Origin of the sequence: Spiroplasma sp. DGKH1, assembly GCF_040940205.1 — a bacterium.
GTDB lineage: Bacteria > Bacillota_I > Bacilli_A > Mycoplasmatales > Mycoplasmataceae > Spiroplasma.
Map to the genome: position 1 here is coordinate 1 of NZ_JASTWG010000002.1, position 230,686 is coordinate 230,686.

Annotated in this window: 204 protein-coding genes, 1 tRNA gene, 2 other RNA genes, 3 riboswitches and 1 other annotated feature (1 of these 211 cut by a window edge); of the genes, 54 read left to right on the plus strand and 153 right to left on the minus strand. The window is 30.3% G+C overall.

Features of this window, described 5'->3' with window-relative positions:
- Window positions 1-11 precede the first annotated feature (11 nt).
- The 7 genes from QPK10_RS01545 to QPK10_RS01575 all read right to left on the minus strand — a co-directional run bounded on the left by QPK10_RS01545 (window position 12) and on the right by QPK10_RS01575 (window position 8,600).
- On the minus strand, window positions 12-272 hold the full coding sequence (locus tag QPK10_RS01545; RefSeq protein WP_368486281.1) for a DUF2188 domain-containing protein: 261 nt from the start codon (window positions 270-272) through the stop codon (window positions 12-14).
- 50 nt (window positions 273-322) lie between these two features.
- Window positions 323-1,093 carry an SDR family NAD(P)-dependent oxidoreductase gene (locus QPK10_RS01550; protein WP_368486282.1) on the minus strand — a complete coding sequence of 257 codons (771 nt, stop codon included), beginning with the start codon at window positions 1,091-1,093 and terminating at the stop codon, window positions 323-325.
- A 26-nt stretch (window positions 1,094-1,119) separates the two neighbouring features.
- Window positions 1,120-3,726 carry a hypothetical protein gene (locus QPK10_RS01555; protein ID WP_368486283.1) on the minus strand — a complete coding sequence of 869 codons (2,607 nt, stop codon included), beginning with the start codon at window positions 3,724-3,726 and terminating at the stop codon, window positions 1,120-1,122.
- A 97-nt stretch (window positions 3,727-3,823) separates the two neighbouring features.
- Window positions 3,824-4,309 carry an anaerobic ribonucleoside-triphosphate reductase activating protein gene (nrdG, locus tag QPK10_RS01560; RefSeq protein WP_368486490.1) on the minus strand — a complete coding sequence of 162 codons (486 nt, stop codon included), beginning with the start codon at window positions 4,307-4,309 and terminating at the stop codon, window positions 3,824-3,826.
- Between the two features lie 7 nt (window positions 4,310-4,316).
- Window positions 4,317-6,539, minus strand: a complete 2,223-nt coding sequence (locus QPK10_RS01565) for an anaerobic ribonucleoside triphosphate reductase (protein ID WP_368486284.1) — start codon at window positions 6,537-6,539, stop codon at window positions 4,317-4,319.
- Between the two features lie 173 nt (window positions 6,540-6,712).
- Window positions 6,713-6,884: riboswitch (cobalamin riboswitch) on the minus strand.
- An 84-nt stretch (window positions 6,885-6,968) separates the two neighbouring features.
- Window positions 6,969-7,940, minus strand: a complete 972-nt coding sequence (ilvA, locus tag QPK10_RS01570) for a threonine ammonia-lyase (protein ID WP_368486285.1) — start codon at window positions 7,938-7,940, stop codon at window positions 6,969-6,971.
- Window positions 7,941-8,060: 120 nt separating this feature from the next.
- On the minus strand, window positions 8,061-8,600 hold the full coding sequence (locus tag QPK10_RS01575) for a lipoprotein (RefSeq protein WP_368486286.1): 540 nt from the start codon (window positions 8,598-8,600) through the stop codon (window positions 8,061-8,063).
- 270 nt (window positions 8,601-8,870) lie between these two features.
- Between QPK10_RS01575 and rpsT the strand changes: the two genes are divergently transcribed.
- Window positions 8,871-9,122 carry a 30S ribosomal protein S20 gene (rpsT, locus tag QPK10_RS01580; protein WP_368486287.1) on the plus strand — a complete coding sequence of 84 codons (252 nt, stop codon included), beginning with the start codon at window positions 8,871-8,873 and terminating at the stop codon, window positions 9,120-9,122.
- Window positions 9,123-9,217: 95 nt separating this feature from the next.
- On the opposite strand, the gene QPK10_RS01585 is transcribed toward rpsT, so the two are convergent.
- From QPK10_RS01585 to QPK10_RS01620, 8 genes are all read right to left on the minus strand, one after another.
- Window positions 9,218-10,705 carry a hypothetical protein gene (locus tag QPK10_RS01585; protein WP_368486288.1) on the minus strand — a complete coding sequence of 496 codons (1,488 nt, stop codon included), beginning with the start codon at window positions 10,703-10,705 and terminating at the stop codon, window positions 9,218-9,220.
- A 38-nt stretch (window positions 10,706-10,743) separates the two neighbouring features.
- On the minus strand, window positions 10,744-11,712 hold the full coding sequence (gene holA, locus QPK10_RS01590) for a DNA polymerase III subunit delta (RefSeq protein ID WP_368486289.1): 969 nt from the start codon (window positions 11,710-11,712) through the stop codon (window positions 10,744-10,746).
- Between the two features lie 23 nt (window positions 11,713-11,735).
- Complete coding sequence (locus tag QPK10_RS01595; protein WP_368486290.1) at window positions 11,736-13,802, minus strand: ComEC/Rec2 family competence protein; 2,067 nt, start codon at window positions 13,800-13,802, stop codon at window positions 11,736-11,738.
- Window positions 13,802-14,380, minus strand: a complete 579-nt coding sequence (locus tag QPK10_RS01600; protein ID WP_368486291.1) for a hypothetical protein — start codon at window positions 14,378-14,380, stop codon at window positions 13,802-13,804. The genes QPK10_RS01595 and QPK10_RS01600 overlap by 1 nt, the downstream gene beginning before the upstream one ends.
- Before the next feature lie 74 nt (window positions 14,381-14,454).
- On the minus strand, window positions 14,455-17,064 hold the full coding sequence (locus QPK10_RS01605) for an ABC transporter permease subunit (protein WP_368486292.1): 2,610 nt from the start codon (window positions 17,062-17,064) through the stop codon (window positions 14,455-14,457).
- A complete protein-coding gene (potB, locus tag QPK10_RS01610) occupies window positions 17,048-18,031 on the minus strand; it encodes a spermidine/putrescine ABC transporter permease (RefSeq protein WP_368486293.1) in 984 nt (327 codons plus the stop codon). Before potB ends, QPK10_RS01605 begins: the two co-directional genes overlap by 17 nt.
- An 8-nt stretch (window positions 18,032-18,039) precedes the next feature.
- Window positions 18,040-19,092, minus strand: a complete 1,053-nt coding sequence (potA, locus tag QPK10_RS01615) for a spermidine/putrescine ABC transporter ATP-binding protein (protein ID WP_368486294.1) — start codon at window positions 19,090-19,092, stop codon at window positions 18,040-18,042.
- A 30-nt stretch (window positions 19,093-19,122) separates the two neighbouring features.
- The gene (locus QPK10_RS01620; protein WP_368486295.1) at window positions 19,123-19,656 is read right to left on the minus strand and encodes a helix-turn-helix domain-containing protein; all 534 of its coding nucleotides are present in this window, start codon (window positions 19,654-19,656) and stop codon (window positions 19,123-19,125) included.
- Between the two features lie 224 nt (window positions 19,657-19,880).
- On the opposite strand from QPK10_RS01620, the gene QPK10_RS01625 reads away from it, so the two are divergent.
- Window positions 19,881-20,942, plus strand: coding sequence for a TSUP family transporter (locus tag QPK10_RS01625; protein ID WP_368486296.1), 1,062 nt, complete (start codon window positions 19,881-19,883; stop codon window positions 20,940-20,942).
- Window positions 20,943-20,967: 25 nt separating this feature from the next.
- On the opposite strand, the gene QPK10_RS01630 is transcribed toward QPK10_RS01625, so the two are convergent.
- Together QPK10_RS01630 and metK are read right to left on the minus strand one after the other, a co-directional pair.
- Complete coding sequence (locus QPK10_RS01630; RefSeq protein ID WP_368486297.1) at window positions 20,968-21,795, minus strand: Cof-type HAD-IIB family hydrolase; 828 nt, start codon at window positions 21,793-21,795, stop codon at window positions 20,968-20,970.
- Between the two features lie 48 nt (window positions 21,796-21,843).
- Entirely contained in the window at window positions 21,844-22,998 is a 1,155-nt protein-coding gene (gene metK, locus QPK10_RS01635; protein WP_368486298.1) for a methionine adenosyltransferase, read from the minus strand.
- Between the two features lie 396 nt (window positions 22,999-23,394).
- Between metK and QPK10_RS01640 the strand changes: the two genes are divergently transcribed.
- Both QPK10_RS01640 and QPK10_RS01645 read left to right on the plus strand, forming a co-directional pair.
- On the plus strand, window positions 23,395-24,027 hold the full coding sequence (locus QPK10_RS01640; RefSeq protein ID WP_368486299.1) for a nitroreductase family protein: 633 nt from the start codon (window positions 23,395-23,397) through the stop codon (window positions 24,025-24,027).
- A 61-nt stretch (window positions 24,028-24,088) separates the two neighbouring features.
- Window positions 24,089-24,520, plus strand: a complete 432-nt coding sequence (locus QPK10_RS01645; RefSeq protein WP_368486300.1) for a MarR family winged helix-turn-helix transcriptional regulator — start codon at window positions 24,089-24,091, stop codon at window positions 24,518-24,520.
- A 27-nt stretch (window positions 24,521-24,547) separates the two neighbouring features.
- Here QPK10_RS01645 and QPK10_RS01650 read toward each other — a convergent pair whose 3' ends face one another.
- The 31 genes from QPK10_RS01650 to QPK10_RS01800 form a co-directional block, all read right to left on the minus strand.
- A complete protein-coding gene (locus QPK10_RS01650) occupies window positions 24,548-25,486 on the minus strand; it encodes an alpha/beta hydrolase (protein WP_368486301.1) in 939 nt (312 codons plus the stop codon).
- 11 nt (window positions 25,487-25,497) lie between these two features.
- Window positions 25,498-26,295 (minus strand): TIGR00282 family metallophosphoesterase, encoded by a 798-nt coding sequence (locus QPK10_RS01655; protein ID WP_368486302.1) that lies wholly within the window; start codon window positions 26,293-26,295, stop codon window positions 25,498-25,500.
- A 10-nt stretch (window positions 26,296-26,305) separates the two neighbouring features.
- Entirely contained in the window at window positions 26,306-26,626 is a 321-nt protein-coding gene (gene ylxM / locus QPK10_RS01660) for a YlxM family DNA-binding protein (protein ID WP_368486303.1), read from the minus strand.
- Window positions 26,626-27,612 (minus strand): signal recognition particle-docking protein FtsY, encoded by a 987-nt coding sequence (ftsY, locus tag QPK10_RS01665; protein ID WP_368486304.1) that lies wholly within the window; start codon window positions 27,610-27,612, stop codon window positions 26,626-26,628. Before ftsY ends, ylxM begins: the two co-directional genes overlap by 1 nt.
- Window positions 27,613-27,640: 28 nt before the next feature.
- Window positions 27,641-28,645 carry an alcohol dehydrogenase catalytic domain-containing protein gene (locus QPK10_RS01670; protein ID WP_368486305.1) on the minus strand — a complete coding sequence of 335 codons (1,005 nt, stop codon included), beginning with the start codon at window positions 28,643-28,645 and terminating at the stop codon, window positions 27,641-27,643.
- 84 nt (window positions 28,646-28,729) lie between these two features.
- Window positions 28,730-29,500 carry a hypothetical protein gene (locus tag QPK10_RS01675; protein WP_368486307.1) on the minus strand — a complete coding sequence of 257 codons (771 nt, stop codon included), beginning with the start codon at window positions 29,498-29,500 and terminating at the stop codon, window positions 28,730-28,732.
- A 319-nt stretch (window positions 29,501-29,819) separates the two neighbouring features.
- Complete coding sequence (locus tag QPK10_RS01680) at window positions 29,820-30,536, minus strand: hypothetical protein (protein WP_368486308.1); 717 nt, start codon at window positions 30,534-30,536, stop codon at window positions 29,820-29,822.
- 131 nt (window positions 30,537-30,667) lie between these two features.
- Entirely contained in the window at window positions 30,668-32,101 is a 1,434-nt protein-coding gene (locus QPK10_RS01685) for an NCS2 family permease (RefSeq protein WP_368486309.1), read from the minus strand.
- 70 nt (window positions 32,102-32,171) lie between these two features.
- Window positions 32,172-32,271: riboswitch (purine riboswitch) on the minus strand.
- A gap of 78 nt (window positions 32,272-32,349) precedes the next feature.
- Window positions 32,350-32,778 carry an SsrA-binding protein SmpB gene (gene smpB / locus QPK10_RS01690; RefSeq protein ID WP_368486310.1) on the minus strand — a complete coding sequence of 143 codons (429 nt, stop codon included), beginning with the start codon at window positions 32,776-32,778 and terminating at the stop codon, window positions 32,350-32,352.
- Window positions 32,779-32,791: 13 nt separating this feature from the next.
- Window positions 32,792-34,906 carry a ribonuclease R gene (gene rnr / locus QPK10_RS01695; RefSeq protein WP_368486311.1) on the minus strand — a complete coding sequence of 705 codons (2,115 nt, stop codon included), beginning with the start codon at window positions 34,904-34,906 and terminating at the stop codon, window positions 32,792-32,794.
- A 64-nt stretch (window positions 34,907-34,970) separates the two neighbouring features.
- Window positions 34,971-35,267, minus strand: a complete 297-nt coding sequence (gene secG, locus QPK10_RS01700; protein WP_368486312.1) for a preprotein translocase subunit SecG — start codon at window positions 35,265-35,267, stop codon at window positions 34,971-34,973.
- Window positions 35,268-35,339: 72 nt separating this feature from the next.
- On the minus strand, window positions 35,340-36,194 hold the full coding sequence (locus QPK10_RS01705; RefSeq protein ID WP_368486313.1) for a Cof-type HAD-IIB family hydrolase: 855 nt from the start codon (window positions 36,192-36,194) through the stop codon (window positions 35,340-35,342).
- Window positions 36,195-36,196: 2 nt separating this feature from the next.
- Window positions 36,197-37,039, minus strand: coding sequence for a Cof-type HAD-IIB family hydrolase (locus QPK10_RS01710; protein WP_368486314.1), 843 nt, complete (start codon window positions 37,037-37,039; stop codon window positions 36,197-36,199).
- Window positions 37,040-37,124: 85 nt separating this feature from the next.
- Window positions 37,125-37,778, minus strand: a complete 654-nt coding sequence (locus QPK10_RS01715) for a TenA family protein (protein ID WP_368486315.1) — start codon at window positions 37,776-37,778, stop codon at window positions 37,125-37,127.
- A gap of 68 nt (window positions 37,779-37,846) precedes the next feature.
- Complete coding sequence (locus QPK10_RS01720) at window positions 37,847-39,361, minus strand: lipoprotein (RefSeq protein WP_368486316.1); 1,515 nt, start codon at window positions 39,359-39,361, stop codon at window positions 37,847-37,849.
- Between the two features lie 194 nt (window positions 39,362-39,555).
- Window positions 39,556-41,079 (minus strand): lipoprotein, encoded by a 1,524-nt coding sequence (locus QPK10_RS01725; RefSeq protein ID WP_368486317.1) that lies wholly within the window; start codon window positions 41,077-41,079, stop codon window positions 39,556-39,558.
- Between the two features lie 174 nt (window positions 41,080-41,253).
- Window positions 41,254-41,529, minus strand: coding sequence for an ATP synthase F1 subunit epsilon (gene atpC / locus QPK10_RS01730; protein ID WP_368486318.1), 276 nt, complete (start codon window positions 41,527-41,529; stop codon window positions 41,254-41,256).
- A 5-nt stretch (window positions 41,530-41,534) separates the two neighbouring features.
- The gene (atpD, locus tag QPK10_RS01735; protein ID WP_368486319.1) at window positions 41,535-42,929 is read right to left on the minus strand and encodes a F0F1 ATP synthase subunit beta; all 1,395 of its coding nucleotides are present in this window, start codon (window positions 42,927-42,929) and stop codon (window positions 41,535-41,537) included.
- A 16-nt stretch (window positions 42,930-42,945) separates the two neighbouring features.
- Window positions 42,946-43,803 carry an ATP synthase F1 subunit gamma gene (atpG, locus tag QPK10_RS01740; protein ID WP_368486320.1) on the minus strand — a complete coding sequence of 286 codons (858 nt, stop codon included), beginning with the start codon at window positions 43,801-43,803 and terminating at the stop codon, window positions 42,946-42,948.
- A 13-nt stretch (window positions 43,804-43,816) separates the two neighbouring features.
- The gene (gene atpA / locus QPK10_RS01745) at window positions 43,817-45,388 is read right to left on the minus strand and encodes a F0F1 ATP synthase subunit alpha (RefSeq protein WP_368486321.1); all 1,572 of its coding nucleotides are present in this window, start codon (window positions 45,386-45,388) and stop codon (window positions 43,817-43,819) included.
- 17 nt (window positions 45,389-45,405) lie between these two features.
- Complete coding sequence (locus QPK10_RS01750; RefSeq protein WP_368486322.1) at window positions 45,406-45,951, minus strand: F0F1 ATP synthase subunit delta; 546 nt, start codon at window positions 45,949-45,951, stop codon at window positions 45,406-45,408.
- Window position 45,952: 1 nt separating this feature from the next.
- The gene (gene atpF / locus QPK10_RS01755) at window positions 45,953-46,480 is read right to left on the minus strand and encodes a F0F1 ATP synthase subunit B (RefSeq protein WP_368486323.1); all 528 of its coding nucleotides are present in this window, start codon (window positions 46,478-46,480) and stop codon (window positions 45,953-45,955) included.
- An 81-nt stretch (window positions 46,481-46,561) separates the two neighbouring features.
- Window positions 46,562-46,849 carry an ATP synthase F0 subunit C gene (gene atpE / locus QPK10_RS01760; protein ID WP_038677531.1) on the minus strand — a complete coding sequence of 96 codons (288 nt, stop codon included), beginning with the start codon at window positions 46,847-46,849 and terminating at the stop codon, window positions 46,562-46,564.
- A 65-nt stretch (window positions 46,850-46,914) separates the two neighbouring features.
- Window positions 46,915-47,730: a F0F1 ATP synthase subunit A gene (locus tag QPK10_RS01765; RefSeq protein ID WP_236682156.1), complete on the minus strand. Its 816-nt coding sequence runs from the start codon at window positions 47,728-47,730 to the stop codon at window positions 46,915-46,917.
- On the minus strand, window positions 47,731-48,159 hold the full coding sequence (locus QPK10_RS01770; RefSeq protein ID WP_047790990.1) for an MG406 family protein: 429 nt from the start codon (window positions 48,157-48,159) through the stop codon (window positions 47,731-47,733).
- Entirely contained in the window at window positions 48,146-48,769 is a 624-nt protein-coding gene (gene upp / locus QPK10_RS01775; protein ID WP_368486324.1) for a uracil phosphoribosyltransferase, read from the minus strand. The genes QPK10_RS01770 and upp overlap by 14 nt, the downstream gene beginning before the upstream one ends.
- Window positions 48,770-48,903: 134 nt before the next feature.
- The gene (locus tag QPK10_RS01780; RefSeq protein ID WP_368486325.1) at window positions 48,904-50,019 is read right to left on the minus strand and encodes a MupG family TIM beta-alpha barrel fold protein; all 1,116 of its coding nucleotides are present in this window, start codon (window positions 50,017-50,019) and stop codon (window positions 48,904-48,906) included.
- A gap of 19 nt (window positions 50,020-50,038) precedes the next feature.
- A complete protein-coding gene (locus QPK10_RS01785) occupies window positions 50,039-50,371 on the minus strand; it encodes a PTS lactose/cellobiose transporter subunit IIA (protein ID WP_368486326.1) in 333 nt (110 codons plus the stop codon).
- 31 nt (window positions 50,372-50,402) lie between these two features.
- Window positions 50,403-51,356, minus strand: a complete 954-nt coding sequence (locus QPK10_RS01790) for an ROK family protein (RefSeq protein ID WP_368486328.1) — start codon at window positions 51,354-51,356, stop codon at window positions 50,403-50,405.
- Between the two features lie 10 nt (window positions 51,357-51,366).
- Window positions 51,367-52,407 carry a Gfo/Idh/MocA family protein gene (locus QPK10_RS01795; RefSeq protein WP_368486329.1) on the minus strand — a complete coding sequence of 347 codons (1,041 nt, stop codon included), beginning with the start codon at window positions 52,405-52,407 and terminating at the stop codon, window positions 51,367-51,369.
- 10 nt (window positions 52,408-52,417) lie between these two features.
- Window positions 52,418-53,908: a glycoside hydrolase family 1 protein gene (locus QPK10_RS01800; protein ID WP_368486330.1), complete on the minus strand. Its 1,491-nt coding sequence runs from the start codon at window positions 53,906-53,908 to the stop codon at window positions 52,418-52,420.
- Window positions 53,909-53,968: 60 nt separating this feature from the next.
- On the opposite strand from QPK10_RS01800, the gene QPK10_RS01805 reads away from it, so the two are divergent.
- Window positions 53,969-54,169: a hypothetical protein gene (locus QPK10_RS01805; RefSeq protein ID WP_368486331.1), complete on the plus strand. Its 201-nt coding sequence runs from the start codon at window positions 53,969-53,971 to the stop codon at window positions 54,167-54,169.
- Between the two features lie 35 nt (window positions 54,170-54,204).
- On the opposite strand, the gene QPK10_RS01810 is transcribed toward QPK10_RS01805, so the two are convergent.
- Both QPK10_RS01810 and QPK10_RS01815 read right to left on the minus strand, forming a co-directional pair.
- Window positions 54,205-56,235, minus strand: a complete 2,031-nt coding sequence (locus QPK10_RS01810) for a PTS sugar transporter subunit IIC (protein ID WP_368486332.1) — start codon at window positions 56,233-56,235, stop codon at window positions 54,205-54,207.
- Between the two features lie 37 nt (window positions 56,236-56,272).
- Window positions 56,273-56,569, minus strand: coding sequence for a PTS sugar transporter subunit IIB (locus tag QPK10_RS01815; RefSeq protein WP_047791969.1), 297 nt, complete (start codon window positions 56,567-56,569; stop codon window positions 56,273-56,275).
- Between the two features lie 181 nt (window positions 56,570-56,750).
- On the opposite strand from QPK10_RS01815, the gene QPK10_RS01820 reads away from it, so the two are divergent.
- Window positions 56,751-56,957: a hypothetical protein gene (locus QPK10_RS01820; RefSeq protein ID WP_368486333.1), complete on the plus strand. Its 207-nt coding sequence runs from the start codon at window positions 56,751-56,753 to the stop codon at window positions 56,955-56,957.
- A gap of 27 nt (window positions 56,958-56,984) precedes the next feature.
- Here QPK10_RS01820 and QPK10_RS01825 read toward each other — a convergent pair whose 3' ends face one another.
- The 8 genes from QPK10_RS01825 to QPK10_RS01860 form a co-directional block, all read right to left on the minus strand.
- Complete coding sequence (locus QPK10_RS01825) at window positions 56,985-57,599, minus strand: hypothetical protein (protein WP_368486334.1); 615 nt, start codon at window positions 57,597-57,599, stop codon at window positions 56,985-56,987.
- Between the two features lie 14 nt (window positions 57,600-57,613).
- Window positions 57,614-59,020: a glycoside hydrolase family 1 protein gene (locus tag QPK10_RS01830; protein ID WP_368486335.1), complete on the minus strand. Its 1,407-nt coding sequence runs from the start codon at window positions 59,018-59,020 to the stop codon at window positions 57,614-57,616.
- 99 nt (window positions 59,021-59,119) lie between these two features.
- Window positions 59,120-59,662, minus strand: a complete 543-nt coding sequence (locus tag QPK10_RS01835; protein ID WP_368486336.1) for a DUF402 domain-containing protein — start codon at window positions 59,660-59,662, stop codon at window positions 59,120-59,122.
- 237 nt (window positions 59,663-59,899) lie between these two features.
- Window positions 59,900-61,063, minus strand: a complete 1,164-nt coding sequence (locus QPK10_RS01840; RefSeq protein WP_368486337.1) for an aminotransferase class I/II-fold pyridoxal phosphate-dependent enzyme — start codon at window positions 61,061-61,063, stop codon at window positions 59,900-59,902.
- Window positions 61,064-61,077: 14 nt separating this feature from the next.
- A complete protein-coding gene (locus QPK10_RS01845; RefSeq protein WP_368486338.1) occupies window positions 61,078-61,413 on the minus strand; it encodes a SemiSWEET family sugar transporter in 336 nt (111 codons plus the stop codon).
- Window positions 61,404-61,574, minus strand: coding sequence for a hypothetical protein (locus QPK10_RS01850; RefSeq protein ID WP_368486339.1), 171 nt, complete (start codon window positions 61,572-61,574; stop codon window positions 61,404-61,406). Before QPK10_RS01850 ends, QPK10_RS01845 begins: the two co-directional genes overlap by 10 nt.
- 69 nt (window positions 61,575-61,643) lie before the next feature.
- On the minus strand, window positions 61,644-61,832 hold the full coding sequence (locus QPK10_RS01855) for a PQ-loop domain-containing transporter (RefSeq protein WP_368486340.1): 189 nt from the start codon (window positions 61,830-61,832) through the stop codon (window positions 61,644-61,646).
- 298 nt (window positions 61,833-62,130) lie between these two features.
- Window positions 62,131-62,206 (minus strand) — tRNA-His (locus tag QPK10_RS01860).
- A 166-nt stretch (window positions 62,207-62,372) separates the two neighbouring features.
- Between QPK10_RS01860 and QPK10_RS01865 the strand changes: the two genes are divergently transcribed.
- On the plus strand, window positions 62,373-62,972 hold the full coding sequence (locus QPK10_RS01865) for a YigZ family protein (protein ID WP_368486341.1): 600 nt from the start codon (window positions 62,373-62,375) through the stop codon (window positions 62,970-62,972).
- 29 nt (window positions 62,973-63,001) lie between these two features.
- On the opposite strand, the gene QPK10_RS01870 is transcribed toward QPK10_RS01865, so the two are convergent.
- The 4 genes from QPK10_RS01870 to QPK10_RS01885 form a co-directional block, all read right to left on the minus strand.
- Window positions 63,002-65,998, minus strand: a complete 2,997-nt coding sequence (locus tag QPK10_RS01870) for a 2-oxo acid dehydrogenase subunit E2 (RefSeq protein ID WP_368486342.1) — start codon at window positions 65,996-65,998, stop codon at window positions 63,002-63,004.
- Between the two features lie 171 nt (window positions 65,999-66,169).
- Window positions 66,170-66,493 carry a hypothetical protein gene (locus QPK10_RS01875; RefSeq protein ID WP_368486343.1) on the minus strand — a complete coding sequence of 108 codons (324 nt, stop codon included), beginning with the start codon at window positions 66,491-66,493 and terminating at the stop codon, window positions 66,170-66,172.
- A 72-nt stretch (window positions 66,494-66,565) separates the two neighbouring features.
- Window positions 66,566-68,749, minus strand: a complete 2,184-nt coding sequence (locus QPK10_RS01880) for a fructose-specific PTS transporter subunit EIIC (protein ID WP_368486344.1) — start codon at window positions 68,747-68,749, stop codon at window positions 66,566-66,568.
- Between the two features lie 106 nt (window positions 68,750-68,855).
- A complete protein-coding gene (locus QPK10_RS01885) occupies window positions 68,856-69,764 on the minus strand; it encodes a type I phosphomannose isomerase catalytic subunit (RefSeq protein WP_368486345.1) in 909 nt (302 codons plus the stop codon).
- A gap of 177 nt (window positions 69,765-69,941) precedes the next feature.
- Here QPK10_RS01885 and QPK10_RS01890 point away from each other — a divergent pair, with 177 nt between their 5' ends.
- Window positions 69,942-70,421 (plus strand): hypothetical protein, encoded by a 480-nt coding sequence (locus tag QPK10_RS01890; RefSeq protein WP_368486346.1) that lies wholly within the window; start codon window positions 69,942-69,944, stop codon window positions 70,419-70,421.
- A gap of 10 nt (window positions 70,422-70,431) precedes the next feature.
- Here the strand turns inward: QPK10_RS01890 and QPK10_RS01895 are convergent, their stop codons facing one another.
- From QPK10_RS01895 to QPK10_RS01935, 9 genes are all read right to left on the minus strand, one after another.
- Window positions 70,432-71,487 carry a DUF3137 domain-containing protein gene (locus QPK10_RS01895; RefSeq protein ID WP_368486347.1) on the minus strand — a complete coding sequence of 352 codons (1,056 nt, stop codon included), beginning with the start codon at window positions 71,485-71,487 and terminating at the stop codon, window positions 70,432-70,434.
- A gap of 10 nt (window positions 71,488-71,497) precedes the next feature.
- Complete coding sequence (locus tag QPK10_RS01900) at window positions 71,498-72,109, minus strand: LemA family protein (protein WP_368486348.1); 612 nt, start codon at window positions 72,107-72,109, stop codon at window positions 71,498-71,500.
- A gap of 304 nt (window positions 72,110-72,413) precedes the next feature.
- Entirely contained in the window at window positions 72,414-73,598 is a 1,185-nt protein-coding gene (gene tuf / locus QPK10_RS01905; RefSeq protein ID WP_368486349.1) for an elongation factor Tu, read from the minus strand.
- A gap of 106 nt (window positions 73,599-73,704) precedes the next feature.
- Window positions 73,705-75,789 (minus strand): elongation factor G, encoded by a 2,085-nt coding sequence (gene fusA / locus QPK10_RS01910; protein WP_368486350.1) that lies wholly within the window; start codon window positions 75,787-75,789, stop codon window positions 73,705-73,707.
- A gap of 27 nt (window positions 75,790-75,816) precedes the next feature.
- Entirely contained in the window at window positions 75,817-76,284 is a 468-nt protein-coding gene (gene rpsG, locus QPK10_RS01915; RefSeq protein WP_025316898.1) for a 30S ribosomal protein S7, read from the minus strand.
- Window positions 76,285-76,329: 45 nt separating this feature from the next.
- Complete coding sequence (gene rpsL / locus QPK10_RS01920; protein WP_047790969.1) at window positions 76,330-76,749, minus strand: 30S ribosomal protein S12; 420 nt, start codon at window positions 76,747-76,749, stop codon at window positions 76,330-76,332.
- Window positions 76,750-76,950: 201 nt separating this feature from the next.
- Entirely contained in the window at window positions 76,951-80,688 is a 3,738-nt protein-coding gene (rpoC, locus tag QPK10_RS01925; RefSeq protein ID WP_368486491.1) for a DNA-directed RNA polymerase subunit beta', read from the minus strand.
- 33 nt (window positions 80,689-80,721) lie between these two features.
- Window positions 80,722-84,612, minus strand: a complete 3,891-nt coding sequence (locus QPK10_RS01930) for a DNA-directed RNA polymerase subunit beta (RefSeq protein WP_368486351.1) — start codon at window positions 84,610-84,612, stop codon at window positions 80,722-80,724.
- Between the two features lie 155 nt (window positions 84,613-84,767).
- Window positions 84,768-84,923: a hypothetical protein gene (locus QPK10_RS01935; protein WP_368486352.1), complete on the minus strand. Its 156-nt coding sequence runs from the start codon at window positions 84,921-84,923 to the stop codon at window positions 84,768-84,770.
- Between the two features lie 189 nt (window positions 84,924-85,112).
- On the opposite strand from QPK10_RS01935, the gene QPK10_RS01940 reads away from it, so the two are divergent.
- Window positions 85,113-85,334 carry a hypothetical protein gene (locus QPK10_RS01940; protein ID WP_368486353.1) on the plus strand — a complete coding sequence of 74 codons (222 nt, stop codon included), beginning with the start codon at window positions 85,113-85,115 and terminating at the stop codon, window positions 85,332-85,334.
- Window positions 85,335-85,414: 80 nt separating this feature from the next.
- Here the strand turns inward: QPK10_RS01940 and QPK10_RS01945 are convergent, their stop codons facing one another.
- The 4 genes from QPK10_RS01945 to QPK10_RS01960 are packed head-to-tail and all read right to left on the minus strand — an operon-like array spanning window position 85,415 to window position 91,473.
- Window positions 85,415-86,329 carry an ABC transporter permease gene (locus tag QPK10_RS01945; protein WP_368486354.1) on the minus strand — a complete coding sequence of 305 codons (915 nt, stop codon included), beginning with the start codon at window positions 86,327-86,329 and terminating at the stop codon, window positions 85,415-85,417.
- A gap of 1 nt (window position 86,330) precedes the next feature.
- On the minus strand, window positions 86,331-88,499 hold the full coding sequence (locus tag QPK10_RS01950; RefSeq protein WP_368486355.1) for a ribose ABC transporter permease: 2,169 nt from the start codon (window positions 88,497-88,499) through the stop codon (window positions 86,331-86,333).
- Window positions 88,483-90,054 (minus strand): ABC transporter ATP-binding protein, encoded by a 1,572-nt coding sequence (locus QPK10_RS01955; RefSeq protein WP_368486356.1) that lies wholly within the window; start codon window positions 90,052-90,054, stop codon window positions 88,483-88,485. Before QPK10_RS01955 ends, QPK10_RS01950 begins: the two co-directional genes overlap by 17 nt.
- Before the next feature lie 12 nt (window positions 90,055-90,066).
- Window positions 90,067-91,473, minus strand: a complete 1,407-nt coding sequence (locus QPK10_RS01960; RefSeq protein WP_368486357.1) for a BMP family ABC transporter substrate-binding protein — start codon at window positions 91,471-91,473, stop codon at window positions 90,067-90,069.
- Between the two features lie 615 nt (window positions 91,474-92,088).
- Here QPK10_RS01960 and QPK10_RS01965 point away from each other — a divergent pair.
- Complete coding sequence (locus tag QPK10_RS01965) at window positions 92,089-92,511, plus strand: hypothetical protein (protein WP_368486358.1); 423 nt, start codon at window positions 92,089-92,091, stop codon at window positions 92,509-92,511.
- Between the two features lie 31 nt (window positions 92,512-92,542).
- Here the strand turns inward: QPK10_RS01965 and QPK10_RS01970 are convergent, their stop codons facing one another.
- The 38 genes from QPK10_RS01970 to QPK10_RS02155 all read right to left on the minus strand — a co-directional run bounded on the left by QPK10_RS01970 (window position 92,543) and on the right by QPK10_RS02155 (window position 131,391).
- Complete coding sequence (locus QPK10_RS01970; RefSeq protein WP_368486359.1) at window positions 92,543-95,467, minus strand: hypothetical protein; 2,925 nt, start codon at window positions 95,465-95,467, stop codon at window positions 92,543-92,545.
- A gap of 42 nt (window positions 95,468-95,509) precedes the next feature.
- Complete coding sequence (locus tag QPK10_RS01975; RefSeq protein WP_368486360.1) at window positions 95,510-96,523, minus strand: hypothetical protein; 1,014 nt, start codon at window positions 96,521-96,523, stop codon at window positions 95,510-95,512.
- Window positions 96,524-96,650: 127 nt separating this feature from the next.
- Window positions 96,651-97,019 (minus strand): hypothetical protein, encoded by a 369-nt coding sequence (locus QPK10_RS01980; RefSeq protein WP_368486361.1) that lies wholly within the window; start codon window positions 97,017-97,019, stop codon window positions 96,651-96,653.
- 15 nt (window positions 97,020-97,034) lie between these two features.
- Window positions 97,035-97,574, minus strand: coding sequence for an L-threonylcarbamoyladenylate synthase (locus QPK10_RS01985; RefSeq protein ID WP_368486362.1), 540 nt, complete (start codon window positions 97,572-97,574; stop codon window positions 97,035-97,037).
- A 105-nt stretch (window positions 97,575-97,679) separates the two neighbouring features.
- Window positions 97,680-99,095: a polypeptide chain release factor methylase gene (locus QPK10_RS01990; RefSeq protein ID WP_368486363.1), complete on the minus strand. Its 1,416-nt coding sequence runs from the start codon at window positions 99,093-99,095 to the stop codon at window positions 97,680-97,682.
- Between the two features lie 42 nt (window positions 99,096-99,137).
- Entirely contained in the window at window positions 99,138-99,995 is an 858-nt protein-coding gene (gene prmC / locus QPK10_RS01995; RefSeq protein WP_368486364.1) for a peptide chain release factor N(5)-glutamine methyltransferase, read from the minus strand.
- The gene (gene prfA, locus QPK10_RS02000) at window positions 99,995-101,071 is read right to left on the minus strand and encodes a peptide chain release factor 1 (protein WP_368486365.1); all 1,077 of its coding nucleotides are present in this window, start codon (window positions 101,069-101,071) and stop codon (window positions 99,995-99,997) included. Before prfA ends, prmC begins: the two co-directional genes overlap by 1 nt.
- A gap of 132 nt (window positions 101,072-101,203) precedes the next feature.
- Window positions 101,204-101,515 (minus strand): hypothetical protein, encoded by a 312-nt coding sequence (locus QPK10_RS02005; protein ID WP_368486366.1) that lies wholly within the window; start codon window positions 101,513-101,515, stop codon window positions 101,204-101,206.
- 41 nt (window positions 101,516-101,556) lie between these two features.
- Window positions 101,557-102,021: a hypothetical protein gene (locus tag QPK10_RS02010; RefSeq protein WP_368486367.1), complete on the minus strand. Its 465-nt coding sequence runs from the start codon at window positions 102,019-102,021 to the stop codon at window positions 101,557-101,559.
- A gap of 24 nt (window positions 102,022-102,045) precedes the next feature.
- Window positions 102,046-102,630, minus strand: a complete 585-nt coding sequence (locus QPK10_RS02015; RefSeq protein ID WP_368486368.1) for a thymidine kinase — start codon at window positions 102,628-102,630, stop codon at window positions 102,046-102,048.
- Window position 102,631: 1 nt separating this feature from the next.
- Window positions 102,632-103,597, minus strand: coding sequence for a bifunctional oligoribonuclease/PAP phosphatase NrnA (locus QPK10_RS02020; RefSeq protein WP_368486369.1), 966 nt, complete (start codon window positions 103,595-103,597; stop codon window positions 102,632-102,634).
- A gap of 21 nt (window positions 103,598-103,618) precedes the next feature.
- Window positions 103,619-105,541 (minus strand): hypothetical protein, encoded by a 1,923-nt coding sequence (locus QPK10_RS02025; protein WP_368486370.1) that lies wholly within the window; start codon window positions 105,539-105,541, stop codon window positions 103,619-103,621.
- Window positions 105,542-105,631: 90 nt separating this feature from the next.
- Window positions 105,632-105,949, minus strand: coding sequence for a 50S ribosomal protein L31 (rpmE, locus tag QPK10_RS02030; protein ID WP_047790949.1), 318 nt, complete (start codon window positions 105,947-105,949; stop codon window positions 105,632-105,634).
- Between the two features lie 159 nt (window positions 105,950-106,108).
- A complete protein-coding gene (locus QPK10_RS02035) occupies window positions 106,109-106,756 on the minus strand; it encodes a nitroreductase family protein (RefSeq protein ID WP_368486371.1) in 648 nt (215 codons plus the stop codon).
- Window positions 106,757-106,799: 43 nt separating this feature from the next.
- Window positions 106,800-107,771 (minus strand): hypothetical protein, encoded by a 972-nt coding sequence (locus QPK10_RS02040; RefSeq protein WP_368486372.1) that lies wholly within the window; start codon window positions 107,769-107,771, stop codon window positions 106,800-106,802.
- Between the two features lie 141 nt (window positions 107,772-107,912).
- A complete protein-coding gene (locus QPK10_RS02045; protein WP_368486373.1) occupies window positions 107,913-108,701 on the minus strand; it encodes a hypothetical protein in 789 nt (262 codons plus the stop codon).
- Window positions 108,702-108,716: 15 nt separating this feature from the next.
- Window positions 108,717-109,226, minus strand: coding sequence for an RpiB/LacA/LacB family sugar-phosphate isomerase (locus tag QPK10_RS02050; RefSeq protein WP_368486374.1), 510 nt, complete (start codon window positions 109,224-109,226; stop codon window positions 108,717-108,719).
- A 1-nt stretch (window position 109,227) separates the two neighbouring features.
- Entirely contained in the window at window positions 109,228-109,665 is a 438-nt protein-coding gene (locus QPK10_RS02055; protein ID WP_368486376.1) for an RpiB/LacA/LacB family sugar-phosphate isomerase, read from the minus strand.
- 1 nt (window position 109,666) lies between these two features.
- Complete coding sequence (locus tag QPK10_RS02060) at window positions 109,667-109,987, minus strand: PTS lactose/cellobiose transporter subunit IIA (protein ID WP_047790943.1); 321 nt, start codon at window positions 109,985-109,987, stop codon at window positions 109,667-109,669.
- Between the two features lie 17 nt (window positions 109,988-110,004).
- On the minus strand, window positions 110,005-110,511 hold the full coding sequence (locus QPK10_RS02065) for a hypothetical protein (RefSeq protein ID WP_368486378.1): 507 nt from the start codon (window positions 110,509-110,511) through the stop codon (window positions 110,005-110,007).
- 24 nt (window positions 110,512-110,535) lie between these two features.
- A complete protein-coding gene (locus QPK10_RS02070) occupies window positions 110,536-112,488 on the minus strand; it encodes a PTS transporter subunit EIIC (protein ID WP_368486379.1) in 1,953 nt (650 codons plus the stop codon).
- Between the two features lie 221 nt (window positions 112,489-112,709).
- A complete protein-coding gene (locus QPK10_RS02075; RefSeq protein ID WP_368486380.1) occupies window positions 112,710-113,492 on the minus strand; it encodes a DeoR/GlpR family DNA-binding transcription regulator in 783 nt (260 codons plus the stop codon).
- A gap of 23 nt (window positions 113,493-113,515) precedes the next feature.
- Window positions 113,516-114,166, minus strand: coding sequence for a hypothetical protein (locus tag QPK10_RS02080; RefSeq protein WP_368486381.1), 651 nt, complete (start codon window positions 114,164-114,166; stop codon window positions 113,516-113,518).
- Between the two features lie 7 nt (window positions 114,167-114,173).
- Window positions 114,174-115,019 carry a ketose-bisphosphate aldolase gene (locus QPK10_RS02085; RefSeq protein WP_368486382.1) on the minus strand — a complete coding sequence of 282 codons (846 nt, stop codon included), beginning with the start codon at window positions 115,017-115,019 and terminating at the stop codon, window positions 114,174-114,176.
- A 128-nt stretch (window positions 115,020-115,147) separates the two neighbouring features.
- On the minus strand, window positions 115,148-116,500 hold the full coding sequence (locus QPK10_RS02090; protein ID WP_368486383.1) for an FAD-dependent oxidoreductase: 1,353 nt from the start codon (window positions 116,498-116,500) through the stop codon (window positions 115,148-115,150).
- Between the two features lie 29 nt (window positions 116,501-116,529).
- Window positions 116,530-118,083: a dicarboxylate/amino acid:cation symporter gene (locus tag QPK10_RS02095; RefSeq protein WP_368486384.1), complete on the minus strand. Its 1,554-nt coding sequence runs from the start codon at window positions 118,081-118,083 to the stop codon at window positions 116,530-116,532.
- A gap of 123 nt (window positions 118,084-118,206) precedes the next feature.
- Complete coding sequence (gene rpsR, locus QPK10_RS02100; protein WP_047790936.1) at window positions 118,207-118,431, minus strand: 30S ribosomal protein S18; 225 nt, start codon at window positions 118,429-118,431, stop codon at window positions 118,207-118,209.
- A 15-nt stretch (window positions 118,432-118,446) separates the two neighbouring features.
- Window positions 118,447-118,908, minus strand: a complete 462-nt coding sequence (locus QPK10_RS02105) for a single-stranded DNA-binding protein (RefSeq protein WP_368486385.1) — start codon at window positions 118,906-118,908, stop codon at window positions 118,447-118,449.
- 23 nt (window positions 118,909-118,931) lie between these two features.
- Window positions 118,932-119,381: a 30S ribosomal protein S6 gene (gene rpsF, locus QPK10_RS02110; protein WP_368486386.1), complete on the minus strand. Its 450-nt coding sequence runs from the start codon at window positions 119,379-119,381 to the stop codon at window positions 118,932-118,934.
- A 130-nt stretch (window positions 119,382-119,511) separates the two neighbouring features.
- On the minus strand, window positions 119,512-120,189 hold the full coding sequence (locus QPK10_RS02115) for an IspD/TarI family cytidylyltransferase (RefSeq protein WP_368486387.1): 678 nt from the start codon (window positions 120,187-120,189) through the stop codon (window positions 119,512-119,514).
- Between the two features lie 2 nt (window positions 120,190-120,191).
- Window positions 120,192-121,196 carry an asparagine synthetase AsnA gene (locus QPK10_RS02120; RefSeq protein WP_368486388.1) on the minus strand — a complete coding sequence of 335 codons (1,005 nt, stop codon included), beginning with the start codon at window positions 121,194-121,196 and terminating at the stop codon, window positions 120,192-120,194.
- Window positions 121,197-121,204: 8 nt separating this feature from the next.
- Window positions 121,205-122,707, minus strand: a complete 1,503-nt coding sequence (gene lysS, locus QPK10_RS02125) for a lysine--tRNA ligase (protein ID WP_368486389.1) — start codon at window positions 122,705-122,707, stop codon at window positions 121,205-121,207.
- Between the two features lie 23 nt (window positions 122,708-122,730).
- Window positions 122,731-123,723 carry a tRNA dihydrouridine synthase DusB gene (dusB, locus tag QPK10_RS02130; RefSeq protein ID WP_368486391.1) on the minus strand — a complete coding sequence of 331 codons (993 nt, stop codon included), beginning with the start codon at window positions 123,721-123,723 and terminating at the stop codon, window positions 122,731-122,733.
- Between the two features lie 2 nt (window positions 123,724-123,725).
- Window positions 123,726-124,055, minus strand: coding sequence for a DUF1904 family protein (locus tag QPK10_RS02135; protein ID WP_368486392.1), 330 nt, complete (start codon window positions 124,053-124,055; stop codon window positions 123,726-123,728).
- Window positions 124,056-124,158: 103 nt separating this feature from the next.
- Entirely contained in the window at window positions 124,159-125,094 is a 936-nt protein-coding gene (locus QPK10_RS02140; RefSeq protein ID WP_368486393.1) for a lipoprotein, read from the minus strand.
- A 184-nt stretch (window positions 125,095-125,278) separates the two neighbouring features.
- Window positions 125,279-129,286, minus strand: coding sequence for an ABC transporter permease (locus QPK10_RS02145; RefSeq protein WP_368486394.1), 4,008 nt, complete (start codon window positions 129,284-129,286; stop codon window positions 125,279-125,281).
- A 42-nt stretch (window positions 129,287-129,328) separates the two neighbouring features.
- The gene (locus QPK10_RS02150; RefSeq protein WP_368486395.1) at window positions 129,329-129,895 is read right to left on the minus strand and encodes a hypothetical protein; all 567 of its coding nucleotides are present in this window, start codon (window positions 129,893-129,895) and stop codon (window positions 129,329-129,331) included.
- 464 nt (window positions 129,896-130,359) lie between these two features.
- On the minus strand, window positions 130,360-131,391 hold the full coding sequence (locus tag QPK10_RS02155; protein ID WP_368486396.1) for a nicotinate phosphoribosyltransferase: 1,032 nt from the start codon (window positions 131,389-131,391) through the stop codon (window positions 130,360-130,362).
- Window positions 131,392-131,545: 154 nt separating this feature from the next.
- On the opposite strand from QPK10_RS02155, the gene QPK10_RS02160 reads away from it, so the two are divergent.
- Complete coding sequence (locus QPK10_RS02160; protein ID WP_368486397.1) at window positions 131,546-132,604, plus strand: hypothetical protein; 1,059 nt, start codon at window positions 131,546-131,548, stop codon at window positions 132,602-132,604.
- A gap of 81 nt (window positions 132,605-132,685) precedes the next feature.
- On the opposite strand, the gene QPK10_RS02165 is transcribed toward QPK10_RS02160, so the two are convergent.
- The 7 genes from QPK10_RS02165 to pepV form a co-directional block, all read right to left on the minus strand.
- Window positions 132,686-136,024: an ABC transporter permease gene (locus tag QPK10_RS02165; RefSeq protein ID WP_368486398.1), complete on the minus strand. Its 3,339-nt coding sequence runs from the start codon at window positions 136,022-136,024 to the stop codon at window positions 132,686-132,688.
- A gap of 76 nt (window positions 136,025-136,100) precedes the next feature.
- A complete protein-coding gene (locus tag QPK10_RS02170) occupies window positions 136,101-136,982 on the minus strand; it encodes a hypothetical protein (protein ID WP_368486399.1) in 882 nt (293 codons plus the stop codon).
- Window positions 136,983-137,096: 114 nt separating this feature from the next.
- Complete coding sequence (locus QPK10_RS02175) at window positions 137,097-138,023, minus strand: ABC transporter ATP-binding protein (RefSeq protein WP_047790921.1); 927 nt, start codon at window positions 138,021-138,023, stop codon at window positions 137,097-137,099.
- A 168-nt stretch (window positions 138,024-138,191) separates the two neighbouring features.
- A complete protein-coding gene (locus QPK10_RS02180) occupies window positions 138,192-139,325 on the minus strand; it encodes a hypothetical protein (protein WP_368486400.1) in 1,134 nt (377 codons plus the stop codon).
- Between the two features lie 83 nt (window positions 139,326-139,408).
- On the minus strand, window positions 139,409-139,891 hold the full coding sequence (locus QPK10_RS02185) for a hypothetical protein (protein ID WP_368486401.1): 483 nt from the start codon (window positions 139,889-139,891) through the stop codon (window positions 139,409-139,411).
- 106 nt (window positions 139,892-139,997) lie between these two features.
- Window positions 139,998-140,861 carry an Hsp33 family molecular chaperone HslO gene (locus tag QPK10_RS02190; protein WP_368486402.1) on the minus strand — a complete coding sequence of 288 codons (864 nt, stop codon included), beginning with the start codon at window positions 140,859-140,861 and terminating at the stop codon, window positions 139,998-140,000.
- A 101-nt stretch (window positions 140,862-140,962) separates the two neighbouring features.
- A complete protein-coding gene (gene pepV, locus QPK10_RS02195; protein WP_368486403.1) occupies window positions 140,963-142,354 on the minus strand; it encodes a dipeptidase PepV in 1,392 nt (463 codons plus the stop codon).
- A 109-nt stretch (window positions 142,355-142,463) separates the two neighbouring features.
- Here pepV and QPK10_RS02200 point away from each other — a divergent pair, with 109 nt between their 5' ends.
- Window positions 142,464-142,739, plus strand: coding sequence for a hypothetical protein (locus tag QPK10_RS02200; RefSeq protein ID WP_368486404.1), 276 nt, complete (start codon window positions 142,464-142,466; stop codon window positions 142,737-142,739).
- Here the strand turns inward: QPK10_RS02200 and QPK10_RS02205 are convergent.
- The 23 genes from QPK10_RS02205 to dnaA form a co-directional block, all read right to left on the minus strand.
- Window positions 142,726-143,040, minus strand: a complete 315-nt coding sequence (locus tag QPK10_RS02205) for a PTS sugar transporter subunit IIB (RefSeq protein ID WP_368486405.1) — start codon at window positions 143,038-143,040, stop codon at window positions 142,726-142,728. The genes QPK10_RS02200 and QPK10_RS02205 overlap by 14 nt on opposite strands.
- A 21-nt stretch (window positions 143,041-143,061) precedes the next feature.
- On the minus strand, window positions 143,062-143,322 hold the full coding sequence (locus QPK10_RS02210) for a hypothetical protein (RefSeq protein WP_368486406.1): 261 nt from the start codon (window positions 143,320-143,322) through the stop codon (window positions 143,062-143,064).
- A complete protein-coding gene (locus tag QPK10_RS02215) occupies window positions 143,297-144,604 on the minus strand; it encodes a PTS transporter subunit EIIC (RefSeq protein ID WP_368486407.1) in 1,308 nt (435 codons plus the stop codon). The genes QPK10_RS02210 and QPK10_RS02215 overlap by 26 nt, the downstream gene beginning before the upstream one ends.
- Entirely contained in the window at window positions 144,582-145,343 is a 762-nt protein-coding gene (locus QPK10_RS02220) for a PTS transporter subunit EIIC (RefSeq protein ID WP_368486408.1), read from the minus strand. Before QPK10_RS02220 ends, QPK10_RS02215 begins: the two co-directional genes overlap by 23 nt.
- Window positions 145,344-145,358: 15 nt before the next feature.
- Window positions 145,359-145,667, minus strand: a complete 309-nt coding sequence (locus QPK10_RS02225) for a PTS lactose/cellobiose transporter subunit IIA (protein WP_368486409.1) — start codon at window positions 145,665-145,667, stop codon at window positions 145,359-145,361.
- Window positions 145,668-145,695: 28 nt separating this feature from the next.
- Window positions 145,696-146,661, minus strand: coding sequence for a N(4)-(beta-N-acetylglucosaminyl)-L-asparaginase (locus tag QPK10_RS02230; RefSeq protein ID WP_368486410.1), 966 nt, complete (start codon window positions 146,659-146,661; stop codon window positions 145,696-145,698).
- Window positions 146,662-146,915: 254 nt separating this feature from the next.
- A complete protein-coding gene (locus QPK10_RS02235) occupies window positions 146,916-147,794 on the minus strand; it encodes a MurR/RpiR family transcriptional regulator (protein WP_368486411.1) in 879 nt (292 codons plus the stop codon).
- 40 nt (window positions 147,795-147,834) lie between these two features.
- On the minus strand, window positions 147,835-147,957 hold the full coding sequence (locus QPK10_RS02240; RefSeq protein WP_368486412.1) for a hypothetical protein: 123 nt from the start codon (window positions 147,955-147,957) through the stop codon (window positions 147,835-147,837).
- A 244-nt stretch (window positions 147,958-148,201) separates the two neighbouring features.
- The gene (locus QPK10_RS02245) at window positions 148,202-149,044 is read right to left on the minus strand and encodes a hypothetical protein (RefSeq protein WP_368486413.1); all 843 of its coding nucleotides are present in this window, start codon (window positions 149,042-149,044) and stop codon (window positions 148,202-148,204) included.
- Window positions 149,045-149,160: 116 nt separating this feature from the next.
- Window positions 149,161-151,233 carry an ATP-dependent zinc metalloprotease FtsH gene (ftsH, locus tag QPK10_RS02250; RefSeq protein WP_368486414.1) on the minus strand — a complete coding sequence of 691 codons (2,073 nt, stop codon included), beginning with the start codon at window positions 151,231-151,233 and terminating at the stop codon, window positions 149,161-149,163.
- Window positions 151,234-151,314: 81 nt separating this feature from the next.
- Complete coding sequence (tilS, locus tag QPK10_RS02255) at window positions 151,315-152,655, minus strand: tRNA lysidine(34) synthetase TilS (RefSeq protein ID WP_368486415.1); 1,341 nt, start codon at window positions 152,653-152,655, stop codon at window positions 151,315-151,317.
- Between the two features lie 8 nt (window positions 152,656-152,663).
- Window positions 152,664-153,386 carry a tRNA1(Val) (adenine(37)-N6)-methyltransferase gene (locus QPK10_RS02260; protein WP_368486416.1) on the minus strand — a complete coding sequence of 241 codons (723 nt, stop codon included), beginning with the start codon at window positions 153,384-153,386 and terminating at the stop codon, window positions 152,664-152,666.
- A 1-nt stretch (window position 153,387) separates the two neighbouring features.
- Window positions 153,388-154,230 carry a DNA polymerase III subunit delta' gene (locus QPK10_RS02265; protein WP_368486417.1) on the minus strand — a complete coding sequence of 281 codons (843 nt, stop codon included), beginning with the start codon at window positions 154,228-154,230 and terminating at the stop codon, window positions 153,388-153,390.
- Window positions 154,223-154,870, minus strand: a complete 648-nt coding sequence (tmk, locus tag QPK10_RS02270) for a dTMP kinase (protein ID WP_368486418.1) — start codon at window positions 154,868-154,870, stop codon at window positions 154,223-154,225. The genes QPK10_RS02265 and tmk overlap by 8 nt, the downstream gene beginning before the upstream one ends.
- A gap of 12 nt (window positions 154,871-154,882) precedes the next feature.
- Window positions 154,883-155,467, minus strand: a complete 585-nt coding sequence (gene recR, locus QPK10_RS02275) for a recombination mediator RecR (RefSeq protein ID WP_368486419.1) — start codon at window positions 155,465-155,467, stop codon at window positions 154,883-154,885.
- A 23-nt stretch (window positions 155,468-155,490) separates the two neighbouring features.
- On the minus strand, window positions 155,491-157,638 hold the full coding sequence (gene dnaX, locus QPK10_RS02280) for a DNA polymerase III subunit gamma/tau (protein WP_368486420.1): 2,148 nt from the start codon (window positions 157,636-157,638) through the stop codon (window positions 155,491-155,493).
- Between the two features lie 56 nt (window positions 157,639-157,694).
- Window positions 157,695-158,138: a deaminase gene (locus QPK10_RS02285; RefSeq protein WP_368486421.1), complete on the minus strand. Its 444-nt coding sequence runs from the start codon at window positions 158,136-158,138 to the stop codon at window positions 157,695-157,697.
- Between the two features lie 24 nt (window positions 158,139-158,162).
- An RNA gene (gene ffs / locus QPK10_RS02290) (signal recognition particle sRNA small type) lies at window positions 158,163-158,255 on the minus strand.
- Window positions 158,256-158,323: 68 nt separating this feature from the next.
- Window positions 158,324-159,592, minus strand: coding sequence for a serine--tRNA ligase (gene serS, locus QPK10_RS02295; RefSeq protein WP_368486422.1), 1,269 nt, complete (start codon window positions 159,590-159,592; stop codon window positions 158,324-158,326).
- A gap of 2 nt (window positions 159,593-159,594) precedes the next feature.
- Window positions 159,595-162,060 (minus strand): DNA gyrase subunit A, encoded by a 2,466-nt coding sequence (gyrA, locus tag QPK10_RS02300; protein ID WP_368486423.1) that lies wholly within the window; start codon window positions 162,058-162,060, stop codon window positions 159,595-159,597.
- 18 nt (window positions 162,061-162,078) lie between these two features.
- Entirely contained in the window at window positions 162,079-164,001 is a 1,923-nt protein-coding gene (gene gyrB / locus QPK10_RS02305; protein WP_368486424.1) for a DNA topoisomerase (ATP-hydrolyzing) subunit B, read from the minus strand.
- Between the two features lie 179 nt (window positions 164,002-164,180).
- Window positions 164,181-165,302: a DNA polymerase III subunit beta gene (dnaN, locus tag QPK10_RS02310; protein ID WP_368486425.1), complete on the minus strand. Its 1,122-nt coding sequence runs from the start codon at window positions 165,300-165,302 to the stop codon at window positions 164,181-164,183.
- Between the two features lie 168 nt (window positions 165,303-165,470).
- Window positions 165,471-166,823, minus strand: a complete 1,353-nt coding sequence (dnaA, locus tag QPK10_RS02315) for a chromosomal replication initiator protein DnaA (RefSeq protein WP_368486426.1) — start codon at window positions 166,821-166,823, stop codon at window positions 165,471-165,473.
- A 327-nt stretch (window positions 166,824-167,150) separates the two neighbouring features.
- Here dnaA and QPK10_RS02320 point away from each other — a divergent pair, with 327 nt between their 5' ends.
- The 7 genes from QPK10_RS02320 to QPK10_RS02350 all read left to right on the plus strand — a co-directional run bounded on the left by QPK10_RS02320 (window position 167,151) and on the right by QPK10_RS02350 (window position 173,131).
- A complete protein-coding gene (locus QPK10_RS02320; protein WP_368486427.1) occupies window positions 167,151-167,666 on the plus strand; it encodes a lipoprotein in 516 nt (171 codons plus the stop codon).
- Between the two features lie 71 nt (window positions 167,667-167,737).
- Window positions 167,738-167,835, plus strand: a riboswitch (purine riboswitch).
- Between the two features lie 69 nt (window positions 167,836-167,904).
- On the plus strand, window positions 167,905-169,350 hold the full coding sequence (gene guaB, locus QPK10_RS02325) for an IMP dehydrogenase (protein WP_368486428.1): 1,446 nt from the start codon (window positions 167,905-167,907) through the stop codon (window positions 169,348-169,350).
- A gap of 128 nt (window positions 169,351-169,478) precedes the next feature.
- Entirely contained in the window at window positions 169,479-170,390 is a 912-nt protein-coding gene (locus QPK10_RS02330; protein ID WP_368486429.1) for a hypothetical protein, read from the plus strand.
- A 373-nt stretch (window positions 170,391-170,763) separates the two neighbouring features.
- Window positions 170,764-170,898 (plus strand): 50S ribosomal protein L34, encoded by a 135-nt coding sequence (gene rpmH, locus QPK10_RS02335; RefSeq protein WP_047791960.1) that lies wholly within the window; start codon window positions 170,764-170,766, stop codon window positions 170,896-170,898.
- Between the two features lie 37 nt (window positions 170,899-170,935).
- Window positions 170,936-171,253, plus strand: coding sequence for a ribonuclease P protein component (gene rnpA / locus QPK10_RS02340; RefSeq protein ID WP_368486430.1), 318 nt, complete (start codon window positions 170,936-170,938; stop codon window positions 171,251-171,253).
- A 16-nt stretch (window positions 171,254-171,269) separates the two neighbouring features.
- A complete protein-coding gene (gene yidC, locus QPK10_RS02345; protein ID WP_368486431.1) occupies window positions 171,270-172,544 on the plus strand; it encodes a membrane protein insertase YidC in 1,275 nt (424 codons plus the stop codon).
- Between the two features lie 2 nt (window positions 172,545-172,546).
- Window positions 172,547-173,131, plus strand: a complete 585-nt coding sequence (locus QPK10_RS02350) for a R3H domain-containing nucleic acid-binding protein (RefSeq protein WP_368486432.1) — start codon at window positions 172,547-172,549, stop codon at window positions 173,129-173,131.
- Window positions 173,132-173,160: 29 nt separating this feature from the next.
- Here QPK10_RS02350 and QPK10_RS02355 read toward each other — a convergent pair whose 3' ends face one another.
- The gene (locus QPK10_RS02355) at window positions 173,161-173,496 is read right to left on the minus strand and encodes a lipoprotein (RefSeq protein ID WP_368486433.1); all 336 of its coding nucleotides are present in this window, start codon (window positions 173,494-173,496) and stop codon (window positions 173,161-173,163) included.
- Window positions 173,497-173,637: 141 nt separating this feature from the next.
- Here QPK10_RS02355 and mnmE point away from each other — a divergent pair, with 141 nt between their 5' ends.
- Window positions 173,638-174,984, plus strand: coding sequence for a tRNA uridine-5-carboxymethylaminomethyl(34) synthesis GTPase MnmE (gene mnmE, locus QPK10_RS02360; RefSeq protein ID WP_368486434.1), 1,347 nt, complete (start codon window positions 173,638-173,640; stop codon window positions 174,982-174,984).
- A 14-nt stretch (window positions 174,985-174,998) separates the two neighbouring features.
- On the plus strand, window positions 174,999-175,772 hold the full coding sequence (locus QPK10_RS02365) for a TatD family hydrolase (protein WP_368486435.1): 774 nt from the start codon (window positions 174,999-175,001) through the stop codon (window positions 175,770-175,772).
- A gap of 65 nt (window positions 175,773-175,837) precedes the next feature.
- Here QPK10_RS02365 and QPK10_RS02370 read toward each other — a convergent pair whose 3' ends face one another.
- From QPK10_RS02370 to QPK10_RS02395, 6 genes are all read right to left on the minus strand, one after another.
- Window positions 175,838-176,890: a rod shape-determining protein gene (locus QPK10_RS02370; protein WP_368486436.1), complete on the minus strand. Its 1,053-nt coding sequence runs from the start codon at window positions 176,888-176,890 to the stop codon at window positions 175,838-175,840.
- Window positions 176,891-176,984: 94 nt separating this feature from the next.
- Window positions 176,985-178,034 carry a rod shape-determining protein gene (locus QPK10_RS02375; protein WP_368486492.1) on the minus strand — a complete coding sequence of 350 codons (1,050 nt, stop codon included), beginning with the start codon at window positions 178,032-178,034 and terminating at the stop codon, window positions 176,985-176,987.
- Between the two features lie 317 nt (window positions 178,035-178,351).
- Window positions 178,352-179,086: a hypothetical protein gene (locus tag QPK10_RS02380; protein WP_368486437.1), complete on the minus strand. Its 735-nt coding sequence runs from the start codon at window positions 179,084-179,086 to the stop codon at window positions 178,352-178,354.
- Window positions 179,087-179,161: 75 nt separating this feature from the next.
- Window positions 179,162-180,220, minus strand: coding sequence for a rod shape-determining protein (locus tag QPK10_RS02385; protein ID WP_368486438.1), 1,059 nt, complete (start codon window positions 180,218-180,220; stop codon window positions 179,162-179,164).
- Between the two features lie 244 nt (window positions 180,221-180,464).
- Entirely contained in the window at window positions 180,465-180,962 is a 498-nt protein-coding gene (locus QPK10_RS02390) for a methylated-DNA--[protein]-cysteine S-methyltransferase (RefSeq protein WP_368486439.1), read from the minus strand.
- The gene (locus tag QPK10_RS02395) at window positions 180,946-181,326 is read right to left on the minus strand and encodes an Ada metal-binding domain-containing protein (RefSeq protein WP_368486440.1); all 381 of its coding nucleotides are present in this window, start codon (window positions 181,324-181,326) and stop codon (window positions 180,946-180,948) included. The genes QPK10_RS02390 and QPK10_RS02395 overlap by 17 nt, the downstream gene beginning before the upstream one ends.
- A 119-nt stretch (window positions 181,327-181,445) precedes the next feature.
- Between QPK10_RS02395 and QPK10_RS02400 the strand changes: the two genes are divergently transcribed.
- Complete coding sequence (locus QPK10_RS02400) at window positions 181,446-182,333, plus strand: DNA-3-methyladenine glycosylase (RefSeq protein WP_368486441.1); 888 nt, start codon at window positions 181,446-181,448, stop codon at window positions 182,331-182,333.
- Between the two features lie 40 nt (window positions 182,334-182,373).
- On the opposite strand, the gene QPK10_RS02405 is transcribed toward QPK10_RS02400, so the two are convergent.
- A complete protein-coding gene (locus tag QPK10_RS02405; RefSeq protein ID WP_047791949.1) occupies window positions 182,374-183,420 on the minus strand; it encodes a rod shape-determining protein in 1,047 nt (348 codons plus the stop codon).
- 131 nt (window positions 183,421-183,551) lie between these two features.
- On the opposite strand from QPK10_RS02405, the gene rnmV reads away from it, so the two are divergent.
- From rnmV to QPK10_RS02430, 5 genes are all read left to right on the plus strand, one after another.
- Window positions 183,552-184,097 (plus strand): ribonuclease M5, encoded by a 546-nt coding sequence (gene rnmV, locus QPK10_RS02410; protein WP_368486442.1) that lies wholly within the window; start codon window positions 183,552-183,554, stop codon window positions 184,095-184,097.
- Window positions 184,081-184,926 carry a 16S rRNA (adenine(1518)-N(6)/adenine(1519)-N(6))-dimethyltransferase RsmA gene (rsmA, locus tag QPK10_RS02415; protein ID WP_368486443.1) on the plus strand — a complete coding sequence of 282 codons (846 nt, stop codon included), beginning with the start codon at window positions 184,081-184,083 and terminating at the stop codon, window positions 184,924-184,926. The genes rnmV and rsmA overlap by 17 nt, the downstream gene beginning before the upstream one ends.
- A gap of 3 nt (window positions 184,927-184,929) precedes the next feature.
- Window positions 184,930-185,679 (plus strand): 4-diphosphocytidyl-2C-methyl-D-erythritol kinase, encoded by a 750-nt coding sequence (locus QPK10_RS02420; RefSeq protein WP_368486444.1) that lies wholly within the window; start codon window positions 184,930-184,932, stop codon window positions 185,677-185,679.
- 55 nt (window positions 185,680-185,734) lie between these two features.
- Window positions 185,735-188,344 (plus strand): DNA polymerase I, encoded by a 2,610-nt coding sequence (polA, locus tag QPK10_RS02425; RefSeq protein WP_368486445.1) that lies wholly within the window; start codon window positions 185,735-185,737, stop codon window positions 188,342-188,344.
- Between the two features lie 124 nt (window positions 188,345-188,468).
- Window positions 188,469-189,554, plus strand: a complete 1,086-nt coding sequence (locus QPK10_RS02430) for a hypothetical protein (protein ID WP_368486446.1) — start codon at window positions 188,469-188,471, stop codon at window positions 189,552-189,554.
- Window positions 189,555-189,581: 27 nt separating this feature from the next.
- Here QPK10_RS02430 and QPK10_RS02435 read toward each other — a convergent pair whose 3' ends face one another.
- Entirely contained in the window at window positions 189,582-190,430 is an 849-nt protein-coding gene (locus QPK10_RS02435) for a hypothetical protein (protein WP_368486447.1), read from the minus strand.
- Window positions 190,431-190,578: 148 nt separating this feature from the next.
- Here QPK10_RS02435 and mutM point away from each other — a divergent pair, with 148 nt between their 5' ends.
- The 21 genes from mutM (at window position 190,579) to QPK10_RS02540 (ending at window position 224,963) form a co-directional block, all read left to right on the plus strand.
- The gene (gene mutM, locus QPK10_RS02440; protein ID WP_368486448.1) at window positions 190,579-191,409 is read left to right on the plus strand and encodes a DNA-formamidopyrimidine glycosylase; all 831 of its coding nucleotides are present in this window, start codon (window positions 190,579-190,581) and stop codon (window positions 191,407-191,409) included.
- Between the two features lie 186 nt (window positions 191,410-191,595).
- Entirely contained in the window at window positions 191,596-192,006 is a 411-nt protein-coding gene (locus QPK10_RS02445; protein ID WP_368486449.1) for a hypothetical protein, read from the plus strand.
- 112 nt (window positions 192,007-192,118) lie between these two features.
- The gene (locus QPK10_RS02450; RefSeq protein ID WP_368486450.1) at window positions 192,119-196,264 is read left to right on the plus strand and encodes an ABC transporter permease; all 4,146 of its coding nucleotides are present in this window, start codon (window positions 192,119-192,121) and stop codon (window positions 196,262-196,264) included.
- A 647-nt stretch (window positions 196,265-196,911) separates the two neighbouring features.
- Window positions 196,912-197,802, plus strand: coding sequence for a class II fructose-1,6-bisphosphate aldolase (gene fba, locus QPK10_RS02455; protein WP_368486451.1), 891 nt, complete (start codon window positions 196,912-196,914; stop codon window positions 197,800-197,802).
- Window positions 197,803-197,961: 159 nt separating this feature from the next.
- A complete protein-coding gene (gene alsS / locus QPK10_RS02460) occupies window positions 197,962-199,629 on the plus strand; it encodes an acetolactate synthase AlsS (protein ID WP_368486452.1) in 1,668 nt (555 codons plus the stop codon).
- On the plus strand, window positions 199,629-200,354 hold the full coding sequence (gene budA, locus QPK10_RS02465) for an acetolactate decarboxylase (protein WP_368486453.1): 726 nt from the start codon (window positions 199,629-199,631) through the stop codon (window positions 200,352-200,354). The genes alsS and budA overlap by 1 nt, the downstream gene beginning before the upstream one ends.
- 101 nt (window positions 200,355-200,455) lie before the next feature.
- Window positions 200,456-201,574, plus strand: coding sequence for a DUF2130 domain-containing protein (locus QPK10_RS02470; RefSeq protein ID WP_368486454.1), 1,119 nt, complete (start codon window positions 200,456-200,458; stop codon window positions 201,572-201,574).
- Between the two features lie 22 nt (window positions 201,575-201,596).
- Entirely contained in the window at window positions 201,597-204,254 is a 2,658-nt protein-coding gene (locus QPK10_RS02475) for a cation-translocating P-type ATPase (protein ID WP_368486455.1), read from the plus strand.
- Window positions 204,255-204,417: 163 nt separating this feature from the next.
- Entirely contained in the window at window positions 204,418-205,284 is an 867-nt protein-coding gene (locus QPK10_RS02480; protein ID WP_368486456.1) for a MurR/RpiR family transcriptional regulator, read from the plus strand.
- 188 nt (window positions 205,285-205,472) lie between these two features.
- Entirely contained in the window at window positions 205,473-205,796 is a 324-nt protein-coding gene (locus QPK10_RS02485; protein WP_368486457.1) for a hypothetical protein, read from the plus strand.
- Between the two features lie 62 nt (window positions 205,797-205,858).
- Entirely contained in the window at window positions 205,859-207,784 is a 1,926-nt protein-coding gene (locus QPK10_RS02490; RefSeq protein WP_368486458.1) for a PTS transporter subunit EIIC, read from the plus strand.
- Window positions 207,785-207,888: 104 nt separating this feature from the next.
- The gene (locus QPK10_RS02495) at window positions 207,889-208,269 is read left to right on the plus strand and encodes a winged helix-turn-helix transcriptional regulator (RefSeq protein WP_368486459.1); all 381 of its coding nucleotides are present in this window, start codon (window positions 207,889-207,891) and stop codon (window positions 208,267-208,269) included.
- A 131-nt stretch (window positions 208,270-208,400) separates the two neighbouring features.
- Window positions 208,401-211,901: an FtsX-like permease family protein gene (locus QPK10_RS02500; RefSeq protein ID WP_368486460.1), complete on the plus strand. Its 3,501-nt coding sequence runs from the start codon at window positions 208,401-208,403 to the stop codon at window positions 211,899-211,901.
- A 185-nt stretch (window positions 211,902-212,086) separates the two neighbouring features.
- The gene (locus tag QPK10_RS02505; RefSeq protein WP_368486461.1) at window positions 212,087-212,638 is read left to right on the plus strand and encodes a hypothetical protein; all 552 of its coding nucleotides are present in this window, start codon (window positions 212,087-212,089) and stop codon (window positions 212,636-212,638) included.
- Window positions 212,639-212,759: 121 nt separating this feature from the next.
- Window positions 212,760-217,025, plus strand: coding sequence for an ABC transporter permease (locus tag QPK10_RS02510; RefSeq protein WP_368486462.1), 4,266 nt, complete (start codon window positions 212,760-212,762; stop codon window positions 217,023-217,025).
- Between the two features lie 145 nt (window positions 217,026-217,170).
- Window positions 217,171-218,013: a hypothetical protein gene (locus tag QPK10_RS02515; protein WP_368486463.1), complete on the plus strand. Its 843-nt coding sequence runs from the start codon at window positions 217,171-217,173 to the stop codon at window positions 218,011-218,013.
- 90 nt (window positions 218,014-218,103) lie between these two features.
- Window positions 218,104-220,413, plus strand: a complete 2,310-nt coding sequence (locus QPK10_RS02520) for a hypothetical protein (RefSeq protein ID WP_368486464.1) — start codon at window positions 218,104-218,106, stop codon at window positions 220,411-220,413.
- A gap of 720 nt (window positions 220,414-221,133) precedes the next feature.
- Window positions 221,134-222,129 carry a hypothetical protein gene (locus QPK10_RS02525; protein WP_368486465.1) on the plus strand — a complete coding sequence of 332 codons (996 nt, stop codon included), beginning with the start codon at window positions 221,134-221,136 and terminating at the stop codon, window positions 222,127-222,129.
- 104 nt (window positions 222,130-222,233) lie between these two features.
- Window positions 222,234-222,335 (plus strand) — a sequence feature (ribosomal protein L10 leader region).
- A 76-nt stretch (window positions 222,336-222,411) separates the two neighbouring features.
- Window positions 222,412-222,903 (plus strand): 50S ribosomal protein L10, encoded by a 492-nt coding sequence (gene rplJ / locus QPK10_RS02530; protein WP_025317883.1) that lies wholly within the window; start codon window positions 222,412-222,414, stop codon window positions 222,901-222,903.
- A gap of 51 nt (window positions 222,904-222,954) precedes the next feature.
- Window positions 222,955-223,323 carry a 50S ribosomal protein L7/L12 gene (gene rplL, locus QPK10_RS02535; protein ID WP_368486466.1) on the plus strand — a complete coding sequence of 123 codons (369 nt, stop codon included), beginning with the start codon at window positions 222,955-222,957 and terminating at the stop codon, window positions 223,321-223,323.
- Between the two features lie 215 nt (window positions 223,324-223,538).
- Window positions 223,539-224,963, plus strand: a complete 1,425-nt coding sequence (locus QPK10_RS02540) for an MATE family efflux transporter (RefSeq protein ID WP_368486467.1) — start codon at window positions 223,539-223,541, stop codon at window positions 224,961-224,963.
- A 6-nt stretch (window positions 224,964-224,969) separates the two neighbouring features.
- On the opposite strand, the gene QPK10_RS02545 is transcribed toward QPK10_RS02540, so the two are convergent.
- Window positions 224,970-225,617 carry an MBL fold metallo-hydrolase gene (locus QPK10_RS02545; RefSeq protein WP_368486468.1) on the minus strand — a complete coding sequence of 216 codons (648 nt, stop codon included), beginning with the start codon at window positions 225,615-225,617 and terminating at the stop codon, window positions 224,970-224,972.
- Window positions 225,618-225,870: 253 nt separating this feature from the next.
- Here QPK10_RS02545 and QPK10_RS02550 point away from each other — a divergent pair, with 253 nt between their 5' ends.
- The 6 genes from QPK10_RS02550 to QPK10_RS02575 form a co-directional block, all read left to right on the plus strand.
- Window positions 225,871-226,746, plus strand: a complete 876-nt coding sequence (locus tag QPK10_RS02550) for a hypothetical protein (RefSeq protein ID WP_368486469.1) — start codon at window positions 225,871-225,873, stop codon at window positions 226,744-226,746.
- A gap of 9 nt (window positions 226,747-226,755) precedes the next feature.
- On the plus strand, window positions 226,756-227,493 hold the full coding sequence (locus tag QPK10_RS02555; protein ID WP_368486470.1) for a hypothetical protein: 738 nt from the start codon (window positions 226,756-226,758) through the stop codon (window positions 227,491-227,493).
- A gap of 99 nt (window positions 227,494-227,592) precedes the next feature.
- Entirely contained in the window at window positions 227,593-228,474 is an 882-nt protein-coding gene (locus QPK10_RS02560; RefSeq protein ID WP_368486471.1) for a hypothetical protein, read from the plus strand.
- A gap of 49 nt (window positions 228,475-228,523) precedes the next feature.
- The gene (locus QPK10_RS02565; protein ID WP_368486472.1) at window positions 228,524-230,077 is read left to right on the plus strand and encodes a hypothetical protein; all 1,554 of its coding nucleotides are present in this window, start codon (window positions 228,524-228,526) and stop codon (window positions 230,075-230,077) included.
- A gap of 103 nt (window positions 230,078-230,180) precedes the next feature.
- Window positions 230,181-230,603, plus strand: a transfer-messenger RNA (tmRNA) gene (gene ssrA, locus QPK10_RS02570).
- A gap of 77 nt (window positions 230,604-230,680) precedes the next feature.
- A protein-coding gene (locus QPK10_RS02575; protein ID WP_368486473.1) for an EAL domain-containing protein crosses the window boundary here: on the plus strand, window positions 230,681-230,686 show its 5' end (the start). The gene runs 2,016 nt beyond the window's last position; 6 of the gene's 2,022 nt are visible here — the first part of the coding sequence; it begins with the start codon at window positions 230,681-230,683; its stop codon lies off the right edge, out of view.

Below are 230,686 nucleotides of genomic sequence, written 5' to 3' on the forward strand. Positions count from 1 at the left end.
AACTTAGTTTTTTATTTATTTTGATCTTTATTTAGTGGTTTACGAGCATGATAAGTTCGTTCCTCCTCAAAAGTACCATTTTTGCGCATAATTCATAGCCCAACATCCACATGTTTAGCCATTTTTCTAGCTTTTCTAATTCCATAACGAACTGCTTTCTCTTTTGTTTTAAAATTTTTGGTTTTTTGACCATTATCATAAATTCATATTTTATCATCTTTATCAGGCTTGATGTATTGCTTCATCATTGTTGTTTTTTCTTGCTTTTCCATAAATTTCACCTCTATTTATTATATTAAATAAATACCTAATTTACTAGTTATTAACGAAATATTTTATACATAATATTTGTACTTCATTTTTGTGGGGCAATTTTAATTAAAAATCATAATATTTTATTTGCAAGACCAATAATGATGTAGTTTTTTCTGTTTGTTTTTAAACTTTGTCTTAAAGATTTGTGAGCAAATTTCTCAACACTCATTTCGCCAATCATTTTTTTGGTTGGTTTTTTAAAATTAGCACGTTTCCAAAAATTAGTTGTTAAGACTCCTGGACAAATGCAAATTACCCTATTTAGTGATTTTTGTTTTTTTAATTCGGTATTTAAAGCAACCGAATAATTTAAAACATATGCTTTTGAAGCAGCATAAGAAGATAAAAACGGACTTGGAGTAAAACTTACTAATGAGCCCACGTTTAAAACTCGACCAATAATATTTTCTTTTGTAAATTTTTCTAAAAATAACTTTGTTAAAAGAAGTACCGTCTTGATATTTAAATCAATTAAATTAAGATCAGCATCAATGTTAACTTTGTTATAGCTTCCATAGTTAGCAAACCCTGCGTTATTAATTAATAAACTAATTCGGTATTTATTAACAGAACGAAATAAGTCATAAACATTATCTTGAATTGATAAGTCATAACTAAAAGTTATGACTTGGGAAGGGTATTTTTCCTTCAGTTTTTCTAAGGGAGCAACATTTCTTGCCACACCAATAATAGTCCACCCTAATAAAAGAAGCTCTTGACAATATTGATAGCCGATCCCAGAAGATGCACCAGTTACTAACGCATATTTTTCTCTCATAATTTTACCTCACTAATAATATTATATTATTTTTTTCCATTTTTAATGTGTTTTTTTAGTTTATGAATTAAGACATAAGAACTAAAAATTAACATTAAGACCCCCAAGGCAATTAGTGGCATTAATCATTTCACATTTTTTTGGAAATATGTTAAATCTTCTTTTGTTAAATTTTGTTTAACTAAATTAGCATTATTAATAATCCTAATTAATTTTGTCCCCCTAATTCAATTTGAATTATTTATTGCAGTTAATCTAATTTCAAGGGGGTTATCTTTACCATATTTTAATCAATCGTTAATTTTAATATTATTTCATTTAATCTTATAGTCAATTCCTGCTTCTATGCTCAAATTATTTACTTTATAAAAATAGTTGTTAATATAATTAATTACATATTTTTTAAAATCTTCTACACTATAATTTTTAAAATTATCTTCAAAAGAATTTAAACTACTATTAGTAATATTAATCAAATTATTAAGGTTACGATGATTTATAAAATTGACAACTGTTTGTCCTTGTAAATTAAGTGATGTTGGCATAGCTTGAATTCTAATTGATAAATTAGCACTATCTTGAGCATTAAAGTCTAATAATGGGAGAATTTCTTGCTGGCAATCTTCAATATTTTTATTACCAATAAAAATTTGATAATCACTCAAATATTTTAAATTATATTTATTTAATTTAATAATTAATAAATTTATAATTTGTTTCTTTAATTCTAATAAGTTATCGCCTCTAATAAGAAATTCTTTTTTTAGTTCTTCGATATTAGATAAATCTAAAATATTATTTTTCGGATTTAAATGATAAATATTATTTTTAATATCATAAACATAATTTCGTCAATAAATAGCAACTTCATCAAAGGCTAATTTTTTGATATCCTCAGATTTCAAATGATGGATATCTCATAAATATTGCTTTAAATGACTACCATGAATGGTTGACCAAAAATTTTTAACTTTTGGATTTCTTATTTCTTCACTAAAATTTTGAAAGTAATTATTTTTTGTTAAAAAAACATAACGATTAGTAAATAAACCAAATTTGTTTTTCTCTATATAATAGTAAATTCCGGGGTCTACTATCTTATTTTTATTATTAACATTAATAATATCAGTGTTATTATCTAAAGTTAAACTTTTATTTAATTTATAACGAATAATAGTATCTTTATATAAAGGATTTACATCTTCAACAAAAAAATCTTTTGCGACTATTCCTTGTGCTAGCATACCATTATTAGTTGAATTATTTTTTACTAAATTATTATTTGCATCTAATGGGTCATAAAAATCGTTGTTTCTGTAATTATCATCAACCCACAAAATTTCAGAATTTCTATTTAATGAATTTAATTCCAGTGCTTTAGCTATTTGATCAATTAAAATATTAATACAATAAGTAGCAATTTGTTTATGATACTCATCATATTTAATTATTTTAATTTCGTAATTTTTTTTAATTAAATCTGGATTAACTTTATAGGTAATTTCTTTATTTTTCTCTTCAATCAATTTTCCATTAATATAAAAAAATTCATTTCGGTTAAGTTTATTGAATTTAATAATTATGGGATCATTATAAATTAGTCCTTTATTTGTTTCTAAATACTGAGATTCTTTTTTTTCTGCATTTTTAGAAATGTCACCATAATTTGTTGGGATAATAATAAGACGTTTTTTCATTGAATTAACTCAATATTCTTCAGATGCTACTCAATTTATTTTAAAACTAATTTTTCATAATTCTTTTGTTTTATTTTCAATATTATGCTGTGAAAAAACTACGGATACTTTTTCATTTAATTCATCATAGATAATATTTTCAATAAAATCTTCTAAAACTTCATAATCATTGCCAATAATATTTTGCAACAATATTATTAATTTATTTTTTATTTTACTTTTAAATTCATCATTTGTAATTGTTTCATCTCTTTTATCAAAATCAACTATACGAGGAAATTTTGACATTATTATTTTATCCAATTTCTTAAAATAAAATTTAGATGGTACTAATTGGATATATTTAAATTTTAAATTAAATGTTACATTTAATTCGCTAGGATTTAATAGTGATTTTTTTATATAAATACCAGTTCTTAATTTTATTCTATTATCTTCACAATATAATGCAAATCATATACTGTATAATGCTAATTTTCTATAATCATCCATAGAAGAATTCCCACGAACTGCAGTACCTTTTTTAGCAAGGTCAAAATTATTAGCAAGATCTAATATATAATTAAAGTTTTCTCTACCTTTAAACTTATGATCATCAATAACAATTTCATTTTTGGCAAGAGAAAAATTGACTGTTGGTACTAAATCAAGAAACTGTTTTTTTGTTAATCCATAGCTATCCAAGTCTAAAATAGTTATCGCTGAACTAGCATCAAAATAGGTTTTTTGTTTACTATTCAATTCCGTTTGATTTAAAGTTTTGGTGTAGGTTACACTTGATAAATCTATTTTTAAATTGTTTTTATTTTGGAGATTGTTAGTTTCATTATTCAGGATGGTTGAAACTTGGCCATTAACTGTCTGTTCAAGAGTGAAAGAAAGTGGGGTTGATATTAAAAAATTGCTAGCTGCAATAATTGTTAATAGTTTATTCATTAAGAATCCTCCTTTGTTATTAATTTCTCATAAATAATTTAACTAATAAAAAAAAGAATTCCTTTAAAAATAAAAAACTTGATTTAATAATTTCTAACTAATTATCAATAAAATCAAGTTTACCATTTTTTAAATAAATTGTCCGCTGATTACTGCTACCTTTAAAAGGAAGTGAGACATCTCTTAATTCCAAAACGAAACGCCCATCAATTAAGACATCAATATATTTTAAACACGCATTTAACTCTGGTTTGTTTATAATTTGTTCATATGTATAACCTGTATAACATCAAATATTTTTGTTAGTATATTTTTTCAAATATTCTAGCAGTTGTTTTAAAAATAGCGGGTCATAAAATGGGTCACCACCTGATAACGTTACACCATCCAATAACGGATTCGCATTAATTTGGTCAATAATTTCCGCAAGATATTTATCATCTAGAAGTTGACCATTATTAGGATTTCAGCTTCTAACATTATGGCAACCAAAACAAGCATGCCGACAACCCGCTAAATAAATACTATAACGTAACCCAAGGCCATCACTAGTTGTTTCCGGATAAATTTTTAAAACTTTAATGTTGAAGTTATTTATCTTCGTTAATTCCATGTTTTACCCGGTCATGTTCTTCTGATCTTTTCGCTGAATTTCAACTATTTAAATCACCAGTTAAATAACCAGTAATCCGGCGGATCCGGCGAATATTATTGCTTTGACATTTATCACATGCATAAGGAATAATTCCTGAAAATTGGCATTCTAAACAAACATCAACTGGATGATTAATTGATCCATAACCAATATTATTATCAAACATACATTTAACTATTTTTAAAATAACAGGAATGTTATATTTCATGGCGCCATCCAATTCAACATAGCTAATATGTCCACCTAATGTGATTGCATGGAATGGTGCTTCTTTTTTTATTTTTTCAAAAATGCTAATATCTTGTTTAACATCAACATGGAATGAATTAACATAATAATTACTGTCATTAACACCAGGGATAACTCCATATTTTTTAACATCCATTCTAGTAAAACGTCCCGATAATCCTTCGGCTGGAGTGGCAATAACTGAATAGTTTAAATTATATTTTTGTTTATATTGATTAGCAATTTCATTCATTGTTAATACTGCTTGGTATAATAAATCATATGCTGCATCTGATTCACCGTGGCCTTTTCCAAAGATCATTTTCATAGCATTATGCCCACCAATAAAACCAATTGTTAAACTACCCTGGTTAATCATATTTCCAACATATTCATCTTTTGAAATGTCCTTATGATGTTTTCATACATTATTTTTTACCATAAAAGGAAATTGCTTTAATAATGCTGTTTTTTGATAATCAAAACGTTCTTTTAACTGTTTAGCAATTAAAATACTCATTGTTCTTACTTTTTCTAAAAATAAGGCACTTACTTTTTTTAAAAAATCATCGTATGATAAATTTTCTTCTTTAACTTCTTTCACCGCTTCAATGGCTAAACGCGGTAAATTCATAGTTGTAAAAGAAATATTACCACGACCAACTGGTGTTTTATATCCATTAACATTTTCAAAAGTTCTTGTCCGGCAGCCCATCGTCGCAACTTCATTTAAATAATTATTTGGATCAGCAGGATTTCAATTTTCATGCTTATTAAATGGTGTATCTAAAAAAACAAAATTAGGAAATAACCGAGTTGAATTCGTTTGGCAAGCAAGAATCAATAAATCAAAGTTTTTAGTTTTATAATTTAGTAACCCCTTTTCAGCTTGTTTTCAATTATTAATTGCTAAATTAAAATCTTCTTCCGAGTAAGAAATTCCTGCTTTAACTTTAAAGATCTGAATAGGAAAAATTGGGGTTTCGTTTTTTCCAAGTCCTTTTTGAGTTGCTAATAATATTTGTCTTATCACCATTCTTCCTTCGGAAGAAGTATCAGTTCCATAATTTATTGATGAAAAAACAACTTGGTTTCCTCCTCGTGAATGCATTGTATTTAAATTATGAATAAATCCTTCCATTGCTTGGAAAGTTTCTTTTTCTGTTGTAAGATATCCCTCCTCAAAAGCAATTTTAACTTGGTTTATATTTAAATTTAATAATTTACTAATTTCAAGTTGTGCTTCTTTATTAAGTTGCAAATCAATAGTGTTAATTTTTGTTTGAATTAGTGCTTGTCAATTTGCTTGGCTTTTTAAATTATTTAATTTTAAAATAAATTCTAATTGTTTGACTAAATTTTTGCGAAATGATTTCAAAACACCAGGAGCTAAAAAATAATCAAAAGCTGGAATTGCTTGACCACCATGTTGTTCATTTTGGTGTGATTGAAAAACGATTGCTGCTAGTGTGGCATAAGACTGAATAGTTTGTGGTTCGCGAACCATTCCATTCTTTGTTCAAAAACCATTAGCAAAAATATCTTTTAAATCATACTGCACACATGTTGTTGTTTTTGATGGATAATAGTCTAAATCATGAATATGAATATCCCCATTTTGATGAGCATCACGATATTCCTTACTTAATAAAAAGCGTAAAGCATATTCTTTGGCAGTTGTTGCAGCCATATTCATCATTTGACCAGCTGGTGTATCTGCTGACATATTAGCATTTTCATAAGTTGAATCATTTTTTTCAACATTAACAATTTTCATTATTTCTTCTTTTAAGGCATCAATATCATATGATTTTAAAGGATTTTCTTTAGTAAAAATAGCAAACGAATTACTAATAATACTGCTTATTGTTGAAGTAGTTCCTCCATCAGTTTCTTTGTTATATAAAAACTTTTTGTCATTTAATTTCATTCCCGCTTTTCCCCGTTTCTGTTTTAATTATTATTTAAGTACTTTAAATAAACAAAAATAATATTTAGTTATCTTTGTTGTATTTGTTAATAAAATTCAATAATTTATTATTTTTCATTTTTGTAAAAATACAAAAATTAAATAAATTACAGGATTACTTTATTCCAGAAGTAATCAAAGTTCAAAAACATGGTAGGTCTACTGGCTTTACTTCAACCTACTTACTGCCCTTCCCAAGAAATTTTCTCAGTGGTTATTACAGTGTTCGTCAGTTTTACAGTTGCTGGTACAGCTTGTGCTTTTAACACAATTCCCTAATTAAAAACCATATTTATTTTATTTAATTTTTGAAAGATCAACATCTTTCATACTTAAACTATATCATAAATAAACCAAAATTTTTCATTTTTAAATTAAAAAAATAAACTCCTAACCGTCGTTTATATTTTCATTCAAAATCTCATTTAATTTAGATAAATCAATATTTCCACCCGAAATAATGATTGTCACATTAGTATTTTGTATTAATTTAATTTTTTCAGATAAAACTCCTGCATAAGCTACAGCGCCAGCACCTTCTGCTAAAATTTTGTCTTTTGCTAATAAAAACAAAATTGCTTCTTTAACTTCTTTCTCTGAAACAGTAACAATTTCATCAACATATTGTTTACAAATTTCAAAAGTAATTAAACCAATTTTTTGCACATTAATACCATCCGCAATTGTTTTACTAGGTTCAACTTCAATTGATCTATCAAACTCAAAGGCTTTAGTTAAAGATGGCACATTTTCAACTTCAACACCAATAATTTTAACTTCTGGATTTAATGTTTTTGCGGCAATAGCAATACCTGAAATTAAACCGCCACCACCAACGGGAACAATTATTGTATCTAAACCTTTAACTTGTTCAATTAATTCTAATCCAATAGTACCTTGCCCACTAATAACCTCTTCATCATCAAAAGCATGTACAAATGTTAATTGCTGTAATTTTTGAACTTCTAATGCAGTTTTTAACGCCCCATCAAAATTAGAACCAGATAAAATAATATCTGCACCATATAATTTAGTTGCCTCAATTTTTGATTTTGGTGCATTTTCTGGCATTACTATAGTACATCTAGTATTTGTTAATAAACATGCCAAGGCAACACCTTGAGCATGATTGCCAGCAGATGCAGCAATAATCCCTTTAGCACGTTCGGCTTCATTCAAAGAAAGAATCTTATTTAAACTTCCTCTAATTTTGAAACTTCCTGTTCGTTGTAAATTCTCTAATTTTAAATATATTTCCGCATTAAGCATTTTTGATAGTGCCAAATCATGAATTATATTATCAGAGTTAATATAATCACTAATTCTATCTCGTGCTTCCTTAATTTTATCAATAGTAATCATCAGGGAAAACCTCTCTTGTATATGTGTCTTTGTTTTCATATATATTCTATTCCTTTAAATTTAAAAAACAATGAAATCCTAAAAATAATATATAATTTAAAAAACTAAGAAATTATATTCTTAGTTTTTTTCAAATTCTAAACTACCTGAATTAGTAAAGTTTATTGTTTTATCACCACTAGTTAGGTCAACATTAACATTTCAATTGGCTGTAAACTTTGTATCATCGCCAGTTTTAACAAATGTGCTTGTTCCTTTCTCTCCAATAGTAATTTGGGATAAATCATAATTACCCATTGGGTCCAAACTTTCGGAATTAAACCCTAAACTAGTAATAAAATTACCCAAGTATACTATACCTGTAGCAGATAAGATGCTCATTGGTATGTCAACACCATTAATTTTGGCCGAATTCATATCCATTATATTGTCAGGTATTAATGATAATGTCCCTTGACCTTTTTGAGCTAATGAATAACTACCATCACTATTTTTAGTAAATAAATGACTAACAAAAGTAAAAGTAATATAACTATTAATAGCTTTTTGTGCTTCTTCTGTAATCCCCGTTGTTGTTTCTTCTTTATGGCAAGCAACAATGTTACTTGCTCCGGTTGCTGTTAAACCAACAGCGCCAAAAATTGCTAATAACTTTTTCATTTCTTTATTTTCCTTTCTTTTAAAAATTTTAGGGAAATAAAATAATATAGTTATTACAATTGCTATAAATGAAGTTAATAAGTTTTTAACTTTCCCTGCTAATATCTTAATTAACTAAACACTAAAAAACAATAAGTTTCATAATTTAGAAAAATAATTATCAGTCTAAAAATTATAAATTCTCTAAAAAACTAAGTTTTTATATTTACACATATATATCTATTTGCTATAATTCCTTTGTGTCTAAGTAAATGAAAGGAATGAATATTAATGGCAAATATCAAATCACAAGTTAAAAGAATCAAAACAAATGAAAAAGCTAATTTAGCTAATAAATCATTTAAATCTTCAATTAAAACAGCAATTAAAAAAGCTAATTTAGCAATTGCAGAAAAACAAGAAAATGCTAATGATTTAGTAAACAGTGCTGTTTCATTAATTGACAAAGCTGTAACTAAAGGGATTTATCATGCTAATAAAGCAGCAAGAATGAAAAGTAAATTAATGATCCGTGTAAATTAATTTTAGGAAATAATTAGACTGGTATTAAATAAAAAATAGTAACTATCAAAGTAGTTACTATTTTTTTATTTTAATTTAAAAAGATAATTAGAATTCTAATTATCTTCATCATCTTGGTCATTATTCTTATTTTTATCCTTATTTCCAAAAGGATTAAACGGATTATCTTCTCTAAATTCTTCATCAAATAAAGAAGGATCCATTGTATATTTTTCACCACGCATTGCGGCATTAACTGCTTTTTGGTATTCTTCATTAGCACGCACTAATTTATTACGGTCAAGTTTAGGAGCAACAACCATTAAAGCAATGGCAGCAAGGGAAGCAACTAATCCGGCAATCATAAAGATCACACTAAATGCATAAATTAATTTATACGAAGAACTATTATTAATTTCATTGATAATATTATTTAAAGTTTGCTGTAGATCAGAATCCGGTGTTAGAATTCCACCAAATAACTTTGAATCACCAACATTAAGCCCACTTTTAGGAACACCAAGACCGTTAACAATATTGCTAACATAATTAGGTAACAAAATACTAATTAATGAAAGAGAAGAATATAATAAAATAATAACACTAATCCCGACTGTTAGCATTTTAACAGTATAATTATCTCTTTTAAAACGTTTTGTTCCTAATAATTCATAACCCATAAAAATTGCAGGAATAATCGGTAATAATCCACTAAATAAACTCATTGAACCAGCGCCAGCTAACGCCAGTTTTAACTTGGAAGAAAATGGAAATGGTCCCACAAAATTATCATTTCCAGCATGAATGCCCGCATCAGCGCCACCACCAACAATAATGACAGACCCGTTTCATTTATAAACAATTACATTCGTATCAATAGTAATTCCGAGAAATGACCCTAATAATCATAAAATAATTAAACCAACCGCCGCTAGGATCACTAATCCAGCCACAATTTTTTTAAATAATGGCATAAATTTAGGTTTAGTGCGGTAAGGATAAAAACGCGGGTCTAAACGGGGATGAATTGGCATATTAGCCATTTGTTGCATCATTTGGCCCATGTCTAGTTTGCTTGGATCAAAAGCATTCATTCCCATTCCAGCTCCCGTCATCGGTCCAGTATTTTGGGTAGAATCTTGGTGCTGATCTTTTTCCAATTCCTTAGCCGCTTTTTTATTCATCTGATCACGAGCATTATCAATTGCTTTTTCATCAACAAAATCAGCAATTTGGTCAATGCCATCAATGGTAACAACATTTTCCTGTGTAATGTAGTCTTTTTCAACTTTAAAATTATCACAAATATATTTAATATATTCAACATAGTCTTCATCTAATTGATTGAAAGTTGCCCCATCAATTTTTTCAATGGTGGCTGATTCATTTGTCACATTGGCTAACGCTTGCGCAAAGGCCATGGTATATTTTTCATCGTTAAATGATGCATCAAATTCTTTTTCTAAAGTTAATAAAGAACAAATTTGTTTGATTACTAACGCTTTAAATTCAGAATTAACAATAATTTGTGCTTTAATGTTATCGTCTTTAAACGTATTATATAAAGCATAAACAATGTGGGCATATAATTTATTTTCTTTCATTTTTTTGAACCATCTCCATAACATCTATTCATTATAGTCTATTCATTTAAATCAAATAAATTAATTAAAAATAAATCACTACTAATGTCTTTATTTATTATACCTTTTTTTATTTTATAATCAATTTCAAACAATTTTATAATAATTTTATTTGCTTTTTCAATATTAAATTTATTTAAACGCTCAGAAATTTTTTTAATTCGATACGGATGAATTTTTAAAGTACTAGCAATATCAGAGTGCGTTTTTTTAGTGGCCGATAAAATAATAATATCACGCGTTAAAATAACACTATTAGCAATTAAAGCCAATAATGCAATATTGTTTAACCCCCGCTCTTGTAAATAATGGTAATTAATTAAAAAATTATTTAAATCATTATCTAATAAATAATCAACTAACTTAAAAATATCGGTATCTAGATACTTAGTAATATTATTTTCAATAATCTCTTCTGTGATATTGGAATTGACCAAGATTAATTTTTGCAATTCATTTTGAATAATATATAAATTATTTGGTAAATATTCAATAATTTTTTCAACTCCGTGCTGAGAAATCGTCGCCTGATGTTTGGCAATAAAATCATTAATAAATTTTAGCAATTCCGGATATGATAAATTAATTGCCTTTAACACACTAGTTAAAGCCAACATTTTTTTCGTGATTTTTAAACGATTACTAATATTATTAACTGGACAGATAAATATGAGATAAGTATTGGGATTAGGGTTTTCTAAATATTCTAATAAATTAGGCAAATATTCCTTATTATCTACTTTTGCCTTAATTTTTTCTTCCGTTAAGAAAAAACAATCATTAACAACAATAATTCTTTTATCGGAAAACATGGCAACAGTATTAGCATCATTAATAATATCTAATAATGGGGTTTCCAAATAACTATATTCTTCAACTTCACATTCATCATTAAGATTAATTTTAGCCAATATCTTATTTTTTTGGGTTTTTATTAAAAAACTATCTTCACCATAGATTAAAAACATGTCGCTTTCCTTTCATTAATATCTTAAAAAGTTGTGAGATAACTTTTTGCACTTTCATTTATATTATAAACTAAATTATGGGAAATATTAGTTTGATAAATTTGACAATGATATTGCTTTAATATGTTCAATGTTTGGGGCGCTGGAAATTTATGATGGTTGTCATTTGCACCTGAAATAAAACACGTTTTCGGTTTAATTTTACTAATAAATTCTTCACTTGAAGCACTCTTTGAACCATGGTGGCTAACTTGTAACAGATCAATTGGTTGCCACAAAAAATTTAATATTTTATTTTCCACCGTTTTACTAGCATCACCCATTAATAAAAAATGATGCTTATTAATTGTTCCTAAAATAACTAAACTATTATTATTTTCATCACCAGCATTTTCAAAATGGTGCAAGACTTGCAAGGTAAAATCACCAATCTGGTATTTTTCTGTTACCGAATCATTATTTAACAGTTTAAAAATCCAGATTTTCTTTTGAACATCACTAAGATTATTATTATGGTCATCGTGACGATGGGAAATAAAAACCATATTAATTCAATTAATTCCTTTTCACCGTAAATAATCACTAACCAAAGTTGAAGATGCTCCATAGCCCACTCCTAAATCAAAAGCAATAACTTTGCTATGCCATTTATCTTCCATAATAATTGTCTGACCATTACCAACATTTAACATTGTGATTGAATAAGCTGGTTTAACTAAAAAATTAAAGGAAAACATCACACCAATTAAAATAACGAATAAGCTAATAAAAACTTTTTTTAAATGTTTAATGTAGTAACATGCTAAAAGCAGTAAAAGATAATAGCAACAGATTATGGCAAAATTAAGGGCCCCCACATTTCAAGCAAAATTAATTTTTAAAAGTCCTAATGAATAATGATACAAAATAAAATAAAACCAAGTGTAGCAAAGATGTAGCGGTTTAATAAACACAATAATAAAATTAATTATATAAATAAACGCAATTAGCGGGGTTAAGATAATGTTAAATAAGACACTAGTAAAATTAACACTAAAATTAAAATAAATATTTCAACCACTGGCAACTAAAAAGATAAAGCCATTTAAAATAAGAAGTTGCTGCCAATATGCTAAGGGGCGGATCTTGCTTCATAAGTTAGCAAATAATAATGTCATTGAAAAACCATAAATAAAGCCCACCGTTAAAAAACCAGAGGGGTAAGCCAATAATGTTAATAAAAAACTCGCACATCAGCGCTGATTATGGTTAAATTTCTTTTTGCAAAAATTGGTATTAAACAAACTTACAAATAAAATAATAACTGCTTTTAATGTTGTTAGATCAAAATTTAATAAGTATAAATAAAAAAGCAAAATTCCACAAGTCAAAATTCAACTGCCTTGTCTCGGAATTATTCGTTTTAATAATTTATTTAAGAGCAAAAATAATACATTGATATGATATCCCGAAACAACCAGCAAATGAAGAACTCCTAAACAAACAAAATTATTATATAAAGTATTAACCGCTGCTGTTCGCTCACCATATAAAAGTAAACTTATCATGCCATTAATGATGACATCTTGATCTTTTAAATAATTGCTAACAGTCTCTCGTAAATCATTACTAGCTTGAATATTAATAATTTTTTGAATTTTAATTGCTTGTTCAATGCCATTGCTATGTAACCAATACTTAAAATTAAACTGATAAATATTTCCCGAGGTGGAAAGATTAGTAAGATAACCTTGAAAATTGATCTTATCCCCCAGATGGAGGGTAATGTTCGCCACATAATAATATTCTTTTAAACCAATTTTTATAAAATAATAATGATTACCAACATAACTGATCTTTCCGGTTAGGATTCCTGATTGGTGAAAAGGTGGTTGCCAACTAAATTTGGTGATTACTAAATGTAAGATTACTCCCAACCCGACCAAAAAAATATATCAAAATTGTCTTTGCCAATAGAGCAAAAAAAATAATAAACTCAGGGGTAAAAATAACATATAATATAATTTATTAATAATAAATAACTCGCTAATAACAAAACTAATGACAATTAAAAACCATTGCTGATGAAACTTTTGCAATTGGAAGCGCATTACATTACCACAAACAAAATTAAAATTTGATAGTATTTTTTATAACTACCTGTCAAATAATGTTGCAAATTATTTTTTAGTTGCATCGTGGCTAAAAAATTACTATGTAAAATTTTTAACACAGGGGTAATGATCGAATGGGGAAAGTTTAATTGTTCTAATAGTTTTTCCGTTATTAATTTTGGCGAGTATCACTTAATAAATTGTGGTTTTGGCAATAAAGCAATTGTTAAACTTTGATAAACTTTGCGACTGAGAAGTCGCTGGTCTAACGAATGAAAATTATTGAAAATAAAATGATTGCGCACTAAAATTTGCTCAACGTTAGTTCCTAACCAAACATAGGGAATTTTATATGCCTTAGGAAGAACTTGATTATTAACTAAGGGCAGTTGATATTTAGTCATAAAATTAAGTGCTACTTCGGAAACATCTGAATTATTGCTAATCTCGGGCGAATTATTGTTAGAAGTTATTTTAATGCCATTTAGAAAAAATACTAAAAAAGCAATAATCACCGCGATTGTTGTTGCTAATAAAAAATATCATTTCTTTTTAATATTAATCACCTCGCTCATTTAATATTTACCAAAATTACCGATTGTTTCCTTTTTTAAATTAAAAATAAAAAAAGATAAGAACTTCTTATCTTTTAATTTTTGCTTGCAATTAAAATATTATATTTATTAACTAGATAGTCATCAAGACTACCATTATAGAATGGTCCATCCGCGGCAATTGGATCAGAGACATAGTTATTCAGTGTACTATCTCATTTGGAAACCGGCACATATTCACGGTTATAGTCTAGCATTGGACCGGGCTCTGTTCCTGGTGTAACGACGGGGTTAATTTCATAGTCCATCACTTGTTGATATGGCGAAGTATATCCCGCATTTTCAGTTAATTCTGATTGGTGTTGAATTACATAATTAATAAATTTATAAGCTAAATCCTGATGACTTGAATTTTTGGCAATCACAAAGTTATCACTCCAAATGTTAGTTCCTTCAATATTGGTAAATTTCTCTTGGGTTGGATCGTATTTAGCAAAACGCGGATGTGTTATTAATAATTTATGGTCACTACCCCCTTGCCCACTATTTGCAAAACCACCTTCACCATTATCACCGGCATCCGCGGCAATAGCATCCCCATTATACATAAAGGCAAAGTCAAAACGGCCATCCCCAACATCATTAATAATTTCATCATTTTTTAAAGCAACATTATTATATTTTAATAAAGTTTTTAAATCATTAAAATCTTGGTCAGCTGCTTGCTGCGTTGTTGGTAAGACCTGCTGGCGGTTTTTTTCACTAGCAATCATAAAGAGATTTTTATAATCGTTATTTAACAATACTCTTTTACCTGCTTGGGCTGCTTTTCATAAAATATCCCATGAAATTCCGTTTGAATATGTAACATTTTTAGGATCATACACGTCATTAATAATATATTGTTGGCGGTCCGCTGTTCATGCTTGCTCACTAACCCCAAACTTGGCGACTGTTCCGGGCAGGTTTTTATTTTCTTCATTTAAAATATTTCGAATAAAAGCAATATTATCAGCGGATGGACGGATAACTAACGACATATCACCCCAAAATAGCGGAATATTATAGTCAGTAATTGAAGCATTAATTGTTGGACTAGCAATTTTATTTTTGTTTTGAATGCCTAAGAGTCCATTATTAACCATCGCGGTTTTATTTTTATCAAAACAGCTAGCGGGCGGTTTTTTATCATTGGTATTAATGCAAGTATTATAAAACTGAATATCATTATTTTGATAATAATTAACATCAACATTTTTATCATTAAACCATTGGTTAAACTTGACATCATAGCCTGCAATATTACCATCAAAAGTTGGGTTAGGTTTCACCAGGTGAAAATTAGGATCAACCGCATTTAATTTAGTATAATCAATTTTTGCTAAATCCCCTTGGCCCCCTAATTTGGCAACCATATAGTCACTCGGAACCATGACATCATATTTAGTCGTGTATAACTTGTTGTAGAGAGTTTCATTACTATCATACACAACATATTTAACCTTAACATGGTATTTTTGTTGGAATCCATTGATGACACTATCGGTAATATAACCACTTCAGTTTGCAACAACAAGGTCATAAATATTATTGGTAATATAAACTCCTGTTAGTAAACCAATCGAACCAGCACAAATTACTACTAAAGTAATCGGCTTTCAAGTTTTGGTGAACCAACGGAACTTATTGCGCGAAATTTCACTAATTGTCTCACGACGCTCTTCTTTAAGAATAAAATTATTTTTTTTATTTTTAGCCCAGGCTAATCCTTTGGCATATTTATCTTCTCAATAAATAATTTTTGTGCGCAAACGTTCTTTAACTTTTTCATCTGTCAAAGCTTGGTTGTTTAAACTATGGTATAGCATCGCTAACCGCATTTCATAACGGAGCATCGTTTTATCTTTATAAGTACCTTTTAACATCTCTTTCCGAAATTTTTCATGACTAGCCTTATAAATATTTCACCCGTTTCAACCAATAATCACAAAGCCAATGATGGCAATACAAATTGTTCCAAAAGCATTTACAAAGGGTTTAATTCTCTTCATTGTATAAATGAAAGTTGCCACATTGACATCATCACCCCCGGTAAAATAAGAAATAATGAAGTCATCAAAACTCATTGCAAAAGCAATTGCCGCAGCTGAAATAATTGCTGGTTTTAAAATTGGTAAAATGATTTTTCATAGTGTTTGTGATGGCTTCGCCCCTAAGTCTAAAGATGCTTCAATTAACCGCGGATCTATTTTTCGCAAGCGCGGTAACACTGTGATAATAACATACGGAACATCAAATGAAATATGGGCCAACACCAAAGTTAAAAACCCAAATTTTGCTCCAAGGGCAATAAATAACATCATTAAAGAAACAGCAGTAATAATATCAGCATTAATTAAGGGAATGTTAGTAATTGACAATGTCATTTTTTGAGTAACTTTACGCGCACGACTTAAACCAATTGCCGCTAAGGTCCCCAAAATAGTTGACACTAATGTCGCAATTACCGCGGTAAAGACCGAAATAATGATACTTTGTAAAAATGATTGTTGCTGAGATAATTCATGGTATCAACGATCAGAAAAACCAGTGAAAATTCCCATACTATCACTATTATTAAAAGAAAATAAAATTAAAATCACAATGGGAACATAGATAAATAATAAGATAATTCCCATGTAAGAAGATTTAAGAAAGTTTCTCATTTCGTTTCCCCCTTTTAGTTTCAAATACTTTTGACATTCAATTTGAAACAATAATAATGATAAAGACAATCACCGCTAATACTACCGAAATAGCCGCCCCTAATCCAAAGTTACCTCCTTTAAAGAAGTAAGCTTCAATAACTTCAACAATCATACTAATTTGACCATTCCCCATAAATTTTACAATCAGGAGGGACGTTGCTGCTTGCACTAATAATAATGTTCCCCCGGCAATAACTCCCGGGATTGACTGACGAAAAATTACTTTTCAAAAGGTCGTAAAACCATTTGCTCCCAAATCACGCGATGCTTCAATTAAAGAATGGTCAATTTTATCCAAACTATTATAAATTGGTAAGATGACAAACGGAATAAAAGCATAAACCATTCCAATGACAATAGAGACCGGAGTCCCTAATAGTCCGGGGGCAATCATGTGGAATAATGTTTGTAACCCAATAATTTTTAATAACATGTTAATTCAAATTGGTAAGGTTACTAAAATTCAAATATTTTTGGATAATAATTTTGATTTACAAAAAGCCATCACATAAGCGACAGGATAAGCAATAATAATTGCAATAATTGCGGCAATTAAAGCATAACCTAATGATAAAAATAAAGATACCACAAAAGCTTGTTGGGAAAAGAAGGCCGCAAAGTTAGCAAAATTAAATTCAAAAACTAAACTGTTTCCAGTTGGTTGAATAAACGAATACAATAAAATAATTAACAACGGAACAACAATTAATAAAATCATTAAAATAATATATGGTCAGATTAACGGGTTAATTCCGCGTTGGAATCACTTACTTTTTTGGGTATTATAAATAATATTATGGTAGCGAGTTTTACATCATGCGGATAATGTTTGAAAGAACGAGCGAAGTTTTGATTTAGTTTTTTTAAATCACTTTTTAGCTTTAATTCAAAATTTGAATTCTTTTTTATCTGGATTTTTTTTCATCACAAAACCTAATCATCAATTTCTTTTCACATAACGTGAATATCTTCGGGATTTCACTTTACCGCAACTTCGCTCTCTTCTTCAACATGATCGGTAGTATGAATTAAATATTTTCGATGTTTAGCTGCTACCACAATTTCTCAATGGACACCCTTAAAATTTAATGATTCCACTGTCCCGTTAAAATAACCCTCACCCTTTGGGACAATATCAATATCTTCGGGACGAATAATAATATCAATCCGATCTTCATTTTCCCCAAATCCCCTGTCTAAACACGGGAATTTTTTGCCATCAATTTTAACTAAATAATCCTTAACAAAAATGGCATCGGAAATAATATTGGAATCACCAATAAATTGTGCTGTTCACAAGTTTTCCGGTTCATTATAAATTTCACTAGGAGTTCCGACTTGCTGGATTGCTCCTTTATTCATCACAATAACCCGATCAGATAATGTTAAGGCTTCTTCTTGATCATGGGTTACTAAAATAAAAGTAATCCCAATTTCTTCTTGCAAAGCTTTTAATTCACTTTGCATTTTTTTACGAAGTTTAACATCTAATGCTGACATTGGTTCATCTAATAATAAAATCCGGGGACGATTAATTAAAGCCCGCGCGAGTGCTACTCGCTGTTTTTGACCCCCAGACAATGATTCAATCCGAGCATCTGCAAAACCATCTAAACCAACTAAACGTAAAAAACGGCGAACTTCTCGTTTAATAAAATCAAATTTTTTCTTTTTAATTTTTAAACCATACGCAATATTATCAAAAACATTCATATGGGGAAATAACGCATAATTTTGAAAAACAGTGTTAACTTCTCGCTTATTGGCAGCAACTTTTAATCAATTTTTCCCTTCAAAGAGCATTTCACCACTATCTGGTTTTTCAAAACCACCAATTAAACGTAAAGTTGTTGTTTTACCACACCCAGAAGGCCCTAATAAAGTTACAAACTCACCTTCTTTAATATTGACACTAATTCCTTTTAAAATAACCTTTCCATCATATTGTTTAGAAATATTACGTAATTCTAAAATATTTTTTTCCAATGTTGTTTTTTCCTTTCTCTCATTTGCTAATTAAAATACAGGCGGAGTTGAAATTCAGAGTACTTCCGCAATTTTATTACTATTATTTTTTAAATAATGTTGATTATTACCATACAAATAAAAACTATCTTTTTCATAAGCTTTTTGAAATTTTGTTCCACTATAAACACTGACTTCCCCGGACAGGACATAACCAAAGATCTCCCCCTCAAAAGGTAACAACTTCTGGGATTCACTATACGGTTTAATTTGAATTAAAATTGGCTCTAATTCATTTGCTTGCGCATTTGGAATTAACCATTCAATGCGATAATTATCTTGCTCAACCTCATAATGATCTTCAACACCATACACAAACTTTCGGTTTTTTTCCTGCTTAAAAAAATCGCCTAAATTGGTGCCTAAAACCTCTAAGATACTTTCCAAAGTTTCAATACTTGGGGAGGAAATATCGCGTTCAATTTGGCTAATAAATCCTTTTGTTAACTCACAGCGATTAGCTAACTCTTCAATGGTTAAATTACTTTTTTGACGTAATAATTTAATTTTTTCACCAATTTTCATTAATTTCCCTCCTTTTCTTGTTTAGTTATACTAAACTTTTTGTTTTTTAATTTTCATTTAAGTTAATTATAGGGAAAAATGTAAAAATATCAATAATTAAGTGCTCTTTTTTATAAAAAATATTTTAAAATTTCATATTATTTTAATGTCAAATTTATATATGGTAGAATTATTCCATTAATAATATAATAATTATGATTATAATTAGCAGAAAGAAACATAATATGCAGAAAAAAATCCTTTATTGAAGTTTATTAAGTATTCCAATTATTTTAATTATTTTTTTAATGACACTATATTTTACAAAGATCTGACAACCAACATTGACATCTACTATAATAAGTTTAGTATTATTATGTTTTGTCGGAATTTTTGTATATTATTTAATTACGAAAAGTTATCCGTACTATGATCAGGCTGAAAAAAGCATTGGTCAGTTTGATAATAACATTAAGCAACGAATATGAAAATTAGGAATCATTGGTTTCATTGCTGATTTTTTTGATACTATTGGAATTGGTTCATTTGTAATTAGTATTGTTTTATTAAAATTAACTAAACAAATAAAAAATGATAAAAAAATCTTAGGAACTTTAAATATTGGCCATGCAGTGCCAACCTGTTTAGAAGCAATTATTTTTATTTCCCTGGTAAAAGTTGAGTGATTAACCCTTGTTGTTTTAATTGCGTCAGCTTCCATTGGATCATACTTAGGAGCAATGTTTGCTAATAAAATAAAATTAGGTTGGGCCCAAATTTTTATTAGTGTTGTACTAATTATTATTTCAATTATTATTTTATTAGGTCAAAAGCAAGTTGGTGTCATGCCCAGTCCTGGAAATGCTGATTCCTTACAAATATGATGGAAATATCTGGTGGGTGCAGTTGTATTCTTTATTTTAGGAGCCTTAATGTCCTTAGGAGTAGGAATTTATGCTCCCGCGATGGCTGTTACTTACTTATTAGGATTAAGTGCAATTTGTGCCTTTCCGATTATGATGGGGTCCGCCGCCTTTTTGATGCCAATTGGAGCCTTGCGATTTATTAAAGATCAAAATTATGAAATTAAACCATCATTAGCTTTTACAATTGGTGGTTCGTTTGGAGTTATTTGTGCCTATTTAATTGTTTTTATTGGAATTCAAAAAGGATTAGGTCTCAATAAAGATGAATTTGTTAACATTCTAACCTGGTTAATCATTGTGGTAATTTGGTACACCGCCGGAATGATGATTTATGAATATGTTAAAAATAAAAAACGACCGCGCAAACAAACACAACCATAAAAAAATCACTTGAATAGTGATTTTTTTATTTATTATTAAGATGTTTTTTAATTGCTCGTGCTACTCCTGATTTTTTATGATGATGAGTAACTTCATTGGCAATATTTTTAATATCTTGTTTAGCATTACCCATCGCGATCCCTAACCCTGCTCATTTTAACATTTCGCGATCATTTGAACCATCGCCCATCGCAATGACTTCTTCTTGCTTAATATCATACATTTTTGCAATATATTCAACGGCATCTTTTTTATCAGTATTTAAAGGAGAAACTTCCAGATTTAATTTTGATTTGGAAACATAAGACCAGTCAAAAATATTAAATTGATACTTTGCTAAAATTTCTTCTTTAAAAGCAAGAACATTTGGTTTGTTACCACTTACAACAAATTTAAAGATTTCATCATTAAAATTGACTACTTTGTTATATAACACACGCTTACGTTTTGTATGTCAACTCATTCATTTAACCATTAATCCCCGGTTAGTGTTGACATATGCTAAATCATCATCCTTAACTGAATATGCTCATAGTTGCACTTTATTTTTATTAGCAATAGTAAAAACATCTTGAGCTTCCGCGGTTGAAAAAGAGTTTTGTTTTATTATTCGATTGTTTAAAAAATCATAAATAACCCCACCATTAAAGCCAATTACTGGCAAGTCATAATTGATTATCCCTAATTTATCAGCTACTGTTTTAATTGCTTTAATACTTCGACCAGTTGCAATAATAATCTTAATATCATTTTGTAATGCTCATTTAATTGTTTTAACATTTTGCTTTGAAATTTTATTTTTTCGTTTGACAGTTGTGCCATCCAAATCTAGTGCAATTAATTTATATGCCATAATATTTCTCCCATTAATTGTTAATTCTATGTTAATTATATCAATAAACTAGGGCAAAATAATATATTTTGTTAACAAATGAATCTTATCTAATCTTTCCCATGGTAATTCGTGACTAGGGCGACCAAAATGACCATAAGTGGCTGTCTGTTGAAAAATCGGCTTTTGCAATTCAAGATTTTTAATCATTGCGGCTGGGGAAAAGTCAAATACTTCTTCAACGGCTTTTAAAATAACATTATTTGGGATGTGATTAGTACCAAATGTATCAATATAAATTGAGATTGGTTCTGCAATACCAATTGCATAAGATAACTGAATTTCACAACGGTCTGCTAGCCCAGCTCCAACCACATTTTTAGCAACATAGCGGGCCATATAAGCCCCACTACGATCAACTTTAGTACCATCTTTCCCCGAAAAAGCACCACCCCCATGGCGAGCATAACCCCCATAAGTATCAACAATAATTTTGCGCCCGGTTAATCCTGTATCACCCTTGGGTCCTCCAATTACAAAACGACCAGTTGGATTAATTAAAACTTTAAAATCTTCATTTAAGCGATATTTTTTAATAACCGGGATCATAATTTCATTTTTAATATATTCTTTAAACGCATTTTCATCAATATCAGGATGATGTTGAATTGACATTAGAACTGTATCAACCAAAATATTTCTTTGATTAGTAAGATCTAAGGTTACTTGTGACTTCATATCCGGACGAGCTTGGGAAAATAAACCTTGTTTACGCAATATGCTAGCTCTTTTGACCAAGTCATGCGCAATTGAAATTGCTAAAGGCATGTAATTATCTGACTCATTTGTAGCATAGCCAAACATAATTCCTTGGTCACCAGCTCCTTTTTTATTAACCCCCATCGCAATGTCTGGCGATTGTGTATTAATTAAAATTTCAATTTGACAAGTTTCTCAATTAATTCCCCATTCTTCATCATCATAACCAATTGCTTTTAAAACATTCCGCGCAATTTGTTCATAATCAACCCGGGCTTTAGTTGTAATTTCTCCTCCAATAATTAAACGATTTGTTGTAATAAAACACTCACAAGCTACCCGTGAATTTGGGTCTTGTGTTAAACATGCATCCAAAATTGCATCCGAAATTTGATCACAAATTTTATCTGGATGACCTTCGGAAACCGACTCTGATGTAAATAAGATCTTTTCTTGTAATACCATAATAAATCCTCTCCCAAGTAAGTTAACTAAAAAAATAATTAGTTAATGGCTAATTAGTTTACTTTATCAGAAATATGATTATCAAAAAATTAATAAGTTTAAGATTTTTAAATAACTAATAAACCTTATTGATAGCTATCATATGCCCTGCTAAAAGCACCTTCTATAATTTCTATATAGGGTTGCTAGTGGATTACTGCTTAGCGTGCTAACCACTTCTGAATAAGTTTTAGTTGCTATTAACAACAAAAAAATTATACCGTAAAATCTGATATTTTTTAAATAAAAATAAATTTATTTTTTTAAAATTCTTTTAAAAAGTAGTTGACATGTTAACTAATAATGCTAAAATGATTATGGTTAACATATCAACCAATTAAGGAGAGGAAAATTACAATGTCAGTAAAAGATGCAATAAATTGAAGAAAAGCAGTTAAATCATATATTAACAAACCAATTTCCGAAGAAGATTTAAATGCTATTATTGAAGCAGGAAGATTAGCACCAAGTGCCTATGGTGTTGAACCTGTTAAAGTTGTAGCTATTAAAAGTGATGATGCTAAAAAGGCAATTTTACCAGCAGTATTAGAAGGAAATCATAAAAAAATTAATACTGCCCCTGTTACTTTAGTATTATTAGCAGCAAATGGGGAGTATGCTAGTGATACTGAGTTCTTAACAGAACGTTTTAGCCGTTGATTACCATCAGAAATGGTAAATGGTTATGTTCAAGCCGTGCAAGGTGTTATTAATGGTGCAGTTGATGCAAACTCATTTTCTGACCACCAAACATACATTGCAGCAGGTTTTATTACTTTGCAAGCAGCTGATTTACAAATTGGGTCAAATGTAATGACCGGGTTCGATCCACAAGCCTTAGAAAAAATCTTAGCTAAATATGATGTTCTCGATAAAAATCGCTATCATCCAACTCTTTTAATTAGTTTAGGATATTATGATGCAAACGAACCAATGGTAGCGTTCCGAAGAACTAGAATTTCACATGATGACTTTGCCCAAGAAATCTAAGTTCAAAATTGTCATTCCCTTTTTCCAATAATTTTTGGTAGAATTTAAGTAGGTGATAATAATGTTATTTAATGAATTAATGTTTGTTCTGCGAAAAATTAATAAGGATATTGATTCGCTAGTTAGTGAGTTTTTAACCCAGGCAAACTATTTTGATATTGAACCAACAGATGGACCAATCTTGTTATATATGCAAAATAATCCAACCACTAAAATGACAGAATTATCAAAAATTTCTAACCAAACAAAAGCTGGAATGAGTCGAAAAATTAATCGTTTAAAAAAATTAGGTTATATTAGCCATCAACGTTGTCAAAAAGATAAAAGAATTAGTTGGTTAGAATTAACACCAAAGGGGAGAATGGTTGCTGAAAAATTTATCGAAATTTCATCAGTACTTAATAAGCAATTATTAGCGTTAATTCCCGATCACCAACAAAATGATTTATTAGAAACCTTAACCTTTTTAGCAAACGAATTAAGTAAAAAATAAAAGTTTGGAAGTTAACTTCCAAACTTTTTAATTTTGTACAAAGTCATTGATTGTATTAATTACTTTTTCATCAAGATTATCAATAAAAATAAAATGATTATCATTATCAAAACTACTTATTGTAACATCGGGATTAGTTATTTTTGCCAACCGTTTAGGGGCATAAAATTTATCACCATTACTTTGCAATAATAAGGTTTTGACCGACAAGTTATTTATTTTCTTGATAATTTTTTTATTAATTTGCTTAACTTGTAAAATTTGATTTAAAAAATATTGTTGGGGCTTGGCTTTCATCTTTGCAATATACTCTTGGTTATTAGTAAAATAATGATAATCAATATTAATATTTAAAGTTTTATTTAAATAAAATAAAAAGCTAAAGAAAATACTAATTTTACTAAAAAAAGAAAAGCGCATTGTTTTTTTATTGGTAATTGGATTAACTAAAATTATTTTGGTAATATGTTTTGTTTTTCGTAACAAGTAATTAACTAGACCACAACTATAGCCTTCTAATAATAAAGTAATTGTTTGGTTTTCATATTTATTTTTAATAACTTCAATTGCCATTAAAACATCATTTATTAAAATTCCAATATTCTTTGTTTGGTAGTAATCATTATCTCCAATATTTCGTTGGTTAAAACTAAGAAATGAAATTTCAGCCTTTAAATTCTGATTATTAATTAAACTGGCAAAATCATTTTTGTTCCCATAAATATCATGGATCCCTAAGATAATTTCCCGCCCCTTCTTATTAATTTCTCCTAACACAGAGAATTGGTATTGATCAGCACTAATAAAATATTTATTATCAATTAGTTCTGGTAACTGGACTTCGTTTACCTTTACTCGTTTAGAAAATAATTTATAAAAACGACTAATAAAATAACATAATAAGGCAAATCCTAAAATTCCAAACACAATTCCAATTGTCATTTTAATTGTAATTAATTGACTCATTAACTTTACTCCTATCTATATTCATCTTGATTATCAGGGGTAATTAAAATTCGGTCAATTTTAACCACAGAATTATCAACATCATTAGTTTCCAAAATAATTCCTGAAAAAACTAAATTATCTAAATCTTCTGCGGGTTGAAAGCGACTTGGTAAACCAGTTTTTTCTTTTAAAATAACTTCTTCGGGATTAGCCCCAATAATTGAGTTATAACTACCACACATTCCTAAATCAGTAATATAAGCAGTACCATTTGGTAGAATACGGTTATCTGTTGTTTGCACATGCGTGTGGGTTCCCACTAAACAAGTAATTTTGCCATCAAAATTCCAAGCTAGGGCTAATTTTTCAGCACTTGCTTCGGCATGAAAATCAACTAAGTGCAAATCACTATTATCTTCAGCTACAATTTTCTCTAATGCATAATATGGATTATCGGCAGGATCCATAAAACTACGACCAATCAAATTAGTGACACGAACGGTTTTATTGCCAACTTTTTTCACCACAGTTCCTGGGCCAGGAGTATACGGATTCATATTTAGTGGTTTTAATAAATCATCAACCTCTTCAATATATTTTGGGACTTCGGGATTTTTAAAAATATGGTTTCCAGAAGTAATGACATCAACCTGTAGCGCTTTTAATTCTGCATAGTGTTTTTGCAAAATTGATTTACCATGACTAGTATTTTCACCATTTGCAACCACAAATTGAATTTGATATTTTTTCATAATGAAAGGCAAATACTCTTCAAGTGCTTTTCTTCCTGCCTTTGCATAAATATCACCAATCATTAAAATTTTCATCCTTATTCTCCTAATCTTCTTCAATTTTTTTTAATTTGTCAATTAGTTCCCGGCATTCTTTCGTATCATAATATTTTTGGTATAAATTTTCGCGTTGTGTTTGTTTATAACATATTTTTAAACTATTTTCAAATTTTGTTAATGTCTTGCTAATCTTTAGCAGTGAATCATAAACAGCGTTCCGCGAGACTACTTGCATTTCGGCAATTTCACTTAATGAATAATCTTCAAAGAAATACAATTTAAAATAGGTACTTTGTTTTGGGGTTAATAATGAACTATATATTTCATATAAATCAATTAGATAATTTGTTCGCTCAAGGTCTTTCATTATTCGTCTAGCGTGGTTTCACTTTCAAATAAATCTTTTGTTAAATTATAAATATATTGTTCAATATCAAACTCTTGTAAATCATCTGGTTGCTCACCAAGACCAATTAATTTTACAGGAATATTTAGTTGATCCTTAATTGCTAAGACTACTCCTCCCTTAGCGGTACCATCCATTTTTGTTAACACAATCCCACTAACATCTGTTACCTCAGAAAAGTTTTTAGCTTGGGAAATCCCATTTTGGCCAGTTACACCATCAATAACTAATAAGGTTTCGTGGGGGGCACTTGGGATCTCTCTTTTAATAATTCGGTTAATTTTATTTAATTCATTCATTAAGTTAACTTTATTTTGGAGTCTTCCGGCGGTATCAATTATTAAAAAGTCATACTTCCCTGCTTTGGCTTTGGCAATTCCATCATAAATAACACTAGCCGGGTCTTGCCCTTCTTTGGCTGGTTTCACAATTGCCGTCTGCAAACGAGTTGCTCATTGATTTAGTTGTTCAACAGCCCCAGCCCGGAAGGTATCACCCGCAACTAGTAAAACCTTTTTGCCCTGGTCTAAAAAATTTTTAGTTAATTTGGCAATTGTAGTTGTTTTACCACTGCCATTAACACCAACCATTAAAATTACATTTAATCTTCCCTCTTCAATATTTAGTTTGTTTTGGCGCGATTTTGGATCATTGTATAAATCCATAATTACTTCTACTAAATAATCATTGGTTTCTTCAATGGATCATCCTTTTTTAACTTTTTTACGAATTTCATCTGTAATTCGTAACACCATGTTCATTCCCATGTCACTAGCAATTAAAATATTCTCTAATTCTTCTAAATAATCATCATCATACTCTTTATATTTACTAGCTAGTTTTTTAATGTCTGTTGAAAATGAAAGGCGCGTTTTTTTTAAAGCTTTTTCTAACTTAATTTGTTTTTTTTCTTCCCGTTTTGCTTTTAGTTTTTGAAAAAAACCCATCTTAATTATTACTCCTTCTATATTACAATTATAATTTAACAACTATTTTAAAATAGTCTTTATTTTCAAATTGATTGAAAGCTTCCATTACTTCATCTTTATTATACACTTGGGAAACTAAAACTTTTGGATCTAGTTTTTTAGCTAAAATTTCAGCAATTACTTCCAGCGTTGCTGCATTATTTAAAATTCCGGTTTTGATGGTGATATTTTTATGTCATAGTTCATTAAGGTTAAAGATAACTGGCTTTTTAAAAACCCCAATTGAAATAATCGTACCATTAAAACCAACTAATTGTTGGGCTAAAGTAAATGTATCACGATCATTTCCAACACATTCCACTACTAAATCATATTGTTCATCACCAAACTCATTATCTTTACTATTAATAATTTGTTCAGCACCATTAGCTTTAAAAACTTCTAACTTAGCACGGTGATGACCAAAAACTGTTACTTTTTTATGGTAAGAATTTAAAAATAATAAGATTGCTAAGGCAATTGGACCATCACCAATTAATGCAACATTATTAATTTTATTAAAATCAACTTTTAAAATAACATTTTCATAAGCTGTTAATAAAACATCCGATAACATTAATCCTTGTTCAGTACTAATTTCAGATGGTAATTTATAAACACTCGTTTCACCGTAGGGCACTCTGACATATTCTGCATGGGTCCCATTAATCTTAGTTCCCAAAATAAAACCAGCATTTAAACAATTAGCATATAAACCTTGTTGACAAAACTTACATTGGTTGCAATGAGTAATGCAGCTAATAACAACCCGGTCCCCAACTTTTAAAGTTGTTACTTTTTTCCCAATTGCACTAACAATGCCAACCCCTTCATGGCCCATAATTGTGTTTTTAGCAACCGTGTCATCCATCCCTAAATAAGGGCGGTAATCAGCGTGTGAAAAAGTAAACCCCTCAATTTTTACAATAATATCTTCATCATTAATAATTTTTGGTGTGGGTACTTCACTTCAGTCAATTAAACCCTTATCTTTAAAAACTAAACCTTTCATCAAGTTCCCTCTTTCTATATATATTAAATTATACTCTAATAAAACCTTAAAATAAAAAAATTACTAATCTTAGAACTTAGTAATCTATTCATCATCAATTTTTAAATTTCCTTGGTCAATTTGTTTTTTAATATCATTATCAATTAAATTAGTAAATAATCTTTGATGAACCATTCGCGAATTAAAATATTGACGCATATTTTTGCGGATTAATTCTTGGCTTTCTTCACTCAGATTATAATATACTCAAGCATCAGTACAAACTGGTAAATTATTAAACATTACTGTTTCGGCGGCATAATACTCCGCAGTTGCTACACAATCCTTAGTTACTTCTTCAATGGGAACAGTAAAATACTCATCCTCATCAACTTCCTCAATTCGACTTTTCTTCGGATCATTTGCAATCCCAACCCCAATTTTAACTTCTTTTACTGAGGTAAAATCTTCATATAAATTAAAATTCATAATCCGCACTGTGGTATTGATATAATTAACAATATCAATCAAATAATCCAAAGAACCATCATCTTCATAAACTGCTAAATATAAATCATCATGTTTATGAATTCCAAAAATTTTATCTGATTTTTGCAGGGCAGCCATAATAGTATTATTTAAAGTAGCAAATAACCAGTCCGCAGTTTTTTTATCATATGATTTAATAATTTGCTTTCTATTAACAATGCGAACAGCAATTGCTGAAACTGATTGTTCTTCATCATCTTTAACATAAAAAGGAGGCAATTCAATATTTGACAATGCCACACGATTACGATATTCATCTAATTTATTTTTACTATATACATACTCTTTTAAGATACTAATAGTTTGTTCTGGTTCTCACTTCATCATTAACCCTCTTAAATTAAATAAACTAACCCTACATTATTATTTATATAATTATACTATAAAATAATGCCTTTTTAAATAGTTGTTAATGCAATTATCAAATTAAAAAAATCTGCTTAATTAAAACAGATTTTTAGATTGGACAATTATACTATCATAGATAAATCATATCGGTAACAACATAGTTAATTAAGAATAAATTAAGGATATTAAGTAATTAAGGAAAAAATAGATATTGTTTATTAAAATATTATTATAAAATTATTAATTTGGGTATTATAAATTATTTTCTTAATTGAAAGGTTAAGTTTTTTCATAGACTCTAATTCCGAAGGATTAAAGGCGGGAAATGTTCTTTTTTAAATTGGTTTAATAGTTTTGTTTTTCGAATTTGATAAATTAATGCTAATTGGCGAAATTTTGAAATGCGCGCCACTAGGATTGCTAAAATATGTAAAATAATAAGTTTAATGCGGATAATCAAAGCAACTATTTTACATATTCTTTTATGCAAATGATGGAAAGCCACTTTATTATTTGTTTTAACAAAACGGTGTAAATTTTTTAAATAAGAATAGAAAATTCATATTAGAGCTAGATAAAAAATTAGGGCTGCGCAGAAAATAATATAAGAAAAATAGAATTTTCCAAAGAATACTCAGTGAAAATCTAACAAATAAAATTGGTTTATCAGAGCCATACTATGAGCATTTTCATTTAAAACTAACACACATGGATAAATCACAAGATTACAACATCATAAAAATAAAATTACTCAATACTGGTTTTTATTAAAACTAGGATTTTTTAAAAATCATTTATAACGCACTTTAATATTATGGATCAATGATTGGAAAACATAAATAAAAACAAAAGCAATTAAAAGAAGATAAAAGATATTCACCAATAAGCTGATTAAAATAAAATCAATTCCTAAAATAGTATTATTTAGATTTAAAAAATTAAAATGATAAATCATAAATAAGATGAAAAATACTATTAAAATTTTGCAATAAATTTTTACACATCTTCCGCTCATAATTATTTATCCCACTAGTTTTTAATTCTTGCTAATATCTTAACATAAAAAACAAAAATTTTAAAATTTTTTTCTAAAAAATAAAATAATTTTAAAAAAAAGAAACCCCATAAGTGGTTTCTTGGGAGATATTATTGGACAAATGCATAAGCAATAAAATAGCCAATAAAGAGAATGTCAAGAATATAAGTAACAATATGAATGTCCCGGTATTTTTTGTTAATTAAACCAATAATTGTATAACTAATAAACCCAACGGCAATTCCGTTAGTAATTGAGAACGTTACAATCATCATAATAATTGTAAAGAATGCCCCAATTCCTAACTCTGGTTGTAATCATTCAATATCTTTGATTTGAACAATCATCAGGGTTCCCACAAAAATTGTGGCTGCTCCCGCAATGGCCGGGGTAATTAATCGAAAAATTGGAAACAATACAATTGAAATTAAAAATAATGTCCCAATCACTAATGATGAAAATCCTGTCCGTGCTCCCTGGGAAACTCCGGTTGTTGATTCCACATAAGTTGTAACAGGGGAAGTTCCTAAGACTCCTCCCACAATAGCTCCAACAGAATCAGCAATTAATGAGCGTGGTTTCAATTCATACTTGATACCACTTTGATCAGAGATTTGTTTTGTGACAGAATATAATGTTCCGGTTGAATCAAAAAACTCAACAAATAAAAAGACAAAAATTGAAACATATAATACGGGGGAAGTTCAAATTTTACTATTACCAAAAGCAGTAAAAGTCGACTTAATATTAGTACTAAAGCCATCAAAATCATGGTAACTTCACCCTGTTCAGTGGGAAAAGTTTGCTTTAATAAAATCATTATTAACAACATTTCCCACTATTAGGGAAACAGCTAGCCCAACAATAATGGCAATCGCAATCGCTCCCGGAATTTTTTTAAAATGTAAAATAAAAATTAAAATTAGAACACCTAATCCCATTAAAATAACGGGTCAATTTGTTTTTAGATTTCCTAATTCAGCAACTGGGATGCCCCCGTTATAAATAACACCACCCTTACTAACAGCATTATCACCAACTAAACCGATATTATGCAAACCTAAGTAAGCAATAAAAAAGCCAATCCCAGAACCAATTGCCAACTTAATTGATTGTGGAATTGCCCCAATAATTAAAGTTCGTAGTTTAGTTGAAGAGATAACACAAAAAATTAATGAGGAAATCATAACAGCAATCAGCGCTCCTTGATAACCAATACCATTTTTAGCCACATTAAAAGTAAAAATAGCATTTAATCCCATTCCAGGGGCTAATCCCACTGGGGTGTTTGCTGATAATCCCATAATAAAGGTTGCCACAAAAGCAGCAATGGCAGTGGAAATAAAAATTCCCCCGAATGACATGTTATAACTAGCATCATTAAGATGATTAACATCCGGGGCAGAAGACAACATTTGCGGTTGGACAGATAAAATATATAACATTGCTAAGAATGTTGAAACTCCACCGATAATTTCTTTGCGAAATGTTGTTTGAAAAGTATCAAATTGAAAAAAATGACTAATCTTTCGTGTGATAAACATTAACTTCGGTTTCTCCTTCTAATAAAAATAAAAAAACATTAACCTGTGAAATTTAAAAAGTTAATGCTTAAAAGAAAAAACATTAACCTATAGTACCTAATTACAATGGGTAGGTGTAGAGACGTTAGACCATATTACTAACATATACAGGTTGCTAATTTATTTTTATGCTTTAAATATATCAAATTAATAATAAATTGCTAGGTTATTTTAATAATTTTTCAAAAATATCTTAAAAATTTTGCAAATTAACGATTTCTTAAGCGCTCACTATCTCTTTTCTTGATTGCTTCTCTTTTATCATGGAGTTTTTTCCCTTTTCCTAATCCAATTTCTAATTTGGCATAGTTTCCTTTTAAATAAACGCGTAACGCAACCACTGTTAGTTTTTCTAACTTAATTCGTTGCAAGATTTTTTTAATTTCTCGTTTATGTAATAATAATTTACGCGTGCGGTCCGGATCAGGTTTATAAGATGCGGTAAATTTATAGTTGGCAATGTGCATATTAATAACAAAAGCTTCGTTTTTACGAATTACAACAAAGGCCTCATTAATTGAAACATCATTATTGCGAATTGATTTAATTTCACTACCAGTTAAACTAAGGCCAGCTTCATAGGTATCTAAAATTTCGTAATTAAACCTGGCTTTTTTATTAACACTAATAACTTTCATCCGAACCCCTCCTTTAATTTATTAAAGTAAAATCAATTTGACGTAGTTGTTTGCTTGCTTTCTTTACCTTAATTTTAACTCTTTTTCCTAATGTTAAACGTTGTTTTTTGCGTTCGCCAATTAGTGTTAATGTTTTTTCATCAAAAATATAAAAATCGTCGCGTAAATCACTAATATGAACCAAACCTTCAATGGTATTTTCTAATTGGACAAAAATCCCAAAGGCAGTAACTCCCGAAATAATCCCGGGGAAAGTCATTCCAACCTTGTCTTCCATATATTCAGCTTCTTTCATTTGGTCTACTTCGCGTTCACACTCCATTGCTTTAACTTCACAAGTAGAAGATTGTTCACTTGCTAATAATGTAAATTCTCGATTTTCTTCAATAATTTTTGCATTAATTTTATTATTAATTAAATATTCTTTTAATAAACGGTGGACAATTAAATCGGGATAACGGCGAATTGGTGATGTAAAATGAGTATAGCATTTTGAGGCTAGCCCAAAATGACCATCATTTACCGCACTATATTTTGCTTTTTCCATACTTCTTAAAAATAAGGCCGAGATAACTTTAAAGTTTTCTTGATCACGTAATTTATCTAAAACTTGTTGAATATCTTTGGAGTGAATATTTTCTAATTTTCCTTTAATATTTAACCCCATTAGTGATAATTGGGTATATAGCTCTCGCAATTTCTTTTCTTTTGGTTGGTCATGTACCCGGTAAATAAAAGGCAAGTCCATTCAAAAAACAGTTTCCGCCACTGTTTCATTGGCTCTAATCATGAATTGTTCAATTAACTTCTCTGCTTCATCACGGGGACGGTTAACAATATCAATAATTTTGCCCTCTTTATTAGTAATAAATTTTGGTTCATCTAAATCAAAATCAACTACCCCATCGTGGTTTTTTTTGGCCAACAAAACTTTATATAATCTTCTGGCTTGGTATAACATGTTACTAATTTCGGGGGCAATTGTCGTTGGTTCACCCTTAAATAACTTATTTACATTTTCATATGTCAACCGTGCTTTTGATTCCATTACTCCTTCATAAATACTTGAACTGATAACTTCCCCTTTTTTATCAATAATCATTTCACAACACATTACTAGTCGAATTTCATGGGGATTTAATGAACAAATCCCATTACTTAATCGTTCTGGTAACATGGGAACTACCCGGTCAATTAAATAAACCGAACACCCACGGGCAAAAGCCTCTTTATCTAAAAAAGAGTTGGCGGTGACATAATGCGCCACATCAGCAATTGCCACTAATAAACGGTAAGTTCCATCCTGATTTTTCGTAACACAAATAGCATCATCAAAATCTTTTGAATCATTACCATCAATCGTTACTAATAATTCATCTCGTAAATCCTTACGTGTCGTAAAAAGGAGGGGATCATGCAAAGAAACACTAGGAGCAATGTGGTTAGCTTCTTGTAAAGTCTCATTATCAAATTTGATTTTAATATTAAATTCATGCAGAATTGTTAAAATATCAACTCCTGGTTGGTTAACGTTTCCAATTACTTCTAAGATTTTAACTTGCATTGTATTACTATTACTATTAGCTTTAATAATGGCAGCTTTAACAACTGTATTTTCTTGGGCAGCTTTTAAATTTAAAATTTCCGCTTTGTATTGTTGGAGTTTGTTATTTAAAACTTCTAAATATTTTTTGTTATTTTTATTTTTTTTAACAACACCCATAATATATTCTAAATTTCGTTTAATAATTTTTACAATCCGAGCTTCTACTTTTTTACCGTTATTGGGAGACTTACTTTTCAAAACAAAAATAACCTGGTCACCATCTAAGGCATTATTTAAATCCTTTTGGTGAACATAATACTCTTCTTGACTATTATTGATTTTAACAAATCCAAAGCCTTTTTTATTAATACTAATCACGCCTTGTAAATAAATTTTAGGATTTAAATAGTAAAACTTATGATTGCTATTAACGGCAATAATATTTTGATTTTCTAACTCTACTAATATTTTTAACATTTGTTTATTATCTTCTAAATTATCAATTTTTAACAAAGTTGTTAATTCAATTGTATCTAATGGCTTATTTTTTGCTCTTAAAATTTCAATGATTTTATTTTGCATACGATTCCTCAAATTCTAAATAAAAAAGAGATATTAATAAACCTCCCCATAATTATGCTATCTTTTATAGTAAAACATTAGTTAATAAACAAATGATTAAAGTAATAATTAGAAGTCCACTCCCAAAACTCAACATGGCAATTGACAAGGTGCGATCTAAACCACGCTCTTTACTATTAGCAAAGAGTTCATCGTTTCCCCCATTTAAAGCACTTAAACCAGTTTGGGCTTTTTTATTTTGCAATAGGCCAATAATGATCATAATAATTGATAAAATTAAAGCAACTATTTCAAAGGCATATATAATTGTATTACTTGTCTCGCGATCAAGGGCTAACAGCACCATGGTAGGTAGACTCATTTAAATCGACTCCTTTATTACTTTTGTATCATATTAATAATACTATATTTTTTAAAAATCTTATACTATAAATTAATAATTTTGTTGTATTAACTTATTTAAATACCAGCTAACGCCAGCCTGGTTGTTACTAATTGTGGTGTCATAAGCAACTGCTAAGACACTGCTAGGAGCATGACTCATCGCAATCCCATATTTAACATATTTTAACGCAGCAATGTCATTATTATTATCACCAAAATATAACACATTTTGGGGGGTGATTGCTAAATGATGATGAATATTTAATAATTTAATTAAATGGGCAATTCCAGTTCCCTTGTTACAATCAGCATTGACAATATCACAAGTTGTCGGTGATAATCGTTCAATATTAATTGCCGTTATCGCTTGCAATTCTTGATAAGCTTGTTCAAACTCGGCAACACTATTTGCTCGCACAACAATTTTATTAGTTTCTTGTAAATTGTTAAAATCAAATTCTGCTACCATTTCCATTCCATCCAAAAAGGCACCAGGAGTTAATTTTTCAGCTAATAAATGCTTACCAGCAACATGTAAAACCTTATCTTGGGCGTATGACAGCGCAAAGGCACAATTATTATTTAACAAAATTGAGGTGACCTGTTGCACCACCGGAATTTTCATTTGGTTAGAATATTCATTTTTTCTTGTTGTTAAATTCATTACCACCGCCCCATTGGCACCGATTACATAGTTACCATAGTTTTTAATTTCTAACTGATCAGCATATTCGATAAAACCTAGCGGGATTCGCCCTGAAGCAATTGAAACAAATACGCCCGCTGCTTGCAGTTCAAGTAATGTTGCCTTAACTTCTGGTAACAACTCTTTATTATCCGTAATTAAAGTCCCATCAATATCACAAACTATCAATTTAATTTCATCATCATTAATTTTCAACATTTTTAACCCTCTTTTCTAGTTAATAAATGATCATATAAATAATCGGCTATCCCGGCATGATTATTATCTTTTTTTGTAACATCCTTGGCAACTGCTTTTAACTCACTTGTGGCATTGGCTAAGGCAATTCCATATTTAGCATTTTTAATCATTTCATAATCATTCATTTGGTCACCAAAACACATAATTTCATCTTTATTAATTTTAATACCTTCATTAGTTTTTAAAGCTGCAATTAGTTTTAGAATTCCATTTCATTTATTAACATTCTTGGGCATAATCTCAATATAACCATATCCAGTTACTTCTACCCGAAGGTTATGATTTTTAGCAACCTTGCGGCGTAATCATTGTTGACCGGCTTGATCACTACATGAAATCACAACTTTGCGCATTTGGGGAATTGCGTTCCAATCCAATATTACTGGAATGTTTTTAGTATGACGAAATAAAAAAATGTCTTCGGTAATAACACGTTCGCTTGAAACATATGCCATTTTTTCATCTAATGGCGCCAAATAAAAATCGTTCCCCATTTCTTTAACAATTGCCATTGCTCATAGTGTATCTTCATAAGAGACCATTTCGTCATAAACATAATCTCCCGTTTGCAAATTCATTACCGCACCCCCATTGCCACCAATAACATACTTACAATTTTTGGTGATTCCTAATTCCTGGGCAAATTCTGCTAACCCACTCGGAACTCTTCCCGAAGCAATTGTTACCAAAATCCCCTGATCTTGGACTGCTAATAAGGCGGCTTTATTTTCTGGCGGAATTTTTTTTGTTTTATCAGTTACTAAGGTCCCATCAATATCACAAACTATCAATTTAACTGCCATTTTATACCCCTCACTCTATATTCAATATGTTTATTATCTCTCAATAAATTAAAAAAATAAAGAAAAAGTAAGAGAAATCTTACCTTTATTTATAAGAATCAAATTTTAAACAATCATTTAAAAAATTATTTTCAAACTGTTGAACCTTGTAAAATATTCCTTTAAATTTTTCCATTTCTTCAACGGTGGCGTCTGCTAATTCTTGGTTTAAATATTCTACTCATTTTTGCTGGATCTCTACATCCTGATCATTATTAATATATAATAGTAGTCATCAATAATAGGGGTGCAGCTCATTTAAATCAGGATAAGATTCTAAAATTAATTGACGAAAATTATAATGGCCAAAACTACAAATACCAAAAGCCACAATTAAATCCTGATAACTTCCTTCCAAGGATAATTCTCACAAGTAATTAATAAAATCAATAGTAATTTGACTTGGTTTAATATTTTTTAATTCTTGGCATTGATAATTTTGGTTAATTTGCGTTATGTATTTAATCATAATATTTAACCCCCTAATTAAAAATACCATTTGTTTTTCATTATTAGCTTTAACTAGTAAGCTCCCCCAAATTCTAATTACTTCCACTAAAATATAATAATTTTGGTTAATAAAATAGTCAAATCCGTGGCGAGTAACTTCATTCTTAACAATGCCAATGATAAAAGGATGATTTAAAAAATTATGATATTCTTTTTTAATTGAACTTAATAATTCATCAAATTTTGTCATTATGCCTCCTCTTAACTTATTAGATTAGAAAGAAAAATTCTTAATTTATAAAATTAAGAATTTCTTCTTTATAATAAGGGGTCTGTTGTCAGATCAAGATTAATTTCGGTTGCTAAATCTTTATTTGTAACAAATGAAATTGTTGGATCCGCTTTTGAAGTAACTTTAAATTGTAAATTATCAAGTTTTATCCGTAGATTCTGAACATCAGCTTTTAAAATATCATCCAAGTTATTGGCCGCTAATCAAGTTTGCCCATTTGTTGATGATTCAAATTTAATAGTCCCTGATAAAATACTAATGTTATTATTATTAACTTCATTATCATCATAGCCTTGTTGTAATAAAAATGTTGGTAATGCTTTTTCAATTAGTGGTTTTAGTTGCAGATGAATATCTTCTTTTAAAACTGAAACGCTAAAATCAACTGTAATATCTTTATTAACATCATGATTAAATAATTGGTTTAAAGTATTTTTAAAGACATTAGTAATCCCTACTTTTGCTAATTCAATATCAGCCAATTCTCATTTATCTCAGTATACTGGCATCGTAACATATTTAACAACATCAATTGCAATTGGACGCTTAACACTAAATTTTTCGCCCTGTGCAGTTTTTCATGGTTGTAACAAGTCACATATTAAATGATCAAGATTGGAAGTAATTTTGGTAGTCCCACTATCAACTTTTGTAAAGCCATCATTATTAATATCTTGGGGAGTGGCAAATAAATATTGAATTAATAACAATAATAGATTGCTATGTTTATCAGCTTTTTGCTGAATTAAAAAATTATGGAAATGAATTAAATCAGGAGCCAGGGCATTAATAATATCCCCAACATTTCCACTAATGTTAATTTTGACTCCTGAACTATCAAATGTTTGGTTAAAGTTAATTTTTAAAATATTACCAACCACTGGTAAATTAGCAAATTGCTGAACAAATGCTATTCATTGTTTTTGGACAGGGTCATTCTGATTAAAGGTTGTTGGAATTTTTGTTGGCAAATTATTAAATTTGACTAAACTAGGCAATAAATTCATAATTAATTTTAATGGTAAACTTGTTCCCCCAAAATTAATTTGAAAATCAGAAATATTCTCAACTGAACCAGGAGTTTTTTGGTTTAAATCATTTACTAATTTTTCAGTATCACTAATTTCCTGGGTTGCAAATTTAATATTAAATTCTGATAGTTGTTTTTGTTTATCAACTAAAATTTTATCATTATGTAAAATTGAAATAATAATTGTTCCATCGATTAATTGGTTATTATCAACTTTAACATCATGAAAACTACCATCTTTAATTTTTATTTGGTAAGTTTGATCAATTGGTAATTGATTACTAATTGTTTTTTTAACATCTTGGGCTGTTAAATTGCGAAAGTTTTTTGAATTTACTAATAATGGACTATTTTGTGACCAAGATTCTATTTTATTAATAATTTTGTCATCCTTTGTTGCCGGAGCGGGATCTGGTTGCGGTGCAACCTTATGTGGATGGCATCCTACAACTGAAGAAACACCAGTTGTTGTTAAACCAAGGGCTCCTAAAATTGATAAAAGTTTTTTCATGCACATGGCCTTCTTTCTTTTATGTTTTTTCATTTTTATAGTTTTAATAATTATAGTTGTTAACAGAAAATCATAGGTTTACTATGTTGTTTAAAATTAATTCCATATTTTTTCTAAGTTTTACTTCCTTATTATATCTTAAATTTAATAAATATAAAAAAATTCTTAATGGTAAATTAAGAATTTTTATGGTTTTATACTAAGTTTGCTGATGATAGGTCAATATCAAATTCAGTATCTAGATTAGCATCGGTGGTAAAATTAGCATTGGCATCATCTTTGGCAATTACTTTAAATTGCATTCCCGTCACTTTCATTCTAATATTTTTAACATCACTACTTAAAATATCATCAATTGATGTTGTAGTAGTTCATGTGTCACTACCATCTTTTTGAATTTCAAAATTAAGAGTTCCAGCTAACATTTGGAAATTATTACTATCAACTATTGCACTATCATAACCACTATTTTTTAACATTGTTGGCATAATATTATCACCAATTATACTATTAAGATTTAGATCAAAACTAATTTTTCCGATGATTGGAATATTATTAATGGTAATTTTAATTGGTTCAGTAACATTACGATTCATCAAATTAGTAACTAATTCTCTTAAGATATTATCAACTCCAAATTTTTTTAAATTAATTCCTTTTGGAATAAACCCTGAGTCATCAGCACTGTCTCATTTAACTGGTAAACTTAAAATTGATAATTTTAAGGGTTCTGCCACACTATAAACTTCACCAGCTGAATTTTGCCAAGGTTGTAAAATATCACACAACAAGTTATCTAAATTAGTTTTAAGATCAGTTTTGTCTTTATTAATTGCGCTAAAACCATCCCCGTTAATATCAGTTGGGGCTTCAAATAAATATTGAACTAATAATAATGCTAAGTTATCATGTTCGTTTGCTTTTTGGGCAACTAAAAAGTTATGGAAATGAATTAGATCAGGAGCAATTGCGTTGATAATTTCACGAACATTTCCGGCGACTTTAAGCTTAATCGCACCACTCAATGGGATCTCAGTATCAAATGATAAATCTAAAATTCCACCTGGTAAACTTTCTAATTTAGTAACAAAATCATTTCATTTCTTTTGGTCAGGATCGGCAGCATCAAACGAAGTTGGAATTTTCGTTGGCAAATCCGATAACTTAACAAAAGTCGGAATTAAGTTAAGAATCATTCCTAACGGTAATTGGGTTCCGTTAAAATTAATTTTAATTTCCGATAATTTTGTTAATGAGTTTGGTGCTTTTTGATTAATTTCAGTTGCTAATTCTCTCGCATTTTTTATTTGGTTAGTTTGGAAGTAAACTTTAAATTCACTTTTTCCCGAAGTAGAATCTACAATTGGTTTATCATTTCGTAAAACTGATACTGTGACAGTACCATTGGTTACTTTTCCATCGGTAATGTTAATATTGGTAAATGTGCCATCTTTCACAACTACTTTGTTAGTTTCATCTAATGGTAATTGGTTAGCAATGGTGTTCACTAAATTATCAACAGTTAAACTTTGATAATCTTTTGAATCAAATAATAATGGTCTTAAATTTGTTCATGAACTTAGTTTTGTAATAATACGTTTGTCTTTTGAAGGTTCGGGATTAGGTGTATCACTTTTATGCGTATTACAAGCAATCACACTTGATGCTCCTGATACTGTTAATCCTACTGCTCCTAAAATTGATAAAAGTTTTTTCATATTAAGATGACCTCCTTAATTAATAGTCACTGCTTTTTTCTCTATCCTTTTGTTTTTTTATAGTTTAGTTTCTTAATTATAACTCAATTAAAATAAAAGACAACTTTTTGTTGCTCTAAAAAGACTTGAAAAATATGGGTTAAATAAAAAAATCTTATTTTCATAAGATCTTTTTTATGAACCTTGTTTATCAAGAAAGTTAACTTCATCAGCTAAGATTTTAACAAATTCTTGATCAACTTGTAAAATTCCACCGTTAATACTTAATTTATATTGTTTATTATCAACACGATAATACATTTCCGAAGGAACAATTGTTGATACTAAGGGAATGTGACCATGCAGAACCCCCATATAACCAGTAATTGTTTTCACTGTTACAATGTCCACGGGTTGTTCAACCATGACTCCCTTGGGAGTAATAATTTTTAAGTTTGTTTTATTAATCATAACAACTAGTTTTTCATTTGGTCAGCTGCTTTGACAGCTTCGTCAATTGTTCCAACATATAAAAATGCTTGTTCTGGTAAGTTATCGTGTTTTCCACTTAAAATTTCTTTAAAAGCACGAATTGTTTCACTAACCGGAACATACTTTCCTTCTTTTCCTGAAAATTTTTCAGCCACAAAGAATGGTTGTGATAAAAAGTTACGAATTTTACGTGCTCGCGAAACAGCTAATTTATCTTCATCAGATAATTCATCCATTCCTAAAATTGCAATAATTGATTGTAATTCTTTAAATTTTTGGAGAGTTTCTTGAACTCCTCGCGCGGTGTCATAATGTTCATCACCAACAACTTGGGGATCTAATAGCCGTGAAGAACTTCCTAACGGATCCACTGCGGGGTAAATCCCTAACGCCGCAATTTCCCGGTCTAAAACAACTTTCGCATCCAAGTGGGTAAAAGTTGTCGCGGGAGCGGGGTCCGTTAAGTCATCCGCGGGCACATAAACAGCTTGCACGGAAGTAATACTTCCTTTTTTAGTCGAAGTAATTCGTTCTTGTAAAGCTCCCATTTCAGTTGCTAAAGTTGGTTGGTATCCAACAGCTGACGGCATCCTTCCTAATAGCGCTGATACCTCTGATCCTGCTTGGGTAAAACGAAAGATATTATCAATAAATAATAAAACATCTTGGTTTTTATCATCGCGGAAATATTCAGCAATTGTCAATCCCGTTAACGCCACACGCATACGAGCACCGGGAGTTTCATTCATCTGACCGAACACTAAAGCGGTTTTATCAATAACACCAGCTTCAATCATTTCGTAGTAAAGGTCATTTCCTTCCCGAGTTCGTTCACCAACTCCGGCAAAAACTGAAATTCCCCCGTGGGCTTTAGCCACGTTATTAATTAACTCTTGAACTAGCACGGTTTTCCCAACCCCGGCTCCTCCAAATAAACCAATTTTTCCTCCCTTAGCGAAGGGTACTAATAAATCAACAACTTTAATTCCAGTTTCTAAAATTTCGGCTGTTGTTTGTTGTTCTTCATAACTTGGGGCTTGGCGATGGATTGGTCGTTTAACTTTTGTTTTAGGCGCTGGTTTTTCATCAATTGGATCACCAAGCACATTAAACATTCTTCCTAATACTTCTTCCCCAACCGGAACTGAGATTGGCGCTCCACTATCGTCAGCTTCCATCCCACGGACCATTCCTTCAGTTGGCCCCAAGGCAATTGTTCGAACAATATCATCACCAATATGTTGAACAACTTCTAATACTAATTTTGTACCATTATTATCAACATTAATGGCATTATATAATTTTGGCAAATATTCTTCGGGAAAGCGAATATCGACAACAGGCCCTAAAACCTGTACTACTTTTCCATTTTTATCCATCTATCTATTCAACTCCTTAACTTTCTTGGGCACTTGCTCCGGCAACAATTTCTGAAATTTCTTGGGTAATTGCTGCTTGGCGTTTACGGTTATATTCTAATGATAGTTTTTCCAACATATCACTAGCATTATCAGTTGCATTTTCCATTGCTGTTCGGCGGGAAGCTTGTTCCGACACTTGCGATTCAACAATTGCTGAAAAAATAATTGCGTTTAAATACATTGGAACAGCACTTGCTAAAATGGTGGCTGGATCCGGTTCAAATTCAGTAATAACATTATCATTTTTTTCGGTTTCTTGCTGACTATTTTTAGCAATTGGTAACAACTGCAAAATTGTTGGTTCAAAAGTAACATTATTAATAAATTTTGTATAAGCAATTTTAATTTCATCATACTGGCCATTATTAAACCCCGATAATAATTCGGATGCTAACTCACGAGCATCATCATAAGAAAAATTAATATCAACTTCTTTATGAACAGAAGCAAGAGTAAAATTTTTATTTTTATAAAATGATTCTGCTTTCGAACCAATCGCAATAATGTGATCAGTATGTTTAATTTCTTTCATTACCAGTTTATTAACATTGATATTATACCCTCCGGCTAATCCTAAGTTAGAATTAACAATCAACCAACAAGTTTTTTTGTTTGGTTTGGGATTAGCTGGCGCTTGATAAATTGAATTATCTGCTTTCCCAATAATATCGTTAAAAACAGTATAAACTTCGGCAAAATAAGGTTTGGAATCACTAATCCGTTTCCCAACTTTTTTTAATTTTGCCGTAGCCACTAATTCCATCGCCTTGGTAATTTTTGAGATTGAGTTAATTGAAGTTATTTGTTTTTTTAAATCACTACCAACAGCCATTGTTAAGCCCTCATTACTTTCCTAGCTTTTCTCATTCGGAAGCTAATCCATAAGTTTCTGGTTTGTAATTAGCAATTTTGTCAACAACTTTTTTGACAACTTTAATAATTTCGTGGTCAATTTTTTGCATTAACTCATCATCAAAGGCTTTTTTAGTTTCTAATTCATCACGCAAGGCTTTTGCTGATGTATGGAAATGTTCAATAATTTCATCTTTAAATTCTTTAATTTGTTCAATTGGAATTCATTTTGTTCGTTTTTTATTAACTGATAACAAGACAATTGCTTGGTCAATTTGTGATAATGGTGAATATTGTTTTTGTTTTAAAATTTCCACAACACGTTTCCCATGTTCTAAGACTGATTTTGTTGCATCATCTAAGTCTGATCCAAATTGGGCAAAAGCTTGCAATTCACGGTATTGCGCTAGTTCTAACTTTAATGAACCTGAAACTTGTTTCATCGCTTTAATTTGGGCTGATGATCCTACCCGTGACACCGATAATCCAGCGTCAACCGCTGGTCGAACCCCGGCATTAAATTGGTCAGAATTTAAGAAAATTTGTCCATCAGTAATTGAAATAACATTGGTTGGAATATAAGCCGAAATATCACCCGCTTGGGTTTCAATAATAGGTAGCGCGGTAATACTTCCCCCACCGTACTCTTTATTTAACCGACAAGCACGTTCTAATAATCTACTATGTAGGTAGAAAACATCCCCCGGGTAAGCTTCCCGACCAGGTGGACGGTGTAATAACAATGCCATTGTCCGATAGGCAACCGCATGTTTTGATAAATCATCATAGATAATTAAAACATCTTCTCCCGATTCCATTCATTCTTCACCAATAGTAACTCCCGTATATGGTGCTAAATACTGCAATGGTGCTAGTTCACTTGCTGTCGCTGAAACAATTGTTGTATAATCCATTGCTCCCGCTGCACGTAATCTTTCCACAATTTGGGCAACTGTTGATGCTTTTTGTCCAATCGCCACATAAATACATTTAACATTTTTACCCTTTTGGTTAAGAATGGTATCAATTGCAATCGCTGTTTTCCCGGTTTGACGGTCACCAATAATTAATTCCCGTTGCCCTTTCCCAATGGGAATCATCGAGTCAATTGTCATAATCCCAGTTTCCATTGGTTGGTCAACTGATTTTCTGGTCATAACTCCGGGCGCAATTCTTTCAACTGGTCTTGTTTTTGTTGTTTTTAACGGCCCTTTCCCATCAATTGGTTGTCCTAACGCGTTAACAACTCGACCTAACAGTGGATCACCAACGGGGGTTTCAACAATGCGGTTCGAACGACGAACTTGGTCTCCTTCTTTAATTAAAGAATCATCTCCCATTAAAACCGCTCCAACAGCCCCTTCTTCTAAGTTTAAAACCATTCCGTAAATGTCATGGGGAAAAATTAATAACTCACCCATCATTGCATTATCTAAACCATCAATTAATGAAATTCCATCCCCAACTGTAACAACAGTTCCTTCTTCGTGGATTTCAATTTTTTTACCATAGTCTTTTATTTGCTTTTTAATAACTTCTGAAATCTCATTTATATTTAAAGCCACTTTATTCACCTCACATCTTATTTATTTCCTAATGCTTTTTCTTTCATTGTTTTTAATTGACCAGCTAATGTTCCATCAATAATTTCATGTTTAATTTTAACTTTTACACCACCAATTAAATTGGGATCAATCTTATTAACCAATTCAATGTTATAACCAAATTTTTTAATTAATTTATCTTGAATTCTTTTAATTTGCTCTTGCGTTAATGGTTCTACTGAATAAACATTTCCATACTGTACATCATTACGTTCATTAATAAGTTTTCGTAAATGCTTAAAAATTAATCTAACAGCATAAAAAGATTCTCTGTCGATTAATAAATATAAGGCATGCAAAATATCTGCTTCAATTTTACCTTTAAAAACCTTGCTCAATAATACTTTCCGTTCTTCTTTTGATTCATAAGTATTAGAAAGCATTTTAATATAATTGGGATATTCTTTGAACAAATCAATAATGACGTTTGCTGTTTTTAAGTATTCATCAATTTTTTTCTTTTCAACAGCAAGTTCTAATAAAGCAACAGCATAGTTTTCAATAAATTTTTGACTAACTATCATATTATTCTAAATTATCAATAAAGTTTTCAACAATTTTTTTGTGCTCATCTTTACTGATCTCTTTACTTAATAGTTGACCTGCTGCATCAAACGCAACTTCAATAATTGATTTTCGAATATCATCTTTGTATTGTTCTTTTTCTTTTTCAATTTCTTTTTTCATTTGTTCGTTTAAATGAACCGCTTCTTTTTTTGCCGCGTCGATAATCTGATGCTTTCTATTTTCCGCTTCACTACGTGCAGTTGCCACAATTGTATTTGCTTCAACTTTCGCTGTTGTTAACAAGCTAGTTGCTTCCTTTTGATCATAGTTAGCTTTTGCTTGTTTATCAGCAGCATCTTGTAGAATTTCTCTTATTTTGTTTCGACGAGCACGCATTGCTTTTCGAAATGGGTTATAAACTCATTTTGTTAACAATGTTAATAACACAATTGTCGCAATTACGTGCGCGATGAAGACTCATAAGTTAGGGAATAACTGATTAATAATTTCCGCTGGTTCAATTGGTCTTGACATTAACCACATCATTATTGTGTCCCCCACCTTTCTGATATATAAATTCTTGTCATGTTCTCAAATTTTCCGTAATTTAGTCTGTTATTCAAATTATTAGCTGGCAGTAACAAATGCCAAAATAATCGCAATAACTAATGCGTAAATTGATCCTGATTCAGTAATCGCCGCAGCAATAATATATTGAGTACGAACTTTCCCTTCAACTTCGGGGTTACGTCCAATCGCTTCAACCGCTTTCCCTCCAGTATAACCTTGTCCAACTCCTGAACCACAACATCCAATCGCTGCTAAACCAGCACCAACTAGACTCATCCCTTTTGAGAATGACCCATCAATTGACATTAATCAAACTCCTACAAAATTCGATAATAGATCTAACATAATTTCAATCTCCTACTTTCTTTTTTAACAATATAAATCTATATAGTTAATATTTTAACTCTTTTTTAAACATTTAAATGAACTTTTTGTTCATTTTTAACTTTTTTTACCTTGATACTTTTTTCCTTGTGTTTTTCGCCACCGCCATGCTGCATTTCCATCGCTCAATAGGCAATGGTTAATATCGCAAAAATATATGCTTGAATTAATCCATCAAATAGGTCAAAGTAGATACTTAACCATGGTAGGATAATTCCTGCTAATAAATCCACTGGTCCAATATAAGGAATATGTCCTCATATGAAGGCCAATAGGGTTGTCAATAATGTAACAATAACAGTTCCCCCTAAGATATTCCCGAATAAACGGAATGAAATCGAAATTAAAGGAACAAACTGTGTTAATAATTCTAAGGGGTTAATTAAGAATTTTTTGAAATAAGCTAGTTTTTGATATTTAATCCCAAAATAGTAAATTCCAAAGAATGTTACCAATCCCATCGATAAAGGGACTGTATAAGCAGTTACTGTTGATTCAAAACCAACAACACTTAATAAGTTCCCAATCCCAATATATAATAATAAATAAATTACATATACTGTTAAGAATTTATATTTTGGACCCATTAAATCAATTACTTGCCGTTCAACTCACTTAATTGCCATTTCAGCAAAGAGTACTAACCCGCTGGGATCATCCATTGGCCCTAGTTTTTTAAGTCGTTTATAATAACCAATACATAACATCATAATAATAAAAGTTGTAATTACTAGCGTTAGTAACTGCGGAAGCAAGATGGTAGCACTTCAGGCATCCATCCCACTTTTATCAGGATCTGGAATAATATTGATTGTTAGAAGACTCAAGTTGTTCTTTAACACTTATCCATCACTTCCTCTCTTTTTTCTTTTTGGGAGTTTGATATTTAAAAACAATGCAGAAAATGAGAAAATGCTAAGACCAATAATAATGGTAAATATATTAAAATATTCATCTCAATAAGCATAGATAATTATTGGAATAGCATAAATCATCAAGCGAACAAGATACATTAAGACAAAAAAATACTTATTTAAACTTATACTTAACAATCACCCGGAAAATAAAATGATTAAGAAACCTATAAGAGAAAACAAATACCCTAGCATTAATCCTGAGTATAAAGTTCAACTTCACTTTAGTGTCAAATATAAAATTGTTACAATAATCAATATCCCAAAAAGTGCGATGACACTTATCATTGACATTTTATATTCTACACCTTTAAACTTATTTTTTCAAATTAATTTATTTTTTTTATTTGGTTCCAAAAATCCGATCTCCTGCATCACCAAGTCCCGGAACAATATATCCTTTTTCGTTTAATTTTTCATCTAATGCCGCAACATAAATTGCAACATCGGGATGTTCTTTGGCCACAAAGTCACGCCCTTCCGGTGCTGCGACTAAACAAACTAATTTGATTCCCTGTGCTCCCCATTCTTTTACCTTTTCAATTGCTAAACAAGCACTGCCCCCCGTTGCTAACATCGGGTCTAAAATTAGGACATTAGCATTTTCAATACTACTTGGTTTTTTGGCAAAATATTCGTGTGGTTGCATTGTTTTTTCATCACGATACATTCCAATATGACCAATTTTGGCATTGGGTACTAATTTAATAATGCCATCAACCATTCCTAATCCGGCGCGTAGAATTGGAAATAACACAATATCCCGGGCAATTTTATAGCCTTGAGTTTTAGCAACTGGCGTTTCAATTTCAAATTCATTTAACTCTAAATCACGAAAAATTTCATACGCCATTAACTGGGCAATTTCATCAAGATTTTCTTTAAAAACTTTGGAATTACTATCTTTTTTTCGCATTCTTGTCAACTTATCTAAAATTAATGGATGTTTAATTACAGTAAAACTCATGTTATTAATTCTCCCTTCTTGTAATTGGTTAGTGTAATATTATTTAAAATAATATTATTAATATTATTATAAAGGAGTTTTAAATATTATTATGGAATAATTAAATTTATTTCAAACTAAAAAAGATAGGGCTCCTATCTTTTCTGAATAAACACAAACTCCGTGTTTGGTTGTAAATATTTAACAATCTCTTGTTCATTTTCATCTAAATGACCAACCAAATTACGAATCCCATCATTGGGCATTGGTTTTAAAATAATATGTAATTCTCCGGCATAATTTTTTGCTTTATTATTAAGAATAACAACATCCCCCGGCTGGAATTCTTTTACTGCCCCGCGCGCTGGAATATCTTGTTCGTGGTATTTTATTCGGGACCAAGTACTACGAACGATATATTCCGCAAGATCTTGGCGGACAAAATGAACCTCTTGGTCAAATAAAATTGCTTGTTCAACTGGTGATAATTCCGACTCAACAGCAATTGCCAAACTAATCTTATTTAAATTAATATCCTTAATAATGGCAAATTCTGCTTCATTAATAAACTGGGTTGATATTGCAATGTCTTCAACCCCCATTGCCATTAAATGACGAATCTGAAAATCTAATGGTAAATCACGGTGAAATTCTAAACTAGGTAACTTATCATTATAGGCTCATGGTCCAACAGTATCTGTTCGTTGGAGGGCAACAAAAGCTTGCATTTTAATTCCACATTGATGAACATATGCCAACCGTTCTGCAAAAAAAGCAATTGAACTGGCTGTATAACGTTGTGGATAAAAATTTCAACAACTAATTAAATTTTCCTTGTTGGCATTTGCAGAAATAATATATTCGAGTTCTCGACTCGGATCAGTACCATTTAAAATTACTTTAATATTTTGATTATTATTAGATAATTTTGCAATCCCGGGACCAGTTACTCCATCATCAAACCGTACTCCACTTAGGCCTAATTCTTGAACAAAAAAGGCCATCATTTCATCGCGGTTATTTTTGTCAATATTAAACTCATCAAATAGATGCTGGTCTAAATCACCATAGACCGCAATATTTAATTCCCGCGCTTTTTTGGTAAACGCTTTCATTTTAGTTAATAACTTTTGGTTATTTTTTTGAAAACCAATTAAAGTTGTAAAAATAAAACTAATCTGATGCGCGGCACAAGTTGTTAGGTATTTTTCAAGATCAAAATCATCTGCTACCAAATGAATAAAAATACTGGTTCCAATTCGGACATTCATTGTTGTAATCCCCTCTTATTTAATCAATAACTTTTTTTGCTAATAATTTTTCGTATAAGTCAATAAATTCTTTGGCTAATTCAACAACCATTTGACTAGTCATCATTTGATCTTCGGCATGCATAAATAAAACTGGGATTTGGTGTTTAACCCCTTGTGCTTCTTGTTGGATAACATCCATATGGGTTTTTTCAGCTTCCACAAGATTTTGCTCAGCTTCGGTAATTAAACCACGTGCTTCACTAATTTTCGCTTCTTTCGCTGACTTAATAGCCATAATTCCATTTGATTTGGCCATTCCGGCAAAAGTAATAATTCCAAATGAGATTTCTTCAAAATTTATTTGTTTCATTTTATTGTTCTCCTTTATCTATAACTATATTTTATAGTAATCCACTATTTTTAAAAGCATAATAAGCAGTTCCGTACATTCCTGCCTTAGCTTGTAATTTGGAAATTTCAATTTTAAAGGTTGGGAGGATAAAATCCCCAATCCGTTCTTTTACTAGATCATTAATAATTTCTGCTAAATTTCCCCCTAAGTTAGTAACCCCGCCCGCTAAAATAATCGCCTGGGGATTAAGAATATATAACATAATAGCAATATGACTAGCTAGCGGGATTAATCCTTCGGTAATGGTCGTTGTTGTCAGCAGATCTTTTTGCTCAAATAATTCTTTGATGTCTAGTAATTTTAAATGATGACCTAACTTTGTTTTTAATTTACCTAAACTACTCTCTGGGTTTTGGTTAGCTTGTTCATTTAATAATTTAGTTAATCCCGTTGCAGAGGACACTGGTTCAATACAATGTTGGAGTCCACAAGTACATGGATACTTATCTTGAAAATGACCCCCGTGACCAAATTCTCCCGCATAACCAGTTGTTCCGGTTCAAAGATTACCATTCAGGATTAACCCGCCCCCAATGCCGGTTCCTAACGTATACAAAGCAAGGGTGGCACTAGCACCATAGTCACCACACCAATATTCTCCTAACGCTGCTGCATTGGCATCATTAATAATATAAATTTCTTTATTAAAGATTGCCCTCGCTTCCGAACGAATATTAAAATTTTTTCATCCTAAATTTCCTGCTAAGGTAATTACCCCCGCTTTATCATCTAAAAATCCGGGGATGGCAAAACCAATTGCTTTAATTGAAGATCATTCAATCTGATGCTTAGTAAACTGTTTATCAATTCCATGTTTAATATTGAGCAAAATATTATTTAAATTAGTTGGAATTAAAAATTCTAAAATAATTTCTTTTTGTTGGGAAAAAACTGCACATTTAGCACTTGTTCCCCCTAAATCAATCGCTAAGATATTTTCCATACTGTCCCCTTTATGTTAGTTTAATAACTTTGGTGTCATTAACATTATTTGTTAATTCTAAAATTTTAATAATTGCCAATGAGATTGCTGGTGTCATAATTGGCGAAGTTGTTTTGTTAGCTTGTAGTAATTCATAAACGTGTTCGATTTCTAAACATAACCCTTCTCCCGCAGTTTGTATCGGTAAGTCTACTGTTTTAATTAAATGGCTTTGGTTATCATAGACTTCGTAAGTATACGCCATGTGACAAGAATCCTTATGATAATCCGCATTATATTTTGCTAAGTTTCCTCCTAATTTAATATAACCTTTAGTTCCTAGTAACATTGCGGACAAATCATTCGTTAAGGTATCACTTCCCAGTACTGTTGAAATCCCATTATTTTCATGGCGCAAATTTAAAACTGAGGTGGCAATGGCTGGATGTACACTATTATAGTAGTTATTTAAATAATTTACTACTTTAGCGGGTCCCAAAATATCAAGACTAATAAATAAAGCATACATCCCACCCGCTAAGTGAAAACCAACAAAATTCTTATCAGTAGGTTGCGGATTTGCAATCTTACCAGATGTCGAAACTTTAGCATGACTGGCCTGGACATATTGAACTTCCCCAATTATCCCATTGGCAAGGTCTTTTTTCATTGCTTGGTAAGCTTTTGAAAAACCAGTTTTAATTCCATCAAATAATAAAACATTATTTTGGTGGGCAAGTTCATATAATTCTGTGGCCTGATGATAAGTTAATGCTAATGGTTTTTCACAATAAACATTAATTTTATGGGCTAGTAATGGCTTTGCAATTTCATAGTGAGTACCATCACTAGTCCCAATGTAAGCTAAATCATAATTTGCATGATCAGCAATTAGTTCTTCCAAACTATGATAGACTTTTGCCATTTGATATTTTTCCTGATACTCTTTTGCTTGTTCAATTGTTAAATTATAAATTCCATAGGGAACAATATCATCATGATATTTAGTATTTTTAATATCATCTAAAAATCATCTAGTAATTCTCCCCGCTCCAATAAATACAACTTTCATCTTTATCCTCCTATTGATACCAAATATCTCATGTTGATAATTCTGTGGTTAATAATTTTTTAAGATTGTCCAAATCATCATAAACTAAATTTTCCCCACCACTGGCAATTACGCGTTGATATCACACATAAGATAATTTTGGTTTCCGCGTTTTAATTTTACTATTAAAATCAACCGCTACTAAACCATAATCTTTGCGATAACCACCACTTGGTGAATAAATATCACAATAAGTTCATAATGAGTAACCAATAAAATTAATTCCCTGAGCAACTGCTTTTTTAACTTCATTAATATGTAAGGCTAAATATTCAATCCGTTCTTCATCAATAATTAATTCGTGCGTTTTATCATCAAAAGCTCCCATTCCATTTTCAATAATCATCAATGGTTTGCGGTATTCCTCAGCTAAAACTTTCGCCCCACTTACTAACATTGAGGGGTCAATGATTCAGTTTCATTTTGTATAACGAACATTTTTTTTCGGAAAAACTTGTTTAAAGTCTTTAACAAAAAAAGTTGCACTTTCATTCTGCATTTCACCAGGTTGTTCTTGGTAATTACCTTTGGTAATATAACAAGGTCGGTAGTAATTTCACCCAATTAAATCTAACGGATGTTTTTTTAAAAATTCTAAATCAGCTGGTAAAATTTCATAATCAATGTTATTTTCATTTATTCATGTCAAGAATTCAGGGGGATATGTCCCTTTTAAGTTAGGATCCAAGAAAAGATTCTTAAATCATTTATCATATTTTTTAACTGCCCCGTCATCATCTTTCTGATAAGGAATTGGCGGTGACCAGTCATGGTCAATTCCTAACATTGCATCATCAGAAACATAGCCGGCTTTTTTTGCTAATTCAAATTCTTCTTTCGCAATCGCGCCGGTTAGATGTAAATGATGGAGTGCTTTTACAAAGCTAGTCTTATTTTTTTTCGCAGGTGGTAAATAATCATCCAGATAACCTAATAAGGTAAAAGTTGAATTTTCATCATTAACAAATCAAATGTTACTATATTTACCTAAGTATTTAAAAACTGTTTGGACATATTTACGAAATCATTCTAAGACCGCACGATTTTCAAATCCCCCTTGAATTTCTGCTCATAATGGAGTGTCTCAATGATATAAGATTGGGATGGGCTGAACATTATTTTCGGTTAAAGTTTTAAAAACATCATCATAAAACTTAAGTCCTTCTGGATTAACTTCGGTACTACTTTTAGGAAAAATTCTTGTCCAATCCATATTATAAACAAACCCTTGCAAACCTAAACGTTTCATAATTCGCGCATCGGTTTTATATTTCGTATAAAAATCGGCAGCTTCTTTAATTGAATTAATTTCCCGTCCGGGTTTACCAACCGGTGGAATATAATAATTACGCTCAGTAAACTCATCTCAAATTGAGGAAGTTCGTCCACCTAAATTACGCCCCCCTTCAATTTGAAAGGCACAAGTGGAAGCAGCAAAAATAAAATTTTTTGGTAATTTCATCTTTTTTTTCTCCTTACTATTCTTTAAATAAGTTATAATAAATAAAAAGGTGGGATTAGGATGTCAGGAGTTCAACAAGCATTAATAATTGTCGCAATTGTCTTTTTTTTCATTCCGTTTATTGTTTGAACAATAACGAGATTTCGCACCCGGGTCTTGCAAAGATATGCGCCCTGACATCGCTTAAGTGTAATTATTGCTTTTGGTACTTGCCTCCCAATTTTCCTAATCTTACTATTAGTAGCAATCTTGGCACTTTAAATAAAAGTAATAAAACAAAGAGGAATCTCTTTGTTTTATTTTTTATTTTTTTCGGCTTTTTCTTTTTCTCGTAAAGCTTTTAACTCTGCTTTGGCAGCATCTTTTTCGGCTTTAGCTTCTGCTTTTACTTTATTACGATATTCTTTATCGTGTAAATATTTCATTTCTTCTTCATAAGCAGTTGGATCAGTTTTTTTCAATTTACGGTAGTATAATTTATTATCTAGTAAAATGAATGGTAACCAAATAGCCGTTGTCACCGCAAAGGAGATAATCGCTACCAAAATTGCAATTGGTGAAGTTGTTGCTAAAATCGCAGCGATAAACCATGGTGTGGTTCACGGAACAGCAACATAAACAACATTGATAATATGCATTGGTCCGGTTGCTACCCATCCAATTAATAACCCGACAATTGGTGCAATAATAAATGGTGTAATAAAGGTTGGGTTTAATACTAATGGATAACCAAAGATTGCTGGTTCATTAACATTAAAACATCCGGCTGGTAAAGCATATTTCGCAACTTCTTTTAATTCTCGTCGGCGAGATAAGAAAACCGTCATAATTAATAATCCTAAAGTTGCTCCACTTCCTCCAATATTCATGAAAACATCGAAGAACGGTTTCGCAAAAATACCTAGTCCCGAATTTTCATTTACAGTTTTTGGCATTCCTGCTGATACTAACGCAGTGTTAATTCCTAAAATCATCCATCAAATTGGTTCAAAGATAGCGGCCATAATATTTGACCCGTGAACTCCAAAGAACCAGAAGAATGAAATCATGAAGGCATATAAGATTGCTAATCCTAATCCCCCATCACCAGTTGCAAAACCAATGAATCATGAAGTAAAGAATTTATAAATCGCTGCTCCAAACCCAAAGGCATTTGTTGGAACTTGAATTTGGTTTCAACGTTCCGCTAAAATTACAACAATACCATTAGTTCCCATTGAAGCTTTAATATCAATAACACTATCTTGTCAGCTAGTAATTCCTTTAATTTCACCACCAAATCGTGAAACTAAATATTGACCAAACAAGTTATAACCATCTTTTGTCATTCCGTTGCGAACGCCATCAAAATAATTATTAATACCTGCAACATCGCTAGCATTTCCATAACCATTAATAATGTCTGCAGTCGCCCCGTTGACAAATAATGAATTAGGATCAATATGAGCATCTTTATATGGCCCTTTAGTAACCCAATCTAAAAAGTCATTGCCACTAATTGTAAAGTTATCAAAGCTTGGTTGTCAAATTGAACCACCTTTATAACTACTAATCACAAGATTTTGCCAAGTGTCAACACTTCATCCTGTTGTCGCAATTGCTGGTGCTAAGAAACAGATGTTAACTAACGCCACGCTTGCTAAAGTAAAGGTCATTGGTAAAAAGACCGCAAAGGACTTTCCAACCGCAGGGGGAACCCCCGAAGGTAGTTTTACCTCTAACCTTTTCATATTTCCAAATCATATAAATAGTTCAGATGTAAATAATCCCACAATTAATGCCGTAATCAATCCCTGGGCACTCATAAAGAAAGCAACTTGCCCCATACAAGCTACAATAAAAGCAGCAAATGAAGCTAATCCAGCCATTACTGGTTGTTTAAAGTTTCTTGATAAGGCAATAAAGTACCCTAGTAAAAATGAAAAGTACAATGACATTGCACCAATTGTGGCAATATTAATGTATCCAAATGCTAATCCACCAATTTGAGAAGCATCCGCTCAAGCTTTAGTCGGTCATTCAAATGTACTAGCATTTCAATCCCAATTAGGATTATCTGCTTTGGCAAATAAGGCTAATAAAGAAATCTTATTTGACCCTGCCCCCCCAAAGATAATGGCATTAATTAAAATCCCAATTGATCCAGCAATAATCAAGGGGATCATTGTTCCAAATGAATCCCGGATTGCTGAAAAATGACGTTGATTCCCAATTTTTGAAATAGTTGGTAGGGCTTTACTATTTCATCAATTTTTAAAATTTTGAACCTGAAAGTTTATTTTCTTATCGGGTCTAAATTTTTGTGTATCATTATTATTTTCACCCATAAATAGAGATCCTCCTCTTCTATTATTAAATAGGGAGTTATCCTAACATTTTTAATGCTAAGTCTAATGCTTCAGGTCCTTTCCCTAAGGCATATATATTAGAAGGAATCACTGATACTGGCTTTGTAGTCATTGATTTAATGTTTCCTTCCATAAACTTTACTTGTGGGCCAAGTAAAATGACATCTCAGTCATTTAATACTGATTGGGCTTCTGCCATCGCTTTTGCTTCAACATGGACATCAATGCCTTTTAAAGCAGCCGCATCTTCCATTTTTTTAACTAAAATAGAAGTACTCATTCCAGCGGAACACACCAATAAAATATTTTTCATAATATTCATCCTTTCTCCCCGTAGAAGTTTTAACTTACTTCTGTATAAATTTTATAATATAAGCGGCGAAAATGGAATAGGTTTTTGAAAAAAATTCTATTATATCGTAAAATGGAGAAAATTTCTTTTATTATAATATAATTTTCCTGTGTTATAATACTTAGTGATTAAGGAGAATGATATGACACCATCGATTTATATTTACTTTGCTTTTATCCCCGCTGTAATCTTTTTTCTAATTTGAATGACAATTAAAGTTATGGAGGCTAGTTTTCATCGCTATTTATACCATAAGTTTTTAATTCTAATTATTGCCGGAGCAATCTGCTTTACTGCTGTTATCATCATTGTGATTGTGTCATTCTTCATTGGCCTACCTCTTTCCTAATAAAAAAGGATTTTTAAATAAATCCTTTTATTTTGTGAAAATTCGAATTTTTGATAACCGTTCTTTATACTTACTCATTTTTAAATCATAAAATTTAGATTCTTTAGGTGTTAATAATCCCAGATTCTTTTTTAACTCATACATTTGCATATCAAAGCGAATAATTTCTGCTTTAATATAATTATTTCGGAGAACTTGCTCATAAGGACTTGTTTTTGCCTTGTTACCCTTCACTAATTCTAAATAAGTGATTTTTGTCTTATTACTATTTGGTTTTTGATGAAACTTAAAGTTTTTACTAATTCATGCTTCATAAGTAAACCATTCTAAAGTAACTTCTTCATTTTCTTTAAAATATGCTAAATGCATTGAATGCTTTTTATTTTTTGAACCAGCACGGTAAAAAGCATCATGCTCGAGATCTTCATAAGTTAAATTAGCATTCATATCTTTGGCAAGCATTGATAATAAAGTTTTAAAAACTTCATTAACAGGTTTGGCAAGTTTAATAACTCTAATCATTTTAATAATTCGAGAAGATTCACTATAACGGGAATTATATAATGGCTTATTAATTGCCGCGTGTTTTTCGGCATATTCTTGTTTTAACTCAGCTAATTGTTTTTCATCAGTAATTTTCATAATGCTAAAACTACTTAAATTAGTTCGTGGTCAAATTCAACTTCATTAGTTGAAGCTACTTGTTTAATAAAATCAGCTGATTTTTTTAAGATTCGGTTACTATTATTATTGAGATCTAATTGTACAAACCCATAGCGATTTTTATAAGCATTCATCCATGACCAGTTATCTATATAGGCTCACGAATGATAACCAAAGCAATTAGAACCTTCTTGGATTGCTCTACTTAATCATGCTAAGTGTTCTTTGACAAACTCAATCCGATAGTCATCTTGAATAACACCATTTTTAATAAAACGTTCTTCATTTTCCACACCCATCCCATTTTCGGAAATATAAACTGGAATATTGCCATAATTATCCTTTAAATTCATTAGTGCTAAGTAAATTGCCTTCGGAAAAATTTCTCATCCCCGATAAGGGTTCATTCGGCGCCCTGGCATCGCATAATCTTCATAAAAATAATGGGGAGTAATGGCTCCTTTTTCAAAATTAGGAACAAAATCAACACATTTAACCCGGGCTGGTTGGTAATAATTCATTCCTAAAAAATCAATTTTTAAGTCCGGATCTTTAATTAGTGCTTCATCTTCAGGAAGAATTTCTCACATAAAATGGTGTTGGTGGGCTAAATCTTTTAATTCCTGGGGATAACTTTGGTTAACCATTGGGTCTAAAAAACATTTGGTTGCAAACAAATCATGCCATTTAGCAGCGGCTAAATCAGCGGGATGTTGACTACGCGGAATTGATGGCAAAATGTTTAAAATACAGCCAATTTGTCCTGACAATTTTAATTTACGATATTCGCGAACTGCTTTTAAATGGGCAATAACTGTATTTCATTGGGCCTGCATCCCTTTTTGCATATTAATTTCATTTGGATAATGCCAGTCATATCAATAGCCACCTTCAATAACAACAATTGGCTCGTTAAAAGTAGTAAACATTTCTACCCGATCACCAAATAATTCAAAACATGTTTTTGCATAAAACACAAAAGCATCGACAACTTCCCGGGAAACCCAACCACCTTTTTCTTGGGCTCAAAAGGGCATATCAAAATGAAATAAATTGATAATTGGTTTAATTTTATTTTTTAGCATTTCATTAATAACATTATTATAGAATTCAACACCTTTAGGATTGATATTTTTGCCATCAGGAATTAATCTTGTTCACTGAATTGATGTGCGAAGAGAATTAAAGTTTAAATCCCGGGCAATTTTAATATCCTCTGGGTAACGATGATAAAAATCATTTAAACATGGAGTTTGGTTAAAAAACCGATATTTTTCAATTTGAAACCAATGATCTCAATTTGATGGTGCTTTACCATCTTCTAAACTAGCGCCTTCGGTTTGGGGTCCTGAGAAAGCACTCCCTCATAAAAATTGATCTGGAAACTTATATTTTGCCATAATTACTACCTCTTTCATTAAAAAATCATATATTTTTATTATATATCGGAAATAATTTTTAATGACTTTTTTTATTAAAAATAATAAACAACGCTAAGATTAGCGTTGTTTAGCTTTGAAATCAACATATTTATGTCATAATCTTCGTGCTTCTTCATGAGCAAAAACAAATTCGCGGTTTTTAATTTGCTTTTTTAAGTTATCAATTTCTGCTCAAACAATGTTAACAATTTCCCGGGGGTATTTTCAAGCAATCCGATTACGGTTAAATTCTTTTAAATCTAAAATTTTATAACTACCATCAGTAAAAACTTTAATATCTAAGTCATAATCAACATACTTAATGGTTTTATCATCCAAAATAAATGGTGAGGCAATATTACAATAATAATTTAAACCACTATCTTTAAACATACAAATAATATTGCTTCAATTTTTTTTATTAAATATTCAAATTGCTGGTTCATTTGTTCGTCATTTCCGCCCGTTAACTTCCGTTACTGTCACATCTTCATTAACTAATACAATATAATCCGCTTCAATCGCTAACACAATTGCTTCTTCTCATGAGCGATAAATTGATCCGTTATGCTTATAGGCGTGAACAACAAGACTATCCCCAACTTTTAAGGTATCGATCATTATTGCACCTCCAATTCATTAATAGTTAATACTTAATTATTTAATTTTATTAAATACACTAAAATACCTTAATTTTAATAACGCTGTTGTTTTAAAATTAAATTATTCGGTAAAAATTAAAAAATAAATATCACATATATTACATTAAATTAATAATAAGAAATCTTATTATTAATACGCCAACATATACATTATAGCAAGCAAATGGAGGTTAGTAAACATATAAGAACACTTTTATTATTTAAATAAGTCAATTAAGCGGCGGGCTACTTCACCAATTGTTTTGTTATCTAAGGCAAAATCAACTCGGATAAATAGTTCCGAACTTGGTGAAAAAACACTACCATTAATGGCATGGATATGAGCACGATCTAATTTTTGCTCTAATTCAGCTCGTGTTTTAACAACCTTACTCATATTTAGTCATCCTAAATAAGTTCCTTCAATTCTAGTGACTTTAATATTTGTTGCTTTTTCAACTTCATTTACCAAATAATGGTAGTTTTCTTCTAATGTTGCTCGATATGCTGCTAGCCAATCATAATTATCATGGTTTAAATAACCGCTAATGATCATTTTCGCTGATAAATAATTAGTTGAAGCATAATGAATTGATTTAGATAATTCGTGGTGCATTTTTGTCATAAAATCATGGTTATAAGATAACCCATAACCAATTTGGGCACCCCCTAGGTTATAAGTTTTGGCTTGGGAAGATAATACTAATACTTGGCTAATTGCTGGGGAATTAAAACTAAAAAGCGGATGATGATGAACATTACTAAAAACAATATCTTGTCAAATTTCATCACTAATAATGAAAACATTATATTTTGCAGCTAAGGATAATAACTGTTCTAATTCTGCTTCTTTTCAAATTCTTCCCACCGGATTATGCGGACTACACAAAATCATTACTTTATGTTGTTGCATTAATTCTTCTAATTCCACAAAGTTCATTGTGTAGTATTGTTGTTCTTCATCATATAATAAATGGTTCATAATTATTTTACGGTCTTTATTTTCTATAATTTCATAAAAAGGATCATAAACTGGGGGTTGCACAATAACTCCATCCCCCGGCTTTGTTAAAACTTCCAGGGCAATTTGCATTAAATGAATGACCCCACTTCCAATAATTAACTCTTCGCGAGCAAACGACAAATTATATTGTTTAGTATACCAAGTATTAATTGCTTCTAATAATTGATCATCTAAAAACGAATAACTAACATCTCCTTCTTTAATAACTTTAATTAAATCTTCTTGCATTGCCAACGGAATTTTAAAATCACTATCAGCACAAGTTAACATTAAATCATAAGAGTGTTTCATTCCTTCATAGCGACGACTAGTATGATGTTTACATAAAAACTCATGATTTGAAACTAATTTTTTCATTCTAAACTTCCTTTCTAATGTAGTGGTGAACTCTTTTTGGTATTAATAACCTTCATCCTAATAATTATACTTGTTATTATAATACAAACAAGATTTGGAATAATGACAGTTAAATCAGATAGCATATTATTGGGTTCACTATCTCAATCAATAATTGCTCAAATTATTCACGCAAAATTAGCCATGTTATATATTAAATACATTCCTAATGAGATGCCAGCAGTTTGTTTGGTTTTAATTGTTTTAATAGCTTGGGGAATAAAAGCTGACATTGATACTAAGGCCGCTAATCAACCAATAATATGGACTGTTAAAAAAAGCGAATCATCCCGAAAGCTAGTTAAGAGCATGCTTGGTCCCTACTTTCATTAACTTTTTCAACCCGCAGTTTTTTATTAACAGCCGTTAATAATTCCCCATGTTTTTTAATATTATAAATTTTAATACCTAAAATAATGCTAACACCAGTAAAAGTTACAAAATATGGCACGATTAAAGTTAAACTCCACATAATTTTTGCAACTTCTGTTTGGGTCGGATTTAATTGGGGACAGCTAATTGATAGAGCCCCAAAAATCAGTTATAATAAATTAGCTAAATTAAATAAACAATATGTTGCTAAGGAAATATTAGCAGTATTTCTTGTTTTTAACGTTTTGATGAGTTGTGGTAAACATGTAATAATTCCTAATAATGCAGCAAAATAACCAATTACTTGGCCTACAATTAAAGATAGTGGAACATTATTAGCACTAAAAAAACAGTACATCTTGTTTCCCTCGTTTCTTTGGTTTTTAAATATTATTATCTTTTGCAACCTTTACTATTAATCAAACGGTATTAGTATAAATTGTGATTAAACAAAAAACCTAACAATTTTATTTTGTTAGGTACTTCAAGTACTCAGATAATCCAATTTACACTTTCAATATAGCACAATTAATTTTTAGATTGCCAAGTTTTTCATTAACAATTTTAAATTATTTCTTTAACTAAAAATATTAACCATAAAATGAAAAAATCATACCAACTGGAATGATTAACACTTTGTGGTTATTTAAAATTAATGGGGCGGCTGATGGGACTTGAACCCACGAGTACCGGAGCCACAATCCGGGGCGTTAACCTCTTCGCCACAACCGCCATAATATATTGGCATAACCTTAATTATTATATCTAATCTAAAATATTTGTAAATACAAAATAATTAAATTTCTGAAATCATTAGCAATTAGTACCTTCCTTTTATATAATATTTTATGTGAAACTATTTTGGGGAGCGTAGGGAGGTATTAAGTATTTATTAAAAATGTATATTATCAACAAAAATGAAATATTTAATAGTGAACTAGTTTTTCAGAACTCTAAATTTATTTGTTTTATGAGTTATGTTGAAACTCAACAAGATATCATTAATTTCTTAGCAAAGTATAAAGATAAAACAGCAAGCTGTAATTGTTATGCTTATGTTATTGGTAAACGTCGAGAAAATATTTATAAAACTGATAATGGTGAAATTAGAAACAGCGCTGGGCGAGCAATTCTGAATAATATTCTGAACAAAGAATTTACTAATATTATTGTCTTAGTTATTAAGTATGCTGGTCCCGTTCTTCTGGGCTTTGATTCTTTACAAACTATTTATGGAACAATTACCCGCAAAGTTATTGACTTAGCACCACTAACTAAAATTAATGAATATATCAAAGTAGGAATTTTATTTCGACCGTTAAATGAGATTTTTGTAAAAGAACTATTATCTAAATACAATATTAAAATTACGCGGCGCGATTTTTATCGCAAGAATTTACTATATACCATCATTGTTAATAAAAATAGTAATTGAACTCATGAACTAGATGCCTTAATTGTGAAAGGGACAATATATAGTTATAAAATTTTACGCTAAAAAAACATTATCAATACGATAATGTTTTTTTATGATAACGTAATTAATTCTGGTTGTTCAAGAATTTCTTTTAACCTAGTCATAAAAATTCCTGCTTCCGCGGCATCTATAATTCTTTGATCAATGGTTAGTGAGATACTCATCATTGAACGAATTACCAACTTGTCACCTTTAATTACAATTGGTTTACGAACAATTCTTCCAATTCCAATCACCGCAGAGTTCGGATAAAAAATTGTTGGAGTTGCTTGGGTAGCACCAACTGTTCCATAGTTAGCAATGGTAATGGTACTTCCTTGCAATTCATAATCGTATAATTCACCTTGGCGTAAACGATCAAGAGTTTCTTGAATATTAATAGCAATTTGTTTTAAACTTAAGCGTTCTGCAAACTTAATCACCGGAATAACTAACCCTTCACTAGTTTCGGTTGCTAATCCAATATGGTGAGAATTCTTAATTACAATCTGGTTGGTTGATTGGTCATAGTATGAATTTAGTTTGGGGTATTCACTTAACGCTAAAGAAACAGCTTTTAAGATAAAACTCATTGTTGAAAATTTTACCCCTGTTTCAGCATTGGCATTTTTTAATTTTCGTTGTTGTTCAATGACCGCTGACATATCAATTTCGGTGCTGATTGTTAACGGTGGGACTTGGCTTTGGGATAAAATAACTGACCTAATCACTGGATATTTAGTTCGTTTAATTTCTTCTCTTGTTTCTAATCCTTGTGGCTCCACAGGATTAGTATTTGTATGTAAAATATTAAGATTATTGTTTAATGGTTGAATGAAATTTCCCGCGTTGCTATTAGATTGTTCATCAAATTTTTTAACCATAATTCCTTCGTTATTGTGGACAACTGGTTGGTTCTGTGGTTCTGGGGGTAATTGGTTAAAATTAGTTGCTTGTTGATTAGGCATTGCTTCTCGTAATAACTGAGTTAAAAAAGGATCAGGTGTTTGGTTCATACTTTTAATCATTTGTTGCATTAACATGTATTGCATCATTTTATCAAAATTATTATGGTCATTATTGTTAACATTATTACGAAGATTATTTTCTTTTAATGTTTTAATTTCTTGTAATAATTCATGATGTTTATTTTGTTGTTCTTGCTGTGCTAATTTTTCTTTTAAAATTGCTAGTTCAACCAATACTTCCTGGTTACTATTATTAATAACTGGTGGCTGGTTTACAATTACTGGCTGAGTTTGGGGCGCCGGGTTAACCATAAATGGTTGGTTATTAGCAACTGGTTGGGGAGCTAAGGATGCGGGTGGCTGGTTAGGACTCTTGCGACTATCAGGAATGATTCCCCGGTAAGGGTCAAGAACTTCTTGCTCATTATTTACTGCTTGGGTTGGTGATGTTAATTTTTGTTTATTATAATTATCATTTAGAAGATCATATTGAGCCTCAATTTCTTCATAAGAGGGTCGCTTGTAATTATTGATGGCCCCTAAAACGTTATCGGTAACTTCAATATCACCACGTGCTAATTGTTCCATTCTTTTTTTAATTAATTCTCGTTGGTTTCGTGTTTTAAGAATTTTTTCACGTTGATCATTATTATTTAATTTTTCATATAAACGATCACGATAGGTTTTTAATGGTGAATAATAACCTAGGTCTTTTGGTGGTGTATTTTGATCCTCGCCAACTTTAATTTCATAACCATCCGCTGTAATATAGTCAACTGGTTCTTCTTCAACCGAAATCTTAGGTTGTTTCACGACACTACGATCATTACTTGCCCCTGTTGGATTAACCCCATCAGTTGACTCTAATTGACCATTGTTTTTCATTAAATTATTCATACGTCCTTGAATAATGTTTCGCATAATTTTCGGACGCCCATATTCATCCAAAAAATCCATGGCGTTTTTATTATTTTCAGGTTCATCAATAATTTCGTGAAAATTATTTTGTTGGTGTAATTGATTCCGACGTGCTTTTACTAAATCACGAAAAGAAGAATTTCCTTCTTCATTAGCAGCAAAAAGATTAGCTGTTGAGTTATTGTGGGGTGCTTGATCTTGTTCTTTTGTTTCTTCAACAAGATATTTCGCATAAGTTTTTGCATTAGTTTCGTCTTTTAACATATTATCACTTTCCTTAACTGCATTAGCAATATCATTATGCATTTGCATAAATGAATTATTTAGTGAATGATTGGTTTTAACATCATCGTTGCGATCTTTGGCACCATAATTTTCTACATTAACGTCTTTAATTGTATCAATTGAAGGAATCTGCGTACGTTCTTGGGGTCCAACATTGTAATGTAAATTTTTAAATGATAGTCGGCGTGACTTTTGGGGACCAAATGTTAAATGTTTTTCACTTATTTTTTCTGAATTTAAATTAACCACTGCCTCTTCTTTTTTAATTAAATTATCCGGTTGGTTTTTAACTGGGGTTGGCGAATTAATAATTGGCTGATTATTTTCAACGGAAATAACTGATTGCTCAGGTAAATCATCTGGTTCAAGAAGAGTTGGCGTTGGTTCTTCAATACTTGGTGTTTCTGGTGCTTCAACAATAGTTTTTAAATTAGCAATACGGTTTGCATACTGGTTATTTTCACTAGGAGCTTCGATAATATTAAGTGGCTGTGGTGGAGTTTTAGTATCAGCATCACTAACAAAAGCAGCCCCGGAATAATCTTCTTCCTCAACATCTTTTCATTTTGTTCCAAATTGTCCATTTTTACCAGGATCAAAGCGTACACCATCTTTATCTAAATAACTAAATTCATCTTGATAACCATGTTTATTATTATATTTAGCAATTTCTTTCTCATCGGTTAATAAGTAAGCAATGGTTGAACCTTTCTTAACAGTTGTTCCAGTTTTTAGCGGCTTGATGATTTTGCCATTATAAGGGGCTTTAATAATTATTTCATCATTATTTGTTTTAACTACCGCAATATCATCACCAGCGTTAACAACATCACTGCTATATAAAAAACGCTCAAGTATACCCTTTGTCTTTAAATTCGATATTTTGATTTTTTCCATTAATATGTGCCCCCACAAATTCTAAATATTAAAATTTTGATAACCATACTATTACTAACCATGTTCACCCATTTGTTATATGTTAATTATATCATAAAAGTTTAAATTTTAAAAAAATAAAACAAGATAATATTATACACAAAAAATTAAAAAATATCAAAAAAATAATAATTAATTATCATTTTCATTATTATTTTTATTTTTTAATTCTTCCAATTCAGCTTCTAATTTTTTAATTTTTTCTTGATCAGTAATTGTTTTTTCGGGGATGGCAGTTGTTTTCTTCTTATTTTTTTGTTTACGGCGTAATTCACGCATTCTGGTTCATAAACTTTTTAATTCAACTTCCTCAGCTTTATTTTTAATATTATCGGTTTTCTTTTTAAAATATCAGACTAAAATAACAACTATTATAATAATTGCAATACAAATTAATAAAGCTGCTCATCAAGGTAAAACCTCAAATAAATTAAAAGTAACATTTAAATTAAGCATAATTTTATTAACTCCTTACAAATATCATAAACAAAAAAATGGGTAATTACTACCCATTTTATAAGTTATCTACTATCCTTTGATATTATTTTTTGCTACTTTATTAGGTTTCACTTCTTTATTTGCTTTTTTAGCAGCTACTTTGTCGGCTCTTGTTTTTAAAACAAATTCTTTCATTGAAATTGTTTCACCGGTGCGTTTTTTATCAATAATCATTCATGTTCCATACATAAAGGCATTAATTGTTGCCCCACCAAACATAATAACTAATGATAATAATGTTCAACCTCACGCCGTTCCTCAGCCTAATAATTGACCATCGTTTCCACGACCAATCGCTCCAACTAAGGCGACAATTGGACCACCATGGGCAGCAGCATCAGCAATTCCTAATAACCCAGCAACAGCTCCCGCAATTGCTGATGAAACAACATTACATACAATCGCTCTTTTTGGATCATTAATCGCAAATGGAATTGCTCCTTCGGAAATTCCGATACATCCCATGAAGAAGGCTGATGATCCCATTGCTTTTTGTTCATCATTATATAATGGACGGAAAATTCATGTTGCCATTCCCATTCCTAATGGGGCAACTGGAATAGCACATGCCATTGCCCCCATTGGGGTATAGACTTTTGACCCAATTAACCCTGTACAAGCTAAGAACGCTACTTTATTAATTGGTCCCCCCATATCGAATCCAGCCATTGCCCCAATTAGTAATCCAAAGCCAAATCCGATTCCTAATCCCGCGGCATTATTTGGATTTCCTCATGTTGTTGAAATTCATCATTTGAATTGGTGCATTACATAACCAACTACTAATCCAACCACAAACATCATAATCATTCCGTACACAAATCCAACCAGAACCGGAATTACAAAAATTGGCATTACGGGACGTAAGGATTTTGGTACTTTTCAAGTATTAATCCATTTAACTGTATAACCAACAGCTAACCCTGCTAAGATAGCTCCCACAAATCCGGTTGGGGTATCAACAGCACCAATTCCCGCAATTGGGAAGAAGGCACTTGCATCATTTCCAATAAATGACACTACTAACGCTGGGGCAATTGCTGCTCTTCCGGCAATTGAATTAGCAATAAAGGCCCCTAAGATTGGAATCATTAGGGTGAAAGCTGCGCTCCCTAGTTTTAATAAATAATAGAAAAAGTTTTGGGGATCAGCAGTGGGATCAGTATAATAAACTGCTTGTCAGGTTGGAATTGTTTGGCCTGGATTTAAGACCCATTCCATATCCTTAAATGATCCATGGTAGTGTTGATAACTAGCTCCATAAATAGCTTTTGATAATCCTAAGGCAAGAGCAATAAAAATACCCCCCAAAATAACAATGGGAACCATATAAGAAACCCCGGACATTAAGTGTTTCATAATTCCTGTTCTTTGGCCACTATTTTTATCACCGCTAGTATTAAACTCACCTACTGCTTGAACTTTGGCTTCTTTCAAAGCAGTATTAATAACCCCTTCGGGATCTTTAATTGCTTTTGATGTACTTGTAGTGTAAACTCTTTTACCACCAAATCTTGACATATCAACTGCAATATCAACAGCTGCAACAATTACTTCAGCTCGTTGAATCTCATCATCAGTAAAATTATTTCGAATTCCTTCTGACCCATGGGTTTCAACTTTAACTGTATACCCTAATTTAGGCCCAGCCTGGGTTAACTTATCAGCTGCTAAGAATGTATGGGCAATTCCAGTTGGACAGGCTGAAATTCCTAAAATTAATTTTGAACCACTAGTTGTTGTAACTGGTTCTTCTTTCTTGCTTTTACCCATTAATGCTTCTTGAATTTTGGCTTTATCAGTTTCAGTTTTCATTGCTTTTTTAAAATCAGCATCCATTAATTTTCTGGCAATATCACTTAACAGTCCCAAGTGAATGTCAGCTGATTTGTCTTCTGGAATGACTAACGCAATCGCAATATTAGTTGGTTTCCCATCCATGGCATTTCAATCCAATGGATTTTGATATCTAACAAATAATACTGCTGGTTTTTTAACTGCTTTGATTCTCGCATGGGGAATGGCAAAACCATCTTCAAAACCAGTTGATGATTCTGCTTCACGAGCTTTAAAGCCAGCCACTAAGTCACTTGCTTCATCAACGCAACCTAGTTTTTTGGCTAATTCTGCTAATTCAACAAACGCTTCTTGTTGTGTTTTCGCTTGTGAATCGAGAATTATATGTTCTTGATCGAACAAATCATTAGATTTCATTTGAATATATACCTCCTGTCCTTATTATAGTTTTTTTTTTTTTTTTGTAAATAGTTTTTTCCAAACAAAAAAAATATTCAGAAAAAAATAAAAAATAAGCTCACACTTATTTTTTATAACTTAATAATAATTCACCCGCTGTTTTAATTGTCAAATTGTGATTAAAACCTACTAGAATGGCTGATTCACCAGCAAACAATTCTTTATCATTAATCATTGCTGTTCCTTTTAGTAAAGTAACTTGGGCTCAATTAGTATTTGGTAATTCTAAATGTTGATCAGATTTAATTAAATATAATGTAAAATATTCATTATCAATTAAAAGACCTTGCTCTTTATGAATCACTGGTAATTGCGGATCAGGAACAGTGGTAACATCTAAGCATTCTTGAATATGCAACGGGCGTAAGTTTCCATCCTTATCTTTCCGATCAAAATCATAAAATCGATAGGTAACATCCGATGATCTTTGTAATTCAAAAACAGTTACTCCGGGGGTAATGGCATGAATTTTACCCGGCGGAACATATAAGAAATCCCCTTTTTTAATTTTTACTTTGACAAATAATTCATTTCACTGTTTGTGCTTAACAAAATCACTTAATTCTGCTTTTGTTTTTGCATGATGACCATAAATTAATTCTGCATCTGCTGGGCAGTCAATAACATACCAACATTCTGGTTTTCCTAGCATCCCATTATGGGCCAAACTATATTTATCATCAGGATGAACTTGAACTGATAAATAATCATTGGCAGTAATAATTTTAGATAATAACGGAAATTGCGAATTATTATCATTAAAAAGATCATGATGTTTTTCATATAATTCTTTTAATGATAATCCCTGGTATTCTCCGCTTTGGACATATCCCATCCCATTATCAAGCGCACTGACTACTCATGCTTCCCCTATAAGTTGATCAGTTGGTAACTTAAACCCATATTCTTCTAATTTTCTTCCCCCTCATAAACGCTCTGAGAAAAAAGGCGTTATTTTTATCATTTTATACATATTTATTTCATCCTTTCCTTTTTACATACATATCTTAAATCATATTTTTTAATTAAGCAATGAAAATTCTATTTTTTTTATCAACTCGGAAAAAAGTATTGATTTATTATTTTAATAATATTTTATAATTACCATAAATTTGTTATGATTTACTTAATAAAAAAAGTTAGGTGTAATATGAAAGTTGCAGACATTAAATTAATTATTAAAAAAATAAAATTTAATCTATGATGATTATTTATTTTTTTAGCTGTTAGTTCAATTATTGTATTATTAGCTTTTATTTTTAGTAAAATTAACCCCACTGATAAACTAACTTATTCAATAATATTCATTATTTTAAACCTTATTTTATTATTCATTAATTTTTTATTAATTAAAAATCCTTTTATTTTTGTCAAAACATATGGTTATGATGAAAAAACAAAGCATTTTAGCATTAAAGCTTTTATTTATATTTTTACCAGTTTTATCGCCGTGATAATCTTCTTTATTTCATTATTATCTGTTAGTATGGTGACTAAGCAGCCATATTCCCAAGTGCTTCATAACCAGTGATATGGGGGAGTTAGTTACATGCTCTGAACAATTGCTATTATTCTTGGTTTTAGCTATTTTAACTTAAGGACTTTAAATAAAAAAATAAAATACGACTAGTATTTTATTCTTATAAATCTTCTCCTATTAAATCGTAAGCAACTAATCATTCCAATACCCGGCGAAAATATTGAAGATCAGCCATAATTTTGTTGCAAATATCATTGGGAATGTCTTCTCAACTACCTTTTAAATCAATTCCTGCTAAGACTCCAGTTGGGTCTTGTCAACCCCCCACACTGAATTTTTCAAAACCATAGGTTAAGTAATTTTCAGTAAAATTCATCTGCGGAATATTATTTGCAGTCCTTCCTAAATCAATTAAATTAGCAATAACTTTTGGAACTAGTAACTTACGAATCATAATTTGATCATCAGCATCTACGGCATACATTTTTTCAAATTCACTTGATTCTAGTTCAGTATTATCCTTAGTTTTAAAAATTTTTAAAAATGACTTGGCTGGTTTAATAACAGCATTAACTTCAATATTTTTATTTAAAATAATACTATTCAAAAAGGGGAACCGGTTTCAATAATATGTTGTTCGGCGCCGACCTTGGCTGTCGACATAACTACGACGAATTTCTTGGGTTAGGGTCCCAAATGAACAACGAAAATTACGATGTTGTAAATTAAGAACACGATCCACTCTAATTTTACCTTCCCGTGGTACAAAAGCATTGGGAGCAATTTTAAAATTTGTCGAAATATCATCTAACTGGATTTTTCCACCAAATTCATCTAAAAAGGCTAGCTGATAATATTTTTGAAAATCTAAAACTTTTAAAATTTTTTGTTCATAATTATGGGATGTATATCATTTGACATAAAAAATAATCCCAATTAAAAATAACAAGGCCCCAATTACTAAAAAAACAATATCGACAATCAAAAAAACACCGTGTAAAGACTTACTAGCCGCAAGAAAATAAATTGTAAAGACAAGAAAAAGTAATCCCGCACTCAACATAATTGCGGCAAAAGCCCGCCAATTTTTTGAAGAATACTTAAAACTTATTTTATGGTTACTAAATTGTTGTAATTTATCATTAACATCATTCGTAACCGTAGTGATTCAGCGTTTTGCCTGCGGAGTTACCGTTGAATTTAAATTATTTGTCATTAGCTGTTAATTATTGTCCTAAGTCAATTTTAACATCTTGGCGATCAGCCTGAGCTGCTTCAAAATATAAATATGTTTGAGCATGAATAGTTCCGGCTGCGACATTTGTTGGTCAGGTTTTAATTCTTCCGTTAAAATCACGAACTTCTGAGTTATAAAATCGACGCGCAGCAGCAATGTTGTCTTCACAATCTTTAATTCCTGTTTGTAATTCAATTACACTATTATTAGCTTTCAAATCAGGGTAATTTTCCATTAACATGTTAATGCGCCCCATTTGATCACTAATAGCTTTGTTAATCCGATCAACATCTTTCATTTTAAAAGGACTTGTTTGACTTCTTAATTCAGTAATTGTTGATAATGTTGATTTTTCATATTGCATATATTGCTTTGTGGCATCAACTAATTTAGTTAGCATGTCCATTCTTCGTTTTAATTGCACATCAATATCCGATGCGGTTTCTTCAATTCGTTGTTTTTGACGAATTAAACTATTTCTTGTTCCAATAAAAATAAAAATTGGAATGATTAAAATAAATGAAATATATACAAAAAACTTTCCAAAAGCACTTGCTTTTGCTGGTTCTTCAACATTATTGACTGTTGGGTTATATGCCATCTTATTAACCTCCTTTAAATGACTTAATTAGAATTATAACTAAAAATCCACTAAAAACAAGCGTTTTTAAGTAAATCTTCTGGTTATCCAGATAAATTAGAATAAATAATCATAAAAAATACCTAACAAATATTATTTGCTTGTTAGGTCCTTTGCGTACTCTGTTAACATTAATATCTAATTTACACTTACAATATAACATATTTTAGAGCAGGGGAGTAATACTAATTTTAGACAATTTAAATATTTAAAATAAAAAAATAATAACTTACGAATAAGTTATTATTTGATTGTGTCTTTACAATTATTTAATAATTTCTACAACTGATCCGGCACCGATTGTTCTTCCACCTTCACGAATTGAGAATTTAGTTCCTTGTTCAACAGCAATTGGACTAATTAATTTAACTGTTAACTCAACATTGTCTCCTGGCATTACCATTTCTGTGCCAGCTGGTAATTCAATGCTTCCTGTCACATCAGTTGTCCGGAAGTAGAATTGTGGACGGTAGTGACCAAAGAATGGTGTATGACGTCCTCCTTCTTCTTTTGTTAACGCATAAACTTGAGCTTTAAATTCTTGGTGTGGTTTAACAGTTCCTGGTTTTGCTAAAACTTGTCCACGTTGAATATCATCACGGTTAACACCACGTAATAATGCTCCAATGTTGTCTCCAGCTTCCGCGTAGTCTAATAATTTTCTGAACATTTCGATTCCTGTAACAACTGTTTTGTGAGTTGGTTTAATTCCAACAATTTCAACTTCATCGTTTAATTTTAATTCTCCACGTTCAACACGTCCAGTTGCAACTGTTCCACGACCTGTAATTGTGAAAACGTCTTCAACTGGCATTAAGAATGGTTTATCTTTATCTCTTTCTGGAGTTGGGATATAATTATCAACTGCATCCATTAATTCCATTACTTTTTCTTCTCATTGAGCTTCACCATTTAACGCTCCTAAAGCCGACCCTTTAATAACAGGGGCATTATCACCATCAAAGTCGTATTGGCTTAATAAGTCTCTAACTTCCATATCAACTAAGTCTAATAAGTCAGCGTCATCAACCATATCACATTTGTTTAAGAAAACAACGATTTTGGGAACTCCAACTTGTTTTGATAATAAGATATGTTCTCTTGTTTGAGGCATTGGTCCATCAGTTGCAGCAACAACTAAGATTGCGCCATCCATTTGGGCAGCTCCGGTAATCATGTTTTTAACATAGTCCGCGTGACCTGGACAGTCAACGTGAGCGTAGTGTCTTTTTTCTGTACGGTATTCAACGTGTGATGTGTTAATTGTAATTCCACGTTCTTTTTCTTCTGGGGCGTTGTCAATTCCATCATAACCTTTAGCTTCTGCGAATCCTTTTTTAGATAATACTGTTGTAATCGCAGCTGTTAAAGTTGTTTTACCATGGTCAACGTGTCCAATTGTACCTACATTTACGTGTGGTAAACTTCTGTCAAATTTTTGTTTTGCCATTTTATTTTTTCCTCCCTAATTAATTGACAAATGTCATAACTATTTTAATAGAATTTATTTATATTTTCAATCCTTTTTTTAAAATGGTAGACTAACCATGTATTTTTTAAGCAGCCGGTGCGGCTTTTCCTGATTTTTTAACAATTTCTTCAGTAACTGATTTTGGTGCTTCTTGGTAGTGTGAGAAGATCATTGTGTAGGTTCCTCTCCCTTGGGTAAAGCTCCGCAGGTCAGTCGCATAACCAAACATTTCTGATAATGGTACTTTTGCTTTAACAACTTGGGCATTTCCCCGTTGTTCATTTCCTTCAATTTGTCCCCGACGTGAAGATAAGTTACCCATCACATCCCCGTAGTATTCTTCGGGAACGATAACTTCTACCGCCATAATCGGTTCTAAAATAACTGGTTTTGCTTTTTTAGCAGCTTCTCGTAAGGCTAAACTAGCCGCAAATTCATAAGCCATCTGTGATGAGTCGACATCATGGTATGATCCATCAAATAAAGTGGCTTTAATATCAATCATTGGATAACCAGCTAGTTTCCCAGTTTGCATTGAATCTTCAAGTCCTTTTTTAACCGACCCAATAAATTCCCGTGGAATTTTTCCTCCAACAATTGCGTCAACAAATTCAAATCCTTTGTCATGGTTTGGTTCAAATTTAATTCAAACATGACCATATTGCCCACGACCTCCCGATTGTTTGATGTATTTTCCTTCAACTTCGGCAGTTTCTTTGAAAGTTTCGCGGTATGAAACTTGGGGTGCCCCAATATTTGCTTCAACTTTAAATTCACGTTTCAAACGATCAACAATGATGTCAAGGTGTAACTCACCCATTCCGGCAATAATAGTTTGACCAGTTTCTTCATCAGTTCATGTTCTAAAAGTTGGGTCTTCTTCCGCTAATTTTGATAATGCTAAACTCATTTTTTCTTGGTCAGCTTTTGTTTTTGGTTCTAATGCTAAGTTAATAACTGGTTCTGGGAAGACCATTGATTCTAAGATTACTTCATTTTTTTCATCACATAAAGTATCTCCGGTTGTTGTTAATTTTAACCCCACCGCCGCGGCAATATCTCCCGCATAAACTTCTTCAATTTCATTACGGTTATTAGCATGCATCTGTAAGATCCGTCCAATTCGTTCTGACTTATCTTTTGTTGAGTTTAAAACACTACTTCCTTTTTTCAAAACTCCTGAATAAACCCGGAAGAAAGTTAATTTTCCAACAAATGGGTCTGTCATAATTTTGAATGCTAATGCGGAAAATGGTTCATCATCTGATGCATGTCTTTCCACTTCGCTTCCATCTGGTAATACTCCCTTAATCGCAGGAATATCAACGGGAGAAGGTAGGTAGTCAATTACCCCATCCAACATTGCTTTAACCCCTTTATTTTTAAAGGCACTTCCACAAAAGACTGGGAAAAATTCACTAGTTAAAGTTGCTTTCCGTACCGCTGCTTTAATATCTGCTACGCTAACATCTTGACCATCTAAATATTTCATCATTAGGTCTTCATCAAAGTTAGCAGCCGCTTCAATTAATTTTGTTCGGTATTCTTCAACTAAATCTTTCATATCATCAGGAATTGCAATTTCTTGCGCTTCTTCATTTGGTTGACCATCATAGTGGTATGCTTTTCTTTCAATAATATCAATAATCCCACTAAACTGATCTTCAGCACCAATTGGTAATTGCACTGGGTGCGCATTACCTTGTAAACGTTCATGAATTGTTTTTACTGAATATAGGAAATCAGCACCAATTTTATCCATTTTGTTAACAAACACAATCCGCGGTACTTTATATGTTGTTGCCTGACGTCAAACAGTTTCTGTTTGAGGTTCAACTCCCGACTGGGCATCTAATACTGCCACAGCTCCATCTAATACCCGCAGTGATCTTTCAACTTCAACAGTAAAGTCAACGTGGCCAGGGGTATCAATGATATTAATCCGCATATGCTTTCAAAAAGCAGTTGTGGCCGCTGAGGTAATTGTGATTCCTCTTTCTTGTTCTTGGGCCATTCAGTCCATTTGGCTCGCCCCATCATGGGTTTCACCAATTTTATGAATTTTTCCCGTATGGAATAAAATCCGCTCTGTTGTTGTTGTTTTACCAGCATCAATGTGCGCCATAATTCCAATATTTCTCGTATTTTCTAGAGAATATTCTCTTGCCATTTCTTATTTTCCTTTCTACCTATATTTTTATCAACGATAATGAGCAAATGCTTTATTAGCTTCTGCCATTTTATGAGTATCATCTTTTTTCTTAACTGCTCCCCCAACTCCGTTGGCAGCATCTAAAATTTCATTTGCTAATTTATCAGTCATACTTTTTTCATTTCTTAATCTTGCATAACTAATTAATCATCTTAACCCTAAGGTAATTTTACGATCTTCATTAACTTCAATTGGGACTTGGTAGTTAGCTCCCCCAATTCTACGCACTTTTAATTCTAAATGTGGAGTAATATTTTCTAGGGCTTTGTTAAATGTTTCTAACGGATCCGCATTTGTTTTTTCTTTAATTTTTTCAAAAGCTCCATATAAGATTGTTTGAGCAACTCCTCTTTTACCATCAATCATAATTTTATTAATGGCACGTGTTACTAATTTTGAATTATAAATTGGATCTGGTAAAACATCTCTCTTTTCAGCTCTACGTTTACGCATTTTTTCATCCTCCTTCCACTGATAATCATTTTTTCCTCTTAAATTCTAAGATTTTGCTTTAGGTTTTTTTGCTCCATAAAGTGATCTTCCTTGCTGACGGTTATTAACACCAGCAGTATCCAATGTTCCCCGAATGATATGGTATCTTACCCCAGGCAAGTCTTTAACCCTACCACCACGAATTAACACAACGCTGTGTTCTTGTAAGTTATGTCCTTCACCAGGAATGTAAGCAGTAACTTCCATTCCGTTTGTTAAACGAACACGAGCATATTTTCTTAACGCTGAGTTAGGTTTTTTCGGTGTCATTGTTGCAACACGAGTACAAACCCCTCTTTTTTGAGGAGATGTCGTATTAGTTACCTTTTTTTGCAAAGAGTTTAGCCCACGGTTTAAAGCCGGCGCTTTTGTTTTTCAAACTTTGTCTTTACGTGGTTTTCTAACTAATTGGTTAATTGTTGGCATCCTCTTGTTCTCCTTTCACATATCCGAGTGTATCAAACAATACAATCCACATATAATAATAGCGATTTTTCAATTAATAGTCAATATTATTATCATTATTTATTAAAAATTTATTTTTTAAAATATTAATTAATTATCATTGATTCCTAGTAACTAACTTAATAAAATAAAAAGTTTACAAATTATTGTAAACTTTTATTTTTAATATTCTTCTGTTCTTGCGGCAATTCCTGCTTCAATAATTTCTTTCGATTCTTTTAAGCCAGTTCCGGCAGGGATTAAATGTCCTAACATAATGTTTTCTTTTAATCCTTCTAATTTATCAACTTTTCCTTTGATAATTGCTTTTACTAAAACACGCGTTGTGTCTTGGAAAGAAGCAGATGATAAGAATGATTCTGATTCTAATGGTGCTTTTTTAATACCAAAGATGACATGTTTAGCGGTTGGTGGTTTTTTCATTGCCCGTACCGCATTAATTGTTTCTGTACGGTATTTTTTAATTGAAACAATTTCTCCTGGTAGCAAGTCAGTATCACCTGAATCAATAATTTTTACTTTGTTTAACATCTGTTTAACAATAATTTCAATGTATTTATCAGAAATTTCAATCCCTTGTAAACGGTAAACTTTTTGAACTTCTTTTAGAATGTAGTTATGAACATCTTCAATTTTCGCTACTTCTAATAATTCTTTAATATTAATTGAACCTTCAGTTAATTTTTGACCACGAACTACTTTATCACCAATTTTAATCCTTAGGATTGCCCCGAATTGGGTTTTATATTTACGTTCATCATTATCTGATTTAACATGAATAATATATAAGCCACCTTCGTCTTTAATATCACTAATTTCACCATCAATTTCGGAAATAATCGCAATTGATCCTTTTGGTGTTGTAACATCTAATAATTCTTTAATCCGTGGTAACCCTTGGGTAATATCAGCCCCTCCGGCCACCCCTCCGGTATGGAAAGTACGCATTGTTAACTGTGTACCGGGTTCTCCAATTGATTGGGCTGCAATTGTTCCAACTGCTTCGCCAATTTCAACTTCGTTCCCAGTTGCTAAGTTTTTACCGTAACAAATCTGACAAACTCCTTTATCAGCTTCACATGTTAAAACTGAACGAATCATGACTTCTTTGATACCAGCTTTAATAATTCGAGCGGCATCTTCTTCTGTTAATAAAGTAGCGGCTGGAATAATGTCATTTTCAGATAATTTAATATCACGTAAATTACAACGACCCACTAGACGGTCTTTTAATGGCACAATAATATTTGAATGTTTTTGTTCTACAATATCCGAAACCATAAATCCTTTACGAGTATGACAATCCGGAATTGTTACAATAATTTCTTGGGAAACATCAACTAAACGGCGGGTTAAGTATCCAGAGTCGGCTGTTTTTAAAGCGACATCGGCCATCCCTTTCCGCGCCCCATGGGTTGAAATAAAGAACTCTGACACTGATAATCCTTCGCGGAAAGAAGATTTAATTGGTAATTCAATAATATCCCCTTTCGGGTTATTCATTAATCCCCGCATCCCCACTAGTTGGGTAAAGTTTGAAACGTTTCCCCGTGCTCCTGAATCAGCCATCATAAAGATTGGATTTTTGGGATCTTCTTTCAAAACATGTTCTAATTCATTTTGGATATTATCTTTTACCCGTGATCACACGTTAACAATTCTTGTATGTTTTTCGCGGGCCGTTAACATTCCTAATTTATAGTAATCATTAATTTCTTGGACTTTTTGGTCAGCTTCTTTAAACTCAACATGTTTATGTTCATAAACTTTAACGTCAGCGGCCGATACAGTAACCCCTGATTTCCCTGAGAATTTAAATCCCAAGTTTTTCATGTTGTCTAACATTTCCGCTGTTTTATTAGCTCCATATAATTTAAAGTAACGATCAATAATATTTGATAAGTCTTTTTTCTTAAATGGTGCGTTAATTTTTCAGTTTGCCAAGTATTCATGTAGATCAACATTATCTTTAATCATATTTCGTGGTGCTAAAGCAATTAAGTTTTCAACATTTGGTTCATTAATATATGGGAATTCTTCTTTAAAAATTTGGTTAAAGATAATTTTCCCGGGGGTTGTAATTAAGTAATCACCCATATTAGCTTGTTTAAATTGTTTATTACTAAAAGCTTTAACAGGAATTGCAACTAGGGCATGTAAAGCAACACAATTAGTTTCATAAGCCATAATTGCTTCGTTAATATCTTTAAAAATTGAACCTTCTCCTAATTGGTCACGTTCTTCATATGTTAAATAATAGTTTCCTAGCACCATATCTTGGGTTGGGGTAACAATTGGTTTCCCATCTTTGGGTCCTAAAATATTACGACTTCCTAACATTAAACTTCGCGCTTCCGCGACTGCTTCATCGGTAATTGGAACATGGACCGCCATTTGGTCTCCGTCAAAGTCCGCATTAAAAGCAGTTGTTACTAAGGGGTGTAATCTGATTGCTTTTCCCTTTACTAATTTTGGTTCAAAAGCTTGAATTCCTAACCGGTGTAAGGTTGGTGCCCGGTTTAGAAGAACTGGGCGATCTTTAATTACTTCTTCCAATACTTCTCAAACTTTATCATCTTGGTTTAAAATTAATTTTTCTGCCACTTTAATATTAGCGGCAATTCCATTTTTCACTAAATATTGAATGACAAAAGGTTTAAATAAGGTGATAGCCATATCACGGGGTAATCCACATTGATACATTTTTAAATCGGGACCAATTGCAATAACACTTCGCCCTGAATAGTCAACCCGTTTTCCTAATAAGTTTTGACGGAAACGTCCTTGTTTTCCTTTTAAAATACTTGTTAATGATTTTAATGGTCGTTTATCTTTACCAGTAACCGGGCGAGCTTTTCGTTCGTTATCTAATAAAGCATCCACAGCTTCTTGTAGCATCCTTTTTTCGTTATTAACAATTACACTAGGGGCGCCCATTGCTTTAACTTTTTTTAGCCGTTCATTACGGATAATAATCCGACGGTATAAATCATTAATTTCCGAAGTAGTAAATCTCCCCCCGTCTAATTGAATAATTGGACGAATATCTGGCGGAATAACAGGAATTGCACGTAAAATCATCCATTCTGGTTTACTATTTGATTTTTTTAATGAATCTAAGACTTCTAATCTTTTCATTAATTTATTTTGATCTAATTGGGTTCTTTTGTCTTTTAAATCTTGTTTAATCTTGTTGATTTCAGCATCAATGTCTAATTTTTTTAATAATTCTTCAATTGCTTCGGCTCCAATTCCAAATTTAGCATTGGTGTGGCGATTAATAAATTGAGCACATTCATCCATTGAAAACGGTAACGAAGTATTTTTTAAATCTTCAATCATTTGTTCTCCCGCTTCATAAGCAATTGTATTTGGCTCAAGGGTATCTAAGATTTCACGCAAAGTTTTTGTTAAACGTTGACGAGTTTGGGCTGATGTTTTGGCATTTCCTAAATCTAATACCATTTTTGGACGTAATGATTTGGCATCCCCAGCATCCAAAACAATATAAGAAACAAAGTAAACAACTTCTTCTAATTCTTTTGTTTTCATATCTAAAATTAAAGAAATCCGACTTGGTGCGGCTTTTAGCATCCAAATATGAGTAACTGGTTCTTCTAATTCAATATGTCCCATTCTTTCTCTTCGCACAATCGCTTCGGTAATTTCAACCCCACATCGTTCACAGATTTTACCTTTGTTTTTTGATTTTTTATACTTTCCACAAGCACACTCAAAATTTTTGGTTGGACCAAAGATTTTTTCATCAAATAAACCATCACGTTCTGGTTTTAAAGTTTTATAGTTAATTGTTTCGGGTTTTTTAACTTCCCCATAAGATCAACCACGAATATCATCGGGATTAGCCAAGCCGATTTTAATCATGCGTCCGTTTTTCATTTTATTATTTTCTACCATTTTTACTTTGCCTCCCTATTCTTCATCACTTTGATAATCTGGTTTAATTGGGTTATGATCACCATCATCATAACTATCCTCATCAGCATTTGGATCTTCTTCAATGTCCAATTCAAATTCATCATTTTCAATATTATCGTTATTTAGAATGAATTTTGAAATATCAAACTCATCTTCAAATTCATCAATTGTGGTATCAGTTAATTCTTCAATTACATAACTATCTTCATCATCATAACTATTAATGTTTTTGATGTTTCCATCTTCATCAATCATTTGAATATTAAATCCTAACCCTTGAATTTCACGGGTTAAAACGTTAAATGACTCGGGAATTCCTGGTTCAGGGATTTTCTTATCTTTAACAATTGCTTCGTAAGCACGAGTTCTTCCTTTAATATCATCGGATTTGATTGTTAAAATTTCACGTAAGGTATGGGCTGCTCCATAAGCTTCTAGTGCCCAAACTTCCATTTCTCCAAAACGTTGTCCCCCATTTTGGGCTTTTCCTCCCAATGGTTGTTGCGTAATTAATGAGTATGGTCCAACATTACGCGCATGTAACTTGTCATCAACCATGTGTGATAGTTTTAACATATACATCACTCCCACTGAAACGGGATTATCAAATTTTTCACCAGTTCGACCATCAACTAAAATTTCTTTCCCGAAGTTTTTCATTCCTGCTTTATCCATTAGTTCAATTAGCTCGTCATTTGTCATTCCATCAAAAACTGGAGTTGAAACTTTTTGTCCTAATTTTTTAGCAGCCATTCCTAAATGAATTTCTAACACCTGTCCAATATTCATCCGTGATGGCACCCCTAATGGGTTTAACATAATATCAACTGGAGTTCCATCTTCTAAGTGAGGCATATCTTCAATTGGTAAGATTTTTGAGATAACCCCTTTGTTACCATGACGACCAGCCATTTTATCTCCTTCTTGGATTTTACGTTTTTGAACAATATAAACTTTCACAACTTCTAATACATCCGCTGCTAATTCATATTTTTCACGAGGGAATCGTTTAATTGCTTGGACAATTCCTTCCCCACCATTTGGTACTCGTAACGAATTATCTTTAACATTTTTTGATTTTTCACCAAAGATTGCTTGTAATAATTTATCTTCTGGTGAAAGTTGGGTTTGTCCTTTTGGAGTAACTTTTCCCACTAAAATATCGCCGGGTTTAACTTCGGTTCCAATAATAACTAACCCATCATCATCTAAGAATTTTCGCGCGTTTTCAGAAATATTAGGAATCTCTCTGGTAATTTCTTCGGCCCCTTGTTTTGTTTGACGTCTTTCAATTGTATATTCTTCAATATGAATTGAAGTAAAAACATCATCCGCGACTAGCCGTTCAGAAACAATGATCGCATCCTCATAGTTATAACCATTTCAAGTTGTAAAGGCCACCACCACATTTTGTCCTAAGGCTAATTCCCCTTTGTCAATTGATGGACCATCAGCTAGAATTTGTCCTTTGACAACTTTTTGTCCTTGTTTAACTAACGGAACATGCGTTAATGAAGTCCCCTGATTACTACGCACAAAAGTATCTAGGTTATATGTTTTTAACCCCTCTTTGGTTTTTAAAATAACTTTTGTCGCATCAACAAAATCAATTACACCATCATATTGGGAAACAATTGCTAACCCTGAATCTTTCGCAGCGGCATACTCAACTCCGGTTCCGACATATGGCGATTGGGGATTAATTAAGGGGATCGCTTGGCGTTGCATGTTAGCTCCCATTAATGCCCGGTTGGCATCATCATTTTCTAAGAACGGAATACAACTTGTCGCAATTGAAACAATTTGTTTTGGCGACACATCAACATAATCAACTTCAGTTCGTGATGCAATAATGTTTTCACCTTGGAACCGTGCAATTACTTGGTCGTCCAAAATCTCACCCTTATCGCTTAAACGAATGTTAGCTTGCGCCACCACATAATTTTTTTCTTCATCTGCAGTTAGATAATCATTTTGACTAGTAACTTTATTATCAATTACTTTTCGATATGGTGTTTCAATAAAACCAAATGAATTAATTTTTGCGTAAGTTGCTAAGTTATTAATTAACCCAATGTTAGGCCCTTCGGGCGTTTCAATTGGACAAATTCTTCCATAGTGTGAGTAGTGAACATCCCGTACTTCTAAACCAGCACGTTCACGTGATAACCCACCTGGCCCTAAGGCTGTTAACCGACGTTTGTTTGTTAACTCTGCTAAGGGGTTAGTTTGGTCCATAAACTGTGACAACTGTGACAAGTTAAAGAACTCACCAATAATAGCTGATAAAGGTTTATTATTAATAATATTTGATGGTTTCATTTTGAAAATATTTGATGTTGACATTTTTTCTTTAACATTTTTTTCAATTCTTAAAAGCCCAATTCGAAATTGGTTTTGTAGTAATTCTCCAATTGTTCGCACGCGACGGTTTCCTAAGTGGTCAATATCGTCAACTTCTCCAATATCATGTTTTAAGTTTAATAAATATGAGAAAGTTGCTAAAATATCTGGTACTGTTACAAATTCATCTGTTGCATTGGGATCAATTCCAATAATATTTTCAACCTGATTTCTTAATTCGTTATCCACATATACTTTAATTTTTTGGATTTTATTATTTCCGGGAATTTCAGTATTGAAGTAAACTTCTTCTAAACAAGCACCCGCTTTTAAAATCTCTTTTAATTTATTAACATTTTCTTTATCAAATAAAGTTCCTTCACTAAAAATTACTTTACCATTAACATCTTTAATATCTTCAGCTAAAACCTTATTATAAATTCGGTTTTCAACAGATAATTTTTGGATTAATTTGAATCTTCCGGCTTTTGTTAAATCATATTTACGTTTATCAAATAATAATCCATATAAATATTTAGTAGCACCATCAGGAGTGGCAGTTTCTCCCGCACGGATTTTTTTATAAATTTCTTGGACTGCTACTTGCTGATCATAGTTAATATCACCACTATATTGTTCTAAATCATAAGTGTTACCAACATATTTATTATCACCAAAAATATCAAAAACTGTTTCTCTAGTTACTCCTAAGGCTGTAAATAAACTAGCAACCGAAACTTTTCTTGATTTATCAATTTTGACATAATAAACAGTATCAAAACGTTCTTCTTTTCCAGTCTTAATTTTTTTCATATCTGATTCAAATTCTAACCATGTTCCCCGTGACGGAATTAGATCAACATAATAAATGTTTTCTCCGGTTTTACGGTTAAAATCTTTTTTATAATACGCCCCTGGTGAACGAACTAATTGTGAAACAACAACTTTTTCAGAACCATTAACAATAAAGGTTCCTTTTCCAGTCATTAACGGAAAATCTCCAAAAAAAACTTCACCAATTTTTTCAATTGTGATTTCAATAACTAATTTTAAATCTGTTCGCTCTTTAATTGTTGCAATACAAGTTGCTTCTTCATCACCAGAATGAATATCGAAATACACAACATCAGCTGTTTTTTTCAAAATAGTAATATTATGCCCGATTTTTTCTTCAATTCATGACTTAATTAATTCAGCGTCACCCTTAATGACTCCTTTTTCAATTTCTAAATCTTTTGAATTAATTGTTAGTTTTAAATTTGAATAAATTGGTGCTTCATAAATTTTAGATTCTTCTTTAGCTTGGGGAATTGTTCGTCGTGGTTCTCTAAATTCTCAATCTAACATTTCTAAAACAACATTTCCTTCATGCCCAACAATTGGAAATACTTCTTCGAACACTTGGCTAATTCCTTGTTTCTTAAATCAATCATACGTTTCAGTTTGAATTTCAATTAAGTTCGGCAGGTCCAAATTCCCACTTACTTTTGTATAATCAATTCTTTTAGCGTAATGCCCAAATTCTTTTTCTTTTAATGCCATTAATTTTTAAACCTCACTTTTCAAAATTTTCACAATATATGCTTATAAATTTTATATTGGTTTTGTAAAAAAGTCAACAAATATTTGGTTTTATTTTAAAATTAAAAATAGTCTTAATTTAAAAATCAAGACTATTTACTCTTTAAAATCATGGGTTATTTATGACGATCACACACATAAATTTCGTCATTTACTGAGCCAACCATCCCTTGTTTCATTTTGTTAAATAAAACATTTGCAGCAGCTCCTCCCTTTCCCGCTTTTTCGTGTTCATTAACACATTTAAAGCATCTTGGATCAAAATCTGCCATCTTATCCCTCCTTATTTGTGGATAAATATATTTTAAATTTTTCTGAACTAAAAAGCAACTTTCCACATAAAAGATCGCAGTGAATTATTAACCATTATAACTAAAAATTTTAGTTGTGATAATTTTTTAGCGGAAATTTGTTTTTTTTGTAATTAGAAAAGTTTATAATAATATTAGGAGGAAAGAACTATGAAAACAGTCCAAACTAAAAATGTGGATCAAGAAGCCATCGAAATTGTTAACCGTTATTTAACATTAGGGGAAGATATTTATGAATATCTAAATGTCTTGAAACACCAAATTATTCAAAAAAAAGAAAGTAATGATCCAAATCAAAATCTTGAAGCAGAACATGATGAAGAACTATTAGCCGCGGTAAAAAAATATTGAAAAGAAGGACAACAACTTTAATTGTTCTCTTGATAAATAAAAATACCTATTATAATAAATAGGTATTTTTTTATTTTAAATAATTAAATATTAAGGTTTTCTTACCGTAAGGATTTATTAAATGGAATTCCATCGGCTTTCGGCATTTTCGAGTATTTTGAAAAGGCGACCATTGTTACTAATGCTAAGGCAAATGGAATAATTTTTAATAATTGGTTTGAAGGATCAGCAATATTTCAACCAGTAAATCTTCATAAACTATTAGCTAACGCAATTAGGAAACTAAATAGCATACTTCCTAAGGTAATATATTGAATTCTTCATTGACCAAAAATCATAATTGCTAAGGCAATATAACCTTGCCCTTGCACATCACCACGGAATTGTCCTGACACAAAGTGAGTAAACATTGCCCCAGCTAAACCAGCTAAACATCCTGAGATAATTACTGCTACATATCTAGTTTTAATAACACTGATTCCCGCTGCATCGATAGCATTAGGGTTTTCCCCAGCTGCCACATAGCGGGTTCCTCTTTTCGTAAATCTAAAGAAGAAGAATGTAAATAAGGCAATCACCACGGCAATAATAACAAAAATGTTAACAATTTGATATTTATCAATTCCAATGGTTGTAAATCCAGTTTGGATCATGTTTCCGGGTGCTAACGAAGGAATTGTTACAAAGAACAAGCCTAATCCAGTTGCTAGCAAGTTAATAGCAGTCCCCGAGACAACTTGTTGGGCACGCAAGGTGACCGAAGCAAACGCATGAAGGACGGCAAATAATCCGGCAATCATTGAAGATATTACTAATGCTACTAATTGCATTGCATTTCCCTGTTGGGCAAAGGCTTTTCCTAATAAAGCATATACTAATGCTCCAATAATCATCATCCCGTCAATCGCAATGTTAACAACTCCGGCACGTTCTGAATAAAGTCCAGCCATTGATGCAATTAATAAAACAGCAAACAATATGGAACCATTGGCAAATAATTGACCTGCAGCTGACATCTTATTGCCCCCCTTTCTGAACTAATTTTGCTTTTTTATAAGTTTCTTTTTTCCGAAGTAATTCTTGGCGTAATAATTTATTATCATCCTTGACTGCTTGGATGATTAAGGATACTTCGTGATTATATTTATTACGTAATTCCGGCAATTCATTTCGTTGCTCAATTCGTAATTTTTCTAAATTAGCAAGGTGTTCTTTTTTAAGTTCTTGTAATTTAAGGTTTAAATTTTCTTTAATTGTTGCCACTTGTTGTTTTAATACTGGATCATTATCACGAGCTAGTTTTAATTCTTTTAGCTGTGCTTTAATTTGTTGTTTGGCAACTTTTTGTTGTTGTTTTAAATCATGTAATTGTTGTTTATGTTTAACTTTTAACGCTTTAACTTCACTATTCAATTTTGCCATTGTTTCTTTTTCATGTTGTTTCAATAGCACATGATCATTTTCATATTGATGATGAATTTGATCAAAAATTGGATAGTAACTTTCTTTTAATCCTTTGATTTCCTCAGTTTGCCGTGAAATTAATTCACTATACGCTGAGTGTAAATTAGTTAACTGTAGATAAGCATCTTTTTTATAATTATTTAATAATTCATAACATTCATGTTTTGCTTTTCCGGTTAACTCCTTAACAGTTTGTTCATACTGTCTTTTGGCAAAAGCAACTTGTTGTTTTTTCAAAGTATATTCGGTATTGGCTTGGACATAGCGGTCCATTGCGGCGGCAATTGAACCAAAAATAGCATTGTTATAACTAGTACGAATTGCTTTTCGCCCTTCCATAAATGAATCTTTGTAACGTTTTTGAATAAAGAAATTGATTTCAGTTTTTAAATTATTGATACGACCAACTAAGTTAGTTAATTGACTATTAACTTCTTCTTTATAATTTAAAACTTCTTCTTTATTACCTTTTGCTTTTAAAGCTTTTAGTTGAACATGATATTCTTTATTAATATTTTTAATTTCTTTTTTATATTCTTTAATTTTCAATCGATATTTTTGATATTCACTCCGTGCGTCTTTATTATGGTAAATATTAAACCAACGGCGGATTCATAAAATCGGTTTTAAATAGATAAATAACGCTGAAATAGCTGTCATATAAATGATAATTCCGAAAATTAATTGTCCCATTTGTTTTGACATTTGGAACGCTGGGAGTTGGGTAGTTGACATCACTGAGGTTTTAATAATCGCCCATAACAACGCAATTGGCAAGATGGACAATCCGTTGGTAAAGGCTACTAATGCTACCGCAATCGCATCAAACCCAACCGTTGGCAAGGCATCGGTGGTAAACTGTAATACCGTTGACTGGGTCATGTAATAAAGCATCCCCAAGACGCCGGCGAGTCCCCCGGAAATTGCCATTGAAACAATCATATAGAATTTAACATTTGTTCCGGCATATAATGAAGCATCCCGTGATTTTCCAACTGCTTTAATTCTAAATCCTAACACTGTGTAGTTAATAACAAAGATTGCTAAGGCTAATAGAATAATGGCAATAATAAAGGGAATAATTCAGTTTTGACCATTTAGTGCCAAGTTAAAATTATCAGTAACTTGGGTAATATCTTTGGTTGAGTTCCGACTTGCTTCTCATAACCCAAATGATTGGTTCATAAACATTCATTTCATTACATATCAAACAATTCAGTTTAACATAATTGTTGTCACAACTTCATGAATGTTAAAGTAAGCTTTTAACGCTCCAGCAATTGCAGCTAAACAAGAACCAACTAGAATGGAAATTATTAATGCACTAACAACTCCTCCCCCTTGTGAAATGTGGGGATTTTTTAATCCTAGCACTAAGCTCATACTTCCGGCTAATAACATTTGGCCAGGAGCCCCAATGTTAAACAATCCGGCTTTGAACCCAATTGCAACAGATAACCCCGCTACAATATAAATAGCTCAATACGTTAATGTTTGATCTAACATTAGCGGTTGAAATGCTAATGAAAAAACATATTTAAAAAATAATAGTGGATTAGCATCATTAGCACCAATAATAATGAAACTTAAAATTGCTCCGGCAATAATGGCACAAATTGAAGCTTTTACATAGTTCATTTTTGTTTTAAACTCATTAGAACGAAAGAAGATTCTTGTCTTTTGCGTTAGCAACCAAGAATTATTTTTAATTGCTTGATTCATATTTACCTGCTCCTTTGCTACTTTGGTGATATGTACCTGCCATCATTAATCCAATTTCCTCACGTTTTACTTGATTGCCAGCAACTTCTCCACTAATTTTACCGGCATGTAAAACAATGATCCGGTCTGCTAATCCCATAATTTCTTCTAATTCATAAGAAACTAGCAAGATTGCATTCCCATTTGCTTTTTCTTCTAAAATTTTAGTATGAATATATTCAATCGCCCCAACATCTAATCCCCGTGTTGGTTGGACTACAACCAAAATTTTATGTTTACGACTTAATTCTCGTCCAATAATTAATTTTTGTTGATTACCCCCTGATAATCCCCGGGCAACTGCGAATCCTGAGTTTGCACCCCGCACATCATATTTAGTAATAATATCTTGAGCATATAGCTGAATCGCAGATTTGTTTAATAATCCATAGTTTGAAAATGGTTTTTCATCAATATTTTGCAAAACAACATTGTCAATAACATTAAAGTCTAATACTAACCCATGTTTATGACGGTCCTCAGGAATATGAGACATTCCATTTTCATATTTTTGATGAATTGATACTTTTGTAACATCAATATCATTAAAAAGAATTTTTCCTTGGTGAAAATGTTCTAATCCTGTAATTGCATTGACCAATTCCGATTGTCCATTTCCTTCAACTCCGGCAACCGCCACAATTTCACCAGCATGCACTTCAACATTAAAGTTATCCAGCGCCATTACTTTAGTAATTCCTTTTTTCTTAATTGATAAGTTTTCAACTTTTAAAAGAACCTGATCTTGTGGTTTGGCTCCGGTATTCTTGATTTCAATTAACTGACGACCAACCATTGCTTCGGCAATTTCTTTTTGGGTTTTATCTTTTACACTAAAGGTATCAACTACTTTTCCTTTACGAATAACCGTAGCACTGTCAGCTACTTTTTTAACTTCATCTAATTTATGCGAAATAAAAATAATTGTTTTGCCATCTTTTTTTAAATCTAACATAATATTTAATAACCCTTCAATTTCTTGGGGTGTTAAAACCGCTGTTGGTTCATCAAATACTAGAATATCTGCTCCCCGATAAAGAATTTTTAATATTTCTACCCGTTGTTGCATTCCAACTGAAATATTAGAAACTTTTGCCCGGAAATCAACTTCTAAGTTATATTTTGTAGCAATTTTTGAAATTTCCCGAATTTCAGAAGTTCGATCCAAAAACACTTTTCCAGTAATCTTTTCATGTCCTAACGCAATATTATCTAACACTGTGAAGATATCTACTAGTTTAAAGTGTTGGTGCACCATTCCAATTCCCAATTTATTTGCTTTAATGGGATTACTAATATATTCGGACTTCCCATTTACAAAGATTTCACCTTTTGTTGGTTCGTATAATCCAAATAAAATACTCATTAAGGTTGATTTTCCTGCCCCGTTTTCACCAATTAGCGCATGAATTTCACCTTTTTTAACTTTTAAAGTAATATCATCATTTGCCACTAATTCGCCAAAAATTTTGGTAATATTATTCATTTCAATTGCATATTCATTTTGACTACTCATACAATTTGCCTCCTACAATTTATCTTCAATAGCTTGTCAAATATAATCTTTTAATTCATTTTGGCTTTGGTAAGTATTGGCTAAAGTACCAGGGAAGAATTTTGCTGCCACTGGTTTGTTTCCACCAACTCCAACTGAATAAACTGCTTCTAGCACAGCAACAATTTTATCAAACGCCGTATCTTTCGTACTATCCCCACTAGTGTTATGAATTAACTCAGTAGCTGTTTTAGGAATTGATTTTGTTGGTTCAATTCCAGTTCAACTTGGGTGGTGAAGCGAAGATTGGTCGGTATTAATTCAACAAGTATCTGTTTGTGGTTTATTCCAACTATTTGAACTTGGATCAAATCCACAAGCTGAAGAATAAATATTTTTTAATGCATCTTGCGTTGATGTTGCAATTTCTTTTAGCGCACTAGTAATAATATAATATTCACCATAAATTTTTGATTGTTCAGTATCAACTCCGACAATTTTGGCATTTGATTTATTATATTTAATCCGATCAATTGTGTCTTGGGTTTGTGGCCCCGCCACTGGAAAAATAACATTTGCTCCTTTACTAATTAGTGAGTCAGAAATATCTTTTCCATGCCCAGCTTCAAATGATTGTGAAAATCATGATTCATCTGGGTTTAGAACATTTTCTACTTTACTAATTGAATGTAATGTTTTGGCATCTGGGTCCAAAGTATTAACAAGATTTAATACTGCTGGTTTTAAAGCCCCCAGTTTAGGATATTTTGGATCTTCGTTAATAATTTTGTTAAAAATATCAAACGCAACTAAGAATCCCCACATATAGTTTGAAACAGCCCCAGGATTATCCATCCCCCCATATGTTGCTATTTTAAGGTCAGTTCCGAATTCTTTAATATTTGCATTTAGGTATACTGCTGCTGCTAAGCCAGCAAAAAAACCTGATGATTCAGCTTCATATTGTAAACCAATAATATTTTTGGCAACTGGTTTATTTTTATCCATATCTAAATGAACTCCCTGCCCAGAACCATCAATATAAATTAGGTTATCAGCAAGATTTGCTGCCCAACCGATGGTATTACCATGGTTAAACCCTGGTAAGATCATTGTTTTAGCTCCCGCAATTTTAGATGTTACATATGCCATCCTAAAATCAGATGTTGTTTGTGAAGCTGCTTCAAAATAACTTGCTCGTCATTTACTACTTTTTCATTTATCACCAGGTCCGTAATGAGTTGGATCTTGCTTAGATACCACATAAGCACTAGCTCCTTCTCATGCGGATTGATTAAATGAATTATCACTGATTGTTCCCCCATCAGTTATAACTCAAACATCACTATCAAAAGTGTATTTTTTGGTACATGAAACAACTGATGTTACTGATGTTGCCACTAGTGACAATGCCATTAATGATCCAAGAAGTTTTTTCATTCCATTAACCTCCTATATAATTTTTAAATTTGTTATCAATTAAGTACTTTTTTTCATATAAAAATGATCGCAATATTATTTAATGTATTATTTCCTTGCCCATATCAGAACTAACAACTACCAACTTTTTCTTCACTTTATTGCTTAATTAAATTTTAAATTAATAAGATTGTAAGTCAAGAAACGAATTATCTTTTCTAAAAATTAACTTCTTAATTAAAAAAGAACACTTAAAAACAAAGAAAATTGTCATTAATTAAATAATAAAACGCTAGCCTTTATTTTTAATCTGAATTTCCGTCCTATTTTTCAAGAAATCTCCGTAGAAAAGAATGTACCGCTTCATTTCTAACACTATTATATATCAAAATAATATTTTTACAATTAAAATTTATTTTTTATAAAAATTTTATAAAAAATTACTATTATTCATTTTTATGAAATCTAGAGTAAAACTGACCTTGATCATTGTTGTTTAAAAGAATAGAAATCTTCAAGAAAATTTAATTTTCATAATTTAAAAAATTATTTTAGTGACGAATAATTGTATTATCCTTTGTTTATTAATAAAATTTACTTAGTATCAAAAAATAGAAAGAAATGAGGTAAATAAATATGAAGAAAAAAGTTCTTTTAACAATGGCTGGTTTCTGAATACTAACTATTATCTTTCTAGTAATCGGTCTGGGATGTTTAGGAGCAAAAATTGATAACGGAATGGGAGAAACAGTCAACGGTTATCAATACTTAGCTCCCGTTACTAAAAACATTTCAATTGGTAACGAGGCAAAAGAAATTGAATCCGGAGTTGACACTGTTCTTTCGAAAGGTTATCAAGAATTCATTGATAGCTTAAAGGACCAAAAAACAATGGCCGAAACAGCTGATGCTCCACAAGAGATGATTGATGGACTTAACAAACAGATTACTTTTTACCAAACAGTTAAAGTTGGAGTTATCTTTTCAGTTATCCTAGTCCCAATTGCTGCTGGTTTAGCAATTATTAGCGGTGTGGCATGTATTTTTATTAAAAATTAATTAGAAAATAAAAAAATCCCTCATGGGATTTTTATTTTTTTGCTTTTTGACATAATGGACAATCTGTTTCATAGGGAATATCTTGTTTTGTGTATTTTGAAACATTATGTAAATTAATGTGGTTGTAATCTACCCGGTTCATTCCGGTCCCTAAAATATCTTGCACTTTTCGTTTTGGATCTTTATTTTGATATAAGTCACCACTTTGGTGAGATACCCCACTAGTTGCTAATGCACCATAGGTATTTGAACATCCTGTCTGATTATATAAGTTATAACGTGCTGAGGCAAAACTCATGCCATCGACCTTTGGATAGAACTGGTCAATTGGTGTTACCCCCCGACGAAGTTCAATTTGTCGTAATTCATCCTCATCAAATTTTTTGGCCAAGTCATTTGCTTGTTCTTCTAATAATTCTAACTTCATTGTTAAGTCTTTAATATTTGTTTGAATTTTTTCTAATGACTGTCCTTGTTCAAGCTGAGTATTTGTTGAATTAATAATTAATTGTTCTAACTTATCAATTTTATGGTTAAATTGACTAGCAAAAACTGTTTGATTAGTTGTTAGATGACTAAGTTCTTCACTAATTTGATTTGTTGGGAATCCTGGTGAAGAAACTGGTTCTTGTTTAAAAACTGGGTTTTGTACCTCACTAGCAACCGGAGCGGTGTGCTCTTGGGAAGTCACTCCCCGAACGTTATCACTTTGTTTTTTAAGATTTGCTAAAACATCTTCATCTTCTAAATCACTAAAATCATCATTCATAATTTTATTATCTAACTCATCCAAACTATAAGAAACTTCATCTTCAAAATTCGGTTTAGCACTAACTGGTTCAGAACCTACTGGCTCTTGGATTATTGGCTCCTCTGGTGCAAATGGACTTGTAAGAGTTTCGACTGGTGGTTCATTGGCAAATTCTTCTGAATTTACTTCTTCATTTAATAATTCCCCAACTGGAGTTGGTTCTTCTTCAATAATAGTAGATGGTGCAACTTCATCATTAGTTGTTTCTTCACTAGTAGCTTTAACTGGTTCAGTAACCGGAACATCTAATTGGGATTTATCAAAATTATCGGTTAAAATATCATCTAATTCAGCTGATAAATTATCTAGATCATTAAATTCAGTAATCCCATGGTCAAGTTGTTCTAAATGTTTTAAGAATGCACTTTCCGCATCATCTTCTTCATTATTATTATGTTCCTCTAAACTATCTTCAGAACTTTGCTTATCATCTAATAATTCAAATTCTAACTCTGAGTCATTAATATTATCTGTTGCAACCGTTTTGGCAGTTGGCACATCCGGAGTTGACACTGCAATTTCGTCATTAATTACTTTAACATCTTCTGCAATATTCTCTTTAATTGTCTCCATTAAATCTTCTGACACTGTTGGTGATATTTCATCAGGTGTATTTGTCATAAATGAATTTTCACTTTCTGTTGGTACTTCTTCTTGAAAATCATAACCTTGTTCAAGTGGCTCTTGTTCAGGCAGATCATCACTTAATACATCATCTAAATTAAAATCTAACACATTATCATTAATAAATTCTTCTGTGCTCATTGAAGCATTACCAAAAATTTCAGTAACTTGCATTAATTTTAATTGTTTATCTGAGCTAAGATTTAATTTATTTGCTAAGGTATTGGCCTCTTTAGCTAAATTATTATAAATTTTAGCTTTCTTTTTAATTGCTTTTGTTGGTTGGGAAACTGTTTGGGCTTCCTTGTCAACTTCATTTTGTAAATTTTTTGCTTGTTGATATAATTGTTCTCATTTTGTAAATAGTTTTTGTTCTTTTTTAGAATAATTAACTTGATCATTACTTTCAATAATATCATTAAGTGCTTCATCAAGGTTTGAGTCGACATTGTTATTTGCTAAAAGATCATCTTGTGCAACACTTGGTGACGCCACTACTGGTTCGCTTGGAGTATTAACGACTGGTTCTTCTGAAATGTCATTTGCAACTGGTTCGACATGGTCGGCTAATATTTCAACATTGGCATTCGCCACTACCGGTTGGTCATTTTTATAATCATATGTATTTGGTGAAAAGCCAACTGTTTCTTGCGCTTTACTTTCATCCTCATTGTTTGCTCCTGAATCAGGACTCACAACACGTTCAGCTGCTAGATTTTTTAAATCACTCGGTTTTGAAGGTACTGGGTCTTGTTGTACTTCGGCGGGGCGATTCATATCATTAATTAAATTAGCAATTTCGGCTTCGTTTGCTTTATCATTAGCAACATTAAAAATGTCATCTAATTCAGCTTTTCTAAATAGTGTTTTCTTAGTTATTGGTGATGCTTCATTGTTATTATCATCCCCGTTTGTTAAGTCATTGTTTTTGAAATTTGTTGCGTTGTCTGCGGTCTCGACGGTAGTCGCTCCAACTCCCGAAGTGACGCTTCCAAGATACTTTCCCTCTTTGCTTACCTCTCTTTCAAAACGTTTGTCTTCGCGGTAAACAATAATCATATTTCGTTCATCAGCATAGTTGCGGATTGCTTCAACATCAAATAGGGTTGATTCAATAAATAATAAACCAATAAAGATAAAGGCTGGCATGATTAATGCTGATACTTTACCAAATACTAATGATGCAATAATTAATGCCACAAAAAACATTTTAATATATGGCTTCGCAATACGTTGCCCTTTTCTTATTCTTGTTAATTCGAATGATGCTAATGCAATTGTTACTAATGCGGTAAATAACAATAATGCAATAATTGCATAAGTTCATCCATTTCCAACTAGGGTATCAATAATTTTATCTTGTTTAAAAATTGTTTTTTGGAAAACATCATTAATATCAAAAATAGTACCGGGAAGCGTCACTTTAGCAACTACTAAAGCTTGAATAATAGCGGCAAAAATCTGGACAATTGCCCCAACAATGAATAATATTCAACCAAATGTAACTAAAAATATAAACATTTTCTTTTTCCTTCCTAAAAATCTATCTATGTTCCAACAGCCTTATCGCCCACCACGGAGTGCTCAATAATCAAAACCAATTGTATCTTCTTCTTGATCTAATGATTCTTCGTTATTATCAATTGGTGCTGTGATTGTTTCTGGTTGTTGCCCATAATCTTGTTCTGAATTATCATTTGTAAGTAAATTGTACTTACGGTCAAAAATTTGTAATTCATGGTTGATTAACTCGTTAACTAAGCTTTCATCATAATTCTTTTTAATATAACTTTCCACTAAAATTGGATTAAATCCCGTAATTACTTTAAATGCTGTCAATCCTTTAAAAATAGTATGAATTAAGATAAATAATTCACGGAATTTTTCATAACCAACAAGATCAACATTATTAAACAAGATGATAATATTTTCTTTAATTTCATAAGCCCGAATTATTTCACTAAATTCCTTGCGAATATATTCAATCGGATCATCAAATTCTAGTTCATTAATAATAACTGCGGTATTTGAATCAGAGGTGTTGTTATTTTTTTCGTTGCTTTTTAAAGTTCTAGCGAATAATTTAACACGATCCCATAAGACTTTTTTATCTTCTAATCCGACTTGTGGTAGTCCCTTTACAATTTTTTTTAGCAAAAATAAAAATGGTGAACCATATAAATCAATTTTTGCCATATCTAAATTAACTAATGGTACTGAAAAAAATGAATTTGATAACTCAGTAATAACATCATTATCGCCTTTAGTATTTAGAGTTAAAAAAAATTGTACTAAACTATCTTTTTCTTTAAAGATTTTAACAATATCACGAATTATTTCATAACTATTTAAAGAAATTGCATCTTTGATTTTTTGAGTTGCTACCGGTTGATCGTTATTATGAAAACTTTGTTGTAAATTATGGTTTTCTAAATCCAATCCTTCGTTAAATGCTTCTGGTTTATTTTTTCTTCCTCGCACAAGATTTCGATAATCAAATTCTTTTGTTGCCTTATTTTCATCCTCGTCAGTATTAAGTTTTAAGTTTTTCATTCTCTCATACGGATTGATGTACATGTTTAGCCCTCCTGCATCATTTATCCACGTAATAATTATAACATAATTTATAAAAAAAATCTGAAAAAAAATTGCATTTCCATTTGCAATTTGGTATGATATTATGCTTTTTTCAAAATAAAAATCCTTATTTTTCAGGATCTTTTAATTTTTTAAGTTCTTCTTCTAACCGCTTAATTTTCTCTTCTTTAGTTTCATTCTCTGCCGATGATTCCCCATCCTTTGGATCTTCTCCATTATTTTTAGGTTTTTTCTTATAATCAGCAACTAGTTTTTTTGCCCCTTCGGTAATATCATCTTTTTTATAAAATAAAAATGTTCCAGTAAAAAGAATGACAATTCATAATCCAAAAATAAAAACAAAAATGAAAAATGCCACATCATATTTACCTGGATATAAAATATAGAGCACCAAAAAAATAATTGTTAATACAAACAAAATACTAATTGCACTAAAATTGATAATTTTAAACCACGGTCTTTTTTTCTTTTTCATTTTCTAATTTGGCTCCTATCTAACAAATTCTCTTGTTAAAGCATTATAAATTTTTGATGGTTGGTTATCTAAATAGCCATTATCAACAATAACATCCACTGCAAATTCTTTAAAATCATTAAGTTCTTTTCCATAGCGTTGGCCAGTGATATTAACACTAGTAGCAAAAATTGGCCCTGTCTTTTTTAAAATTTGCTTTAATCATTTCCATTTTGTAATCCGCACCGCAATCGTATTATCAAAAGTAAGATGGTATTGCTCATTAACTCCCGCATAAATTTCACCAATTATAGTAATTGAATTTTTTGATTTAAAATATTTCAAATCATTTTTATTAATTTTAATTAACTTTTTTGCTGTTCGTAATGAGTCAACTACTAATGATAAGTACATTTTTTCTGAACGTTGTTTTAACTCATAAATTCTTTTTTTGCCTGCTAAATTATCAATGGTGCACGCAAAACCATAAATTGTATCAGTTGGAATAATTAATACTTGGTGTTCTTTAAATGCTGCAATAATTTTTTTCTTGTCGGCAAGATGATAAATTTTCATAACAATCCCTCATTATCTTTTAATTTAATTATATCTTAAAGTTTAAGAAGTATTTATAGAAGAAAAAAACATTATTTTAAAGTTTAAATAAATAATGTAAATGGCTTAAACTTGACGAACAATCTTGGTAGTCTGATCTTGCTTTTTAATTTTTAAAATATGAGAAATAGCAATAATTGATAGAACTCCTAAAAAGAAAAACGAAAGAATCCCACTTGCAATTAATTCATTCCCATGAACTCAAAAGTAACCAATATTAGGTGTTCCAAAAATTTTTGTGGTAATCTGTTGTTTAAAAATTTCACTTTGGTTATTTCAAAATTCAACTAATCGTCCTAAGGAAGATTGGGAATATAAATAGACAATTAACCCAAAACAAACGATTGCTAAAAAACCACTATATAAGCTAATAAATCCGACTTTTGATAAATTAGGTCTTTTTAGCATTACAAAAATAAAAGCAAATAACATCGCAGCAATTAAGGCAGTTGCAATAATTGGTAAATTTACAATAAGAAAAAAATTACCCGGCGCATGATTAGCCATTGTGTCATAATATTCTTTATTTGGGAAGTCATTTAAATCAGTTGTCCCGGGAATAATAATATTTCTTGTTAATTTAGGATATATAAATGAATATAATAAAAAGCGATAAGCTTGTGTTGAAGTAATTGCAATGCTAAAAGTATACCCTAAATAAGGAGTAAAAATAACCACCGAAAAAATAATTGTTCATAGTGAGATGTTAAATTCAGTGGGAATTAGAAATAACCCCAAAATTTTTTTCGCTAATCCTTGGTTGAAGGTATTTTTTAATACTGTAATTTCTTCATTTTTTTGAATTGTTATTGTTGTACTTAATAATTGTTCAATTTTAAAACTTGTTCGTAAGATAATGAAAATAATAAAGAAAATTTGTAAGCCGGTAATTCACCAAATAGTATTAATTCCAATTCACACAAAAGGGTAGGGATTGTGTGTACCAGTTCCGGTTGCTAAGTTAATTAAATGGTCAATTACTTGGTCGCGGTGTGGTAAAGTTGTTGGAACTAATGAATCAATATGAGCTAAAATTTCATTAAATTTATCCGAACCACCCTTGATTGATTTACACCAATCATTAAAAATTCCATATTGATATTCTGCAAAAGAAAATAATAAACAACTAGCAAATAATAATCCTAAAATTAAGATAATTGAAATTAAAAACAACTTCTTACGAAAATAAATCACACGGTGGTGAAAACCAGCATACAAGCAGGCAAATAAAATTGCTATTCCTAATAATCCAAAAGCAATATAGGGAAAAACTAAAATATAAAGCTTTGAAGGTAACGGGGGATTTGTAAAGGTTTGCAAACTCGTGGTGGGAACTTCTTTTAAAAATTGAAAATATTCTTTTAAAACATTATCACTATGTGAGACAAAAATAAAAATGAAATAAGGAACCATAATGGCCAAAATTACTGCAAAAGCAGTAACTATCATCTTCCATTTTTTTGCGTTCTTAGTTTCATTCATTGATTTGACCTCACTACTAACTTTTTGATTGTATATATTTTACTACAAAACAAATATAAATAACATTCTTCATTTTTTATTGATATCTTTCATGAATTTATACTGAGAATGCTTAAAAAATTGTTTAACTAGTTGCTCAAGATCTTTTTTTTGGTCATAACCATATTCAAAACATAAAATTGCTTTTGTTTTGACAACTGCTTGTCAATTTTCAAAAATTTTTCGATAGAAAAATAACCCATCTTCTTGGCCAAATAAAGCAACATGCGGCTCATAATTTTTAACTCGCTTGCTAATTGCTTGGTGTTGAGGAATATAAGGTGGATTACACACCAAAATATCAGCTTTAATATTATTTTTAATAAATGGTTCTAGCATATCCCCTTCTAATAATTTAACATTGTGAGCATTTAAGATGCTAATATTTTTTGCCGCAACAGCCAAAGCAGCAGAGGAAATATCACTTGCATACACTTTTAAATGGGGATTTTCTAATCCTAAGCTAATCGCAATGGCCCCGCTCCCAGTTCCAATATCAATTAAAGTTAAATTGTGGGGATCATCCCATTGATATTGATCAATTAAATTATTAACTTCATCTACTAATTCTTCTGTTTCATAACGCGGGATTAAAACATTATTATCGACATAAAAATCATAACCATAAAAAAATTGCACATTTGTAATGTGTTGAATTGGTTTACCATTTTTATAAGCTGTTAAATCTTGTCAATACTGATCAAAAGCAAAAGAAATTGGGTCATTCTGACAAGCATATAATTTTGAAATTGTCGTTTTACTATAATATGCAATTAATGTTTTAATATCAGCACTATAATTAATAACATCACTATCCGCTAAAAAATCTTCTGATTTTTTAATTAATTCATTAACAGTCATTAATTACCTTCCATTTTTAAACGTTGTTCTTCGTTCATTAATGCTGTAATAATTTCATCCAAATTACCTTCCATAATTTGGTCTAATTTTTGCAAAGTTAAGTTAATGCGATGATCAGTTACCCGGTTTTGTGGATAGTTATAAGTCCGGATTTTTTCACTACGATCACCGGTACCAACGGCATCTTTTCGTAAATTACCACGCTCCTCATTAATTTTTCGTTGTTGTTCTTCGTATAATTTACTTCTTAAATGTTGCATTGCTAGCGCTTTATTATCATGTTGACTACGACCATCTTGGGAAGTAACAACGGTTCCGGTTGGAATGTGGGTAATTCGAACCGCTGAATCAGTAGTGTTAACGTGTTGTCCACCAGCCCCGGAAGCTCGGTAGGTATCAATTTTTAAATCAACTGGTTTAATTTCAAAATCAACTTCTTCAATCTCGGGAAGAACTGCCACAGTAGCAGTTGAAGTATGGACACGTCCTTTACTTTCAGTTTTCGGAACTCTTTGAACACGATGGGCTCCCGATTCAAATTTCATTTTTGAATAAACCCGGTCACCTTTTAAAATGAAAGAAATTGCAGAAAATCCACCTGCTTCTGAATCATTTTCCTCAATCACATCAATTTTTCAACCTTGCTGTTCCGCATATTTTAAATACATCCGATACAAATCACCGGCAAAAATATTTCCTTCGTCCCCACCAGCAGCTCCACGAATTTCTACAATAACATTTTTTTCATCATTGGGATCTTTTGGCAATAACATTATTTTTAATTCTGCTTCAAGTTCTTCTTTCGCTACTTCGGAAGTTTTTATTTCTTCTTTTGCTAATTCAATTAACTCTTCTTCTTTTTCCGTTTCTAAAATCAATTTTGCTTCTTTAATATTTTGCAAAATATTTTTATATCGCAAATAAACATCAACAATGTCAGCAATTTGTGCCTGTTCTTTTGAAAGAGCTGTCAATTTTTTAACATCCTTAACAATTTCTGGATTTACTAACTCTGTTTCAATTTGTTGTTTTCGTTTTAACATTGTTTCTAAACGGTCAATTGTTTTCTGATTCATTTTCTTCCCACCTCAAATTACTATTTAATACTTAACAATTATATAATATATCTTTTTAAAGAATAGTAGTTATTTAAATAATTTATTAATTATCAATTGCAAATAAAATAAGAAATTCAGGCAAAGAATTTCTTATTTATTTTCATTTACAATTGTTTGAATTTTTGGTAAATTAGCTAACGCATCAACTCAAGAAAGGCGGTATTCTCCACTTTCAAATGTTTTTTTAACAGGGTGCTTTTTAATAATTCTCAAACTTACTTTAAAAACATTAACCCCCACGACAACATAATCACCTTCTTGTAAATTTGATTCCTTAAATAAAGTAAGGCGCGAATTCATTGGTAAGTTTTCAACAAAATGAACTTTTTCTTTGTAAACAGCTTTTGGTTTGACACCAGTAAAGAAAATTGCTTCGGCATTTAACCCTGATTTATTTGGCATAAGTATATCCTCCTTCGTTCTTAACATTATTTAATATTATTTTAGATAATTGGTAATTTGGATAAAAAGGCAGGAATGTGCTTTTTATATCCATAGAATTTTGCTTGAATTTCTAACAGCTTACTACTAGGTTTAATATGTCCTTTTTTTGATAATTCATACTTGTCTTTTCCTCATTTAATAAAGTAATATGTATCACAAATAACTAATGAATGATATTTAAACCCATTACGTTCATCAACTTGCACAAAATTATCATTGCGAACTAATTGCTCTTGATAATAACTGAGTTTCAGATTATCATGTTCATCGTATTTAACTGATGTTATTTGTAATGCTTTAAACCCTTTTTGATTGACTTCAATCACAATAAACGGATGTCGAATTGGTGTTAATCCTTTATTTTTATGTCAAAAAACAACTATGTCTCCTTCCACAATACTAATACCCTTATATATGTCTTTTTTTCGATTCAAAGCCATACTAAGATTATATCACTCTTTCATTTCCCATTACAAAAAAAGAAGTTGTTAATAAACAACCTCGTGACAATGGCGACAACGCGCTTCATATTTATCTTTTTCACCAATTAAAACAATTGGATCATGGTAATTAGCAGGTTTCCCATTAATTAATCGCTGTGTACGGTTGGCTAAATTACCACATTTAACACAAATCGCATGTAACTTTTTAACTTCCTCTGCCTTACTCATTAATTGTTCAACATTTAGAAATGGTTCAGCCCGAAAATCTTTATCTAAACCATTGACAATTACAATAATTCCCTGATTAGCCAAATCATCTGCTGCTTTCACAATTTCGTTATCAAAAAATTGCACTTCATCAATCCCTACCACATCCGTATCAGGTGCTAGGTTTGCTAATAATTCTTTGGTATTATTAACTGAAATTGCTTTAATTGATTTTTGACTATGACTAACAACATTATCATTACTATAACGATTATCAATTGCTGGTTTAAAAACCTGAATTTTAAATTTTGCATAACTTAAGCGCACAATCCGGCGAATAAATTCTTCGGTTTTTCCGGCGAACATACAACCCGTAATAACTTCAACTCACCCAATTTTAGCATTTCTATTCAAAAAATACATTTTAATTTACCCCCTCCACAACATCATTATTAATAATTAAATTATCTAAATCCTTGATAATAGTTGCCGACCAATTCCAGTTTGGCATTTTAATTCCACTTGCTAACAAATGGCCACCCCCATGGTATTTTTTTGCAACCTTATTAACATTATAGTGACGACTACGCATACTAACACTAACAAAATTTTCAGCTTTATTTTCGATAAAAAATAATCAAATTTTAATTTCTTTAATATTAGCTAAGATATTAACCCATCCTTTAACAAGATCATATGTCATTTGATGCTGCTGCAACATCTCATCGGTAATTTTAATATAACCAACTCCCTGGGCACTAATTTCAACTAAACTTTGTAAGTAATTTTTAAACTTGACATTATTTCATGGTTCCAAATATAAATTTTGATAAATTTCTTGGACATCAAAACCAGTTGCTAAAAGCTTACTTGCTAGAATTAAAGTTGCACTTGTGGTGTTACGAAATAAAAAACGATTTGAATCAGTAATAATTCCGGTGTATAACAACCGAGCAGTTTGGGGTGAAACTTTTAATTTACTATGAAAAACTAACTCACTCACCATTTCGGAAGCAGCGATTCGTTTCGCATCCACTCAGGAAAGATCGCCATAAGGAGTATCATCGGGATGATGGTCAATTTTAATGACTTCTTTAGCTGTTTGCCAATACAAACTATCAATCCGTTCAGTATTAGCAGTATCAGTGACAATTACTAACGCATTTTGGTAATCCGCAGCGGTTAACTTTTCGGGAACCCCTAAAAATGATAAATTATCATTGGCTTCCCCATCAGTTAAGACTTTTTTAGTTGGATAATTTTCCTTAATAAAATTAGCTAACCCAAATGATGAGCCATAAGCATCCCCATCGGGAGAAATATGACGTAAACAAATTATTTTGTCGTATTCATTAATCTTTGCTAAGATCAAATCCATTTTTTCCTGCATTTTTAACATCTCTTTTCTATCTTAGATAATTCCTAATAGTTTTTGCGTTTCTTTATCATATACCAAAACTGCTCCTTTTTCAAAATAAATCATTGTTAATTTTCGTAAATTTAATTGTTGATAATCAACAATTAATTTAAAAATCTTATTATGATGGGTTTCAAAATAACAAACAATGGCTCCTCCTGATTTTTTAACAGTTTTAACACTCCCTTTAAAATGTAAAGCGGTTTCTTTATTATATAATTTTGTCTTTTCAAAGTTAAGATACTTTGGATTAATCGCAATTATATACTCTTGATCATTTGTTAAAGGTAAATTAGCCGCTTTAATGATAATATCATCTAATTGTATTGTTTTGTTGGATAAATGATAAATTCCCCGAAAAATATTTTCGGAAGTTGCAAACATTGTTTTGTATAACTCCAATGTCATTGGCGTAGTTGTTGCTTCCACTTGCGAAATCACTTTATAATGGTTTTGTTTGTCAAATAGTAAAAATCCATTAACATAATTTTTTATATTTTCAACATTTTTAACAATTACCAGAACAGAGATTTGCGGATTATAACTTTTAATATTATTAATAATATTATATAACTCATTTGCTTCACTCTGCGTTAAATTATCAAAAGTATGATGCAAAACAATTAATTCTTTTTTAGCTAATAATGCATTAATTAACCGAATTTTGGTGTGGTCAAAACTACTTAAATTTTTGGTTAATCTTAACCAATTCATTTTAATATTTAAATCAAACATCAGTTCTTTAACATAGTTATAAGCTTGATTAGAAACACTTACAATTTTATTTTTAGCTTTCTCAATTAATTCGCTGTAATCCTCTTTTTTAGTAATAAACGTGTCATTTAACATTGCTAAATGATATTTGTGAAAATATTCAATAACTTTTCCCTTGATAATTGAAGCTTCATCGGGTAATAAAGTAACAATTAGTTGTTCTTGCTTCTCATTATATTCATATCACTGATCATCTGAGAGTTGAATCCAAGTTTTTAAAAGACTATTATTTCTTTTTTTTAAAATTGCTTTTAAAATTTCCTTTTTTTGACTATCTTTCATTAAAATATTAACTACATTAAAACGGTATTTTTTTAATGATTTCCGGGCTTTAAAAATGTGGTAACGCTGGTAAACAATCTCTGTTCGTAAAATTTTAAGATATTTTTCACAAATTAGTTTTGCTTCATTAAAGGCAAAGAGTTTAACTTTTAATTTTCGTCGTTTAGCAATATATTTACAATCACACGAATAATCTAATTCTGAAATATAATAAATTTTATCTCATAATGCTTGTAAAAAAGCTAAGTAACCCTCTTGAATTCGTAATTCTTCTTTTTTTAAAACATAAGTTTTGACAGTCTGAAATAAAATTCCCGTCACATCTTCTTTTAAGACTTTTTTAATCTCTTTTTCATGGAAAAGTTTAATTCCATTCCGGTAGCTTTCCATTCATTGCTCTTTAATTTTAATTGAATTATAAATATATTCTTCAAGAATTTTGTCAACTTTATTAATTAAGTCTTTCCGATACTTATCATTATCCATTGCTAATAATTCACGATAAGAATACTTATTTTTTAAATATTTAATGGTTGCCTCATGTAAAAACTTTGGTGTTTTTAAAATATTATAAGTTAATCGTAATTTTGTTGGTAAAAATCCTAAGCGGAAAGCAGCGGGGGGAACATAAGCAATCTTACGTTCTTTTGTTAATAATGTTGTAATATTTTTTTTATTTAAATAAATTGTCCCTTTATTAACCTTTTTCTTTCCTAATAAAAATTTTAAAAAGTAACGTTGGCTAATTTTATTTTCAAAAAAAACGCCTAGGGATTCTTTATTATTAATTTGAAAAGATAAATCATTAAAAATAACTTTTTTATATCTTTTATAAACAATATTATTAAACTCTAAACCCATTTTTCCACCAACATTCTATTTATTCTAAATATACAATATTATACCGAAATAAGCAAAAAAAACACCATTGATAATGGTGCTTTATTTATTTTATTCTGATTTATCGGCAGTTGCGGGTGCTTCTTTTTTATCTTTAGCATTTTTTTTGTTTAAATCTTTTTGTGCTTTTGATAAACTGGCAGTTTGTTTAGCAATTTCTTCTTTTTTATTAAATTTAGATTTGAAACGTTCAACTCGTCCTGCTGCATTCGCAAATTGTTGGTTACCAGTGTAGAATGGATGACATGAAGAACAAGTATCAACTTTAATTTCTTCACCTCTAGTTGATCCACTCATGAATTCCGTTCCACAAGTAGTACATGTAATTTTAGTATCAAAATATTTTGGATGGATGCCTTTTTTTGCCACAATACTCACCTCTCTTATTAAGATTAATATACTTTCTTGGTATATTAATTTACGACATTTATTATAATAACATATATTTTATTAAAAACAATAGATTTATTTGTTGTTTTTAGTTGGTTTTTGTTTTATTATTTTAATTTTTACGCTTATCAGCAATTATTATTTAACAATTTTTGCAAATTCTTCAGTACTAATTCTTTTCCGAGCAAAAGTTGCCCCGTTTGTTTTTTCATCATATTTTCCCAGCGCTAATAATAATACAGTGTGTTTAATATCTTTATCAATATAGCCAAGTTCATGTAATAAATCGTCACTATGGTGAGCATTAAAACCCCCAATTATTGTTGTTCCAATTTTTAAATCAGCCGCTTGTAGGGTCATGAAAGCAGTTGTAATATAAACTTGACTATCAACATAACTAGTTAAATTATCATGGTTTTCTAAATACTGGCGATATTTTTCAATTGTTTCACTTAATTTCTTTTCATCTAATGTTTCGTTCCGGTGTAAACGGCTTCTTAAAAATTCATCCGAGATTAAATAACTTGCATTATAACCAACTAAACAAACCAAGGTATCACATTTTAAACCTTTTTCGACATTTGACCCGTTTAAAACATCATATGCAAATTTTGCCTTAATTTCTTTGTTTTTAATCACAACAATATTGCAAACTTCTAATCCCATTGAACTAGGAGCCATTCGCCCTGCTTCAATAATTGTTGCTAATTCTTCGGCACTAATTGCTTTGTTATCATCATATATTTTAACTGTTTTTCTTCATTCAATTGCATCTTTTACTGACATTTTACGTTTCTCCTAACTTTATTGCTTTTAAATTATATCTGATTTAATAATTAAATGCACCTAAAAACATTGCATAACAAATTTCAATTTCTCCTAATTTATATTTTTCAAGAAATTCCTTAAAAACACTATCTTTTCTTAAAATTGGGAGGGGCTTTTGATAACTCATTAAATTCATTTCTGTGGCATTAGTAACATAATATGAAAACTGGTACAGATATTTTGCCCCCCATTCTTCTGACAATAATTTCGCACGCTCAATGACTTCCATGGCATTCCGAACATCATAAAAACGAATAATTTTTAATAAATGGCTAGTGTTGATTTTATTGGCTTTTAAAATTGTTCACCGGAAAATTGGGTTAACAACAATATTATTAAAATCTAATTGTAAAGTAACATTACCGGGGGTTTGGTTGAGGTGTAGTCCCCATAATAAAAGTGGACACCGAAAAACTTTTCTTTTTTGAAAAACACCTTGGACATATGGAAACGCCAGTTTTAAATCACTATTATTTCGCTTTATCATCAAGTTTAATTTACTATAAATGTTAGTAAACTTTTTTAAAATAAAAGTCAAATAGTCATCAATTCATAAATAAATATCAGCTTTGAAATATTTTTCCTTTTTAAATTTTTGAATTGCTGTTAATAACTTATTTTTTAAACTCGAAATATTTAAAAAAGGGTATTTTGCTAATAATTTATTAAACACCTGATCATTTCTTTGGTAGTCTTTTGTTTTTTTAATTACTCATAAAGTTTGTTGCAAGTCTTTTTTAAAGGCCGGATAATATTCAAATTTAAATGGCTGTAAATTAATTGTTTTTCCTTGTAATAAGGTTTCAAAACTATAATCACCATCAACAGTTAATGCATATAAAAGTTCAAATAAATTAATAATTTTACTTGATAAATAACTATTTTTCGTAAAGAAAATATCATCAGTTTCTTTTGATTTAATTAAGTTGTTAAGATTAATCTGGTTATCAATTTCTTCATAACGATAAAACATCCTTAATTATCTCCTTTGCACTTCCTCGTAATACTATTTTCTTATTTTTTTAGGATAATTCAAGGATTTTCTTTGAAAATATTGGTTTTTACTTTCAAAAAAATGAAAAATATTTGGTATTTTAAACCAAATATTTTTTTACTATGTCAAACTAAAATAAAATTGGACTTTATAGCGATAGTCATAGGAATTTGTCATATACCATTTATTATTTTTAAAAATTTTTCCTTTATTAAAGTGACTATCATTACTATCAACTAATAAGTTTGCACTAGTTTGATCACTGGCGAAGGCGCTGGTGACATCAGTTCACTTACTTTCATCTTTATTATTAGTTCCAATGATATCACGCCGAGTTCCCACAAATTTGTCGGTTTTACCCTTTGTACTAACATCAATTTGAATGCTGAAAGTCACTACATATACTTTCGTATCCGCTTTATATTCTGCTCTAATTTGGCCATGATCAGGGAGATTAACTCACGAACCATCTTTAAACTCGGCAGTTGCTTTATTATCCTGGTCATAAATGATTGTATTAAAATCATTTTCTAAAACCTTAATATCACTATATTTTTTAATTTCCGAACCAGTATTGGAACTGGCTTCATAATCTGCAAGTAACTTAAAGACAATAGCTTGTCCACTCTTATCGTTTTTAACAAACTCATTGTAATCAACTTGTTGACCACCATCTTTAATGGCATTGGTTAAATTATTAAGAAACTCATTTTTATAGGCATCAGAATTAATCGCATCAGAAGATCAGTAAGTAATATCATGATAACTAAAACTATGATCTTTTGCCAAAATATCATTGCTACTATCATCTAAGGACATTACTGAACGTTGGGCATTACAACTAACAAGGGTGATTGGTAAACTTCCACTAATACTAATTGCGGTTAATAGACTAAGAATTCGTTTCATCAAGGTTCACCTCTCTTAATCATGATAATAACCCGTCTGTCATTTTTGAATTTCACTATCAAAAATATTATCAGCATAATTATCATGTGTAATTAGGGCATTAATTTTGGCAATCCGTTCTTCTTTGGCTGGGGTTGGTTGGTATTTGGTTTCTAAAAAGGTTTGGTAAATCTCTTCAATTAAGCCAAGCCCGGTAATTCTTCCCCCCACCGCAATTACATTGGCATTAAATTCTTCGACCGCTTGACGGGCCGCAATTAAATCACGGACAAGAACAGCCCGAATATTTTTTGTTTTATTGGCAGCGTTTGAAATTCCCACCCCTGTTCCACACATAATAACTGCTTTATCAACCTGGTTAGTTGCCACTAAACTAGCTGCTTTATGGCCAAAAATTGGATAGTGTGTCCGCACAAAGTCATAAGTTCCACAATCAACTACTTCATAGCCAGCTTGACGTAAGAAAGTTACCATTTTATCTTTAATATCAGTGACAATATGATCACAAGCAATTGCTACTTTCATCTTACTGTTCCTCCTTTAATAATTCACCTAACATATCAGTTCGTACTAAATGACGACCCCCCGCAAATTCCGTTGCGAAGTAACGAGTAACAATCGCTTTGAGAGCTTCATCCCCAGTTAATTCAGCACCCAGGGTAATAATATTAGCATTATTATGTTCTCTGGTCATATGCGCTGAATGTTCATCACTTAATTGGGCAACAATATTATTTTTAAATTTAGCGGCCACCATAAAGCCACCATTCCCAAATTCATCAATAATAATTCCCCGGTCCGCTTGGTGGTCATTAACTAATTTTGCAACTTCAAAACTTGCCTCAAAAATATCCTTGGGAACCTTATTATTAACATCAATAATTTCGTATTGTAAATCAGTTAATAAATCTTTAACCATTTCTAAATGGCCAAGAAATTTGTTGGTGCCAATGGCAATTTTCATATTATCCCTCCTTTTTTTCACGATAAATATCTAACAGATTATTAATTAAATCACGCAATAATGCCGTTGTCATTAAATGGTCTTGACCATGGACCATAATCATTGTCACATCACTATAATTTCCCTGCGCTTCAGCTTGCAGCAAATCGGTTTGGCGTTGATGAGCAGCATTAATTGCAGCTTCCCCTTCGGCAATTTTCTGTTCAGCTTTTTCAAAATTTCCCTGCTTTGCTAATTTCAAGGCCCGTAAATAACAACTACGAGCATCTCCTGAATAAGCAACAATTTCTAAACCTAATTCACTAATTTTTTCTTTTGTCATTACTAATTCCTCATTTTCTATCTTTTGGTTTCAAAATCATTATTAATATTAATTTGGAGTTTTTTAATAATATTGATAAAAACAAAGTTATTAATAAGAATCAAAATGATACTAATAAAATAAATTACGAGACGACTGGTAATACTAGTTGTTTCATTATTAAAACTAGAAGTTAACAATAAAACTAGGTAAACTGTTGGGATAGTGATTCCTAACAAGAATGGAAAAACAAATAATCATATTCAACCATACGACGATAGTTTTGCTAAAAAACTATCATATAATTCATCTGGTTGACAAGTTACAAATGGGTAGCGACTACGGTTAAAACAAAAGGGCACACTATAACAACAAATAAAACTCCCAACTGCTAAACCAAATTCAATTAAGAAATCTAATCATAACATTTGACTAGTTTTTTCTTGCCCCGCAACAGCATAAAAGATCGCACAAATGATAATTGTTGTTACTAATAAAATTGCTGTTCATAGCAAGGAAATTTTTCGTCTCGTTTTCGTATTCATTGTAATTCTCCTCTTTTCTTGTGATTAATTTGCTTCTAAATGGTAACCTGGTAAATTTGCTAAAATTAAGTCAATTGCTTGGTCAGGATTATTGGTGCAATCAATATATTGTTTACCCTTAGTTTCGACAATTTTAACGTTTCAAGCACTCGCATCCCGTTCAATTTCATCAATATAAACATTAACTTGCGGTGATAATACCACTAAGTCCATTTCTTTCATTAAATTGCGGTGGCTACCATATGCGGCTGAATCAATTACAATATTTTTAATTCCCCGGTTGGCAGCACCTTTGTTAGCACTAGCAGCAAACATTGCCGAAGTTCCAGCCCCATAACAAACAATTAAAACATGATATTGCTCCTGTGTTGTTAAGGGTTGGCTAACTGGTTGGTCTTGTGCCACCACCCGATTTTTATTAAATTTAACCCCAGCTTTTTTAGCCGCTAATTTTTCAGCTTTTAATTGTTGGTTTTGGGCAATTAAAGCTTTTTTTGCTTCAATTTTAGCAGCTTTATTATTTGCCCGTTCCGTTTTAATTTCAGTTGTAAATTCTGCTAATTGGTTAGTAAATAGTAAACGTTTTTCTTTATTTAAGTCTAGTTTTGACCCCAAGCGCAACCGCGCAAGTGTAAAGTAATTAAAGTGCATTGGTTTGGGAATGCCTTTTTCTTGGGCTGATTTAATTTCCTCGGTACATGTTAAGCGATCCATCAATAAGACAAATGGCAACCAACAAATAAAATCAACTAAACATAAGATTCCCCAGAGCACCACAGCTTGCCATTGGAAGGACGTTCCCAGTAATAAACCAACAATGGCGGGCATTGATCAGGGCACATCAACAATCGCTCCGTTCATTCCTAGTGTTTCAATAAAGAATTTATAAATTACCACGTTAATAATTGGTAAAATCATAAACGGAATCATCACAATTGGATTTAAGATTAGGGGGCAGCCAAACAATGCTGGTTCATTAACTTGAAATCAAATTGGAATATAAGAGGCAAAACCAACAGCTTTTAATTGTTTTGATTTTGCAAATAAAATTAGTAAAATCGGGATCACAAAGGTGGCCCCAGTCCCCCCCATTGTTGAAGTAAAGTCATAAGAAAATTCATAAGTTAAAGCCCAGTGGGGATGACCACCTTGGGCAAAAATTGCTTGGTTATCAGCAAGGTTACTATACATAAAAGGGGTAATAAATGGTCTGGTAACTGATGGCCCATGGACCCCAATAAACCAAATAAAGGCCGTTAAGAATGCCATCGCTGCTAAAAATCCATAGGAATCAAGGCCACTAAAGACTGGCTTAATAGCTTGGAAGAGCGCATCGGTAAATGACATGTTTAAAATACCAATGAAGATATACCCAAATCCTCAATATACCAACACTGCTAGACCATAGGGAATAATATCCGAAAAAGATTGCGAAATTCCCTGCGGAACAGCTTTCGGTAATTTAATTGTTCAGTTATATTTGACTGGTAAGTAAAAAATTCATGGGATTGTTAACCCAATAATAATCCCCGTTAGCATCCCTTGGGCCGCTAAGTTCGAAATAAAGATGCTAGCAAAGTTTTCAGTTTGACTACCATCATTTGTTAAAGTAAATGTTCCCGTTACTGATAACATAAAAACTGCCGAAATGGCGGCGAACATTACCATAATAAGATTCATTTTACGATTAGTTGGTAAACCCTGGTTAATTTTTTCAGCTAAGGCTCTTGCAATCCCAGCGGTAAAGAAGATTGAAACCAAGCCCATTGTAAAAACATAGATCCGGTTTAAACATTGACGGGCAACCAGGGGATACCACGCCATATTGCCTTTAAATGCGGGAGGAACTCACATAATAATACCAATGATTGAAGAAAAAATAATAATTGGTAAAGTTACATAAAATCCTTCCATTAAAGAACGCAAATACTTATTCCCAGCAACTACTCTTAAGACAGGAACAAGGTGTTTATTCATTCAGGATTCCATTTTTTTATTAAACGGTTCTCTGCTAGGAGATTTTTTTGTACTTTGCATGTTTCTTTCCTTTCTATTTACTGTAATGGAAAATATCCATCTACTTATGTTTTACTCCGAAAATGATAAACTTTCAACAAAAATGATAATTTTTTTTCAAATTTTTATCAAAAAAAATCAAATGAAAGAAATTTATTTATCATTCTTACCCATTTGATTAACTATGCATCGGTAGTGGCAATTATTTTATGAATTGTGATTTTATTACTAATTTCTGGGGAGATTTTGTCATCGGTAATAATACAGTCAATATCAGATAATAAAGCTAATTTGGCAATCCCTACTGAACCAAATTTTGAACTATCAATGAGTGCAATTTTTTCTTTACAATTATTTAATGCGGCAATAATTGTTTCCGCTTCATAATCATTATTATTATAAATCATTAGTTCATCATTAATGTTAGTGGCACTAAAAATTCCCTTGGTAAATGCCATGTCCTTTAATTGTTGTTGCGCTTGAGTTCCAAAAAAACTCCGACTGCGGCGCCGAAAATTTCCCCCAATCATCATTAAATTTCGAATGTTCTTATTTTGGGTGGCAATCCGAAAAACTTCTAATGCATTGGTTGCTAATAACTTAATTGGCTTGTTAATTTCTTTCACAAAATATTCTAAGGTTGTCCCTGGTGACACAAAAATAACATCCTCTTCGGTTAGTTCTTTTACAGCTTCTTTGGCAATGGCAATTTTTTCAGCAATATTTTTTAATAATTTTTCTTCCCGGGTCGTCTCATATTTTTTCCCATCGGAGTTGTCAATAAACTTAACAGCCCCAAATGATAGTTTAATATATCCTTCCAGTTCTAATTCCTTCAGATCCCGGCGAGCAGTAATATTTGTAATGCCAATTTCATCAGTATAATTAAATAATTCTTTTGTGGTAATAAAATTTGACTCTTTAATTTTTGACAAAATCTTTTGCCGTCTTTCAAATTTATGCATAATAGTTCCTTTCATATCCTTTCTTATAATCCAAAGCTATAAATCATCACAACTGTTCCTTGTTTTGATTTTTGATAACCATCCGGATTATTATCCCGGGCGCTAATCTTAATATTAAAATTAATTCGTAATGAAAATGACCCTGGTGTATTTTGCTCATTATCAGCAATATGTACTCATTGGGGATTAGCCGGATCATCACCTGCTTTTAAAGAGTTTTTATCAACCTGGTACTGAAAACTTAAGTCATTATCCATTTTTTGGAATGATTTTGTTTGGTCAGGACGGCTATTATCATCAACATAAACTAACGAATTTTGTAAATCACTAGTAGTCTTTAATTCATATTGATAAAGAACATCTTTGGTAAAAGTTGCTAATGGTAAATAACAATTATCACTAGTAGGATCAGCACTAGCTGAACCATAACATTCTTCTAATACTTGCTGAGGGTTAAATAAAAAGAATGCCTGGGCAAGGCTCACATCAGAATATTTATTCACTGTTGCTTGGGTTAAACTATTATTAAAAATCCCCTTGTCATAACTTAAATCTCACTGGGTCAAATCTTTCGCTAACCGGTGATAACTTAGTTTATTTCCACAAGCAACCACTGCTAAACTAGGCAAAGTGACTAATGTTAATGATAATAATGAACATAATATTTTTTTCATCTTATTTTTATCCTTTTCCTGACGAATTTAAAACCTGCATTTTTTCTTTGGCAACCAATTTTGTTTGGTCAATTGCATAACGCCCAAATTTTCGAGCATCATAACCCGCTGGATTTTGAGCAAATCATTCTCGCAATCCGTTAGCATTTGCTACCTTTAAATCAGTTCCAATATTTACTTTACAAATTCCCGCCTGCACTGCTAATCGTAATTGGTCATACGGTACTCCCGAAGAACCATGCAATACTAACGGTTGGTCAACCACCGCGGCAATTTCCTTAATCCGTTGAATTTGTAAATTAACTGGTCCATGGTAAATGCCATGCGAAGTTCCAACCGCAATTGCTAAACAATCAATTTTAGTTTTGTTAGCAAAATCCACTGCTTCCGAAACGGTTGTATAATGGGCACTTTCGGAATTACGATCATCTTCCTTTCCGCCCACATGACCAATTTCCGATTCAACTTCAACTCCCCTTGCATGTGCATACTCAACAACGGCAATTGTTTCGGCAATATTTTCCGCAATTGGTTTCAAAGAGGCATCTAACATGACCGAAGTATATTGAGCATCAATTGCTTTTTTAATTAATTCAACATCAAAACCATGGTCTCAATGTAAAATAACAGGAACGGTCGCTGATTTAACTGCAGCATGGCCAATTGCACTAACATATTCAAATCCCATATATTTTACAGCTGATTCAGTGGCCATAATAATAACTGGTGAGCGTTCTTCTTCCGCTGCTTCAATAATTGCTTTTAACATTTCTAAATTATCAAAATTAAAAGCAGGAACTGCATAATGGCCTTCTTTTGCTTTCCGTAATTCGGCTTTCATTGTTGTTTTCATTATCCTAAGTCTCCTTCTCAATATTGTTGCTATAAAAATATTATAATCTTTATTCTTATAAAATTTGATATTTTATGATAAAAATTTATCTTTTTTAACTAGAAAAAAACACAAGTTTAAAACTTGTGTTATTCTAATTCCGCATTTAACTTATTTAAAATAATAGTCACCGCATCCATTGGTCGACTGAAAGGTGGTGAATAAGGTAAGTCTAAATGTTTAACATCACTAATTTTTGTTTTTGATCAAATTAGGGGAATAAAAACGTTAATTCGCATTGCCGCACGATGGTATCCTAAGATTTGTGCTCCTAAAATGATTTGTTCTTTGGTATCATACACTACTTTAATCGTAACTGGTTTTGCTCCTTTAACATAAGCGGTATGATCTTTTGTACTAACTGTGATTGTGTCATACAAATAACTCATTTTTTTTGCATATTCTTCCGTAAAGCCTGTACGAGCAATTTCTAAATCAAAAATTTGTAAAATCATTGTCCCCATTGCCCCTTGGAAGTAATCATCTTTGCCAGTTAAAACATTGGCTAGAACTTTTCCTTGTTTAATTGAGATGGTTGAAGATGGAATTTGCATTAATGAACCATCAATAATATTTTTAGCCAGTACACAATCTCCGACTGCATAAACATCAGGAATATTTGTTTCTAACTGGTCATTAACAACAATTGACCCTTGGGGATTCATACTAATTTCACTATCAGCTAAGAATTGGGTATTTGGAGTAAACCCTAAGGCACAAATTACTAAATCAACATCTAACAGTTCCCCAGTTGCTAATTCAATTTGATTAATCATTTTATTTTTAACATGGAGTTTTTTAACTTTAGTATTTAGTTTTAGCTCCACACTTTTGCGTTCTAATTCCATTTGGACTGCTTCGGCAATTTCAGGATCAACTAAATCTTTTAACACTTGGTCTTGTTCTTCAATTAAAACTACCCGTTTATCATTGCGGGCAAAATTTTCACAAAACTCTAAACCAATTGGTCCCCCACCAACAACAACCACTGTTTTAATTTTATCCGTTAATTCTTCACGAATTTTAACCGCTGCTTCTAAAGTCGCGGGGGCATAAATATTATGAGCATCATTTCCTGGCAAGTTTAACTTATCTAAACTTCCCCCAACAGCAATCACTAATTTATCATAATGATCTTCAATTGGTTCTTTTGTCATTAAGTTGATTCCCTTTACTGTTTTATTAGGAAAATCAACATCGGTAATTTCATAATTAGTATGAACAGTAATTCCTTCTTCGCTAAATTTTTCAACTGTTCTGGCAATCATAATATTGGCTTCATCAAAATTTTTACCAATATAATATGGAATTCCACATCTTCCTAGGGAAGGGTAACTCAGATTTTGATAAGCAACAATTTCAACCTTGTCTTTTAAATTTCTTTTTAGTTTACTTGCGGTAGTCATTCCCGCCGTAGCACCACCAATAATAATAACTTTCACTATGTTTTCCTCTTTTCTAATTTTTAAAATTATTCATTTTGCTTAGTTTTTCTTTTTTCTTCTTTCTTTTTGTGGACCTTCGCTCTTATTTTACCAAATAAAGTCTTTCCATTAAACAATAAAAGTTCATCACTTTCTAAAGCATGCGTTAAGCGTGCGGCAATTGTTGTTGCTTGAACTCCTCCGGTAACATTAACTCCTGTTCGTCCCATATCAAAGAGACCATCCAAAGCACCAATAATACTATAAACTGGCATGTACAATGCTCCTAATCCTAGGCCTCCTAATACTCCAGCTGTCACAACACTCGCTGTCCCCGGAACGCCAGCAATTCCTAATGATGCAATGACTGTTACCAATAAGGCAATAAAGAAATGGGCAATCGTAAAATCATATAACCCCGCGCTCATAATAAAAGAGACAATGATTCCTGACTGCACTCCGGCACACGCTGTTAACCCCATTGTTGTTGATAATGGAGCAGAAATTCCGACTAAACTTTCCTTAACTTTAATATTATTTTTTAAAGTATCCATTGTAATAGGTAATGTTGCATTGGAAGATTGGGTTGAAAACCCTTGGATTAATGGGCGAACAGCATATTTTCATCACTTAATAGGATTGATTCCAAATATTACTAAGGTAATAGTATGTCAAATTAAAGCAACAATTAAACATAAATAAGCAACCCCAATGACAATTCCAATTTTACCCAGATAACCAATTGGTCGGGAAATTATTGAATAAGTAATCATCGACATTACCGCATAAGGCATCAGTTTAATTACAAACATTAAACATGACATCACAATTGTTCATCATCTTTCAAAACCATCTCGAATCTTTTGCATATCCTCAGGATGTTTTTTTGCCGATTTCTTCACAGCTAGTCCAATTAAAGCACCGATTACCATTACCGGAATGATGGCAATTCCAATAAAAGCACCAATAAAATTCGAGGGAACATATTCCCAAATAATTTGGGGGAGCGGTTTGGAAGCATCACCATCATAATTACCACTACCACTAATTGTAAAGCCATCACCAATTTTAAAAGCCCAGCCAATAAAGAAAGTAATGGTAAAAGAAACAGCGACATTTACTAATAAAATAATCACTGTAATGATAATGCCCTGGCGGGTTTTCTTATCATGCCCTGGTCTGGCAACTGCTCTGGCAATTGCTAAAAAAACCACGGGAACTGTCAGCATTAAAATGGCATTAATAAAAATCATTTTAAATAAATTAACCCAAATTGATAATTCGTGGACCCATAATTGGTAAATTGGATTGGCCACCGGATTAGGAACATTCGGATCGACTCAAGGGTCAATCATTGAACTACTTGGATGATCACTATTATAAGGAAAGCCATTGATAGCTTGAATCACAACACCAAACCCTAAGCCAATAACTAACCCAATAATTACCCGGTACATAAAACGAATTTTAGTTTTTTTAATAAAAATTCATAGTAGCACCATCAACCCAAAAAAGATTACAATACTAACTAAAGATTGTCATTGGGAAATTGCCACAAAATCATGTAGGGGATTACTATTATCACTTGCTAAAAATTCCATTTAATACCTCCATAGTTTTTGAATAGTTCAATTATAAACTATTTTTAAGTTTTATTTTAGTCTTTCCCCAAGAAAAAAACTATTAGCAAATTTATTGCTAATAGTTTTCTTTTCATCATTATCCTAGTCAATTACAAATGGTAATAATGCCATTTGGCGACCTCTTTTAATAGCTGTTGCTAACATACGTTGGTGTTTAGCACAAGTTCCGGTAACTCTTTTTGGCAAAATTTGGCCATTATTTGACATGAATTTTTTTAGTAATTCAGCATCTTTATAATCAATATAAGTCATTTTATTTTTAGTAAAATAACATTGTTTTTTAAATCTTTTAAATTTTGGGTTCATTATAGACTTCCTTTCTTAATCTCATAATATCGCATCATCCCCATCAAAACTAATTGGTTCATCATTATCATTTTGGGGATTAGGTGTTGACTGTTGATTTTCACCAAAGGTAATATTATCAAAGTCAACATTATTTGGAGTTGGAATGCTATCAACATTAGTAGTTGAATTAGTATTACGAGAGTCTAAGAATGACACACTATCAGCCACCACTTGTACAATAGTCATCTGTTGTCCATTATTATTATCAGTTCTAGTTTGAATTCTACCATCTAAAGCAATTAGTGAACCTTTTTTTAAATAACGGGCCATGTTTTCAGCAACTTTATTTCAAGCAAAACATGGTATAAAAGCAACTTGGTCATTAAATGAACTATTAACTGCCACTGTAAAAGCAACAAATGGTTTTCCATTAACTGAATTTCGTAATTCTAAATCTCTAGTTAATCTTCCTACTAAGGTAACTCTATTTAACATTTTGGTTGTACTCCTTTTATAATTTACTGATCTTTTTTAACTGGATTTTCTGATTCAGCAGGTTGTTGATTGTTATCAGGGCGGTCTCATTTTTTTTCAAATTTTTTACCACCAGGTTTACGATCATTTCTTTCGGCTTTGTCGTTTTTTACTTCTGTTTTGGCATATTTTGTTGATTGAAGATATCCTTTTTCTTTTTCTGTGTTAATTACTAAAATTCTTAACACATCTGGTTCAATATGACTAATACGAACAAATTCATCAACATTTTGAGCTGTTGTATTAACAATTAAAACTGTATAGTGTCCTTTTTTTCTTTTTTTAATTGGATAAGCTAGGTCCATTACTCCCCAGTCACCAATTTCTTCAATTTTTGCACCATTATTTTCTAAAATAGCATGCAATTTGTTTTGTAATGCTTTAAGATCATTACTTTCTGGGTTTAAAATATACATAATTTCGTATTTACGCACTTTAAAATTTCCTCCTTATGGTCTATTGGTCCTTCCCGGACAAGGAGCTAATAATTCCAAACTTTATATTATTAACTCACAACAAATTATACATTATATTATGATAAAATATAATATTTTCCCAAAGTTTTTAATCAATTATGTCTTCCATATAAGTTACTTTAATATTATCCTTGCTCCCCGGAAAATAATGGATTGCAATTTCCGGAGCATATAATTCCACTAATTGACTATCATCGTAAATTGGGCTTAATTTATCCGGATTTTTTTGATAATTTTGATATACTTCTAATAAAACCCTAGTTTTAAACATCTGGGGAGTTTGGACTAACCCATACTCCGATCGATGAACTGTTTCGATAATTTCTTTATCATTAATCTTTTTAATCGCATCATTAATTCTCAACAAGGGAATTAAGGTGTCATAGTTATTTGCAACAAAGTCATTTAACATCTTATCAATAAAATCATTTGTTAAATAGCACCGCGCTCCATCATGAATTAGAATAATATCATTCATAATCTTATTGTTTAATAAACAATTTTTAATGGTATCAACCCGTTCATTACCACCAATGGTAAAAGTAATCTTATGGCTATCCTGGTATTTTGGTTGCAAATAAGTAAAAATTTCATCATTAACTCCCACAATGATTTGGGTACATTTTTGATCATTTAAAAATGTATGTAAAGTTGTTTCAATGATTGTTAAATTATTTGTTAATTTAAATAATAACTTATTCTTTTTACTTTGAAAACGTTGGGAATTACCAGCTCCCACAATAATCACACTATAAGTAGCATCCATTATTACAAAACCTGAATTTCATTTTTTTCTGCATATTCCATGAAGTCATCTTCTCAAACTGAGGAAATTACTTCACTAATATGTTGTTTTTCTAATAAATATAAATCTAATTGTGATTTATAGATTCCAAAACTCAAAGTCACTGGTAATTCATTGGTTGCAATCATCGCATCAAATTTGGTTTTAATCTTATTAGTTTCTTTGGTAATTGTTGTTTGTTTTTGTAAAACTTCTTTATCAACAGTAACTCCACAATAACCAATACAAATTGCTTTTTCTTGGTAAAAATTATAAACAAAAATTTTGGCATATAGTTTCCAATCAAAAGTATCCTGGGATTCATTGGGAACTAAGATCCCATCCTGAATGATTTCTTCTAACCCATAAAGAACAGTTGCCCCATTTTCCCGAGTATATTTATTTAACCGTTCTTGGTAAGTTAATAATCGCATTGATTTTTCTAATTCATTGTGCGCAATTCAATTAAAATGCTTATCAAATTTTTCGGTTAATTTATCATATTTTTTAATTAAAATCTTTTCAATTGCCCCCAAACATTCTCAAACCTTTTCAACAGTAGCATGAATAAGGTCAAAACTAAAAACATTTTTTCCTAATAGTTTATCAAAACCAATCTCTGTAAAATTAACAGCATTCACATCGGATTGTTTAATATCACGACGTAAAACATTGGAGAATGTTAATAACCCTTCGTTTTCTTGAATGCCATATTTTTTTACAGCATATCTTCTTCACTTATTAGGTGATTGTAAAACTTCGCCCACAATTCCACTTGGTTGAATATCAAAATCAACTGGTCGTTCGGTAATTCGAAAATCATCATTAAAACCAGTCTCTTCACTACAAATTAGCGGAAAATCAACTTCCAACAAGTTAAACTCCTTAGTAAAACGTTTTAAAAGTTCAACTTTAATTAAGGCAATTGCCGCAATTGTTTCTTGTAAAGTTAAAATTGAAGAATATCCAATGTGGATTCCGTGTGCCATAAAATCACCTATTTTCCTCGTGGACGCATGTGGGGAAATAATAAAACATCTTTAATTGAATCTTGTCCTGTTAATAACATTACTAACCGGTCAATACCAATTCCTAATCCTCCCGTTGGTGGCAGTCCATATTCTAATGCTTCAATAAAATCAATATCCATTTCCTGAGCTTCATCATTTCCATTGTCCCGTTCTGCCAACTGACTTTCAAAACGATTATATTGTTCAATTGGATTATTTAACTCTGAATATGCATTGGCATATTCGCGACCGTTAATAAATAGTTCAAACCGGTCAGTAAATCGCGGATCACTAGCGTTGGCCTTTGCTAACGGCGATACTTCAACCGGATGTCCATAAATAAATGTTGGTTGGACTAAAATTGGTTCAACAAATTCTTCAAAAAATAAGTTAATAATATGCCCAACACTAGTATGGAATTTTTCCACATGAATGTTTTTTTCCTCAGCTAATTTTTTAGCATCCGCAAATGACATTTTTTGTCAAAAATCAACTCCGCTTGTTTCTTTAATTGCATCAACAATATGTCAACGTTTTCAAGGTTGTTTAAATGAAATTAATTGACCACCATATTCTGTTTCATCAGCATTCAAAATATTTTTAGCAATATAGCAAATTGCATTTTCAGTTAAATCCATTAAGAAATTCATGTCTTGGTAAGCAATATAAATTTCAACCGTGGTAAATTCGGGATTATGTCTAGTGTCCATTCCTTCATTCCGGAATAATCGCCCAATTTCATAAACTCCTTCAAACCCCCCAACAATTAATCTTTTCAAAGGTAACTCAGTAGCTACTCGTAAATAAAATTCCATATCTAAAGTATTATGGTGGGTAATAAATGGTTTCGCAGCGGCTCCGCCGTGAATTGCTTGGAGAACCGGAGTTTCAACTTCTAAATAGCCTTTGTTATTAAAATATTCACGCATCAAGGAAATAATCCGGCTTCTTTTAATGAAAACATCTTTGGTTTCTGGAGACATAATTAAATCAACATAACGCCGGCGATATTTTTCTTCAATATCACTCATTCCATAATATTTATCTGGTAATGGTTTTAATGATTTACTTAATAAATGATATGCTGTTACCCGGACAGTTAATTCACCAGTTTTAGTTTTCATCATTGTTCCCGTTACTCCAATAATATCACCTAAATCTAAGTCAATAAATTCTTGGTATTTTTCTGCTCCGATCGCATCACTGCGAACATAAATCTGAAAAGTACCATTTTGATCTTGTAAAGTAGCAAAAGTTGCTTTTCCGGCTTCCCGAAACATTCTAATTCTTCCCGCAATACTAATTAAAGCTGGAACATCCATTGTTTCTAGTTGTTCTTTAGTATAATTATTGAACTCAGCATGCAATTCTTTACTAGTATGTGTTCTTTCAAATTTGGCAATGACAAAAGGATTTTCCCCCTTGGCAATTAATTTATCTAATTTAGCGCGTCTAATTTTCTCTTGCTCACTAAAATTTCTATTATCCATCTTTTTTCTCCATTTCTTAATAATTATTTACTCATATTATAAGAATTATTATAATACTCAATATAGTCATTTACAACATTATCTAAATCAATTCTTGATTCAATTCGTGTAGCTCGTGCTTTATAATCTGTCGCATTTGGTTTTCCTTTAAAATAAAAAGCTAAGTTTTTACGCATTTCACTAATTGCAATTCGTTCACCTTTTAAAGCAATTAATAAATCAGCATGGCGAAAAATTACTCGTTTTCATTCGGTAATACTTGGTGGGGCTAATTTTTCACCGGTTGCTAAATAGTGGTTAATTTCTTGAAAAAATCAAGGGTTCCCTTGCACGCCTCGGGCAATCATTACCGCATCACATCCAGTTTCATCTAACATTCGTTTGGCATCTTCGACTGTAAAAATATCACCATTGCCAATTACCGGGATTTTAACAGCATCCTTAACTTTCTTGATTCAACTTCAATCAGCTTTCCCACTATAAAATTGATTGCGTGTCCGCCCATGTACCGCAATCGCTTGGGCTCCGGCCTTTTCAATTAACTTGGCAACTTCTACACAGTTAATATTCTGTTCATCTCATCCTAACCGAATTTTTACTGTTACTGGTTTTGAAACAGCTTCGACAACAGCCTTCACTACTTGATAAATTCGCTCGGGATATTTTAAAAGAGCAGCTCCCGCTTGCGATTTAATTGCAATTTTGGGAGCTGGGCAACCCATATTAATATCAATAATATCACAGTCACTATGCTCATCGACATATTTAGCTGCCATCACAAAGGTTTCTAAATCAGTCCCAAAAATTTGCATTGAAATGGGATGTTCAAGAGGATTAACTTTAATCATTTCAATTGTTTTTTGATTTTTTTGGACAATTGCTTTATCACTAACCATTTCAGCATAAACTAACCCGGCCCCTAATTCATGCGAAATAATTCGAAAAGCTTCATTAGTTACGCCTGCCATTGGTGCTAAAATTGTTTTTGTTAGCAATTTAATTTTTCCAATTTGCATTTTTATCGGCGCTCTCCATTAACATAATAAAAATTATCAATTTCACGAAAAATAACATCAATTTGTTGATGAGTTCTGATTTTAAAATATTGATAAATCAGTTCAGCAACTTCATTTTGAATTCCTTTTCGTGATTTTCATTCGACTGTCACAATAATTTTTGGTGGTGTTTGGTCCTCATTTTCATTCGCAGTAACCCAAAGGCTAGTATCGTGTCAAACTGAAACCCGACTAACATCACAGTTAGCTAATTCAGCAATTTTATTAACCATATCTCTTTCAAATTCAATTGTTCATTCTGGCTTCGCCCCTTTAATTGTAATAATTGGCATTAAATCATCTCATTTCTTCTTAATTGTTATTTTTTCAACCTTAATTATCTTAATCAAAAAAAATAGTTTATTCAATCACTTGTCTAAACTATTTTTAAATATTTTATTTATCCAAAACTAGATATCCAATTTGGGAATCCGTTGCTCAAACATTATTTTTCGGTGCCACTTCCACCCTAACTTGATATTTTAAAGTTATTAAATATTTATTTACCTTATTAATAAAATCAACTTGTAAAGATTGGAGTTTTACTTCGCTAATATTTCAAGTTGAATTATTAATTGTAATGTTATTAATTTTAAAATTATTTGTTAATTGATTATTAAAAATATCAAAAACCATTTGATTTGCCACACCATTTTGATATTTTAAAATTTGTTCAATATCACCTTTGCTTAAATTGCCATGATTTAGTTGATAAATATAAGGTGTTAATCTTGCAATCTGATTTGTTAACTGGTGGGGACCTTCTGCCATCCCGGTTAGTTTTACTTTAAAAGTAATTTTTTTTAATTCTAAGTCAGCATGTTGATGATAAGTTTCCTGATCATAAATTCCAAAGAAACCATCTAAATTATAAACTTCGTTAAAATTAATTCCTAATCCACTTTCAGCTTTATCCGTAATGGTGTTCAAATCTAAATAAAGTTTATTCCAATCAGCTGTTTGGGGATGGTCTGTAATTAAAGAAATACTCTCTTGGTCAATGGTTGATTTGGTGTAAAAAAATATTTTTGAACTAGCAGTTGTTAAGTCAAAATGATCAGAAATTACTGTTTTAAATTCTTGACCTAAAGTTGCTAACATTCAACTTCAATTTAATTCTAATTTATTTTTTTGGTTTTTACCGTTAAATATACTGTTGCCATTTAATTCTCATTGATAATTAGCAATAAAATTATCCCAATTTTCTTTTGTTAATGCTAATTTTGAATTGGGTGTTTCTTTCTCGGGTTGATTATTATCACAAGCAACTAAATTAAACGTTGCTGTAGTTGATAATCCAATTACTCCTAATATTGATAACAACTTTTTCATTTATTTCCGCTTCCTTCCAAACTCTGGTGCTAATATTTTGCTTGGTTTTGTTAATAAATGATAATGATAGTTAATATTAGTTGCTAAGTAGAATTATCTTAACATACGAACTTCAAGAAAAGTATTATTTAGAAAGATTACTTTTTTCAAAATTATGAAATAATAATTAATTATCAACCATTTATTAATCATTAACTTTTAATGCATAAATTGGGTTAATTTTTTGCATTGAATATCATCCAATAATAAAAGTAATAATATAAATTCCAAAAACAATTAGCATTACTAATGGCACTAACCATCATGCAAAGAATAATGGTAAAACTCACGTTGAATGATAAGCCAGATAATTAATAACCGCTTGAATAATATACCATCCTAGTGGGAACCCAATAATAAACATAATGGCAATGATTGGTAAATACATTCCAATAACAATATTAGTAATTTGCATATCACTATATCCTAAAACCTTCATTGTCGCAATTGTTTTGCGATTTTCATAAATAACTAAATTACTTGTTAATAAGATAATAACAAAGGAAATAACTAGTGATAAAACAGCAAAAGCAATTAAAATCATATTAATAATTGTTGAGATTTGACTTAGTAATTGTTGATGAACATAGAGGGGCAACACATTAGCCGTGCTTCCTTCCCCATTAACTGAATAACGCAAACCATTATATTCACCACCATTTAGTCCAACAGTAGTATAGTCTCCATATACAGAAGTAACGGTGTAGGAATTAGTAATGTCCGCAACATTATCTACTTGCGATAATTTCAAATTAAAAATTGGAAATTCATGGTTAAAAATTTTTAAAATTTTTGCTGCATTTAAATCAGTTTTACTTAGTTTAACTAGTTCGCTGAATGTTTTTGGCAGCTTTGTAAAATCAATAAATTCCTTAATTATTTGATTAGTTTTATTAAATCATTCATTATAAAAGATTTCATATAATTTTGTTTGGGTTTTATCATAACCTAATAATTTGTCAGCAGCAGTTTTGCTAATATAAGCACGAGGGTCGCCATAGCCATCATAAATTCCAGCGACCTTAAAATTATAAGTTTGTTCATCATTAATTTGGGTAACATTTCCATTTTGCACTTGGTTAGTAAAAGCTGAAGGACCGCCAATATTAAAGAAGGCCGGTTGTCCCTTTAAATTTGGAATTGAATCAAATTGGGTATTTCCTAATGCTAAAGAAACATTTGTTTCGTTAACATTTGCATTTGTAATATTTGAAAAATTAATATCATCTAAGGCTAACTTTTGAAATTTCCCCTGGTCATTTTTATATTCAATAATTCGCCCATTTGTCGACATTTTAATCATATCTCCAACCCGTAAGTTTAGTTGTTTCGCCACTGTTTGATTAATTACAGTGTTAATTGGTGTTGTAGTTAAATCCATCGGAGTTGTTAAAAGATAATTTAAGGGATGACCATTGACATCATCCAACTGCATGTAGGAAGGACGGTGCAGTTCATCCTCACTTTGTAAACCATATACTGTAATTTTATAAGAAGAATTATTAAACCGTTGGTCAGTTGTCCCACGAAAATATGTGCCTAATTCTTCGTGGTTAGGATCAAAGGGGACGGTATTAAATGAAAGGTTAAACTCTGTGTCTTCTTTTTGAAAGGCATTGGCAATTTGTTGCTTAATAAAATATGGAGCTTGACTATAAGTTCCCTGGGCAACAGCTTGGCCTATACTTCCATAAAAAATTGTCATAAACCATGCTAGAACTTTATTTGACCATAAAACTTGCTCACTTGCTGATAAATTACTTCATGAATGATTAATAATAACCTCTTCATTTTCTAAATGAAAATAATGCTTATTATCCTGGGGATTTTTTTCAAATAATTCCGGTGAAGTCAATTCTTGCATAAAACCAGAATTAGCTAATAAATCTTTGCTAACACTTTCCCGGTTAGTATCCAATTCTTCTTTGATATAATCATTAATTTGATTATAATCAATATCTTTTGGACTAGTCCCCGCTGTATTTGGCAAGCGAAATTTATACCGAACATGCATCGCAATTGTTGAACGGTATGTACGATAGAAGGTTCTTAATACTTCATAGTTTTCTTTGGTGTAAAAACTCGCAGGATTGGCTTGCATAATAAAATTATATAATTTCATTCCATCTGGTCAGGCCGACCCAATAATGAATCCTCCTAATGAAGGTTCATAAAAAGTTGTGCGATCTAATCCATCTAAAAAACTCTTTGTAAACGATTTTCATCCTAAATAAGATAATTGGTTCATTCCCAAGGTAGTAATTGCATCACTAGCATTGGGGTCTAACGCTGTTGGAGCATAATATTCTTGATTGATCTTATTTTCTAAAATCCCCGCTAAAATTTCTTTGGTTTTATCATCACCGTAACGGTCCGGATGGTAATAATCAAAGCCAGCCCCCGTGGAAGTAGTATAATTTCATTTTGACAGCTGGGGGTTATATGTTCTAAACATACTCATTGGCATATTAGCTGCTGGCATTGCATATTCAACAGCTGATTTATAGTTCATCCCTGTGTAACTAACTTTTTGATTATCTGCCATGATTTTTGGCCCAATTACCGAAGTTGTCATTAATGTTGTTCCTAATAACATGGTAAACCCTACGGAAGTCATTTTCCCCATTGAGGAAGTGAACAATGACATTCAAAAACGATGATAAAACCCCGCTTTATTAACTGATTTTTTCATTGCCCGTTTAACAGGTCCCATTTTAACAATTTGTTCAGATTTAATTAGTTCAATTGGATTAGAACGAATAACAATACCGGTAATAACCATTGAGATTAATCCTAAAAATCCAAATGTTAAAATTAAACAATAGATGAAAGATAAATAATCAATATAAAAACTACCAAAATTTAGATTAAAATACTGAGCAAAAATATTAACTGTTGTAATTTGTAAAAAAGATGCGGGAATATAAACCAGTAAGCAACCAATTAAAGAACCAACTAACGGAATTGTTAATGCAGTACTCATAATTTTTCAATTTGTATAACCCAGCGCTTTAAGAATTCCAATTTGGACTTTAGCATTATCAATATTTTTTCTAGTAATTAAAGCAATCGTAATTCCTGAAATAAATAACACAATCAATAATAATAAAGTTAATAATGTTTGATAAGCATTAACTGTTGTTTCCAATAAACTAGTTCTGGCAGCAAATCGATAACGGTGGTCAAAAAGACTATAGACCAACGGGTCACTTTTATTAGTAGTACTTAAATATGATTTTTTGATATATGTGGAAACTGCCGCAAGATTTCGGGCATTGGTATTAGAACTATTTCATTTTCCCACATAATAAATTTCGCGATCAGCATTGGAACTAATTGTTAATTTTTCAGTTGATTTATTATAAAGTCAATATCCTCCATTTGATAAATAACTATCATTAACATTTCATGCCAAACCAAATTGGCTAGGATGAACATAAATAATCCCTTCTCGTTTTTTATTTGGTAATGGTGTTGTCTGATCAATAATTGGTGTGACAAAATCAGCAGAAATTCCAAAGCCAGTAACATAAAACCAATTATAAGTATTGTTATTTTTAATTAAGTCCGTTCCGCTTCCCACTAATAAAGTTTCACCTTTATCATCTGGCTGAATTCTAATCACCGAACCAATCTTGATATTATTATTGTCAGCAAACTCTTTATTAACAACTGCTTGTTGACTAATAGCTACCCCTGAGTGAATTAGGTTCAGATCTTCACCAATATTACTTCCCCTAATTATTACTAATTTATCAATTTCACTATAATAATTAGCTGTTATTGTTTTTAAAATTCGGTTGTGCTTATTATTTGGTAATTCAAATGTGCGAGATTCAACTCGACTTCAAGAAAAACTATTATTAATATTCTTTGCAATATCATTAATAGTTATTTGTTCTATGTCTTCTGGTGTTTTCCCCGTTAAACTACCAATATAATTAGTATTATCTAAATCAAATATAAAATCATGTAAATTTGATTTTTCATTTAAAGTTTCATATTCATTGATAATTCGATTAGTAGTAACTCTCATTAAGGTAAAAATTAATGAAGATAATAGAACTAATAAAATTAATCCAATAATTTGCGTTTTGTTTCTTCAAATTTGTTTAAATGAGTTTTTAAATAATAAAAATGACTGTCTTCGCATTAAACATCCTCCTTCTTTTATTATTTTTAAAATTCATTAAACTTATTCAGTTAACACCTCACGTCAACCATTAATCTCAGGATTATTTTTTTTAAAACTTACTTTTTTAATTATTACTAAACTTTTTACAATTAAAAAAAGTTGCAAATTATTAACCAACAATTGTTCTTCGCTAACTAACTCCCCGAGTTCTTCAAAACTAAAAACTAGTTTTTGATAATTAAGACAATCGCTAATGCTAATAAAAGTATTGGTGATCGTTATGATTTCTGTTAAATAATTAACAATAAAAATCTTAACTAAATAATTGTTAAAAATTTTTTTATGATTAACATTATTAATTAAATAAGTCAGCCACCTAACCATAATTTTTTTTAAAATTAATTGTTTGTGATTTAAAAATTTAACAATTGAAATAATAAAAATTACATAAGTAGCAAAGATAATTGCAGTTGAGAAAATATTTTTATTTCCCAGTTCAAATATTAAGACCACTTTGAAAAAAATTAAAATAATAACAAAACCAGCCAGACCTAAGGTTAACTGTCGAATTTTTTTAAAAATATTTAATTCCTGAAAAATCACACTACAACAAATAATGAATTGCATTAAACATAATAATGTAAATAAAAATTCACTACTTTGATCAAAATCACAAATTGCTAATAATCTAATACTACTTAACTAGGTAAATAAATATAATCCTAATTGATAACAAACAAGTTTTAACTTTAGACCTTTGTTATTAATTAGCAAATAATTATTAAAAAAACGGCGATTCAAAAGAAACGATAACTTTAAAATCGTTAAAAAGATTGCTAACCTTAAAAACAATATAAAAATATCTTTGTGATCCATTAAAAAATTAAATGTTGAATCTACAACAAACATCCTCGTTCCGTCCTCTACCTAAGTTATTTTTTTAATTTATCTATAGTAAGAGCATTATATCAAAAATATCATTCCCAAGCAATTTTTAAAATTAGATGCAATCTCTTAAATTTAAAAAATAAAATAAAAAGTATTTGAAGAGTTACTAATATTTTTATACTTTCACTTTCAAACACTTCTTTTTACAATAAGTATTTTTGTAGTCGTCCTGATTCAATGTTAGTCCGTCCAACTTTCGCTTGTTGACAATCATTTAACATTACAGAATCGCCTGTAAAATTTAAATTGATTTTACTTAAAATTTGGCCTACCCCATAAAAATCTACGGGAACCTTTTCTGCTTCAAACTCGCGAATTTTTTCAGCAGTAAAGCCAAAAGAAACTGTAATTTTAATTTTTTCAAAATGATGACGATCCAATTCCTGTCGCAATGCTTTAATTAAATGTTTATTAACACCATAAATGTTTTCTCCTTTAAATTGCTCTTCTTTCCCAAGAAAATATTTATCGATTAATTTTTTGGAAGTATCAACACGAACTGTATATAAGTTTGGAAAAGCACGTGCCGCCTGTAAACTATCATTAATGACATCATTATTATAATCAACTAGTGCTGTAATATTTTCATCGGGGAAAACTCCTTGGTAAGCTACTAATGTATCAATTAAATTACCATTGAAAGCTTGAATTAAAGAATGGGGCATTGTGCCTACTACTTTGACAGTTGGATCACTAATTTTAGTAATCATTGCTGGAGTTACAAATTTTCTAATTCCTCCTATATAAGCCGCATAACCATCATTTTCTTGATTAATTCAATTATCGCTCCGGTCATTCATGTAAATAACTTCTTTTGTTTTGGCTGCTTGGATAACATCCGCACAATTAGTAGCAATACTACTTTGCCGAGCAAGAATTCCATCAATAATTCCTTCTAAAAAACCAAATTGGTAATAATGCCCCTTAATTTTTAAGACCGGTTCAAAGGCATTGACAATATCACCATCTTTTAAAGCATAAATTTCTAAACTCTGGGGATCCTGGGCGTTAGCACGCAAAAGTTGTATACATTCATCAATCCCCGCTAAAGTTACACCATTATCTCATTGAAAAAACTGCATTGTAATTAAATCTGTCTTCCGGTATTGTTCTAAAATCTTACAAGTTTTTTCAACATAAATTGCATCATAGTTTCTATTGAAAGATTTGCACATATAAAAACCTCCTAAAATACTAAATATCTTTAGTATCCTTTCTTTATAACGAACGATAATAATATTGTCAATATTTTCAAGGTTTTTTTTGAAAACACTTGACTTCCTCATCCAAGTGCTAAAATTAGGGTGTATTTCTTAGGAGGTGAAAACTATGAAAAAATTTTTTGCGGTGTTGCCCTTTGAATTAGCACCAATGGCTTTGGGAATTTTAGTAATTGGGAATGGTTGAAATATGTTTACAAGGAATCATGGCTTTCATTTTAATGTTGAATGATTATCATATGTAACTTTTAGTATTGCAGTTGCCTTTATTTTATTAGTAGTTATTAAACTACTGGTAAACTTTGAAAAAACTCATTATGAATTCGTTAAAAAGCCCGATAAATTATGGCAATTAACTTTTTTACCAATGGGGATTAATGCTATTGGACGTTTTATTTTAACAAAACAAAATCTAACTTCTTTAACAGTGGGTTGGATTTATCAAATTGGAATAACAATTTACTTTTTAGGATTTTTATTAGCCGTTGTTTTTTGAATTTTTTGAGTATACCAACATTTATCGCTTTTTAAATTAAAGCTTACCAATCCATGTTGATTGCTACCTACAATTGGTTTAATTACTTGTAATATTATTGACATCAAATATCTTGGTAAAAGATATCTAACCTTTGTTCAAATTTTGTGATACATTGTTTTAATTTTATTTATTTTTTTAGTTCTGTTCATTTGATTAGGATATTTATTTTTTAATCGTCACAAAGAATTTTTAGCTTCGTTTTTAATTCTCCTAATCACATTAAATGTAATTTTATTATTAACTTATAATTATAATTTTGCTGCAATTGAAAAAAATCAAGACTCCAATATTATAATTTTAATAATTGGAAATATTCCATTAGTTGCTAGTTTCTTATTTTATCTCTTAATCATAAAAACATTATTAGAAAGAAAGTTTAATATTATTTTGGTATCTTATATATTTCCGTTAGCGATTTCGGCAGTCGGAAAAAATATGTATGGCGAGTATCTGGCAACTATCATTAGCAGTCCTACCCGCCAAGAAATTTTGATTATTTCGTTTCGGTGTTGAGCAATTATTGAGCTTTTAATTGCTTCAATAATGTTTATTTATACATTTGCTAATTTATGTGGTCGGTTTTTTAAAGCAAAAATACTAAATTCGCATGCAAGTGAATCATTAACTTAATTTTAACCTTTCATTAAAAAAACATCGCCAATAAATTTAACCTTCTTACGATTCATAAATTTACTTTTGATGTTTTTTAAATTATTCAGTAATCTGGGTAACTTTCCGTCTTTTGATAGTATTCATTGCTACTAACCAAGAAGTTCCTAAAATTACTGTGATAACTGCCAAGGCAATTAAAGGACCCTGATAGTCAATTGGAATGTCAATTACTATTTTAAATAATGAATATAGTAATAATCCCATTCCTTGTCACGCTAACATTGATGCTAACCATGACACAATGAAGGTAATAACTATTGCAATGACATAACTACCCATAATTGCAAAATTAATTTGGCTATTCTTATAACCAATTGCTTTCATTGTTAAGATAATTGGCATCACTTCATCAATAATAACCATTACTACGACAGCTAATAAAATTAGAACAATTAAAGCAGTTAAAACTTCAAACAAGATCATTGAATTATTCTGTTTATCAAGCATATCATCAATTGAGGATTTTAAAATATTTAATGGTAACATTGAGAAATCAGAAGTTGCACTAACTAGGGTTGCACTAACAGCTTGTGTTTGTAAATTAGTTAATGCTTCAAGAAGAGTTTGACCAGGACTAGCAGCAATTGATAAATTATTACCAATAAATTTTAATTTAGAAATTGAATTTGCCATGTCATTTAAATCAATTTTTCCTTCATATAAATGTTGTTGGGAATAAAGACCACTATAAATATTTTTGCTTGGATCATTCGGATCAATTGTGTTAGGAACAAACAGATTATTAATTAAATTATGATAACCAGTATAAATGTTGGCACCAATTGTATCGTTTTTAATAATTCCTTCAACTTTAACATTTACCCCAATTTTATTTGGAGTTGCTGATTTAACTTTAATAGTATCACCAATTTTGTATTTACCATCTTTTGCTAATTTAATTGAAATTATCCCAGGAATAGTATTATCACTACTATTATAGTTAGCAAATATTTTTGCTATTTGTTCATTGTTAATTCCTTTTCAACTAAAAGCAGAAGTATATAACCCCCCTATTTTTTGATCATTAGATAATCCAATAATTTGCATATTGTTTTCATCTAAATTGCCATCCGGAACCACCGGTAATCCATAAACTGTTGTTTCATTTGTCGGGTTATATCATAATTCATTAAAGGTAACAATTGTGTTGGCATTTGCTCCCATCATTAGGGAGTTCAACATTAATGATGAAAATGCACTATATTGGCTGGGATCAACATCGCCGGTTTTACCAGAACTACTATTTTGAATTGCTAAAAAGATTGTTTGTAAATCACGCAAATATAAGTGTTGGTTAACATTACCATTAACAACTTGGTATTTATTAAATAAATCAAAATATTGGTCTTTGGCATCTGGCGCAGTTGGATCAATCTTAATAACATCCTGGTGAAATAAATCAGCACTATTATTATTAAAATTAATATCTTCGACATTTTGATAAGTTTGATATTTAAAATCTAGTTTTTGATAAAAATCATCGACAACTGCTAACTTTCCTTTATCGTTACTATTAGTTTTCGGAAAATTGCGGAAAGTTTCTTGGTGGTCAAGACTAGGATTTAAATTATTAAACATCCCACTAACAATTGATTTTCCAACCCCTACCGCACCTAACATTAGAATTAAAATAAATGAAGAATAGAAGAATAAGATGATTACTAAAGCAAACTTCCCTTTGTTCCGGGCCGTGAATGCCATCTGTAATCTTCAGGTAAATGCTTTACCACGTTTAGCAAGTGAACGATACACTAACCCAGTCCGCACTTTTTTGGTTGCTTTTGCACCATTATTAACTAATGATAAGACTGGTTCTTTAATATATAAGAAAGTTGAAATATAAGAAGCAACTGTAAAGATTAACGGAATGACAATAAAGAGAATAATCATAAATCCAGCTGCATAGTAAACCTGGTTATAAGCGAAAGTTACGGTTTTTTCAAATTGACCATACATATAAATTTGTAAGGGAATTGAAATTAAATAACCACAAATAACTCCTAATAAAATAGTGATTAAAGTCTTGACAGTAAATATTCACGATAATTCACTTGTTCGATAACCAAGCGCTTTAAAAATACCTAACTGTTTTCTTGTTTTATTCATTTCTTTTTTCATCACGAAACTAATAAAAACAAAAGCTAAGATAATCATTACCACCCCTAGAATTGTATAGATAGTAACCATCATATTCATTGAGTTAATTGAACTAACTGGTTTTAGATTTCCAAAACTAGTGAAAACGGCTGTCCCCATATCATAAATTGTTTTATCTAGGTCATTAGTAGCACTAAACACATTCTTCAAGGTTTGATAATCACTACCGTTGATAAAATTTACTCGTTGGTCAAGATGAAACTTGAAACTACTTGTTTTATTAGGTTGCTGTCATGCTTTGCTATAAAGTTCTTGGAGAATCTTTTCGTTAACAAAAACTGCCGCATATTTTTTGGCATCGCCAGTCATCGAAAAATCACTAGCTTGCGATAACGTATCAATTTTAGTTCCATATCCACTAATAGTTGGTTGGTCTAATTCTGGAATAATTGTTCCTAAAATTCCAAAATCTAACGAAGAACCAATTTGATAATTGTTATCTTTGGCAAATTTATCAGTAATAACAATTTTATTATTTTTTAAATCGTTGACTCCTTGCGTAATAATTAAATTATCAATTCAAGTTTTCGTAATGGGATTAATATTTTCTGTTCCGTTAGTAATATATAGGTAATAATCCGGAACGATATTAGTACTGTTTTTAAAGACCTCATAGTAGAAGGTTAAATCATAAGAAAAAGCAAATTTATCTTGATGATTTAGCATTACTTTACTATTAACATAATAACTAGCATCATTATAATAATTTTTAAGTTCATCTTTAAAAGTTGGATTAAAAAATTGACTAGCTAAGATTGGCTGCCCACCAGGATCGGTAAAACTTGTGGGACTTTCAGTGTAATTAAAATAAGTATTTAATAATAATTTTAAATCTTGTCCCCATGCTAACTGGGCGTCGGGATTTGTCCGTGGATCACCATCTTTACTTAATAAAGCATTATAGCCGGTTTGACTTAAAATTCCATAATTATTTGGATCAGATCCCTTATCAATAATTGGACTAATCCCATATTCAGTTGAATCATCAACAAAATATTCATAAGTAAAATTATTTTCAAATTGCGTTGGCTTACTTACTAAACTATAATTTCATTCATTTGATTGTGCTTTTATTTGATTATTTTTCCCCATTAATTGTAAGGGTGAGGCTAACATTCCGATAATAGCCATTGAAATAATTGTAACAAATAAAATTAAACCAATTGTTTCAATTCATTGTTTTAAATAAGTCCGCAAATAACTTTTCAAAACTTTGCGCATATTAAAACTCCTTTTATTTAAGTAAAATATTTTTGTTTCGTTCTTAATAATTTTTTACAGTCTAGAAAGTTATTGCTTAGTTATTTAAACTCTGTTTTCAACCGTTAATAAAAATTTTTAATGCTTTAATTGAAAAAGTCATTTTTACTTTTTCATCATAATTATCATAGTCAACTGCTAGAGTTGGATCAGCAGCCATTGTTTTATAATTTTTAATTAATCTTAAATTTTTAAAATATGAAAATAATAATTCAAAAGTATAAATTGTTTTTAACAATGCTAATGTTTCTTGCTGTCATTTAATAATAAAGATTTCTAGCCAATCTTTGCAATTATTTTTTAATTTAATTAAATTTAGCAAACGACGAAGAAGAGTTAACACTAATCCTTTTAAAACTAAATAATTTAACACTAATAAAAAGATATATAAATAACTTTTTAAAATATTCGAAAGAACACTTAATAAAATTAAAGTAGTTAGTTGATTTAAAATTAAACTAAAATGAATTAAAAATATTACGGGTGTTAAAACACTTATTAAAAATAAAATCATCGTGGTTTTTGCCATTTTGATTAATAAATCATTTTTGCAAAAAACTCCTAGCATTAAGCAAATTCAACCAGGTAAAAATAAATATAAAATATATAAATATGAAATATAATAAGTGCTTATTTTAACATCATTAAAATTTTTATAATGAAAAAAACTCATTAAAGTATAAATTAAAATAAAAAAGAAGAAATTTAGATAAACAAACAAATGCTGATGGTAATTAAATGATTTTCGATAAACTAACCATTTTGTTTTTAAACTTAAAGTAACAACTGCTAATAAACAAAAAAGGACAATAAACAAAGAATAATTAAAAATTGCCAACGGATTTGTAAATAATCCAAAATTATGATGATTATTTTCAACAATTGCTTTTAAAAAAATTGGATTAGTTTCGTTTACCATTTTCATACCCCTTTCTTTATCCCTTAGTAAACCTTATTATATCTTAAATGAACTAATTAAGTCAATTTAAATAAAAAAGATAAATTATTTAGGAATAATTTATCTTTTTTTCCACTAAGACCAATCAATTTCGCTTGGTTTTTTAGGATTTGCGTTATGTTTAATTTGATCAATTAAACCATTTCGCACATGAATAACAGTATTTCCAATATCGGCGATATTTGGGTTATGGGTAACAATAATTACGGTTGTTTTATATTTTTTATTAACTTCTACTAGAATTTCTAATACTTTTCGTCCCATTTCTTCATCTAACGCCCCGGTTGGTTCATCTCCGAAAAGAATGTCGGGATTTTTAGCTAAGGCTCTCGCAATTGAAACCCGTTGTTGTTGTCCCCCAGACATTTGGTGAGGATATTTATTCATTTGTTCTTCCATCCCAATTGTTTTAAAAATATCATTAATTGTCATATCTTTATTTTTTGCCTTACTTAAGTTTTCCCCCACTTCAGCATTTTCTTTTGCTGTTAAGTTAGTTAATAAGTTATATTGTTGGAAAATGAATCCGACATTGTCACGGCGGAATTTAGTTAAGTCAACATCTTTTAATAATGACAAGTTATAACCAATCACAAACACATCACCACTGGTTACTTTATCTAATCCAGAAATAATATTTAACAATGTTGTTTTCCCTGAACCAGAAGGACCTAAAATAACAATAAAGTCCCCTTTTTCTAGTTTTAGGTCAACTCCCTTTAGAACTGGTGTTTCTAATTCACCAGTTAAATATGATTTTTTAACATCAACTAATTCAATAACGTATTTATCAGTATTTGGTTGTTCACCAGTAGTTGAAATAATTTCTCCTTTTAAAATTCGTTTTGAATATTGTTTAGTTTTTTTGCGTTGTTCTTTTAATTTCGCTTTAAATTCTTTTAACGCACTGTTATCATGTTTTTCTTTTTTTGCTTTAGCTGGTTTAGCAGCTTTGGGCGCTTCTGATTTTGGCTCAGTAACCTTATCTTTTTGCTCAGCCATTTTAATCCTCCTTTAAATTTAATATTGCTTAAATAAACACTTCTCCAGAGTGCCCTTTTTTAAATATTAAATTTCAATATCTCTATGAATTTTGTAGTAGTTTATAAAAACTCCCACTCACACATAAATATCATACCAAAATTATTAGAAATAGCAACTTATCAATTTTTAGTTATTTTGGTAATATCAAATTCCAGTTGCATTAGAAAAATAAACAGTATCATCTTTGTTAATAATGTCATTAATATAATAACCCATATTTTTTAGATGTGGATAAAATGATTCCTGCATAGTCTGTTCATTAGTAATCATATAAAAAACACTTTCGGAAGCAAAAAATAAATTATTTGTCTGGTCACTAACTAACGCATTAATTCCTCATCATTCATCACTATGATAAATATGTTTTTCCCGGTCTAATTTATATAAGGTTGTAAAATTATCTTTTAAAATTTCATAATAAACACTATTATTTGGCGTAACTAAGATCCTTCTTAAATCTCCATCAATTTCAATTAGTTTTTGCGTACTAATCCCGTGGTTTTTTGATATATACAATTCATTTCCTAAGCCAAAATAAACATTGTTATCAGGAGCAATTGCAATACTATTAACATTTGTTTTAATATCATCAATTGCTTGAATAGCTGTGGTTCCTGATTTTAATAAAAAGGCTTTGGGACCATTATTATTAATAGTAGTTATTGGTGCTAAATAAACATTATCTAGGTGGTCAATTTTAATAATGTTAATTGGAATCGACAATCCATTAATTTCTTTCACCTGTCAACTATCATGTTCTAAAAAATATGTTGTCCCGTGATCACCAATAACAGATGCTGTTCCAAAATAAACATTATCATTCTGATCAAAACAAAATGATAAAATATCTAGTTCATTAACATTTTCAATATGTTGGAAGGCTGTGGTAGCGGCTGGTAATTTTCATAACCCCGCATTATTACTTAAAACATAAACATTATCTTGGTGATCAATTTTAATATCATTAATAATAATATTAGCTGGTAATCCCGCCAATTTAATTGGCGTCATAGTTTTGTTAGCTAAAAAATAAAGGGTACTATAAAGCTCCGTTGTTTTTTTAATAGTAAAATACAAATTATGGTGATTATCAACAACTATCTGGTCATAGTCTCTTAATATTTGGGGATTTAAAATTTGATTAATATTATTCTCAAATTTATTATTCTTATGAGAGTTATTGGTTGTACAGGCCAACATTGTACTAGTACTAATTACTGTTAATGTTCACGATAATAAAAAATTTAAAAGTTTTTTCATTGGTAACCCTCTTTACTATCTTATTTACTAAGTATACACCAAATTATTTTTATAAAATAAAAAAATATCATATAAATAATATTTTATTCCATGTTTGTTGGTTGTGGTTGTTGTGGTGGCTGTGGTTGTTGTCCTCATTGATTAGGTTGCGGTTGCACAGGGCCATATTTCCCAACTAAAATTAAAATTCCGCCAATTAATCCTGAAAAGATTAATGATACTACACCAGCAGCAATATTACTTTTTGCTCGTCCTCTTAAGACAAGTGAGCATAAAATTATAGGTGCAATTTGAACACAGCAGAAAATAATTAAGAAAATTCCCATTCCAATTCCGGTTGATCTAACGATGCCTGGATCAATAGGTTGTGGTCCTGTATTAACAACTTTATCCGCCAGTGTTGCTCCGGTAAAAAAGATAATTGCACTAATAAATAATCCTAACATTGCTAGTCCTGAACAAACAAGCGAAACAATACACCCCGCCATACATAAACCATCTGGTTTTTTAATTTCCATATTTCCACCTTGTGGTGGATATCCTTGTGATGAATAATTTGAATTCATTTTGTCCTCCTTGGTATTTTCATAGATAAATATTATATATATGATAATTTTACTATACTAAGTTTTTTCATATATTGTGATATTTCCAACATAAAAAATGTTTGTATTATGTTAAAAACATTTTTGCAACTTCTTCTGGTTTAATAATATATTTTGTGCGACAAAAATCACACACAATTTCAACATCATTATTTTTTTCCACAATATCATGTAATTGTTCCTCACCTAATAATTTAATTGACATTAGCGCTTTTTCACGAGAGCAAGAACATTTAAAAATAAAGGTTTCTTCTGATAAAACTTTTGCTTCATCATCAATCAATTTATAAATATTATTAAGATCATTTTCTTTAATTAATTTTTCTGTAATGCTGCCAAGATTTTCAACCTTTGCTTCTAAGTAATCGATATCTTCTTCTTCATGATTAGGCAATAATTGGGCAAATAATCCTGCTGCTTTATTAATAGTTCCATCATCATTTAATTTCACTGAACAGGCAATTACTGATTTTATTTGTTCACTTTTTACTAAATAATAAGTAAAGTCAAGGTTAATTTCTCCGGATACTAAATCAATTTGACCGGTAAAAGGTTCTTTCATTCCTAAATCTTTAATTACTTGTAAATACCCATCAGTACCAACCACTTGTGAAATAACATTTTTTTCTTTTTTAATTTTTGTTTCATCAAACTGGGGATTAGCACAAAATGCCCGGATGTGATGGTCAGTATATTCAGCCATAATGGTTCCAATCGGACCATTCCCATTAATGATAGTTGTAATTTTATTGGCTGGTTCTTTCATATCACTCCCAATTAAAATTGTACCAATGGCAACGCGTGCTAACGCAATTGTTGCCAAAGGATTAGTTTCCTGCAATCTAATAATTTCATTTAAACTTTCGGTGGCATCAACAACTGTAATTTTGGTATGATGATTTTCACTGATAACTTTTATAATTTTATCCATTTAATTGTTCTCCTCTTTATATATAATTCTTTCTTAGTTATTGTAGTATATATTAGCAAGAAAGTAAAATAAATGCAAAAACAATTTTAAACCGTATCTTCTTATTCACTTAATGCAATTATCGCATTAGCATATATCTCCATTGCTTTAAATAATTTTTGCAAATCAATAAACTCATTTGGTTGGTGTTCAGTTGTTTCCTCACCTGGGAAAGTTGCACCAAAGGCCACAATATTAGGCATTAGTTTGGCATAAGTTGATCCTTTGGAAGCTACAAGGTCATCTTGGTAACCAGTTACCTTTTGATATGTATTATGCAAAATTTGGATCATCGGCGTGGTTTTGGAAAAATACAAGACAGGGGTATCATTTTCTTCACTAAGATAAATATCTAATGGTTCAATAATTTTTGTTAAACGAGTAATTAAATCAGTCATATTAGTATTTTGAGGATAGCGAACATTAAATTTGCCTTTAATCACTTTATTATCTTGTTCAACCAAGCCTAAACTCATGGTTAAAGCTCCCATTTCAACATTTTCAACCTGGCAATTCATTTTTGCCCCGTCAAAAGTAAAATTATTAGCCATAAACTTAATAAAATCATAACTATCATCATACTCTAATGGCAACCAGGCAATTAACTTAAGTAAATTATGAATGGCATTGACACCTTCTTCCGGAGTACTAGCATGGGCAGTCACCCCGTGCGATGTGATGATTCAAGAATCATTATTATTTTTTATTTTAAATTGATATTGTTTATTAGTATTATATTGTTTTAAAAAATCATTAAGATAGTCGGGTAAATTAAAATTTAAATTTTTTAAAGTTACTTCGCAATAGTCCGGAACAACATTTGAACGTTCTCCTCCTTTTAAATTAAAAATTTGATTAGCAAAATTATTAATTTTTTTATTTAACCAATAAGTAAAAATTCCTTTTTCAGCAAACACAACTGGAAACACACTATCAGGGGTATATCCCATTATTGGTGGTTTTTCTTTACTATTATAGTAATTGATTCCTAATCCTCGCGATTCTTCATCAGTCCCAAAAATAATTCGAATTTTAGTTTTGGGATAATAACCTAAATCTTTTAAAATTTTAATTGCATATAAATTAGCAAATAACGGTCCTTTATCATCAAGAGCACCGCGGGCATAAATTTTATTTTCTATCATAACTGGTTCAAAAGGATTAGTAACTCAATTATTACCAGCGGGAACAACATCTAAGTGTCCAAGCACGGCAATATATTCTTCACTTTCTCCATATTCTAAATAGCCAATCATCTCGTTGAGATTAACAACCTTAAAACCTTGCTGCTTTGATCAATTCAATAAAAATGCTAGTCCCTGAGCCACGCCTTTTCCAAATGGCATATTATCTAAAGCAACATCTTTGACAGTATTAATTTTTAAAAATGTGATAAGATCTTTTAAAAATTGATCATGGTTTTTAATAATTTCTTTTTTAATTAAGTCATCCATTTTCAACATTCCTTTCAAAATTTGTATAAACTTCTTTATTTTTTATTTAAATAAATTTAGAATAATAAATAGAGAAATTTTTATTTTAAATAAAAAGAAGGGAAACAAAATGTTATTGTCACAAAATTTTCCAGCCATTCCAATTTGAAGCTATTGCCTACTAATAATTTTAATTATTTTATTAATTATTTTATTAGGTTATTTTTCATTTTGAATTTTTAAAAAACTAAATCATCATCAAAATATAATTAATAAAAATAATGACTTTAATTTGGATACCGGTTGGTTTAAACATGCTTTGCGTCAAATAATCTTTTTAATTCCCTTACTAATTATTTTGCTTTTAATTTTTATTGTTGTAATGTTTACAATTAGTAGCTTTTAATTAAATCTAATGCCATGTCTAAAACTTTTTCTCCATCAAAAGTTCCATACAAATCTGAACTAATAACATCAATTGGACAATCTTGTTCTTCGGCAATCGGAATCATCTTATCCAAAGCATATCTGGCTTGTGGTCCAATCAAAATACAATCTACTTTTTCTTCTTCTAAATCATCAATTGCTGTGGTAGCCCCTGTTGCTCAAATTTTAGCACTAAGCCCTCTATTATCCGCTGCTTCTTGCATTTTTCTTACTAACATTGAAGTGCTCATCCCAGCAAAACATATTAAAACAATATTCATCTTTATCATCTCCTTTAAAATTTATTTTTCATTTTCAATTTCAGTTTTATAATAATCACTTTTTAATTGACTTGGTTTAACTTTTTGGTCAAAGATTTTGGCGTTAGCAATTATAACAGCATCTTCAAATTTATTATTAATTTCTGTTTGTTGTTTTAAAAAATTACGTTTTAACTTGCTAACTTTAATATCATCACCAACAATTTTTGCCTCATAAATTAAATGATCTCGTTCTTCTTGCGCAGTTATTAATTCTTTATTTTTTATTTTTTTTTGCTGCACTAATTTCTAATTTAGCTCTGTGTTTCAACTGTTTATAAACTTGTAACCATTGATGTTTTAATTCTTTTAATTTTTGGTGTTCAATTTTAATTAGTGGTTTAAAATCAACAACAACTGTTTGCAAATTAGTTTTTAAGTCAAGTTTAGCAGCTTTGCTTTGTTTACGAAGTTCAATTTTTAACATTTTAATTTTATTTTTTCCTTCTTGCTTTGTTGCTTGATATTTATTTCATAAAGTTTGTAATTCAAGTTGATGACTATCCTTAATTTGTTTAATTTTAGTGTTATAATTATTTTTAATTTCGTTAACTAACGATTTATCTTGTTGTTGTTCTTTCGATAATTCTCTTATTTTAAATCTTAACTCTTCTTTTGCTGTTTTAATTTCAGCATTACATTGCTCTTTTAAAGCCAACCATGATAATTTATTTGTTTCAATTGCTTGTACTGCTGCTTTAAAATTATCATCCAACATTACAATATTATCGGTAAATTTTTGTTTATACATTTTTTCTTGGTTTAGTTTTTCTTTTAAAACTTTTGCTAATTCTTTTTTATATGGTTTTTTCTGAGTGTATTTTTCCCAATAAAGGTCATTTTTTAAAGAACCAAAAATTGGGGGCAAAATCCCCAGACGTCGGGCTGTTTTAAATGTATTTAAAACTCCGGTATCAAGATTATTTTCTTTTTTAAATTCATCCATATCCGCAAATTTAATGAATGGGAACCAAATTACCCCGGCAACACAGGCTGTCACAATTTGCAAAATTGGACCTGTTCAATGCATATTAGTAAAGTATCCCAGAACACCAATTGGTAAGGTCCATGGGTTTAACGCGCCGATCGGCATGTGAGCTAAGTGAAAGTGCATTGCCCCATATGCGATTAAAGCAGAAGACAAGGGTGCTAATATTAAGGGAATCCACATCATTGGATTTAACACAATAGGAATTCCAAATAAAAATGGCTCATTAATATTAAAGATCCCGGGAATAATTGCAATCCGACAAATTGTTTTGACTTTTTCACTCCGTGCAAAAACTGCCATTACACAAATAATAATTAAGGTGCTTCCCGCGCCCCCAGTTGTTACATAGTTATAAAAGTCCTCCACTCCAATATTAAAGTTATTTCACAAATATTCACCCGTTTGGCGATAATGGGCAAATGCTGCTTGGTTATCTGGTAATAATTGTGATCAAAATGGGCGAACAATACCATTAATTGCTGAAGAGTTTATCCCAAAACATCACCCTAAACTACCTAATACAGTTACTAGCACAACCCCCCCCCCCTAATTTTCCAATAAAACCTTGGGAAATCGGAGCTGCTAAAAAGTGTTCTAACATAACTGGCAGGTATTTTCACTCTGTTAGTCCAAATAATCCCCTTAGGACTAAAGCAAAAATAATAATTAAGAATAGTGGTGTTAAGGCAGCAAACGAAGCAGTTACTGCTGGGGGAACTGCGGTGGGCATTGGAATTCGTACATTTTTGTCCCGACAAAATTTAAAGAATTCAGTTACCACAATACTACAGACAATTGCCAGTAAAATCCCACTTGTTCCAGCATATCCTCCAAACGGAATATAAGAAGCTTTCCACCAGTCACTAGCTTCACCGCTGCCAACTAAGGGTGTTAAGGCAATAAAAAATCCGACCGAAGAAATAATTGGAAAGATTGGATTTAATTTATAATATTTACATAAATTATAAGCAACGAGGGCAGTAATTCAAAATGACATCATATCAAAAGTAATCCGTTTTGGGAAAATTAAAACACTTCCTAACCACGGATATTTATTATCTAAAATATCACTTCACGAATTTACTGGGAAATTAGCAATAATAATAAAGATTGAACCAACAATTAAAAAGGGCATATAAGAAATAAAGGCATCCCGAAGTGAAGCAATATGACGCTGACCGGCCACTTTTGCCCCTCACATCGCGACCTTATTATTAATGAAATAATCGATTTTTTCCTTAAAAGTTTGATGACTGATACTATTTTTATTCATATTTCATAAATTCTGTTATTTCTTATTTCGATATATTTCAATTAATTCTTGGAACATCACTTGGCTTAGAATGGCGTTGGCTAAATGATCTTGCGCATGCACCATTAAAATTGAATAACTGGTTTTTTCACCCTGGGCTTCTTTTTGAATTAAATCCGTTTGCACAAGGTGGGCCGCTTTTAGTTTTTCATCTGCTGTTTTAACATGGCGATCACTTTCTTCTCAATTACCCTTTTTAGCACTTTGTAATGCTTCATACATATGGGAAAATACATCGCCAGCATTTGAAATAATTTTAAAAGCAATCATTTCAATATCTTTCATAACATAACCTCTCTTTCAATAAACTTAATTATTTAAGTGGGCTCTTAATTCTTTTCTCATAGTTATCTAGTCATTCTTTGGTTGCAATATCATAATTAGTTTTCGTAAAATCGGCATTTGGATTCGCAACATAGATTGCTGGTTGCTTATTTGTGTTAGCTACTACAAATGAAAATTCAACATTGCTAGCCACTCCTCATTCCCCATTGTTTCGCATTGCAATTAAGGAAATTCCACCAACTTCGCCAAACCTTGTTTTTAATTTTTGATGAAAATTAAAAAGAACTTCATCAATAATTTCTTGAACAGGTTTGTTAGGTAGCATTGCCATTTGGCGAACTACTTCATAGGATAAACATCCTTTCATAATGTCTTCGCCTAAACCAGTTGCACTAGCACCACCAACTGTGCTATCAACATAAAACCCGGATCCTGATAGCGGGGAGTCCCCAACTCTTCCCGGCTTTTTCATAAATAAGCCACTAGTAGAAGTTCCCGCCGCCATTGATCCTTGGCTATCTAAAACAATCGTTCCGACCGTGTCATGGCCATCATAGGCTTTTAACTTTGTAGCACTTAGTTCAGCAACTTTGTTGTGATACATTAATTTAGCACGGTTTGTTAACATGTTTTTTCTTTCAAACCCATTTTTATGCGCATATGCTTCCGCGCCACCACTAACTAACAAGATATTATGGCGTTCATGTTCCGCAAGGTGTTTGGCAATACTAATTGGATTTTTAAAATCTTTAATCCCAGCAACGGCACCAATTGCCAAATTATCACCGTTCATAAAAGCAGCATCTAGTTCAACTTCGCCATTTTCATTTGGTAATCCTCCATAACCAACTGATTTATAATAAGGATAATCTTCAACTGCTTTAATAATTGTTTCTAAAATATCACCCGCCGTGGCATTTTTATTAAATAACTCAATAGCTGTGCTAACTCCTTCATAAACCATCCGTCAGGTGGCAATAACGCCTCATTTCATCTAATCCCCCCTTACTTAGTAACTATTAAATAGTTTTTAGTATAATTAAATATTAATTATTATTTTATTTTTTAAATTTTATTAAAAATAGTAAAATAATTCCAAAAATAAAATGAAAAAAACTTATTTTTAATTCCGTTCAAAAAATGTCTGCGATAAATTAGTATTTAATCATATTATAATTTAACCATAATTATTAAATTAAATAAATAAAAATATTGGATTAAACCAATATTTTTTTAATTAACAATATGTTACATTTTAATTTTTAAATTACTTAAGTCATCTGTTTCCTGATATGAATCAAAAGTCTTTTCGTAATTTTCAGCTTCCATCAATTTATGAACAGTTGCTAAATAAATAACATTTCAAAATTCAAATAGCATTTGTCCTCGTAAGCTATACAAGTTCCAAATATTTCATTCTTTACTTTCTAACACAATTAATTGGTCCGCATTTTGAAAAACTGAATCCGAAACACTAGTAATTGCAATTCATTGTGCTCCGTTCGACTTCGCACATTGGCCGGCACTTTCTAAAAAAGTGTCAGTCCCCGCCAATGAGATTGTAATAAACACATCATTTTTAGTTGCAATATTCGCAAATGAAGTGACAGCTACTTCATCCTGTTCTAATAAAACATTAAAACCACTTGCAATTAAATGATTTTTAAAATCAATTGTTTGACTATAATTAATATTGTTTCCGACAATAAAAATTCTTTGGCAATTTTTAAGTAAACTTGCGATGCGATCAACCATTCCATTTTTAATTAGCATTTTAATTGCTAATCGTCCCCGATTATAAATATTAACATATTCATCATAAAATTTCTCTGTTGATTCAACTAAACTTCGATTAATAATCACCTCATGGTTATTAATAACATAGTTAGTATTAATGGCATCTAAATGTTTTTTAAAAGGAATAAATCCTGAATAACCCAATTCTTTGCAATATCTAGTTATGGTAGCATCACTTACATTACAGTTTTTAGCAATTTTTTTAAGTGATAATGCCTCAATATTGCGTTGTTTAATATTTTCCACAATATAATCTGAAATAGCTTTTGTAATTCCCGTTGAATTAATACCTTGTAATTTGATTTTTTTGTATAAACTTCTTAATTCCATCTAATATGTTTCCAGTAAAATTATAATTTATTCTAAACATCTAATAATTTTGATTTAAAATTACAAGTTGTTGGGATTGGTGGCCACCAGATAATAAATTAATGATATTTTTAATAGATAATTTTTTTAACAAATCGTTGTTATTGTTAACTATCTTCATCATTGTTTCATCTCCTCCACTTAATATATTTAGTTGTTAACCTTGGTTAGTAATAAGTTAATTTTTAATGCTCAAAGCAATATAAAAATTAATTTATATGTAATAAGTTTTTTGTTAGTAGTTAGTATTATCATACGTTTTTATATTTTGGGTAATCTATATATTGCCACAATATTTTTTATGTAGTTAATAAGTAATAATTATTTTTTATTAAACAATTGACTCGTAATCACTATTGTCCTAAAAATTAATTGTTTAAAACAACCATATAACCATTGCCAATAATTTTAAAATTCTTGGTTAACAAATCACCCTGTTCACTAAAAATTTTTAAATTTGTTGTAATTATTTCATCCGCGGATATTCCGTCACTAATTTCTGGTTCAGTTTGTGTTGCACAAAAGATTGCTAGAAAGCCTAACGCTGATGGAATAATTATTAACATTAAATGGCAATATTCAAACACTGTTTTCATACTACTGTTTGAAACAACTTGTAGATATGACATCGAAATTTCATATAAATAATTAAATAGCGATAGGATAACTACTCAAATTAGGATTTTTCCAATCTTATGGACAAAAAAACGTTCTTTCGAAGCTTTAATGTAAAAAATTGTGCTCATGAATATTACAAATGTGATGAAAACATTAATCAATTTTAGGTGTTGAAATCAAAAAATCTTTTCATTAGTGTAAATAATAATTAAAACTCAAAATAAAGTCTTGGCCCCTTTTAAAACAATATTAATATTTTTGTGAGGGTTAATTAATAAAGTTACTAATAGGATCAATAGAATTAGGTTATCAAATAAAAATGCATCACCCTGTAAAGATTTATTAATTAGATTTTGAAAAATAAATAAAAATGTGATAAATAATATGACTGCTCTTAATTGTTTTTTAAAATCCAAGTAATTTTTGTTATAACTAACAACAGTTTTCGTTTTTTTATATCAGTTATACCCTAAAATTAATAACTTAAATAAAATTAATGCAAAAAAGGTCAGAACAGTGGTACATAAAAAAATGTTCTTTATTTCGTTAACAAAATATGAAATTGTTAATACAAAATCTTTACCACGACCCATATAAATATACCCCTCTTAAATTAACTATACCTTAAATAATAATAAAAAACAAGATAATTTCATTGCCCGCATGATTTCTTAATTTAAAAAGAAAAAACTGTCAATTGACAGTCTTCTTAGTTTTTATTATTTGATTTATCATCTTTTTTATCGTGATCATCATCATTTTTTGGTGGCTCTTTTTTCCGTTCGCGTGGTTTAACTTCTAAGATCTCACCTTTTGCTTCTTTTTCTTTATGTTTAGCTGAGCGCTCTTTTTCACGCAGAACTTCATCTGGTAAACGGTTATTTTTATTAATAAATTCGATTTGTTCAGCTGTTAATGTTTCTAAGACGCGTAAACTTTCAGCTAATAAATGAAGCGTTTCCATATTTTCTGAAATAATTGCTTTTGCAGTTACATAACAATCATCCAAGATTTTACGAACTTCGGTATCAATTTTAGCAGCCACATCTTCTGAATAACGTTTAACCCCACCAGTATATTCATCTTTTGGTGATTCAAATTGAACTAATCCTAATGGACTCATTCCATATTCAGTAACCATATGACGAGCAATATTAGTTGCTTTTTCAAGGTCATCATGCGCCCCCGTCGTAATTTTGGTTTTTCCAAACATAATTTCTTCGGCCGCTCTTCCCCCTAAGTATCCGGTGATTGTAGCATATAAGTTTTCTTTACTATGGAACATTGTTTCTTCTTTTGGCGTCATAATTGTATAACCACCAGCTTGTCCCCGCGGGATAATTGTTACTTTTTGAACTTTACTTGCAGCTTCTAATTTTAACCCAATTAAAGCATGACCACCTTCATGGTAAGAAACAATTTGTTTGTCTAAAACAGAGTATTTACGTGATTCTTTGGCTGGTCCACCAATTACCCGGTCGATCGCTTCATCAATAATATCAACAGTAATTACTTTAATATTTTTGCGGACACATAAAATTGCTGCTTCATTTAAAACGTTTTCTAACTGTGCTCCCGAAAACCCTGGTGTTCTTTCCGCAATCCGACGGAAATCAACTTCAGTTGAAATTGCTTTATTACGAGCATGTAAACGTAAAATAGCTTCCCGCTCATTAATATCAGGTAATGAAATTTGAATTTGGCGGTCAAAACGACCTGGACGTAATAACGCAGGGTCTAAAACATCAACCCGGTTAGTAGCGGCCATCACAATAACTCCGGTGTTAGTACCAAATCCGTCCATTTCAACTAGTAACTGGTTTAGAGTTTGCTCATTAGCCCCACTACCAATTGAAATTGTTCGTTTCCGACCAACAGCATCAATTTCATCAATAAAAATGATACAAGGCGCTGCTTTTTTAGCAGCACTAAACATTTCCCGAATTCTTGAGGCCCCAACCCCAACAAACATTTCTTCAAATTCAGAACCAGAAATTGAGAAGAATGGCACTCCAGCTTCTCCGGCAACCGCTTTTGCTAATAAAGTTTTCCCGGTTCCTGGTGGTCCTTCCATTAGGACTCCCTTTGGCGCACGGGCTCCCATCGTTGAATATTTTTGTGGATTTTTTAAGTAATCAACTAATTCAACTAATTCCGTTTTTTCTTCGTTAATTCCCGCTACATCCGAAAAGCGAACATTTGATTGAATTTGACGAGCTTTATTTTTCCCCATTGAGAATGGATTAGCACCACCCATTCCGCCAGAAGCTTTTGTTAATCTAACCATTAATCAAATTGAAACCCCAATTAATAATACTCATGGAACAATTTGCACTAATGCTTGTTCTCAATATGGAACAAATTCACGATCATAGGTATTAAAACCACCATTTAAAGTAACATTTTTGGCAGATAAACTTTCTGTTCACCGATTATGAAAGATTACTTTACTAGGGTCTGATGGATCAGTTGTCGTGTAATAACTGAACGCATCAAAACTTCCACGGTCTCATTCGGATGAATATTTAACAACAACAGTTTTTCCACCATCTTTATATTTAATTTCACCTTGAACAACAACAGTATTACGACCAATTGCGGCATTCACTGAAATTTCATCCATTTTTTTGCCATCATAATTACCCGTCTCAACTGTTTCTTGCATTTTTCCTTGATTAATTTTTGTGACATCTGATCGCATCCAAATAACAATCATTAAGATAATTAAAGCAATAAAAATTAAGCTTAATATAATCCCTAGTCATAATCTCTTTTTGTTCATATTTTTTTCCTTCCTAATGGTAGAATCTATGATTTTTATTAATAACCAAACATAAAATAAGTTAATAACACTAATTCTAAACTATTTTATCATAAAATAGATAATAAATTTTTCTTTTTGATTAAAATTATATTTCTCGTTTAACAGACATTTTTCACTCAAATATGAAGGTTTGCGCAATTTTGCTCTTAATAAATCATTAATTGCCACAATTTCATTGTTTTTATCTATAATAACATAATTTAAACGAATTAACAGATTAATTTTTTCTTTGATAAAGATTTTAGTTAGTTGTTTACCATTTAACAAGACATTTTTTAAAATTTCGGGATCATTGGTTATCTTTAATGGTAACTGGTCAGTTGATACAAAAAAAGTAAAATTATCTTTTGTTGATTCGGTAATTATGTGATTTTTTCACTGGTATGTTTGGCGGGTATTGTTAATAATAACAGTTGTCAAAGCTAATTGAGCCTTCGTTTTAATTTCAACATTTTCATAACTTTTGACTAAAAAATATTCCTCATTGATTTTAATCATAATGTTTGGTTTTGGTGATGTGATTTCTTTGACAACTTCATCTAAAAATTTCCGTTTTTTATTAATAATTAAACAAGTTAACTTCGCTATTTTAAAATAATTAAAAATAATCATCTTTTGTAATCTTAAATCAGTTATGCTGGTAAAACTAGGGACATTAATTTGGCCAAAATTATCAATGAAATAGTCCCTAACAACTTGTTTTAATTTTTCATTAGCATGATTTTGATTTTCCATTTCGGTTAATAAATCTGCAAAATTAAAATCCTGGAGTTCGCTCCGAATAACATTTCGGTTATAAATTCCTAAAATATTCGTGTAATCTAGGGCATAATTAATTTTATTATTGTTTAAATACTCAATAATAAACTCTCGACGAATATTTAACATAATTCTTTTAATAGCTATCGTGTTTGCACTAAACTTTGAATGATAAATACTATCTGGACTTAAACCATAATGTTCAACAATATTATTACGTTGTTTTTGTAAAATATAGGTTTCAATATTATCTGTTAAATTATGGGCTACTAAAACGGCAGCACAAGCATACTGTTGAGCAAGTTCAATAAAGAAATCATAACGAATATCCCGAGCAATCGTTTGAAAATTATGCGAGACTTGTTGATATTTTAGATAATCATCCTGGCTAACTTCTTTGACATAATAAGCAATTTTATGGCGGGTACAATAATCAATAACAATCTGTTGGTCAATATCACTATCTGATCTTTTTTTATAATTAACAACTCCCACAATAAAATTATGAATGTCAAATTCTTTGTTTTGATAAATATTGTCCAGTAAAAACATACTATCTGGCCCACCGGACACCGCAATAATATATTTTTGATTCTTATCTAACATATCAAAATTCATCATCTTTCCCCTTATTTTCTAAACATTGCTTTAATTTCTTCGGTATAACTACCATCTTCATTATGGACAATAAATGGTGGTTCAATAATGACCCCGGGTGTTCCCTTAAAACGTGCTTCAATTAAAACATTATTTGCTTCACTATCCCGAAAGGGATGAATAAATTTAATTCTTTTAACAGCAAAATCATTGGCGGTTAATAAGTTTAAAACTTCATCTAATCTGGTTGCTCGGTGAACTAGTACTAGATAACCTCGGTTCTCAGTTATTTTTCGCGCTGCACTAATCATTTCTGGTAAAGTTAAGTGAATTTCATGGCGCGCGGGAATTAACAGTTCACTTTTTTCATTTAGTTTTGATTCTCCTACTTTAAAAAATGGCGGGTTACAAATTACTAACTCAAATTTATCGCGGGCATTGACTTGTGCATAATGTTTAATATCATCATGAATAATTGTTATTTGCGAAGTTTTTTTGTTTAAGTGCACATTATCCTGTGCTAATTGTGCTGCCTCCGCTTGAATTTCAACTCCCGTGATTTGGGCATTTGTATAACAACTCAAAATTAACGGGATCACTGCATTGTTGGTTCCAATATCAATAATTTTTTTAGTGCGACTATTTAACCGAGCAAATCTTGCTAATAATACTGAATCAAGCGAAAAATTAAACATATCAGTTCGTTGATATAATTGTAAACCTTCAAAATCTAATAAATCATTTAATACCTTCATTTTATACCACCTGGTTAATTTTAATTATTGCTTGTTCTAAAATTAATTCCTTGTTAAAACTTCCCCCTAAAAGATTACATGCTGAATAACACTCTTCAATAATATGATGTTTAATTGGTTTCAATAATGCCAACATTTCTTTTTCATCGAGGTTATATTGTTGCCACTTACTATTTTTGATGACATTAGCAATTTCCGATAAATATTCATAACAATCAGTTGGGGTATAATCAAATAATTGGCGAATTAAAATATAATTGTTATTTTTTTGGTGAACAAGATTTTTAAAAAAAGCTTGTATAAATTTTTGTTTGGCATCATCATTCTCATCTTTAACCTCATTAAAATCATTTGTTAAAATAATATTTAAACATCGTGATTTAATTGTTTCAATAATTCTATTGTGTTGATTAGATAAAATAATGGCATAGGTATTATCAGTTGGTTCTTCTAAAAACTTTAACAAAGCATTGGCCGCTTCTAAAGTTAGGAAGTCACCTCCTTTAATAATATAGATCTTGACTCCTTTATTTTCTAAAGCAGAATAATTAAAAACTTCAATAATATTTTGGATTTCTTCTTTTTTAATACTAGTATTAAAATCACCGTATGCTTTTAAATCATAATAAGTATTGTTTTGAATTCGGACACAATTTGCACAGTCACAGTCAAAAGTGCGTTCTTTTTCGCAAACTAAAAACATACTAAGAAGTTTAGCAAATTCATTTAATTTTGTTATATTATTTGATGAAATTATTAATTGATTAGGTAAAAGATTATTATTAATTTTTTCTTTTAAGATATTAAGTTTTTTTAAATCTGCTGGTGCAAAATTATTAATCATTACTTTTATTTCCTTGTAATTTTGTTAAAACTTCATCAATATAATATGACACTTGTTCTAAAACTTCGTTAATAGGTTTTCGTGCATCAACTACTTTAATGCGATCAGAATGTTCACTAATTAAAACTTGGTAACCTTCATAAACTTTTTCATGAAAAGATTGTTTTTCTAAATCTAACCGATCCATTTCATCTTCAAACCGCGCTTTCATTCTTTCACGAGCAGCTGTTGGTTCAATATCAAAAAATAATGTTAAATCTGGTTTTGTGGTTCCTAAAACTATCGATTGAACTTCATCTAATGTTCTAATTCCAAGTCCCCGGGCATAACCTTGGTAAGCAGAAGTTGAATCCATAAAACGATCACAAAGAACGATGGCTCCTCTTTTCAAAGCTGGCAAAATATCTTCACTGACATGTTGTTTCCGTGCCGCAATATATAATAATGCTTCAGTTCATGGATCCATTTGTGAATTTTTTTTACTTAAAATAATATCACGAATTTGCTCGGCTATCTCATTGCCTCCCGGCTCTCTTGTTAACACAACTTCGTAACCTTGGCTTTTTAACTTTTCTTTTAATAATTTAGCAATGGTTGTCTTTCCAGAGCCATCAATCCCTTCGAATGATATAAATAACATTACCTTCACCCCTTATATATCTTTTCGACCTTCTAAAGCCTGCTTTAAAGTTGCTTCATCAATATAATCAAGCGTTCCCCCAATCGGAATCCCTCTTGCAAGCCTTGAGACTTTGATATGGTATTTTTCTATAATATTTTTTAAATACTGGGCAGTTACCTCACCTTCAAAAGTTGAACTTACTGCAATAATAACTTCATTTATTATTTTATCATTTAATCTGCTTTCTAATTCTTTAACTGTAATTTTGTCTGGTGTAATACCATTTTTGACATTTATTTCCTGGTTTAAAACATGATATAAACCATTAAAGATTTTAGCTTTTTCAAAAGTAAAAACATCAAAAACATTGGTAACAATACACAATTTTGTATTGTCTCTTAAATCATTATAACAAAATAAACATTGATTATCTTTCATTAATGAAAAACAAATTGGGCACTGGCTAAATTGCTCTGTTATTTGGGATAATAATTCACTAAGTTTGGCATTCACTGCTGGATTGATCACTAATTTATTAAAAATTCTTTCAGCTACTTTTTTTCCAACCCCTAAAATAGTTTTCAACTCTTCAATTATTTCATCATAATTATTCATTTTTATCCCCCTACTAAAATAATTTATTCAATAATTTTAATGTTATCAAAAATTTCTTTACCATTTTCAATTGCTTCTTTATGCTCTTCATAATTATCAATTTGTTTTACTAATAAATCTTGATAAAATTCTTCAACATCAATAATTGAACTCATTGGTAATTTTTTAGCTTGTCGTAATTTTGCATAATCATTTTTAACATCACTTCATTCTGTTTCACTTAGAACAATAATAACAAAATCAAAATCTAGTTTCTGGAAAATTTTATTTCTAAATTCTCAATCACACATCTCATGACTAATTCAATTAGCTTCTGGTTTTGTATTTGTTACAATAATTACTCCTTGATCAGATGCCGCGACAAACTTAACATTATAAAAACTAATGATTTTTTCCAGGGGAATATCTTTGCTTTTTTCTTTAATTAAATTTTCAAATAAAATTTCGTAACGTTCACGCTGTTCTTTTTCAGCACTTACTAAAATATTTAAAATTTGTTGCATTGAATAATTAATATTTGAAAATTTATAAATATCAATATTTTTTTTAACATTCTCTTTAAATTTATTTAAATTATCAATATTTTCTGGTTGTTTAGATTCCTCAACATTCTCTTCTTCGGGATCTTTTTTTAATGTTTCGATTTGAGTTACTGTTTGTTGTTCGTTAACTATAATAGGTTCATTAGACTCGTTATTTTTTTGTTCTAATTGTTCAGAAGTTTCAATTGTTGAAACTGGAGTATCAAAAGAATCTTCGATTTTAATTTCAATATTATTATTTTCCACATTATTATTCTCTAATTCAGAATCTTCTTCATCATCAAAAGAAAAAATATTTGGTTGCACAAAATCATGGTGTATTTTAGGTTCTTCGTTATTTTTTATATCTTCTTTGGTGCTAATATTATTAGAATATTGGCCATCATCGATTGAATTTCCTGCTTTTATTAAAGGTTTTTCGTTAATTTCATTATCTAAATTTATTCCATTTATATTTATATTTTCAGATTTATTTTCAGTATCATTATCCGTAAGTTTGCGATCACTAATTAATGTTAAATCTAAATCAGCAAAATCTTTTTTATTATCCTCAAAGATAGCTAATGCTTTTAAAAGAATTAATTCAAAATACATATCTTGTGCTTTATTCATTTTCATTTTTACTAACATTTCTGTGAAAAGATCAATTAATGCTAATAATTCTTTTGTAACTAATTTATTTGCAAAAATTTGGGCTTCTTCTTCTGACAGCACACTTAAAAAAACTGCATTCTTAGTTTGTTGATATTCAAAAATTTCTTTTAAAATATCTAGCATATTAATTGTTAATAGTTCAAAATCAGCGCCAGATAGATAAATTTCTTTGGCTTGAAGCAAGACATTATTAGTTTGATATTCAAAAATTTCTTTTAACAAACTTAACTTTTTCTGTTTTGAAATTGTTGCAAAGATTGTATTTACATTTTCAAGAGTTATTGCGCCATCAGAAAACATAATAACTTGTTCAAGAATACTTAATGAATCACGAGCACTACCATCTGACAATAAAACAATTTGTTGAATTGCCGGAATTTCAAATTTTACATTTTCATTTTCCAAGATTTTTTTAATATTACTCTCCAGTTCAGCTTTTGATATTTTTTTAAAATTATATTTTTGACAACGTGAAATAATTGTTGCAGGAACCTTGTGACTTTCAGTAGTAGCTAAAATAAAAATAACATGGTGAGGTGGTTCTTCTAATGTTTTTAACAAAGCATTAAAAGCTGAATTTGTTAACATATGAACTTCATCAATGATATAAACTTTATACTTCATTTTAGTAGGTAAAAGCTGAACATTATTTTTAATTTCGCGAATTTCATCGACCCCATTATTAGAAGCAGCATCAATTTCAAAAATATCAACTGATGATCCATGATTAATTTCTACACAATGTTCGCATGTATTACAAGGGTTGCCTTCCACTAAATTTAAACAATTAATTGCTTTAGCAAAAATTTTAGCAATTGAAGTTTTTCCGGTTCCGCGGGGACCTGAAAATAAATAAGCATGTGAAAATGTATTATTTTTTATCGCATTTTTCAATGCTGTTTTAATTTCTTTTTGGCCTATTATTTTATCAAAGTTATTTGGTCGGTATTTCCGATACAATGATATGTAATTCATTTTATTCCTCCTAAAAGTTACTCTAAGATAATTTTACTATTTAATTCTAAAATTATCTATCTTAGTTTTTTAAAAAAGTCTTTCATAATTTTTTTTACTTGATTATTCTTTTCGGGATCTTTAACTTTGTGAATGAACATTTTTGATAAGTCAAAGGTATGATTAGATTTAATGAAACCTGATTTTTCGTTTTCTAAAAAATAGCAAATATGCCTAATTCCGGCGTTAAAAATTGCTCCTAAACACATCATACATGGTTCGACAGTTATCCAAATTGAACAATTATTTAACTTATTAGTTTTTAACTTTTTGCAAGCTGCATTTAATGCTAAAATTTCAGCATGGGAAGTAATAATTTTTTTGTTTGTTTTATTACTACCAAGACCGATAATTTGGCGGTTTTCATCAACGACTGCCGCTGCGATTGGAACCTGATTCTTCTTTGCTGCTTTCTGCGAAAATTTTAATAACTTCTCAAATATCTCATTTTCATGTTTCATTAATATCACCATAACCTTTATACCATAAAAAATGCCATTACACATAGTCCTTAGTCTTATGGCTGCTTCCTTCCGGACCTGACCAGTTTCGAATGTAACTATTGTAATGACATTACTATTATATATTATATTGTTTTACTTGCAAGGTTAATTTTTAAAAAATAAAATGTTTCACGTGAAACATTTTAACTAATTTTATCTACCCCTAAGTAAGGTTGTAAGGCTGTAGGCACCGTTACACTACCATCAGCGTTTTGATAATTTTCTAAGATGGCAGCAATAACCCGATCAATTGCTAGTCCTGAACCATTTAATGTATGAGCTAATTTAATAACCCCAGCATTATCTTTGTATCTTAATTTCATCCTTCTTGCTTGGAAATCTTTACAATTTGAGCATGATGATACTTCCCGATATTTATCTTGCCCTGGCATTCATAATTCTAAATCATAGGTTTTTGATGAAGAAAAGCCCATATCTCCGGTTGATAAAATAATTACCCGATAAGGAATTTCTAATAATTGTAAAATATGTTCAGCATCATTAACCATTTTTTCCAATTCATTAAAAGATTCTTCCTGGGTTGTGATTTTTACCATTTCAACTTTATTAAATTGATGGAGACGAATGATACCTTTTGTATCTTTCCCAGCTGATCCGGCTTCTTGTCGAAAACATGGTGTATATGCACAATGGCGAATTGGTAATTGTGATTCTTGCAAGATTTCTTCGCGATACATATTCGTAACTGGCACTTCGGCTGTTGGAATTAAAAATAAGTTATCTTTTTCAACATAGTAAGCATCTGCTGCAAATTTTGGTAGATTTCCTGTCCCATGCATTATTTGAGGTTGAACCAAAATAGGAGGGATTACTTCAACATAACCGCGTTTCAAATGCTCATCTAGCATTAAATTCATAATTGCTCTTTCCAATCGTGCTCCTAAACCTTTATAAATAATAAATCTTGACCCTGATAATTTAGTTCCTCTTTCAAAATCAATAATATCTAAATTAGTAGCAATTTCCCAATGTTCTTTAACATTATTTATTTTTCTAATATTTCCTCATTTTCTAATCTCAACATTATCATCTTCATCTTTTCCGACTGGCACTGATTCATCAGGAATATTAGGCGTAACATCTAGAATTGCTTTAATTTCTTCTTCAACAATAGCCAACTTTTCATCTAGTGATTCGATAGTTTTTTTTGCTTCTAAAATTAGTTTTTTAAGCTCATCAGCTTCTGATATTTTTTTTGCGGCCATTAATTCGCCAACTTTTTTTGAATTACTATTTCTAGCTTCTTTTAATTTTTCAGACTCTGCAATTAATTTTTTGCGTTGGTCAGCTAAATCAACCAATTGTTTTAAGTATGAAAAATCATCTTGGCGATCATTTAATCTTTTAATAACTTGTTCAATATTTTCAATTACATATTTTTGGTCCAACATTTTTAATTATCTCCTTGCTCATTTTCTTGATCATTTTTTCTAATTAACTCACTAGCTTCTAAAACATCATCATTTTCTAATTTAATAATTTTAATTCCAGTTGTAGTTCTTCCAGAAACTGGAATTTGATCTAGTGCAATTCTAATTACATTACCATGTTTTGTTGCTAATAAAATATCTTCATCGCCAACAACTGATTTAACAAATTTTAAATCTCCTTTTTTTTCAGTTAAAGTCATTGATTTGACCCCTTTAGTACCACGACCGGTGATCCGATATTCTTCCAATAATGTTTTTTTCGCAAAACCATTCGTAGTAATTGATAAAATATATTTCGCATCACGACCAGAACAAATTCCTATAACTTCACTATTAGGACCATTTGATATTCCTTTTACCCCAACTGATTGACGATTCATAGCACGAATTTCGGTTTCATTAAAACGAATTACTTTTCCTTCGCTATTTGCAATAATAATATCATCATTGCCTTTTGTTAAGATAACATCAACTACTTCATCATTTGCTTTTAATTCAATTGCAACCTTTCCAGTATTGCGAATTTGGTTAAATTCTAATAACTTAGTTTTTTTAATAATTCCTCTTTTAGTTACAAAGAATAAATTATCAGTACTTTCATCTAATTCATTAACAGCTAAAATAGACTTAATATTTTCTTTCTTATCAATTGAAATTAAATTAATAATTGGAATCCCTCGTGCTTGTCGCGAATAAGATTCAATTTGGTATGCGCGCAATTTATAAACTCTTCCGGTATCCGTAAAAATTAATAAGGAATCAATACTATTAGCACTTATAATTTTGCTTAAGACATCTTCTGAATTAGATAACCCGGTTACTCCTTTACCACCACGATTTTGTAGTTTAAAAGTATCATTTGAGACTCTTTTAACATATCCATCTTTTGTTAACATGATTAAAATTTCTTCTCGTTTAATTAATTCTTCTGGATCAATTTCAGTTAATTCTTCCTTAATAATCATACTACGACGTTCATCACCATATTTTGTTTTAATAACTTCTAATTCTGTAATCATTAATTCTAATTGTTTTTCACGACTATTAATAAAACTATTAAGTTCAATAATTCTTTTTTCAATTTCAATTATCTCATCATTAATCTTTTGAACTTCTAATCCTAATAATCTTTGCAAACGCATTTCTAAAATAGCTTTTGCTTGCTCAACAACTAATTCAAAACGTTGCATTAAAGCGGCGATTGCTGTTTGTGAACTATCAGATTTTTTAATTATTTCCACAACTTCATCAATATTATCTAACGCAATTTTTAAACCCTTTAAAATTAATAACCGACTAGTAATTTTATTTAATTCATAAATACTTCGTTTAATTATAATCTCAACTTGGTGTTCAATAAAATAATTTAGGATTTGTTTTAGACCCATAATTTTTGGTTGGTTCTTATGTAAAGCTAAAATATTTAATGAGAAATTAGTTTGCAACGGCGTCATTTTATATAACTTATTTAAAATTAAAGTTTCTTGGGCATCTCGTTTTAGTTCAATCACGATGCGCACTCCATCGCGGTTTGATTCATCTCGTAAATCAGCAATTCCGTTAATTATTTTTTCCCTAATTAATTCAGCAATTTTTTCTACTAACCGGGCTTTATTAACTTGGTAAGGAATTTCTGATATTATTATATTTTTTCGATTATTTTTTTCTTCAATATTTATCTTAGCTCTAATAGTAATTGAACCATTTCCAGTTTCATAAGCTTTTAATAAACTATTACCTGCTGTTATTAAAGCACCCGTTGGAAAATCAGGTCCTTTTATAATTTGCATTAATTGAGCGGTGGTAATATCTTTATTTCTGGTAATAGCAATTACACCATTAATAATTTCATTTAAGTTATGGGGGGGAATATTAGTAGCCATCCCAACTGCAATTCCACTTGCTCCATTTATTAAAAGATTAGGAAAATATCCTGTTAAATAAGTAGGTTCCCGTTCACTACCATCATAATTATCATTGAAATCGACAGTTTCTTTTTCAATATCTTTAATTAACTCGCCGGCAATTTTACTCATCCGTGCTTCTGTATAACGCATCGCCGCTGGCTCATCACCATCCAATGATCCAAAATTACCATGCCCATCAATTAAAGGATATCGGTAAGAAAAATCCTGGGCCATTCTAACCATTGCTTCATATACAGAAGTATCACCATGGGGGTGATATTTACCAATAACTTCCCCCACAATCCGCGCTGATTTTTTATGTTGTTTATCATGGGTCATATTTAAATCCCACATCGCATAAAGAATGCGACGATGAACTGGTTTTAACCCATCACGAACATCAGGAATTGCCCGGGAAACAATGACAGACATTGCATAGTCTAAAAAACTGGTTTTCATTTCATCAGCAATATCAATTACTTTAATCTCACCATCATAATTTTTATTATCTTCTGCACTCATTTATTAATCTCCTCTTAATTAAATATCTAAATTCTTCACATATTTAGCATTTTCCTTAATAAATTTTTTACGTGGTTCCACATTATCACCCATTAGTTCATTACATATTGCGTTTGCTTCAATTGCATTATTAACAGAAACTTTTAATAATAAACGATTTTCAGGGTTCATTGTGGTATCCCATAATTGATCAGAATTCATTTCTCCCAATCCTTTATACCGTTGGATGGTAAAATTATTAATATTATCTTCTTTCCATTCTGCTTTGATTTCTTCTAATTCACTATCTGAATAAGCGTATTTAACTTTATTCCCATGTTGAATTTTATATAATGGGGGTTGAGCAATATAAACACAGCCTTCTTCAATTAAACCTTTCATATAGCGATAGAAGAAAGTTAATAATAAAATTCTAATATGTGATCCATCAACATCCGCATCGGTCATAATAACAATTTTACGATAACGTAATTTTTTTGAATTAAAATTATCTTTAATTCCTGCTCCTAAAGCAGTGATAATTGAAATAATTTCATTATTTTCAAATACTTTAATTTGTTTCGCTTTTTCAACATTTAAAACTTTTCCCCGTAATGGTAAGATTGCTTGAAATTTACGATCGCGTCCTGCTTTGGCACTTCCACCCGCCGAGTTCCCTTCGACAATATATAATTCGGCAATATTAGCATCTTTTGTTTCACAATCAGATAATTTTCCTGGTAACGAAAAACTATCCATTGCCGTTTTTCGCCGAGTATTTTCTTTTGCTCGTTGTGCGGCAATCCGGGCTTTTAATGATAAATTAATTTTTTCAATAATTTTTTTAGCATCATCTGGATTTTCTAATAAATAACTACTTAATCCTTTTCCGACAATATTTGAAACAATTTTACGAACTTCTGTATTTGATAACTTCGTTTTTGTTTGTCCTTCAAATTGGGGATCCGGAATTCGCACCGAAATAATACAGGCTAAACCTTCTTTTAAATCATCTCAATTAAACTTGTCATCATTATTTTTATTATTATTTTTATTTAAATTCTTAACATAATTATTAATTTCCCTTTGGATTGCTAACTTAATTCCTTCCTCATGGGTTCCCCCTTCATGGGTATTAATATTATTACAAAAGGAAAAAATATTATCAGAATAACTATCATTATATTGTAGACCAAATTCAACTTGAATATTATCTTCACTACCTTCGACATAAAAAATATCGTTAACCGGCAATCCAATTGTTTTATTTAATTCACCAACATAATCTTTAATACCATTCGCAAATTGATAAGTTACCTTATTAACTTCATCTTCACGTAAATCAGTTAAAGAAATTTTTAAGCCTTTATTTAAAAAAGCTAATTGTTTAATTCTTGCTTCAATAATTGAAAAACTAAAAATTGTTGTTTCTTTAAAAATGGTTTCATCCGGTTGGAATGTGATTGTTGTCCCTCTTAACTCAGTTGTTCCAATTTCATGGAGCGGTGTTAAAATCTTTCCTCCGTGATGAAATTCAATTAAATAACTTTTATTATCTTTATAAACTTCTGCCTTTAAATATTTACTTAAAGCATTAACAACACTAGCCCCTACCCCATGGAGACCACCAGAAATCTTATAAGTATTTGAATCAAATTTTCCCCCCGCATGTAAAACAGTAAAAACAGTTTCTAAAGCTGAAACCTTGGTTTTTTCATGAATATCAACAGGGATTCCTCTCCCATTATCTTTAATTGTAATTGAATTATCCTTATTTATTACAATATCAATTTGATCACAATAACCAGCTAAAACTTCATCAATTGAATTATCAACAATTTCTCATACTAAATGGTGCAACCCACGAATATTAGTTGAACCAATATACATTCCTGGCCGTTTTCTAACTGCTTCTAATCCTTCTAAAACCTGGATTGAACCTGAATCATAGTTATTATTCATAATACAAAGTAACCTCATTTCCAATACAATGATATTTTACCATTTTTAAGGGAAATTAGGGGTGAATTATCTAATTAATTTCTGCAATATTATTTTTTTTATTATCAAAAATTAGTATCTAAATTATACGAAAAAATCGTAAAAAATAAAAAAATAACTTATAAACAATTTATAAGTTATTAATATGAGCGTATTGGTAATACTAATTGTTGTAAACTTGGTTCTTCATCAGCAACAACAATCAAAGGCTTTGTTTCATCAATCATCTTAATTGTTACTTCTTTTGTTTTAAATGATTTTAAAGCATCTAAGATGTATTTTGAATTAAAAGTAATGGTTTGGTCAGTTCCACTTAACCGAAAATCTTTAATTTCTTCTTCGGAATTACCAATTTCTTGGGTAAAGGAAGTAATAAATACCTTGTTGTCTTTGATTTTTAAGGTAACAATTGTTGTCATGGCCTCGTTTGATAATACACTAGCTCTTTCAATTATTTTAATTAAATCACGATTATTTAATGTTAATAAACTAACAAAATTTTCAGGTATTACTTTGGTTGTGTCAGGATATTTACCCTCAATGATCTTTGATTGTATTATGGTATTATTTAAAATAATACATACAGATTTATCACTAATCTTCATCTTAATATCATCATCATTTTCAGTTAAAAGTTTACCAATCTCATTAATAAATTTTCCTGGAATAATAACGTCAAAATCATTTTCACTAGTATAATTAATTTTTTTACATGCTAAACGAAACGAATCAGTTGCTGTAATTACTAATAAATTATTTGCTTTATCAGTACGAATGTTTAAACCATTGAACACAATTCGTTTTTCTCTTTCCCCAATGGCAAAAGATGTTTGTGAAATAATTTCTTTTAAAAGGTTATTATTGAAGGTAATTTCTTTTCCTTCTGTTTCAAATGATATATGAGGGTAATCTGAAGCATTTAGTGTATTTAAGATTGAGTCAAAATTATTAGCTTTAATTTTAACTAAACTACCTTCGATTGCTTCTAAGGTAATAAATTCATCTTCAATTTTACGGATAACTTCGATGATAAATTTATTTTTAATTAAAATGCCACCTATTGATTTAATTACTAAATCCTTGCCTACTGGGATTTCTGATTTAATGGAAGTATCACCATCAGATGTTGTAAAAGTAATTTTATCTTTTTTTACTTCAATTAAAATTCCTAACAATGATGGAATTAAAGTCCTTTGTGATATGATTCTACTTACTTTTAGTAATTCTTCTAATATTTTTTCTCTTTTGATATTTACGATCATATATTGCACCTCATAATTTCATATTTATATCATAAGAATATTATACACTTTTGTTATAAATTATTCTTTAATTTATTATTATTATTATAGTGTTGATATTGTGGAAAAATGATAATATCTTTGAATTTTTGTCTTGCTAAATATTAAATTATTGAGTGGAAAACAATGTTATTTACCTTCAATCTTTTTACGAATAGAATTTACAAGTTGTTTGAATTCTTTATTTGTTGCAATTTGTTTTTCAACTTTTTTAACACTGTTCATAACGGTGGTATGATCTTTTCCTCCAAATTCAACCCCAATTCTGGTATAAGGTTCATCAAGGATTGTTCGACAAAAATACATTGCCAATTGGCGTGCTTGCATAACATTACTAATTCGTGATTTACTCATCATTGCCTTAACTGTGATATTATAATGATCAGCAACAATTTGTTTAATTTTTTTGGGAGTTATTTTTTCATTATTTTGGAGGGGGGCATTTTTAAATGCTTTTTCAACATCTTTTAAAGTAATAATTTCCTCAGGTTTTTTATTCATGACTGCTAAAAATAATAATCGTTTAATTGCACCCTCTAATTTTCGTACATCACTATTAAAGTTTAAAGCAATAAATTCTAGTGATTCTTCGGAAAATAATGCTAAGTTATTTTGTTGTTTTAATTTTTGTTCAAGGATTTTAATAGCTGTTTCAAAGTCAGGAGAATCTAATCCAATACTTAGTCCATAAGAAAAACGAGAGATAATCCGTGCTTCAAAACCACCAAGATCATCGGGATATTTGTCAGAAGTAATAACAATTTGCTTATTTTTTTCGATAAAAGAGTTAAAAATATAAAAGAATAACTCGTTAGTTTTATTTCGTTTGGCTAATAGCTGAATGTCATCAATTAATAAACAATCAAATTTATCATAAGAAGTTTTAAAAGCTTCAATAATTTCGTGACCCTGATTTAAAATATCCATTGCCATTTTTCCAAATTCATCGGCTTTTAAATATTTTACTTTTTGTGTTCCGGGGTAAATTTCATCAACTTTATTTTTAATTGCATGTAATAAATGGGTTTTTCCTAAACCAGAATCACCATAGATAAATAAAGGATTCCATTTTTTTCCAAGATCAAGTGCAACAGCTAACGCTGCTTGCAACGCTTCCCGGTTAGAGTCACCTTTCACAAAGTTTTCAAAAGTATAATAATCATAATAAGAATTATCATCAGAACCAATTAGAGTATCAATATTATTATTAGTTGCGGGGATCTTATTAATATTTTTTTCTAGTTCAAAAGAAATGTTGTATTCAATTCCCGTTAATTTTTTTAAAATTTGTTTGATTTTTTCATTAAGTCCTGCTTCAAAAACACCAATTGCAATTTCTGATTTTGTGGTAATTAAACAATTATTATCTGAAACAGTATAAATTTGGGTATCACTAATATAGTAATTATATATTTCAGGGGGAATTGATTCATCACGGGATAAAATCTCTTTGACATTGTTTCATAACTCTTTTGTATTCATTGTTTCTAATTCACTCCAATTACTTATTCCAATAGTTATTATAAATAAATATGTGGAAAAGTCATAGTCTTTTTTAATGATCGCTTTAATTTTTAAGTTTTCCACAGGTAATTAATAATTTAAAATTATGATAATTTTAATAATTATTGGCTATTTATATTCTTATTAACAATATTAACATATTTAGGATATGTTTATAACAATTGTGGAAAACTAAATTTATTTTTAATAAAGTTGCAATTTATTATTTTTTCTTTACAATTATGTTTAAGAAAATAAGAAAGATATGTATTTTTATTTTCTAAAAACAAAAGGAGAGAAAAATCAATGAAAAAGCTTTTAGCGATTCTAGGAGCTGTTGGTTTAACAGCAACTGGTGCTTCATCAGTTGTTGCATGTAATGGGGAAAAGTCATCAGAAAAAAATCCATCAACTTTAGATGGTAAAACATTTCAAACAAGTTTAGCAGAATTAAATAAAATTACAAAAGATAATTCAGCTAGCTGAGGTTCAAGCAAAGATGCTTTAGGTTATTTAATTAGTACATTAGCTTCAATTAATAACAAATCAGCAATTGCTGATGGTTATAATATTCAAAATACAAAAGTAGCTGAATATTTACACCAAGGTGAAAGTGTTAAGTGAGAAGTTCCAGTTACTATCAAGGATAAAGATGGTAAGGATGTAACTTTAGATGCTACTGATACTAATAAAACACCTTTAAAAGAAGGATATTTAATTAAAATGACTTTAACAGTTTTAACTTATAAAAAAGATGACCAAGGACAAACTGTTGTTGATAAGACTTTTAACCCAATTATTACTATGACAATCACAGCGTAATTTGACTTTAAAATTAGTAATGCAAATTACTAATTTTTTATTTTATTTATTTTTTATTTTGTTATAATTTACCTAATTTAATATCGGATACCTATATAAGCTAGTAATATGGTCTAGTGTCTCTACAATTAACCGTAAATTAATTACTATGGTAAAATTATGTAATTTTTATTTTACATGTAATTTTTTAGTCTTATAATGGGTAGATTTGAATAAAAAAAGAAAGGTGATATGTAAAATGAAAATTAGAAAAACTTATACATTTGATGATTTGCTTCTTGTCCCCCAAAAATCAGATGTCTTACCAAACCAAGTAAATTTAGCAACCAAATTAACAAAGAATATTGTCTTAAATATTCCTTTTTTATCAGCAGCAATGGATACCGTGACCGAATCTAAAATGGCAATTGCCCTTGCTCGCGAAGGGGGAATTGGTATTATTCATAAAAATTTAACAATTCAACAACAAGTAGAAGAAGTTGAGAAGGTAAAACGCAATGAATCAGGATTTATTATTGATCCGATTACATTATCCCCAACAGCTAATATTAACGAAGCTGAAAAAATTATGGCCCAATACCGTATTTCGGGATTACCAGTTGTTGATGAAGATAAAAAATTATTAGGAATTATTACTAACCGTGATATTAGAGCTTGCCAAGATTTTAATGAACCCGTTGCTAATTATATGACTTCTCAAAATTTAGTAACAACCAAAGAAAATATTAGTTTAGAAGCAGCGAAAGAAATTTTGTTAAAAAACCGAATTGAAAAATTACCAATTATTAATGATGATAATATTTTAACCGGGTTAATTACTATTAAGGATATTAATAATAAAGAAGAATATCCTTTTGCTTGTAAAGATGACCAGGGACGATTAAGAGTTGGCGCTGCGGTGGGGGTTGGTCCAGAAACTTTAGAACGTGTTGATGCGCTGGTTGCTAGTCATGTGGATGTTATTGTGGTAGACTCTGCACATGGGCATAGTAATGGTATTATTGCAATGGTTCAGAAAATTCGCACTAAGTATCCACAGTTAGATATTATTGCGGGAAATATTGTGACCAAACAAGCAGCCTTAGATTTAATTAATGCTGGTGCTAGTGCTCTAAAAGTGGGAGTTGGTCCCGGTAGTATTTGTACAACCCGGGTTGTAGCCGGCGTTGGGGTACCCCAAATTAGTGCAATTAATGATGTTTATGAAGTTGCAAAAGAAAAAGGGATTCCTGTTATTGCGGATGGGGGTATTAAATATTCTGGTGATGTTGTTAAAGCTTTAGCAGCCGGTGCTAATGCGGTTATGATGGGTTCAATTTTTGCTTCAAGTGATGAAGCACCTGGTGAAGAGTTAATAATTGATGGGAAAAAGTACAAAATATATATGGGGATGGGATCACTAGCAGCAATGAAGCGGGGAAGCGCTGATCGTTATTTCCAAAACAAAGATAAAAAACTAGTTCCCGAAGGAGTCGAAGGACGCGTTCTTTTAAAAGGAAAAGTTAGTGATATTCTCTTCCAATTTGTTGGTGGTTTACGGAGTGGTTTTGGTTATTGTGGAGCCCAAGACATTCCTACTTTACAAGCAACTGCTGAATTTGTTGAAATTTCAAACAATGGTCTAAAAGAATCACATCCGCACGATATTACAATTGTTAAACAACCGCCAAATTATACAAAATAAAAATTTATGATTCATTTTTAAGTTAAACTAAAGATGAATTTTTTCTTTTTTTGTAAAAAATATCTTAGTTTATTAATAAAAATTAGATTTATTTTAGGTGTATTATATAAGTAAAAGGAGGAGTTTTTATGAAGAATTTATTTAAAATCTTAACTTCATTATGCTTAACTACAACTTTAATTCTACCTGTTATTAGTTGTCATTCACAAAGACCAAAGCTTGCTAATAATCAGGGTCCTTCTGAACAAGAAATCATTGCGGAAAAATATTATCAAGAAAACTCTTTACAACTAGAAAAAGACATTCAAGAAATGTCACAAATAGTATATTTCAATGATAAAGATATTTTTGATCCTTGAAATGGTAGTATTATAATTGATTTACCTTGTAACCCAGATACTATTATTGATTATACATATAATAAATATACTTATGTTCCACTTTATTTTGAAAATCCAGCGGATGGTTATTTTGATAATGCTAATTTACGTTTAACATATTATTTTACCGGTCAAATTTTAAATATTTTAGATAACAAAACAAATGGCGCTTTTAGTAATTATCTTAATGATTTTGATCTTTATAAACAATATCCTGGCTATATTAAATATCATCATTGAATGTGAAATTGAGCAGGCTGAGCCCAGTATGATGAAAATAAGCAAAGAGCTTACTGAGTATCTGACAAATTTGAAAACCAAAGAATTGGATTTTGATATGAAGTTGAATCTTTTGAGGGATGACCGGATAATACATATGTTGGAACATCTAATTTTTATACGGATGTTTTTGCAACTCGCAGAGTTAGAACAGGAATTTATTTTTCGCCATGAGCAATTCGTGAAGGAATTATTGATGAAGGTTTAATTGAACCAAATCGATATATTTTAAAAAAAGGTACAAAATTAATGGAAGATGCAATTAAATTATTTACAAAGTATTTTCATAGTTCTAATTTTGTTAACCGTTGAGCTGGGGGAATGACAATTCCATTATTTTATAATTTAATTCCTGACAGAACAATAAAATATGACTCATAATAATTTATAAGTCATATTTTATTGTTTTTATTTACATTAGAATCCAATAGTAAGGTTATCATCACCCACTCTAATTACATATTTTCTGGAAATTGTTATTTGAATTTCATCATTTTATGAGAAACAATAATTTTGCCAATATCATCCTAATTATACTAATATGCAGGCATTTAGATTAATTTTTATTCTATAATTATTGAGAATATTTTACAAAAGCACTTTTTATAGAATATTTTTTAATAACAAAAAATAATTCAGAAGGGTCATATTTTTTAAATAATTTTTAGACAAAACATAATATTTTCGTTGATATTTTTCAACAATTATTATATTATTTATATGATGTCTTAATGTATTAAGGAGGTGCTTATTTATGAAAAGAACATGACAACCAAGTAAAATTAAACATAAAAGAACTCATGGTTTTAGAGCTAGAATGCAATCAGAATCAGGAAGAAAAGTATTAAGTAGAAGAAGAGCAAAAGGAAGAAAAGTATTATCAGCCTAGTGCTTTTTGACTACTTTATTTTTGTGGTTTTACAATAGTGAAAAAAAAATTTACTGTTAAGAAAAATCATGAATTTCAAAATATTATTAATAAGGGTTCTCTTTTAAAAACAAACGGATATTTTATTTATTATAAAAAGAATAACTTAACTTATCATCGATTCGGAATCTCGGTTGGTAAAAAATTAGGTAATGCGGTTATAAGAAATAAAATAAAAAGGCAAATTCGCAGTATGTTAAATATAGATTATAGCACCTCTTATGGTTATGATTATATAATTATTGTTCGAAAGAATTATTTTAATAATAGTTATGAAGATAATAAGAACATACTTTTAAATAGTATTATTAAATAGAAAAGGAGGGGACTTTGTGAACTACCGAGATTATATCTTTGCTGATGGGAAGAAAAACCGTAAGCCTTGATACTCAATCACTTGAAAGTGGACGAAACTAATTTTATATTTATTTTTATTACTTTCAATGTTATGAGGTTGTGGACAGATGATGGTAAGTAAATTTAACGTGTGACAAATTACTGATGTTACTGGCCAGTCGGTTTATAAACCGGGGGTTTTCTTTGAAATCTTAGTGGGAACAGTGAATGTAGGGAAAGAACATTTCTTCCATATTGTTGATGGAAAAATCTATGAGTATTCATATTTAGGAATTCAAACATGAGCTGAAGCCTTTACAAAGACCCAGTCTCCTTTCTATGGTTGTTTCGTATTCCCAGTAGCCTGGATCATGGTTAAAATTATTGACGGTTTTGGTGGCTTATCAAACGGAGCAGGAATTATTGGGGCGATCCTTATTACCTCATTAATGGTACGGTTAATTACCCTAATGTTTAGTTGAAAAGCACAGAAAAACCAAGATAAAATGCAATTATTACAAATTAAACAAGCGGAAATTCAAGCAAAATATAAGGGTTCAAAAGATCCCGCGGCAAAACAAAAACAACAAATGGAAATGATGCAACTTTATCGGAAGGAAGGAGTATCCCCGTTATCAACAATCGGGTCATCCTTCTTATCAATTCCGTTCTTGATTGCGATGTATACCGTGGTTAAATCAGCCCGGGACTTAAAAATGGCAACCATTGGGCAAGTTTCGTTAATTGAAAAACCGTGGGATATGATTACAAGTGGTCATTATATTTATTTAGTTATTTTATTTGTATATTTACCAATTCAGATTGTATCAATGTTATTACCAACCATCTTAAATTTAAAGAAAACCAAAGTTATTTCCAAAGAGCAGAAAAAAGCCCGCAAGAAACAGTTTATTATGCAAGGGGTAATGATTATTGTCTTCTTCATTGTTACAATTAGTATTGCGGCCGGAGTTGCGATCTACTGGATTTTCTCAGCCTTTATTCAAATTTTGCAAACCTTAGGGTTCCATTACTTGCGGGTTCGTAAGCGTAAAAAAGGTAAAGATAAAAACATGGTTTTCCAAAAAATTAAAGGGTTGTTTAAAAAGAAAAATGTTTACCAAACTATAAGTGGGGAAACAATTCATGTTACTCCAACGAAAAAAACCAAAACGGGTGATCAGGTTTCTTATAATCCGATTGCTCCTAAAAATAAAAATAAAACAAAATTTTCTTTACACAATAAGAATAAAAAAAGAGACAAAAAATAACCATGATGATTAAAATATTTAAAAACTATGAAGAAATTAAAAAATATTTAAATACTTTATCTGATAAACATTATTATAATGTTGAAAATACAGTTAAAAAATTTTTTAGCAAAAAAATTACCGTGTTAATTTATCAGATTCAAGATGTCATTACCGTTGTCCACCAATGGTTGCAAGACATTTTCCAAAACATTTTACTAATCAACAATAGTGAAATGTTTTTTTCCATTAAAAGCCGAACTATTAACATTCGGATTTTGTTTTGTCAGCAGAGTGATAACTATGACAATTTAGTTGAAGTTTTAACTAATTTAATGCATGTTTATATTAGCCGTAAATTTCAAAATAATTTTTATTTAAACATTCAATTACAAAATATTGAAAATGAGTTTTTACTTTTAATTAATAAATGAGCTAATGAAGTGGTCCAAACTAAAAATGAACTAATGCTTCCTGCTTTGCCACTTGAAAAACGTAAAATAATTCACCAGGTGATTAGCCGTTTTCCCCAGTTAACTTCAAAGTCAATTAAAATTAATAATAGTGGTGATAAAAAAATTATTATTAAATATAAACCAACTAAGTAAGCGATTTGATTTGCAAAAGGGTTCGGATCCTAGCCTTGTTGAAAAAGAACAATAATTTCATTTCCTGTTGTTAATTGGTGATAAATTTTTGAATTTCCTTTGACATGTACTCGGGCAAATTCTTTGATACCCGAATCAAGGGATACAAAAATTTCAGTAATAACTACTTTTGGATTTTTCGCTTTAATATATATTAAAATGTCATCGGGAGTTATGGTTGGGATTTTTCCTAAATCAGTTACTGTTAACACATCTTCTAAGTTTATTAAATTATTACTTGTTTCATGGTTGTTACAAGATATTACATTTGTAGTTCCAGTTGTTATAAAAGTTATTGCACCGATCAAACCTAAGATTTTCTTCATGTTAAAGTTTCGCTTTCTATATATAGTAAATAATTTACTTGCATTTTTATTTTATCAATAAAATTAGGTTTTATTCAAATAATTGTACCAAATTTATTGTTTATTTTTGGTATAATTTGTTATGTTAAAAGGGTGATTAAGATGATTAATGATACAATTGTTGCACCAGCAACAAGTATGATGAACCAAGCAATTTCAATAATCCGTCTGTCGGGGCCAGACGCTTTTCCGATTATTAATAAGATTTTTTCAAAAGTAGTTAAACCTCATAAAAATGAAATTCATTATGGTTTTATTAAGGATGGGACAGAAACATTAGACCAAGTTTTATTAATGTGTTTTGAAAATCCTAATTCTTTTACCGGCGAAGATGTAATTGAAATAAATTGCCACGGGGGAGTCTATATTACTAATAAAATTTTAAAGTTATTATTAAAAAATGGTGCTCGCTTAGCTAATCGAGGGGAATTTTCCCAACGAGCTTTTTTAAATGGCAAAATTAACTTAATTCAAGCCGAGGCTATTAATGATCTCGTTCATGCCACAAATGACCAAAGTGCTAAAATCGCGATTAGTAATTTACAGAATAAAAATATTAGTGTTATTAATAATTTTCGCAATGATTTGCTGGATATTATCGCTAATATTGAGGTTAATATTGATTATCCGGAATATGATGGTGTGGGGGATTTAACTGCTGATGAACTCCATGAAAAGTTAAAGGTTTTATCTAATAAAATTGCGGAAATTATTGCATTAAGTAAAATTGGTAAAGTAGTAAATGATGGGGTTAATTTAGTAATCTTAGGACAACCGAATGTTGGTAAATCATCACTTTTAAACGCATTACTAAACGAAGATAAAGCAATTGTTTCTGATACGCCGGGAACAACCCGGGACATTGTTGAAGGTCGGGTAAACATTGGAAACTTAACTTTAAATCTTATTGATACCGCGGGAATCCGAACAACTGATAATGAAATTGAACAAATTGGAATTAATAAAGCTAAACAACAAATTACCTTAGCTGATTTAGTATTACTAGTATTTGATAGTACCCGTTTTTTATCTGTTGAAGAACAAGAATTATTAGAATTAACAAAAAATAAAAAACGAATTATTATTATTAATAAAATTGATTTAAACCCTCATCATCAATATCATTTCCCAACGGATCACCAAATCGAAATAGCGGCTATTAGCCGGGATATTAAACCTCTAATTAATAAGATTAATGAATTGTTTAGTACTGATCAGTTATTTAAGGATGATACGATTATTTTAAGTAATATAAAACAAATTTCTATCCTTGAGAATGTAGAAAAATCTTTGAAAAATGCATATAATAATAGTACAGATGGATTTCCTGTTGATATTGTTAATGTTGATTTACATGAATCATGAAATCTACTGGGAGAATTGTTAGGAGAAAGTTACGATGATAATTTGCTAGACACAATGTTTAGTAAATATTGTCTTGGAAAGTAAGAGGAAAAATATATATGGCTGGGATCTTTGATACACATTGTCATTTAATGTCAGAAGAATATAATGTCGATGAGACATCAGAAACTATTGAAGAGGCAAGAATTAGCGGGGTTGTATTATTAAATAATGTTGGATATGATATTGAATCAAGCGAAGCAGCAGTCCGCCAAGCTTTACAGTATGATAGTGTTTATGCAACGGTCGGGATTCATCCTACTGATGTTGCTCGTCATTCTTCAGCAGATATTCAACGGTTAAATGAGTTAAGTAATGCCAGTAAAGTTATCGCAATTGGGGAAATTGGCTTAGATTATTACCATAAAAATGTTTCACCCGAGTTGCAAAAAGAATGATTCCGTAAACAAATCAAAATTGCAAAAGAACATGATTTACCAGTGGTAATTCATTGCCGAGATGCTTATGAAGATTGTTTTAAAATTCTATTAGAAGAAAAAGTAACTAAAGGTGTGATGCATTGTTATGGTGGGGATATTGTCATGGCCCAAAAATTCTTAGATTTAGGATTTTATATTTCATTTGCTGGGAATATTACTTTTAAAAATGCTGAAAATTTACGGGAAGTGGCCCGTTTAATCCCATTAAATAAATTATTAGTGGAAACGGATGCACCCTATTTAACACCCGACCCTTATCGTGGTGAAAAAAATTACCCCCGTTTTATTACTTATACGGTTAAAAAATTAGCCGAATTAAAAAAAATTCCAGTTGAAGAAATGATTAGAGTTACTTCACGGAACGGAAAAAAAGTATTTGGTATTCAAGAATAACAAATTAAAAATTAATAATAAAAAACATTAGGTTAACCTAATGTTTTTTTAATTTATATTGTTAATTATTTTTTCTTCCCAATGCCAGCTAATAATCCTTTGTCATTGAAGTTATAGTAACCGTTTTCAATACGTTTTCTAATAACTTTTTCAAACGCTCTTGTTCCTTCAATAACACACATTAGCGGATCAGAAGCAGTTCTTGTTGGTAATTGGAAGATATCAAAGAAGTATTTATCAATATTTCTAATTAATGCTCCCCCACCACAAATTGTGATACCATTACGCATGATATCTCCTGCTAATTCCGGAGGTGTATTTTCTAGTAATTCAATTACTAAGTCAGTAATTTTAGAAAAGGCATTTAGTAAAACGTTTCTAATTTCATCAGAACTAATTTTAGCTTCTTTTGGTAATCCTGAAACAATGTCTCTTCCATAAATTTGCATTGCACGTTCATTATGGTATTTAACTAATGAACCGATGTATTTTTTAACATCTTCTGCAGTTTTTTGTCCAATTGCAATGTTATATTCTGAACGAATATATTTACGGATATCATCATCAAAGTGGTTTCCGGCAACTTTAATACTTCTTGCAACTACAATATCTCCTGATGAAATAATTGCTAAGTCAGTTGTTCCTCCCCCAATATCAATGATTAAGTTCCCTTGTGGCAAGTCAATGTTGATTCCTGCTCCGATTGCTGCCATTTTAGCTTCTTCTTCAATAATAACTAAGTCAGCTCCCATATCTTGGGCAACATTTTTTAAAGCTTCTCTTTCTAATTCAGTAACTCCACTTGGACATGCTAGTAAAACTACCGCATTTTTTCAAATATTCATCATTTTCATTCTTGAGAAAACGTGTTTTAATAAATCTTGTGCAGCTTCCATATCTGCGATAACTCCATCAACTAGGGGAGTCACCATTCTAATTTGGTCGTGTGTCTTTCCAATCATATCATAAGCTTCTTTTCCTAAAGCAATTAATTTATTGGTTTTAGTGTCGTAAGCCATTAATGATGGTTCATTATAGACAATCCCTTGACCAGAAACGTAAGCTAACACGTTAGCTGTTCCCAAGTCAAGTGAGATAAATGGTCTTTCTGGTTTCACGTTAATTTCCTCCTTAATATATTCTCTAAATATTATATCAAGAAAAAACCTCTATATTTTTAATTAAAGCGAATTTCTCTAAATATATTCTTTTTTAGTAATCTAATTCTTTAACATGCATTTGTTCTTGACGTAAGATGTCATAGATATCAGATTCGAATTTTTTAGTACCATTAATAACCGCTAGTAATGGTTGTTCACCAACTTTTGATGGTAATTGTAATGTATCTGTGAAGTAACGATCAATTCCCTTAATCAATGCTCCTCCTCCACAAATTGTGATACCATTTTTGAAGATATCTCCTGCCAATTCTGGTGGTGTTTCTTCTAATACTTGGACTGTTAAGTCAATAATTCTTGATACCGGTACTTTTAATACCTCTCTAACTTCTTCTGGAGTAACTTCGATTTCTCTTGGTAATCCTGAAACGACGTCACGTCCATAAACTTTCATTTTTCTTTCGTCTGGGTATTTTGCTAATGAACCAATTTCAATTTTAATTTGTTCAGCTGTTTTTGATCCTACTTCTAATCCATATTGTGAACGAATGAATTTTTGCAATTCATCGTTTAGATAGTTTCCAGCAACTTTTACTGATTTCGATAATACGATATCTCCTGAGGCAATAACAGCAATATCTGTTGTTCCCCCACCCATGTCAACAACTAAGTTACCAGCAGGTTTGTAGATATCTACTCCTCCACCTAGAGCAGCCATTTTAACTTCTTCTTCAACGAAAACTTTAGTTGCTCCTAAGTTCATCGCGATTTTTTTCAACGCTGCTTTTTCTAGTTCAGTAATAACACTTGGACATGCTAATAACATGATTGAGTGTTTTAGTTGTTTTGAGATTCGTAATTTTCCGAAGATATATCTTAGTTGAGCTTCAGTTGCTCTAATATCAGTAATAACTCCGTCAACCATTGGTCTTACAATACGAATTGATTTGTTACCTTTTCCGATCATTTTATAAGCTTCGATCCCTACAGCAATAATTCTATTTTCTTTTATTCTGTAAGCTACGATTGATGGTTCGTTATAAACTACTCCTGAACCTGAAACATACACTAGTGTGTTTGCAGTTCCTAAGTCCATTGAAACGAAAGTTGGTCTTTTACTTTTGCCGCTATTAAATCCTGCCATTGTAAAAATTCCTCCCTTTTTTCTTTTTCAATGTGTATAAACATAAACAATATCTAACATTAAAAATTTTCCCTATTAATGTCAGTAAAAAATGGATTGCAAGACTCTAATACATTGATAATAGAGTATACAATACTAGGTAATTATAACATAAATTTTAAGAAAAAGGAATCTTCTTGGCAAGAGAACTTCGAGAAGATTTTAATTTAAATTATTATAACAAAAATTATTTTAAAAGTGAAATGTTACTAATATTTTTATTGATAATGATTTTATAGTTGAACAAAAAAATTAATAAATTCTTATGTTAGCAATAATTAAATTGGATTAATAGTAGTGTTAATATTTAAGGCAATGTTAAAATTTGGGGATAATACTACTTCAACATGAATTAGAGAGTCTACTAATGCATTAATTGTTTGATTAGCTGTTGATAAATCTAAAATGTATGTTTTTAACACCGGATATAAATTTATTATTTGTTTATAATAATTTTCATAGTCTGTTTTTATTTTACTTTTATATGCTTCAATCGCACTATTAGTTGAAATTTTATATTCAATTTTAATTGAACTATGTTCTTTGGAATAAACGTTAGTTAATAACCCACCTTGTAAAATAATAGGATTATAAATGGTTAAATAAGTGTAAATTAATTTAAAATCATTTTTATTTAGGGGGTCAGTTTCCCGTTCTAAACTATCAATTACTCTGGGATATCATGTTGGTTCAATATTATGAATACTAATTGTTCCGGGGTCTAAAGATTTTCAATCACCACTTAAAACTAGTTGGTACATTGTTTTATCAATTAAATTAAATTGAGAAGCAATTAATAGTTGTTGAATAAACCAATAGTAATAATAGTACCAATTAGGGTCTTTATTAATTCGAAAAACTGATCCATAAATTGGTGCATCAGTTTTGGCATTAAAAGTTCAACTAGTAAAAGCTTGTTTAATTCGATTATCTAAGGTTAAACAACTAGTAACATTACTTGCTAAGCTACTCGTGAGAGTTAAACTAGTTAAGAGTGCTAAGATCTTTTTCATTTATTAATCATCCTTTATTGATAATTATTTATATTAATTATTATATCGTGAAATAAAAAAATCACATGAAGTGATTTATTTATTTTTTTTATTTTCTTCAATTAAGCGATCTCTAATTTCTTTTTCATAAGCAATGCATCCATCAATAACAGCAGTTTGTGGATTTTTAGCAATTTTAACTGGAATCTGGAAGTAACTTTCTAAAAATTCTTTCAATCCACTAATTTGTGCACACCCACCGCTGACTAATAAACCGTTCATTACTGCATCACCGGCTAATTCAGCGGGTGTTGATTCTAAAATATCAGTAACTAATTGTGTAATTGAAGAAAAAATACTAATTAATAATTTTCTAATTTCAGAGTCTAAGATTTCAGTTTCTTTTGGCATTCCAGTAACTACATCCCGACCAAAGATTACCATTTTTTTTGTTTCTTTGCCTTTGTATAATGAACCAATTTGTTTTTTAATTTGTTCAGCAGTTACTACTCCAATTGAGATAGTATGTTTTGCCCGAATATATTTTAAAATTTCCTCGTCGATATAATTTCCTGCAATTTTAATTGATTTACTTACAACAATTCCCCCAGCAGAGATAATTCCGGCACTAGTTTTACCTCCACCAATGTCTAAGATAAAAGTTCCTTTTGGAGCGAAAATATTAGCTCCCGCTCCTAACGCAGCCATTAGGGTATCTTCTTCAACTTGAACAAGATCAGCACCTAAATGTTTACACATTTCAACCATTGCGCGACGTTCTAATTCAGTAACACTTTTTGGACATGCAATTAAGACAATTGAGCCTTTTCAAACTTCTTGAACTTTGGCACGGTTTCCAATATGTTGAATAAATTCTTCTGCAATTCTTAAATCAGTAATTGCGCCATTTCTTAAGGGAGTATAAATTTCAATTTTATCATGTGTTTTTCCTATTAATTTACGAGCATCTTCTCCTAGGGCAACTAGTTTTTTAGTTCCTGTTTCATAAGCCATCACTGATGCTTCATTATAAATAATTCCTCTTCCTCCAATGTAAGCAATTGAATTTGTTGTCCCTAAGTCAATTGCAATAAATTTACGAGGTGGTTTAGGAGAAATATTAAATGTATTTTTTAATACGTCTGTTATAGCCATCTATGATTGTCTCCTTTCATATTGCCTCATTCTATTTTAAAAATAAAATTTCAATATAAATATCTTGTAACTTCTTATATATTCTCTTTATTCCTTAGATATCAAATAATATTTTTCTTACTATCAATACCAAGTAATTTTATTATACATATTATAATCTGTTTTACAAATACTTTTTTAAATAAAAACTTTTTTTTAAATATTTATTTCTATTTGGTAATTTTTGAAAATTAAAAAATAAATTTTAGTTATTATTTTCAAAATTGAGAAGTTGCTTTTTAATTTCGCCACCGGAACGAAATTTATAAAGGTTATTATTTTTACCAATAACCCGGTGGCAAGGAATTAGTAATAAAATGGGGTTTTTGCCAACAGCACTAGCAACCGCCCGGGTTGCTGTTGGTTGCTTAATTTTTTGGGCGAGATCACTATAAGTAATTGTTTCACCAGTTTTAATTTTAACTAATTCATTTCAAACTTTTTTTTGAAATTCACTGCCAGTTAAATAAAAATCATTTAAAGTTAGTGGTAATAATTTTTTTGCAAAAAAATCATCTAGTAATTGACTAATTTCATTTGGGAGTGGGCTAGATTGGTGTTCTAAAATAAATTTATGGTTATCAAACCATGTTGTAATTTCATCATTTTGTAAGCCAAGATAGCAAATTTTGTCATTAAAAGTCCCAATTGTTAAAGTTAAACCATTTTTTTCTGTATTTCAATACTTAATTATTGATTTCATTTTTAAGATACTCCTTAAATTTAATCCCATGTTGGGCAAGATTTCTTGATAAATAACTAGTATTATAACCTAGTGCTTTTGCACATTGCTCAAGAGTTATTTTTGTTTGACAATTTTTAAGATAGTTTTTAAACTTATCAATTATATTAGTGAGTTGAGGGTTTAGCGGTTCACAACGTTTACAAGGACGAAAATTAGCTAGATTTTTAGAATTTTTTGCAAAAATTAAAATATTATTAAGATTTGGGGCCTTTGATTTACAACTAAAACGACAAAATATTTTTGTGGTTTTAACTGCGTAATAGTAATCATCATTTTCTTGACAATTAATAATTGCTTGGTACTGGTTCATTGTTGGTTTCATTCTATTCGCCATCCTTTAGTTATATTTTACACAATAATAAATGCAAAAGAATTTTTCTTGAATTAGAAGTAAAGTTTTTTCGGTTAATTTGAGATATAGTTAAAGAAGAGGTGATTTGAATGAAAACGAGAATTATGACTAACTATCATTATGATTGAGATAGTAACGAAAAAACTTTCTTTGTTTATCAAGATGATATTTGTTTTCATTATGATCAACAACACCAAACTTTAGTGCTAGCGCTCCCATTTGAAAATGAAATTTTTGTTTTAGAAATTTTTAGTTTAGATAATTTGGTAATTGATGTTTACCATTCCCTACCATTAGGACAAGACCAGAAGGATAATATTTTAAATTATGTTATTGAATTATTAGATTTAAATTATGACTTACCAGGTTTTTATTTATTTAGTGCCCAGGATCCGATTTTAAAGTTAATTTATCAAGATCATCTTGGCTTTCGTGCGTATAGTTATTTAAATTTATATGAAGCATTTATGTGAACAATTATTGGTCAACAAATTAATATGAAATTTGCTTATAGTATTAAAAGTGAGCTTGTTAAAAAATATGGGCGAGCAATTAAACACAAAGATTTAACATTATTTGTTTTTCCGACTCCCAAAGTATTAGAAACAGTAAGTTTTGAAGATTTTCAAAAATTAAGGTTATCTAAAAATAAAATTAATACTATTAAGTTAGTGACAACAATGTTTGTTAACCATGAAATTAGTCAGGAAGTATTTAATAGTTTTTCCACCGCCGCGGAAAAAATTAAATTTATTACTAGTATTAAAGGTTTAGGGATTTGGTCTGCAAACTATATTTTGATTCGATCATTAAAACAAAATGATGTTATCTTATTTAAAGATGTAGGATTAAATAATTGTTTAAAAACCTTACTCAATTTAGAAAAAATTGAAGATAGTTTTTTACTAGCCTTACAAGAACGTTATCAACAGTGGTGTCGTTATGCTGTTTTTTATTTATGAAGAGTGTTGTATTAATTTAAAATAAAAAAAGGATTGCTCATCCTTTAACTCTAATTTAAATTTTATATTCTTTTGCTTCTAATAATTCGATTCTTTCAATAACTGCGCCTAAATTTTTTTCGTAAGTTTTTGCCCCATCAATCACACACATTAGGGGATCTTGGGCGGCTCTAACTTTTAATTGGAAAATTGATTCAAAGTATTTAACAATTCCTCGAATTAATGCGCCACCTCCACAAATTGTGATTCCATTACGAATAACATCTCCGGCTAATTCGGGTGGTGTTTCTTCTAAAACTTCCACTAATAAATCAGTAATTCTTGAGAATGGTGCTAATAACACATTTTTAATTTCTTCTGGTTTGATCATAACTTCTCGTGGTAAACCAGTAATAATATCACGACCAAAAGCACGAATTGGTTTTTCATTAACAATTTTAACCAATGCTCCAATATCTTTTTTGATTTGTTCAGCGGTTCTAATTCCAATTAAAACATTGTATTCTGCCCGAATATATTTTTGGATTTCTTGATCAAAGTGTTTTCCTGCCACTTTTACTGATTTTGACTTAACAATATCCCCAGCTGATAAGATGGCAATATCTGTTGTTCCTCCCCCAATATCTATTACTAAATTACCTTGGGCAAGTCCAATATTAATACCGGCTCCTAATGCGGCTAGTTTAACTTCTTCTTCAACTAAAACATAACTAGCACCCATATCTTTAGCAATTGCTTTTAAAGCACTGCGCTCTAATTCAGTAACACCACTAGGACAAGCTAGGATTACTAATGAATTTTTTCAGATACCAGTCATTTTTAATCTACCAAAAATATGTTTTAATAAGTCTTGTGCAGCATCCATGTCCGAAATAACTCCGTCCACTAAAGGAGTTACCATTTTAATATGATCATGAGTTTTCCCAATCATTTTATAAGCTTCTTCCCCTAATGCTACTAATGAATTACTTAAGGTGTCATATGCCATCATTGATGGTTCATTATAGACAATTCCTTGGCCAGCGACATACGCGACAGTATTTGCAGTTCCTAAATCTAATGCTAAAAATGAATATTCTTTTCCAAATTTATAATTAGCCATCTTTTCTTTGCCTCCTACTCTTATATATAAATAAAATATTTATTTTAATATAATAGTCTAATGTAATTATACTATAAAAATGGTATAAATAAAAAGAAAATATATTGTAACTAGTTTTAGTGAGGGAGAATATGTGAGATAATAATATAATTGTTGTTGAAGGCAAAACCGATACCAATAAAATTCAAAGTATTTATCCAAATTTAACTTGTATAGAAACAAATGGCAGTGCAATTGATGAGCACATCTTACAACACATTAAACAATTAAGTTTAACTCATCAAATTATCATCTTTACCGACCCTGATTATCCTGGTCAAAAAATTCGGCAAATAGTAAGTGACTATCTCGATAATAAGTGCGCGCATGCTTTTATTGATAAGAATCTAGCAATTAAAAATAATAAAGTTGGGATTGCCCAAGCAGATCCAGAAACAATTAAAAAGGCCTTGGCCAGTCTTGTTCATTTTAATTCCAACCAAGAACCAAGTATTTCTTGGCACGATTATATTATTTTAGTAGATACCAAACCAAAACGCGATTATCTTAGTCAAAATTTACACCTTGCAAAAGTTAATAATAAAACTTTGTATAAATGATTAAATTTAATGGGGATTAATAAAACAGAAGTTCAAGAAATTTTAAAGGAGCAAATTAATGATGGCACAGCAAAATAAAGAAATGATGAACCATAATATTTATGCCAAAAAAAAATTTGGTCAAAATTTCTTGACTAATAAACATATTATTAATTTAATTATTGATAGTGTTCTTGATGGTCCTAACCAGGGAATTATTGAAATTGGTCCCGGAATGGGAGCGTTAACAGCGGAAATTATTCATAAAGCAGCCAAAACGGTTGCTATTGAAATTGATGAGAATTTAATTGAATTTCTTATTAATAAATATCAAACTGTTAAAACTTTTAAGGTAATCCACCAAGATATTTTAAAAACAAATTTAGACCAGTTGGTGGGGGAAGAATTTTCTAATCTTCAAGAAGTTAATATTATTTCTAACATTCCATACTATATTACTTCACCAATTATTTTTAAATTATTAAAAATAACAAATCCAAAGGTAAAGTCTTTTGTGCTGATGATGCAAAAAGAAGTGGGGGAGCGAATTTTAGCTCGACCAAATACAAAGAGCTATAATAATTTATCGATTGTTTGCCAATTTTATTGTGATATTGAGAAGGTTACGATGGTTGGCAAAAATAATTTTGTTCCGGTTCCCAAAGTTGATAGTATTGTTTTAAAATTTACTTTTAATAAAAAATACCATGATATAAAAAATGAAGGATCATTTTTAGAATTTATTCGTTCAATGTTTAGTACAAAACGAAAAACAATTTTAAATAACTTGGGTAATTATTTAAAAAATAAAAGCCAAGCAGAAACAATTTTAACTAGTTTAAAATATAATCATAATTTACGTTCTGAAAATTTAACTTTAAATGACTTCTATCTGTTATATAATAAAATTAATGAAGAGGAGTCTTAATAGATGGAAATTAAATCATATGGCAAAGTTAATTTAACTTTAAAAGTTTATAAAAATAATCGAAAACGAAACTTGCATAAAATTAATTCGATTATGTTTCCCTATCAAGAACTATTTGATATTATTACTGTTAAAAAAAATAATACTCAGCAATTTAACTTTCAGTGTAATCTTTTGGAATTAAATAATAATGAAAATACAATTGTTAAAGCCTACCAAGCTTTCTTACAAGAATTTCCTGAATTTAAGGAAATTGGGATTGATATTTTTTTAGATAAAAAAACACCAGTTGGTTCTGGGTTAGGTTATTCCAGTAGTAATCAGGTCGCAACCATTAAACTATTATGTCGCATTTTTAAAATTGATTTTAATAGTAAAAAAGTTTTAAATTTAATTAAAAGTTTATCTTGTGATGCCTTATTTTTTTATTATCAAAAACCAGCTCGTCTTTTAGGTTATGGTAATCAGATTCATCTATTGTCTAAACACCAAATTACAAAGTATGAAATCCCAAATTGTAAGGTAATCATTAGTAATATTCCCTCAATTACCAAGGATGTTTATGCTGAATTTGATTTGGATTATTCATATTATAAAAAAAGAAATCGGGTTTTTCCCGAAAAATATTTCAACATGTTAGAAAAACCAGCGTTAAAAATTAACCAAAAATTAAAAGAATTCCACCATACTTTAACAAAACAATATAGCCATGTTTTATTAGCTGGGAGTGGGGGGTCATTTTTGGTTTGATAATCACAACTATTTTGAAAGATATCCGCTATAATTAATTTTAAAGGAGAGTGGCAAAGTGAATAAAGTTTTATTAATTGATGGGAACTCGTTAGTGTTCCGGGCTTTTTATGCAACAGCATATGGGGGAGAAATGTTAAAAAGTATGGACGGGACACCGACCAATGCTGTGTATGCTTTTGCCAATATGTTAAATAAAATCTTAAAAGAAAATAACTATTATTCGGTAGTTGTGGCGTTTGATAAAAATAAAAAGAATTTTCGCCATGATTTACTAGCGAATTATAAGGAGGGGCGTAGTAAAACCCCACAGGAATTAATTACCCAGTTCCCAATTGTTAAAGAATATCTGGATAATTATAATATTCCTTATTTAGAACAAGATGGTTATGAAGCAGATGATTTAATTGGGTGTTTATCAAAATTAGCCGAAACTGAAAATTATTATGTTGACATTTTATCCAGTGATAAGGACCTTTTCCAATTAATTTCTCCCAAAACTAATGTGCTAGTAACTAAGCAAGGAATTTCGAATATTGAAATTATTGATGAAAAAGCTTTGCACGAAAGATGAGGGATTACTCCGAACCAAGTTCCTGACTTAAAAGGATTGATGGGTGATCCTTCTGATAATTTAAAAGGAGTACCTGGTGTTGGTGAAAAAACCGCGATTAAATTAGTTAAAGAATATGGGAGTTTAGAAAATTTATATCAACATATTGATGAAATTAAGGGAAGTTTGCATAATAATTTAGCTATGGCAAAAGATGATGCTTTATTATGCAAACAAGTAGCAACAATAGTTTGCGATGTGGCATTAACTAATTTTAGTTTTGTTCCCCTTCATCCTGACCATAACAAATTAATTGATTTTTATTTAAAATATAATATGAATTCGTTTGTAAGCAAATTATTTAATGGGAAAGAAGAAAAGATTAATGATCAGTTAAAAGTTAACATTATTGAAGAATGAAAGAAAGATTATCAAGCGGACCACAATGTTGTTTACTTAGAACTTTTTGATGAAAACTACCATTTATCTGAAATCATTGCCTTTGCAATTATTAATAGCCAGGGTATTTTTTACTATGATTTTAACATTGCTAAATTTGACCAAGCATTTTTAGAATTTTTAACTGATTCAAAATTCGAAAAATGAACATATAATGCAAAAAGTTTAATTGTTAGTCTACACCGTTCAAATATTAGTATTAATAATATTGCTTATGACATGATGCTGGCTGGTTATGTTTATAATTCTAATATTAAGAATTCCTTTGATTCTTATATTAAGTTGTTTTCTAATAAACAAATTTTAAGCGATGAGTTATTTTATGGAAAAGGGGTTAAAAAAGAAATCCCGAATGATTTAACGCGATTAAGTCATTTTATTTGTGAAAAAGCTAATTATATTTATACTCTGCATGACCAAATTATTAATTTATTAAAAACAAACGAACAATATGAGTTATATTATGATATTGAATTACCAACCGCTTTTGCATTAGCTCAAATGGAAATTAACGGGGTTAAAGTTGACCGTGAAGAATTACAACGCCAAACCTTACGAATTGAACAAATTGTTAATAATTTAAACCAAGAAATTAATACAATGAGTAATCGCGAAATTAATCCTAATTCGCCAAAACAGGTTTCGGAATTATTATTTAAAGATTTGGCTTTACCAGATTATAAAAAAGGGTCAACTGCCCAAGAAGTTTTGGAAGGAATTAAGCTAGCCCATCCAATTGTGGCAAAAATATTAGATTATCGGAAATATCAAAAACTGTATTCAACATACTTAAAAGGAATGGAAAAATACATTTTTAAAGATGGCAAAGTTCATACAATTTATAAACAGACATTAACAAACACCGGACGGTTATCTTCTGTCGAACCTAATATGCAAAATATTAGTATTCGTGATGAAGTTCAGCGAGAAGTTCGCAAAATTTTTACTGTTTCTAACAATAATAATATTTTATTATCTTGTGATTATTCACAAATTGAATTACGAATTCTAGCTCATATGTCAAAAGACGCTGATTTAATTGCCGCCTTTAACCGGGGCGAAGATATTCATACCAATACAGCGATGAAAATTTTTAATTTGTCCAAAGAACAAATTACCCCAAATATTCGCCGCAGTGCTAAGGCCGTTAATTTTGGGATTATCTATGGGATTAGTGATTTTGGGTTAGCGAATGATTTGAATATCTCAGTGGCGAAAGCAAAAGAAATTATTGCTAATTATTATAGTCAGTTTCCAACTATTAAGAAATTTATTGATACCCAAGTTGAATTTTGTAAAAAAAATGGGTATGTTACAACAATTTTTAACCGGAAACGTTATGTTCCAGAGATTAATGATCATAATTATATGCAACGAGAATTCGGAAAGCGTGTCGCAATGAACATGCCTATTCAAGGAAGCGCCGCAGATATTATTAAAATTGCTTTAAAAAATATTGACCAAAAATTTAAAGAATTACATTTGCAATCAAAAATAATTGCTCAAATTCACGATGAATTAATCTTTGAAGTTGTTAAAGATGAACTAACGCAAGTGCAAACTATTGTTAAAGAACTGATGGAAAATTCGACAAAACTGGATGTTAAATTAACTGTTGATATGAAAACTGGTTATAGTTGATATGAATTAAAATAACAAGATTTATTAATTAGGATAGATAAATAATGAAAAATCTTGTTATTTTTTAACAAAAATAATTTAAAAATTATATAATTATTTTTGTTGTTATTTTATTGTAAAGATAGAAAAAAGGAGATTTATGCAAACAAACAAGAATATCGTTAGTCCGATTCCATTTGCAATTGTTGGTGTCGCGCTAGGTTTAACGACCTTAGGAACTGGTTGAACATTATTTGCTAACCAGGGTGGGGGTTTTAGTTTTGAAGCAAATTGAGTGCCCAAATTAACAATGACCCTTGCATGTTTATTTGTATTACTAGGAATTATTAAAATGCTGGGTGATCCAAAGTGAACATGAAACCATTTGTTGAAAGATGCTGTTGCCTCTTCTCATTTTGCAGTTTTTCCAATGGTAATTATTTCAATTGGAGCGTTTATTTTAGGATACCAAGATAAATCCGCAACTGGTGCTTACTTACATTCCGGAGGAGTATATTACTTTGGATTAATTGTGTGATACCTGGGCTTAATTATTCAGCTTTCACATTTTCTATTTTGATTTATTTTAAAATGTTGAACATTCAAATGAGCTGATGTGGATGCCTCATGGTATGTACCACCTGTGGGAATTGCGGCAGCTAATGTGATTCCTGCCCAACAATTGGGTGATCATTACACATTATTTTTACAAGTATTGTGGTACATTGTTTTTGCAATGTATATTATTGCAACTCCAATCATTTGATACCGTTATTTATTTATTAAAGGACATGATAGTGAATTACCATCAATGGGAATTTTAACATCTGTGCATTCACTGATGTTAGTATCTTATTTCTTTGATTTTAATGATACTCCCCAAGAACATCCAAGTTTTATGATTATTTTAGGATCATTCTCACTGGTTATGACTTTAATTGTATATATCACAATGTTTAAAACATTCCGTACCAAATGGTTTAATCCGGGATTATCGGGATACTCATTCCCATTAGCGGTGTCAGCTGTTGGTCGAATTATTTTTGGTGAGTACCTAGCAAAATTAGTAACAAATCCAACAATGCAAAACGAGTTATTAACTACTTTTAAATACTGAGCATTAATTGAATTAATTATTGCTACTGGTGTCTTTATTTATTTAATTGCCGGATTTGGTTATTTATTAGTAACAGGTTATATGAATTATTTTAAAAATAACAAACAAGCAACAAAAGCAAAGGCTTAAAAAAAGTATCTATTGAATAGATACTTTTTATTTTAGTAATTCTTTAATTTTTTCTTGGTTTAAATGTTGATCAAAAATCTTATCATAATCCACCCGGTATTTATGGGCAATTTGTTTAATTTTACTTTTCGCTTCATCATCGGTCATCGTATCACCAATATTTGGGTATAAATCAATAATTCGATCAGCTAATTGCACAAAATCTTTTTCTAAGCTATTGAAAACAATTTCTTGAAAGCGGGTGCTAATCGCGGTAGTAATATTAATATAATATTTTTCCACATCCTTAGTTTTAATTAATTCTAAACAATTTCGGTAAATAATTGGTAGATAATAATCACAAATAAAGCGGATGGTATGTTCGCGAAAACTTAGGACTCATTTTGCATAATATTCATCTGAAAGATCATTGGTAATTTCTCGTTCTTCATTTAGTTTTTCAAAATTAGGAATGATGAATTGGTTTGTAATTTGGGAAAAAATTGTTGTTAAAAGTAAGTTAAGGTTAGTATCTAGTAAGTATTGGTATAATTCACGATATTGTTGATCACTATTTTGCACTAGTAAGTTAATAATATCTTGGTAGTCGGACTCTATAATATCAAGGTTAAAAACAACTTTACTATTTAACTCTTTAACTGGGTAAGTTAATGGCAATTTTTCAAAATATTTTTTATAAAATGGTCGGTTAATTGCTTTTTCTAGTAATAAATGTTGATGATTATCCGTTATTTTATCAACAGTTATTTTGCGGTTTAGTGTTCTTTGGCGTTTATATTTTTGATTCCGAATTCTTGTCATTAAGGGTTTGTATAAGGCAATTGTAAAAAGAATTAATGCGACAATTACCAATACGGCAATTCCTCAATCAGGCATAAGTTCACTTCCTAACTATAGTTAATATATTAATTATATCTTAATATTTTTTAAACATTATAATTTCTGTTTTTTTCTTTTTGGACAAATAGATAGTTTAATATTTTTTTACTATAATATAATTAAAGTAGAAAGTGAGTATTACATTATGCCAGAATTACCAGAAGTTGAGACAGTCAAACGAATTTTATTAAAAAATATTAAGGGGATGACAATTACTGATTGTTTAATTTTTACTAATAAAATTATTAAATATCCCACTGTTGATGAATTTAGCCAACAAATTATTGGCCAAACTATTAACAATATTGAACGAAAAGGTAAACATTTACTTTTTATTTTAGATGATTATGTTTTAATTAGTCATTTAAGAATGGAAGGAAAATATTATTTTGTTGATAAAAATAGTGACGGGGATTGAAAACACATTATGGTTGCTTTTGAATTAAATAAGCAATACCAATTACGTTACCATGACACCCGTAAATTTGGAACAATGCATTTATACCCTAAAAATATCTATTTAACTACCCCACCACTAAATAAACTAGGATTAGAACCATTTGACCCTCGTCTAACAGTGGAATATTTGCAACCACGGTGAATGAAAAAAACCCAACCAATTAAAACAACATTATTAGAACAAGATACGATTGTGGGAATTGGTAATATTTATGCGAATGAAATCTTATTTGAATCACGAATTCATCCCGGTGAAAAAACAAAAAATTTAACCATATCTGATTATCAAAATATTATTGATAATACGCGCAAAGTTTTAACAACAGCAATTAACGAAGGGGGGACAACCATTGCAACCTATCATCCTGAACCTGGTGTTGATGGGAAGTTTTTACAGCATTTAAAAGTTCATGGTCGTGCCAACCAGCCGTGTTATGTTTGTCAAACTTTAATTACCAAAGATTTTATTAATGGTCGGGGAACATATTATTGCAGTAATTGTCAAAAGTTAAAATAAAATTACTAAGAAAATTAAAAAAAATTATTAAATTTAATATTTTTAAGGTAATATTTATGTGAGGTTTATTAAAATAACTATTATATTTAACAAGTCAATTACTATTTAGTAGGAAACAGATATTAATACTTTAAGATAATGGTTAGTAAACATAGTTTATTGGACATGTAAAGAAGGTAGAAATTTATGGGCGGTAATTTTGAATTATCATTTATTTGAGGTTATTATTTTTTATCAGCATTAAGAGTTAATGCCCTTTTTTCGCAGATTATTATTAATCGTAATTCTGATTTAAAATTAATTGAGTTTCGTCCAAAAACATTTTCAGAGTTTATTAACCAAGCTTTTTTATATAATTTCTTAGTTATTTTATTATTTTCAAATAATTGGGTAATGCTGTTTTGAGAAATGATTAACGATATTGCTGAAACAATTGAAAAATGTCCTTTTAACGAAGGACCATTATTCTTTAGTAAGGATAATTATAAAGAAGAAAGTCAATCATACTGTCGCAAACTTACTAATTTTAATTTTTTAAATTTTATGCAATTTAAACTAATTAATGCCCAAGAAAATGATCTGGTGTTACTAATTTAATAATTGTTATTTTAAAATAAGTTACTATTATTCTATTTTTCATAATGGAAAAATATCTTTTTTGAGTATGTTTTTAAATTATTACAGTTATTAAACTAGGGGGAATATTACAATGAAGATTAATAAAAAAAGCCATCGTCCAAATTTTATGCGGGGTGTAAATTTATTATTTAAAAATGTTTTTAAAGATGTTTTTAAAAACTGAATCCAAGTTATTATTTTAACTTTTTTAATTATAATTAGTGCCGTCGGGTTTACTGTTTTACAAACAACAACAACCCGGATGAAAGGTGAATATAATATTGCAATCAAGGAAGGTCGTTTACATGACGCTATTTTTGAAGCTGACTTTGCTAGCAAAACTTCTGATCCTGATAACCCATTAGGCCCGGATGTTTTTAATGATTATGGTGTGAAGGGAAATTATAACCAACGGGTACTGCATGAAATTCAAGAAACTTTTAACAGTTTATATCCAAGTGTTTACAATACTTTCGACTATATTCGTCGCGAAACACGTTTATTCGATAAAAAAATTGCTAATGAAAACTATTTATTTAAAGCAATTGCATATGGAAATAAAAGTAACCTAACTCCCAATGGGAAAATTCCTTTTACGCCAACAGTTGATAACTTAATTATCACTGCGCGGGGAACATATGTGAATGGTCAACAATATGATGGTCATCTTTATGGAGGAATGAATATTGATAGTACTGGTGCAGCCACAAGAGCAGCTGAAGATGATGTTGTTATTGACCCTATTTTCGCACGACAAAATAATCTTGCCCTGGGAGATTATATATGTCCCCAGTTAGATGATGGAAAGTTAACTTGTGATCCTACTAAAATTGATCCTAAAACAACTGTTCCATTAAGAATTGTCGCCTTTGGATATACTCCTGACTTTACCTATCCAATGGTTGACCCAACTACCGTGTTACCAGATACGAAAAAAGATGCCTTAATTTATGTTAATCCTCAAATGTTTGGATTAGTATGAAGTGATGCTGACCCAGCCAATGATTATCCAATGGAATATTGAAAACAATATCCCACAAATGATATGATGGCGTTATCATCAATTGCCGATAAAGAAACATATTATTCAATTAAAATAAATGATCCGCGCATTACTCCAGAAGCTTTAAATAAGCAAATGAACTATTACATGACGCTTGCAGCTGGAAATAAGGGAAAATATATTTACCGGATTTATGATCAAAATTATCGTTTTAGTCCCCGCACTTCAATGATGAATGATATGACAGCCTTATATACCACAGCATTAACAATCGGGTTAGTTATTATTTTAATTATTGCCTTCTTTATCATTGTGTTACTAATTAGAAAGCAAATTACTTTTGCACGTCAACGAATTGCAACATTAAAATCACTAGGTTATGATAAACTAACGGTAATCGGAGCTTATAGTGCTTATCCGTTAACAATTGGTATTATTGGGGGCTTAATTGGGTGGTTTATTGGAACAGCTATTCAAAATTTACCAGTAAATGCTTTTCAAAAATTCTTTGCAATGCCATTTGGTGGCTTCAATTGAAGCGGGGGGGCTTTTGCAATTGCTGTCATTCTAATTACTGCAGTACTTGTTTTAATTACCTTCTTTACCGGATGATTTACAATTAGTGGTGATGTTTTAAAATTATATGCTGAGCAAAAACAAACAAAATTAGTCTCAACAATCCAACGAACATTAACAAAAATTAATCCGCGTCGTAGTTTCCATGTCCGCTTCCAAATTGCAATTTTTACAAAATCATTAGGACGAATGATGATAACTTTTATTGCCTTAATTATTGGGAGTGCCTTGATTACCGCTGCAATTTTTGCTCCCAAATCATTGACAACAATGATTGATAAAACTTATAAAAATAAGGATTATCAAGGAGTTTCTCATTATGAATTACCAATTTGAAATTCCCCATTATCAACTTACCGAACATATGATTTATCAGTTGGAAACCATGATGACAATCCATTTTTAGGACAAGATGCTATTAATGGTAAAATTGCTCCTTATAACTTGTTACCAGTTCATATTGACCCTTATATTGTTAATACTGATTTAGAATTAGCTAAAAATAATGTATTAATGTCAGTTATTGGGTCAGGCCAATTACAGAATTCAAATTGATTGCTTTATAATAAAGATTATATTCAATCAATGATTACTGCTGAAAATGCTGGATTATATAATGATCCTAGTGTTGCACCATTTGCTTATATTACTTGTTCAATTGCCCTTCCCGATTATTCAAGTGTGATTGCGGGAACAATGTCAACTTATGAATTTGCTTTAAAATATGCGCAACCTGATCCCAACGAGCCAGGAAAAATTATTTGATACCAAATAGTTGATACGAACGGAGTTCCCCAAAAAATTACCGACCGGGATGGCAACGAAATTGCAATTCCTTCTAATGTCAATTTAAAAGCAATGTCCGCAGGAGTATGTAGTTATGAAGGAGTGTTAACAAGATCACCATGATTTGTCCGGGAAAGATTATCAAGTCCGGATCTAAACCTTCAATATGGAATTGGGTTTGGAGCGATTCCTTATAATCCTAATACTGACCAGTCAGCGATTTATTTCAATCCGATTATTAAAAAAATTAATAACCATAATAATATTGATGGGAATAAAGATAGTATTGATGGTTATGGAATTAACCCTCATAACTATTATGTTGATAACAATGGGAATCCCCATTATCTAAATTTAACTAATTTATATGATGAACATGGTCATAATTTAATTAATAATTTAGAAAATTACCAAGTTGATTTAAGTAACCCAAATGCTGTCTTACCAGTGGTAATTAATCAAGCGCTTGCGAAAAAACTAAATATAAAAAATGGTGATGTTTTAACAATTGCCCCAAATAATGATACTTTACAGTATTACAATGGAACGCGGGTTAGAAACTATGAACCATTTAATGTCAACGGAACCAACACCTCTGATTTAGATTACACAAGTATTCAAAAAGGTTTTGGTGGTAATTCAATGACCCAACAGTTACGAGATGCCTTTTGGCCAAATCAAAGTACTGTTAAAGTTGGTGGTGATACATTTGATTTAGCAATTCAGCCATATATGGACAGTGTGCAATCATCAAGTGGGAGTGATTTAGCATATAAAGGTGAACACCGCTTATATTACTCAAATAATGCTCAAAACCAAACAACAATGGGTCATTTGATTTATGAAAATAAATTGTTTACTAGTCCCATTACCAAAGAACAACAAGTACAAGTGGTTGGAATTGATGAAGACTACGGTAATGGTAAAATGTATACTTTAAATGAACAAACCCATTTTAAAAATTTAGATAATATTAAAGATGGGAATGGTGATTTGGTTGGTCCCAAATTATATGCCGAAAGAATGTTAAACTTTGATAAGTTACGTGATTATTTAGTTCCGATTTTTAACCTAAGTAATTTAAATGCGCCAACATTAAATTATACAGCAGGTTTATATAATAGCTATCTTTATGGAAACGCATATGATTCTAGTACCCAAACAATTGATTTTAAAATTGTTAATAGCTGATCTACTTCCGAAAAACTGGAATTTTATAATCATCTCCGCTTGTTTGATTCGTTATATCCAGTTTGAAACGCCAAATTTACAACTTCTACCGCCCTTGATGATGTCCAAAGTAGTATTGGCCTTCATCAAAATGTAGGAGACTATACAAGATTAACACTTGGAGGGGGACAAGAATTTGGCCCTGGCGCGGACTTAACAACAATGTATCCACAATATGGTTATGCCGGATTAACTTTTGATGCTTTATTATCTCAACAATTACATGTTATTGAAAGCTTTGTTAATTTAATTACAATTGCCTTATATTTCTTCTTAGCAATTGCAATTGCAATCTGTTTTATCATTATTGTCTTTACTGCTAATATGATTATTACAGAAAATAAACGATTAATTTCAACCATGAAAGTGTTAGGTTATCGAAATCGCGAAATCACCAAAGCAATTCTAGGAATGTACTTCCCAGTTATTGTTGTTGGTTTAGGACTAGGAATCCTAGCTGGTTGATTCATTTATGCGGCAGTCGTCGGTATGTTAGTTGGTTGATTTGTCTTACCAATTATTAAAACATGGTGACTATTTGTAATCATTATTGCAATTGTCTTAGTAACTTATACTATTTCATTACTTGGTGGTTATATTTCATTAAAACGGACTCGTGTCTTAGATGCTTTACAAGAATAAAATTAAAAAACCCAACTTGAAATCAGGTTGGGTTTTATTTATTTTTAAATTATTATTAAAAATAAAAATAACCTCAAGCGCTAACTTGAGGTCTAGAAAAAACTATGAAAAAACTATTTACGAACGGAAACTCATTATTTAACCAGGTAAAGGAGGCCCTTCCAAACCCTGGAACAAATTTCTATCCACTATATGTTACCATATAGCATTTTTATCATAGCATAGTAAATTCTAAAATAAATAGATTTCATAAATATGAAAAAAATTAATTTAATAAATTTAAAACCTTTTATTTATTGAATTTTTTAAGATACTGAATATTTAAAATCTTAAAAAACAAAACAAATTTGAAAAACAAAAAACACAGTTATACTGTGTTTAGAAAAAATTATGAAAAACTATTTTGAACGGAAACATATTGTTTGGTTAAGATTTTATCTTAACCTGTCTTTATGATAACATATTTTGTAAAAGTGTGTAATTTTTCCCAAAAAAAGCAATAATTTTTTAATTTTATTTGCAAAATTTTGAAAAATATGTGATATTTTTTAAAACTTTGTTAATTCTTATTTTTTCCCGAGATTTATTAGGCAAAAGGTTTATAATATTAATGTTAAAGTTAAATATATAGAAGGAGAAAAAACAATATGGCAAGAAAATATCATGCAAGATTAGTAAATGCTAAAGGAATGGTTGACAAAGCTCATCAAAACAAATATGCTGTTGGTCATTTTAACATTAATAATCTAGAATGAACAAAAGCATTATTAGAAGTGGCCCAAGCAACTAACACGCCAATTATTTTAGGAGTATCAGAAGGTGCTAACAAATATATGGGAGGATTTAAAGTTGTTGAAGCAATGGTAACTAATTTATTAGATTCTTTAAATATAACTGTTCCAGTTGCGTTGCACTTAGATCATGGTCAATCAGTTGAAAGTTGTAAAGCAGCGATTGATGCTGGATTTTCATCAGTAATGTATGATGGAAGTCATCACCCATTTGAAGAAAACTATAAAAATACCCAAGAAGTTATTGCCTACGCAAATGCTCATGAAGTTTCAGTAGAAGCGGAAATTGGAACAATTGGTGGTGAAGAAGACGGGGTTATTGGAGCCGGTGAAATTGGTGATCCAGCTGAAGCTAAAAAAATGGTTGATTTAGGAGTTAGTTTTTTAGCTGCTGGAATTGGGAACATTCATGGACCGTACCCAAAAGGATGAAAAGGATTAAATTTTGAAGCATTAGAAAAAATACAAGCGGCAGCTCAAATTGGAATGGTATTACATGGAGGTAGTGGAATTCCGCAAGAACAAGTGATGAAAGCAATTTCATTAGGGATTAGTAAAGTAAATGTTAATACTGAATTACAAATTGCTTTTGCAGCAGCCACAAGAAAATATATTGAAGAAGGTAAAGATAAACCAGAAAATGGTAAAGGATTTGACCCTCGTAAATTATTACATCCCGGTGTTGAAGCAATTAAAGAAACTTTTAGTGAATTAACTGGTTGATTTGGTTGCAAAGGTAAAGCTTAGGAATTAAATTTTAGCGGAGGCATTTTTACTAAAATAATTTTGGTAAAAATGTTTTCTTTTCGCTAATTATTTTTATTTTAAAATTATGAACCATAAAGTTTAAAGTAAAAATAATTAAGACTATAATTAAAATTGAATTAGAAGAGAAGGAGGAATATTATGGAAAATAAAAAAATTACTGGTGCTGATATTGTTGTTGATACTTTAATTAACCAAAATGTTGAATATATTTTTGGGATTCCCGGTGCCAAAATTGATAAAGTTTTTGATGTGTTATTAGACCGGGGACCAAAATTAATCTTAACTCGTCATGAACAAAATGCAGCTTTTATTGCTGGGGGAATTGGTAGAATTACTGGGAAACCTGGGGTTGTTTTGGTGACTAGTGGCCCAGGGGCTTCCAATTTAGCAACCGGTTTAGTTACTGCGAATGCGGAAGGGGACCCCATTGTTGCAATTGCGGGGAATGTTTCTCGTGCAGATAGTTTAAAAAGAACCCACCAATCAATGGATAATGCGGCCTTATTTGCTCCAATTACTAAATATAGTAAAGAAGTAGTGCACCCTGATAATATTTCAGAAGCCTTAGTTAATGCCTTTCGGGAAGCAACTTCACCACGAAAAGGAGCCACTTTTGTTTCTTTACCCCAAGATATTGTTAATGCAACTGATTTAAAAGAAACCGCAATTTTGCCTTTTAATGAACATGATTTAGGACCAGCTGAGGAATCAAAAATTGATCAGTTAATAATAGAAATTAAAAAAGCAAAATTACCAGTTTTATTATTAGGAATGCGTTCTTCAAGTCGGGAAGTGACAACAGTAATTCGTAAGTTATTAACAAAAACAAAAATTCCAGTTGTGGAAACTTTCCAAGCCGCGGGAGTGATTTCACGAGAATTAGAAACTTGTTTTTATGGTCGTGTTGGTTTATTTAAAAACCAACCAGGAGATATCTTATTAGACCAATCAGATTTAGTAATTGCGGTTGGTTATGATCCGATTGAATATGATCCTGTGGTATGAAACCATGATAAAAAATCAAAAATTATTCATATTGATGAAGTAATTGCGGATATTGATAATTATTACCAACCAGAATTAGAGTTAATTGGCAATTTGCCAGCAACACTAAATAAATTTATTGATAAATTTGAAGGGCTAACATTAGATCCAGCCGAAGATAAAATCTTAAATGATTTACACACGAGACTAATGGCTAGTCAAAATGCTAAAAGTACAAGTGATAGCAATTTAACGCACCCTTTACAAATTATTAATACCCTACGGGCTTTAATTGATGATAAGGTTACAGTAGCAGTTGATGTTGGTTCAATTTATATTTGAATGGCGCGGCACTTCCGTTCATATGAACCACGAAGACTATTATTTAGTAACGGGATGCAAACATTAGGAGTCGCCTTACCATGGGGGATTGCTGCTTGTTTAGTTCGTCCGGGAGAAAAAGTAGTTTCCATGTCCGGTGATGGGGGATTCTTATTTTCGGCAATGGAATTAGAAACTGCGGTGCGACTAAATTTACCACTAGTGCACTTAATTTGAAATGATGGTTACTTTGATATGGTGGCCTTCCAACAAAATATGAAATACAATCGTACTTCGGCTGTTGAACTGGGACCAGTTGATTTTGTTAAATATGCCGAAAGTTTTGGAGCCATTGGTTTGCGAGTTAACCACCCCAGTGAATTGCAAAGCGTTTTAGAACAAGCGTTAGCTGCAAACAAACCAGTTATTGTTGATATTCCAGTTGATTATAAAGACAATATTTTATTAGCTAAAACATTACTTGATAAGGAGATTTACTAATGAAAAAAAATTATTCGCAATTATATCAATATTCAACAATTGCTAGTTTATTTGCCGGGAACTATGATGGTTCAATTACTTTTAAAGAATTATTAAAACATGGCGATTTTGGGTTAGGAACTTTTGACCATTTAGATGGAGAATTAATTGTTTTAGATGGGAAAGCCTACCAATTAAAAGCTGATGGTAGTGTCCACAATGTTAAACCTGACTGAACTTCTCCGTTTGCTTCGTTAAGTTTTTTCAAAGCGGATAAAACATTTACTTTGGAAAAAACAGTTACTCTCGAAGAGTTAGAAGCAATTATTAGTGAACATTTTCCTAGTAAAAACATCTTTTATGCTTTAAAAATTACTGGTTATTTTGAAGAAATTTCAACCAGAACAGTAGCCTATCAAGAAAAACCATATCCAACTTTAATTAATGCAACTAAAGATCAGGGAGTTGCAAAATTTGAAAAGTTACAGGGTACATTAGGTGGTTTTTGAACTCCTGAATTTGCTAATACAATTGGGGTCCATAACTACCATTTGCATTTTTTAGATGATAGTAAAACTAAGGGTGGGCATGTTTTCAATTTTCAATTAGTAAATCCCACTGTTGAGATTTCTTATTTAACAACAACACTCTTAGTGCTACCAAATAATGAAGAATATTTAACGGCGGATCTCGAAAATGAAAATTTACAAGCAGAAATTCATGCTTCTGAACGACACCGAGGATAAAAAAACAATGTTTTAGAACATTGTTTTTTTATTTATTTGTTATTAAGATATAATTTATATAATAAATGTGCTGTGGGAGTTAGCAAAGGAGAATTAAAATTGTGGATTATAAAATAACTTGTCCTCATTGTGGAAAAACAATTGATTTACAAAAATTAGATTTAGCTAAAGATGAACATATTAAAGCTTTTATTAATCAAGAAGTAAAAGAAAAGTTAGAAGCTAGCCAATTAAAATTAAAAGCTGAATATAATGATTTATTAATTATTAAAGCTAGCGAACAAGAGGAAAATTTACGCTTAAAAATCACAAATGAATTTAATGAAAAAGAAAAAGAATTACAAAAACAGTTAAGTGCTTTAAGTGAACTTAATATTCATTTTCAAGAAACCCAAAAAACTCACCAGGCAGATTTAGCAAATGAGCGAAAGAATTATACGGAATTAGTCCAAACATTTAATAACTTGAAAGATGCTTTGACAGATTCCATTCAAAAAAATTTTGATTACCGTTATGAACAGGCTACCAAAGAATATCACGAGAAAATTGATCAGTTGAATGAACAGATCCGGATTTTAACAAATGTTAAAAATAAAGGAAACCAATCAGAAAAAGACTTTGCAGATTTTTTAACTAATCAATTTGAACAATATGGTGATGTTATTGAACGGGTTAATCCGGGTAAAAACGGGGCGGATATTATTCACCAAGTAAAAATTAGTAATCATAAATTTGAAGAAATTTATTATGAAATTAAAGATGTTGACACTTTCCAAACCAATTACATTACCAAGTTTATTCAGGATATCAATAATCGAAATTTACAGTTTGGTGCTATTATTGCTCGTAATATTCCGGCGGAATGAAGAAACAATGGTGAATATATCAAAGAAATTGATAATAATCCCGGATTATTTGTCTGTACTTTCGAAGCAGCACGGGTATTATTTATTCTCTTACGAAAGCTAGTTTTAGAAACTGAAAAAATAAAAATTACCAATCAACAGGAATATGATTTAAAAACTGAAATTTATCAAAAAATTAATTCTCCTGAATTTCGTGCACTTTTTAAAAAGATTAATGAATTACTAACGGATGCTAATAAAAAATTAACAGCTTTAAATAATACTTTTATTAAAACTTATGGTGAATTGTTAAGTATCAATAGTGATATTGAAAGTAATATTTTAAACTTAATTGCTAGTTTAAAATTAAATTAAAAGGAGAGGGACGATATAAAAAATGTGATTTAATAAAACAGAAGAAGAATTAGAACAAGAGTTAGAAACAAATATTGAACAAGGGCTCACAACTGAACAAGCCCAAGCAAAATTAAAGAAAAATGGTAAAAATGAATTAGTAAAGACTAAAAATCGCCATTGAAGTTTAATTTTTTTACTAGCATTAATTGAACCATTATCATTAATCCTAATTGTTGCGGGAGTAATCTCAATTGTGGTGGAACGAATTATTAATCAGCACATTGATTTTATTGATTTTATTGTAATTATGACAATTGTTATTATTAATGCTTTAATTCAAACAATTCAGCAAATGAAGGCACGCAAATCGTTAGAAGCACTTCAGCAATTAACGATTCCGATGGCGGTTGTGAAACGGGATGGGGAAATTGTTGAAATTCCCGCTGTTGAATTAGTTGTTGGCGATGTTGTTATTTTAGAAGCGGGGAAATACATCCCAGCAGATATTCGCCTTGTTGAAGCAAGTAATTTACAAATTGATGAATCAGCTTTAACCGGAGAGTCAGTTCCCGTTGAAAAAAATAGTAAAATTATTAATAAAGATAAATTAGTATTAGCTGAGCAACATAACATTGCTTTTATGTCAACTTTTATTACTAATGGACGCGCAATTGGGGTTGTGGTCGCTAATGCGGTAGATAGTGAAATTGGGAAGATTGCGAAAAGCGTTTCGGAAACAAAACAAAATAAAACGCCCCTACAACTACGGTTAGCAAAACTAACCAAATGAGTTTCAGCGTTTGCGGTTATTTTAGCAATTGCGGTCTTCGTTTTCTTCTATTTCATGGATGAAAATGATTGACCAGTTAATATGATGACCTCAGTTACAATCGCGATTGCAGTTATTCCTGAGTCATTGATGGTGATTGTTTCTGTTATCTTATCATTATCAACAAAAAGAATGTCCAATGTTAATGTTATTGTTAAAAAACTTGATGCAGTCGAAACCTTGGGATCTGTTAATATTATTTGTTCGGATAAAACCGGAACACTAACCCAAAATAAGATGACAGTAAAAGAAGTTATCTTTGATAACAATATCTTAAAAACAACCGCTTATAAGTATCATAAAGATAGTCCACACCACCAACATTTTATTAATTGTTTAACATTATGTAACGATGCTATTAATGAGAAAAAAGAAAAAATTGGTGATCCAACTGAAATTGCCTTAGTTGATTTTACAAGAGCAATTACTATTCGTGAAACTGAATGAAGAAAAAAATATAAACGAGTGGATGAAATTCCCTTTGATTCTGATCGTAAATTAATGACTACTGTTAACAAGGTTAATAGTAAAAAAATTGTTTATACCAAAGGAGCAATTGATCAGTTATTAGAACATTGTACGAAAATATATTTGGATGAAAAAATCATTCCGTTAACAGCAGAACTGAAGAAAATCGTCCATGCGGAAGCAATGAAATTATCCCATGAAGCGTTACGGGTATTAGCATTTGCATTTAAAGAACAAGATGACTCGCCACTAGAAAGTGATTTAATTTTCTTAGGGGCGGTTGGAATGATTGACCCACCTCGTCCCGAAGCAATTGTCGCAATTGAAAAAGCCCACCATGCTGGGATTAGAGTCGTAATGATTACTGGTGATCATAAAGTTACAGCCTTTGCGATTGCACAACAATTAAAAATTGTTGATTCGGAAGAAAATGTAATGAGTGGTCATCAAATCGATAGTATTGATAATGATCAGTTAAAAGAAAAATTAAAAACTATGAACGTATTTGCCCGGGTTAACCCTGAACACAAAACCCGTATTGTTGAGTGTTTACAAGAACTAAATTATGTAGTTTCAATGACTGGTGATGGTGTGAATGATGCCCCAAGTTTAAGTAAAGCTGATATTGGAGTTGCGATGGGAATTACTGGGACTGATGTTTCAAAAGAAGCAGCTAATATTATTTTACAAGATGATAACTTTTCAACTATTATTAAAGGGGTTGAGGAAGGCCGCAATGTTTATCAAAAAATTAAACGAGCTATCATTTTTGTTATTTCTGCTAATATTGCCCAAGTGCTAGCATTCTTATTGATTTCTATTATCACAACTATTAAACCTTTTGAATCAGTAAATATTCTATGATTTAACTTAATTATTGAAACTTTATTAGCAATTCCTATTGGCCTTGACCATAATGATGGTAGTTTAATGCTTGATAAGCCGCGAAATAAAAAAGAATCATTCTTCTCCCATGAGTTGTTAACATTATTCTTTATTAGTTTCATTACAGCAGCTAGTGTTATTGCAGCCTTCTTTATTGGACGGGAAGTGTTTGATAGTAATGCCGATGCTAAAATTGCCGCGGTATTAGTAATGACTTGTGCTCCTGCAATTTATGTGTATGCAATTCGCTTACCAAATTATAAAATAAAATATCATCAAAAACATAAATTAAATTATTACTTACTAGGTTCAATCTTGTTAACATTAGTTTTAAACTTTATGATTGTTTACATTCCTGGTTTAAACCAAATTTTCTTAAATGATCCAACGGGGATGATTTATTCTACCCCACCAATCTTGTCGTGACAAATGAGTTTAGTTTCCTTAGCAATGATGTGTGTACCGTTAGTAGGAATTATCTTATATGGTCAAATTCGTCATTTAATTAAAAGATAACTAATAATTAATCAAGTTTCCATTATTGGGAACTTGATTTTTAATTTGTTTTTAAGTTTATTAGGCTTAATAGCAGGCGCGCAGATTGCTTTTTTTTTTTTTTTAATTACAATAAAATAAGTAGTTAACCCGTAACCAAAGCTAGTAAAAAGGAAGAATCAAGATGGTAAACAATAACAATAAGATGAAGCAATTCAATATTTTAGAATTTGATCGAGCTAAATTAACAAATGTTGAAATCGCAATTTTTAATTTTATTAATGAAAATCCTAATTACTTTACAACACATACAATTAATGAAATTGCTATCAAAGCAAATGTCTCTGTATCGGGGATTACTCGTTTTGTTAAAAAAGTTGGTTATCATTCTTTAAAACTATTACAACAATATATTTATGAGCGTAATAATTTTATTAAATATAATTATTCTTTATCCTTAAATAATGAACTAGCTGGTGATATTAATAATAATCGGATTTATTATATTTATGCCATTAACCAAACAGTTGATTCCCTGGACCATGAACGAATTAATAGAGTTGTGGATGATATTATTAAAAGTCGAAAAGTTTTATTATTTGGGGTTGGTTCTTCTTGAATTCCTTGTTTTGAATTAGCTTCCAACTTAAATAAAATTGGGATTCCAGCAATTTTAAGTCAGGATATTCATGTTCATATTGCCAATATGTCAGCTTTAACCAGAGAAGATCTTATTATTTTAATTTCAACATCCGGGACAACTAATGAAATTCGCGAAATTATTCGGGTAAGTTTAGCTAATCATTTACGAGTTATTTTAATCACTGCCAATGAACATAGTGAATTTAAAAATATGATTGATAACATTATTCAATTTAAAACTTATGATGGTGATTATAAATTTAATACAATGTCCGCCAAAGTTTCCGAACTATTAATTGTTGATATTATTTATTCACAATTATTAAAAAAATATCCTGGTGCCGAACGGGCAGTCGCCAAAGCTGGGGAGATGGTGAAACCTTGGCGGAAACTAGATAAGAAGTCTTAAAAATAATTTTTTAAAATTTTAATAATTTACCAAATTTTTGAAATTCATTTTCAAAGAGACCTAAAAAAATATGGAATTATTTTCTATATGGGATTATTTTGAAATTTAATTTTACCGAAGTAGTTGTACCATATAGGTAGATTTCTTTAATGAAATATATTTTTTACAGTGAGGGGTAAGTAACAAAAGTGCAACGGTTTATCAATATTTTGTTTTTGTTAGCTGAAAATAACAGTAGTAACGACGCTGCCAATAATGTTGATCATCACACGCAAATGGTAATTTGGGGATGAGTTATTGGGGTGTCTTTTGTCATTGCTGTTATTTTGATATTGCTGCACTTTTTTTGGTGAAAAAATCGTATCCGCTTTCAACGTGATCAAACCATGAAAATAGCAAGAGAGCGAGGAATCCTTGCTGAAATTAAGGGTAATATTTTTTTAATCTTAGCATCGTTATTTGCCATTGCCTTTGTTGTAGGAATAGTTACTATTATTAAGCTAGCCACTTAATTTAGTCTTTTTTTTGATTAAAGAAATTATTTGTTAAAAGTTATGAAAGGAGAAAAGTAAAAATGCAATATTTGCAAAAATTAGGAAAAGCCTTGCAATTCCCAATTGTTGTATTGCCGATTGCTGCTTTAATGTTGCGGATTGGTGGAATTATGACTGACTCAAGTATTAATACCGCCTTGACCCAAAATGGTAACCTTTCAGGGTTATGATACATTGGATCAATTTTATCCGCCATTGGGAATGCCGCGGTTGGTAATTTAGCACCCTTATTCGCTGTTGGGTTAGGATTTGGGATGTCAAAAGACTTCCGGGGTGAAGCAGCCTTAGTTGCTTTATTTGGTTGATTTGCGTTAACTGGCTTAATGGGTGTTATTCCTCAATGATACTATAACAATGTATTATTAGGAAATGCTCCAATTGGAAACTTTGGAAATGGTGAACAATGAGCAGTACAACACTCACGAATTTTATATGTCTTCGACTTTAGTCAAAAACTACCTGGTGGTTATGGAGCTAAATATAACATTGACATGGGAGTCTTTGGTGGTATTTTATCAGGTTGTTGTGTAGCGTTAATTTACAACCGTTACCAAGATGTTAAATTACCAGCTGCGTTAGGGTTCTTTTCAGGAAGAAGATTTGTACCAATGGTAACAGCGTTATTCTTCTTAGGAGGATCATTTGTGGTTGCTGCAATTTGACCATGATTCCAATTAGTTCTTCAATATTTAGGATACGGTTTAGGAGCGATTCCACCACTGGGAGCGTTCTTCTATGGAATTTTTAACCGGTTATTAATTCCATTTGGATTACACCAAGTTTTAAATACATACTTATGGTTCCAACAACCAATTTCAGGGCACTTAATGAGTTTAGATGGGGTTGCCCTATGAAGAATTGTGGATGGAACATTGCAATGGGCACAATATACCTTAACACCTGATGGTCACTTAGCAGCAATTACTGGCTGAAATGATACAGGTATTACAACAACTATTAATGGAGATATTAATGCCTTTTTAGGAAAAATGTATGCTAATTCGGAATTTGGATTAGCAGGGGGAAGTGGTATCTTCCAAGCGGGATTCTTCCCAATGATGATGTTTGGTTTACCAGCAGCTTGTGCGGCAATGATTTTATCAGTTGAAAATAAAACTAAACGTGCCGAAATTGCCGGAATTTTAGGTTCAGCGGCCGGAGTTTCATTCTTAACTGGGGTTACTGAACCAATTGAATTCTCATTTATTTTCTTAGCACCATTATTATTAGGAATTCACGCCTTCTTAACGGGAGCATTTGCAGCGTTAACAGTTGGAATGGGAATTCGTTCTGGATTTGGATTTAGTGCTGGATTTGTTGACTGAGCGATCTCAATTAAAACATCATGAGATATGTCAACAATTTCAGGAGCACTTCAAAACAGTGCTTATAAAGTAATTGGTAACCCATTAATGATTTTACCAATTGGAATTATCCAAGGAGCCGCTTACTTCTTTAGTTTCAAATACTTAATTAAAAAATTAAACTTAGTTACTCCTGGACGTGAAGAAGAAGCAGCTGAAAATGCTAAAAAATTAGGTAAAGTTGTGCAAACACATGCTGAAAAAAAATTAGCAAAACAAGAAGCTAAAATGGCAACTGCGACAGTTGGTAGCAGCACTGCTTCAGTATCAGCTGGAACTGCCCCAGTTAATACTAGCGGAGGAATTACTCGTATTGACTTAGCAAAAGATCCACAAGGGGCTACAAAAATGGCCCAAATCATCTATGATGCAATTGGGCATGATAATTTAGTTAAAGTGGATAACTGTATGACAAGATTACGTTTAACAGTTGAAGATAATACGAAAGTTGATGTTGATACAATTAAAAAAACTGGAGTTCCCGGAGTTGTTTTAACTGCTAAAAATAAAGGTCTGCATATTATTGTAGGGGTTTATGTTGAATCAGTTTCAAAAGAACTATCAAGAATTTCAGGTAAATAACACAAAGTTATAATTAGGAATTACCATGAGTAATTCCTTTTTATTTTGAAAACTTTTATGTTATAGTTAAGGTGTAAACAATCTAGTAAAGTGGGGATGATAAAATGTTAGAACGATGCGAAATTAACACAAAAACTTGTTGTGCACTAGTTTGTAATTGTGATTTTAATTGTTGTGATGAAGATATTACAACCATTAATAATTTTATCAACATCATTAAACAAAAATGAGCCATTAAAATTATTAATGTTTTAAATAAGCAACAAACCGGTTTTAATGAATTACATAATATTTTAAAAGATTGTACAAAAAAAGTTCTGACTGAATCTTTAAATAATTTAATTGCTCAGAATGTTGTTGAAAAACGGATGGTTGTTAAAAATAATGTCCATTATTCTGAGTATAATCTTACCCAAGTGGGATCAGAATTAGTTAATTTATTATTTGATATTAAAAAATTTAGTTGTGCTTATTTAAACGAATAATAGTTGTGGGGAAAATCTAGCAACTATTTTTGATTTTTGCGAAAAATTTATTATTTTGTTAAGATAAATGAGTATAATATATTTATAAAGATTAGGGAAAACAAAGGATAATTTAGAAAGATAGTTACCAAATGAAGAATTTATTTCGTGAAGCAACTCGGGGGTTTCTTAAAAAAATAACCCAGTTTATTGGTTTAATATTTTTTGTTATTGCAGCAATGTTAACCTTTACTGCATTATTTTCTTCTGTCTTTCAAGTTAAAAATGGGGTAAAAGATCTTGCTCGTTATAGTGGTACATACCAGTATGAAGTGAAGGCCGATGGCTTATTTATTGATAATAATATTTTTTCTTCGAGGGAATATAATAAACTTAACCGAAAATTTTTAAGTGAGTTTTATGATGAAAGCAAAATTGATGCTAATAAATTAACATTTAATACAATTAAATCTGATTTAAGTAATTTGCAATGTGCAAATGATGATCAATTATGTACTTGAACAACACCTCCACCATATTTAAACCCAACCACCGGAACAGCTTCTTTTACAAGTTTACATAAAAACTATAATGAAAACTTGCAAGCGGCCTTTCTGAACTATATTATTTTGCATCCCCATGACAGTGGGTTAGATAAAATTATTAATAATCCTAATATTCAATTAGATATTAGTTATTCTTTAAATTATTTATTTACTTTTAAAAGTTTAATTAATAGTGAAGTTCAATATTATAATATTTCAGCGGTCTATAAAAATCCCGACCAGTTATTTTATGATGGGGATAGTTGGCGTAGTGATAATGTTTTTCGTGCACCCTTTAATACTGTTTATGATGCTGACAAAAATAAATTAATTCAAACAATTGACCAGGGTTCAATTTATATTTCCCGTCAATATGGGGATTATAATGGGATTCCAATTGGGGGTAATCTAAACTTATCGTCTCAAAATGCGGGTAGTGAAAATATGATTTACAAAGTCAACGGATGGGCAACTAAGTATAGTGATATTTATCCGGTTTTAGCCAATATGGCCACCCTTGTTCAAAGTGATACGACAATTGATTTTAAAAATGGTGCATTATTATATGGAAATGCCAATGATTTTAAAAATATTGAAGCAGTATTTCCTAACGGTTCGGAAACTTTAACGGCTTATATTAATATTAGTGGGGGGTTAACCGGAGCAAGTCGGATTAAACTCTTGAGTGATGCTTTAAATAATTATTTTGTCTCTGCTGATGATACCATCACTAGTTTTTCTAATTCATTTCCTGGCCAAGTGGTAATGCTAACAGATGCTAGTTTCATTATTGATGGTTCAATTGCAATTGCTTGTTCAATTATTATTGCAATTATTATTGGTTTCTTTATCAAAAAAGATATTGAGAACCAAAAACGTCAAATCGGGGTTTTAAAAGCATTAGGATATCAGAAATATAAGCTAGCTTTTATCTTTACTTGCAACATTGTTTTTACCATGATAATTGGTTGTGTATTGGGATGAGCATTAAGTATTCCAATGCAAATGTACTTTACTAGTTCAAATATTTATTCAATTGGGTTACCATTAACAATGTTTTATTTTAACCCCTTAATTTTTACCAGCGCAATTATTTTTGTCCCGGTTGCTTTTATTATTTTAGCTTTTGCAATTGCCTTTATTTTATTGAACCGCAGTGCCCTTGATTTAATTTATGATTTAAAAAGTAATAACTTGAGTTTTAAAACCCGAAAAGTTAAAAAACAACATAAAAAAATTTGACATTTAGGATTATCTTTTAACATTCACTTATCCTTTACCTTTGCGCTAAAATCATTAGGAAAATGAATAATGGTAATGGTTGTGTTAACTTTCGCATCATTTTTATTAATGTTCCAACTTGATGCGGGAGTAATGGCAAAGAATGTTGTTAAAAATTCTTTCCGCTATTTTAAAGATGATGTTAAATCATATTTAATAACAAGTTATGACCAAGAAGATGTTACGACTGAAACAAAAGGGGGAACAACTTATCAGTGGTTATCCACCCAAGATGAAGCAGCAAAATTTCATCCGGCAAAAATTTTAAATAATGGAACAACTTTTAATTTTCCAAATCCCTTGCTATGTTTTCCAGCCTTAGCTACGCCGGCTACTTATCCAATTGCTCCTTCAGTATGTGGGGATTTCTTGAATATTATTGGTAATCCAAATGACCCCACTCCCAAAAGTAAAATTAGTATTGAAAATGGGAAGTATCCCTTATTAGATTCTAAAACTTTGCAAGCAATTGTTAATTACAAAGTGATTGCCAATGGAACTGAGGTTAATGGGTGAGATTATTTACTAAATTTATTATCAAGTCCATGAATCCAAGCAATTTTAGAACAACAAGGAGTAACTCCTGACCAAATTAAAGAAATTAGTCAAATTTTAATTACAATTCGAAACCTAAGTAGTTTAACTGGGGGATTATACCCAAAAGTATATTTTGGTCCTTATATGGTTTATAATCCCCAGTTTGATATGCCTTACACGTCAAAACCAGCCCGCTGAGGTCCTTATGATGATAAGAATGCCGATAACCCGGTTAGTGATTTGTTTGCCGTAGGATTACCTGCCCAACAAGAATTCCGTGATAGTTATTTCAATTTTGAATCTCAGCATTTAAGTTTACAAGATGTGCAGAATAAGGTTTTTGGTTATACAATTTCTGCAACCCCGATTGGGAATGATCCCCACAAAGCAATTAATGAACCAATTCCGACTGTTCTTGCTAAACGGGTTTATGAATCCTCGCATGTAAACCCTGGGGATGTCATTACTGTTAATGTTCGGGTAACTAATATGATTGGTTATGTGCCAGTTAATTTTAAAGTAATTGGTAGTGATGATGCTGATATTAGTTCTGGTAATTTATATACCAATGAGAATTCTTTACAAATTGTAATGAACCAGTGAATAAATTTAGTGGGGAAAGGGGTGCCATTTCCCACAATGCCTTATCATAATTCAATTGCCACAAAAATTGATAATAATGGTGGAACATTACAACCATATCGAATTTTATCAGCCTTTTCGCTAAAAGATGATTATGATTTTACGCTATGAGATACTAGTGGGGGAACTCCTAAAATTGATATCGGAAAGGCTGCGGCTTTAAGAGCAAATACCAAATTAATTAATGGGTTCAATAAAATTTGACCTTTTGATACCTTACGGGAAATTTTTGGCAAGGGAATGGAAACAGTTAATGATGTCTTAACAGTTCTAGAGAGTTTAACAGTTATTATTGTTGCCTTGATTCTGGCGGTGCTAATTAGTATGGTGTTAGATGAAAATAAACGAATTATTCTAACTTTAAAAGTTTTAGGATATAAGGTTCGGGAAATTGTTTTTATGGTCTTAGGATTTTATTTATTAGCAGTTATAATTGGATATTTATTAAGTTATGTTGTTTCCGAACTAGCATGGGAAATTATTATTAACGTCTTATTCCAAAAAAGTGGAATGCTCTTGGGACTACCATTTGATTTATCCGTAGTTGGAATTACGATTGCCGTTATCTTAATTATTTTAGGGGTCGCAATTAGTTTAGGTTTATGAAGAATTAAAAATAACCGGTTAACAAATATTACCATTGCCTAGTTAAAAAATTATTTGTTTCATACTAAAATTTTGTTTGAAATACAAATAATTTTTTTATTTTTTTAGGTATTATCTATTGTTAATAAAATTAGATTTCGTTATTATATTGGTAAGAAAAACTATCAAAGAACTAGCAATTATAATGAGTTAAGATTACTTAACGAAAATTACAAAGGAGACCTTAAATGAATAAGTTTAAAATTTCTGTTTTTTCTTTTATGATTATTTTTGTGTTTGTAACATTAATTTTTAGCATTATTACTTTTGCAACAACAAATAATGCAATTTTAAAGGATACTTCCTGAAATAATTCGCAGTGAATTAAAAACTATTTTGATGATAATCATCATATTAACTGGTCACATCCCGAACCGTTATTTTTATTATTAACATTTTTATTTGGACTCTTAACTGTGCTTAGTTATCTTACTTATGGAATTGTTAGTTACTTTAATAATGATTCATTAATAGAATATTTACCAATCGCCATTGGGGGAACAGTTTTAATGGCAATTGTATTTAGTTTAATTACAGTCAATTTTGCTGGTCTTTTTGAATACAGTTCTTATTTAAAAGGAGCATCATTAGGAGATCATAATCCTTGAAAATTTAACTATACCTTATCATCTTTTGTTGGAATTAAAGCCGGAATTAACGAAGCAATTGCGATTACTTTTAGTGGGCTGAGCTTTACAGGGACAGTGGGGTATGCAATTTTTAGTTATTTTTATTTTTAAATTATCAAGAAATAGCATATAATTAATTAGTATAATGTTTAAACAAAGCCAGAATGTTTAAGTTCGCACCCAATAGAAATTATTTTCCTAATAACTATTGGTAAACAAAAGGAGAAAATGTATGTTATTGTTTTGACAAACATTTAAGAATATGTTGAAGGAAAAAACTCAAATTTTAATATTTGTAATTTTAGTTATTCTTTCAACATTGTTATTATCTGTTTCTTGAATTGTCAATGAACGGTTAACAGATGCTTATCGTTTTATGGGGCAAGGAACTTTTAATTATGACTATCTTTTAAATTATAATAGTAAGAAAAAAAATACTCATAATGTTGAAACAATTACTCCTTGGTTTGCTTTTGATAATGAGTACCATATGATTACGGATAAGGCGGGAGAAACAAAAACCTTGCCATTTTTAGGTTTAGGTGATAATCATGCTTTAAAAAAAATTAATCCTGATAATATTAAAATTATGATTAGTGGGGGGCAAGTTAGTAGTATTGAAATTAATGATCCCACTAACCCTTTAAAATTTGTTAATAACGGGTTGTATAATTTTAATGTTGATAATGATAATTTTCGTAAATCATTAATTGGTAGTTTTTATAATCCCAATACCAAACAATTTTCTAAGAGTGATGTTATTACTTATTTTATGGAAAATTTTGTGAAGAGTGATATCTCAAAAAACACGATTAATTTATTAGTAGCCTATGCTAACCATGCGGGGATTACTAGTGATGATAGTGCCAATCGTCAAAAAATTGCTGATTTTATTAATCCAACAACCGGAAATGTTTGATTAAAAGATATTGATTATAGTAAAGGAACTCCTCCCCAAGACCTTCCTAACCAAGCTGATATTTTAAATGAAATCTATGCTAAAGGTTTAGATGGTAATTTTAGTATGTTATATAAAACTGATAATTCGCAATTATTAAATTCAGTTAAAATGTATTATTCACCGACAATTACTAATAATTTAGAACCAGGGTTTAATTACAATATTAATAATGCTACTTTTACGGTTAATGATTTTTATAATTCAAAAAATACCAATGCTGATTTTAAAAATAATCTCCGTAATGGGAAGGAATATGGGCCTTATGCTTTTACAAGTAGTTATTATCAACTAGTTGGGGATGCGACAAATTTTGCCATTCAAATGCGTGAACAATATGAATATTGGGATTTAGCTTCAAATGTTAAATTTAAAGTTATTAATTGACAACAATTATTAGATTATGATCAGTTAAAAATTATTAGTAAGTATAGTAAATTTGATATTAATGACCCCACTAATTCAGTGTATGTTATTATTACTCCTCAATATGCTAAAAATCACAATTTAAGTTTAGGAGATCAATTAACAATTGGTCAAAATACTGGTTTTTTTGTGGGTGCCATTGGGGGTGATGTCGCCAATATTTATCCAACAATTTATAACACTGATGTTTTCCCTGATTCAGAAACAGATTCTGTGGTATATGTTTCACCGCAAGTTTTTCGTTTGCAAAATAATATTGCTCCCGATTTAGATATTGAAGAAGATAGTACCGCATTTTTAGCTTACCAAGGTCCCAATCAAAAATTAGCTGATTTAGAACGTTTTAAAACATATTTGGCAAGTGACTATTTATCATTAAATACCCCAACTAATAAAAATGCCCCTATTTTGAACCGTGATGATACAAAATTAATTTATGTTCGTTACTCATTATTAGGAACTTCAATTAAGATTTATCGTGCAGTAAGTATTACTTTAGTTGTTATTTTCTTGTTGATTTTAATTTTTACGCTAGTTATTTTAATTAAAAAAATTATTAACCAGGAAAAAGTTGAAAATGGAATTTTAAAAGCCAATGGTTATAGCGGAATACATATTGCGGGGTCTTACTTAGTATATTCAATTTTTGTTACGCTGGTTGGCGTACCATTGGGTTGATTAATTGGAGTTGTGTTACAGTATCCAATCATGGTGGTCTTTAATAAATATTTTGTTATTCCAAGTGTGTTCTCTTTTAATCCGATTCCATTAGCAATTTGTTTTGGTTTAATTTTAATTGTAACTGTTAGTGCTATTTTCTTTACTGCTGCTCGGCAATTATCAATTAGTCCGTTAGACTTATTAAATCCGAATAAGAATATTCATCCTAATAAATGAATTGAAAAAATTACTAGTCATGTTCATTTTAAACATTTTAATAATAAATTCCGTTTTATTATTATGGCAATATCTTTAAAAAAAATTGGGTGGTTCTTTTTAACCTTCTTTGTTGCTAGTTTATCCTTAACTTTTGCAATTTTAATTCCAACTTCAATTAATAAGGTAAGTGATGATTACTATCGAAATTTAGCTTATGAAAATGAGTATGGTTATAATAATGTGGTTGGAAATATTCCGTTTTCTCGTTACCAGTTATATGATTGGAATGGACCTCAAGCTTCACAAGAACCGATCTATCCGTTAGAAAATAATTCATTAATTACTAAATACTTTTATAAAAGTGGTAATTGGTTAACAACCAATGATGTGTTAGCTACTAATCCGGGAAAATATGCAATTGATATTAATAATATGATAGTATTTAACTTTATGGCGGGGAAAGGAGCAAGTTTATCAATTGGAGCCTTTTATGATTTATACCAACGTTCAGGACAAAACCGGGATATTGAAAATCAAATTAATACATTAGTATGTACAACCTTACCATTGGCTTTTGGGAAGCAACCAATTACGCCAACGGATCCCAATGTTATTGACCGTTGAACTTATTGTGTGCAGCATGCTACTGATGGAATGCTCCCCGGAAAAATTAAAAATATGTGACTAAAAAATGAATTAGCAAAGGAACAATTTAACTTTACTTTTGGTACTTCAACTTATAATCGTCGTGATGAAGATTTATATACTGGTTTCAATTCCCAAATTAAAAATAATATTGATTTATTCACTTATGGAATTAATGCGAATAATAAAACTATTGTGTTTCCGAACCAAAGTCTAAAACGCCAACTTGCCGAAAGTGCTAAGTTAGATATTAATAAAAATAAGAATGCTCTAATTCCAATGGTGATTAACGAAGTTGTCCAAAAAAAATATGGCATTAAACCAGGCGACATTTTCCCTGCTAATGTCGAAAGTAATACACTGCAATTTTGTTATACTCCTAATACGTGTGTACCAGTTGATCAATTAGCTTGGGGTTATGAACCTCCGAGTGGTTTTAATAATAATCAAACTGATCCTTTTAAAATGGATTTAACAAAATTAACTGTTGGTTCTAGTTCAATTAACCGTTTTGGTTTTAGTGATCAGTCAGGAACGCCACAAGATTACTATAATTTAGCTAATTTTACTTTAAGATTACCGAAACCACCAGCTGGTGCTTTTATGATGCCAAGTGTTAGTGAAACAACGGGGAAAAAATTGCCAGGTTTATTAGATACTAACCCGGACCCTACAATTTATCCGGACCAAAAAGTTGTTGAAGATGATGGTGCATATATTAAAATTCATCCGTTTGCCTCTCGTTTTGACCGCGAAATTAATGGGCTTGGTGATTTAACAACCGGTTTCCCAACAAATTGATATCGTGAAGCATTTAAACAGGGATTATTTAAAATTGGAGTTACTAAAAAACAAGTATTTTATAATGTTATTGGTTTACAAGAATCATATGATATTCCCCGAGCATATATTAATCAACAAGTGGCAAACCAAATTCTTGGTTACCGAACAACAAATGCTAATTTGTATCCCCAAGATCAAAAAAATAATCCGTTATCATGATTTAATGGAAAATTTAGTAAATATCCCGATCAAGTTGACCAAACTGGACGATATAATTTATCATCCTCAAATAGCGCCTATTCAATGATTGATTTTATGAATGGATCAATGGGAGCAGCAATTGGGAAAACAGATTATTTAATTATTAAAAACCAAGTTATAGAAAAGTTAGCTGTTATTTCAACAATTCTTTCAGCCTTGTTTGTGGTAATTACCATTATGGCAGCTATTATTATTATTTATATTATGACTGAGTCATTTGTTAATAGTTTCTTGAAATTTATTGCAGTAATGAAGTCGTTAGGATACTCCAACTGGGAAGTTAATAGTTTAACATTAGGAATTTTCACGCCATTTGTGGCCATTGCTTGAGGAGTTGGGGTTGGAATTATGTGGTTAATTGTTAAGTTGGGAATGTATGGTTTCTCAATGACAAGTTCAGTTATTATTCCGTTAGGATTCCCATGGTTAATTATTCCAATTACCTTCTTCTTTATAGTTGCTATTTATGCAGTGACGTATTGAATTTCAACTTATAAAATTAAACATATGAGTATTCAAGAACAAATTAATGCTAATGAAATATAAATCTAAATAAATCTTATTTAGATTTTTTTTAAACTAATTTCCTTTGGTAAAAAAGATTTTCAGGTTTAAATTTTTAATTTTAATTTAATTGCAAGTATTTTTGAAAAGTATATAATTAGATTACGAAGAAAAAATAGGTGATTCAATGAATTTCTTTAATGAAAAAACTGTCTTTATTAATGAAGTGATAAATGCAATTTTTAAATCATCATTTTTTTGATTGCTTTTTATTTTTATTTTAGTGATGCATTCTTATACAATTTTTTATAATATTCGTTATAGTTTTAAAAAAACCAAAAAAAATAATTTAATGCAGTTTTTCTTATCCCTAGCCTTAGGGAGTATCATTATTTATTCTTTTAATTTATTATTAATTTATATATTAGTAATTTACCATCCTCGTCTAATGTTTTGGGTTAACCTGATTTTAGGTTTGATTTTTTTAACCACTGCGATTATTGCTTATAAATATCATAATATCGGAGCGGAATTTTATAAATTATTTAGTATTATTTTTATGTTTATTTTAAGTGTGATCTTATTTAAACTTTTTATTTACTTTACAAAAACAACAATGACTTTAAAAATAATTATCGTAACTTTTGGAATTTTATTTGGAACAGGATTAATTTATTTATTAATGCTGCGTGTTAATAATAATGCAATGCTAGCCTTAGTAAAAAAATTTATGGGGTGGTTTTTTGTTATTCGTTTTTTAGCCTTATGTAATATTTATATTACAACTAGTGAACAAAATTTACAATTTAAAGATTTCCTGCAAGATTTCTTTTTAGAAAGTATTATTGAGTTATTTGCAATTTTAACTTTGTTTATTTACCATAAAAAACAAGAAACCAAAGAAAGCGAAGAAGTTTTAGACCAAGAATCATTGTTATTTAAAATTAAGCATAATAATTTAAAATATAATACTTGATTAAAAAATACTGATACGTGTATTAATGGTTATCGCCAGGTGCTAATTAACTAGATAATCTTATTTTCATTGATTTAATTTATCAAACTTTATTTAAATAATTAATAACAAATATTAGTTTACATATGATAGGAGATGAAAATAATGAAAAAATTAATTTCAATTTTAGGAGTATCAACTTTAGTAATGTCATCTACATTAGCATTAACCGCATGCCGCGGTAAAAATGGTGGGGGAGTTGACAATAGTTATTTTGACAGTGAACTAGACAAAGTTGATCCCACAATTCGTAACCAAGTTAAATACACAAGTAGCATTGCAAAAATTTTAATTGCTGCTCGCCATGAAAATATGAATACTTATGCGTTCCCGGCATTACAATATTTTTTAAATAATGTGGGAACAAATTTGGCGGGAACCTTTAAAACTAAATCAGGACAAGAAGTTAAAATTAAAGATTATATTGATGGATACAAAAAATTAAATAACATGACATGAAATACCCGATCAGCTGGTGATAGTAGTTATAATGGTGAAGTTAATAAATGGGACATTATGAATACAATGGTTGAAATGAATAATTTCAACAAGTGAAATGTTGAAAGTGGTCGTCCCACTGATAATGACTTTGAAGTTAATCCCAATACTGCGTGAGCATTTTATGACACTGGAGCAATGGTTAATAGCATTTCGCAAAAAGCTGATTCAGTGTTAGATTATGTTAATAAAACTTCAGGTTGATGACCATACTACCAAAGCCAATCTGGACAACCAGGGGCTTCTAATATTATTTATAATAATTTTATTGGAACTTCACCAACAACTTCTCAGTTAGGTTACACAACTAATAGTGGTAAACAAACCATCAACTATGGGAGCAAAATTGCTAACCAAGCTTCTAATTTATTTAACCTATACGGAACTAAATATTTTAACTTAGCAATTAGTTCGTTGGCTAATTTTGGTCCTGGAATGGAAATGCCAACAATTCAAGCATTAACAAAAATTTTTCCCGTTGCCGCCACTGATGAAGCGGGAGAAACAACCATGGGAGTTTTATTAGCAGCACCGATGGCAATTATGGCAGTTCAAGCATATTCAGATTGATTTAAAAGTGATAATACAATCAAAGATGAAAGTCCGTTATTGAAAATATTTAGTGAAGATACTTTAAATAATTTAAAAGTAAAATTTAAGGATGATAAAGGTACTGCTCAAGATTTAAATCTTGGCGGAATTCTTCAAAAAATTAATCCTGAAATTATGCCATATTTTATTGGTGGAGCAAATGAAAAACAATATTTAGATTTAACAAATCCTGATCATAAAAATCGCTTCTTAAAATGATATGCAATTTTAAGTGACTGATTTAAAAAAGCAATCGCCAAAGAAGAAGCAGCATCGGGTAAAAAATTTGATACTGCTAAGTTTAACCAAGTACTACCCACCGCAATTTATGAAGAAATAAAAAAATTACAAGATGGGCTTTTAAAATATGTTACGATGGCAACTGATGCTGCGGTATTACTTCGAACAGTTACAGAGATGTTTTCTCAACCTGGTTTTGATTTATTTAATTTGTTACAAGGAATCGGGGGATTGGCTAGTTGGTTCTACAAATGAGATTCAACCCAAGAGGACTTTGTTGTTAATACTACGAATGTAGAACATATTACAAAGGTATATAATGATGGACCAAAAGCCAACGGTTATAATGCAAATCTAACTAATGTTGATCCAAAAAGTGATTATGGACAAATGCTATTAAGTGAATTTGGTTTAGATAGTAGTACTAACACTTATACTAAAGGTTCATTATTTGACATGATTAATACTTGAGCCCATGGTAGTGATGGTTCAAACCCTAATAATGAAGCAATGCACCAATTTATTCTTAATGCCTTAGATTCAAAAAATGGTTATTTAGGAAAATTATTGAATAATGTTGATCAAGCAATGGCTAATGATTGATTTGATAATATTTTCTTAAATCGTAAATGATACATTAGTGCTGATGGGACTGGGGTTGATGGCAGCAAATTAGGAAAAGTAGTAAAAGATGGACAAATTGTGGGAGTCCGTTACCAATTAGACTATTATGGACCAAAAGATGCGTCAACTAAATTAGAATATCATACTTCTCCATTAGGATATACTGATCCAACCACTGGAAAAGTTCCATCTTGAGCACCCGATCCAAACCCCAAACCTAGTGATAAGCATAATATTGCTCCTCAAGACGGGGGAACTTGAGATGACAACGATTGAAAGGGATATGATGGAGATGGTAATGCTTATTTAGCAAATAGTGAACATGTCAAATATAGTTATGTTGTTGAATTTGATGATGAAGCTCGCTTAATTAATGCCTTCACTGGAAAAGGTGATTTAAATCAACAATCATATAAATTATCAGATTTTGCTTGATATTATAATGGTAAACGTTACTATTAAAATTTAAAGTTAAAAAAACACATTTATTAAATGTGTTTTTTATTTTAATAATTTTAATTGAACTAGGATTTTTAAAAATAAACTAAGTTTTCTATTTATTAGTTATGTTACAATATTGGTGAGAGTAAAACCACTTCCATACCTTCGAAAAGAAATGGGGGTGGTTACCGTGAGGAAACTTTTAGTTTTTCTCCAGGTAATAACCACCACATTGCAGTTCATAATTTTAGTTTTAAGCCTAATTAATTAGGCATTAAAAAAGTCCTACTAACCTCAGAAATTTGTAGGACTAAATAAAACTACAATGGGAGTGGTTAACTCTCATTTTTTTATAACCATTTTTATCTTAGCATAAAAACCATTATTTGTAAATGCTTTCTTTTTTCTAAGAATTAGATAGTATGATTTACAATTTAGTTATTGTTTTTTTAAAAAAATTATTTATAATAATTATATGTAAATTGAGTACTAAAAGTACCTAAAAAATAATTTTTAGGTACTTTTTTATTTTTTAAGTATTCTTTTACATGAATTTAATGGTTTGTTTTTTTGAAATTAATTTAATTTTCATTAAAATCCCAATATTAATTTAAAAAATTAATATGAATTTAAAAAGAAAAAATAATTTGACATAACGTTTGAACATAAACTTTTATTTAAAAATTGTGAACGCTATTTGGACAAATATATTTTTAATTTTTAAAGGAAGGATTTGATTGAATGTTTAATTGATGAAAAAAAAGAACGGAAGTAGAAATTACTAAGCAAAAACGGAGATTAAAATTTTATAAGAAAAGAAGTTATTTTCGATGATTCTTTTGTTTTTTATTTAATATAACTTTTAAAAAATATGAACAAGAATTTGAAAATGAAGAGCAACAATTAGCCCAAGCAAGTGCAAATGCGGCAAATCCACAACCAGAAAATGCTAATGAAGAACCACTTAGTTTTGAACAGCAACAGCAACAAACAAGAGTAAAAATTGAAGAAGTAAAAGAACTTATGGCGGAAGCTAAAAATTTAATGCGGGAGTATAACCAAAAATTTCCCCAGGTAATTGCTCTAAAATTATTAATGCAAAATTTTATTAATTTAAGTAATCACCCTCATTTATTGGATAAAGAGAGTGAACATAAAAACCATAAGAAAGAAAAATATGAAGAAATTTTTCAATGAAAACAAGAAACTCTGGCATATTTTAAAGAAATTGAAAAAAACTTAGATAATATCTCAAGAAAAGATATTAACCCGATATTTTTAGAATCAATTGCAAAAGTTAATAAATTTTATGATCTCTTTTTAAAAAAGGTAGAGTATAAAGTTACAAAAATCTCAGGATCATTGGGCAAAAAATTAATGAGAGTTTCAGATCCCGATTATTATAATAAATTATTAGCCCAATTAAAAGAATTGCAAGCTCTTAATGCTAGTGAAATTCTTGGCATAATTGATGATAGTTCATATGATCACTTAGCAGTAAATTTAAATTTAACAGCAATTAGAAAATCAGATCCAATTGGTAGGTTACGAGAAATAGTTAATCACTCGTTATCTTCATCGCAGCATGATCCCAAACCTAACGCTAGTTCATCAAAAATAGGAACACTAGCAAAAGCTGAATCATTAGTTAAGAAAAAGTTAAAAAATTTAGAAAAAGCAAAAGAAAATAAGAAAAGACAAAGGTCAACAAAATCAAATCAAATAACAAGAGATTAAAATCCCATTGTATTGCATAATTTTGCAATACAATTTTATTTAAATAGTTAAAAACTCATTGACATGATGTCTTAAATATAATAATATATATTTTGGTATTGTACCAATAGTCATCTAAAATACCATAGACAGCAACGGATTATTTATAATCTTAATAATGTTGCCGAGGCATTATGACATGTAATTAAATATTTATTTATGTGTTTATTTTTATAATGTTTCTGGCAATTAATAGTTATTATTAATTGCTTTTATTTTATTAATAGTTATAGGAGGCAAAGAATGAAGCCAGCATTACAAAAGAAAACAGCTGTTGTTAAAGAAATTGTTGATAATTTAAAAACTGCTAATTCAGCAGTTATTGTTGAATATCAAAAATTAACAGTGGCAGAGTTTACAGAATTAAGAAGAACATTAACTGAAAAAAGTGTTAGTATTAAAGTTTATAAAAATAATTTAGTAAGCTTGGCGGCTAAAGAAGCAGGATTTGGCGAATTGGATCAATTCTTAACAGGTCCTAATGCATTTGCTTTTGGTACAGGTGAAGAGATGGCAGCAGCAAAAACTTTAGCAAAATTTGCAAAAAAACACCCGGCATTAAAATTAAAAGCGGGAATTTATGAAGGTAAAGTGTTGGATACTAAAGCAATTACTGAAATTGCATTACTACCAACCAAAGATGAATTACTTTCAATGTTTGCATCAAGTTTATTATACCCATTACGAATGTTTGCAATTGCAGTTAAGGAAATTGCAAAAACTCGTAGTGAATAATTTAATTATTTAAAATTAAAAAATATCAAATTAACAGGAGGATTAGAAATTATGGCAATGTCAAAAGACGATATTATTAAAGCGCTAGAAGATATGAAACTAGCTGAATTAAATGAATTAGTAAAAGCAATCGAAGATCACTTTGGAGTAGTAGCAGCGGCAGCTATTGCAGCCCCTGCTGCTGATGGTGGAGCAGCAACCGGAGCTCCAACTGAAGTTGATGTTGTGTTAACTGATGCTGGACAAAGTAAAGTTGCAGTTATTAAATTAGTTGGACAACTAACAGGAAAAGGATTAATGGATGCTAAAGCAGTTGTTGAAAAATTACCAGCTGTTATTAAAGCAAAAGTTAAACCTGAAGAAGGAGAAGAAATTAAAGGTCAATTAGTTGCTGCTGGAGCAACAGTTGAGTTAAAATAATTTAATTATTACTCGTAACAACAGCAATGGTACGCACCATTGCTTTTTATTTACTGAATAAATTTCAAACTAAGAAAAGCCAAATTTTTATGATAATATTAAGATACTAATAAAGTAATTTATTTTAGAAATGATTGTGATATTTTAATCTAGGAACTCAATGTGTATTAAAATATTTTTTTATATGGAATAAAGAATAAAGAAGGGGTGACAAAATGCAAGACCAAAAAACAACGGAATCAATTTGAGTTTTTTATCGAAATGCGTGATTATTTATGATTCCAATTTGTGTTCAAGCATTAGTTGAAACATTATTAGGACTAATGAATAATTTTATTGTCGGTCAATTTGGTGATACTGATACCGTCGCGGGGGTTGCTTCTTCTAGTAATATTTATGATTTAGTATGGTATATCTTTTTTGCCATTATTGCTGCTGGTAATATTTTTACTGCCCAATATTTAGGTAGCAAAGATGACCATAAGGTTCAAGAGACAACAAATATTAAATTATTTTATACTTTAATTTTTTCGGTATTGTTTATTATTATTTTAGAATTATTTAGTAAACAAATTTTAGGACTAATTTTAGGAACAACTGATCAGCATCATCAAAAGGCAAGTGAAATTGGTACCCGTTATAGTCAGTTAACTGCTTGAAATTATCCCTTGTTAGGATTTGCCTATGTAATGTCGTTAACAATGAATACTTGTGGTAATGTGAAAGTCCCATTTTTTACTGCCTTATCTTCGTTATGTTTAAATACTTTTTTGGTGTGTATATTATCATTACCATATCACAATTCACCTAACCTGGGAATTGTCGGAATGGCGATTAGTTTAATTGTTGCTAGAACAGTTGAATGTTTAATTTTTTTAGGGTATTTAATTATTAAAAAACCAATTTATCGACCAAATTTAAATATTTTTAAAATTAGTGGTGATATGCATAAGAAATATATTAAAGCATTTTTACCATTATGAATTAGTAACATGCTATTTGGTGCTTCAATCGTGGTGCAAACTTCGTTATATTCTTATTATGGTGATACCAGTGTAGTAGCCGCTGCTCAAATTACTGGTAGTGCCATTGCAATTTTTTATTCAACCTTCCGGGGTTATAATGCCTTAGTTAGTTTATATGTTGGAAAAAATCTGGGGGCTGGCGAATTAGATTTAGCCAAAGAAAATGCTACGAAAATTTTAAAATTAAGTTTTATTAACTCGCTAATTATTTCGTTAATTATTGTAAGTTGTGCCTTTTGAGTACCTAAAACATTATTTCCTAATTTAACTGCTGAAGCATTATACTTAACAACTTGGTTTATGGCCTTTAGTGCTTTCACATATTTCTGTATTAATATGCTCCAGCCATTATTTAACTTTTTGTATTCCGGGGGTTATACCTTAATTGTTAGTGTCTTTGACTTATTTTTAATTTGGATTGTTGATATTTTTGTAACCTTTGCCTTATTACGATGAGCTCATATTGATATCAAATGAATCATGATGATTTCTTGTCTAAGTAAAATTATTGATTTTATTACTTCTTATCTTTTATATAAAATTGTGCCTTGAAATAAAAAAATTGTTGGAGAATCACACGAACAACATGGTGAGATTATTACCCAACAACCTTAGTATAATTTATTTAACTTGTAGAAACTTATTTAACTCATCATTATTTTTAATTGCTTCTTTTAACAAAAATCTTTCATGGTGGCCAGGATAAACCACCAGTTCATCATCTAGCATCATAATTTGGATTAATGAATTTTTAAAATATTCAATATCACAATATGGAATATCATGAAAACCAATTTTGTCTTTAAAAATAGTATCGCCAATAAAAATTGCCTGTAATTCTTTAATTAAGATATATTGGCTGCCTGGGGTATGCCCCGGAATATGTTTTAACTGAATTTCATAGCCAATTTCACAAATATTTTTTGAACCCTGAAGGGGGATTAAATTATTAATTGGTTCAGTAACAGTAAAATTAATTTGACGGTATTTTGATAAATTGTGCTCTGTTGAAGTTAAGGAAATTTTATCCCATTCATTAATATAAACCTTAACATTTGGAAATTTTGCTAACAAAGTATTTAAACCAATTAAATGATCCCAGTGGCCATGGGTAATAATTAGGGCATGCAAGTTAAGATTATTATCCAAAAGATATTGAATTGCTTCTTCAACACTAGTAGAGGCATCAATCATAATCGCATTGTTATTGTTAGAAACTACATAAGTGTTTTGGTTATTTAAGTTTTTGTCAGTAAATTGTTTTATCATTAGTTTTTCTCCTTTTCTTAATAATTAATATATCACTTTTAAGTAAAATAATTATTAAAAATATTAGAAAACTAAGAATAAATTAAAACTTATGATTTAAACAAATTAAATGTTTAAAATAATTGCTTGCTTTTCGTTTTTAATTTTCTTTTTTCTTATATAATTAAGTTAACAAATAATGATAGAGCATTTAAAATGCCATAAAAGTCTTTGATTTTTATGGCATTTTTTATTTAAAGAAAGGACTATTTATATGAGTATCAACACCAACCCCCCTGCTAGTTTATTTATCTTGGAAGAAATCAACCTAAAATTAAAAGAAGAAACTATGTTGATTTTAAATGAATTAATTTCGTTGGAAATTCTTGATCAACAATCTTTCAAAGCTTTTGCTGATTTTAAATTAGAGTTGTTCCACGAATTATCGCAAATTAGTAGCATTAAGACAACTGCAATCGAGCAAATTTTCATGCAAAAAGAAAATTTAGTATTTATTAAAAAAAATGAGTATTTTAGATTTAAAGCAAGTATTTTTAATTTGCTTACAAATGCAACATCTCAAGAAATTATCAAGATTTCTTCAATTTTTAACTCTTTTGAGTATCAACGCAAAGAACATGTAACTCATAATAATTCATTTTTTATTAAGTGAGAACTCATGCAAAAGAAAATATTGCAAACTTTAAAAGGCAATTTTAATAGACTTGATTCAATAACACAATTAGTTTTTCAAAGTAATCCTACAACAGAATCATCAAAAGATTTAATGGGAAGTAATGGGATTATGAGTATCACGAACTTGCTAAATAATGTTAAAAATATTATATGTTTATCTTCTAATGAAAAAAATAAAAATTATTCCGAATTTAAAAAGACTATTTTTCCTATTTTTGACCTTGAGATTTTAAAAGAAAATATTAATAATGAAATTTTATTAGCAGAAATTCAGAGATTATTTAAAGACTATCATGAGAACTCACACCCTGAACCAGAAGAAGATGAGTTGGATTTTTCAAAAAAAATTTTTCAAAATGAAAAAGAAATTATATTTTTAGTTATTGAAGTTTTTAATGAAAAAGTTAATTTAATTAAGAAAAATAACAGTAATATTGATAATAATACCCGCTAGGTGAATATGATGGATGTTGAAAAAATTGTGGATATTCTTCACTATAAAAAGATAACGGAATTAGATTTAAAACTACATAAATTAAAAACACAAGAAATTAATTTAAACAAAAATATTAATATTAAAAATACCAAAGTTAATTTTAATTTAAACCATGATTTAGATGAAATTAAAATGCAATATTATGTTTTTAAAAGTACTAAAAATAAGTTAGCAATATTATTAACAAAATCAAACATTTATAAAGCAATACAAGCAACAACAGATTGAAACTTAAAAATAACATTAGCGAATAAATATTGGCAAATTAAACAAGAATATCTTGCTTTTAATTTAAAAAATTATTTTAAAGATACTTCAAATATTCTTAAATTAAAAATAAAATTAGATAAAAACCAGCAATTAATCAACAATTTAAATTATAATCTTAATAATTTAGATTTGGAAATTAATAAATTAGAGTTGTTAAATGATTCCCAAACTACAGAAACAAGGTCCTTTGATCATAATATTTCTTTAAATAAAACATATTCAATTATTTTACTGACCTTAAAAATAAAATTCCTTCATCAAAAACAAATTTTATTAAATCAGTTAGCTTTAATTCTTCCAAAATTAAAAAATTTTATTAATAAATATCAAAAGTTTTATAATGATACCATTAAAAAATTTATTGCAGAAATTAAAATGGCAATTAATAATATTACTAATCTTTTTAAACAAGTTAATTATTGTTATGAAGAATAATTTTGTTAAAAAATTTTTATTATTTTTTTAATTTAACAGATATAATTAATTTATAAAATATGAAAAAACAAAATTTTAAAATAAAAGGGGTTAAAAAAAATGGCTAATGGATTAGTTAATTTTAACTTATATGCTTTATTATTCTTATTGTTAGTTAAGATTATTTTAATAAGTTATATTTTTGGCTATTTTCGTTTATTATTTTTAACAATTTCAAAAAAACGGCATGGTACAATAATTAGTCAAGGTTTTTACTACCGTCCTTTTGTTTTTCATTTATTACATTTTATAATTTTATTAGTTTTATACCTATTATTTAATTATTTAGCCTATTATGATACTATCTTGATTTTTAATTTGGAAATTAATATTCAAGCATTTTTTACAATTTCGGTTTTATATACAACAATGGTCTATTGATTTGTCCAAAACCACAAGGATCGCTATTTACTTTTATTTTGTTTTATTTTATTTATTATTATTAATTTTATTTATAAATTAATAATTTACTTTGTCTTGCAATTACCTGCGTCGTTTATGCGCGATGGAATGTTTTTAGGAATGATTTATTTAATTATTGGGTGGTTAGTATTATTTAATTTTAATAATAAGATTAAATTATATTTTCAAGTATCCTTATTAAAATTAATAATGTGGTTAATTTCTTATCAACCACAAGGGCATTATTTAGTTATTCGCCATAAAATACAGTTAATTTTTTTAACAGATGGGATTCAGATTCTTTTTCAGATTTTATTTGATATCAATAGTTTAAAATATGAAATGCTCTTAGAACAACATCACCAAGAGTTTTTGCAAAGATGAAAGATTACAGAGGATAGCATCTGATTATTGATTTATGTTTTAATGCTTCTTAATAATGATAGTTGTTTAAAAAAAGAATCTCCCATTACAACTGATAATCCTCTGAAATTAAAATGACTTTATAAAAAGGGATGATTTCAAGTGATGTTAAATTAATTTTTCCTTATCTTTAAATAAAAGTTTAATTAATAAGGAGGAATATACAATGAAAAAACTTTTAGCCTGCTTAGGAGCATTAACTATTACAACTAGTAGTGCTTCAACAATTTTAGCTTGTAACCCCGGTTCAATAAGCAACAAAACTAAAGAAGATCCGGTGGTTAATCCAATTTTTGATAAAGATGGCAAAATTATTAAAAAATTGACTAAATGAACAGTTGATAACCCGTTATTATTTAATTCAACAAATTATCAAAGTTTAAAAGTAGAAGACCTTAAACAAGTAATTACTAACCAGTTACCGCTTGACAAAAATTATGAAGTTGTTTTAGACAATGAAACTTATCAACCGATTAATGTAAGTGGTACAGAAGTTAATAATGGGAAGGTTAATGTTTCGGTTTTACATAATGGTGCAGCAATTGCCGCATCCGATACAAAGCAATCAGTTTTTACAGTTAATTTTTTAACTAAAGAAATTAATGACGCTAAAAATCTGTGAAAAAATCTTAATGAAAAAACCTCAGGTTCAATTTCACGACTAACAGATCTTAAATTAAATTTTAATGGAGCAAAAATGCCCTTAAAAACAATCTTGGGGTTAATTCCTAGTTTGGTTAACCTTGGCAAATTACCCACAACAATCCCCACCACATTTGCAAGTGCGGATCCTAATCAAAAACAATGGACAGAATTTACTAACCAATTAACTAGACTACCTGCGATTGGTGATATAATGAAGATTACTTTTGATGAAACTTTTGAAGTAGCTTCCCGGGTAAAAATTAAAATTAGTGGAAATGTTGGGGATATTATTAATGCCCTGGCTCCTGATTTAATTCATTTCCATAATTTCTTGCTATCTCAAAAGGCGGAAAGCCACAATAATCTTATTTTGTCACTAATCCAATATTTATTTAAAAAACCAACTGATATTAATAATGATGGTTTTACAAAAATTAATTCCCAAGTAAAACACCCAATAACTACTAATCTTGATAGCATTGTGCATAATTTATTCCAACCTTGGCAGACAACAACTGGGGAAAGTTCAAAGATTACTGCACCATTTAAATTAGCTGCCATGATAAAAATACCACTATGGGGATGAGAAACTTATCAAATTAAGTGAGATTGTGGTGATATTGATTTAGGGAATAAAAATATTAATAAAATGGGAAAAGATCTTTTTAACCAACTTCTTAACCATGATCTGACAAAAGATGTTTTTTTAAAGATTGATTTAGGAAGTATCATTCCGACAATTCCCGTCCCAATTCCGTTAACTAAATTAGTTAATTCATTAATACCGGAGTTATTAGCACAACAAGGTTTCAATAATGATGAAATTACTAATAATAATTTAACAATTTTATCAGGAAAAAGTGTTTTTGAAATTACCAAGGATGGTAAAAACTGAGAGGTTGCAAATAATATTGATGATATTTTAAATGAAACAGTTAAGGATGTGCGTCTTAAAATTGAGAATTTAAAATTAAAAGTAACATCGAAAAATGATCCAACAATTTCTTTTGAAACAAACGATAATATGACAGCAACAGTAATGCTAGATATTGGTGTGAATAATATCTTAAAATAGGATATGAAAAAGAATTTTTAACTTATTAGTTAAAAATTCTTTTTATTTCTAACCTGCACGACCATCTTGAAAAATTAATTAATTTTAAGTATACTATAAGTACGGGGATGTCTTGGCTTCGACAGGAATGGTAGAATTTCATCGGCAGTAGTTTGGCAGACTATAATGCTTCTAGGTTTGAAGAAACGCAAACAAAAAAGAAAAACAAGACAAAATTGCAATGCCAGCATTTATGATGAACAATCAATTTGCTGGGGCAATGTTAGCCGCTTAGTACTCGCTGTTAGAGTTTTGGCTAATCGTTAGTGTTATTAATTGTAGATTATTAATGAGCTAATGTAGAAGAAAATTAATCTAATCGGGATTATAATTGATAATGTTATAATCTTTAAAAATAATTATCTAGTTATAAGGTTAGTTGTTTTGTCCTATTATCTTATAATGAACCAAAACTGATAAAACTAAACTGTAGAAGATGATTGGAAACTGTTTGTGGACGCGGGTTCAATTCCCGCCATCTCCACCATTTTTTTATTTTGGGCCCTTTTTCAAAAAGATTCTTGATATAATAATAACGTTAGAAATAACTGAGGTGGTAATAAAATGGGT